Origin of the sequence: Jiangella aurantiaca, assembly GCF_004349105.1 — a bacterium.
Classification (GTDB): domain Bacteria; phylum Actinomycetota; class Actinomycetes; order Jiangellales; family Jiangellaceae; genus Jiangella; species Jiangella aurantiaca.
In genome coordinates this window covers 57,672-288,357 of the sequence record NZ_SMLB01000001.1, presented here as the reverse complement: position 1 = coordinate 288,357, position 230,686 = coordinate 57,672, and the positions used below count along the sequence as shown (strand labels likewise).

181 protein-coding genes, 1 other RNA gene and 1 pseudogene (2 of these 183 only partly in view) are annotated in these 230,686 nt (G+C 71.8%); 82 read left to right on the top strand and 101 right to left on the bottom strand.

The annotated features are described in order from the left end of the window. Positions 1-2,046, bottom strand: partial view of a M6 family metalloprotease domain-containing protein gene (locus E1262_RS01150; RefSeq protein ID WP_132101190.1) — the 5' portion only. 45 nt of this gene lie to the left of the window's left edge; the window shows 2,046 of its 2,091 coding nt (coding positions 1-2,046); its start codon is at positions 2,044-2,046; the stop codon falls past the left edge of the window. A 388-nt stretch (positions 2,047-2,434) separates the two neighbouring features. Here E1262_RS01150 and E1262_RS01145 point away from each other — a divergent pair, with 388 nt between their 5' ends. The 13 genes from E1262_RS01145 to E1262_RS01085 all read left to right on the top strand — a co-directional run bounded on the left by E1262_RS01145 (position 2,435) and on the right by E1262_RS01085 (position 18,773). Next, positions 2,435-4,111: an ABC transporter substrate-binding protein gene (locus E1262_RS01145; RefSeq protein WP_203453414.1), complete on the top strand. Its 1,677-nt coding sequence runs from the start codon at positions 2,435-2,437 to the stop codon at positions 4,109-4,111. 7 nt (positions 4,112-4,118) lie between these two features. Continuing rightward, positions 4,119-5,123 carry an ABC transporter permease gene (locus E1262_RS01140; protein ID WP_132101189.1) on the top strand — a complete coding sequence of 335 codons (1,005 nt, stop codon included), beginning with the start codon at positions 4,119-4,121 and terminating at the stop codon, positions 5,121-5,123. Further along, positions 5,120-6,055, top strand: coding sequence for an ABC transporter permease (locus E1262_RS01135; protein ID WP_132101188.1), 936 nt, complete (start codon positions 5,120-5,122; stop codon positions 6,053-6,055). The genes E1262_RS01140 and E1262_RS01135 overlap by 4 nt, the downstream gene beginning before the upstream one ends. A 4-nt stretch (positions 6,056-6,059) precedes the next feature. Next, a complete protein-coding gene (locus E1262_RS01130; RefSeq protein ID WP_132101187.1) occupies positions 6,060-7,076 on the top strand; it encodes an ABC transporter ATP-binding protein in 1,017 nt (338 codons plus the stop codon). Then, entirely contained in the window at positions 7,073-8,206 is a 1,134-nt protein-coding gene (locus E1262_RS01125; protein ID WP_132101186.1) for an ABC transporter ATP-binding protein, read from the top strand. The genes E1262_RS01130 and E1262_RS01125 overlap by 4 nt, the downstream gene beginning before the upstream one ends. Then, complete coding sequence (locus E1262_RS01120; protein WP_132101185.1) at positions 8,196-9,338, top strand: NAD(P)/FAD-dependent oxidoreductase; 1,143 nt, start codon at positions 8,196-8,198, stop codon at positions 9,336-9,338. Before E1262_RS01125 ends, E1262_RS01120 begins: the two co-directional genes overlap by 11 nt. Continuing rightward, complete coding sequence (locus tag E1262_RS01115; RefSeq protein ID WP_132101184.1) at positions 9,335-9,607, top strand: (2Fe-2S)-binding protein; 273 nt, start codon at positions 9,335-9,337, stop codon at positions 9,605-9,607. Before E1262_RS01120 ends, E1262_RS01115 begins: the two co-directional genes overlap by 4 nt. Then, positions 9,588-11,006, top strand: coding sequence for an NAD(P)/FAD-dependent oxidoreductase (locus tag E1262_RS31595; RefSeq protein ID WP_132101183.1), 1,419 nt, complete (start codon positions 9,588-9,590; stop codon positions 11,004-11,006). Before E1262_RS01115 ends, E1262_RS31595 begins: the two co-directional genes overlap by 20 nt. A 21-nt stretch (positions 11,007-11,027) precedes the next feature. Continuing rightward, positions 11,028-12,554: an aldehyde dehydrogenase (NADP(+)) gene (locus E1262_RS01105; protein WP_338033332.1), complete on the top strand. Its 1,527-nt coding sequence runs from the start codon at positions 11,028-11,030 to the stop codon at positions 12,552-12,554. A gap of 77 nt (positions 12,555-12,631) precedes the next feature. Next, positions 12,632-13,540: a dihydrodipicolinate synthase family protein gene (locus tag E1262_RS01100; RefSeq protein WP_132101181.1), complete on the top strand. Its 909-nt coding sequence runs from the start codon at positions 12,632-12,634 to the stop codon at positions 13,538-13,540. A gap of 27 nt (positions 13,541-13,567) precedes the next feature. Next, the gene (locus E1262_RS01095; RefSeq protein ID WP_132101180.1) at positions 13,568-14,569 is read left to right on the top strand and encodes a proline racemase family protein; all 1,002 of its coding nucleotides are present in this window, start codon (positions 13,568-13,570) and stop codon (positions 14,567-14,569) included. A gap of 80 nt (positions 14,570-14,649) precedes the next feature. After that, entirely contained in the window at positions 14,650-15,324 is a 675-nt protein-coding gene (locus tag E1262_RS01090; RefSeq protein ID WP_132101179.1) for a GntR family transcriptional regulator, read from the top strand. Between the two features lie 446 nt (positions 15,325-15,770). Further along, the gene (locus E1262_RS01085) at positions 15,771-18,773 is read left to right on the top strand and encodes a beta-L-arabinofuranosidase domain-containing protein (RefSeq protein ID WP_132101178.1); all 3,003 of its coding nucleotides are present in this window, start codon (positions 15,771-15,773) and stop codon (positions 18,771-18,773) included. Between the two features lie 66 nt (positions 18,774-18,839). Here E1262_RS01085 and E1262_RS01080 read toward each other — a convergent pair whose 3' ends face one another. Next, positions 18,840-19,475: a TetR/AcrR family transcriptional regulator gene (locus E1262_RS01080; RefSeq protein WP_132101177.1), complete on the bottom strand. Its 636-nt coding sequence runs from the start codon at positions 19,473-19,475 to the stop codon at positions 18,840-18,842. Positions 19,476-19,578: 103 nt separating this feature from the next. Here E1262_RS01080 and E1262_RS01075 point away from each other — a divergent pair, with 103 nt between their 5' ends. Genes E1262_RS01075 through E1262_RS01065 form a run of 3 tightly spaced genes read left to right on the top strand, consistent with a single transcriptional unit; the run spans position 19,579 to position 21,149 of the window. Continuing rightward, positions 19,579-20,388, top strand: coding sequence for an alpha/beta fold hydrolase (locus E1262_RS01075; protein WP_132101176.1), 810 nt, complete (start codon positions 19,579-19,581; stop codon positions 20,386-20,388). Positions 20,389-20,390: 2 nt separating this feature from the next. Continuing rightward, positions 20,391-20,957 carry a dihydrofolate reductase family protein gene (locus tag E1262_RS01070; RefSeq protein ID WP_132101175.1) on the top strand — a complete coding sequence of 189 codons (567 nt, stop codon included), beginning with the start codon at positions 20,391-20,393 and terminating at the stop codon, positions 20,955-20,957. 9 nt (positions 20,958-20,966) lie between these two features. Further along, positions 20,967-21,149: a hypothetical protein gene (locus E1262_RS01065; RefSeq protein ID WP_132101174.1), complete on the top strand. Its 183-nt coding sequence runs from the start codon at positions 20,967-20,969 to the stop codon at positions 21,147-21,149. Here the strand turns inward: E1262_RS01065 and E1262_RS01060 are convergent. The 3 genes from E1262_RS01060 to E1262_RS01050 all read right to left on the bottom strand — a co-directional run bounded on the left by E1262_RS01060 (position 21,120) and on the right by E1262_RS01050 (position 23,483). Next, on the bottom strand, positions 21,120-21,896 hold the full coding sequence (locus E1262_RS01060; RefSeq protein WP_132101173.1) for a nucleotidyltransferase domain-containing protein: 777 nt from the start codon (positions 21,894-21,896) through the stop codon (positions 21,120-21,122). The two genes, E1262_RS01065 and E1262_RS01060, sit on opposite strands and share 30 nt — an antisense overlap. Before the next feature lie 65 nt (positions 21,897-21,961). Then, entirely contained in the window at positions 21,962-22,735 is a 774-nt protein-coding gene (locus E1262_RS01055) for an SDR family NAD(P)-dependent oxidoreductase (protein WP_132101172.1), read from the bottom strand. Between the two features lie 244 nt (positions 22,736-22,979). Beyond that, the gene (locus E1262_RS01050) at positions 22,980-23,483 is read right to left on the bottom strand and encodes a MarR family winged helix-turn-helix transcriptional regulator (protein WP_132101171.1); all 504 of its coding nucleotides are present in this window, start codon (positions 23,481-23,483) and stop codon (positions 22,980-22,982) included. Between the two features lie 173 nt (positions 23,484-23,656). On the opposite strand from E1262_RS01050, the gene E1262_RS01045 reads away from it, so the two are divergent. The 7 genes and pseudogenes from E1262_RS01045 (at position 23,657) to E1262_RS01015 (ending at position 28,508) form a co-directional block, all read left to right on the top strand. Further along, entirely contained in the window at positions 23,657-24,529 is an 873-nt protein-coding gene (locus tag E1262_RS01045; RefSeq protein ID WP_132101170.1) for an NAD(P)H-binding protein, read from the top strand. An 87-nt stretch (positions 24,530-24,616) separates the two neighbouring features. Beyond that, on the top strand, positions 24,617-25,321 hold the full coding sequence (locus E1262_RS01040; protein WP_203453411.1) for an anthrone oxygenase family protein: 705 nt from the start codon (positions 24,617-24,619) through the stop codon (positions 25,319-25,321). Between the two features lie 10 nt (positions 25,322-25,331). After that, the gene (locus E1262_RS01035; protein ID WP_132101169.1) at positions 25,332-26,402 is read left to right on the top strand and encodes a haloalkane dehalogenase; all 1,071 of its coding nucleotides are present in this window, start codon (positions 25,332-25,334) and stop codon (positions 26,400-26,402) included. A 10-nt stretch (positions 26,403-26,412) separates the two neighbouring features. After that, entirely contained in the window at positions 26,413-27,444 is a 1,032-nt protein-coding gene (locus E1262_RS01030) for a hypothetical protein (RefSeq protein ID WP_203453410.1), read from the top strand. A 49-nt stretch (positions 27,445-27,493) separates the two neighbouring features. After that, a pseudogene (locus tag E1262_RS01025) lies at positions 27,494-27,751 on the top strand (aldo/keto reductase); the annotation flags it as partial. Positions 27,752-27,769: 18 nt separating this feature from the next. Further along, positions 27,770-28,099, top strand: coding sequence for an L-rhamnose mutarotase (locus E1262_RS01020; protein ID WP_132101168.1), 330 nt, complete (start codon positions 27,770-27,772; stop codon positions 28,097-28,099). A 40-nt stretch (positions 28,100-28,139) separates the two neighbouring features. Next, positions 28,140-28,508 (top strand): GntR family transcriptional regulator, encoded by a 369-nt coding sequence (locus E1262_RS01015; protein WP_203453408.1) that lies wholly within the window; start codon positions 28,140-28,142, stop codon positions 28,506-28,508. Between the two features lie 189 nt (positions 28,509-28,697). Here the strand turns inward: E1262_RS01015 and E1262_RS01010 are convergent, their stop codons facing one another. After that, complete coding sequence (locus E1262_RS01010; protein WP_132101167.1) at positions 28,698-28,910, bottom strand: hypothetical protein; 213 nt, start codon at positions 28,908-28,910, stop codon at positions 28,698-28,700. A gap of 423 nt (positions 28,911-29,333) precedes the next feature. Here E1262_RS01010 and E1262_RS01005 point away from each other — a divergent pair, with 423 nt between their 5' ends. From E1262_RS01005 to E1262_RS00975, 8 genes are all read left to right on the top strand, one after another. Further along, positions 29,334-35,231, top strand: a complete 5,898-nt coding sequence (locus tag E1262_RS01005; RefSeq protein WP_132101166.1) for a S8 family serine peptidase — start codon at positions 29,334-29,336, stop codon at positions 35,229-35,231. Positions 35,232-35,559: 328 nt separating this feature from the next. After that, positions 35,560-38,463, top strand: a complete 2,904-nt coding sequence (locus E1262_RS31590; protein ID WP_132101165.1) for a helix-turn-helix transcriptional regulator — start codon at positions 35,560-35,562, stop codon at positions 38,461-38,463. A gap of 49 nt (positions 38,464-38,512) precedes the next feature. Continuing rightward, the gene (locus tag E1262_RS30080) at positions 38,513-38,674 is read left to right on the top strand and encodes a hypothetical protein (protein WP_162605706.1); all 162 of its coding nucleotides are present in this window, start codon (positions 38,513-38,515) and stop codon (positions 38,672-38,674) included. Between the two features lie 210 nt (positions 38,675-38,884). Then, positions 38,885-39,907, top strand: a complete 1,023-nt coding sequence (locus E1262_RS00995; protein WP_132101164.1) for a LacI family DNA-binding transcriptional regulator — start codon at positions 38,885-38,887, stop codon at positions 39,905-39,907. A gap of 133 nt (positions 39,908-40,040) precedes the next feature. Then, positions 40,041-41,039, top strand: coding sequence for an ABC transporter substrate-binding protein (locus E1262_RS00990; RefSeq protein WP_132101163.1), 999 nt, complete (start codon positions 40,041-40,043; stop codon positions 41,037-41,039). 16 nt (positions 41,040-41,055) lie between these two features. Beyond that, positions 41,056-42,600 (top strand): sugar ABC transporter ATP-binding protein, encoded by a 1,545-nt coding sequence (locus E1262_RS00985; RefSeq protein WP_132101162.1) that lies wholly within the window; start codon positions 41,056-41,058, stop codon positions 42,598-42,600. Beyond that, entirely contained in the window at positions 42,597-43,661 is a 1,065-nt protein-coding gene (locus E1262_RS00980) for an ABC transporter permease (RefSeq protein ID WP_132101161.1), read from the top strand. Before E1262_RS00985 ends, E1262_RS00980 begins: the two co-directional genes overlap by 4 nt. Then, a complete protein-coding gene (locus tag E1262_RS00975; protein WP_132101160.1) occupies positions 43,658-44,716 on the top strand; it encodes an ABC transporter permease in 1,059 nt (352 codons plus the stop codon). The genes E1262_RS00980 and E1262_RS00975 overlap by 4 nt, the downstream gene beginning before the upstream one ends. Before the next feature lie 153 nt (positions 44,717-44,869). Here the strand turns inward: E1262_RS00975 and E1262_RS00970 are convergent, their stop codons facing one another. The 12 genes from E1262_RS00970 to E1262_RS00915 form a co-directional block, all read right to left on the bottom strand. Next, the gene (locus E1262_RS00970) at positions 44,870-46,168 is read right to left on the bottom strand and encodes a phosphopentomutase (RefSeq protein ID WP_132101159.1); all 1,299 of its coding nucleotides are present in this window, start codon (positions 46,166-46,168) and stop codon (positions 44,870-44,872) included. Next, positions 46,165-47,328: an alanine racemase gene (locus E1262_RS00965; protein ID WP_132101158.1), complete on the bottom strand. Its 1,164-nt coding sequence runs from the start codon at positions 47,326-47,328 to the stop codon at positions 46,165-46,167. The genes E1262_RS00970 and E1262_RS00965 overlap by 4 nt, the downstream gene beginning before the upstream one ends. Then, complete coding sequence (locus tag E1262_RS00960; RefSeq protein ID WP_132101157.1) at positions 47,328-48,452, bottom strand: aminotransferase; 1,125 nt, start codon at positions 48,450-48,452, stop codon at positions 47,328-47,330. Before E1262_RS00960 ends, E1262_RS00965 begins: the two co-directional genes overlap by 1 nt. Next, a complete protein-coding gene (locus E1262_RS00955) occupies positions 48,449-49,387 on the bottom strand; it encodes a phosphotriesterase family protein (RefSeq protein ID WP_132101156.1) in 939 nt (312 codons plus the stop codon). Before E1262_RS00955 ends, E1262_RS00960 begins: the two co-directional genes overlap by 4 nt. After that, a complete protein-coding gene (locus tag E1262_RS00950; protein ID WP_132101155.1) occupies positions 49,387-50,781 on the bottom strand; it encodes a YhfT family protein in 1,395 nt (464 codons plus the stop codon). Before E1262_RS00950 ends, E1262_RS00955 begins: the two co-directional genes overlap by 1 nt. Beyond that, entirely contained in the window at positions 50,778-51,146 is a 369-nt protein-coding gene (locus E1262_RS00945; protein WP_132101154.1) for a DUF2620 family protein, read from the bottom strand. Before E1262_RS00945 ends, E1262_RS00950 begins: the two co-directional genes overlap by 4 nt. Continuing rightward, the gene (locus tag E1262_RS00940; protein WP_132101153.1) at positions 51,143-51,523 is read right to left on the bottom strand and encodes a PRD domain-containing protein; all 381 of its coding nucleotides are present in this window, start codon (positions 51,521-51,523) and stop codon (positions 51,143-51,145) included. Before E1262_RS00940 ends, E1262_RS00945 begins: the two co-directional genes overlap by 4 nt. Positions 51,524-51,551: 28 nt before the next feature. Beyond that, a complete protein-coding gene (gene yhfZ, locus E1262_RS00935; protein WP_132101152.1) occupies positions 51,552-52,466 on the bottom strand; it encodes a GntR family transcriptional regulator YhfZ in 915 nt (304 codons plus the stop codon). A gap of 144 nt (positions 52,467-52,610) precedes the next feature. Continuing rightward, positions 52,611-53,264 (bottom strand): alpha/beta fold hydrolase, encoded by a 654-nt coding sequence (locus E1262_RS00930; protein WP_162605705.1) that lies wholly within the window; start codon positions 53,262-53,264, stop codon positions 52,611-52,613. A gap of 97 nt (positions 53,265-53,361) precedes the next feature. Next, positions 53,362-54,681 carry a PHB depolymerase family esterase gene (locus E1262_RS00925; protein ID WP_132101150.1) on the bottom strand — a complete coding sequence of 440 codons (1,320 nt, stop codon included), beginning with the start codon at positions 54,679-54,681 and terminating at the stop codon, positions 53,362-53,364. Beyond that, entirely contained in the window at positions 54,678-55,973 is a 1,296-nt protein-coding gene (locus tag E1262_RS00920; RefSeq protein ID WP_132101149.1) for a PHB depolymerase family esterase, read from the bottom strand. The genes E1262_RS00925 and E1262_RS00920 overlap by 4 nt, the downstream gene beginning before the upstream one ends. Positions 55,974-56,115: 142 nt before the next feature. Next, positions 56,116-57,174, bottom strand: a complete 1,059-nt coding sequence (locus E1262_RS00915) for a LacI family DNA-binding transcriptional regulator (protein WP_203453406.1) — start codon at positions 57,172-57,174, stop codon at positions 56,116-56,118. 150 nt (positions 57,175-57,324) lie between these two features. On the opposite strand from E1262_RS00915, the gene E1262_RS00910 reads away from it, so the two are divergent. From E1262_RS00910 to E1262_RS00895, 4 genes are read left to right on the top strand one after another with little or no spacing between them, the layout of a single operon-like run. Further along, positions 57,325-58,686, top strand: coding sequence for an ABC transporter substrate-binding protein (locus tag E1262_RS00910; RefSeq protein WP_132101148.1), 1,362 nt, complete (start codon positions 57,325-57,327; stop codon positions 58,684-58,686). A gap of 5 nt (positions 58,687-58,691) precedes the next feature. Beyond that, positions 58,692-59,648, top strand: a complete 957-nt coding sequence (locus tag E1262_RS00905; RefSeq protein WP_132101147.1) for a carbohydrate ABC transporter permease — start codon at positions 58,692-58,694, stop codon at positions 59,646-59,648. Beyond that, positions 59,645-60,469 carry a carbohydrate ABC transporter permease gene (locus E1262_RS00900; RefSeq protein ID WP_132101146.1) on the top strand — a complete coding sequence of 275 codons (825 nt, stop codon included), beginning with the start codon at positions 59,645-59,647 and terminating at the stop codon, positions 60,467-60,469. Before E1262_RS00905 ends, E1262_RS00900 begins: the two co-directional genes overlap by 4 nt. Before the next feature lie 4 nt (positions 60,470-60,473). Next, the gene (locus tag E1262_RS00895; protein WP_132101145.1) at positions 60,474-61,682 is read left to right on the top strand and encodes a glycoside hydrolase family 68 protein; all 1,209 of its coding nucleotides are present in this window, start codon (positions 60,474-60,476) and stop codon (positions 61,680-61,682) included. Here the strand turns inward: E1262_RS00895 and E1262_RS00890 are convergent. The 7 genes from E1262_RS00890 to E1262_RS00860 all read right to left on the bottom strand — a co-directional run bounded on the left by E1262_RS00890 (position 61,630) and on the right by E1262_RS00860 (position 69,613). Then, positions 61,630-62,487 carry a PfkB family carbohydrate kinase gene (locus E1262_RS00890; protein WP_238992782.1) on the bottom strand — a complete coding sequence of 286 codons (858 nt, stop codon included), beginning with the start codon at positions 62,485-62,487 and terminating at the stop codon, positions 61,630-61,632. The genes E1262_RS00895 and E1262_RS00890 overlap by 53 nt on opposite strands. Positions 62,488-62,557: 70 nt before the next feature. Then, on the bottom strand, positions 62,558-63,925 hold the full coding sequence (locus E1262_RS00885) for a glycoside hydrolase family 32 protein (RefSeq protein WP_132101143.1): 1,368 nt from the start codon (positions 63,923-63,925) through the stop codon (positions 62,558-62,560). Then, positions 63,922-65,298 carry a glycoside hydrolase family 172 protein gene (locus tag E1262_RS00880; protein ID WP_203453405.1) on the bottom strand — a complete coding sequence of 459 codons (1,377 nt, stop codon included), beginning with the start codon at positions 65,296-65,298 and terminating at the stop codon, positions 63,922-63,924. The genes E1262_RS00885 and E1262_RS00880 overlap by 4 nt, the downstream gene beginning before the upstream one ends. 21 nt (positions 65,299-65,319) lie before the next feature. Next, positions 65,320-66,192 (bottom strand): carbohydrate ABC transporter permease, encoded by an 873-nt coding sequence (locus tag E1262_RS00875; protein WP_203453404.1) that lies wholly within the window; start codon positions 66,190-66,192, stop codon positions 65,320-65,322. After that, positions 66,173-67,129: a carbohydrate ABC transporter permease gene (locus E1262_RS00870; RefSeq protein ID WP_132101142.1), complete on the bottom strand. Its 957-nt coding sequence runs from the start codon at positions 67,127-67,129 to the stop codon at positions 66,173-66,175. The genes E1262_RS00875 and E1262_RS00870 overlap by 20 nt, the downstream gene beginning before the upstream one ends. An 8-nt stretch (positions 67,130-67,137) precedes the next feature. Beyond that, positions 67,138-68,568 carry an ABC transporter substrate-binding protein gene (locus tag E1262_RS00865; RefSeq protein ID WP_132101141.1) on the bottom strand — a complete coding sequence of 477 codons (1,431 nt, stop codon included), beginning with the start codon at positions 68,566-68,568 and terminating at the stop codon, positions 67,138-67,140. A 16-nt stretch (positions 68,569-68,584) separates the two neighbouring features. Beyond that, positions 68,585-69,613 carry a LacI family DNA-binding transcriptional regulator gene (locus E1262_RS00860; RefSeq protein WP_132101140.1) on the bottom strand — a complete coding sequence of 343 codons (1,029 nt, stop codon included), beginning with the start codon at positions 69,611-69,613 and terminating at the stop codon, positions 68,585-68,587. 273 nt (positions 69,614-69,886) lie between these two features. On the opposite strand from E1262_RS00860, the gene E1262_RS00855 reads away from it, so the two are divergent. Further along, positions 69,887-70,804 carry a hypothetical protein gene (locus tag E1262_RS00855; RefSeq protein ID WP_132101259.1) on the top strand — a complete coding sequence of 306 codons (918 nt, stop codon included), beginning with the start codon at positions 69,887-69,889 and terminating at the stop codon, positions 70,802-70,804. A 751-nt stretch (positions 70,805-71,555) separates the two neighbouring features. On the opposite strand, the gene E1262_RS31955 is transcribed toward E1262_RS00855, so the two are convergent. The 4 genes from E1262_RS31955 to E1262_RS00835 all read right to left on the bottom strand — a co-directional run bounded on the left by E1262_RS31955 (position 71,556) and on the right by E1262_RS00835 (position 74,339). Beyond that, positions 71,556-71,735: a DUF2399 domain-containing protein gene (locus E1262_RS31955; protein WP_132101139.1), complete on the bottom strand. Its 180-nt coding sequence runs from the start codon at positions 71,733-71,735 to the stop codon at positions 71,556-71,558. Between the two features lie 459 nt (positions 71,736-72,194). Then, entirely contained in the window at positions 72,195-72,623 is a 429-nt protein-coding gene (locus E1262_RS00845) for a type II toxin-antitoxin system VapC family toxin (protein ID WP_132101138.1), read from the bottom strand. After that, the gene (locus tag E1262_RS00840) at positions 72,620-72,883 is read right to left on the bottom strand and encodes a FitA-like ribbon-helix-helix domain-containing protein (protein WP_132101137.1); all 264 of its coding nucleotides are present in this window, start codon (positions 72,881-72,883) and stop codon (positions 72,620-72,622) included. The genes E1262_RS00845 and E1262_RS00840 overlap by 4 nt, the downstream gene beginning before the upstream one ends. Positions 72,884-73,592: 709 nt before the next feature. After that, complete coding sequence (locus tag E1262_RS00835) at positions 73,593-74,339, bottom strand: hypothetical protein (RefSeq protein WP_132101136.1); 747 nt, start codon at positions 74,337-74,339, stop codon at positions 73,593-73,595. On the opposite strand from E1262_RS00835, the gene E1262_RS00830 reads away from it, so the two are divergent. Continuing rightward, positions 74,329-74,529, top strand: coding sequence for a hypothetical protein (locus E1262_RS00830; protein ID WP_132101135.1), 201 nt, complete (start codon positions 74,329-74,331; stop codon positions 74,527-74,529). The genes E1262_RS00835 and E1262_RS00830 overlap by 11 nt on opposite strands. Here the strand turns inward: E1262_RS00830 and E1262_RS00825 are convergent, their stop codons facing one another. The 4 genes from E1262_RS00825 to E1262_RS00810 form a co-directional block, all read right to left on the bottom strand. Next, on the bottom strand, positions 74,530-75,633 hold the full coding sequence (locus tag E1262_RS00825; RefSeq protein WP_132101134.1) for a hypothetical protein: 1,104 nt from the start codon (positions 75,631-75,633) through the stop codon (positions 74,530-74,532). A 160-nt stretch (positions 75,634-75,793) separates the two neighbouring features. Next, positions 75,794-76,279, bottom strand: coding sequence for a hypothetical protein (locus E1262_RS00820; protein WP_132101133.1), 486 nt, complete (start codon positions 76,277-76,279; stop codon positions 75,794-75,796). A gap of 52 nt (positions 76,280-76,331) precedes the next feature. Beyond that, positions 76,332-76,703, bottom strand: a transfer-messenger RNA (tmRNA) gene (ssrA, locus tag E1262_RS00815). A gap of 54 nt (positions 76,704-76,757) precedes the next feature. Then, positions 76,758-77,051 carry a hypothetical protein gene (locus tag E1262_RS00810; RefSeq protein WP_132101132.1) on the bottom strand — a complete coding sequence of 98 codons (294 nt, stop codon included), beginning with the start codon at positions 77,049-77,051 and terminating at the stop codon, positions 76,758-76,760. Positions 77,052-77,109: 58 nt separating this feature from the next. Between E1262_RS00810 and E1262_RS00805 the strand changes: the two genes are divergently transcribed. Further along, complete coding sequence (locus E1262_RS00805) at positions 77,110-79,023, top strand: acyl-CoA dehydrogenase family protein (protein WP_132101131.1); 1,914 nt, start codon at positions 77,110-77,112, stop codon at positions 79,021-79,023. A 13-nt stretch (positions 79,024-79,036) separates the two neighbouring features. Here E1262_RS00805 and E1262_RS00800 read toward each other — a convergent pair whose 3' ends face one another. The 10 genes from E1262_RS00800 to E1262_RS00755 all read right to left on the bottom strand — a co-directional run bounded on the left by E1262_RS00800 (position 79,037) and on the right by E1262_RS00755 (position 87,673). Then, entirely contained in the window at positions 79,037-79,456 is a 420-nt protein-coding gene (locus E1262_RS00800; RefSeq protein ID WP_132101130.1) for a MaoC/PaaZ C-terminal domain-containing protein, read from the bottom strand. Beyond that, the gene (locus E1262_RS00795) at positions 79,453-79,638 is read right to left on the bottom strand and encodes a hypothetical protein (protein ID WP_132101129.1); all 186 of its coding nucleotides are present in this window, start codon (positions 79,636-79,638) and stop codon (positions 79,453-79,455) included. The genes E1262_RS00800 and E1262_RS00795 overlap by 4 nt, the downstream gene beginning before the upstream one ends. Before the next feature lie 107 nt (positions 79,639-79,745). Then, entirely contained in the window at positions 79,746-80,243 is a 498-nt protein-coding gene (locus tag E1262_RS00790) for a tetratricopeptide repeat protein (protein WP_203453403.1), read from the bottom strand. Between the two features lie 19 nt (positions 80,244-80,262). After that, the gene (locus tag E1262_RS00785; RefSeq protein ID WP_162605703.1) at positions 80,263-81,120 is read right to left on the bottom strand and encodes a DUF3048 domain-containing protein; all 858 of its coding nucleotides are present in this window, start codon (positions 81,118-81,120) and stop codon (positions 80,263-80,265) included. Between the two features lie 170 nt (positions 81,121-81,290). Next, positions 81,291-81,764, bottom strand: coding sequence for an SsrA-binding protein SmpB (smpB, locus tag E1262_RS00780; protein ID WP_119660296.1), 474 nt, complete (start codon positions 81,762-81,764; stop codon positions 81,291-81,293). 42 nt (positions 81,765-81,806) lie between these two features. Next, positions 81,807-83,147: a M23 family metallopeptidase gene (locus tag E1262_RS00775; protein ID WP_132101127.1), complete on the bottom strand. Its 1,341-nt coding sequence runs from the start codon at positions 83,145-83,147 to the stop codon at positions 81,807-81,809. 725 nt (positions 83,148-83,872) lie between these two features. Beyond that, positions 83,873-84,778 (bottom strand): permease-like cell division protein FtsX, encoded by a 906-nt coding sequence (gene ftsX / locus E1262_RS00770; protein ID WP_132101126.1) that lies wholly within the window; start codon positions 84,776-84,778, stop codon positions 83,873-83,875. Positions 84,779-84,817: 39 nt separating this feature from the next. After that, positions 84,818-85,507, bottom strand: a complete 690-nt coding sequence (gene ftsE, locus E1262_RS00765) for a cell division ATP-binding protein FtsE (RefSeq protein WP_132101125.1) — start codon at positions 85,505-85,507, stop codon at positions 84,818-84,820. Between the two features lie 148 nt (positions 85,508-85,655). Continuing rightward, a complete protein-coding gene (prfB, locus tag E1262_RS00760) occupies positions 85,656-86,774 on the bottom strand; it encodes a peptide chain release factor 2 (RefSeq protein WP_132101124.1) in 1,119 nt (372 codons plus the stop codon). Positions 86,775-86,884: 110 nt separating this feature from the next. Beyond that, on the bottom strand, positions 86,885-87,673 hold the full coding sequence (locus tag E1262_RS00755; RefSeq protein WP_162605702.1) for a TetR/AcrR family transcriptional regulator: 789 nt from the start codon (positions 87,671-87,673) through the stop codon (positions 86,885-86,887). A 153-nt stretch (positions 87,674-87,826) separates the two neighbouring features. Between E1262_RS00755 and E1262_RS00750 the strand changes: the two genes are divergently transcribed. Then, positions 87,827-90,094, top strand: coding sequence for an MMPL family transporter (locus E1262_RS00750; RefSeq protein WP_162605701.1), 2,268 nt, complete (start codon positions 87,827-87,829; stop codon positions 90,092-90,094). Positions 90,095-90,154: 60 nt separating this feature from the next. Here E1262_RS00750 and E1262_RS00745 read toward each other — a convergent pair whose 3' ends face one another. Continuing rightward, positions 90,155-95,032: an NAD-glutamate dehydrogenase gene (locus E1262_RS00745; protein WP_132101121.1), complete on the bottom strand. Its 4,878-nt coding sequence runs from the start codon at positions 95,030-95,032 to the stop codon at positions 90,155-90,157. A 338-nt stretch (positions 95,033-95,370) separates the two neighbouring features. Further along, a complete protein-coding gene (locus E1262_RS00740; protein WP_203453402.1) occupies positions 95,371-96,195 on the bottom strand; it encodes a tryptophan 2,3-dioxygenase in 825 nt (274 codons plus the stop codon). Positions 96,196-96,226: 31 nt separating this feature from the next. Here E1262_RS00740 and E1262_RS00735 point away from each other — a divergent pair, with 31 nt between their 5' ends. Beyond that, the gene (locus E1262_RS00735; RefSeq protein WP_162605700.1) at positions 96,227-96,724 is read left to right on the top strand and encodes a DUF2505 domain-containing protein; all 498 of its coding nucleotides are present in this window, start codon (positions 96,227-96,229) and stop codon (positions 96,722-96,724) included. An 87-nt stretch (positions 96,725-96,811) separates the two neighbouring features. Here the strand turns inward: E1262_RS00735 and E1262_RS30075 are convergent, their stop codons facing one another. The 3 genes from E1262_RS30075 to E1262_RS00720 all read right to left on the bottom strand — a co-directional run bounded on the left by E1262_RS30075 (position 96,812) and on the right by E1262_RS00720 (position 100,127). Beyond that, positions 96,812-97,348, bottom strand: a complete 537-nt coding sequence (locus tag E1262_RS30075) for a hypothetical protein (protein ID WP_203453401.1) — start codon at positions 97,346-97,348, stop codon at positions 96,812-96,814. Between the two features lie 75 nt (positions 97,349-97,423). Continuing rightward, entirely contained in the window at positions 97,424-99,064 is a 1,641-nt protein-coding gene (pruA, locus tag E1262_RS00725; RefSeq protein ID WP_132101118.1) for an L-glutamate gamma-semialdehyde dehydrogenase, read from the bottom strand. A gap of 79 nt (positions 99,065-99,143) precedes the next feature. Next, on the bottom strand, positions 99,144-100,127 hold the full coding sequence (locus E1262_RS00720) for a patatin-like phospholipase family protein (protein ID WP_132101117.1): 984 nt from the start codon (positions 100,125-100,127) through the stop codon (positions 99,144-99,146). A 286-nt stretch (positions 100,128-100,413) separates the two neighbouring features. On the opposite strand from E1262_RS00720, the gene E1262_RS00715 reads away from it, so the two are divergent. After that, positions 100,414-101,232, top strand: a complete 819-nt coding sequence (locus E1262_RS00715; protein ID WP_132101116.1) for an Rv3235 family protein — start codon at positions 100,414-100,416, stop codon at positions 101,230-101,232. Here E1262_RS00715 and E1262_RS00710 read toward each other — a convergent pair. Both E1262_RS00710 and secA read right to left on the bottom strand, forming a co-directional pair. After that, complete coding sequence (locus tag E1262_RS00710) at positions 101,193-102,158, bottom strand: SGNH/GDSL hydrolase family protein (protein ID WP_162605698.1); 966 nt, start codon at positions 102,156-102,158, stop codon at positions 101,193-101,195. The two genes, E1262_RS00715 and E1262_RS00710, sit on opposite strands and share 40 nt — an antisense overlap. 132 nt (positions 102,159-102,290) lie before the next feature. Then, a complete protein-coding gene (gene secA / locus E1262_RS00705) occupies positions 102,291-105,185 on the bottom strand; it encodes a preprotein translocase subunit SecA (RefSeq protein ID WP_132101114.1) in 2,895 nt (964 codons plus the stop codon). 147 nt (positions 105,186-105,332) lie between these two features. On the opposite strand from secA, the gene E1262_RS00700 reads away from it, so the two are divergent. Next, complete coding sequence (locus E1262_RS00700) at positions 105,333-106,454, top strand: GNAT family N-acetyltransferase (protein WP_132101113.1); 1,122 nt, start codon at positions 105,333-105,335, stop codon at positions 106,452-106,454. A gap of 28 nt (positions 106,455-106,482) precedes the next feature. Here E1262_RS00700 and E1262_RS00695 read toward each other — a convergent pair whose 3' ends face one another. The 6 genes from E1262_RS00695 to mtrA form a co-directional block, all read right to left on the bottom strand. Further along, positions 106,483-107,700, bottom strand: a complete 1,218-nt coding sequence (locus E1262_RS00695; protein ID WP_132101112.1) for a winged helix-turn-helix domain-containing protein — start codon at positions 107,698-107,700, stop codon at positions 106,483-106,485. 226 nt (positions 107,701-107,926) lie between these two features. After that, positions 107,927-108,583, bottom strand: a complete 657-nt coding sequence (gene hpf, locus E1262_RS00690) for a ribosome hibernation-promoting factor, HPF/YfiA family (protein WP_132101111.1) — start codon at positions 108,581-108,583, stop codon at positions 107,927-107,929. A 184-nt stretch (positions 108,584-108,767) separates the two neighbouring features. Next, on the bottom strand, positions 108,768-109,544 hold the full coding sequence (locus tag E1262_RS00685; RefSeq protein WP_132101110.1) for a ComF family protein: 777 nt from the start codon (positions 109,542-109,544) through the stop codon (positions 108,768-108,770). Between the two features lie 70 nt (positions 109,545-109,614). Next, positions 109,615-111,369, bottom strand: a complete 1,755-nt coding sequence (locus tag E1262_RS00680; protein ID WP_132101109.1) for an LpqB family beta-propeller domain-containing protein — start codon at positions 111,367-111,369, stop codon at positions 109,615-109,617. Then, entirely contained in the window at positions 111,362-113,173 is a 1,812-nt protein-coding gene (gene mtrB / locus E1262_RS00675; protein ID WP_203453400.1) for an MtrAB system histidine kinase MtrB, read from the bottom strand. Before mtrB ends, E1262_RS00680 begins: the two co-directional genes overlap by 8 nt. Positions 113,174-113,177: 4 nt before the next feature. Beyond that, positions 113,178-113,855, bottom strand: coding sequence for an MtrAB system response regulator MtrA (mtrA, locus tag E1262_RS00670; protein WP_046769651.1), 678 nt, complete (start codon positions 113,853-113,855; stop codon positions 113,178-113,180). A 238-nt stretch (positions 113,856-114,093) separates the two neighbouring features. On the opposite strand from mtrA, the gene E1262_RS00665 reads away from it, so the two are divergent. Genes E1262_RS00665 through E1262_RS00645 form a run of 5 tightly spaced genes read left to right on the top strand, consistent with a single transcriptional unit; the run spans position 114,094 to position 119,696 of the window. After that, positions 114,094-115,515: a DUF7847 domain-containing protein gene (locus E1262_RS00665; protein WP_132101108.1), complete on the top strand. Its 1,422-nt coding sequence runs from the start codon at positions 114,094-114,096 to the stop codon at positions 115,513-115,515. Continuing rightward, a complete protein-coding gene (locus tag E1262_RS00660; RefSeq protein ID WP_132101107.1) occupies positions 115,512-116,177 on the top strand; it encodes a DUF4129 domain-containing protein in 666 nt (221 codons plus the stop codon). The genes E1262_RS00665 and E1262_RS00660 overlap by 4 nt, the downstream gene beginning before the upstream one ends. Continuing rightward, entirely contained in the window at positions 116,174-117,394 is a 1,221-nt protein-coding gene (locus E1262_RS00655) for a DUF4350 domain-containing protein (protein WP_132101106.1), read from the top strand. Before E1262_RS00660 ends, E1262_RS00655 begins: the two co-directional genes overlap by 4 nt. Positions 117,395-117,435: 41 nt before the next feature. Next, a complete protein-coding gene (locus E1262_RS00650) occupies positions 117,436-118,401 on the top strand; it encodes an AAA family ATPase (RefSeq protein ID WP_238992787.1) in 966 nt (321 codons plus the stop codon). After that, positions 118,401-119,696, top strand: coding sequence for a DUF58 domain-containing protein (locus E1262_RS00645; protein WP_132101104.1), 1,296 nt, complete (start codon positions 118,401-118,403; stop codon positions 119,694-119,696). The genes E1262_RS00650 and E1262_RS00645 overlap by 1 nt, the downstream gene beginning before the upstream one ends. 12 nt (positions 119,697-119,708) lie before the next feature. Here the strand turns inward: E1262_RS00645 and E1262_RS00640 are convergent, their stop codons facing one another. After that, positions 119,709-120,710 carry a stage II sporulation protein M gene (locus E1262_RS00640; protein ID WP_132101103.1) on the bottom strand — a complete coding sequence of 334 codons (1,002 nt, stop codon included), beginning with the start codon at positions 120,708-120,710 and terminating at the stop codon, positions 119,709-119,711. A gap of 47 nt (positions 120,711-120,757) precedes the next feature. On the opposite strand from E1262_RS00640, the gene E1262_RS00635 reads away from it, so the two are divergent. Beyond that, positions 120,758-121,702 carry an RDD family protein gene (locus tag E1262_RS00635; protein WP_132101102.1) on the top strand — a complete coding sequence of 315 codons (945 nt, stop codon included), beginning with the start codon at positions 120,758-120,760 and terminating at the stop codon, positions 121,700-121,702. Beyond that, positions 121,699-122,574, top strand: a complete 876-nt coding sequence (locus E1262_RS00630; protein WP_132101101.1) for a GNAT family N-acetyltransferase — start codon at positions 121,699-121,701, stop codon at positions 122,572-122,574. Before E1262_RS00635 ends, E1262_RS00630 begins: the two co-directional genes overlap by 4 nt. 4 nt (positions 122,575-122,578) lie before the next feature. On the opposite strand, the gene ahcY is transcribed toward E1262_RS00630, so the two are convergent. From ahcY to manA, 3 genes are all read right to left on the bottom strand, one after another. Further along, complete coding sequence (gene ahcY, locus E1262_RS00625) at positions 122,579-124,027, bottom strand: adenosylhomocysteinase (protein WP_132101100.1); 1,449 nt, start codon at positions 124,025-124,027, stop codon at positions 122,579-122,581. Positions 124,028-124,166: 139 nt separating this feature from the next. After that, entirely contained in the window at positions 124,167-125,117 is a 951-nt protein-coding gene (locus tag E1262_RS00620) for a cation diffusion facilitator family transporter (RefSeq protein ID WP_132101099.1), read from the bottom strand. A gap of 42 nt (positions 125,118-125,159) precedes the next feature. Continuing rightward, positions 125,160-126,326, bottom strand: a complete 1,167-nt coding sequence (gene manA / locus E1262_RS00615) for a mannose-6-phosphate isomerase, class I (RefSeq protein ID WP_203453399.1) — start codon at positions 126,324-126,326, stop codon at positions 125,160-125,162. Between the two features lie 70 nt (positions 126,327-126,396). Between manA and E1262_RS00610 the strand changes: the two genes are divergently transcribed. Both E1262_RS00610 and E1262_RS00605 read left to right on the top strand, forming a co-directional pair. Then, positions 126,397-126,681, top strand: coding sequence for an AbrB/MazE/SpoVT family DNA-binding domain-containing protein (locus E1262_RS00610; protein ID WP_203453398.1), 285 nt, complete (start codon positions 126,397-126,399; stop codon positions 126,679-126,681). After that, positions 126,678-127,055: a type II toxin-antitoxin system VapC family toxin gene (locus E1262_RS00605; RefSeq protein ID WP_132101097.1), complete on the top strand. Its 378-nt coding sequence runs from the start codon at positions 126,678-126,680 to the stop codon at positions 127,053-127,055. The genes E1262_RS00610 and E1262_RS00605 overlap by 4 nt, the downstream gene beginning before the upstream one ends. Before the next feature lie 3 nt (positions 127,056-127,058). Here the strand turns inward: E1262_RS00605 and E1262_RS00600 are convergent, their stop codons facing one another. The 4 genes from E1262_RS00600 to E1262_RS00585 form a co-directional block, all read right to left on the bottom strand. Continuing rightward, positions 127,059-128,075, bottom strand: a complete 1,017-nt coding sequence (locus E1262_RS00600) for an SIS domain-containing protein (RefSeq protein WP_132101096.1) — start codon at positions 128,073-128,075, stop codon at positions 127,059-127,061. 17 nt (positions 128,076-128,092) lie between these two features. Further along, entirely contained in the window at positions 128,093-128,263 is a 171-nt protein-coding gene (locus E1262_RS00595; RefSeq protein ID WP_119662103.1) for a Trm112 family protein, read from the bottom strand. Then, positions 128,260-129,645: a phosphomannomutase/phosphoglucomutase gene (locus tag E1262_RS00590; RefSeq protein WP_132101095.1), complete on the bottom strand. Its 1,386-nt coding sequence runs from the start codon at positions 129,643-129,645 to the stop codon at positions 128,260-128,262. Before E1262_RS00590 ends, E1262_RS00595 begins: the two co-directional genes overlap by 4 nt. A 192-nt stretch (positions 129,646-129,837) precedes the next feature. Next, entirely contained in the window at positions 129,838-130,197 is a 360-nt protein-coding gene (locus tag E1262_RS00585) for a DUF3499 domain-containing protein (protein ID WP_132101094.1), read from the bottom strand. 126 nt (positions 130,198-130,323) lie between these two features. Here E1262_RS00585 and E1262_RS00580 point away from each other — a divergent pair, with 126 nt between their 5' ends. Continuing rightward, positions 130,324-130,785, top strand: a complete 462-nt coding sequence (locus E1262_RS00580) for a metallopeptidase family protein (protein ID WP_132101093.1) — start codon at positions 130,324-130,326, stop codon at positions 130,783-130,785. Between the two features lie 314 nt (positions 130,786-131,099). Here the strand turns inward: E1262_RS00580 and E1262_RS00575 are convergent, their stop codons facing one another. From E1262_RS00575 to E1262_RS00565, 3 genes are all read right to left on the bottom strand, one after another. Continuing rightward, complete coding sequence (locus tag E1262_RS00575) at positions 131,100-132,632, bottom strand: DUF5719 family protein (protein ID WP_132101092.1); 1,533 nt, start codon at positions 132,630-132,632, stop codon at positions 131,100-131,102. Further along, entirely contained in the window at positions 132,629-136,612 is a 3,984-nt protein-coding gene (locus tag E1262_RS00570; protein WP_132101091.1) for a glycosyltransferase, read from the bottom strand. Before E1262_RS00570 ends, E1262_RS00575 begins: the two co-directional genes overlap by 4 nt. Before the next feature lie 161 nt (positions 136,613-136,773). Then, on the bottom strand, positions 136,774-137,037 hold the full coding sequence (locus tag E1262_RS00565) for a WhiB family transcriptional regulator (protein WP_111256351.1): 264 nt from the start codon (positions 137,035-137,037) through the stop codon (positions 136,774-136,776). Positions 137,038-137,497: 460 nt separating this feature from the next. On the opposite strand from E1262_RS00565, the gene cofD reads away from it, so the two are divergent. Together cofD and E1262_RS00555 are read left to right on the top strand one after the other, a co-directional pair. Then, on the top strand, positions 137,498-138,469 hold the full coding sequence (cofD, locus tag E1262_RS00560; RefSeq protein WP_132101255.1) for a 2-phospho-L-lactate transferase: 972 nt from the start codon (positions 137,498-137,500) through the stop codon (positions 138,467-138,469). After that, positions 138,466-139,704, top strand: coding sequence for a coenzyme F420-0:L-glutamate ligase (locus E1262_RS00555; RefSeq protein ID WP_132101090.1), 1,239 nt, complete (start codon positions 138,466-138,468; stop codon positions 139,702-139,704). The genes cofD and E1262_RS00555 overlap by 4 nt, the downstream gene beginning before the upstream one ends. A 39-nt stretch (positions 139,705-139,743) precedes the next feature. On the opposite strand, the gene E1262_RS00550 is transcribed toward E1262_RS00555, so the two are convergent. Next, the gene (locus E1262_RS00550; RefSeq protein WP_132101254.1) at positions 139,744-140,646 is read right to left on the bottom strand and encodes a DNA-3-methyladenine glycosylase family protein; all 903 of its coding nucleotides are present in this window, start codon (positions 140,644-140,646) and stop codon (positions 139,744-139,746) included. A 103-nt stretch (positions 140,647-140,749) separates the two neighbouring features. On the opposite strand from E1262_RS00550, the gene E1262_RS00545 reads away from it, so the two are divergent. The 3 genes from E1262_RS00545 to E1262_RS00535 all read left to right on the top strand — a co-directional run bounded on the left by E1262_RS00545 (position 140,750) and on the right by E1262_RS00535 (position 145,050). After that, on the top strand, positions 140,750-141,481 hold the full coding sequence (locus tag E1262_RS00545; protein WP_203453396.1) for a TIGR03089 family protein: 732 nt from the start codon (positions 140,750-140,752) through the stop codon (positions 141,479-141,481). 816 nt (positions 141,482-142,297) lie between these two features. After that, on the top strand, positions 142,298-144,496 hold the full coding sequence (locus tag E1262_RS30725; protein WP_203453395.1) for a glycosyltransferase: 2,199 nt from the start codon (positions 142,298-142,300) through the stop codon (positions 144,494-144,496). 2 nt (positions 144,497-144,498) lie between these two features. Beyond that, on the top strand, positions 144,499-145,050 hold the full coding sequence (locus tag E1262_RS00535; protein ID WP_132101088.1) for a hypothetical protein: 552 nt from the start codon (positions 144,499-144,501) through the stop codon (positions 145,048-145,050). 17 nt (positions 145,051-145,067) lie between these two features. On the opposite strand, the gene E1262_RS00530 is transcribed toward E1262_RS00535, so the two are convergent. Continuing rightward, positions 145,068-145,370, bottom strand: a complete 303-nt coding sequence (locus E1262_RS00530; protein ID WP_132101087.1) for a hypothetical protein — start codon at positions 145,368-145,370, stop codon at positions 145,068-145,070. 89 nt (positions 145,371-145,459) lie between these two features. Between E1262_RS00530 and E1262_RS30070 the strand changes: the two genes are divergently transcribed. Then, positions 145,460-146,665, top strand: a complete 1,206-nt coding sequence (locus E1262_RS30070; protein WP_162605697.1) for a hypothetical protein — start codon at positions 145,460-145,462, stop codon at positions 146,663-146,665. 60 nt (positions 146,666-146,725) lie between these two features. On the opposite strand, the gene E1262_RS00520 is transcribed toward E1262_RS30070, so the two are convergent. Further along, a complete protein-coding gene (locus tag E1262_RS00520; protein ID WP_132101086.1) occupies positions 146,726-148,645 on the bottom strand; it encodes a hypothetical protein in 1,920 nt (639 codons plus the stop codon). 576 nt (positions 148,646-149,221) lie between these two features. On the opposite strand from E1262_RS00520, the gene E1262_RS00515 reads away from it, so the two are divergent. After that, positions 149,222-152,452, top strand: coding sequence for an FkbM family methyltransferase (locus tag E1262_RS00515; RefSeq protein ID WP_132101085.1), 3,231 nt, complete (start codon positions 149,222-149,224; stop codon positions 152,450-152,452). A 216-nt stretch (positions 152,453-152,668) separates the two neighbouring features. Further along, positions 152,669-155,842 (top strand): FkbM family methyltransferase, encoded by a 3,174-nt coding sequence (locus tag E1262_RS00510; RefSeq protein ID WP_132101084.1) that lies wholly within the window; start codon positions 152,669-152,671, stop codon positions 155,840-155,842. 3 nt (positions 155,843-155,845) lie between these two features. On the opposite strand, the gene E1262_RS00505 is transcribed toward E1262_RS00510, so the two are convergent. Together E1262_RS00505 and E1262_RS00500 are read right to left on the bottom strand one after the other, a co-directional pair. Beyond that, positions 155,846-157,972 (bottom strand): acyltransferase family protein, encoded by a 2,127-nt coding sequence (locus E1262_RS00505; RefSeq protein WP_275261607.1) that lies wholly within the window; start codon positions 157,970-157,972, stop codon positions 155,846-155,848. Between the two features lie 129 nt (positions 157,973-158,101). Beyond that, positions 158,102-158,830, bottom strand: coding sequence for an MIP/aquaporin family protein (locus E1262_RS00500; RefSeq protein ID WP_132101082.1), 729 nt, complete (start codon positions 158,828-158,830; stop codon positions 158,102-158,104). 487 nt (positions 158,831-159,317) lie between these two features. Here E1262_RS00500 and E1262_RS00495 point away from each other — a divergent pair, with 487 nt between their 5' ends. After that, positions 159,318-160,403, top strand: a complete 1,086-nt coding sequence (locus E1262_RS00495) for a glycosyltransferase (protein ID WP_132101081.1) — start codon at positions 159,318-159,320, stop codon at positions 160,401-160,403. A gap of 53 nt (positions 160,404-160,456) precedes the next feature. Next, a complete protein-coding gene (locus E1262_RS00490) occupies positions 160,457-161,506 on the top strand; it encodes a class I SAM-dependent methyltransferase (RefSeq protein WP_132101080.1) in 1,050 nt (349 codons plus the stop codon). Positions 161,507-161,543: 37 nt separating this feature from the next. Here the strand turns inward: E1262_RS00490 and E1262_RS00485 are convergent, their stop codons facing one another. After that, a complete protein-coding gene (locus E1262_RS00485; RefSeq protein ID WP_132101079.1) occupies positions 161,544-162,962 on the bottom strand; it encodes a glycosyltransferase family 2 protein in 1,419 nt (472 codons plus the stop codon). 77 nt (positions 162,963-163,039) lie between these two features. Here E1262_RS00485 and E1262_RS00480 point away from each other — a divergent pair, with 77 nt between their 5' ends. Continuing rightward, positions 163,040-164,209 (top strand): hypothetical protein, encoded by a 1,170-nt coding sequence (locus E1262_RS00480; RefSeq protein ID WP_132101078.1) that lies wholly within the window; start codon positions 163,040-163,042, stop codon positions 164,207-164,209. Between the two features lie 98 nt (positions 164,210-164,307). Here E1262_RS00480 and E1262_RS00475 read toward each other — a convergent pair whose 3' ends face one another. Next, entirely contained in the window at positions 164,308-167,454 is a 3,147-nt protein-coding gene (locus tag E1262_RS00475) for a glycosyltransferase (RefSeq protein ID WP_132101077.1), read from the bottom strand. A gap of 181 nt (positions 167,455-167,635) precedes the next feature. On the opposite strand from E1262_RS00475, the gene rfbD reads away from it, so the two are divergent. Beyond that, entirely contained in the window at positions 167,636-168,484 is an 849-nt protein-coding gene (gene rfbD, locus E1262_RS00470; RefSeq protein WP_132101076.1) for a dTDP-4-dehydrorhamnose reductase, read from the top strand. On the opposite strand, the gene E1262_RS31585 is transcribed toward rfbD, so the two are convergent. The 3 genes from E1262_RS31585 to rfbA form a co-directional block, all read right to left on the bottom strand. Beyond that, entirely contained in the window at positions 168,481-171,690 is a 3,210-nt protein-coding gene (locus E1262_RS31585) for a glycosyltransferase (RefSeq protein ID WP_132101075.1), read from the bottom strand. The two genes, rfbD and E1262_RS31585, sit on opposite strands and share 4 nt — an antisense overlap. A gap of 183 nt (positions 171,691-171,873) precedes the next feature. Next, positions 171,874-172,530 carry a dTDP-4-dehydrorhamnose 3,5-epimerase gene (gene rfbC, locus E1262_RS00460; RefSeq protein ID WP_238992777.1) on the bottom strand — a complete coding sequence of 219 codons (657 nt, stop codon included), beginning with the start codon at positions 172,528-172,530 and terminating at the stop codon, positions 171,874-171,876. Then, positions 172,514-173,500 (bottom strand): glucose-1-phosphate thymidylyltransferase RfbA, encoded by a 987-nt coding sequence (gene rfbA / locus E1262_RS00455; protein ID WP_132101074.1) that lies wholly within the window; start codon positions 173,498-173,500, stop codon positions 172,514-172,516. Before rfbA ends, rfbC begins: the two co-directional genes overlap by 17 nt. Before the next feature lie 48 nt (positions 173,501-173,548). On the opposite strand from rfbA, the gene rfbB reads away from it, so the two are divergent. Then, positions 173,549-174,523 (top strand): dTDP-glucose 4,6-dehydratase, encoded by a 975-nt coding sequence (gene rfbB / locus E1262_RS00450; protein WP_132101073.1) that lies wholly within the window; start codon positions 173,549-173,551, stop codon positions 174,521-174,523. 85 nt (positions 174,524-174,608) lie between these two features. Continuing rightward, a complete protein-coding gene (locus E1262_RS00445; RefSeq protein WP_132101072.1) occupies positions 174,609-176,777 on the top strand; it encodes an FG-GAP-like repeat-containing protein in 2,169 nt (722 codons plus the stop codon). 479 nt (positions 176,778-177,256) lie between these two features. Here the strand turns inward: E1262_RS00445 and E1262_RS00440 are convergent, their stop codons facing one another. Continuing rightward, a complete protein-coding gene (locus tag E1262_RS00440) occupies positions 177,257-178,387 on the bottom strand; it encodes an aminoglycoside phosphotransferase family protein (RefSeq protein WP_132101071.1) in 1,131 nt (376 codons plus the stop codon). Between the two features lie 150 nt (positions 178,388-178,537). Between E1262_RS00440 and E1262_RS00435 the strand changes: the two genes are divergently transcribed. Next, a complete protein-coding gene (locus E1262_RS00435; RefSeq protein WP_275261606.1) occupies positions 178,538-179,821 on the top strand; it encodes a nucleotide sugar dehydrogenase in 1,284 nt (427 codons plus the stop codon). Here the strand turns inward: E1262_RS00435 and E1262_RS00430 are convergent, their stop codons facing one another. Further along, positions 179,822-180,421 carry a hypothetical protein gene (locus E1262_RS00430; protein ID WP_132101070.1) on the bottom strand — a complete coding sequence of 200 codons (600 nt, stop codon included), beginning with the start codon at positions 180,419-180,421 and terminating at the stop codon, positions 179,822-179,824. A gap of 71 nt (positions 180,422-180,492) precedes the next feature. Here E1262_RS00430 and E1262_RS00425 point away from each other — a divergent pair, with 71 nt between their 5' ends. After that, the gene (locus tag E1262_RS00425) at positions 180,493-182,454 is read left to right on the top strand and encodes an acetoacetate--CoA ligase (protein ID WP_132101069.1); all 1,962 of its coding nucleotides are present in this window, start codon (positions 180,493-180,495) and stop codon (positions 182,452-182,454) included. Between the two features lie 152 nt (positions 182,455-182,606). Here E1262_RS00425 and E1262_RS00420 read toward each other — a convergent pair whose 3' ends face one another. Beyond that, on the bottom strand, positions 182,607-183,812 hold the full coding sequence (locus tag E1262_RS00420) for a metallophosphoesterase family protein (RefSeq protein ID WP_132101068.1): 1,206 nt from the start codon (positions 183,810-183,812) through the stop codon (positions 182,607-182,609). A 132-nt stretch (positions 183,813-183,944) separates the two neighbouring features. On the opposite strand from E1262_RS00420, the gene E1262_RS00415 reads away from it, so the two are divergent. Continuing rightward, the gene (locus E1262_RS00415; RefSeq protein ID WP_132101067.1) at positions 183,945-185,099 is read left to right on the top strand and encodes an epoxide hydrolase family protein; all 1,155 of its coding nucleotides are present in this window, start codon (positions 183,945-183,947) and stop codon (positions 185,097-185,099) included. Here E1262_RS00415 and E1262_RS00410 read toward each other — a convergent pair. Beyond that, positions 185,071-187,617, bottom strand: coding sequence for a YfhO family protein (locus E1262_RS00410; protein ID WP_162605695.1), 2,547 nt, complete (start codon positions 187,615-187,617; stop codon positions 185,071-185,073). The two genes, E1262_RS00415 and E1262_RS00410, sit on opposite strands and share 29 nt — an antisense overlap. 134 nt (positions 187,618-187,751) lie before the next feature. Here E1262_RS00410 and E1262_RS00405 point away from each other — a divergent pair, with 134 nt between their 5' ends. Continuing rightward, positions 187,752-188,723, top strand: a complete 972-nt coding sequence (locus E1262_RS00405) for a glycosyltransferase (RefSeq protein ID WP_132101065.1) — start codon at positions 187,752-187,754, stop codon at positions 188,721-188,723. Positions 188,724-188,758: 35 nt separating this feature from the next. Here E1262_RS00405 and E1262_RS00400 read toward each other — a convergent pair whose 3' ends face one another. The 3 genes from E1262_RS00400 to E1262_RS00390 form a co-directional block, all read right to left on the bottom strand. Next, positions 188,759-190,696 (bottom strand): FG-GAP-like repeat-containing protein, encoded by a 1,938-nt coding sequence (locus tag E1262_RS00400; protein ID WP_132101064.1) that lies wholly within the window; start codon positions 190,694-190,696, stop codon positions 188,759-188,761. A gap of 115 nt (positions 190,697-190,811) precedes the next feature. Continuing rightward, on the bottom strand, positions 190,812-193,388 hold the full coding sequence (locus E1262_RS00395; RefSeq protein ID WP_132101063.1) for a glycosyltransferase family 4 protein: 2,577 nt from the start codon (positions 193,386-193,388) through the stop codon (positions 190,812-190,814). Continuing rightward, entirely contained in the window at positions 193,385-194,692 is a 1,308-nt protein-coding gene (locus tag E1262_RS00390; RefSeq protein WP_132101062.1) for a nucleotide sugar dehydrogenase, read from the bottom strand. The genes E1262_RS00395 and E1262_RS00390 overlap by 4 nt, the downstream gene beginning before the upstream one ends. Before the next feature lie 109 nt (positions 194,693-194,801). Between E1262_RS00390 and wecB the strand changes: the two genes are divergently transcribed. Together wecB and E1262_RS00380 are read left to right on the top strand one after the other, a co-directional pair. Next, complete coding sequence (gene wecB, locus E1262_RS00385; protein WP_132101061.1) at positions 194,802-195,872, top strand: non-hydrolyzing UDP-N-acetylglucosamine 2-epimerase; 1,071 nt, start codon at positions 194,802-194,804, stop codon at positions 195,870-195,872. Continuing rightward, positions 195,869-198,043, top strand: coding sequence for an acyltransferase family protein (locus E1262_RS00380; RefSeq protein ID WP_132101060.1), 2,175 nt, complete (start codon positions 195,869-195,871; stop codon positions 198,041-198,043). The genes wecB and E1262_RS00380 overlap by 4 nt, the downstream gene beginning before the upstream one ends. Before the next feature lie 144 nt (positions 198,044-198,187). On the opposite strand, the gene E1262_RS00375 is transcribed toward E1262_RS00380, so the two are convergent. From E1262_RS00375 to E1262_RS00355, 5 genes are all read right to left on the bottom strand, one after another. Next, entirely contained in the window at positions 198,188-199,180 is a 993-nt protein-coding gene (locus E1262_RS00375) for a Gfo/Idh/MocA family protein (RefSeq protein WP_132101059.1), read from the bottom strand. Further along, positions 199,180-200,271: a DegT/DnrJ/EryC1/StrS family aminotransferase gene (locus E1262_RS00370; protein WP_132101058.1), complete on the bottom strand. Its 1,092-nt coding sequence runs from the start codon at positions 200,269-200,271 to the stop codon at positions 199,180-199,182. The genes E1262_RS00375 and E1262_RS00370 overlap by 1 nt, the downstream gene beginning before the upstream one ends. Continuing rightward, positions 200,268-200,867, bottom strand: a complete 600-nt coding sequence (locus E1262_RS00365; RefSeq protein WP_132101250.1) for an acyltransferase — start codon at positions 200,865-200,867, stop codon at positions 200,268-200,270. Before E1262_RS00365 ends, E1262_RS00370 begins: the two co-directional genes overlap by 4 nt. Positions 200,868-200,878: 11 nt before the next feature. Continuing rightward, a complete protein-coding gene (locus E1262_RS00360; protein WP_132101057.1) occupies positions 200,879-203,731 on the bottom strand; it encodes a glycosyltransferase in 2,853 nt (950 codons plus the stop codon). A gap of 116 nt (positions 203,732-203,847) precedes the next feature. Continuing rightward, positions 203,848-205,038 (bottom strand): glycosyltransferase family protein, encoded by a 1,191-nt coding sequence (locus tag E1262_RS00355; RefSeq protein ID WP_132101056.1) that lies wholly within the window; start codon positions 205,036-205,038, stop codon positions 203,848-203,850. Positions 205,039-205,071: 33 nt separating this feature from the next. Between E1262_RS00355 and E1262_RS00350 the strand changes: the two genes are divergently transcribed. Both E1262_RS00350 and E1262_RS00345 read left to right on the top strand, forming a co-directional pair. Continuing rightward, positions 205,072-206,454: a glycosyltransferase gene (locus tag E1262_RS00350; protein WP_203453393.1), complete on the top strand. Its 1,383-nt coding sequence runs from the start codon at positions 205,072-205,074 to the stop codon at positions 206,452-206,454. Further along, on the top strand, positions 206,451-207,029 hold the full coding sequence (locus E1262_RS00345) for a hypothetical protein (RefSeq protein ID WP_132101055.1): 579 nt from the start codon (positions 206,451-206,453) through the stop codon (positions 207,027-207,029). Before E1262_RS00350 ends, E1262_RS00345 begins: the two co-directional genes overlap by 4 nt. 119 nt (positions 207,030-207,148) lie before the next feature. Here the strand turns inward: E1262_RS00345 and E1262_RS00340 are convergent, their stop codons facing one another. The 5 genes from E1262_RS00340 to E1262_RS00320 all read right to left on the bottom strand — a co-directional run bounded on the left by E1262_RS00340 (position 207,149) and on the right by E1262_RS00320 (position 212,297). Next, complete coding sequence (locus E1262_RS00340; RefSeq protein ID WP_132101054.1) at positions 207,149-208,249, bottom strand: glycosyltransferase; 1,101 nt, start codon at positions 208,247-208,249, stop codon at positions 207,149-207,151. 3 nt (positions 208,250-208,252) lie between these two features. After that, entirely contained in the window at positions 208,253-209,038 is a 786-nt protein-coding gene (locus tag E1262_RS00335; RefSeq protein ID WP_132101053.1) for an ABC transporter ATP-binding protein, read from the bottom strand. A gap of 10 nt (positions 209,039-209,048) precedes the next feature. Beyond that, a complete protein-coding gene (locus tag E1262_RS00330) occupies positions 209,049-209,909 on the bottom strand; it encodes an ABC transporter permease (protein WP_132101052.1) in 861 nt (286 codons plus the stop codon). A gap of 127 nt (positions 209,910-210,036) precedes the next feature. Next, the gene (locus tag E1262_RS00325) at positions 210,037-211,203 is read right to left on the bottom strand and encodes a glycosyltransferase (RefSeq protein WP_132101051.1); all 1,167 of its coding nucleotides are present in this window, start codon (positions 211,201-211,203) and stop codon (positions 210,037-210,039) included. Beyond that, on the bottom strand, positions 211,200-212,297 hold the full coding sequence (locus E1262_RS00320) for a glycosyltransferase family 2 protein (RefSeq protein WP_132101248.1): 1,098 nt from the start codon (positions 212,295-212,297) through the stop codon (positions 211,200-211,202). The genes E1262_RS00325 and E1262_RS00320 overlap by 4 nt, the downstream gene beginning before the upstream one ends. Before the next feature lie 278 nt (positions 212,298-212,575). Here E1262_RS00320 and E1262_RS00315 point away from each other — a divergent pair, with 278 nt between their 5' ends. Continuing rightward, positions 212,576-213,727 carry an LPXTG cell wall anchor domain-containing protein gene (locus E1262_RS00315; protein ID WP_132101050.1) on the top strand — a complete coding sequence of 384 codons (1,152 nt, stop codon included), beginning with the start codon at positions 212,576-212,578 and terminating at the stop codon, positions 213,725-213,727. A 7-nt stretch (positions 213,728-213,734) separates the two neighbouring features. On the opposite strand, the gene E1262_RS31950 is transcribed toward E1262_RS00315, so the two are convergent. Both E1262_RS31950 and E1262_RS00305 read right to left on the bottom strand, forming a co-directional pair. Then, positions 213,735-215,303, bottom strand: a complete 1,569-nt coding sequence (locus E1262_RS31950) for an LCP family glycopolymer transferase (protein WP_132101049.1) — start codon at positions 215,301-215,303, stop codon at positions 213,735-213,737. Positions 215,304-216,065: 762 nt separating this feature from the next. Further along, positions 216,066-216,578 carry an acyl-CoA thioesterase gene (locus tag E1262_RS00305; protein WP_132101048.1) on the bottom strand — a complete coding sequence of 171 codons (513 nt, stop codon included), beginning with the start codon at positions 216,576-216,578 and terminating at the stop codon, positions 216,066-216,068. A gap of 224 nt (positions 216,579-216,802) precedes the next feature. Here E1262_RS00305 and E1262_RS00300 point away from each other — a divergent pair, with 224 nt between their 5' ends. Genes E1262_RS00300 through E1262_RS00290 form a run of 3 tightly spaced genes read left to right on the top strand, consistent with a single transcriptional unit; the run spans position 216,803 to position 220,525 of the window. Then, positions 216,803-217,609 (top strand): SAM hydroxide adenosyltransferase, encoded by an 807-nt coding sequence (locus E1262_RS00300; protein WP_203453392.1) that lies wholly within the window; start codon positions 216,803-216,805, stop codon positions 217,607-217,609. Positions 217,610-217,662: 53 nt separating this feature from the next. Further along, on the top strand, positions 217,663-218,931 hold the full coding sequence (locus tag E1262_RS00295; RefSeq protein ID WP_203453391.1) for an LCP family protein: 1,269 nt from the start codon (positions 217,663-217,665) through the stop codon (positions 218,929-218,931). Between the two features lie 28 nt (positions 218,932-218,959). Next, positions 218,960-220,525: an FkbM family methyltransferase gene (locus E1262_RS00290; RefSeq protein WP_132101047.1), complete on the top strand. Its 1,566-nt coding sequence runs from the start codon at positions 218,960-218,962 to the stop codon at positions 220,523-220,525. 46 nt (positions 220,526-220,571) lie between these two features. Here the strand turns inward: E1262_RS00290 and E1262_RS00285 are convergent, their stop codons facing one another. Next, the gene (locus E1262_RS00285; RefSeq protein ID WP_132101046.1) at positions 220,572-221,888 is read right to left on the bottom strand and encodes a UDP-glucose dehydrogenase family protein; all 1,317 of its coding nucleotides are present in this window, start codon (positions 221,886-221,888) and stop codon (positions 220,572-220,574) included. A 114-nt stretch (positions 221,889-222,002) separates the two neighbouring features. On the opposite strand from E1262_RS00285, the gene E1262_RS00280 reads away from it, so the two are divergent. Continuing rightward, a complete protein-coding gene (locus tag E1262_RS00280; RefSeq protein WP_132101045.1) occupies positions 222,003-223,172 on the top strand; it encodes an acyl-CoA dehydrogenase family protein in 1,170 nt (389 codons plus the stop codon). A 98-nt stretch (positions 223,173-223,270) separates the two neighbouring features. Here E1262_RS00280 and E1262_RS00275 read toward each other — a convergent pair whose 3' ends face one another. The 4 genes from E1262_RS00275 to E1262_RS00260 are packed head-to-tail and all read right to left on the bottom strand — an operon-like array spanning position 223,271 to position 227,285. After that, positions 223,271-224,773 carry an extracellular solute-binding protein gene (locus E1262_RS00275; protein WP_162605694.1) on the bottom strand — a complete coding sequence of 501 codons (1,503 nt, stop codon included), beginning with the start codon at positions 224,771-224,773 and terminating at the stop codon, positions 223,271-223,273. A gap of 36 nt (positions 224,774-224,809) precedes the next feature. Next, positions 224,810-225,667 carry a carbohydrate ABC transporter permease gene (locus E1262_RS00270; RefSeq protein WP_132101043.1) on the bottom strand — a complete coding sequence of 286 codons (858 nt, stop codon included), beginning with the start codon at positions 225,665-225,667 and terminating at the stop codon, positions 224,810-224,812. Continuing rightward, the gene (locus E1262_RS00265) at positions 225,661-226,659 is read right to left on the bottom strand and encodes an ABC transporter permease (RefSeq protein ID WP_132101042.1); all 999 of its coding nucleotides are present in this window, start codon (positions 226,657-226,659) and stop codon (positions 225,661-225,663) included. The genes E1262_RS00270 and E1262_RS00265 overlap by 7 nt, the downstream gene beginning before the upstream one ends. After that, entirely contained in the window at positions 226,656-227,285 is a 630-nt protein-coding gene (locus tag E1262_RS00260) for a YesL family protein (RefSeq protein ID WP_132101041.1), read from the bottom strand. The genes E1262_RS00265 and E1262_RS00260 overlap by 4 nt, the downstream gene beginning before the upstream one ends. A gap of 121 nt (positions 227,286-227,406) precedes the next feature. Between E1262_RS00260 and E1262_RS00255 the strand changes: the two genes are divergently transcribed. The 3 genes in view from E1262_RS00255 to E1262_RS00245 are tightly spaced (at most 14 nt apart) and all read left to right on the top strand, a layout consistent with a single transcriptional unit that may run on beyond the window. Then, positions 227,407-228,150 (top strand): IclR family transcriptional regulator, encoded by a 744-nt coding sequence (locus tag E1262_RS00255; RefSeq protein WP_132101040.1) that lies wholly within the window; start codon positions 227,407-227,409, stop codon positions 228,148-228,150. Next, positions 228,147-229,520 (top strand): hypothetical protein, encoded by a 1,374-nt coding sequence (locus E1262_RS00250; RefSeq protein ID WP_132101039.1) that lies wholly within the window; start codon positions 228,147-228,149, stop codon positions 229,518-229,520. Before E1262_RS00255 ends, E1262_RS00250 begins: the two co-directional genes overlap by 4 nt. Before the next feature lie 14 nt (positions 229,521-229,534). Continuing rightward, a protein-coding gene (locus E1262_RS00245; protein WP_132101038.1) for a sulfatase-like hydrolase/transferase crosses the window boundary here: on the top strand, positions 229,535-230,686 show its 5' portion. The gene runs 279 nt beyond the window's last position; only the first 1,152 of its 1,431 coding nucleotides appear in the window; its start codon is at positions 229,535-229,537; its stop codon lies off the right edge, out of view.

Genomic DNA, 230,686 nt, shown 5'->3' with positions numbered 1-230,686 from the left:
CGTCGCCGTCGCGGACGGGTCGCTCTCCGAGGTCGCGGTCAGCGTGACCGTGGTCTCCCGGGCGGCACCCGGCGTGCGGGTGACGTACACCGGCACCTCGACGGTGTCGCCGAACCGGCTCGCGGCCAGCTCGTTGTACAGCTCGGCGTCCCAGCCGGCGCCCGAAGAACTCACCGACAGCCGGTAGACATCTGCCGCCACCTCGTCGGTGACGTCGCTCGGGTGCGCGGAGGCGTCGAGCGGCGCCGCGGCCCCCGTGTTCGAGAGCGGGAAGGCGCAGGTGGCCGCCTTGCCCGGGGTATGCCGACCGGGCTCCCCCGCAGCCAGGTCGACGCCGCGCTCCTGCGGCCCGGCGCCGTCGAGCGAGCGGACGGCGACGGTGTACGTGCGCACGCCGTCGTCGTCGTTCTCGACGTCGACGATGTAGAAGTGCAACCGGTTGTGCGCGTCGACCCACTCGAAGTCCGTGCCCGAGTTCGTGCCGGCGTTGAACGTGGCGTCGTTGACCTGCCGCGGATCGCCCGTGACGACCATCCGCGGGGTGCCGTCGGGCTGGTAGAAGTCGACCATCCCGATGTCCGCGGGGTTGGGGTCGATCAGCCATGAGAAGCAGGTGGCCGTGCCGCAGTTGCTGGCACGGTCCTTGTTCTTGTAGATCAGCACGCCGTTGCCCGGTGTGTAGGAGTCGACGCCGAGCTGCTGCACCACCTCGAGCGTGTAATGGGTGTAGTCGCTCTGACCCATGCACTCGGGGCCGTGCGTCGACGGGTGACACGGCGGTGTGCGGTCAACCGGGGCGGCGCCGTCGAGCCGGATCCGCACGCCGAGCAGCTCGTCCTCGAGCGGACCGGCCGCCCGCGCACGCACCTTGGCGACGACGACGCCGGACGACTCCAGCCCGGTGCGGCTGAGGTCGACGATGTCGTCGGTGTCGATGAGGCCGAGCTCGAGCTTGTTGCGGATGCTGTGGTGCGGCCCGACCATCGAGCCGCCGTCGGCCGGGACCTTCCAGCGGGTGTGCATGCCCGTCGGCCCGTTCCACGAGCCCTGGCTCATCATGTCCCACTGGCCCGTGAACGTGCGCTGCGCCGGCACGGCGAAGGCGCCGTTGTAGTTGTCGCCGATGCCGAGGATGTGACTGAACTCGTGCGCGAACCCGGCGGTGCCGGACGACTCCGCCATGTTGCCCGTGCCGTTGCCGGCGCTGGCCCAGGTGAACGAGCCGGCCGCCCACGACGTCCACGGGATGTAGCGCGTCGGCATCCAGTTCGTCATCACGCCGTCGGGATCGAACTCGGCCGGCGGGCCGAACTCATCGGGCACGTCCTCCGGCGAGTCGAACATCATCTCGCCGAACACCTGCCAGGCGGTCGACTCGTCGAGGCCGGCGCCCATGAAGAAGATCAGGTCGTACTGGGCGCGCACCTCCGCCGGCACGTTGGCCTCGTAGAGCGCCCTCGCGTCGCGGGTGTAGTTGCCGTTGCAGGTGTAGCCCGGCGGGCAGCTGGCGGCGTTGCCGAACGGCGAGTTGCCGTACTCGAAGTGGTTGCGCGGCATCCGGAACGGCCCGAAGGAGTCGACCTCGACGCCGTACTGGCCGTAGGAGTCCTCCATCCAGTACGAGTTCAGCGTCTGCCCGTGGTTGAGCTCACCCGGCGTGTTGAGCAGGTCGCGGTAGAACTCCGGGACGTCCTCGCGCGGGACGTCACCGACTCCGATCGGGGTGCCGAAGATGGTCGAGCCCTCCGGCTGACTGATCTGGAACGTCATGTTCGGGTAGTCGACCATGACGAGCGCCGCTCGCCAGGTGTCGACGCTCGGCTCGCGGTTGGGGTCGGTCCAATCCACGCCCGGCACCGGGATGAAGTCGTCCCAGGTGAGGTCGTACTGGTTGTCCCAGTCCTGCGGGTCGATCGGGACGAGCGGCGGGGCGCCGGACGGGCGAGCGTCCTCGGCGCCGGCGAGCTGCGGGAAGAGCAGCGCGGACGCGGCCACGGCGATCAGCAGCGCCCGCACCCTGATGCGTCGCGACGATGTCGGAGACACAGATCCTCCTCGACGGGGTGCGGGACGGCGACACCGGACGGCGACGCCGGGATGCGGTGAGTCTGTGCCGGTATGGGAGATGGGGTGACATTGTACTGTCACCGGTCACGTGTAACAACCCCGGAGCTCGCCCCTGAGGAGACGTTGATCGAGGGGCCCTGCGCCAGGACAAAAGGGGGCATTCACCCGCGTTACGATTAGGACACAGTAGTGCAATAGCACATCGCACTGTGCCCGCTCTGATGGTAGATCTGTGCTCTGTGGTGCCTGGAGACGCCTGCGCCGGTCGTGCCGTCCAGGGTGCCACAGGCGCAGTGAGCGTCCCGACGCCAGATCAGCGAGCCGGCCGCCCCCTCGGCTTTGTCGCATGTCGAACCAAGGAGGACCAATGCGTGTGCACCGCAAGGCAGGGCGACTCCTCGCCCTCACCGCCGCCGTAGGGCTGCTGGCCGCAGCCTGTGGTGGCGACGACTCCGGCTCGGGTGACACCGGCAGCGACGACGGCGGCGACCCGAAGACCTTCATCTTCGGCGCGTCCGAGGACCCGAAGACCCTCGACGCCGCCTACGTTTCCGACGGCGAGTCGTTCCGAGTGATCTTCCAGATCTACGAGACCCTGGTCGCGCTGGAGCCCGGCACCACCGAGGTCGTCCCCGGCCTGGCCGAGGAGTGGGAGATCAGCCCCGACGGCCTCACCTACACGTTCCACCTGCGCGAGGGCGTGACCTTCCACGACGGCGAGCCGTTCAACGCCGAGGCGGTCTGCTTCAACTTCGACCGCTGGTACAACTTCACCGGCCCCGCGCAGAGTGGCGACGTCACCTACTACTGGCAGACGATCTTCGGCGGCTTCGCCACCAAGGAGGTCGACTCCGCGCCCGACACGAGCCGGTACCAGTCCTGCGAGGCGACCGACGAGCTCACCGCCACGCTGACCCTCACCGAGCCGTCGTCGGCGCTGCTGGCGGGCCTCGTGCTGCCGGCGTTCTCCATCGCCAGTCCGAAGGCCATCGAGGAGGGCGGCACCGAGATCGAGGCCAGCGGCGACTCGTTCACCTACAGCGGCGGCTTCGGCTCCGAGGTGGTGGCCGGCACCGGCCCGTTCACGTTCGTCAGCTGGGACCGCGGCGAGAGTCTCGTCCTGGAGCGCAACGAGGACTACTGGGGCGAGGCGCCCGCGCTGGACGAGATCATCTTCCGCCCGATCGCCGACCCGACCGCCCGCCTCCAGGCGCTGCAGGCCGGTGAGATCGACGCCTACGAGGGCGTCAACGCCGCCGACATCGGCGCCATCGAGAGCGCCGGCGACCAGGTGGTCGAGCGCCCGGCGTTCAACGTCGGCTACGTCGGCTTCAACAACAAGCTGCCGATCTTCCAGAACCCGAAGATCCGCCAAGCCATCGCGCACGCGCTGAACCGGCAGGGACTGCTCGACGCCGCGTACCCGGAGGGCGCCGTCGTCGCCAACGAGTTCCTCCCGCCGGAGCAGTGGGGCTACAACGACGACATCGAGGGCTACGAGTACGACCCCGACCTCGCCCGCCAGCTGATCGAGGAGTCCGGCGAGACCAACCTGACGCTGGAGTTCTGGTACCCGTCCGACGTGTCCCGGCCGTACATGCCGGACCCGCAGGCCGTGTACGAGTCGTTCGCCGCCGACCTGCAGGCCGTCGGCTTCACCATCGTCCCGAAGACGGTGCCGTGGACGCCGGACTACTTGCAGAACATCCAGGGCGACGGCCTCGGCCAGCTGCACCTGCTGGGCTGGACCGGCGACTACGCCGACCCGGACAACTTCATCGGGACGTTCTTCCGCCAGGACCGGCCGGAGTTCGGCTTCACCGACCCGACCATCCAGAGCAAGCTGAACGAGGCGCTGACGATGACCGACCAGGCCCAGCGCGAGGAGGTGTACCAGGAGGTCAACCAGCTGATCTACGACTACATCCCCGGCGTTCCGTTCGTCCACAACCAGCCGCTGCTCGCGCTCGCCGGTGACATCACGGGCTACACGCCGTCGCCGGTCAGCCTGGAGTACTTCAAGCTGGTCGACATCGAGGGCTGATCGACACGTGCTGAGATTCATCGTCCGGCGCCTTCTCCTGCTCGTCCCGATCCTGCTGGGTCTGTCGGTCCTGTTGTTCGCGTGGGTTCGTGCCCTGCCCGGCGGCCCGGCACAAGCGCTGCTGGGGGAACGGGCCACGCCGGAGGCCGTCGCGGCGATCGAATCGCAGCTGGGCCTGGACCGCCCGCTCTGGGAGCAGTACCTCCAGTTCCTGGGGCGGGCCGTCCGGCTCGACTTCGGCGCTTCGCTGCAGACCGGGCAGCCGGTCATCGACGAGATGCTGCGCCGGTTCCCCGCCACCATCGAGCTGGCCGTCGCGGCGTTGCTGATCGCTGTCAGCGTCGGGATACCGCTCGGGTACGTGGCGGCCCGGCGCTACGGCACCTGGATCGACAGCGTCGCGGTCACGGGCTCGCTGCTCGGCGTGACGATCCCGATCTTCTTCCTCGCCTACCTGCTCAAGTACGTCTTCTCGGTCGAGCTCGGCTGGCTGCCCACGGCCGGCCGGGCCGACGCGAGAGCCCGGACGGAGCATCCCACCGGGTTCTACGTCCTCGACGGCATCGTCACCGGCAACCTGGACGCCAGCTGGGACGCCATCCAGCATCTGATCCTGCCGGCGCTGGCGCTGTCGTCGATCCCGCTCGCGGTGATCGTCCGCATCACCCGGGCGTCGGTCCTCAACGTCATCAACGAGGACTACGTGCGCACCGCCGAGGCCAAGGGCCTGCTGCCGGGCACCATCACCCGCAGGCACGTGCTGAAGAACGCGATGCTGCCGGTCACGACGGTCATCGGCCTGCAGCTCGGCGTCCTGCTGGCCGGCGCGGTGCTCACCGAGACCGTGTTCGCGTTCGCCGGCGTCGGCAAGTTCATGGCCGACGCGATCGTGCAGCGCGACTTTCCGACCATTCAGGGGTTCATCCTGGTCATCGCCGTCGTCTACGTCGTCATCAACATGATCGTCGATCTGGTCTACGGGCTGCTCGATCCGCGGGTGAGGGTCTCATGAGCGTCAACGAGGTGGTCGCCGGCGAGCCGGGCGGACCGGCCCCAGCCACGACGGAGGCGGCCGCGCGGCCGCCCTCCAGCCTGGGCCGCGAGGCGCTGCGCCGGCTGGTGCGCAACCCGATGGCGGTCGTCGGCATGGTGCTCATCGCCGTCTTCGTGCTGGTCGCGATCTTCGCGCCGCTGATCGCGCCGTACTCCCCCACGGACAACTCGTGGCTGGACCAGGTCCGCCCGGGTCAGTACCCCGGCCCGTCGGCCGAGCACTGGCTGGGCATCGACCCGCTCGGCCGCGACGTGTTCTCGCGGATCATCTACGGGGCCCGGCAGTCGCTGCTCATCGGCGTCGTCTCGCTGGCGCTGGGCGCCGTCGCCGGCATCGCGCTCGGCGTCCTGGCCGGGGCGTTCGGCGGCTGGGTCGACACCCTCGTCATGCGGTTCGTCGACATCATGCTGTCGGTGCCCGGCCTGCTGTTCGCCATCGCCGTCGCCGCCATGCTCGGCCAGAGCCTCACCTCGGTGATGATCGCGATCGCCGTGGTGAACGTGCCGATCTTCGCCCGGCTGCTGCGCGGCGAGATGCTCGGGCAGCGCGGCGCCGACTACGTGCTGGCGGCGCGGTCGCTGGGCATCTCGCGCTCGGCGATCGTGTTCCGGCACGTGCTGCCGAACTCGTTCACCCCCGTCATCGTCCAGGGCACGCTGACGCTGGCGCTGGCCATCGTCGAGGCGGCGGGGCTGGCGTTCCTCGGCCTGTCCGGCAGCGACCCGTCCGCGCCGGAGTGGGGCCGCATGCTCACCGACGCGCAGGAGACGCTGACGTCGGCGCCGATGCTGGCCATCTACCCCGGCCTGGCCATCGTCCTCGCCGCGCTCGGCTTCACCCTGGTGGGCGAGTCGCTGCGCGAGGCCCTCGACCCGAAGTTCCGGCGGTGATCCCATGAGCCTGCTCGAAGTGCGCGACCTCTCGGTCACGTTCACGCGCTCCGGCCAGCAGCCGGTGCGCGCCGTCGACGGCGTCAGCTTCGACGTCGCGGCGGGCCAGTCCGTCGGCATCGTCGGTGAGTCCGGGTCCGGCAAGTCGGTGACGTCGCTGGCCGTCATGGGCCTGCTGCCGTCGCGCGGCGTGAGCGTCGGCGGCACCGTCACGCTGGACGGCAACGAGCTGACCTCGATGGACCAGCGCGCCCTGCGCGACGTCCGCGGCCGCGACGTCGCGATGATCTTCCAGGACCCCATGACGTCGCTGAACCCGGTGGTCACCATCGGCCGGCAGCTCACCGAGGTGCTCATCCGGCATGCCGGGCTTGCCAAGGGCGAGGCGAAGGCCGAGGCCGAGCAGCTGCTGCGCCGGGTCGGCATCCCCGACCCGGTGCGCCGGCTCGGCGAGTACCCGCACCAGCTCTCCGGCGGCATGCGCCAGCGGGTCATGATCGCCATCGCGATCGCCTGCCGGCCGAAGCTGCTCATCGCCGACGAGCCGACGACGGCGCTCGACGTCACCATCCAGGCGCAGATCCTCGACCTGCTGCGCACGCTGGTCGCCGAGAGCGGCTGCGGCATGATCATGATCACCCACGACCTCGGCGTCGTCGCGGGCCTCTGCGACGACGTCCACGTCATGTACTCCGGCCGCATCGTCGAGTCGGCGGGGACGAAGGACCTGTTCGCCCGGCCGTCGCACCCGTACACCGACGGCCTGCTGCAGTCGATCCCGCGCATCGATGACGACGATCCGGACAACCTGCTGCACACCATCCCCGGCTCCGCGCGCGACACCGTCCCGTGGGACCGTGGATGTGCCTTCCAGCCACGCTGCGAGCGGGCGGTGGCCGAGTGCCTGTCCGGTCCGCCGCCGGTGGCCGAGCTCGGTACGCCGATCGTGCCGCACCCGGTCCGTTGCGTGCGGCCGGTCGGCGAGGACGTGATCCTGCACGAAGGGAACGTGGCCCGGTGAGTCTGCTCGAAGTCCGCGACCTCGAGGTCCACTTCCCCATCAAGTCCGGGACGCTGTTCCAGCGCACCGTCGGCGCCGTCAAGGCCGTCGACGGCGTCGACCTCGACATCGAGGCCGGCACGACGTTCGGGCTGGTCGGCGAGTCCGGCTGCGGCAAGTCGACGCTCGGCCGGGCGATCATGCGGCTGATCGAGCCGACCAAGGGCTCGGTCACGCTCGACGGCCAGGACATCCTGGCGCTGAGCGAGCGGAAGATGCGCTCCGTCCGCCGCCAGTTCCAGATGGTGTTCCAGGACCCGATGGCCAGCCTCGACCCCCGGCAGAGCGTGGAGTCGCTGCTCACCGAGCCGCTGCGGGCGCACAAGTTCCCCGGCGGCTCGGCCGGGCACGCCAAGCGCGTGCGCGAGCTGCTCGACGTCGTCGGGCTGCCGGAGTCGGTGGTGAACCGGTACCCGCACGAGTTCTCCGGCGGGCAGCGGCAGCGGCTGGGCATCGCCCGGGCGCTGGCGCTGAACCCGGCGCTGATCATCGCCGACGAGCCGGTGTCGGCCCTCGACGTGTCGATCCAGGCGCAGGTGATCAACCTGCTCAAGGAGCTGCAGGAGCGGTTCTCGCTCACCTACGTCGTCATCGCGCACGACCTCGCCGTCGTCCGGCACATCAGCAAGACGGTCGCCGTCATGTACCTCGGCGGCATCGTCGAGCAGGCGCCGGCCGCCGACCTCTACCGCCAGCCGCTGCACCCGTACACGAAGGCGCTGATGAGCGCCGTGCCGGTGCCGGACCCCAACGTCGAGGAGACCCGCAGCCGGATCCTGCTGCAGGGCGACCTGCCGTCGCCGGCGAACCCGCCGGCCGGCTGCCGGTTCCACACCCGGTGCCCCTGGAAGCAGGCGACGAAGTGCGACACCGAGCGGCCCGCGCTGCGCGAGCTGCCGCTGGTGGCGCCCGGGCACAAGGTGGCCTGCCACTACGCCGAGGACATCCTGGCCGGGAAGATCACACCGCATGAGGTGAGGCCGGAGGAGGTCGAACTCACTCCGGCCGGCAGCTCGCCCGGGAGCATCGAGGCGACGGAGGCGCACGTCGCCGGCGGGCTCACCCCGGGAGGACCGCCCGGTGCCCACTGACGCCGCCGACGTCGTGGTGGTCGGCGCCGGTGTCGTCGGTGCCGCCACCGCCTGGTACGCCGCGCGGTCGGGGCGGTCCGTCACCGTCGTCGACCGCGGCTCCGTGGCCGGCGGCACCACCGGCGCCGGCGAGGGGAACATCCTGGTCTCGGACAAGCCGCCGGGCGCCGAGCTGGACCTCGCCCGGCTGTCGTCCGGCCTGTGGCGCGAGCTGGCCGTCGAGGTGGGCGGGTTCGAGTACGACGCCAAGGGCGGCCTGGTGGTCGCGTCCACGCCGGCCGGGTTCGACACACTGGTGTCGCTGGCCGCGTCGCAGCGCGACACCGGGGTCGAGACGGTCGTCGTGCCTGCCGGCGAGCTGGCCGAGCACGAGCCGCACCTGACGCCGTCGCTGGCCGGCGGCGTCCTGTACCCCGGCGACGCGCAGGTCCAGCCGATGCTGGCGGCCGCCCGGCTGCTGCGGGCGGCCCGGGCCAAGGGTGCTCAGGTGCGCACCGGCGTCGAGGTCACCGGGTTCCTGCGCTCCGGCGGCCGCGTGACCGGCGTGCGGACCTCGGCCGGCGACCTGCCCGCCGGCGCCATCGTCAACGCCGCCGGCACCTGGGGCGGCGAGGTCGCGTCCCTGGCCGGCGTCGACGTGCCGGTGCTGCCCCGCCGCGGCTTCATCCTCGTCACCGAGCCGCTGCCGCGCATCGTCCGGCACAAGGTCTACGCGGCCGAGTACGTCGCCGACGTCGCCAGCGACGACGCCGACCTGCAGACCTCACCCGTCGTCGAGGGCACCGAGGCCGGCACCATCCTCATCGGCGCCAGCCGCGAACGGGTCGGCTACGACCGCACGCTGTCGGTGCGGGTGCTGCGGGCGCTGGCCGCGCAGGCGGTCGCGCTGTTCCCCGTCCTGGCCGGCGTGCAGGTCATCCGCGCCTACCGCGGCTTCCGCCCGTACTGCCCGGACCACCTGCCGGTCATCGGACCGGACCCACGGGCGCCCGGCCTGTACCACGCGTGCGGGCACGAGGGCGCCGGCATCGGCCTGGCCGCCGCCACCGGGCGGCTGATCGCCCAGCTGATCGACGGCGAGGACCCGGACCTGGACGTGACACCCTACCGGCCCGAACGGTTCGAGGCATGAGCGCGCGGTTCGAGTTCGACGGACGTGCGGTCCCGTTCAGCGAGGGGCAGACCGTCGGCGCGGCGCTGGTCGCGGCCGGGGTGCGGTCCTGGCGGACGACCCGGCGCGAGGGCCGACCGCGCGGCGTGTTCTGCGGCATCGGCATCTGCTTCGACTGCCTGGTGACCGTCGACGACGTGCCCAACCAGCGCGCCTGCCTGGTGCCTGCGTCCTCCGGCGCGATCGTCCGCAGCCAGGAAGGAGACGGCCGTGGCCACCTCGCCGTATGACGTCGCCGTCGTGGGCGCCGGTCCGGCCGGGCTGGCCGCGGCGGCCGCGGCGCTCGCCGGCGGGGCGCGCGTCGCCCTGATCGACGCCGGGCGGCAGCCCGGCGGCCAGTACTGGCGGCACCGGCCCGGCGATCTGGGAGCGGTCGCCGACCTCCACCACGACCTGCGCACCTTCCGCTCTCTAGTCGACGGCGCCGCCCATGCTGTCAAATATTTCGGACACCACGTGTGGACGGTGTCAGGCTCAGCCGCCGACGGGTTCGCCGTCCGGTCCGTGGCCGGCGACGCCGAGGAGGAGGTGGGTGCGCGGAGCCTGGTGCTCGCCCCCGGCGCGTACGACCGGCAGGTCCCGTTCCGCAGCTGGGACCTGCCGGGCGTGTACACCGCCGGGGGCGCCCAGGCCCTGCTCAAGGGCAACGAGGTGCTCGTGGGCCGGCGGGTCGTCGTCGGCGGCACCGGGCCGTTCCTGCTGCCGGTGGCGGCGGGTCTGGCGGCCCGCGGCGCGCGGGTCGTCGGCGTGTACGAGGCGAACCGGCCTGCGGGCTGGGCCCGGCACGCCGGCGCCGTCGCCAGGGTGGCGGCGAAGCTCACCGAGGGCGCCGGATACGCCGCCGCGCTGGCCCGACACCGGGTGCCGTTCCACACCCGCCGAGCCGTCGTCGCCGCGCACGGGGACGACGTGGTGGGGGCCGTCACCGTCGCGAGGCTCGACCGCGAGTGGCGCGTAGTGCCCGGCTCGGAGCGGGTCGTCGAGTGCGACGCCGTCGCGGTCGGCTGGGGGTTCACGCCGCAACTGGAGCTGCCATTGGCGCTGGGCGTCGCGACCCGGGTCGACGCCGACGGCTCGCTGGTCGTCGAGGTCGACGAGCACCAGCGGACGTCGGTGCCCGGCGTCTACGTGGCCGGCGAGGCCTGTGGCGTGGGTGGGGCGCCGCTGGCCGTGGCCGAGGGCGAGATCGCCGGGACGGCGGCCGCGGCCACCGCGACCGGGACCGCGCTCGCCCCGGTGCCGGCCAGGCTGCGGCGTCGCCGGCGGGCGCTGCGCCGGTTCGCCGCGGCCATGCACGCCGTCCATCCGGTGCGCGACGGCTGGCAGACCTGGCTGGGCGACGACACGCTGGTCTGCCGGTGCGAGGAGGTGACCGCGGGCGAGGTGCGGGCCGCGGTCGACGAGCTCGGCGCGACCGATGCACGGACCGCGAAGTTGCTGAGCCGGGCCGGCATGGGATGGTGTCAGGGACGGGTGTGTGGGTACGCCACTGCCTGCCTCACCGCGTCGGCCCCTGGGTCAGCCCCTGTGTCGGCGCTCGACTTACAGGGGGTGAGCGAACGGCCGATCGCCGCACCGATCTCGCTCGGCCGGCTGGCGGGCGACGCCGGTCACAACGGACAACAGTGACATTTCACATGTCACTAAGATATTCTGCAGGAAGCACACGACGACGACGTCCGACGCCCGGCGGGCAGATCGTCGACGACTCACCCCGCACCGACCCTGGAAGGCTCACGCATGTCTGACGTCGATCACGCCGTCGGCGCGGCGGCCGAGGCCGCCGTGCCGTTCGAGCAGGCCGGCCGCGTCCGCCGGGCCGACGCCCTGGACGCCGTCGCCGCCGCGCTCGAGGACGACCGCCACGCCATCGTCTCCACCGCCGACGACGAGACCGCACTGGGCGCCACCCGGCTGAACGGCGAGCTCACCCGCACCACGTACCAGCTGCGGCTGTTCGGCGAGGTGCTGCGCGAGGGCTCGTACGTCGAGGCCACCATCGATCACGCCGGCGACACCCCGATGGGCCCGAAGCCCGACCTGCGCCGCATGCTGGTGCCGGTCGGCGTCGTCGGCGTCTTCGGCGCCAGCAACTTCCCGCTGGCCTTCAGCGTGCCCGGCGGCGACACCGCGTCGGCGCTCGCGGCCGGCTGCCCCGTCGTCGTCAAGGCGCACCCGTCGCACCCGGAGACCAGCCGGCGCACGTTCGCCGCCATGCGGGCCGGGCTGACCGAGGCCAAGCTGCCCGAGGGGACGCTCGGCCTGGTCGAGGGGCTCGAGGCCGGCAAAGAGCTGGTCACCCACCCGGACGTGCGCGCCGTCGGCTTCACCGGCTCGACCCGCGGCGGCCGGGCGCTGGCCGACCTCGCCGCCGCGCGGCCCCAGCCGATCCCGTTCTACGGCGAGCTCGGCAGCCTGAACCCGCTCGTCGTGACGCCCGAGGTGGCGGCCGGCCAGGCGCAGGAGTTCGCCGCCGGCTATGTCGGCTCCATCACCATGGGCGTCGGCCAGTTCTGTACCAAGCCAGGGCTGCTGTTCGCGCCGGCCGGCGACGGCGGCGACGAGCTGCGGGCCGCGCTCGGCGCGAAGCTCGCCGAGGTCCCGGCCGGCCGGATGCTCAACGACTCCATCCGCGACGCCTACCAGCGCGAGACCGAGCGGCGGCGCGCCGACGGCCGGCTGCGCACGCTCGGCGACGGCCAGGGCGACGACCCGGCACTCGGCCGCCCGGTGGTGTTCTCCGTCGCCGCGGCCGACCTCGACGCTGAGCTGCTGGAGGAGTGCTTCGGCCCGACGGCGCTGGTCATCGAGTACCGCGACACCGGCGAGCTGCTGGCCGCGCTGGACCGCCTCGAGGGCCAGCTGACCGCCACCGTGCACGCGGGCGAGGGTGAGACCGAGCTCGTCGACCGGCTGCATGCGACGCTGCGGCGGCGGGCCGGCCGGCTCCTGTTCGGCGGCTTCCCGACCGGCGTCGCCGTCACCTGGGCCATGCAGCACGGCGGGCCGTACCCGTCGGCTTCCCTCAGCGCGCACACCTCCGTCGGTCCGACGTCGATCCGCCGATGGCTACGGCCCATCTCGTACCAGAACGCCCCCGAGCACGTACTACCCGAGGAGCTGCGCGAGGCGAATCCGGGCATTCCGCGGCGAGTGGACGGCATTCTGCAAACTTAATATTCAGCACTTAGTCCCGATGGTCCGGTTCTTCAGACATGAGTGAAATGTTATATAGTATAGAAATGGAGCCTTACATGGACGGTCGTGAAAAGCCTTGGCACGGCGTTCTGGTTGCCACCCCGACGTTCTTCCGTGACGACCTGTCGGTCGACTATGACCGGTACGCCGACCACGTGCGCTGGCTCGCCGAGGGCGGCTGCCACGGCGTCTGCGTCAACGGGTCGCTCGGCGAGTACCAGGTGCTCACGGCCGACGAGCGGGCCAGGATGGTCGAGGTCGCGGTCGAGGCGGCGCCCGAGGGCTTCACCGTCATGGCCGGCGTCGGCGCGTACGGTGCCCGCGAGTCGCGCCAGTGGGCCGAGCAGGCCGGCGAGGCCGGCGCCGAGGTCGTCCTCGCGCTGCCGCCGAACGCCTACCGCGCCGACGAGCGCTCGGTCATCGAGCACTACCGCGAGATCGCCAAGGCGGGCCTGCCGGTGTCGGCGTACAACAACCCCATCGACACCAAGGTCGACCTCACGCCGGCGCTGCTGGCCGAGCTGTACAACGAGGGCCTCATCGTCGGCGTCAAGGAGTTCACCGGCGAGTCGCGGCGCTCCTACGAGCTGGGCGAGCGGGCGCCGGGGCTGGACGTGCTCATCGGCACCGACGACTCCGTCGTCGAGGTCGGCCTGGCCGGCGCGAAGGGCTGGATCTCCGGCTTCACCAGCGTCTTCCCGCGCGAGAGCGTCCGGCTGTACGAGGCCACGCTGGCGCACGACCTCGACACCGCGCTGCCGCTGTACCGCACGCTGCACCCGTTGCTGCGCTGGGACTTCCACACCGAGTTCGTCCAGGCCATCAAGCTTTCGATGGACGTCCTGAACCTCGGCGGCGGCCCGGTCCGGCAGCCGCGGCAGCCGATGGTGCCGGAGAACGCCGCCCTCATCCGCGAGCTCACGCAAACCATCGCCGCGCAATTCTCGTCGGCGAACGTAGCCTGACAGCGGGACGACCGAGGAGTAGCGACGATGCGATCCAAGCGGATCTTCCACACCGTGGAATCGCACACCGAGGGCATGCCGACGCGCGTCGTCACGGGCGGCGTCGGCACCCTCCCGGGCGCCACCATGGAGGAGCGGCGTCAATGGTTCATCGCGCACTCTGACCACCTGCGGCGGCTGCTGATGTTCGAGCCGCGTGGGCACTCCGCCATGAGCGGCGCCATCCTCCAGCCCCCCACGAGGCCCGATGCCGACTGGGGGGTCGTCTACATCGAGGTCTCCGGGTGCCTGCCGATGTGCGGGCACGGGACCATCGGCGTCGCCACCGTGCTGGTCGAGACCGGCATGGTCGAGGTGACCGAGCCGGTCACCACGATCCGGCTCGACACCCCGGCCGGGCTGGTGGTCTGCGAGGTGGCCGTCCGCGACGGCGCCGCCGAGGCCGTCACCATCCGCAACGTCCCCGCCTACACCGATCGGCTCGACGCGAAGGTCGACGTCCCCGGGTGGGGCACCGTCACCTACGACCTCGCCTACGGCGGCAACTTCTACGCCATCCTCGACGCCGGCCAGCTGGACCTGCGCGTCGACGTCGCGCAGAAGGACCAGCTGCTCGCCGCCGGGCTGGCCATCATGGACGCCATCAACGAGCACGATGCCCCCGTCCACCCGGAGAACCCGGACATCAACGTGTGCCACCACGTCCAGCTGGTCGATCCCGGCTCGGACGCCCGCCGGTCGCGTCACGCGATGGCGATCCATCCCGGCTGGTTCGACCGCTCACCCTGCGGCACCGGCACGTCGGCCCGCATGGCCCAGCTCTTCACCCGCGGTGAACTGCCGCTCGATACCGACTTCGTCAACGAGTCGTTGATCGGCAGCCGATTCGTGGGCCGCCTCGTCGGCGAGTCGACGATCGGAAACCTTCCCGCGGTGATACCTACAGTCACCGGACGCGCTTGGTTGACAGGAACGGCACAGTACTTCCTCGACCCGACAGATCCCTTTCCCGAGGGCTTTCTCCTTTAGGGTTGAAGAGGTGGGATATCTCGCACGAACGCGACGTCGCCGTGACGTTCGGCCGCCGTGCAACACCGGAGGGACCACAGATGGCTGAACTGCGGCAGTTGGCTCTGCCGTCCTTCGCACGGCGGATGAGCGTCAGAGAAGAGGTCGCCGACGCACTGCGCGGCGCCATCGTGTCCGGCGAGATGAAGCCCGGGGAGCTGTACTCCGCCCCCGGACTGGCCGAGCGCTTCGGCATCTCCGCCACCCCTGTCCGCGAGGCGATGCTCGACCTCGTCAAGCAGGGCCTCGTCGAGGTCGTCCGCAACAAGGGCTTCAAGGTCACCGACATGTCGGAGACCGACCTCGACCAGATCACCCAGATTCGCGAGCTGCTCGAGCCGCCCATCGCGGCCCAGGCCGTCTCGGCGATCTCCGCCCAGGAGCTGTCCCACCTGCGCAACCTCGCCGCGGCCATCGTCGACGCCGCCGCCGAGAGTGACCTCATCAGTTACATCGGCGCCGACCGCGAGTTCCACGTCCGGTTGCTGTCGGCCAGCGGCAATCAGCGCCTCGTCCGCATCGTCGAGGAGCTGCGCGCCCAGACCCGCCTCTACGGCCTGTCGTCGCTCGCCTCGTCCGGGCGGCTGGTCGCCAGCGCCCGCGAGCACCAGCAGATGTGCGACCTCATCGAGGCCGGCGAGGCGGAGCAGCTGCAGGAGCTCATGCGGACCCACATCGGCCACATCCGACGCGAGTGGGCCGGCCGCGAGGGCTGAGGCTGCTCCGCTCGGCCGAGTGAGAGGGCTCTCACGCTCGGCTTACCGGAGACTTAGACGCCGGCGGCAGGCTTGTACCAGCGCCGGCGGTGCCGATGATTCCCACCGGCGCTGGGCCCCCGGAGACGAGGCCCGAACCACCGGCCGAGCCCCCCTCGGCCGCGGTGGTTCGGGCCTCGTGGTGCACCGCTGATCACACAAAGGCTCTCCGGCCCGGTTGATGATCAGGGAGAAGGTCCCCTCTCGAGGTGCCCGAAAGGGGCGCTTCTCCATGATCGACGTGACGGTGCCCGCGAGTCGTGATGCACCCGCGGCAATGGGACGGTGACACCCTTGACGCGCGTTTCGTCGCATCAGTACCATGTCACATCTTTCAACGCTGTTACCGCTAACAGAACGTGTCTCCCACACCCGTCGGAACGCTCTCCCCGGACAAGGAGAACCACATGAAGAAGGACCTGTCCCGGCGCACCGTCCTACGCCTGGGGGCCCTGGCGGCCGCGGCACCGGCCGTCGGCACCATGGCGGCCGGCACCGCCGGTGCCGCGCCCGGCAGCGCCTCCACCGCCGCGGCCACGCCCACCAGCCTGCCGAGCCTGCCGATCGCGGACAGCTGGCGGGTGCGCCCGTTCACGCTGAGCCAGGTGACGCTGGGCGACAGCGTCTTCAAGGAGAAGCGGAACCGGCTGCTCAACTACGCCCGCGAGTACGGTCCAAGCGTCGTCAATGGCGTGCGCGACGACCAGCGCGGGCCGGACCGCATGCTGCGCAGCTTCCGGGTGACGGCCGGGCTGGACCACAAGGGCGTGAACCCGATCGGCAGTTGGGAGTCGCCCGACGGCAACCTGCGCGGCCACTTCAGCGGGCACTTCCTGACGCTGCTGGCGCAGTCGTGGGCGTCGACCGGCGAGCAGATCTTCAAGGACAAGCTCGACTACATGGTGAACGGGCTGGGCGAGTGCCAGGACGCACTGGCCGCCCAGGCCGCGCGGCCCACGCCGCGGGTGCCCGGCCGGAACGGGACAGTGATCCGGCTCACCGGCACCCCGAACGGCCACATCACCGGCGACGCCGACTACATCAAGCTCCCGGCCGGCATCGTCAGCGGCCTCACCGACTTCACCGTGGCCGCGTGGGTGAACCTCGCCGTACGCGACGACAACGCCCGCCTGTTCGACTTCGGCCACCCAGGCAGCGCCGCGTCGGACTCGTTGTCGCGGATGTACCTGTCCGTGCACAACGACACCGGCCCGCGCTTCGCCATCACCACCGGCGGCGCGGCCGGCGAACAACGCGTCCAGGCGACGACGGCGCTCACGGCCGGCGAGTGGGCGCACGTCGCCGTGGTCAAGTCCGGCGGCATCGGCACCATCTACGTCAACGGCGTCGCGGCGGGTAGCGCCGAACTGAGCCTGTCGCCGTCGGACCTGGGCGTGACGCCGGCCAACTGGATCGGCCGCGCGCAGTTCCCACAGGTCAACATCAAGTTCCTGAACGGCCTGGTCGACGAGTTCCAGATTTTCAGCCGCGGCCTGAGCCCCGCCGAGGTCGCCGCCGTCGTGGCCGATCCCACGTCTTCCGGCACCGACGGCCTCGTCGCCTGGTACCGCTTCGACGAGGCGCCCGGCCCGACGATCGCCGACTCCTCCGGGCGCAACAACCACGGCGAGTTCTTCGGCGCGACGGACGGGCGCCGGCATCCGGGCTTCCTGTCCGCGTACACCGAGGCGCAGTTCATCCGGCTGGAGGAGTTCACCACCTACAGCGGCTCCGGCATCTGGGCGCCGTACTACACGCTGCACAAGATCATGCGCGGCCTCATCGACGCGCATCTCCTGGCCGGCAGCCAGCGCGCGCTCGAGATCGTCATGAAGATGGGCGACTGGGTGCACAGCCGGCTGTCGCGGGTGCCGCGCGAGAACCTCAACCGGATGTGGTCGCTGCACATCGCCGGCGAGTTCGGCGGGTCGAACGAGAACCTCGCCCACCTGGCCGCCATCGCGACCGACCCCGAGCAGGCCGCCAGGTACCTCGTCGCCGCGAAGGCGTTCGACAACCGGCGGACGGTGTTCCCGGCGGCCCTGGAGGACCGCGACGTGCTCACCGGCATCCACGTCAACCAGCACGTGTCGCAGTTCACCGGCTACCTGCGCATCTACGAGCAGGACACCGAGGCCAACGCCGAGTACCACACGGCGGCCGAGAACTTCTGGCACATGATCATCCCGTACCGGATGTTCAGCCACGGCTCGGCCGGCGGACAGTACGGCGAGGCGCCCGGGCGGCCGGCGAACACCAACCCCGAGCTGTTCCAGCCGCGCGGCGACATCTCCGAGTCGCTGCACTTCCAGAGCGCGACCTCGGGCACCAGCAGCGGCGGCGGCGAGACCTGCTCGACGTACAACCTGCTCAAGCTGACCCGGAACCTGTACTTCCACAACCCCGACCCGGCGTACATGGACTACTACGAGCGGGGCCTGACCAACCACATCCTCGGCTCGCGCCGCGACAACGACAGCGCCGGCGACCCGCAGGTGACGTACTTCCTGCCGGCCCACCCGGGCGCCACCCGCGGCTTCGGCAACAACGGCACCTGCTGCGGCGGCACCGGCATGGAGAACCACACGAAGTACCAGGAGACGATCTACGCGCAGTCCGCCGACGGGTCGACGCTGTACGTGAACCTATACATCGCCTCTACCCTGACGTGGGCCGAGAAGGGCTTCACCGTCACCCAGGTGACGGACTTCCCGCGGCAGGAGTCGACGTCGATCACCGTCGACGGCAGCGGGCCGCTCGCCGTCAAGCTGCGGGTGCCGTTCTGGGCGCGGCGCGGCTTCACCGTGACGGTGAACGGCGCCGCCGTGGACGTCGCGGCCGAGCCGGGCACATACCTGACGCTGGACCACAGCTGGGCGCCGGGCGACCGCATCGACATCGCGATGCCGTTCAGCCTGCGCACCGAGCGCGCGCTGGACGACCCGCAGGTCGAGAGCATCTTCCACGGCCCGGTGGTGCTGCCGGCGCTCAACCGGTCGCGCGAGTGGCGGCAGTTCTCCTTCTACCCGCACCTCAAGCTCGACGGCGACCTCGCGGCGGCCGTCGAGGCGCTGGAGGAACCGAACTTCTTCAGCACGCACGACCACACACTGCGGCCGCTCTACGTCGGCATCAACGACGCGCACCACGTGTACTACAAGCGGGTCGAGCCGAAGATCGTGTTCGGGTCGGTCGACTCCGGCGTCTCCAACGAGGCCCGCGGCGACGACGGCGACAGCTTCCTCGACAAGGTCTGGGCGGCGGCGCCGTTCCCCGACCACGGCCGGTTCATCCGCCGGGTCGAGGAGGTGTCGGCCGAGTGGGTCGCGGCCGGCCGGTTCAGCCGGCGCGACCGGCAGAACGTGATCACGGCGGCCTCGCGGGCGCAGGCCGACCTCCGGGTGACGTGACGGCGCCCGCGTGATCCGGCGGAGGTGTGCCGGCCCGGGACCGCAGCCCGGGCCGGCGCACCTGCGTCACCGTCCGTAGGCGGCTACGAACACGTCGGCCGCGCGGTCGGCGAGGTACTCCAGCTCGTCCGGCGGCGGCACCGCCGCGGTGCCGGCGAACATCATCCGGTTCATCGGCTTGTACATGACGAGACCGGCGAGGTGGTAGGCGGCCAGGGTCGGGTCGTCGAGTTCGCGCAGCAGGCCCCGACCGGCCATCCGCTGCAGCGCCTCACCCAGCACCACCAGCGACGGATGGAAGGCCCGCTCCCACCACGTGCCGGAGACCCCGGGGAAGCGGTCGGCCTCAGCGATGACCAGCCGGCGCAGCTGGAGCACGTCGGGCCGGCTGAGGCTGCCCAGCAGCTGGTGACAGACGTCGCGCAGTGCCTGCCGCGGGTCGGTGGCGTCGTCGAGGGTCGCGTACACCTCGGCGAGCCGGTCGCCCAGCACCGATGTCCGGCCGACGATGATCTCGGCGAACAGGTGCTCCTTGTCGGCGAACTGCTTGTAGACGGTCTGCTTGGAGACCGCCGCCTTCGCCGCCACCTGGTCCATGCTTGCGCCCACGTAGCCGTGCTGCAGGAACACCTCGGTGGCCGCCTCGAGGATGGCGCGGCGCTTGCGCGCCGTCCGTCCTTCGTCCACGTCCTCGAGAACCATGGCTCCTCCTCGCTCGCTGCGAACAGAGTACTAGACAGTTCCGTACTTATGTGAGTACTGTACCGTCTAGTTCCAAGCCACCGCCGAGATACGGGAGCACGAGATGAGCACGGTCATTTCCAAGGACGGCACCACCATCGCCTTCGACGCCTTCGGCAGCGGCCGGCCGCTGATCATGATCGACGGCGCCACCGCCTACCGTGCGACCAACCCGCTGAACGCCGAGACCGGCCGGCTGCTGGCCGACGAGTTCCGCACCTACGCCTACGACCGCCGCGGCCGCGGCGAGAGCACCGACACCGCGCCGTACGCCGTCCGGCGCGAGATCGAGGACGTCGCCACCCTGGTCGAGGATGCCGGCGGCGGGCCGGCCGTCATCTTCGGCTGGTCCTCCGGCGGCGTCCTGGCCCTGGACGTGGCCGCCTCCGGCCTGGTGCCGGTCAGCCACGTCGCGGTTTTCGAGCCGCCGTTCGTCGTCGACGACGTCCGCCCGCCGCTGCCGCCGGACTACGTCGAACGGCTCGACGCCGCCAACGCGGCCGGGCGGCCGGACGAGGCGGTCGCGATCTTCATGACCGATGCGATCGTCGCCTCCCCCGAGGACGTCGAAGGGCTGAAGCAGAGCGACTTCTGGCCGGTCATGCTGGGCATCGCGCCGACGATCGCCTACGACGGCCGCATCATGGGCACGACGATGTCCGGCAACCCGCTGCCGGCCGACCGCTGGGCGTCGATCGACGTCCCGGTCCTCGTCATGCACGGCATCGACACCTGGCCGACGCTGATCCCGGGTCCGCGGGCGCTGGCCGAGCTGCTGCCGACGGCGACGCTGAAGCCGGTGCCGGGCGAGAACCATGGCACGACGGCCGACGTGCTCGCTCCGGCGCTGCGCGCGTTCGTGCAGGGGGCCTGACCGTGGGCCGCATCGTCGTCACCGAGTTCATCAGCCTCGACGGCGTCGTGCAGGCGCCCGCCGGCGAGGACTTCAGGTACAGGGACTGGACCTTCGAGATCGACCGCGGCGACGAGGGCGAGCAGTTCAAGACCGACGAGGCGCTCGGCGCCGAGGCACTGCTGCTCGGCCGGGTGACGTACGAAGGCTTCGCGGCCGCCTGGCCGAGCTACGAAGGCGTCCTGGCCGACAAATACAACGGCATGCGCAAGTACGTCGTCTCGAGCACGCTGACCGAGCCCACGTGGAACAACACGCAGGTGATCAGTGGCGACGTCGCCACCGAGGTGGCCCGGCTCAAGGCCGAGACCGACGGCGAGCTGCAGGTCGTCGGCAGCATCAAGCTCGCGCAGGAGCTCCTCGAGCACGACCTGGTCGACGAGTTGCACCTCATGACGTTCCCATTCGTGCTGGGCACCGGGCGCAAGCTGTTCGGCGAGACCACGGACCGGACCCGGTGGCGGCCCACCGAGTCGCGGACCGTCGGCGAGGGCGTCCTGATCACCCTGTTCGAGCGGGACCGCGCCTAGGGTGTGGGTATGAGCGACGACCCGGTCGGCGTGGTGACCCGCTGGGAGGACGCGGGCGGCGAGTGGCGCGTCGTCGCCCGCACGGCCACGACCGTCACCGTCGCCCTGTGCCGCTGCGACGGCGGCGAGGAGGTCGACCGGTTCACGTCGGCCGACCCGGCACTACTGCGGTTCCTGGCCGGCCGCGCCTGATCGCCCGGCATCGGTCATCGCGCGCAGCGGCCCGGCCAGCCGCTCGGCCAGGGCGGGGTCGACGTGGGCGGCCTCGGCGAGCAGCGCCTCGGTCGCGACGGCGAACGCGCGGCGCAGCGTGGCGTCGTCGAGCGCACCGACCAGCGTGCCCAGCAGCGGCTGCGTCACCGCCGCAGGCAGGCCGTCGACGCCGCGGCCCTGCCAGGCGGGCAGGTCGTGCTGCAGGCAGGCCAGCGCGACGACCTGGTCGCGCAGGCCATTGATCATGTACAGCGCCTGCCAGCCGCGGCCGCGTTCGATGCTGGACCGCGCGTGCAGCGCGTACAGCCAGCCCATCCCGACCAGCCCCGCGGCCTCCGGTGGCGCGGCGACAGGCACGTCGCGAGCGGTGCCGAACAGTAGCCGGAACGTCGGGGCGATGGCGCCGAACTCCGCCGCCGGCGCGAACGCGATGTCGACCTGCAACGTGCTGGCCAGCAGGAACACCCGGTAGATGGTTGCGCCGCGCGGGACGTCGAGGTGTGCGACCGCGCCGTGCCGCTCGTACATCGCCGCCGTCCAGTCGGCGATCACCGCGGCCTGGTCGGCGCCCTCGGCCAGGCCGAACGCGAGGTCGACGTCGGACCAGCCGTCCTCGGCGCCGCTCGCCGCGGAACCGGTGACGGCGGCGCCGTCGATGCGGTGGTCGGCGCGGGCGGCCGCGACGAGAGCGTCACGCAGCGCCGAGCGCTCGTTGCGAGTGAACACGAGCGCCAAGGCTAGCCGTGCGTTCTATCGAGCGGGACTGACAAGGTCGGCCGGCAAGCGGCCGCTCAGCCGAACACCCAGCCGCCGTCGACGGTGAGGACCTGGCCGGTGACGAACGCGCTGTCGTCGCTGGCGAGGTAGACGAAGGCGCCGGCGAGGTCGTCGGCGGTGCCCCGGCGCTTGAGCGACTGCACGGCCGTGACCTGCTCGAACACCGCGTCTGCGTCGGGCTGGAGGGCCTCCTCGTGCTCGGTCCGGATGGCGCCGGGCATGACGGCGTTGACGCGGACGCCGTCGGGGCCGGTCTCGCGGGCCAGGGCGCGGGTCAGCCCGATGATGCCGGCCTTGCTGGCGGTGTAGTGCAGCGCACCAGCCTGCCCGGTGCGGGCCATCACGCTGCTGACGGTGATGATCGAGCCGCGGCCGCTCGCGACGAGGTCGGGATACGCGGCCCGGGCGAGCAGCCAGCTGCCGCGCAGGTTGACGGCGAGAACGCGGTCCCACTCGGCGACGCTGATCTCCCGCCACGGCGACTGCGCGGACAGCGCGGCGTTCGCGACGACGACGTCGAGCGGGCCGAGGTGCGCGCGAGCGCCGTCGACAAGCTCCTCGACGGCGCCGGGTTCGGCGAGGTCGGCCGCCAGCGCGACCGCCTTGGTGCCGGACGCCCGCAGCTCGGCGGCGAGGTCCTCGGCCAAGGCGGCCATGTCGGGACGCGGCTCGTACCCGAGCGCGAGAGATGCACCCTCGGCGGCGAACGCCCGCGCCACCGCCGCACCGATGCCCCGGGAGGCGCCCGTCACCAGCGCCACCCGTCCGGCCAGCCGGCCCTCGTCCACTCGTCACCCGTTTCAATGGATGCAACGGCCGGTTCGAATTCTCGGACCCGAGTCGGGACCGTGTCAACCGGAACGGCCGGACCGCGGTCAGCCGGCGGGGAACCGCACCTCGAACCGGCAGCCCGTCCGCGGTGTTCGGGCGTCGTGACGATGCTGGTGCCGAACCGCACGTGCGGCTCGCGGTACGGCGTCAGCCGGCCAGCACCGATCGTCGCCGCAGCCGCGCGTCCGCCATGGCCGGACGCTAGTCCGCACCCCGGACAAGCGCATCGGTGGCGCCGCGACCGGCGTCGGCCGTCCGCCGCAGGAAGTCGGCGAGCAGCTCCAGCTGGTCCGGGCTGTAGTCGGCGAGCAGGCCGTCCATCGCGCTGTTCATGCCAGCGAACTTGCGGAACAGCTCGGGATTGCGCTCGCGGCGGGCACGGACGATGACGGCCCGGCGGTCCGCGGGGTCGCGCTCGCGCGCGATCCACTCCCCTCGCTCGAGGCGGTCGAGGATGCCGGTCAGCGTGGCGGCGTGCAGCCCGGTGCGCCGCGCCAGCCCGCTGGGGGTCAGCGGACCGTGGCGCTTGATGACGTCCAGGCAGTCGAAGTCGGTGTCGCGGAGGTCGAAGGACGCGCTGATCTGATGGTTCAGCAGCGAGAGCTGGACGCTCAGCTCACGCATCGACTCCTTGATCGCGGCGCCCGACCGGCGCCGCCGACGGCGCGCGTCGGAGTCCTCGTCGCCGGCCGTGGTGGGGGTCATCTGCCGCGCCCTCGGTTCGATGGTTCCGCCTTCATATCGTCTGCGTCCCAAAGGTTATCGCAGCCTCCTCCGGCCCTCCGGCACACACTGTGACGTCTCTCATAAGATACGGAACTCAAAATAGATGCTACGGTTCTCGTATCGTACGAGTCATTGAGTAATCGAGGAGGCTCATCGTGATTCTGGTGACCGGAGCGACCGGAACGGTCGGACGGCCGCTGGTCGACCTGCTGCGCGTCGCGGGCGCCCACGTGCGCGCCGTCAGCCGCGACGCGGCGGCCGCCGGCCTGCCGGCGGGCGTCGAGGTCGTCGATGGCGACCCCGCCCGGCCGGACACCGTTGCCGAGGCGCTCGACGGCGTCACGTCGCTGTTCCTGCATCCCCGTGCCGTGGGCGACGCGGCCGCCGAGCTCGCGGACCTGGCCCGGCGACGCGGGGTGCGGCGGATCGTCGCCCTCTCGGCCACGAACGTCGACGACGACCCGTCGGAGCAGCCGTCGCGGTACGCCGGCGACCGCAACCGCGAGGCCGAGGATGCCGCCGCCGGCAGCGGCCTGGAGTGGACCGGCCTGCGGGCGAGCTTCTTCGCCGCCAACACGATCGCCATGTGGGGCGCTCAGATCCGGCGCGGCGACGTCGTCCGTTACGTCTACCCCCACCACAGCGAGGCACCGGTCCATCAGCAGGATCTCGCGAGTGTGGCCGCTCGCGCCCTGCTCACCGACGACGTGGTCGGCCGGCGGGTCGAGCTGACCGGACCGCAGTCGCTCACCCACGCGGAGATGGCCGGCGTCATCGGCGACGTGCTCGGCCGCCCGCTGCGCTACGAGGCCCGCCCGCCGCGGGAAGTCGCCGAGCACCTGGTCGCGCACGGCCTGCCCGAGCCGTTCGTCGGCGCGCTGATGGCCAGGTACGAACGGCTCGCAGGCGCACCGCAGCCGACCTCGGACGACGTCGAGAAGATCCTCGGCCGGCCCGCCCGCACGTTCGGCCAATGGGTCGCGGACCACGCGGCCGCCTTCACGGACGAGCGGGAGCACCGATGAAGCTCACCGTCGTCGTGCGCAACCCGGCCGGGCTCACGCGCGCTGTCGAACCGCGTCCTCGGCCGGCACTACACCGATGTCGCTCTGATGGAGGACATCCTTCGCGGCAGCGGTCTCGGCTGGACGCCTTCTCCCTGTCGGCCGCCAGCCTCGCGGCTGGCAGTGCGGAGCCCGAGCCCGCCGGCGGGATCGGTCGTCTCGCTGCCGCAGGTCGGCGGCATCGTCCTCGAGCTACGTGCTCACTGGCGGGAAGCTGACCAGGCGATGACCAGTACAGTCACCATTGTCGCGCGCGGCGTGAGTCTGCTGTTCGCGGGACTCTTCGCCGGCTTCCTACTGGCAGTCCTCGTGCTCGAGACCAGCCTGCGTGAGTTCGACGCGAGCGTCTACACGCAGGTTCGTCAGGTAGAGCTCGACCGGCTCGACGCTCTGGCCTCCGCGACCCTCCTTCCGGCGCTGGCCGCCACGGTGATTCTCGTCGTCGCGGAACGCAGGGGCGGTACCGGCCGCCGGCTCCTCGCCGCCGCGCTGGTCCTGCTGGTGGCGGTCTTGGTCATCACTCTCGCCGTCAACCTGCCGATCAACAGCGACCAGCTCGACTGGGACGTTCAGGTGCCGCCGGCCGACTGGGCGGACGTGCGTGACCGCTGGCATATCGCCCACTCCTCGCGGACGGCGGCCGCCGCGTTGGCGTTCGCGTGCCTTGGCCTGGCCGCACTGACCCGCCGGCCCGTCGCGGGCCGGCGCATCGATTCCGACTCCGTGACATCCAACGTCACGACCACGAACTGAGGAGAACATCATGACCGAGCTCGACCGCAGGAGGCTGCTCACGGGAACGGCCGCGCTGGCGGCCGGAACGCTGGCCGTCACCGCGATCCCCCAGGCCGCGGCCGGCGACCACGTGCCGGCCGGTGCGGCGGCCCGGAAGGTGCTCCGGACCCCCGAGCGCCGCTTCGCCGGCCTGCCGGACTACCCGTTCGAGCCGCACTACCTGCGGGTCCGGCTCGGCGACGGCTCACGGAGCACGGTGCGGGTGCACTACGTCGACGAACGGCCGGCCTGGCCGGTCCGGCCGTCCGGGGAGACGATCCTGCTGCTGCACGGCAATCCGTCGTGGAGCTACCTGTACCGCCACGTCATCCCGCCGCTGGTGGCGGCCGGGCACCGGTGCGTCGCGCTGGACCTCGTCGGCATGGGCAAGTCCGACAAGCCTGCCGATCGCTTCCGCTACACGTACCAGCAGCACATGGACTGGCTGACCGAGGCCGTGTTCGAGCGGCTGGACCTGCGCGACGTCACCATGGTCTGCCACGACTGGGGCGGCACGCTGGGCCTGCGGCTGCTGGCCGAGCACCCCCACCGGTTCCGCCGGGTCGTGGCGATGAACACCGGCCTGAAGACCGGCCGCGAGGACCTGCCCGCCGAGGGCTGGAAGCACCTCGCCACGTGGTTGCAGTTCACCCAGCGCACGAACCCGCTCACCGTGTCCGACGTCGTCGCAGGGTTCACGACGTCGACGCTCGATCCGGCGGTCCTGGCCGCCTACGACGCGCCGTTCCCCGACGACCGCTACCAGCACGGCGTCCGCCGGTTCGCCGTGCTCATCCCGCTCACCGCGGACGACGAGGCCACGCCGGCGTTCGACGCCGCTTGGGAGGTGCTGGCGACGCTGGACGTCCCCTTCCTCTGCGTGTTCGGCGCGGACGACCACGTCACCGGCGGCCGGCACGGCGCGTTGAGCGACCACATCCCGGGCGCCGCCGGCCAGCCGCATGCCGTCCTCGCCGGCGCGCACCACTTCCTCCAGGAGGACAAGCCCCACGAGGTGGCGGCCGCCATCGACGACTTCATCCGTCGCACCCGCGTCTAGAAGGAGCATCATGGAACTCGATCAACTCACCACCGAGAACACCGTGCCGGCCGGCCCGCCCGAGCCGTCCGCCGCGCCGACCGGCTGGCGGCGCGTCATCGGCCTCGGGCTCGGCTTCGCCGTGCTGGTCGGCGTCCTCGTGACGGCGTTCGCGTGGCCGCCGGCCGAGTCGGCGCCCCGCGACGTGCCAGTCGCCGTCGTCGGCTCCGCTGCCGCCGCCGACCGGCTCGAGCGGCAGCTCGCCGAGACCCAGCCGGACGCGCTGGAGCTGCGGCGGGCGGCGGACGCCGATGCCGCGCGCCGGCTCATCGAGGACCGCGAGGTCTACGGCGCGATCGTCCTCGGGCGTTCCGGCCCGTCGCAGGTGCTGACGGCCTCGGGCGGCAGCCCGGTCGTCGCGCAGCTGCTGGCCGGGATCGCCGGTGGGTTCGCGGAGCCGGCCGCGTCGGCGCCTGCGGTCGAGGACGTCGTCCCGCTCCCCGGCGACGACCCGCGCGGCTCCGCCTTCACCGCCGCCGCACTGCCGATGGTGCTCGGCGGCATGGTCGTCGGCATCCTCATGTCGTTCCTGGTGACGGGGGTGTGGCGACGGGTAGCGGGCGCGCTGGTCGCGGCCGTGGCCGCCGGTGGAGTCGTGACGCTCGTCGCGCAGGCGTGGCTCGGCGCCCTCCAGGGCAGTGCCTGGGCCAACGCCGGAGCGGTCGCCCTGATCGTCGCCGCGATCTCCCTGACCATCACCGGCCTGGTGACACTCGTCGGCCCCGCCGGCATCGGCCTCGGCGCCGTCGTGATGTTCCTGATCGGCAACTCGATCTCCGGCGTCTCGTCGGCGCCGGAGCTGCTGCCGACCGGCTGGGGAGCGCTGGGCCAGGCGCTTCCGGCCGGTGCGGGCGGCACGCTGCTACGGTCGACGTCGTACTTCGACGGGGCCGCGGCCGGCGGTCCCGCGCTGGTGCTCGCCGCCTGGGCGGGGGCCGGCCTGGCGCTCGTCGCGCTCGGGCGGCGCGTGCGGCCGGCGGCCCACCACGCCCTCGCCCGTTAGGACAGCAAGTCAGAGCACGGCGGGCAGGCGGGCGGCGAGCAGCTCGAAGTCGCGCGGGATCCGGTCCTACGGCGCCGGGATGAACCAGTCGGCGATGCTTGCGCAGTTCGTCCGGCACACCGATCTCGACGTCGTCATATTGGCCGGCCGCTACACGCTGCTGGACCAGAGCGCGCTGGACGACCTGCTGCCGCCGGCGGCCGAGCGTGGCGTGTCGGTGGCGGCCGCCGGCGTGTTCAACTCGGGCATACTGGCGACGCCGCGGCCGGCGCCGGCGGCGCGGTACGACTACGGCCCATCGACGCCGACGTGAAGGGATGACGCGATGCGCGTTGCGCTGCACTCCGTGCTCCGGTCGGGGAACGAGCTGGACTACGACCGGGAGCACGAACGGATCCCGGACGACCTGGCGGCGTCGTTCGCCCGGGTCGGGATCCACGAGTGGACCATCTGGCGGGTCGGCGACCGGCTGTTCCACCTGGTCGAGTGCGACGACTTCGACGCGGCCATGCGTGCGCTGGCGTCGGACCCGGCGAACGAGCGGTGGCAGGCGCACATCGGCCGGTTCGTCGACCGCTTCATCGGCGGGTCCGACGGTGCGCCCGCTCCGCTCCCGGAGGTGTGGGACCTCGGCCGGCAGCAACAGGCCGGTTGACCAGGACAGTTCTCGATCTTCGTCTCGTCAGGATGGTGCTGTGACCATCGGCCCTGATCACGAGGCACGTCTCGTGCCCGAGCGGCGGGCGCTGGCCGACGACGTCTACGACGTCATCCTCGGCCTGCTCATGGATCACCGGATCGAGCCGGGCGCCGAGGTCAGCATCGACGGCATCGCTCGCGACTTCGACGTGTCGCCCACCCCGGTCCGCGAGGCGCTGGCCCGGCTGGAGTCCGAGGGGCTCGTCGTCAAGCGGCCGCTGCGTGGGTACACCGCCGCTCCGCTGTTCGACGCCGAGGGGCTGCGGAAGCTGTTCGAGATGCGCCGCATCCTGGAGCCGGCCGCCGCCGGGCTCGCCGCCGGCCGGATGACCCCGGCGGCTGTGGCGGCGCTCGTCGACGACTGACGCCCACGCCCTCCGATGTGAATGAGGGTCTGCTGCTTCCGTGCGTGGGTGGGCGCCTCAGGTCCGATCGCGGAACGGGTGCCGTGGCTGGTGCCCGCGATTCCGGTGGATGCCCGCGAAACCGACGGACGCCGGGCCGATCCCCGCCGCATCCGCCGGTTTCGCGGGCATTCGCCGGTTTCCCGGGCATCAGCCGGTGTCCTCACCTGCGCGCGGACACCATCGGAGCGGGCAGCGCAGGCCGATGGTGATCGCACGCGTGCGGTGTCGATCCGCCGGACACTCCATGTTGATCTTGGAGTTGTTCGGCAATTCGGGGGTGAAATGTCCGATGGATGACCGAACAACTCCAAGATCAACACTGGCGGGGTGGCGTTCCTCGTTGGCTTCGGCCGCGGTCACACGGGCTCCTCGCCGGGCAACGCACCCACCGAAGCAGCAGAAGAGCCTCATTCCCCAGGCCCTCCGACCCGATCCGTGGGCCACGCCGGGTCGCAGCGGCGCCGGCGCCTCGGCACGCCAGGCCGTGCTGGGGAATCGGGACGAACCGGACCCTGCAGAGACGATGGGTCGCGCCAAGGACGAGGGTCACCAGCGCCGGGGACGTCCCACCACCTGGGCCGACCACGTCGACGACTGACGCCAGCGCGTGGCAGGCCCCGCCCGTTGGGGTGGGACCCCCACCCTACGGGCGGGCGCCGACAGCGCGCGGCGGCCGGCGGTTCGCCTCGTGTTCGGAGCAAAAATCACCACAATTCGCAATGGTGACAACTCGCGCCGGGACGGCAGGCTGCCTGGACCGGATCCGAAGGCGAGGAGTCCCCGTTGACCGCACGAAGAATCACGGCCGGCCTGGTCGGCGCGCTCACCGTGGTCGCGCTGCTGCCCGCCGTGGCCGCCGTTCCCTCCGCCGCCCAGCCCGCGCCCGCCGACGCCGCCGCAGCTCAGACCGATGACGAACCCGGCCTGCTCGTCGCCACCGAGGGTGAGGGCACCGGCCTTTGGGTGGTCGAGCTCGAGGAGCCGTCGCTGGCGACGTACACCGGCGGCACCGCGGGGCTGCGGCCGACCAGCCCGCAGGTCACCGGCGCGGACCAGCTTGACGTCGAGGCGCCGGCCAGCCGCGCGTACCTCGCCCACCTCGACGACCGCCAGAGCAGGCTCCGCGACGACATCGAGCACGCACTCGGCCGGGACGTCGAGGTGGCGTTCGAGTACCGCAACGTGGTCAACGGCCTGGCCGTGCGGGTCGACGACGAGGAGGCGGAGCGGCTGACCCGGGTGCCGGGCGTCGGCGCCGTCTACCGCGACGTCGAGCGCGAGCCGCTCACCGACGTCAGCCACGATCTCATCTCCACGCCCAGCATCTGGTCCGGCGAGACCGGCACCGACGCCGGCACCCGCGGCGAGGGCGTGCTGGTCGGCGTCATCGACAGCGGCATCAACCCGGAGCACCCGTCCTTCGCCGAGACCGGCGGCGACGGCAACGCGCCGGCCAACCCGTTCGGCGCCGGCACCTACGTGGGCGTCTGCGCCGCGGACCACCCCGAGCACGAGGACATCTGCAACGACAAGCTGGTCGGCGCGTGGAACTTCCACCCCTCCGCGCCCGATGCGCAGGACGACGACGGCCACGGCAGCCACACCGCGAGCACCGCCGCGGGCAACGTGCACGAGGCGACCGCGACCATCGGCAGCGGCACGTTCACCCGCACGGTCCAGGGCGTCGCGCCGCACGCCAACGTCATCTCCTACCTCGTCTGCTCGCCGTCGTGCCCCAGCACCAGCAGCGTCGCCGCCGTCGAGCAGGCCATCGAGGACGGCGTCGACGTGCTCAACTACTCCATCAGCGGCGCCGACGACCCCTGGAACGACGTCGTCGACCTCGCGTTCCTCGAGGCGTTCAACGCCGGCATCTTCGTCGCGACCTCGGCCGGCAACGACGGCCCCGGCGAGAGCACCGTCGCGCACACCGGCCCCTGGAATGCCGCCGTCGCCGCGACCACCCACTACCGGGCGTTCGCAAACACCGTCGACGTCACCGGTCCGGCGCCGGTCCCGGACGGGCTGACCGGCCTGCCCGCGGTCCCGGGCAGCGGCCCCGCGCCCTCGGCGGACATCGAGGCCGAGCTGCGCGACGCGGCGGTCGTCGCGCCCGGCAACGCGCGCGGCTGCCAGCCGTTCGAGGCCGGGACGTTCGACGGCGCGCTGGCGCTGGTCGACCGCGGCGACTGCGAGTTCTCCGTCAAGGTCACGAACGCCGCCGAGGCGGGCGCCGTCGCCGTCCTCGTCGCGAACAACGTGGGCGGGCCGCCGACGGCGATGGGCCTGCTCGAGGACACCACGATCCCGGCGGCGATGATCGAGCAGCGCTCCGCCGCGGCCCTGCGTTCCACGGCCGCCGGGGGCGCCGTCACGGCACGGCTGAACGCCACCACCGAGCTGATCACGAACCACGAGTGGGAGGACCTGGTCGCCGGGTTCAGTTCCCGCGGGCCCAGCCACCTGGACCTGCTGGCGCCGACGTTCGCCGCGCCGGGCGTCGACATCCTGGCCGCCGGCTCCGCGCGCGACGGAGACCCGAACCGGTACATCGTCAACAGCGGCACCTCGATGGCCTCGCCGCACGCCGCGGGCGCCGGCGCGCTGCTGACCGCACTGCACCCGGACTGGTCGCCGGCGGAGATCCGCTCCGCGCTGGCCACGACCGCCGACACCGGCATCCTCGAGGAGAACGGAACCACCCCGGCCGACCCGCTCGACATCGGCTCCGGCCGCATCGACCTCGACGCCGCCGGACGAGCCGGCCTCGTGATGGACGAGTCGTACACCGACTTCCTGGCCGCCGACCCCGCCGCCGGCGGCGACCCGGCCACGCTCAACCTGCCGGCATTCGTCGACGGCACCTGCGTCGGGACCTGCGCGTGGACGCGGACGGTGCGCAACGTCGCCGACGTCCCGGCCACCTACACCGCGGGCGCGACGGCGCCGGACGGCCTCACCGTTGCCGTCGAGCCGGCGACGTTCACCCTGGCGCCGGGCGCGACGCGGGACGTCACCGTCACCGTCACGGCTGACCTCGCCACCGTCCCGCCGGGGCAGGCATCGTTCGCCGAGGTCCGGTTCACCACCGACGCCACGCATGCGAACGGCCGGGCCATCGCGCCGGCGCACTATCCCGTCGTCGTGACGCCGCGCGAGGAGGTCCCGCCCTCGCTGGCCGTCACGCCGGGCAGCGTCACCGCGACGCAGCGGCCGGACGAGACGGTCGCCCACACGCTCACGCTGGACAACGGCGGCAATACCGACCTGCGGTGGGAGGTGTACGCCGACGACGAGCTGCGGCAGCCACGCGGCGCGGTCACCCCGGTGACGACGCAGCAACTCCCGGCGGAGCTGAGCGGCGGCGGGTTCACCGGATCGGGCGCCACGGGCGAGGCGGTCGTCCCCGCCCGCGAGCCCGACAGCATCACCCAGACGCTGACGCACTCGGCGTCGCAGGCGATCGTCGCCGGCAACGGCATCGCCTGCTCGTCCGACGACGGCGCCACCACCAGCGCGAACTCGTATCTCCGGACGTTCACGCTGGCCGACTTCGGCGTCGGAGACGAGTTCGACGTCACCGAGGTGGAGTTCGGCGTCGAGAGCCTCACCGTCGCCCAGGAGCTGACCGTCGGCCTCTCCACGCTGAAGGACCCGGCGGCGCCACTGACCCGGGCCAACCTCGAGCCCGTCGGCAGCGCCACGCAGACCCTGCAGCCGCAGCGGCAGACGCTCGCCACCGTGCCCGTCACCGGCGTGATCCCGGCCGGCGCGACGCTGGTGGTCGAGGTGTCGGCGCCGGACCTGAGCGGCGTCGGCGGGTTCTGGCCGGGCACCAACCGCGCCGGGCAGAGCGCCCCGACGTACCTCACCGCGCCGGGCTGCGGCGTCACCGAGCCGGCCGACCTCGGCGCCGTGGGCTACCCGTGGGTCCACCTGGTCATGAATGTCGTCGGCACGACGGAGGCACCGGCGTGCGCCGCGCCCGGCGAGCTGCCCTGGCTCGACGTCGCCCCGCTGGCGGGCACCGTCGCGCCGGACGCGACCGGGCGGCTGGACCTGACGGTCGACTCCACCGGGCTGCGGCCGGGCACGCGGACCGGGCTGCTCTGCCTGCGCACCAATGACCCCGACGACGAGCTGACCACGGTGCCACTGGCGGTCACCGTCATCGGCGACACCGGCCTGACCGGCGACGCCGCCCAGACCCGCCTGACCGCCGACGGCCTGGCCGACGACCAGCTCGGCAACGCGGTCGCGATCGACGGCGACACCGCGGTGGTGGGCGCGTCGCAGGCCGACGTCGACGAGTTCGGCGCCTCCGGCGCGGCCTACGTCTACACGCGGTCCGGTGACGGCTGGGAGCGGCAGGCGACGCTGCTGCCCGACGGCGAGCGCGACTGGGGCATGGTGTTCGGCCGGTCGGTGGCCATCGACGGCGACACGATCGTGGTCGGCGCGACGGGCGCCTCGTTCGACGGCTCGCGGCCTGGCGCGGCGTACGTGTTCGTCCGCGACGGCGGCACCTGGACCCAGCAGGCCAAGCTCAGCACGAACGACGTGCGCTGGGGCGCGGAACTGGGCTACTCGGTGGCCGTCGACGGCGACACCGTCGCGGCCGGCGCGCCGGGCGAGCACCTCGGCGACGACAACGCCGCGGGTGTCGTCCAGATCTTCACCCGTGACGGCGACGCCTGGACCGCCGGGCCGCGGCTGGCCGGCTCGGGGGTGTCGTCGTTCGGGAACTTCGGCTCGTCGGTGAGCCTCGACGGCACGACCCTGCTGGTCGGGGCGCCGAACACCACCGCGCGCGGCGTCTTCCGGCAGGGCGCGGCGTACGTGTTCACCGACGACGGCGACGGCTGGGCCGAGCGGGCGACGCTGCTGCCGTCCGACCCCGCCCCAGAGCTGGCGTTCGGCACCTCCGTCGGCCTCGACCGCGGCACCGCGGTGGTCGGCGCCGGCGGCCCAGGCCTGGACTGGGTCCAGAGCCACGGCGCCGTCTACGTCTACGAGGGCCGCGACGACGCGTGGTCCGAGCAGGCCAAGCTGACGTCCACCGGCACGCACGTCAACGACCGGTTCGGCTGGTCCGTCGGCATCGACCGCGGCACCGTCGTGGTCGGCGCGCCGTACCGCGGCCGCACCGCCGGCGTCGACCTCCGCAAGGGTGCCGCGGTCGTGTTCGTCCGCGACGGCGACGGCTGGACGCAGCAGCGGGTGCTGCTCGGATCGGACACCGCGCAGGGCGACCACCTGGGCACCGCGGTAGCCGTGTCGGGCGACGACGTGCTGGCCGGTGCCCCGAACGCGCATGTCGGCGACGTGGCCGACCAGGGCGCGGCCTACGTGTTCGTGCCGGGCGCGGACGCTCCGGCGCCGCCGTCGATCACCGTCGAGCCCGGCGAGCTGGCGGCGGACGTGGCGGCGGGCGGCAGCACCGCACAGGAACTGACCATCGGCAACGCCGGCGAGCGCGACCTGCACTGGGATATCGACGCCGCCAGCACGCTGTCGGGCCCGCTCCGCCCGGCCGGGACGACCACCGTCGTCGAGTCGGGACCGGCGGCGGTGCCGCCGGCCGCAGCCACCGACGGGTGGGCCACGTCGCTCGGTGATGAGGGGACGTCGGCGGTCACGGAGGACGGCCCTGCTGCGCCCGCCACCGGCACCGTCCGGCTCACCCACTCCGCCTCGATGGAAGTGGTCGAGAGCGGGGTGCCGGTGTGCGCGAGCAACCAGACCGGCACCACCCGCGCGAACCGGTTCCTGCGCACCTTCACGCTGGCCGACTTCGGCATCGAGGGCGCGTTCGACGTCTCCGAGGTCACCTTCGGCCTGCAGCTGGTGACGCCGTCGGCGGACCTGACGGTGAACCTCTACACGCTGGACGGGCCGTTCGAGTACGTCAACCTCACCCGGCTGGCGTCGGAGACGGTCACCCTCGAGGACGCCGCGGAGACGCTGGTCAGCGTGCCGGTGTCGACGCGGGTCCCGGCCGGCGCGACGCTGGTCCTGGAGGTGGCGACGCCGGATCTGCTGAACGTCGGCGCCGTCGTGCCGGGGGCGAACAGCGCCGGCCAGACCGGGCCGTCCTACATCTCCGCCGACGACTGCGGCGCGCCGAACCCCGTCACCATGGAGAGCCTCGGGTTCCCCGACGCGCACCTGGTGATGGCCGTCGACGGGACGCCGCGCGAGCCGATCCGGTGCGAGCTGCCCGACTGGCTGGGCGCGGACCCGGCGTCGGGCACCGTCGCGCCCGGCGAGAACGGGACGGCCACGGTCACGCTGGACGCGGCCGGGCTGGCGCCGGGCGAGTACGCCGCCCATCTGTGCGTCGCCAGCGACGACCCGGCGGCGCCGGTCACCCCCGTACCGGTGCGCCTCACCGTCGGCGAGCCGGGCGAGCCGGAACTGTCCGTGGAGACGTATCTCCAGCGCGGCATCTGGTACGGCCGGCTGACCTGGACCGGGATCGACGCCGAACGGGTCGACGTCGAACGCGACGGCCTGGTCGTGGCTACGGTCGCGAACACCGGGGCGCACGTCGACCAGATCGGCCGGCCGCGGATCGGCGAGGCGTTCACCTATCGCGTCTGTGCGGCCGGGACGGACGCCTGCTCCGCACCGGTGACGGTGTTCCCGCGCGGCGAGATCCGGGGGCCGGACCGGCGCTGACGGAGCTTCCGATCACCAGGGCGTCGCCACCCGCCGAGGTGGTGACGCCCTCATTTCGGGCTCTCCTGCGGCTTCCGTGGGTCGACGCGTCAGATCGCCTACATCACCAGGATGTCTGCACCCTCACCACGATTGCAGGCGTGGTGAGGCTCCAGAAGACGTGGTGACGTGCCCCAGATCGTGGCGAAATCTCACCACGTGGACGCCGTGGAGGACCGGCGACGCCTCGCCCGTCGCCAGACTCCCCCGTCCCCTGACAGCTGCCCCGTTCTTGGCCGCGGAGGCTGCGATATGCTCCCGGCATTTCCGACCCGAGGGCCTGGACGGCATGGCTGAGACGAGCGACGCTCCGCACCGGCTGGTCGCGCCGGCCATCGTCGGCCGTGACGGTGAGCTGCGCCGGGCCGTCGAGGCCGTCATTGCCTCCCCCGCACTCGTCGTCATCGCCGGTGAGGCCGGCATCGGGAAGACCCGGCTGGTCAGCGAGCTGGCCGCCGCGGCGACGCGGGCCGGGCGGCGTCCGCTCCCGGGCCGCTGCCATGCGCTGCGCGAGCCGTTCCCGCTCGGCCCGGTCATCGAGGCGGTGCGCGGGCTCGGCGACGATCTCGGCGACCTGGACCTGTCGCCCGTGGCCGGTGCGCTGCGGCCGTTCCTGCCGGAGCTGGGGCACGTCCTGCCACCGGCGCCGGAACCGCTCGGCGACCGCGCCGCCGAGCGCCACCGGGTGTTCCGCGGCTTCGTCGACGTGTTCGCGTCGGCCGGGCCCGCCGTCCTGATCCTCGAGGACCTGCACTGGGCCGAGGAGCAGACCGGCGACTTCGTCGGCTACCTGCTCGCGGAGTCGCTGCCGGAGCTCTCGGTGGTCGTGACCTACCGGCCGGAGTCGGTCGATCCGCGCGTCCGGGCGCTCGCCGCCGGCCTGCCCGCGGGGACCGGCCTGGCCAACGTGACGCTGGCGCCGCTCGGCCCGGCCGACGTCGGTGCGCTGGCGGCGTCCATCATCGGCGTGGACGCCGTGTCCGGCGAGTTCGCGTCGTACCTGTGCGAGCGCACGTCCGGCCTGCCGTTCGCCGTCGAGGAGCTGGTGGCGCTGCTCCAGGAACGCGGCACACTGGTCCAGCGGCGCGGCGGCGGGTGGGCGCGGCGAGCACTGGACGAGCTGGACGTCCCGACCCGGATCCGCGACTCGGTGCTCGAGCGCGTCGCCCGGCTCGGCGGCGCCGCCCGGCAGGTGGCCGAGGCGGCCGCCGTCCTGCAGGTGCCGGTTCCACTCTCCTTGCTGGTCGCGACGGCGCCGCTGGAGCGCGCCGAGGCGCTGCACGCCGTCGGCGAGGCGCTGGAGTCCGGGGTGCTGGCCGAGCACGGCGACGCGCTGGGGTTCCGGCACCCGCTGGCGGCGCAGGCCGTGTACGAGGAACTCGCCGGCCCACGCCGGCTGCTGCTGCACGACCGGGCGGCGACGGAGCTCGCGGCCGCCGCCCCTGCACCGGCCGGGCAGCTGGCCCACCACCTACGCCATGCCGGCCGGCTGGACGAGTGGGTGGCCGCCGCCGAACGGGCCGCCGAGCAGGCGTTCGAGCTGAGCAACGACGCCGAGGCGGTCCGGATCCTCGAGGACGTCCTGCGGCACGCGCCGGCCTCGCCGGAGCGGCGTGGCCGGCTGGCCGTCCTGCTCGGCGAGGCCGCCGTCGAGGCCGGCCGGGCGCAGGACGCCGCCCACCTGCTCAGCGCCGTTCTCGAAGAGGACGACCTGCCGGCGCCCGTCCGCGGCGAGCTGCGGTTCCGCCTCGGTGGGCTGCTGCACGACGCCGGCTCCGAACTGCTCCGGGCCCACCAGCTGTTCGCCGACGCCGTCGCCGACCTGGACCACCGGCCGGACCTCAAGGCGTGGGCCATGGTGGTCCTCGGTATCCCGATGGCCGGCGACGGCGACCCGGCCGAGCACCGCGCCTGGCTGCGGCGCGCATTGACGGTCGTGCCCGAGATCCCCGACCACGCGTTCCAGGTGTTCCTGCTCGGGAAGATCGCCATGGTGCAGGTGCCGACCGGCGACCCCGCGTGGCGCGACACCGCCGGCCGGGTCGAGCGGCAGACCGGCGGCGACCCGCACCATCGCCGCGAGATCAACGCGTACTGGTCCATCGGCACCCAGGCGACGTACGCCGGCCACCACGAGCTGGCCGACCGGCTCCTGACGGCCGGGTTGACGGCGGCGGCCGGCGGCGAGGGCGCGCGCATCGAGACGCGTATGGAACGCAGCCTGCGCTCCGGACTGGTGCTGCTGCGCTACTGCCAGGGCTCGTGGGACGGACTGGCCGACGACGCCGCCGTCCTCATGGACGAGCTGGCCGGCAACCCCCGCGCCCGCATCGACGGCGAGGCGGCCGCGGCGTGCCTGGCGCTCGCCCGCGGCGACCTCGACGGCGCGGCCGCCGCGTTGACCGCGGCGGTCGACCTGGCCGACGAGCTGAGCGGGTTCGACCTGCTGCCGATCCCGGCCGCGGCGCTGTTCCGGCTCGCCGTCGCCCGGGGTGAGGCGGACACCGTCCTCGACCGCGGTCGCCGCCTGTTGGCCGCCGCCGAGCCGAAGGGCGTGCTCGCCCCAGCCGTCCGGGTGCTGCCGGCCGTCGCCGAGGCAATGGTCGCGGCGGGACGTCCGGCCGAGGCGGAGCGGACGGTGCGGTCGTTCGCCGCCCGCATCGACGGGCTGGACGCGCCACTGGCGCCGGCGGCCCTGGCGCACGCGGAGGGCTTCGTCCGGCTCGGCCGCGACGACCCCGCCGGTGCGGCGGACCGGTTCGCTGCGGCGGCCGCACGCTACGCACCGCTGCGCGCGCCGTACGAGGCGGCCCAGGCCCGCGAGCTCGCGGCGACCGCGCTGCTCACGTCGTGGCCGTCCGCGCCGGACGCGGGTGCGGCGCTGCTGGCCGCGCTGGCCGCCTACCGCGACCTCGGCGCCGAGTGGGACGCCGGCCGCGCCACGTCGGCCGCCCGCCGGCACGGGCTCTCCGTCCCGGCCCGCCACCGCGGCGGCCGGCGCGGTTACGGCTCGCAGCTGTCGCCGCGGGAACGGGAGGTCGCCGAGCTGGCGGCCAAGGGCCGGTCGAACAAGGAGATCGCCGCCGAGCTCTACCTGTCGGTCAACACCGTCGCCCGGCACATCACCACGGCGATGCGCAAGCTCGGGGTCCGGTCCCGGGCCGCCATCGCACACCAGCTCGACCAAAATTGACCGAAACTGGGCATAGCTGCGGGCGGCCACGGCGACCAGGCTGGACGTCATGGAGGACAGCCCCGGCTCCCAGCTCACTCCGCAGCGCCGCCGCGGCTCCGACGGGTCTCCGAACGAGCCCGACGGCGCCGCCGCGACGGCCGGGCCGGACGCGGAGCCGACCGCCGCCGGCAGCGATCCTGACGACGACAACGGCTGGCTTCCAGTGTGAGGAGTGGCGCCGGCTGACATCGCTCGCCGGCCGTCACGGCACGCGAAGCGGCTGGTCAGAGTCCCCACTGACCAGCCGCTTCACCTTTTCCCGTAGGCGCGTCGCGGCAACGCGGGATTGTCGCGTGCGCTATGTTCCCGGTAACGTCACGTCGGCCGGAGTCCCGGCACTGTGCCGCCGCGGTGCGTCGTGCCGAGCGTGGGAGGGAAGATGAGCGCCGGGAACTCGGAGGACAAGCCGAACCTGCGGTCCATCGCGTCCCTCGCCGGCGTCTCGCACATGACCGTCTCCCGCGTCCTCAACGACCACCCCAACATCCGCCCGGAGACCCGCGAGAAGGTCCTGCGCGTCGTCGAGGAGCTCAACTACCAGCGCAACAGCGCCGCCCGGGCGTTGGCCACCCGCAAGTCGCGGCGCATCGGCGTCATCGTGGACCGGCCGGTCGAGATCGGACCCGACAGCACGCTGCGCGCCGTGGAGCACGCCGCGCGCGAGGCCGGCTACTCCGTAAGCTCCGTCGCCGCCTCCCCCGACGACGACGGCGTGCGGCCGCGCGAGGCCATGTCCTACCTGACCGCGCACGGCATCGACGCGCTCTGCGTCATCGCGCCGCGCGCCTCCTCCGTCGACGTGCTGCGCGAGCTGACCGACGGCCTGCCGACGCTGATCGTCAAGGCCGACGACGACGCCAACTTCCTCACCGCGTCAGTCGACCAGCGCCTGGGCGCCACGCTCGCCGTCCAGCACCTCATGGACCTCGGCCACCGCGAGATCGTGCACGTCGCCGGCCCGCTCGACTGGCTGGACGCGCGGGCGCGCGAGCGCGGCTGGCACGCCCACCTGAAGAAGGCCGGCCTGCACATCCCGCCGGCGTTCGTCGGCGACTGGTCGGCTGACTCCGGGTACGAGTTCGCGGTCGCCTTCGACGAACTGCCGCCGTTCACCGCGATCTTCGCCGCGAACGACCAGATGGCGCTGGGCATCCTGCACGGCTTCCGCGACCGCGGCATCCGGGTTCCCGAGGACGTCAGCGTCGTCGGGTTCGACGACCTCTCGGTGTCGCGGCATTTCCTGCCCACCCTCACGACGGTGCGGCAGGACTTCCACGCGCTGGGGACGCTCGTGGTCGAGCTCCTCGTCGCGGCGCTCGAGGGCGACCGCAGCGAGCGGAGCTCGCGGATTGCACCGGAGCTCATCGTGCGCGAATCGACGGCCCGGCCTCGAAGTATGTGACGGATAACAGTAAAATTTCACATCTTGCGCACCCTAGGTGTTCCCGGTAACATCTCGCCCGTTCTCCCGACATGTCTATGTCGGCATGCCCCACGAACCACGCCGGAAGGCACGGGTCTCAAGGAGGAGATCGATGCGCAGCATCCCACGAGTCGCACGGGCCTTCGCGGTCACCGGGGCACTCGCCCTGGGTCTCGCCGCATGCGGCGGAGGCGACGATGACACCAGCACCAGCGGCGACGGCGGCGGCGACCTCGTCACGGTCGGCTTCGTCGCGGTCGGCCCCGAAGGCGGCTGGCGGCAGGCGAACGAGGCGAACGTGCAGGACACGTTCACCGAAGAGGCCGGCTTCGAGCTGAAGTACGCGCCGGCGACCAACCTCGACCAGCGGTCCCAGATCGACGCGTTCACCTCGTTCGTCGACGAGGGCGTCGACGTCATCCTGCTCTCGGCCACGGAAGGCGCCGGCTGGGAAGACTCCCTGCGCCGCGCCCAGGAGGCCGAGATCCCGGTCATCCTCGTCGACCGCGGCATCGAGCCGGACGACAACAGCCTCTACGTCACCCGGATCGCGCCGGACAACTACGAGGTCAGCACGTCCGTCGCCCAGTGGGCGGTCTCGCAGTTCCCCGACGGCGGCAACTACTTCGTGCTCGAGGGCCCGGCCGGCGTCTCCGTCGTCAACGAGCGCAACAAGGGCTGGGACGACACCGTCTCCTCCGTCCCGGGCCTGGTGAAGGTCGGCGCGCAAACCGCCAACTGGTCGACGGAGGAGGCCAAGAGCGTCTTCGAGACGGTGCTCCGGGCCAACAACAACGACATCCAGCTGGTCTTCGCACAGAACGACGAGATGGGCCTCGGCGCCGCGATCGCGGTCGAGGAGGCCGGCCTGACCCCGGGCGTCGACGTCAAGATCGCCACGATCGACGGCACCCGGCCCGCGTTGGAGGCGCTGGGCGAGGGCCGGCTCAGCTTCGTCGCCGAGTACAACCCGCTGTTCGGCGAGACGTTGCTCGAGGTCGTCAACCAGGTCCTGGACGGCGAGGAGGTCGAGCCGTACATCGTCGTGCCGAGCGAGACCTTCGACTCGCCCGAGGCCGCGACGGCCGCGCTGCCAAGCCGCCAGTACTGAGGACCCGGGAGTCGTCATGACCGGAGCGCCACCGATCGTCGAGATGACCGGCATCTCGATCTCGTTCCCAGGGGTGAAGGCCCTCGACGCCGTCGACTTCCGCCTGTTCCCCGGCGAGGTGCACACCCTCATGGGCGAGAACGGGGCCGGGAAGTCGACGCTCATCAAGGCGCTCACCGGGGTCTACAAGATCGACGAGGGGCGAATCCTGGTCGCCGGCGAGGAGCGCCACTTCGGTGGCACCGCCGACGCCCAGGCGGCCGGGATCGCCACCGTCTACCAAGAGGTCAACCTCTGCGCCAACCTGTCCATCGGCGAGAACGTGATGCTGGGGCACGAGGTACGCGGCCCGTTCGGCATCAACTGGAAGGCGACGCACCGGGCGGCGGCCGAGGTGCTGGCCACGCTCGGCCTGGAGCAACTCGACCTGCGACGCCCGCTCGACACGCTCTCGCTGGCCATCCAGCAACTGGTCGCGATCAGCCGGGCCATGGTCACGAGGCCGAAGGTGCTCATCCTCGACGAGCCGACCTCCAGCCTGGACGCCAACGAGGTGGCCAACCTCTTCACCGTCATCCGGCGGCTGCGTGACCAGGGCGTCGCGATCCTGTTCGTCACGCACTTCCTCGACCAGGTCTACGCGATCAGCGACCGCATCACCGTGCTGCGCAACGGCGGCTTCGTCGGCGAGTACCCGACCCGGGAGCTGGACCGCACCACGCTGATCTCGAAGATGATCGGCAAGGACTTCGCGACGCTGCGCTCCCTGGGCAGCGAGCGGCAGTCGCACCACTACGAGCCACGGGGCGAGCCGCTGCTGCGCACCGAAGACCTCGGCCGCAAGGGCTCGTCCGAGCCGACCGACCTGGAGCTGCACAAGGGCGAGGTGCTCGGCCTCGCCGGGCTGCTCGGCTCCGGGCGGACGGAGCTGGCCCGGCTGCTGTACGGGGCGGACAAACCCGACAGCGGCACCGTCTGGCTGCGCGGGAAGAAGACCGACATCCACTCGCCGACTGCCGCGCTGGCCCACCGCATCGCGTTCTCCAGCGAGAACCGGCGCGACGAGGGGGTCATCCGCGACCTCACCGTCCGGGAGAACCTCGTCCTGGCCGTGCAGGCCAAGCGCGGCTGGTTCCGGCCGCTGTCGCGCAAGGAGCAGGACGCGCTGGTCCGCAAGTACCTGACCGAGCTGAACGTGCGGCCGGCCGACCCGGAGCGTCCGATCAAGCTCCTGTCCGGCGGCAACCAGCAGAAGGTGCTGCTCGGCCGGTGGCTGGCGACCGAGCCGGACCTGCTCATCCTCGACGAGCCCACCCGCGGCATCGACGTCGGCGCCAAGGCGGAGATCCAGGCCGCCGTCGCCGCGCTCGCCGCCAAGGGCGTGGCCGTCGTGTTCATCTCCTCCGAGCTCGAGGAGGTGGTCCGGCTCAGCGATCGCATCATCGTCATGAAGGACCACCGCAAGCTCGCCGAGCTCGAGAACGGCCCGCACGTGACGGCGGAGACCATCGTCGCCGTCATCGCCGACGAAGGCGACGACGAGGAAGGTGACTCCGAATGACCGACGTGGCCTCGCGGCTGGCCGCCAAGCGCGGCGCGATCGTGCGCAACCAGGCGTTCTGGGGTGTCGTCGCCATCGTGCTGCTGCTGGCGATCAACGTCATCTCCGACCCGGGGTATCTCTCGATCGGCTACAACAGCGAGACCGGGCACCTGTCCGGGAACCTCATCGACATCCTGCGCGCCTCCGCGCCGATCCTGATGATCGCCGTCGGCATGTGCCTGGTGGTCGCCACCGGCGGCATCGACCTCTCGGTCGGCTCGATCATGGTGGTGGCCGGCGCGGTGTCGATGGAGCTGCTGAGCAGCATGGACGGTACCACCGGCGACGCAGTGCTCACGCTGGCCGTCGCGCTCGGCATCGCCACGGCGCTGGGCGCGGTGAACGGCGTCCTGGTCTCCGTCGTCGGGTTGCAGCCGTTCATCAGCACGCTGGTGATGATGCTGGCCGGTCGCGGCATCGCGAAGGTCATCACCGGCGGGCAGAACACCACCGCCGACAACGACTCGTTCGCCTGGCTGGCCAACGGCTACATCGTCGGCGTCCCCGTAGTGTTCCTGCTCGCCATCGTCATCGTCGTGCTGGTGGCGCTGCTCGTGCGGCGCAGCGCGCTCGGGCTCATGCTCGAGGCGATCGGCATGGACTCGCGGGCCAGCCGGCTGGCCGGCGTGAAGCGGCGCAACCTGCAGCTGACGGTGTACTCGGCGAGCGGCCTGCTAGCCGGCATCGCCGGCGTGTTCGCCACCGCCAGCGTCATGACGGTGGACGTGTCGCGCACCGGCTACCAGCTGGAGCTGGACGCGATCCTCGCCGTCGTCATCGGCGGGACGTCGCTGGCCGGTGGCAAGTTCTCCATCGGCGGCGCCGTGATCGGCGGGCTGCTCATCGCGACGCTGGACAAGACGGTCGTGTTCCTGGGCATCCCGGCCTCGGCCACCCCTGCGTTCAAGGCCATCGTGATCGTCGTGCTCTGCCTGCTGCAGTCCGAGCGCGTCCGGTCGCTGTTCCGACACCGCCGTGCCCTCCGGGCGCAGTCGCAGAAGGAGGCCGTTGCGGCATGACCGTCACCACTCGACCGCCGACCGGGTCCGCGCCCGGCCCCGCTCCGTCGCGCCGCTCGCTGGCCGACCGGCTGGGCGCCCGGCTCAGCGCGCTGCCCACCGTGGCGGCGCTGCTCATCTTCGTCGGGATGATCATCTACGGCGAGGCCGCCTACGGGCGCATCGTGCAGTTCAGCACGCTGTCGAACCTGCTGGTCAACAACTCTCACCTGATCATTCTCGCGGTCGGGCTCACGTTCGTGATCCTCACGGGCGGCATCGACCTGTCCGTCGGCGCCGTCATCGCGTTCAGCAGCGTCGCCGGGGTCATGCTGGCCAACGCGGGCTGGCATCCGGCCGCCGCCGTGCTGGTCATGGTGCTGATCGGCTCGGCGCTGGGGTTGGTCTCGGGCGTGCTCATCCAGTACTTCGGGGTACAGCCGTTCATCGCGACACTGGCGACGATGTTCCTGGCCCGCGGGCTCGCATCGATGCTGAGCACCGTCCCGGAGCGGCTGGCAGACGACTCCTCGATCCGCGAGCTGGCGACCCAGCTGAAGATCATCGACGGCGACAAGGTGAACGACCTGGTGATCACGCCGGGCGTTGTCGCCGCCGTCGTGATCGTCGTCCTCGGGTTCCTCGTGCTGCACCGGACCCGGTTCGGCCGCACCGTCTACGCGATCGGCGGCTCTGAGCAGTCGGCCACGCTCATGGGCCTGCCGGTGCCGGCCACCAAACTGGGCATCTACGTGATCAGCGGCACGCTCGCCGGCATCGCCGCCGTCGTCTACACGTCGCGGCTGGGCAGCGCCCAGAACATCACCGGCATCGGCTGGGAGCTGGACGCGATCGCGGCGGTCGTCATCGGCGGCACGCTGCTCACCGGCGGCACCGGCTTCGTGCTCGGCTCGGTGGTGGGCGCGCTCGTGCTCGGCCTGATGAACGTCCTCATCACCCGCGACGGCGGCATCCGTCCGGAGATGACGACCATCATCACCGGCGGCATCCTGCTGGTCTTCGTCATCCTGCAGCGCGTCCTCGCCGCCCGGCGCCGAGCAGAACAACAGGGGTAGCGGCCGCGCCGCGGGGCCGGAATGATCACGTTCACTACGAAAACGCGTGTCGCACTACGCCTGCGATCGTGTTGACGCTCGCAGAATCCTGGTGATGGCCCGCGCCAACGCACCGGAAAGCGATTGCCGACCCCGCTGTTCGCGAGAAGGGTCCTAGCCGAGCCCGGAGTGAGCCGGCTCGGCCGAGGTTCCGGCGACGAGGTCGCCGGCGACACCAATGGCGGTCGACTGAGCGGGCAGTCCCAGCCAGTGGGCGACCGAGGCGCCGATGTCCGCCAGCGAGGCCAGGTCACGGCCTCGGCGCATCGACGCGCCCGTCCCGCCCTCGGTCCCCGTCCCGGCCAGGACCGGGACCCACTCGCGGGTGTGGAACGGGTGCCCGGCGGTCGGGTCGTTGCCGTGGTCGCCGGTGACGACCAGCAGGTCCCGAGGGCCAAGCCGCTCGACGATCCGGGGCAGCGCACGGTCGACCGCCTCCAGCTGGTCGGCGAACGCGGCGGGGTCCTGCGAGTGCCCGGCGAGGTCGGTCTGCTGGACGTTTGCGACCACGAGCCCGTGCCCCGCAGCGCGGGCGACGTCCGCGAGAACGGCGGCGGTGTCCACGCCCGGGCGCCGGTCGACCGGCGAGTCCGTCACCAGCAGGTCCGCGGCCTTTCCGATCAGGACCACCCGGTGGCCGGATCGGGCCGCCGCCTCGTGCAGCTGGCGGGCGTGGTCGACCTGGGCGCCGAGGTGCTGCACCCGAAGCCCGCCGTTGCGGTAGAAGCCGCTGGCCGGGGTGTCCAGCCCGACGGTGTCGCCAGGGCCGGGACGTACGGCGGCGGCCAGTGGCCGGTCGGAGTGGCCGCCGACGGCGATCACCCTGGCGACCGGTGCCACCTCGCGCACGATCTGCGCGATCTCGAGGATCGCGGCGAACTGGAGATCGCCCAGGCGGGCGGAGACGTTCCAGTTCAGCCCCGGGTCGGCCTCCAGGTTGTCGTGGACGAGCGCGACCCCGTCGACCACGAGCACGGGTCGGTGGTCCAGCGGCCGCACCCGGTGTCCGCGTGCCCGCAGCGCCGCCGTCACCACGTCGATCCGGTCGGCCAGCCGGCACAGGACGACGTGGGACATGTCGGCGCCCATGAGCGTCTGATGGCCGGCGAAGGAGTCCGCGCCGGGGTAGCCGAGTCCGGCCCGGGCACCGGCGGCGCGCAGCAGCGGGAGCGGAGCGGCGAGCACGTCGCTCAGGTCCGGCCGGAGCGCCGCCAGTCCTAGCCCGGCCAGGTGTGGCACCCGCAGCGGGCGGCCCCGCTCACGCACCGACCAGGTCGCGACGGCGGCGACGGTGTCTGCTGCCGTGTCCGACTCCCAGACGGTGGCCACGTCCGGCATCGCCCCGCTGCCGAAGCCGTCGAGGATGAGAACGGTGGCCGAGCGCCCCGCTGGTTCGAGGTGACTCGGCTTCATCCGACCCGGCTCCCGAGCGCGTCGAACACGCCCTCCAGCCGCAGCCGTCCCGAGGCGATCCCGGAGACGACGGCCACCCGGGAGCGCGTGACGAAGATCTGGGTACGGAACGCCATCACCGCCGTGTCGCCGACTCGCGCCGCGGTCCCGTCGCCGGCCCAGTCGAACCGCCGGTAGTAGTCGATGCTCCCGGCCGGGGTGTCGTGCAGGGTCGCCCGGCGCAGGCCGCTGTCGGTGGCGACGAGCAGGCCGCGGGCCCGTCCGCGGCTGTAGAAGCCGCCGCCGAACACGCTCGGTGCCGAGCCGAGCTGGGCGACCTCGGACACGTACACCAGTGCCGGCCTCTCGGTCAGGCCGGCGTCGACGGCGTGCTCGGGTGTCGTGCCGGTGAGCGCGTGGCCGGGCTCGCCGACGGTGCCGCCGAGGCGTTCGATCTGCGGGATCGTGCTGACGCTGGTGTGGCTGGGCAGCGACAGCACCGGGTCGAGGCCCGTCTCGCGCATGGTCGCGGAAGCGGCCAGCACCCGGCGCAGCGTGCCGGTCGGCCGGGGCCGGCCCGCGACGGGGTCGAAGCTCAGGCAGGGGAACCCGGTCGCGCCGGCGACGCGTACCCCGTCCAGCCGCGCGGCGTACTCGAGCACACCGGCGACCTCGTCGAGCTCGAAGCCGCCGTCCTGGCCCGGGAATGTCGACTCCGCCGCGCCCCGGATCTTCAGCAGCGCCGGCTGGACCCGACCGAGTCCGCGCGCGGCCGCGGCGATGGCCTCGAGGTTCTGCCGATCCGCCGCCGTCACGTAGGCCGGCCGCTCGGCGAGCAGGCCGGGCAGCCGGCGGCGCGGCACCTGGACGAGATGGCCCAGGTTACCCAGCCGGGCGCCTGCGTCGAGCAGCGCGGCGGCCTCGCGATGGTCGATCGCGGCCGCCATCGGTAGGTGCTGGGCAACGGTGGCGGTGATGAGGGGGTTGCGGCCGTACTGCTTGGCGACGAACCACAGCTGCACGCCGTGCCGCGCGGCGGTCGCCGCCAGCGCGGCCGCGTTGTGGTCCACCGCGTCGAGGTCGACCACGTACGTGTCCGGTTCGATGGCGCCGGAGCGGTGCAGGTCGATCGCGGCCTCGATGAGCGGTGGATTGCGCCGCTCGGTCATCGCCAGGAACATCAACGGTCCCCCTCGGCCAGGGCCGACCGCAGGATCTGTGCGGTCAGCTCCGCGCCGGCACGCATCGGGTTGACCCGGATCGCCCAGTCCGCCAGCTCCGGCTGGGCGGCGAGCGTGGACGACGACAGCCGGTAGACCAGCGGCGTGATCTCGTGCCGCGAGTTGGAGCCGACGGGGAACGGTGCCGCACCGTATCGCGCGGCCCACGCCGGCACATGAGCCGCCACAGGCCGGTCCAGCAGCGCGACGACGCACAAGTCCTGCGCGTTGGCCAGCCGGACGTCCACCACACCGGGCACCTCGCCGGCCGCCAACCGGCCGGCCAGCTCCGTCACGGCGCGGGCCTGCGCGGCCCAGTTCAGCGGCACCATCACCAGCGCCTGCAGCGCGGCCAGCGCCTGGCCGCCCTGGACCTGGCCGCCGCCGGAGTAGTTCGCCGCCCGGGCCCGGCCGACGAGTTCGCCGTCGCCGACGACCACACCGACGCCCTCCGGCCCGTGCAGCTTGAACAGGGAGAACGCCGAGACGGTGGCGCCGTGCTCGACGCCGATCCGCGGGGTGCGGAAGACCGCGTAGTTGTCGTCGACGACGACCCCGCGGCCGGCCGCGACCGCCCGCGCGATCACGCTGGAGGGCTGGTGCCGATCGGCGAGCCGTTGCCGGGAGTGCTGGACGTAGACCCAGCGCGCCGGGTCGCCGGCCAGGACGGCGTCGAGGGCGCTGTCGTCGTCGAAGTCGACCCGGACGAGCTCGGCCATGCCGTCGCGGAACGTCGTCGCCGTCGTCGAGTAGTCGGGTGCGTCGTGGGCGATGATCCGCCGCCGCTGCTGCGACCACGGGCCGGCGGAGAGCGCGGCGCGGATGGCACCGGTGCCCGCGCCCTGGACCAGGCAGGCGTCCTCGGCACCGAACGCGTCGGCCAGCGCCGCCTCCGCGCGCGCGGTCGTGTCCGGCCGGCCGAGACCGGGAACGACACCGATGTCGGCGCGGAACAGGGCGCCGTCGGTGAAGTGGGTCGCGACCGCCGCGACCAGGCGCTGCTGCGCCGCCAGGGCGTCGTCGGCGGTCGCGATGGGCAGCGTCGTGGTCTGGGGCAGCGATGGGCGCGCGGGCGTCGGGGTCATGGTTCCTCCATTCCGTCCAGCCAGCGCAGTGCGTTCGTCCGGTAGAGCAGGTCGAGGGTCGGCGGGTCGACGCCGCGGGCCGCGAGCGCAGCGCGGAACGGGCCGAGCACGTGGCCGAAGCCCTGCCCGCCGCGGCTGGTCAGGTAGGCGTCACGGGAGATGTCATTGCTGAGCAGCACTCGCCGGGCGTGGCCGGCGTCCAGCAGGGCGAGCAGCAGCTCGATCCGCTGCTCGTCGGGCTGGTAGGACGCCTTGCCGACGGTGTCGAAGGCGACGTAGGCACCGGCGGCGGCGATGGTGCCGTGCTGGCCGGGGTCGTCGATGAGGTCCTGATGGCCGATGCAGATGCGGTGCGGCGGCATGCCTGCCGAGGTGAGCAGATCCAGCTGTTCCAGTCCGCCGCGCCCGAGGTGGGCGTGGGTGGCGACGGACAGGCCGGTGTGCAGCGCGGCGCCGGCGGCCGCGACCAGGCCGACCCGCTCGGACGGGCTGGCCTGCTCGCCGTGGCTGCCGATCTCGCCGATCACCCCGGGGCGGATCCCGGTACGCACCGCGCCGCCGCCGAGGCCGTCATAGACGTCGTCGACCAGCAGCTGCGTCGCGCGCTCGACGGAGTCGCCGGGTTCGCCGTCCGGGTGGAACCGGTCGTAGTACCACCCGGTCGCGAGCACGACCTCGACGCCGGCCTGCTCCGCGATCGCGCGTGCCCGCGCCGGGTCGCCGCCCATCCCGCGGCAGGTCAGGTCGACGACGAGGCCCAGCCCGGCCGCGCTCCGGGCCGCGGCCAGCTCGGCCGCCACCGCGGCGTCGTCGCTCACTCGCGCTCCGGGGTCGCCCGGCTGGGTGAGGTCCAGGACCAGGTGCTCGTGGGCGAGGACAGTGCCGGGCACGTCCGCCGGCGCGAGCACGCGGCCGCTGGCCGTCGTGATCGGCATCAGCCGCTCACCGGGGCGACGAGGTCGACCAGATACAGCAGGTTGAGCACGATGCCGCCGACGATGACCGCCGCCGGGCCGGACGCCATCCGCACGACCGGACGTCCCATCGCTTCGTTGAGCAGGTACAGGCCACCGACCAGCGCGATGCCAAGACCGCCGCCCATGGCCAGGCCGGCCATCAGGGAGCCGACCAGGATCGCCAGCGAGAGCGACTCGGTGATGGCGTGCCGGATGTGGTCGGCCGACTCGCGCACGCTCGGCCAATGCTGCAGCCATCGTCCGACGGCGCTGAGCAGCAGCACCTCGGCGGACATGACCAGCGCGCCCAGCACGAACGCGACCGCGATCGCCAGCGGCCAGGCGTCCACGAAGACGTGGGCGAGGTAGCCGATCGGGTAGACGAAGGTGAACCCGGCCATCGCGTACGCGCCCGAGGCCAGCGCCGTCGTGGCGATCAGCGGCACGAAGCCGAAGGCCCGCAGGAAGTCGACTTGGGCGGCCTCCGAGTACGAGCCGTCGGCGACCAGGAAGCTGGTCGCCTCGCCGCCACCGAAGATGCCGCTGGCCGCCAGAGCCGCGACCAGGCCGCCGAGCAGGCCCAGCGGGAGCACGTTCTTGCGCAGCCGGTCCGCGTTGGGACCGAACAGCTGATCAGAGGCCGCGGCGGTCGCGGCCCGCTGCTCGTCGTGCGCGGCCCGCTCGGCCGCGGAGCTGCCCGCCAGCACCAGCTGCTCGGCGCGACGGGCGGACCGGTCCTGGGTGAGTGCGAATCCGAGCAGCATGACCACGCCCACTGCCATGGCCAGCGAGCCGGGGAACAGGTCCGGCCAGACGTTCATCGACAGCAGGACGACGGCGACCTCGGCACCGAACGTGGCCAGGCCCTTCACCCGGCCGAACTGGCGGGTGATCGCCAGCACGGGGAAGAGGGTGAACAGCCAGAGGATGGGGGTGGAGATCTGCTGCAAGGCCGTGACGAAGTCGATCGGCAGGGAGGTGGCGGCCGAGTTGGCGGCGTTGAGGCCGAAGACGCAGACCGCGCCCCAGGCGGCGCCGCCGGTGGCCGCGAGCCACCGCCACGGTGCCACCAGGCCGATGATCTCGACCGGCAGGAAGACCAGCCACGGATTGAGCACCCCGGTGGACAGCGCCATCGGCGCACCCAGGCCGAAGATGAACCCGGCCGAGAGACCGGTGACGATCGTCGCGGTGGCCAGCCGTGTGGACCGGCCCTGGATGTAGTCGAGCAGGAACGGCCGGGCGCCGTCGTTGAAGACCGCGAGCGCCGCGTTCGCGATGAGCGCCGCGAACGCGCACAGCACGATGACCAGCGCGCCCTGCCATGGCTCGAACGAGACGGACGAGGTCTCGGTGGCGGCAAGGAGGGTCATGAGTCTGCCCTCTGCCGTCTTTCGTCGAGCGCTGCCCACAGCGCCGGCACGACCTCCTGCGCCTGATCCAGGGAGAACCCGAAGGCGAGGTTGCCCTCGTCGACAGCGGCCTGGATCGTCTCCACGGACGGGAGCGACCGGCCGAACGTGTGCGTCTTGTCCGAACCGAGCAGGCCCACGAGCACGCCGAGGCTCGCGCCGGCGCCAGTGTGGCACGTCCCGAGGTAGTAGTCCGCCTCACCGGAGCGCAGTTGGACGGCCGCGTCCATGTCCGTGCCCACGACGACGGTGTCGCCGGGGCGGAGCAGTGGTCGCAGGACCTCCGCGACCTCGGTCTTCGCGACTCCACCAGCGATGATCTTCATCGGTTCTCCTTGGTTGCGGTCAGCGCCAGGACGCCGAGATGGAGGCTGAGGTACTGCCGTTCGACGGCGGAGAGCGGAACGCCGAGCGCGGATTCCGCACGGTCGGACACCCGCGCGGCGGCGTCCACGGCGGCCGGAACCTCATTCACGACCTGCTGGTAAACCAGGTCGGCCGGCGGGTCGATGTCCGGCTCGCCCCGCACCATCCGCCCCAGCGCGGCGACCAGATGCGAGGTCAGCGACCCCGCGGTGTCGTCGGTGACCTCGAAATCCGGCTCGAGCAGGGCGAGCTCGCTCGCCACGAACTCGACGACACCCGGCGGGGTCTGCGCCATCTCACCGAACATGCCGAGGCGCAGGCGGAGTCGGTCGTCCATGCATCGCTCCGTCGATAGATGGGTGGGTTCAGTACGTGGGGATCAGCCGGCCGGCCACGACGTCGTCCGCCGCCGTCCTGACGACGTCGTCCCCGAGCGCGGCCCCGACCGCGGTGGGCACCGCTTCGGCGTCCCGGCGCGCGACGATGACGGCCGAGGTGGTTGCATCGTCCTCGAGCCCCTCGACCGGATGGACCGTGACCGGACTGGAGATGTGAGCGTCGATCTCGTCGAGGTTCCACACCGTGGCGTCGACGAGCCCGTCGGCGAAGTACCTGTTCAGCTGGTTGTAGGACACTTCGACCCGCCGCTGCGGCGGAAGGTCGGGGAACACGGCCGCGGTCAGCTCTGCCTGGTCGACCGACGCCGGGTCGACGGCGACCCGCAGCTGCGGATCGTCCGGCGCCCGCCCCTCGGCGACCACCAGGCCATGTGCGCCGACGTAGGAGTGAGGGCCGAAGTCGCGGACGATGTCCAGCTCCGGATCGGACAGCGCCGCGAACCGCGACATCACGGCGAAGTCGGCCCGCTCCTCACGCAGTGCCCGCATGCGGTCGGCCGCTCCGCGCACGAACATCAACGTCAGCGGCACGCCAGCGTGTTGGAACGCCGCGTGGATCCCTGTCGCGAGGCCTTCATAGCGACGCGAGTACGGCAGCGGCATGGCGATCGAGATCGACCGACCGCCGGCGAACTCCCAGATCAACCCGTGATCGATGGCCGCGACGAAGGTGCCCAGCTTGCCGCGCGCCCGGATCTCGACCGCGCCGGCCTCCTCGAGCAGCGCCAACGCCGCCTGGACGGTGCCCTTGCCGACCTCGTACCGCTCGCTGAGTTCCTGAACCGTGGCCATACGGTCGCCTGCAGATGCCGCGGATAGCTCGACGGCCAGGAGGTGGGCGACGGCCCCGGCCTTCGACATGAGCATCTGGATGCGCGACATGCGGGCATACTATCCAGAATTCTGGATATTGGCCAGAACACGTGCCGACGCTCCGCGCCTAGCCTGGACGCAGGGCCGCAGCGACGGTGCCCACAACGCGGGCATGCCCAGAGGACGCCGGCTGGCCGGCACCTGACCCGGTCATCACTGGCGACCGATCACCTCGGTCAGCCGGGCCGGATCCTCCAGCATCGGAAGGTGCCCGGTCGCGAGCCGGACCACGTCGCCACCCAGCCGGGCGGCGTAGCGCTCCTGGAGCGCGGCCGGGTACTCGCTGTCCCTCTCAGTGAGGATGTAGGTCGAGCTCGCGGGAAAGCGTCGCTCCGGGACCCGATCACGGTACAGCGCCTTCGACTCCGGCGCGAAGTCGGCCACGATCCGCGAGGCGAGCTCCGGTTCGAGGCGGGCCGCGAGGCCCTTGCGAATCGCCGAGTCGGGCGGACGCGTGCCGAGCACCCGTGTCACCAGCCCCATCACGTAGCGCTGGGGCACTGGGAGCGCTCCGATGAACGAAGAGCCCACCTCAGGCACCGACGCGCACACCGCGACGACGCCGGAGACACGTTCGGGCGCGCGCGCCACCAGCGCCGAGGCGACCACGCCGCCGATCGAGTGCGCGACGACCCGGAAGGACGCCCACCCTTCAGCGGTCCGCAGAGCCGCGTCGGCGTACTCGTCAAGCCCGGCGTCGGCACCGGGGCGGCCTGCGACGCGGGTCTCGACCTCGAGCGCGGCGCGTACGTCGTCCCAGATCCACGTGCGGAGGCCGGCACCGGACAAGAACAGGATGGGGGTCACGGCACCTGACCCTAGTCGTCCGCGTCGGTGCGGCCCACCGCCCGCACCTCTGCGCGCCGCCGCGTGGTGCACGGCGGCGCGCCAAGGGCTGCGGACACTACTGTTGCAGGAGCCACCGGAGGATCGACGGATCTTCGTACGTGGGTCCGACCACGGCGTGGTAGTCCGGCAGGCTGTAGGCCTCGTCCGGGAACTCCGTGTAGCGGATCAGGTTCTCCGCTTCGGCGGGCTCGGCGCCGGCGGCGACATAGGCGCTGCGCAGCCGCTGCGTCGAGGTGCGGCCGTTCGCGACCGGCAGCACCGGGTCGCTGGTGCCATGGGTGATCCAGATCGGGGTGCGGGCCATGGCGATCCGCGCCGCCTGGTCGGGGCTGACACCGAAGCCGGCGGTGATCAGCGCGCCGGCGAACAGGCCCGGATGGTCGGCCATGGCGTCGTAGGCCAGGGCGGTGCCCATGGAGAAGCCCTGGACGTAGACGCGTTCGGTGTCGACGCTGTACTGCTCCATGAATGAGCGGACCAGCGCCACCACGGCGGCGGACTGGGCGTCGGTGCTCACGCGTGGGTTCTGCGGCGTGAGCACGATGACGTCCTCGTCCGTGCCGGTCCACTCCGGTTGAAGCCAGGCCGTCGCCGAGATGTCGACCGCGACCTGCACACCGCGATTCTCCCCGTTGTACCCGGAGCCCCAGCCGGGCAGTACCACTACCAGCGGATAGTCGCGGGCCGGGTCGTAGTCGGCCGGCAGGTGGAAGGCGTACGGCAGCACCGTGCCGGAGTGGAGGTGGCTCTCGTGATGGAAGTCGTCGGCGAGCAGGTTCACCGGATCGCCGGTGAGCCCGTACCGGGTGGGGCCGCCGGCGCCGAGCAGCGGTCCACGGCCGTGGCCGGCGCCCGGCCGCCCATAGGCGGCGTAGACGTCCTCGTTCTGCACCACCTCGGCCGGGAGGTCGGTGTTGATCTTCTCGTAGCAGAGGAAGCCGGAGCAGGTCGACCTGATGACGGTGTTGCCGCCGCGGTCGCCCGGGTCGAGCTCGACGATGACGTAGCGCCCGTGCTCCGAGACACCGCCGGGATCGAGCGCGGGCGCGTCGTTGGTGTAGATCCGGGTGACGGTCCGGTCTTCGCGCCTCTGCAGGTCCTCCAGCGGGTCGAAGCGGAAGTTGTACGGACTGTCCGAGACGGTGAAGGTGTCCAGGTCGAGCGTCCGCGGGTTGACGGGAGCGGCGTACTCGACGGCGACGGCGGCCACCTTCTGGCCGAAGGTGTAGACCTCCGTGATCGCGGTGGCGCCCTGGATGCCGCGGCCGGGGCGGTCATGCGTCGGGTCCGCCGCCGAGGCGACTGCGGACGGGGTCGCCGCGAGTACGGCGGCCGTCGCGATCGCGAGGGCGAGCCGGCGGATGCACACGGTCATCCCTCCTGGGCCAGCAGCCACCGGAGGATCGACGCATCCTCGTACGTCGGTCCGTAGGCGGCGTGGTAGTCCGGCTCGGTGAACGCGTTGTTGCCGTATTCGGTGTAGCGGATGATGTCGGCCGCTACGGAGGGGGCGACGCCGGCGGCCACGTACGCGTCGCGCAGCAGAACGGCCGAGTCGCGGGCGAACGCCACCGGGAGGAGGTGGTCGTTGGTGCCGTGCGTGATCCAGATGGGCGTCGGGTGGGCGGCGATCCGAGCCGCCTGGTCGGCGCTGACCCGGAATCCCCCGGTGAGCAGCACGGCGGTGAACTGGCCGGGCTCGGTGGCCAGCGTCTGCCAGGCGAGGGTGGAGCCGTAGGACACCGTCGAGGCGTAGACGCGCTCGGAATCGACGCTGAAGCGGCCCATGAAGTTCTCGACGAGTGCGACCATGAGCGCCGCCTCGGCCGCGGCGCCGACCCGCTGGTTCTGCGGTGCTAGGACGATGACGTCCTCGCCGGCGCCGGTCCACTCGGGCTGCAGCCAGGCGGTCGCCGGGATGTCGGCGGCGACCTGGACACCGGTGTTGGTGCCGTTCCACCCCATCCCGTGGCCGGGCAGGATCACGACAAGCGGGTAGTCACGCTGCGGGTGGTAGTCGTCGGGCAGGTGGTAGGCGTACGGGAGCACCGTGCCGCCCTGCACGAACGTCTCGTACGCGAAGTCGTCGACCAGGAGATCGACGGACTGGCCGGTCAGTGCATGCGCCGTCGACGACGCCTCGGACAGCACTCTCCCCCGGCCGATCCCGCCGCCGGGGCGCGCGTACACGTCCTCGTTCTGCATGACCTGTGTCGGCTGGTCGGGGTTGACCTTCACGTAGCGCCCCTCTGCGATGACGGTGTTGCCGCCGGCGTCCGTGGGCGCGAGCTCGACGATCACGTAGCGGCCCGGCGTCGACCGGCCGTACGGGTTCAGCGCGATCATGTCGTTCGTGTACACCCGGGTGATGGTCCGGTCGGCGCGGACGCCGAGATCGTCGATCGGGTTGTAGCGGAAGTTGTAGATGCTGTCGGACACGGTGAACGTGTCGAGGTCCAGCTCCCGCGGGTTCACCGGCGCCGAGTACTCGACGGCGACGGCGTCGACCTTCTGGCCGTAGGTGTGGACCTGCGTGATCGCCGTGACGCTCTGAATGCCCTGCTGCGGAAGACCGGCGGGCGGCTGGGCGGCCGAGACCGGCGTGGCCGAGGTGCCGGCCAGTGCGGCGACGACCAAGGCGGCGCCGGCGAGGCGGCGAGTGATCATGGGACCTCCGTCCAGTCGGGCGACGTTGCGCGTGGTGCGAGGTTCCGAGACGTAGTGAGATCCGCTGCTAAATCGGATTAGCTCGGTAGTGTGCTGCGACGCCCTCGCCGCTGTCAAGGTCGGCCGGCGCCGAGCGCCGACGTCAGGCCCCGGGCGTCGCGACGGATTCGCGGATCCGCACCGGCATGGACACGCGATGACTCTCGCGGCCCGCGGCCGCCCCGTCCCGATGCCGCTCGATGACACCGAAGAGCACGTCGACCGCCTTCCGGCCGAGCTCATAGTGCGGGAGCGCGACCGTGGTCAGCTTGGGGCGGATCCAGGTGGCGATCGGGTGATCGTCGAACGAGACCACGGACACGTCCGTGGGCACCTTCAGCGCGTAGTCGTCGAGCGCCTGGTAGGCGCCGAGGGCGATCCGGTCGTTGAGGCAGATGAGCGCGCGGGGCCGCTCGTGCTCGAGGAGGTGCCGGGTGGCCTCGTAGCCGTACTCGGGCAGCCAGTCGGGGCAGACGCGGCCCCCGGCGAGCTCGACCTTCGCCTGGGCGAGCACCTCGCGGATGCCGTCGAGGCGTTCGACGCCCGCCAGGGCCCCGGGTGGCACGTCGCGGACCCGCGGCCCGGCGCCGATGGTGTGGATGCCGTCGCGGTGCCCGGCGTCGAGCAGGATGCGCGCCGCGGCGCGGCCCGCCTCCGTCTCGTCCGGGACCACCGACGGGAGTTCGGCCGCCGGCTTGGGGACGGCGTTGAGCAGGACGGCGGGACCGGAGGTCAGCGCCGGGGGAACCTTGAGCGTCCGGGTGAACATCGAGGCGAAGATGATGCCGTCGACCTGACGGTCGTGCATCGCCTGGAGCAGGCCGCGTTCGAGATCGACCTCGCCCTCGGTCTCACCGATGAACAGCATCACGCCCCGCTCGCGTGCGGCCTCGAGCGCCCCCTTGATCATGTCGCCGGCCAGCCGCGACGTGGCGACGGTGTCGGACACGAAGCCGATGGTCCGGGTGGTGCCGGTGCGCAGACCCACGGACACGATGTTCCGGCGGTACTCGAGCTCGTCGGCGGCCGCGAGGACCCGCTGCTCCACGGCCTGGGATATCCGCAGCTCACGCCCTCGCCCGGACAGGACCAGCGAGGCCGTGGTGGGCGAAACGCCGGCCCGCCTGGCGACGTCGGCCATCGTGACCCGTCGTGGGCTCACCCCAGGAACCTCCAACGTAACGAAGCGAGATCGAAGCTTGACACGCCGCCGCGGCCGTGGAAACACTAACGATGCTAATCCGATTTAGCAACCGGCGTTCGCCTCTACGGACCTGCCGGTCGGTCACCCAAATCTACCGAGGGAGACGCAATGTCGCGTCGCATCAGCCGCCGTCGCGCAGCGCTGGGTTTCGTCGCGCTGACCGGCACCCTGGCCGCCGGCTGCGGTGGCCCCGGGAGCGACAGTTCCGAGCCGTCGGAGACCGGGACGGGCGCCGCTCTTGCCGGCGCGCCCACCTGCGGCGACGAGCCCATCACGATGAACGCCTACTTCGAGACCGGGTTCCCGATGCCGACGGCGCTCACCGACGAGTTCACCGCGCAGTTCCCCAACGTCACCTGGGAGATCCGCGAGGACCAGTTCGCGGTCATCACCCAGAACGCGCCCCGCGTCCTGGCCGACGACCCGCCGGACCTGATGCGGCTGCCACAGGTCTCGGAGCTGGTCAAGGACGGCCTGCTGAAGAACCTCGACGGCTACGCCGAGGCGTTCGGCTGGGACCAGTGGCCGGCATCGCAGCTGGAGCAGCTGCGGCTCGGCGATGGCGGCCGCCCGCGCGGCGAGGGATCGTTGTACGCGATGGGGCTGAACTTCAGCATGACCGGTGTGTTCTACAACAAGACCCTCGCCGAGCAGATCGGCATGACCGCGCCGCCGGCGTCGCTGGCCGAGTTCGACGATCTCCTGGCACGTGCCCAGCAGGCCGGCGTCACGCCGATCGTCCAGTTCAACGGCGGCGCCACCGGCGGCTTCGCGTTCCCGCTGCAGAACCTGATGGCCGCCTACGGCGAGCCGGGCCCGATCAACGACTGGATCTTCCAGAAGGACGGCGCCACCATCGACACCCCGTCGAACCTCGAAGCCGTGCAGCACCTCGACGAGTGGATCAAGGCCGGCTACTTCGACCCTGACGCCAACGCCATGGACTACGCCACGATGATGAGCAAGTTCATCGCCGGCGGCGGACTGTTCATGTTCAACGGCGACTGGGAGTCCGGCAACCTCGACCAGCAGCTGCCTGGCGAGGTCGGCTTCTTCCTGTTCCCGTCGGCGGAGGAGGGCGGGGCGCTGGCGACGATGTCCGCGCCGCTGACCTTCGGCATCGGCACGAACTCGGCGAACGCCGACTGCGCGGCGTTCTTCCTCGACTGGGTGGCGACCAATCCCGAGGCGCGGACGGTCGCCGTCGAGGTCGGCGGATCCCACCCGATGGGCCTGCCCGACGCCCCCATGCCGGAGGTGCAGGAGGGCACCGTCACCGCCGAGACGCTCGCCGCGGGAGCACAGATCGCCGAGGACAACGGCGCGATGGACTTCATCGCCAACGCCACCGGCGCCATCTACGCGCAGAGCTGGACCCCGCAGCTGCAGCGGCTGTTCGCGGGCGAGCAGACCCCTGAGGAGCTGCTACGGACCGTCCAGAGCGACTACGAGAGTCAGGTCGGGAGCTGACATCGATGGCACGGCCGATCCTGGATCCCGCGGTCGAGGCCGCGGGGTCCCCGCCGGCGACGGTGCCGAACGGCTGGACCGTTCGTCGCACGCGACGCCGCGCCCGGCAGACGGCGGGCTGGCTGTTCGCCGCACCGGCGCTGGCGGCATACACGATCTTCGTCCTGTGGCCCATGGGCCTGACCGTCCAGTACTCCCTGTACCAGTGGAACGGCATCGGCGCGTCGACCTGGGTCGGGCTCGACAACTACCGGCGGGTCTTCACCGACCCCGAGCTGTTCGACACCATCCTCCACGCGTTCGAGCTCATCCTGTACTTCTGCGTGGTCCCGGTGGTGCTGGGGCTGGCCATCGCGAACACCATCCGGCGCATCGCCACGACCCGGCTCGCACTGGTGGCCCGGACGGTCATCTTCATTCCCCAGGTCATCCCACTGGTCGCGGCCGGGATCACCTGGAGCTGGCTGCTCGCCTCCGACGGCCTGGTCAATCAGGTCCTGTCCGCCGTCGGGCTCGGGGGCGTCACCCGTGCCTGGCTGGGTGACTTCGGCACCGCGCTGCCCGCGGTGGGCGTCATCGGCGCCTGGGTGCTGCTGGGCCTGTGCACGCTGCTCCTCCTCGCGGGGATGAGCAAGATCGACCCGGCGCTGTACGAGGCCGCGCGGATCGACAGCGCCGGGCCGCTGCGGGAGTTCTTCTCGATCACGGTGCCGAGCGTGCGGCAGGAGATCGGTGTCTGCGTCACCGTCACCGTCATCGCGGCGCTGGCCAGCTTCGACATCATCTACATCTCGACCCAGGGCGGTCCGGGCAACTCGACGATGGTTCCAGGCCTGGAGATCTACCGGCAGGCGTTCTTCAACCGTGAGGTCGGTGTCGCCTCCGCCCTGGCGGTCGTGCTGATGGTCCTCGTGCTGGCCTGCGTGCTGCCCATCCAGCGACTCACCCGGGAGACATCGTGATCGTCGGGCGCCGTGAGGCCTGGACGGGCCGGCTGTTCCTCGTCGCGCTGATGGCGGTGACCATCATCCCGTTCGTCAGCCTCTTCGTCACCGCGCTGCACCCGTCGGGGAGCTACCCGCTGGGGCTGCAGTGGCCGGACGACCCGCAGTGGGGCAACTTCGCCGAGGCGTTCCGGGTGTCGAACATGAGCGCGCTCCTGGAGTCGAGTGCGCTGATCGTGGCCGGGGTGGTCCCCGTCGCACTGCTGCTGGGGACGATGGCGGGCTTCGCCATCGGTCATCTGCGGATCGCTGGCCGCCGGGCGCTGTTCCTGCTGTTCGTCTTCGGACTGACCCTTCCGTATGAGGGCATCGTCACCCCGCTCTACTATCAGATCCGGGACCTGGGGCTGCTGAACACGCGCTGGGCGATCATCCTGCCGCTCATCGGCCTGTTCATGCCGTTCGCGGTGTTCTGGATGCGCGCGCACTTCATCAACGTGCCCGACGAGATCTCCGAGGCGGCCGAGATGGACGGCGCCAGCGTGTGGCAGCAGTTCTGGCGGATCCACGTGCCGCTGGCCATGCCGGCCATCTCGTCGCTGGCGATCCTCATGTTCCTGTGGAGCTGGAACCAGTTCCTGCTCGCCATCGTCCTCGTCGACGATCCCGCGAAACGCACCATGGCCGGGGCGCTGGGCGCGTTCCAGGGCCAGTGGGGCACGAACATTCCGCTTCTGTGCGCGGGGTCGCTGCTCATCCTGGCGCCCACCCTCCTCGTCTTCCTCGTCTTCCAACGCCGATTCGTCGCCGCCCTCCTGCAGGGCTCTGTGAAGGGATGACCGGATGCACCGACGCCGCGGGGACCGGCCGGCACGGTGGACCGCCGACCACCTCGACCGGATCGCGCAGACCTCCGACACCACCGCCCCACTGATCGTCTCCCCGCCTCCCCGGGTGCTGCCCGGCCACGACGTCTGGGACATGTGGCCGGTCCAGGAGCACGATGGGTCGACCGCGGTCGTCGACGGCGCGGAGCTCTGGATGGCGCTTGCCGCACCGGCCTACGGCCATCCCGAGGAGCGGCACGACCGCGCCCGCCTGCGCCTGCTGACCCACGCGGACGGGCGATGGACCGACCGCGGCGACGTCTTCGAGCCGGGCACCTCGCTGGGCAGCCGGGAGTGGTCCGGCTCAGCGGTTCGCCGACCCGACGACACGGTCTCGACGTTCTACACCGCCGCCGGCCTGCCCGGTACCGCCCGCCCGACGTTCCATCAGCGCGTCGTCGAGGCCCGGAGCCGGCTGGCCGACACCGCGGACGGCATCCGCGTCGGCGCGAACGCCGAGCACCGCGAGATCGTCCGCGCGGAGGGCCCGCACTACCTGCCGGCGGACGAGGTCGACGGCGGGCCGGGACGGATCCGGGCGTTCCGCGACCCCTACCGCTTCCGCGACCCCGCCGACGGCCGCGAGCACCTCCTCGTCGCCGCGTGCGTCCCGTGGGGCGACCGGTTCACGGGAGCGATCGCGCTCGCCTCCGCCACCGCCGGCGGCTGGGCGCTCGGTCCTCCCGTGATGGTGGCCGACGGCATCAACCACGAGATCGAGCGGCCGCACATCGTCGTCCACCGGTCGCGCTACTACCTGTTCGTCTGCACCAGCCGGCGGGCGTTCCACCCGGCCGGCGGCGCGCCCACCGGCCTGTACGGCTTCGTCGCTCCCGCCGTGGACGGCCCGTACGAACCCCTCAACGGCACCGGCCTGGTCATCCAGAACCCGCCGGAGCAGCCCGACCAGGCCTACGCCTGGCTCGTCCTCCCCACCCTCGACGTCCACAGCTTCGTCGACTACCTCGCCCCGGACGGCGACGACCCGAGGTCCGCCGCCGCAGGCGAGGCGCGATCCCGGTTCGGCGGCACCTTCGCTCCGGTGCTCGGCCTCGTCGTCGACGGGGCCAGCACCGCCCTGCGCCACGCCCCGTCACCGAACGCGACAAGACCTACGGAAGGTCGGCCAGTCGTGGCGGGTCGGCACCGGCCCGGCCCACTGTGACCGCGGCGACGCCGACACCGTGCTCGAGCAGCGAAGTGAGCATCGGTCCGTCGACGGCGCGCAGCCGGTCGCGGCGACCGGCACCCAGCAGGCCGGCCCGGCACAGCCCATGGATCAACGCGCCCATGAACGAGTCGCCGGCGCCGACGGTGTCGACCACTGCCACCCGCGGCGCGGCTGTCTCGACGGTCCCGCACGCCGCGACCGCCGCGGCCCCGTTCCCACCGAACGTGACGACCACGATCGACGGCCCAGCCGCCAGCCACCGACGTCCCACGGCCATCGCGTCGGAGCCTGGGAACAGCCAAGCCAGATCCTCGTCGCTGACCTTGACGACGTCGGCCAGTCCGACACACTCCTCGACGCGCCGGAGCACCGCCTGCCGCGGACCCAGGAGCGCCGGGCGCAGGTTGGGGTCGTACGTGATCGTCGCGTGCGCCCGGGCCCGGCGGATCAGGTCGACAACGGCGCGCCCGCCAGGCTGGAGCACCGCGGCGATCGAGCCGGTGTGGACGGCGGCCAGGCCGTTCACGGCGACACCACGCGGGAGATCCCAGGTCAGGTCGAAGTCGTAGCTGGCCACGCCGGTCCCGTCGAGGGTGGCCACGGCGACCGGAGTCCGCGGTGCGGCGCCGCTGCCCGGGACGAGCCGAACCCCGGACTCCCGCAGCCATGCCCGGACGGCGCCACCCCCCTGGTCGGCGCCGATCCAGGTCGCGAGCCGCACGTCGCACCCCAGCCGGCCCAGGGTGAGCGCGACGTTGGCAGGACTGCCGCCGGGGTACGCCGCCGTGGTTCCGTCCACGCGGCGCACTTCGTCGATGAGCGCCTCACCGGCCACGAGGACGGCCGCGTCGCAACGCGGCGCCGGGCCGTTACCGGACGACCGCGCCATCGAGCTGCCAGACCCGCAGATCACTCCGACGCGGCGCACTCACCCGCACCCGCGGCCGTGCCCAGTACGTGCGCGTGGTCAGAGCGGCGCCGTCGCTGAAGACCTCGACAAGCGAACCGTCGACGAACACGCGGACCTGGTTGCCGGCGGCCCGCCGTAGGGTGAAGGCGCGTTCGCCGCCGACCGGGTCCGCCACCTCGACGACCAGGGATCCGCCGGAATCCGCCGCCCTGATCCGTAGCCTCGCCACGTCGTCTGTCACGGTCCAGCCGTCGTCGACCGGCGCTCCGGCGAGCTCCAGCGCCGGCTCGACGGGCGCGTCCGCGGCCCCGACCGGCGCAAGCCTCAGCGCGGCGAGCTCGGGAACGGGCTCCTGTTCGAGCCGGCCGTCGCCGACGGTCAGCCGTCGCGGCACCGTCAGCGCGCCGACATGACCCATCGTCGCCTGTGTCGACGGCGGCACCACCTCCTGAGCCCAACCCCACAGCAGCGTCCGCCCGGCTGCATCTGTGGTCAGCGCCGGGGCGTAGAAGACGTCGCCGTGATCGAGCAGCCCGGCCGGCGCGCCCTGGAACCGGCCGTCGACGATCGAGCCGACGAAGCCGACGGCGTGCATCAGCGGGCGCGGCGCGTCCGGCACCTGACAGCTGACCACGAGCGCCGTGGACGACCCGGAGGCGACGAGCTGCGGGCACTCCCACAGCTCACCGAGATCCAGCCCGTCGATCCGCCGCGGCGCGGCGAAGAACACCCCGCGGTACCGCCATTGGGAACCGTCCGGCGACTCGTAACGGAGTACCTGGCCGTGCCGCTCCCCGGCGGTGGTGCCGCTGCCGAGCAGCAGCTGCCAGCGCGAGCCGTCCTGCCAGAGGAACGGGTCTCGGTGGAAGCCGCTGCCGAGCTCCGTCGGCGGCCCGGGCAGCAGCGGGCCCGCAGGGTCCTTCTCCCAGGTCAGCAGGTCCGCCGAGCCCCTGGCCCGGCACACCGACTCCACGCGGTCGTCGTCCTCGCCCACGACGCCGGTGTAGTAGATGACCGGCCGGCCGTCGATGATGCGCAGGCAGCCCGACCAGCAGCCGTCGGCGTCGGGCCTGCCGTTCTCCGGTGCCAGCGCGGTGCGGTGGCGGGTCCAGTGCACCAGGTCGGGCGAGCTGACGTGGCCCCAGTGCGGCGGTCCCCAGGCCGGTGCGTGCGGGTTGGCCTGGAAGAACAGGTGGTAGCGACCGTCGAGGTGAATCGGTCCGTTCGGGTCGTTGATCCAGTTCCGGACGCCTGTGATGTGGTAGCGCGGCCGCCAGTGACCGGGGGCGGCGGCGACGTCGGCGGGCGCCGGCGCTCGATGTGTCATCGCAGGCTGTCGAGGTAGGCGGCGCGGATCCGCCGGGCCTGCTCGGCGTTGGCGACCTGACGGGCCCGGGTGTCACGAGCACGGCGTTCCAACCACTCGGCGCGCTTGCGCTCGAACTCCCCCATCCGCTCGTCGCGCTGCCGCAGCATCGCCTGGCGGATCTCGTCCAGCCCGGCGCGGTCCGGCGGCACGATGCCGTCGGACGGCGGTGTCTGCGGGCGGCGCGGCAGCCGCTGCTCCACCGGCAGGATGTCCAGCCGCGGGCCGGGCAACGTCTGGTACCAGTACGCCGTCGACGCCCAGTCGTCGGCGAGGTGGTTGGCATGCCCGTGCTCCATCGTCACGCGGATGCGCTTGTCGAACCGGACCGGGTCGGCCAGGTGGAACCGGTAGCTGACCTGGTAGCCGGGCACGTCGCCCTCGTGCACGATGGTGCCGCAGAACGGGTAGGCGTTGCGCTGCATTCCCCAGGCCTGGTTGAAGTAGTCCTCGCCGCCGGTCCCGTGCATGCTGGGCGGCCAGACGTCGTCGTCGATGAAGATCATGTCGTCGCCCTCGCCCCACCAGGTGCCCGGGAAGTGGGCGACGGAGTGGTTGCAGCCGATGTAGTTGCCGGCGCCCTCCGTCTCGAGGATGACGTAGTTGCCCGCGCCGTCGAGGTTGGGCACCTGTGTCTCCAGGCTGTTCACCTGCAGGTCCGGGCCCCAGCCGTCGCAGGGGTTCTCGCGCCGCCAGTGCGCGTGGAAGTACAGCAGGTCGTCGGGCAGCGGGTCGGCGTAGAGCTCGTAGTCGACGTAGTAATACTGCACGTAGGGCACGTCGTTCTGGTTCTCGACCTCGATGCGGGCGCGGCTGTTGAACGGCATCGGCAGGTAGCAGTTCAGTGCGGCGGGCCCGCCGAACTTCAGCCGCTCGTCGTCCTTGACCGAGACGGTGAACGGCAGCGACGCGAAGTTGCCGGCGATGGAGTTGCCGACGCAGAAGAAGTCACCCAGCGGTGCGACGACGCTGGGGTGCTCCTGGTCGTCCCAGTACATCCGGATGACCACCTTGCGGTAGTAGTCCGGGTCGGTGATCTCCCAGTTCACGCCCAGTGCGTTGTGGATCTCCAGCATCGCGACACCAGCGAGGGTTGGGTCGATGAGCCCGGGCCCGATGATCCGCCGGCAGGTCTGGGTGAACCACAGGTGCGTGATGCAGCCCGGCCCTTCGATGTCGGCGAGCACCGCGGTCTCGCCCGGCATGACGACGAACGCGTCCTCGTTGCCGCCGGTCTGGTCCCAGCTGGACACCCGGGCGGAGCGGGCGCGACGCCGCTTGGCGGCGCGGCCGAGCAGGTCGTCACCGAGGGCGAAGGGGAGGTTGTCGGGCACGGGAATCCTTTCGTCGGTCGGTCAGCCCTTGAGGCCGGAGGCCTTGACGGACTCGATGATCTGGCGTTGCAGCACCAGGAAGACGAGCAGCGTGGGGACGGCGGCGAGCAGCGACGCGGCCATCACCAGGTTCCATTCGCCGCCGTACTGGCTCTGGAACGACGCGATGCCGACCTGCACGACCCACAGGTCACTGTCACGGGCCACGGTGAGCGGCCACAGGAAGCTGTTCCAGGTGGCCAGGAACGTGATGACGCTCAGCGAGGCGAGCATCGGAGCGCTCAGCGGCAGTACCACCTGGGCGAACCGGCGCAGGTAGCCGGCACCGTCGAGGTCCGCCGCCTCCTCCAGTTCGGTCGGGAACGACAGGTAGAACTGCCGCATCAGGAAGACGGGGAACGCGGTGAACGCCACCGGCAGGATCAGCCCGGCGTAGCTGTTCGTCAGGCCCATCCGGCTCACCACGTAGAACAGCGGGACCAGGATCACCGGCAGCGCCACCAGCAGCGTCGCGAAGAACATGCCGAACACCAGGCCCCGGCCGGGGAAGCGCAACCTGGCCAGCGCGTATCCGGCCAGCGCCCCGAAGCCGACCAGCAGCACCGTCACGGCAACGGAGGTGAGGACACTGTTGAGCAGGTAGCGCGCGAACGGGATGCGGGTGAAGACGGTGACCAGGTTGTCCAAGGTCGGGTTCGACGGGACGAGGCTCGCCCCGGCCGTCTCCCCCGACGGCTTCAGTGCGCCGGACACCATCCAGATCAGGGGAAACAGCTGCACGAACGCCAGGACGGAGGCCAGGACCACCGCCAGCGCGGTGGAGATCCGCAGCCCGCGCCGCCGCCTGCTCCGGTCCCTCGAGTTGAGGGCCGGCTCAACGATCAGCGGAGTCAAAGCGGCCTCCCTTCGTCAGCCAGAAGGCGATGCCGGTCAGCGCGATGAGCGCCAGCGCGTACCAGACCGCCATCGCCGAGGCGTAGCCGAACTGGTTGCCGCGGAAGGCCTGCTGGTAGATGTAGTAGATGCCGAGGCTGGTCGAGTTGGCCGGACCACCCTCGGTCATCACGAAGATCAGGTCGAACGCCTGCAGGCCCGCCAGCCCGGCGATGGTCGCCAGCACCAGCGCGAAGAACGTGGTGGGGCGGAGCAGCGGCAACACCACACTGAACACGGTCCGCACGTAGCCGGCGCCGTCGAGCTTCGCGGCCTCGAACAACTCCGACGGGATGTCCTGCAGGCCGCCGAGCAGGATGATCATGTAGAAGCCGACGAAGAACCAGATGCTGATGAACACGACCGTCCACAGCGCGAGGTCGGGATCGCCGAGGAACGACGGTGGTTGCTCCACGCCGAGCCGGCGCAGCACGGTGTCCACCACGCCGACCCGGTCGGCCAGCATGTAGCGCCAGATCAGCCCGACGACCACGAGGCTCACCGTGTACGGGGCGAAGAACGCCGCCCGGAAGAAGGCTCGCCCGGGCAGATCGCCGTGCACGAGCAGCGCCATGATCAGCGCCAGGACGTAGAGGCCCGGCACGAAGGCGCCGACGTACAGGAGCGTGACCTTCAGGCTGTTCGTGAACAGCGGGTCGGCGAACATCCGCCGGTAGTTCTCCAAGCCGACGAACTCCGTCCTGCCGAAGCCGTCGGCGGAGGTGAAGCTCAGCCCGAAGGCCAGCAGCATCGGCACCAGCACGAAGACGCCTACCCCGATGGCCGACGGCGCGACGAAGGCGTAGCCGGCCAGCGCCTCCCGGCGACGCCGGGGGCGGCGGAGCGTCACCGGCGGGCTCGCGCCAGCGGTGGGCGGGCGTTGCAGGGTGGTGGCCATGACGCCCCCTACGAGCCCAGCGGGGCGCCGTCGTACCCGGCCAGCGCGGCGTCGATCTGCTCGTGCGCCTGTCCGGCCGCCTCGGCCGGGTCGACGCCGTCGAGCTGCGCCGCCTGGACGGCGTCGGTGACCGCCTTGACCACCTCTGGCGTGAACCGCGGTTCACCGCGGCCGAACGGGGTGTCGTCGCTGTCGAGGGCGGCCGCGTCGAGTCCGACGACGTCGAAAGCGGCGTACGCCATCAGGGAGTCCTGCTCGAACAGCCCTTCGTCGGCGGCCTTCTGCATCACCGACTTGCGCACCGGAAGGCTCTTCTTGGCGTCGAACGCCCAGGCCACCATCCGATCGACACTCTCCTCGCCGGCCAGTGCCCAGGCGCAGAACTCCGCGGCGGCCTCGGCGTTCGCGCTGTTCTTGTTCACGCAGAACGCCCAGCCGCCCATGTCCGTGATCGGGTCGGCACCGGCCTCCGGTACCGGGAGCGGGAACATGCCGTACTCGAAGTCCGGCGCGCCCGCCTCGAGGAACGAGCCGCCCGCCGTCACCATCTGCGCCATCGCGGTGTAACCGCTGGCGAGGTTGGCGACGAGGTCACCGCCACCGCCACCCTGCATGGTCCGCGGCGCGACGCCCGCGGCGATGCTGTCCTGCCAGAACTTCAGCGCCGCCGCGGCGGCCGGCGAGTCGAACGCGGACGCCAGCCCGCTGTCGTCGACGACATCGCCGCCGCCCTGCCAGAGGAACGGGTACCAGGTGAAGTTCTGGTAGACGTTCGGGCTGGTCTCGAACAGGACGCCGAACCGGCTGCCGGTGGTGAGCCGGTCGGCGACGGTGAGCAGCTGGTCCCAGGTGGCGGGGATGTCGCCCTCTGACAGCCCTGCCTCCTCGAACGCGGCGATGCTGTAGAACATCGTCAGCGGCTCGCTCTCCATCGGGATGCCGTAGACGCGGCCGTCGACCGTCCGGCTGCTCATGGCCGACGCGTAGAAGTCGCCGGCCGCGCTACCGAGTGCGTCGGTCAGGTCGTAGAGCACGTCGCCGTTGTAGTAGCGCAGGAAGTCGCCCGGACTGATGACGAACATGTCCGGCCCTTCGCCCGCCGAGAACGCGGACTGCAGCTGCGTGCCCTCGATGTACTCCGCGATCGGGATGTACGTGAGCCGCACCTGCGCACCGCCCCGGGCGTTCCACTCGTCGGCCAGGTCGGCGAACCAGGTGCTCTGCGCCGCGACGGAGTAGCTGCCACCCTCCTGCGGCGAATACCACTGCCAGAAGTCGATGGTGGCGCTGTCGCCGCTGGTGCCGCCGTCGCCGCTGCCACAAGCGGAGAGCAGACTGCTCCCGGCCACCGCGCCGACCCCGAGGGCCAGCGAACCGGTCAGGAACCGGCGCCGGGTGGGCGTCCATAACTGACCACGAGAGGAGCTGAGAGCGTTCATGAGCTTGTCCTTTCGGTCACGTGTCTGAGCAGCCGCATGAGCGGCGCAGCCGCACCGAGGGCGGCAGGATGACCGTGCTGACGTCCCGGTCGGGGTGGGCGATCCGATCGAAGAGCAACTCGACGGCGGTCCGTCCCAGCTGGTCCAGTGGCTGGGCCGCGACGCTGAGCGGCGGGTCCAGCAGATCGAAGAACGGCTGGTCGTCGAAGCCGACGACCGCGATGTCATCCGGCACACGTAGCCCGAGCCGACGCACCGCACGCAGGACGCCGAGCGAGAGCAGGCCGTTGGCGCAGAAGACGGCGCTGGGGCGGTCGTCACCTAAAAGCATCTCCATCGCCAGCCGCTCGCCGAGCTCGAAGGTCCCCTGCACGCCGACGGCGTCGCGCATCTCACCCTCGACGACGCTGAGCTCGGCTCCGTCGACCGCGTCGATCGCCTCGCGGCAGCCGGCCAGTCGCTCGCGGCTGGGCGTGGCCGCCGTCGTGCCCATGACGGCCGCGATGCTCCGGTGGCCGTGCTCGAGCAGGTGCGCTACGAGCTCCCGCGCGCCCGCACGGTGGTCAACGAGGACGGCGTCGAAGGGATCGTCCTCGACGCGACGGTCCAAGGTCACCGTCGGGATGCCCTGCTCGCGTAGCTGCGCGAGCGGCCCGATCTGCTCCGCCGAGGGCGCCACGATCACGCCGGCCACGTTCTCCTCGATCAGCAGGTCCAGGTAGAGCCGCTCCTGGTCCAGATCCTCATCGGTGTTGCACAGCAGCACCGCGTGCCGCCGTTCGGCCGCAGCCCCTTCGACGGTCCGCGCCACGGACGCGAAGAACGGGTTCTCGACGTCGGAGATCACCAGCCCGACCGCCTCGGCCCGCTTCTTCCGCAACGCCCGGGCCGCTCGGTTGGAGCGGTAGCCCAGCGCCTCGGCCGTCCGCCGCACCCGCTCGGCCAGTTCCTCGCTCACGCCGAGCTCGCCGGAGAGCGCCCGGGACACCGTCGCAGTCGAGACGCCCAGCTCTCTGGCCACGTCCCGATACGTAGGTCCACTCATGAAGCACTCCCTTGGGCAGCGGACGTAATCGATTGCGTAATCGATTGCGTTGAGAGTAGAGCCGAGCCGAGGCGCCGTCAATACCTCGTGACGGCCGGCCTGGTCATCGGGCAGGACACTTCGGAGTGGCGCGGAGGGTGGTCGTCGTCATGGTGCTCGAGCGCTGTGAGCCAACCCCTGGCGCGAATGGACTGCAGGGAGCAGAATGCGGGAACGTCCGCGCGATGCCCAGAGGGGCGGCGTGCGGAGTACTACTCAAGGGGGGGCCCAACCATGCGCAAGTCGATCCTGCTCGCGTCGGCGTCATGCGCCGCGCTGATGGGTGCAGCCGTTCTGGCCGCGCCCGTCGCCACGGCCCACGCACCATCCGGAGCGATCTTCACCACGCTCCCGGACGGGTCGGAGGTCAACTTCAACATCTACGACTCCAAGGACGACGTGTACCTCGACGGTGGACCCGGCATCGGCGCGCCGCAAGACGCGGCGGGGCTCGATGACGGGACGTACGTCTTCCAGGTCACCGACCCGTCCGGCAAGGTGCTGCTGTCGCAAGACCCGGCCCGCTGCCGTCAGTTCACGGTGGCCGGTGGGGTGATCACCGGCGTGGTCGACACGGATTGCGAGCACGCCACCGGTGTCGACGTGGACCACAACGCGGTCACCGTTCAGCTGATGCCGTACGCCGACACCCCGAACAATGGCGGGGAGTACAAGGTGTGGGTGACAACCGTCGAAGACTTCTTGGCCGGCTGTGCCGAGTTCGGTGTGCCGAACGGGCTCAACGTGATCGACTGCGGCTCCCAAGGCGGCAACAAGCACGGCTTCGTCGGCGGACACAGCAAGACCGACAACTTCAAGGTCGGCCCGCAGCGGCCCATGGAGATCGACACCCGGTTCTGGAAGGACGGGCAGGCCCAGGACGGCTTCGGCGTGACCTGGACGGACACTCACGGTGCCAAGAACAAGAAGTACTCCTACTGGGCGCCTGAACTCATGGTCTTCCACGAGGCGCACGTCGAGGCCGTCGAGGTCGGCCGGCATCACATCACGATCGCGGACCAGCCTGGCTGCGTAGTGCACGACGTCAGCGTCGACGGCCGCCATGTCGGGCAGGGCGCCCGGACGGTCTCGGTGGACATCCGTCGCAACATGAGACAGGACACGGTCTTCGTCGACGTCGACTGCGAGTAGAGGTCGCCCAGCGGTTGCGCGTGGCCGCGCCGTGGGGGTAGCGGGAAATCGCCGGGTCATTCCCGCACCCGGTGAGTTCACCTTCGTCGCCCCGCGGCGCGGCCAGTCTCGTCAAGAGGGCGCGCGACCTCCTACGCGATCGTCAAGTGGTCGCGACGCGGCGAAGCGGCTGGTCAGAACCTTCCTGACCAGCCGCTTCGGCTGTGTGGTGGTGGCGCCTCCTAATACGAACCGCACGTTGACCATCCAAGCGCCGCCCATTCACCTACGTGACCTGCGGATACGCGCCGGATCATGCCACGAGGCAATTCTGAACGCTCTCGTTTCGGACCCCGGATCTAGTCGGCCGAGCGGTTTCGGCCGACCAACTCGACCGCGTCCTCGCTGAAGGTGACGCACGCGATGCCCGCGGCACCGTCTACAAGACGGTTCGCCGAATGGCGCGCAGAGGACTTCTCCAATGGGGTCGCGGAAGCTTTCGGCTCACCGATGTCGGCAGAAGCGCCGCGCGCCGATGCGGGCCTCACAGATGATCACTTGCTAGCGCAAGCTGGCCGCCGCCCGACTCTCAGTGATCGATGCGGCGACGTGGTCACACGTTCCTCAGTGCAGAGGTCAAAAGGCATGATCATGTCAGAGTTCGAGCGGAGCGAGCTGAGCCCGACAATTCTTGACCGATACGTCTCCGGCTCCTGTGGGTCGGGTTCGATGCGCGGCAATGGCGAAGGCGTCGGGGTGGACCGCTGGGTGCTCACCGTTCAGGGACGCCATCTGCCAGGCCGAGATCCCCTAGCAGCACTCCGAGTAGCGACTCCTCATGCACGGCGATGCCCCGGCGTGACATGTCCGCCGCGAGTTGTGGGTCCCACGGCGTCTCGACCGGCGTCGATGCCGAGAGCGGTGTCGGGGTCGATGCGGACAAGGACGTCATGCGCTTCAGCGGCGGACAGGTCGGTCAGCAGTGTGCCGGTGAACAGGCGCATCAGCTGGATGTACTCACCGGCGTTCTCTGTGGTGACGTATCGGCAGAGGTTGAGCCTCTCGTTGGCGCTGCCGGGCTCCGCGCGCTGCTGCCACACTTCGTCTTCCTGGGCCACGATCTCCCCTCGGTCCGACGCTGCCGGTCACCGCGGCAACAGCCAAACGCAGTGATCCTCGCCGTCACGCCGAGGCGCCGGACTCGCTGTCCATGAACAGATCGGCCGTTTCGAACCGAGCCAGTCGTCAGCGGTCCCCTCTGGCGTACAAGAGTGATCGATCGTCGTCAACCGCTGCGTGCACCTGATGGGGCAGGCGAGGCCAGCAGGTCGGGCCGCTCGGCGACGGCCAGCCGACGCGCCGACGACGCAACCCACACCGAACAGCGCGGCACCGCCCCGCGACGCATCGACTACTGAGATCGCTGCTCACCGCTCGCCGGGGTGGGAATCACAACGTCGATTCCGGCCGCCGCAGCAGCGCGACCAAGCCGTTCATCCAGTGTCACCAAGGGCACGCCGTAGCGCTGGGCGAGCGCGACGTACGGTGCATCGTACGGGCTGACGTTGTGCCGTCGGTCCCAGATCATTGCGAGAAGCCACGTTTCCGGTCCTGTGTACTGGACCTCGACCTCGCGGACCGCGCTAGCGAACGCGTCAGCTTGGGCAGTGGTGATCAACTCGGCGGACTCGTACCTGCGAATGGTCCTCAGAACCTCGATGGGGGCATGCGCTGGCGCCGCCCACTCCAGATCGTCGCTCAGCGCCTGCCGACAGGCATCACCCGAGAGACCGCCGTCAACCAATGCCCTCACCCACACACCCGCATCGACGACAATCATCCGGCAACTGTGCCGCGATCGATCTGGAAGCCGCCGTCACGACCCTCACGAACGATCCGCTCGGGGCTCAACTCCTCAGGAAGGGCCTGACGGTGAGCAGCGGTGGACTCGAACACGACGGCGTTGCGCGCAAAACGCGCCTCACGTCGAAGCACATCGAGCAGGTATGCCTGCATCGACTGTCCGCGCGAAGCTGCCCTCTGCGCGATGATGTCACGCACCTCGTCGGGAACATCTCTGATCTGCAGCGCCACCGTCATACATGCATATTACATGCATCTGTGCGGCCTATGTCATCTCGCTGGGAGCTCACCAGTTCCCCCGGAGATCCGGACTCGACGATTCCAATACGTCACACAACAGCTGGCCCGAACCAGAGCTGGATACAGGCCGCTGCGTAGATGCGCGCAGCTTCCGAGCTGCGACACCTCCCGTGGAGGTACAGATGTCCAATCCCGATCGCCCCGAACCCATCCGGCGCAGAGGCCCACGACGCGAGGTCAAGATCCTGCCTCCGACCGTCGTCCCCATGACCGACGCGCAGCGCGATGAGGCCGCGCGCACCCTGGCAGCACTCCTCCTACCGGTCGTCCGTTGGCGCGAAGCCGCGACACGGGCGAAGCGAGAAGAAGACGAGTGATCAACGACTCCGGGCGACCCAAGCAGATCTGACGACTGCCATCGAGCGCGTTCGGATCCGCACCGTTCAGCATCAGCTGCGAGCGTGGTTCGTACGGGTCGCGCCCGTTCAACGCGATCGGCACCCCCTCGGACCCGAAAACCAACTGGTCAACGGGCCCACGGGGTCGACGAGAGTCTGCATGTCGAGCAGTTCGCCAAGGTCTGCCTGGCCGAAGCCCTGCTGCTGCAAGGCCTGGCCGAACTGCCGCACTGAGTGGGCGACAGACGAGACGAGTGGGTCACGACGAACTTCGTCGTGGCCCACTCGCCATACCGCTCGTTGCTGCCTTATGCGCCCTGAGGCGGGTTCTCGGCCTCGTGCAGGCTGGTGAAGACCAGCCACGGCCAGGAGCCGGCGACCTGCCCATGGCCCAGGATCGAGCTGGTGGTGTTCTTCAGGAACGCCATCGAGTAGGCATAGGCCGATGACGTGTCGTGGTCGATTCCGACCAGGACGTTCGTCGAGCCCTCGTTGCAGTCCGCCACTGCGAGGTGCTCGAAACCTTGCCAGGTGCGGGTCCTGATCACGGTCCGGGTGGCAGTCATCGTCGACGACGTCGGGATCTTGATCACGACGAGCTGACCCGAGGTGGTGTTGGCCAGGAGTGCGTGGTAACTCGAGGTGACACCGATCAACGCGATGGTCTTCAGGTCGGAGAATCCGGCGACGGATCCGGCGCCGGTGACCACTCGCTGTCCGCCTTCGCGGGCGGCGACCCGATAGCGGTAGATCGATCCGTTGTCGTGCAGACCGTAGAGGCTCACGGGGCTGGCGGATTCCACGGCCTCCCCAGAGGACACCAGGCGTCGGAAGCCGCCCCAGCCGCGACCCATGGACGTGACGGTGATCTCCTTGCTGTCTTGGTCGTCGCGAGCGGAGAGGCTGAACAGCGAGGTCGAGGTGTTGCCCAGGTGGTAGCGGATCTTGAAGCCGAAGTCGGCGTGGAAGTGGCCGGTGGCCAACGAGCGGACCGAGCTTCCGCCGGGCACCTCGCCGAAGTCGGTGACGGTGCGCGGGCTTGTCGTGTCGCTCACGCGGATTTCTCGGTACCTTCCGGCGCCGATGATCGACATTTCGATGCTGCAGGGCAAGGTCGACGACGCGGCGGCGCGAACCGCAGGGATGTCGGGGGTGACCGGCGTCGAGTTGGCGACCGGCGCCGCGGCGACGGTCGCGCCGACGAAGAGGCTGGCGGCGATGATGGCGAATCGTGGTCTCACTTGATCACGCTCCACGTGGGATGGTGTCGAAGGGAAAGCTGTTGGTGACGAGCCGGTAGGCCCACTGGCCCTGGAGCTGTCCCCAGCTGGTGATCGGGGTGCTCGTGCCGTTGAGAACGCCGAGGTGGTAGGCGTAGGCCAGGTCGGTCGCACTGTTGATGGCGACGAGCATCGTGCCGGAGTCGCACACCCCGATGGCGAGCTGGTCGAGTGCTCCCCAGGTGCGCGCTCGGATCACCGAGCGGGCGGCAGTCATGGTGGCCGTCGTGGGAATTCTGATCGAGGTCAGCTGCCCAGTGGTCGTGGTGGCCAGCAGCGTATCGTAGCCGGATCTGCGGCTGATCAACGTCATTGTTCGGAGGTCGCCGAATCCGTCCACGCTGCCGTAGGAGCTGACACTGGGTGTCCCTCCTCCCCAGTTGAGTTGATACCGGTACAAGGTGCCGTTGTCGTGCAGGCCGTAGATCAGGTTGGGCACTGATTCGCCCGGCTGACCGGCTTGCACCAGGTGACGGAAACCACCCCATCGCGGCGCCACCAGTTCGGCAGTGACGCTGTCGTGCTCACCGGTCCAGGAATTGCTCTGGGCGCGGATCAGGTACAGCGCGGCCGAGGACGTCGCGAGGTGCCAGTTGTCGTGGAACGGCTGTGGTTCGGCGTCGTCTCCGTAGTCGATGCTGCCCGTGCCCAGGGTTCGGAGGTCGGCCGCGCCAGGAAGGTCGCCGCCCTCGCCGATGACGATCGTGAGGTCGCTGGACACGTTCACCTTGCGGTAGTTGCCGCTGTGGTCGAACGTGCCGAGGTGTGTCTGGCACACGGCCGCTGGTGCTGCGGCGGGCGCCGCAGAGGTGCTCGAGGGTGCGGTGGCGCTAGAGGTGACACCGCTGCTCACGACGGCCGCGACGATGACGCCGACAGCTGTTGCGGTCACTCTCATGCCGCTCTCCGAGGTCGAGACTGCAATGCGGGGGCGAATGTGGTGCCCCTCACATAGCCATGACTCTCCCGTTGTGCGCACGGTTGCATCGGAGCTAGTGGTGTCCACGATCACTACCTCAAGGGCATGCTGTTCTGTCGCTCCTGCGGGGCACGCCTGCTGCTCATGCATGCCCGCAACCGGCACGGCGTGGTCTACCCCTACTTCATCTGCGTGGGGCCGGCACCAGAAGCGAACCGGCTGTACCCGCAAGGCGATGCACGTGGATCACGTCGAGCAGCTCATCGTCGACTACTACGCGACCATCCAGCTCGACGAGACCACACAGCGATCACTCGAGGCCGTCATCGCCGAAGAGTTCGCCGTCCTCAACGCCGAAGCGAAGATGGAGGTCGACGACCTGACCAAGCAACGGCGCGATCTCCTGACGCAACGGGACAAACTCCTCCAGGCCCACTACGCCGGAGCGGTCCCGCTGGACCAGCTCAAGGACGAGCAGGCCCGCGTCGGGAGCATGCTGACACGCATCGACGCCCGCCTCTACGACGCCTGCGCCAACCATGCCGAGGCAGAAGCCGAGCCCAACGACTGCATCCAGTTGATCGGCAACTGTCAAGCCGTCTATCGAGACACCCCAGACAGCGTCCGCCGGCTCTTCAACCAGGCGTTCTTCGAGAAAATCTTTATCGACGACGACACCGTGCAGACACAGAACGCCGGGCCCTTCGCTGCGCTCCTCGACGAGGAACTCCAGCGAGAGGCCCGGCGCCAGCGCGACGAGTCCAGTGACCCCGCTCTCGTGAACGGGGAGCCTCACGCCCAAACCCCGGCCCATCCTTCAACGGACCAGGGTTTGAACATGAAGCATTGGGTGGAGCTGCCGGGAATCGAACCCGGGTCCTTCGACGCTTCTCCAGGGCTTCTCCGGGCGCAGCCTGCTATGCCTCTACTCGGCTCCGGTGATCACACAGGCGAGTTCACCGTGACGAGCCCAGTCGCGTGAGTGTCCCTTCCGGTCCCGCGACCGTACCGGAAGGTGAGCCTCCTGAATGATGCCGAACACCGGGTCGGAAGCAACCCCGGGTCGACAGACTTCAGTTCCCTGCCTCAGGCGGCGAGGGCGAAGTCAGTGCGCTTAGCGTTGGCACTTGTAACGTTTGCCGCGAGCGTTAACGAGATAACGCGGCCTCCTCGGCCCGCTTCCCCTGGTTCGACGAACGAAGTCGAAACCGCTCAGCCCCTCTGGAGTTGTCAATCCCCCGGGCACGCCCGAAGGTCTGCCCAGATTACAACCTTCAACGCCGAACGGGCGAGCGAGATTCCCCGTCACCCAGGAGGCCGGCCGGGCTGAAGCCCCAGACACCGGCCGCGGTGAGATCGGGATGCACCCCCGAGCGTGCCCAGAAGGCGAGCTTCGGGTCGACAGGCTCACGCGGCAGCAGGGCCGCCTTCCGGTGCAGCTCGCGCAGGTCTCGCGCGTCGACCGGTCCGGCCTGCCACTTCGCCTGGCCGAGCAGAACCGCGCGGTCGTCGACGAGGCCGAGGAGTGTTGTGCGAACAGATAGCACTACAAACAGTTTGTGTATCACCGCCGGCGGCTACCAGCGGGTAACATTGGGTACGACGCCACCGACGAAGGAGGCGCGCATGAGCAGCACCCAGCCCGGCACGCAGCACGTCGACGAGCGGGAGGCCAGGCGAGTCGCGGAGGCCGCCCGCGAGACGCGGTGGGAGAAGCCGTCGTTCGCGAAGGAGCTCTACCTCGGCCGGTTCCGGCTCGACCTCATCCACCCGCATCCGTCGCAGTCGCCCGAGGACGAGGCGGCGACGACGGCGTTCCTGGCCAGGCTGCGCGACGTCTGCGAGGAGCTCGACGGCGCCGTCATCGAGCGCGAGGCGCGCGTTCCCGACGAGTACGTCAAGGCGCTGGCGCGCGCCGGCGCCTTCGGCATGAAGATCCCGCGTGAGTACGGCGGCGTCGGCCTGACGCAGGTCGGCTACAACCGCGCGCTCATGCTGCTGGGCGGCGTGCATCCGTCGATCGGTGCGCTGATGTCGGCGCACCAGTCCATCGGTGTGCCCGAGCCGGTGAAGCTGTTCGGCACCGACGAGCAGAAGCGCGCCTACCTCCCGCGGTGCGCGGCGGGCGCCATCAGCGCGTTCCTGCTCACCGAGCCCGACGTCGGCTCCGACCCCGCCCGCCTCGCCACGCAGGCCGTACCCGTCGACGGCGGGCGGTTCTACGAGCTCAGCGGCACCAAGCTGTGGACCACCAACGGCGTCATCGCGGAGCTGCTGGTCGTCATGGCGAGGGTCCCCGAGCACGACGGCGGGCGCGGCGGCGTGACGGCGTTCGTCGTCGAGGCCGACTCCCCCGGCGTCACCGTCGAGCATCGCAACGCGTTCATGGGGCTCAAGGGCATCGAGAACGGCGTCACCCGGCTCGACCGCGTCCGCGTCCCGGCGGCGAACCGCATCGGCCGCGAGGGCGGCGGCCTGCGCATCGCGCTGACCACGCTGAACACCGGCCGGCTGTCGATACCGGCGCTGTGCACGGGGGCGTCGAAGTGGTGCCTGAAGATCGCCCGCGAGTGGTCGGCCGAGCGCGTCCAGTGGGGCCGCCCTATCGGCCGGCACGCCGCCGTCGCGCACAAGCTCTCCTACATCGCGGCGACGGCGTACGCGCAGGAGGCGGTCCTCGACCTCTCCGCGCACCTGGCCGACGAGGGCCGTCGCGACATCCGCATCGAGGCTGCACTGGCGAAGCTGTGGTGCAGCGAGACGGCGTGGCGGGTGGCCGACGAGCTGGTCCAGATCCGCGGCGGCCGCGGCTACGAGACCGCCGACTCGCTGCGAGCTCGCGGCGAACGCGCCGTCCCGGCCGAGCAGATCCTGCGCGACCTGCGCATCAACCGCATCTTCGAGGGGTCGACGGAGATCATGCACCTGCTGATCGCCCGCGAGGCCGTCGACGCCCACCTGCAGGCCGCCGGCGACATCGTCGACCCCGACGTCGCGCTGCCCGCCAAGGCGAAGGCGGCGGTCAAAGCCACCGGGTTCTATGCGAAGTGGCTGCCGCAGCTGGTCACCGGGGCCGGCCAGCTGCCCACGTCGTACCAGGACTTCGGCGTGCTGGCGCCGCACCTGCGCTACGTCGAGCGCGCGTCCCGGCGGCTGGCACGGTCGACGTTCTACGGGATGGCCCGCTGGCAGGGCGGCCTGGAGAAGAAGCAGGGCTTCCTCAGCCGCGTCGTCGACATCGGCGCCGAGCTGTTCGCCATCGCGGCGTCGTGTGTGCGGGCCCGGATGCTGCCCGAGTCCGGCGCGGTCCAGCTCGCCGACGTGTTCGCGCGCCAGGCGCGGCTACGGGTCGAGCGGCTGTTCGACGCACTCTGGCACAACACCGACGGCCCCGACGAGGCGCTGGCGAGGGCCGTGCTGGCCGGCGAGCACACCTGGTTCGAGGCCGACGTGCTCGACCAGAGCGAGGGCACCGGCCCCTGGATCGCGCCGCCGCCGAGCGGCCCGCCGGCCGAGAACGTCGCCCGCCGCGCCCTCTAGGTGGGCGGCGAGGTCACGGCCGCACGATCGCCCGGCCGCGCCCCACGCAACCGGTGCCGGCGACCGACGCGACGACCGTCAGGGCGAGCCGGCCGTCCGGGCGATGCTCCGCGACGCGCGCCTGCAGGGTAACCGTGACACCGTCGTCGGGCACGACGACGGGGCGGACGAAGCGGAACGTGACCTCGGTGATGCGCGCCGGGTCGCCGAGCCAGCCGGCCAGCAGCCGGGTCACCAGACCCAGGACGAGCGTGCCGTGCGCGATCACGCCGGGCAGCCCTGCTGCGGCGGCGATCCGGGGACTCCAGTGGAGCGGGTTGAAGTCGCCGGACGCACCGGCGTAGCGCACCAGGTCCGCGCGGCTGAGCCGATACTCCTCGCCGGCCACGACGGCACCACTGGCGAGACCCGAGTCCGGCACGGACGACGTCACCGGCGGGTCCCCGCCGCGCCGCGCCGGGTGACGACGGCGACGTCGAGCACCCGCACGGACTCGAGGCTCGCCGCCATCGCGGCGACCCTGCCGTAGCAGTCGCGCCGGACCCACCACCAGCGCCCCGCGACCCGTTCCATCGTCACCGTCGGTTGCCCTGCTTGCGCGCGTCGTGGTGTCACGGGGTGCCTCCGTGGATCTGCCGATCGATCTAAAACGAATATCCCTTCTATTTAGGTCGTGGGCAAGACCTACTGGGTGAGTCGTTGATCACTACCGCGCTGGGCGGTCAGGCGCCCGGATCGGCCAGCGCCCGGGCGTAGGCGGCCATCGAGCGCTGGTAGCGCGGCAGGTGCCGGGCCAGCGCGCCGACGGCGACGGAGACCGCCTCGCGCTCGCGGCCGGCGTCGGTGAGTGCCAGCGCGAGCACGCAGCTGACGGCGTCGTTGAGGTGATCGGACGCGCGGTCAGGCTCGGCGGTGAGCAGGTCGATGCTCTCCTGCGGCCGCCCGAGGTTTCGGACGGTACTGGCCAGCTGGATCACTGCCCGGCGACGGCGTTCGCCCGGCAGCTCGCCGGCCAGCGCCTCGCGGTAGAGCGGCTCGGCGAGGTCGGGCCGGCCGGTCGAGTCGAACGCGCAGGCCCGCTCGAACGCCGCGACCGGGTGCCCGTCGGGCAGCTCCCCCGCCAGCCCGTCGATCAGCGCCCGGAACGACTCCTCGTCGTACTCGTCGATGGCCGCCCACGCCGCGGCGACCCGTCGTTCCCAGTCCTCGTCCGTGCTCATCGCGCCAGCCTCGCACACGTCAGCGCAGCTGCACGCCACCGCCCGGCGGGACCAGCTCGATCCACACCCGGCCCGGCGCGACGCGCAGAGGCGCGCCGTCGGCGTCCAGAAGTACCAACGGCGCGTCGAGCGACGCCTTGGACCAGTGCCCGTCGACGGCGGTGCCGGCGGTCAGCAGCGTCGCGGCGCCGGCGTCGACCAGGATGGTCTCGGGTACCGGATTGCCGGCCGGGTCCTCGTACCCGGCATCGCGAGCGTTGACGTACAGGATGAGGACCGAGGTCGGCGCGAACTCCGCGCCCTCGGCGGCAGGGTCGTCCTCGAGCCGCCAGGTCCCGTCCGCCCACGTCCACCGCGAGGTGTGAGCGCCGGAGAACGTGACGTCGGCACCGGCAACCGGCCGGCCCGCGGGCGGGGTGCCCCACGGCAGATACGGGCCGGTGGGAACGCCCGCGCCGGCGGGCAGCCCCGCCAGCGCCTCGGCCGGGTCGAGCATGACGTTATACGGCGCCGGCCGGCCGTGGTCGCGGGACAGGCCGTTGCCGCCGCCGCTGAGCACCGTCAGGCCGGCCTCGCCGAGCGCCTTCAGCACCCGCTCGGCCCCGCCGGAGGCGACCAGCAGGCCGCCGGCCGGCAGCGCGATGCCGGCATCGGTGGTGCGCACCGAGCGCACCGGGCCGGCGACCGGCGGCATCGTCGACTGGAACAGCGCGGCCAGCCGGGTCAGCCCGCCCTCGACCAGCTCTTCGACCACGAGGTCGGCGGACGACAGACCGAGCTGCGGCGCCGCCGGCCGGGTGTTGTCGATCTTCACGACGAGCGCCGGGCTCGCGGCGTCAGCGGCCGACGGCGCGGGCAGGCCGGTCAGCGGCCACACCGGAGCCGGCGTAGGGGTCGGCGACGGGGTAGCGGCGGCCGAGACGGGCGATGCGGACGGCGTCGGTGTCGGCGCAGCGTCGCCCCCGCCGCAGGCGGCGAGCAGCAGCACACCTGCGAGGAGGAGGGCTGACACCGTCGGGACCCGGCGTCGCGGACCCACCGGCGGGCTCAGCCGCGCCGGCGGGCGCGCGCCATGGCCCGCTCGGCCTCGCGCTTGGCCTCCCGCTCGGCGATGGTGTGCCGCTTGTCGTAGGACTTCTTGCCTCGGGCCAGCGCCAGCTCGATCTTCGCGTAGCCGTCCTTGAAGTACAGGGACAACGGCACCAGCGTGAACCCGGTCTCGCGGGTCTTGCCGATCAGCCGGTTGATCTCGTCCTTGCGCAGCAGCAGCTTGCGGGAACGGCGCGGCGCGTGGTTGTTCCAGGTGCCGAGGTCGTACTCGGGGATGTGCACGTTGCGCAGCCAGACCTCGCCGTCGCGGACCTCGGCGAACCCGTCGACCAGCGACGCCTTGCCCGCCCGCAGCGCCTTCACCTCGGTGCCGGTCAGGACGATGCCGGCCTCGTAGGTGTCGTCGATGTGGTAGTCGTGGCGGGCCTTGCGGTTCTGGGCCACCACGGTGCGTCCGCGCTCTCGTGCCATGCCCCAAGGATCGCATCTCCGGAGCCGCCGAGACGACTGCGTTTAGCGGCCGAGATGGTTCATGGGGTTCACGCGCTCGCCGCCGACATAGAGCATGAAGTGCAGATGGCAGGCGGTCGAGCTGCCGGTCGTGCCGGAGTACCCGATGACCTCGCCCTGCGAGACGCTCTCGCCGTCGCTGACGGCGAACCGGGACAGGTGGCTGTACGTCGTGACCATCCGCCGGTGGCTGATCGCGACCTGGTTGCCGTACGCGCCCCGGTAGTAGGCCCACTCGACGGTGCCCGCGGCGGCCGCGCGGATCGGCGTGCCGCAGTAGGCCCGGAAGTCGGTGCCGTCGTGCAGCTTGTAGATGCCGGTGACCGGGTGGACGCGCATGCCGTAGGGCGAGGTGACGTACGGGTTCGCGGTCGGGTAGGCCAGCGTGACGGACCCGCCGTCACCACCGCCGTCGTCCTGGTTCTCCTCGGCCTCCTGCTCGGCCTGCTCCTGCTGCTGTTGCTGGATCGCGGCGATCTCGGCCTCGATCTGGTCCCGCTCAGCGGCCCATGCCGCCGTCTGTTGCTGGTCCGCGGCCTGCGCCGCCTGGGCCGCCGTCACCGCGCCGTCACGAGCCGCGACCAGCTGGTCGACCTGCGCCTTCGCCGCCGCGGCGGCGTCGCTGGCGGCCTGCGCCGCGGCCCGGGCCGCCTCGGCCTCCTGCTCACGCTGCTCCGTCGCCTGCAGCGTCGCCGCTGCCAGCTGACGGGCCTCCTCGGCCGCCGCCTCCAGGTCTTCGAGGACGACCCGTTCGTTCGCGAGCTCGGCGCGGTCCACCTTGAGGTCGGACATGATGCTGTTCTCGGCGGTCAGCACCGACGTCGATGCCGCCGCGCGCGCGGCCAGCTCGTCCATACTGTCGGCCTGCATGAGAATGGTGAGGCTGGCGAGATCGGCACCGACGCCGCGCGTGTACGCCTGCACGGCGACCTGGCTGATCGACGCCCGCTTGCCGTCGATCCGCTCGGTGACGTCGTCGATCTTCGCGATCTGGTCCTCGACCTTCTGCTCGGCCTCGGCCAGCTTCTCCGCCGCCGCCTCATCGGCCGCTCGCGCCGCGGCGACCTCGCCGCGCGCGACCTCGACCTCGTGCTCCGCCGCGGCCAGGCCCTGTTCGGCGGTCGCCAGGCTCGCCTCCGCGGCCGGCAGCTGCGCCGTCGCCGCCTGATACGCCGCCGTGGCGTCGGCGAGCGCTTGGGTGGAGTGGGCGAGCTCGTCCTGGGCGTGCGCCAGGCTGTTCTGGGCGTCCTTCAGACGTTGTTCGGCGTCGGACGTGGCCCCCGCCTGGTTCAGACCGGTGCAGAGAACGCCGATGGTGACAGCCAGTACGGTCAGCCGTCGCACCCAAGCCGTCTCTCTTGTCACAGTCTTCACAGCGGCCCCCTTCGCACCACTCGTGCACGACCGTAACACCAATCACTCTGGCCGCGAAGGAGGCCGGGATAACTACATCACTGTCATTTCTGCGGCGACCGCACAAGAGGGGCAAGTGGCGCGAAACGCCGCCGGCGCAAATGAGGCTCTTCTGCCCGATCCGTGGGTCGGTCGCGTTCGGCTAGCCGGGGATGCCGCGTCGGCCGGGGGTTGCCACGTCCACCGTCCCCCTGCCGCCCATTGTCTTAGCCGCAGCTATCAGGGGACGGGGCGAGTCTGGGCACACCTCGACCCCGCGCAGCCGTGGTTCGGTGTGGCGCTGCTGTCTGTGGACAGCGATGATCATCCACGATCGCGTACACCACCAGGATTACCCGAGCCGCACCACGATTGCAGGCGTGTTGAGGCTCGAGACAACCTCATGATGCCCTCCGGATCACTGGGAAATCTCACCACGTGGACACCAGCGAACCGCACCCAGCACAGGCCGCGGACTTGGGGCGCGCGTGCGCGGGCCAAGAGAATGGGCGGCAGGGGGACGGCCAACGCCGCACCCCCCGGCCGATGACCCACGGATGCGTCAGAAGAGCCGTAAATGATCACGTTGAGTAGGGGTGTACTCGCTCTACCAGGCATGCATCACACCTAGTGAAGCGTGAAGACTCCTAGTCCGACGCCCAACGCACCGTGCGCTGCTAGACGCGGAGGTAGCGGCGGAGCGTGATGAAGGACGCCAGCATCGAGAACAGCACGCCGGCCACCAGCAGCCACGGGGTCGCCGCCCAGACGTCGGCGCTGTCGACCCACGAGGTGAACTGGAGGTTGGGCGCGATGAACCGGCCGACGATGAGCTCCACACCCACGAACAGGGCGATGACGCCGAGCACTGAGCCGAGCAGCCCGGCGATCGCCGCCTCCAGGATGAACGGGAGCTGGATGTAGAAGTTCGACGCACCGACCAGGCGCATGATGCCGGTCTCGCGGCGCCGGTTGAACGCGGCCAGCCGGATCGTGTTGCCGATCAGCAGGACCGCCGCAATGATCTGGATGACGGTGATGGCGAACGCGACGAGCTGGAAGCCGTCGAGGGTCCGGAAGAGCGGTTCGAGCAGCTGCCGCTGGTCGGTGACCTCCTGCACACCGGGCAGGCCGGACACCGCCGAGACGACGCCGTCGTACTCCTCGGGGTCTCGCAGCGCGACACGGAAGGACTCAGGGAGCTGGTCGGGCGTGATGATGCCGCCGATGTCGGAGTCGTCGAACTGCTCGCTGAACCGCTCGAACGCCTGCTCCTGGTTCTCGTAGAAGACCTCGTCGACCTCGGGGTGCGACTCCAGCGTCTGCCGGATGGTGTCGCGCTGCGCGTCGGTGACGGCACCGTCGGCGCAACCGGCTCCGGTGGAGAACTCGTTGCACATGAACACCGAGATCTCGATGCGGTCGTACCAGTAGCCCTTGGTGGTGTCGGCCTGGGACCGGATCAACAGCCCGGCGCCGAGCATCGCGATGGAGATGGCCACCACGATGACGAGCGCGATGGTCATCGTGAGGTTGCGGCGCAGGCCGGTCGTGATCTCGGACAGGACGTACTGGAAGCGCATGGTTTCTTCCGGGTCGGCGGGTCGGGACGAAGGGCGGCGTCAGCGGGTGTAGCCGTAGACGCCGCGCGACTGGTCGCGGACCAGCTTGCCGTGCTCGAGCTCGATGACGCGCTTGCGCATCTGGTCGACGATGGACTGGTCGTGGGTGGCCATGACGACGGTGGTGCCGGTGCGGTTGATGCGGTCGAGCAGCTTCATGATGCCGACGCTGGTGGCTGGGTCGAGGTTGCCGGTGGGCTCGTCGGCCAGCAGGATCAGCGGCCGGTTGACGAACGCCCGCGCGACGGCGACCCGCTGCTGCTCACCACCGGAGAGCTGGTCGGGCAGCCGGTCCTCCTTGCCGTCCAGCCCGACGAGCTCGAGGACGGCGGGGACGTCGCGGTTGATCTGGCGGCGCGGCTTGCCGATGACCTGCAGCGCGAACGCGATGTTCTCGAACACCGTCTTGTTCGGCAGCAGCCGGAAGTCCTGGAACACGGTGCCGATGCGGCGGCGCAGGTGCGGGACCTTCCAGTTCGACAGCCGGTGGAGGTCCTTGCCGGCGACGCGGATGCGGCCCGCCGTCGGCTTCTCCTCGCGCAGCGTCAGCCGCAGGAAGGTGGACTTGCCGGAGCCGGACGGACCGACGAGGAAGACGAACTCGCCCTTCTCGATTTCCAGGGACAGGCTGTCCAGCGCTGCCTGGTTCTGCGTCGGGTACAGCTTGCTGACGTTGTCGAAAAGGATCACGATGCCTCGCCGATGTGGATGTCAGACGCTCCTGCGATGGCCCTGACCGCCTGAAGCTCGTCTGTGAGTGTACGTCCGGATGTGACCGCACGCTGGGAGAACCAACGCGGCGTGGCGCCCCGAAGGTTCCCGTACGGCAGCAGAGAGCTCACTGCGCCTCGGCCTGCTCCTGCTGCTTGCGCCAGCGGATGCCGGCCTCCAGGAAGTCGTCGATCTGGCCGTCGAACACCGACTGCGGGTTGCCGACCTCGTGCTCGGTGCGCAGGTCCTTCACCATCTGGTACGGGTGCAGGACGTACGAGCGCATCTGGTCGCCCCACGACGCCTTGACGTCGCCGGCCAGCTCCTTCTTCTGCGCCTGCTCCTCCTCGCGGCGCAGCAGCAGCAGCCGGGACTGCAGGACGCGCATGGCGGCGGCGCGGTTCTGGATCTGCGACTTCTCGTTCTGCATCGACACGACGATGCCGGTAGGGAGGTGGGTGATGCGGACGGCGGAGTCGGTGGTGTTGACGCTCTGCCCGCCCGGCCCGGACGACCGGAACACGTCGATGCGGATGTCCGTCTCGGGGATGTCGACGTGGTCGGTGGTCTCGATCAGCGGGATCACCTCGACCGCGGCGAACGACGTCTGCCGGCGGCCCTGGTTGTCGAACGGCGAGATGCGCACCAGCCGGTGCGTGCCCGCCTCGACGGACAGCGTCCCGTAGGCGAACGGCGCCTTGACCTCGAACGTCGCCGACTTCAGGCCGGCCTCCTCGGCGTAGGAGGTGTCGAGGACCTCGGTCTTGTAGCCGTGCCGCTCGGCCCAGCGCAGGTACATGCGCAGCAGCATCTCGGCGAAGTCCGCGGCGTCGACGCCGCCGGCGCCGGAGCGGATCGTGACGACCGCCTCGCGCTCGTCGTACTCGCCGGACAGCAGCGTGCGGATCTCGAGGTCGGAGATGACCTTGCGGAGGTCGTCGATCTCGCGCTCGACCTCGGCCATCGCACTGGCGTCGCTCTCCTCGCGGCCCAGCTCGACCATGACGGGGAGGTCCTCGATGCGCTGCCGCAGCTCGGTGACCTTGCGCAGCTCGGCCTGCAGATACGACAGCTGGCTCGTGACCTGCTGCGCCTGCTCGACGTCGTCCCACAGGTCCGGCGCGGCCGCGTGCGCCTCGAGGTCGGTGATGCGCTCCCGCATCTTCTCCGGCTCGAGGACGTTCTCGATGCTGGCCAGGGTCTGCGAGAGTTCCGCGATCTCGGCGTCTATGTCACGTGCTGCCACGTCGCACAAGGGTACGCGCTCCGGCGCCGGTCGCCCGCATACCTGTGCCCGACGAGGCCGAGGTCACGCCCAATGGGGTGCTCCCGGGGCCGGAGGCCCGCCGCCTGACGTCAGTCCTCGCGGGACGGACCCGCGGCCAGCGGCTCGGGCAGGCCGGCGACCTCGGCGACCTGGCGGATGCTGGACTCGAAGATCGCGTCGCGCAGCTCCTGCGGCATCCACTCGAGGTGACCGTAGGCCTCCAGACCGGCGAAGCCGTGCACGTTGGACCAGCAGAACAGCATGGCCTGGAACGTCTCCGGCGGGATCGGCGGGCCGTCGATCGCGGGTGATTCCGTCGGCTCATGGTGCTCGGCCAGCAGTCCGGCGATGACGCCGTCGTCGTCGTGCAGCTGCGGCGGCCGAAGCACGCCCGCTTGAGCCGCCTCGTAGAACAGCGCCTTGAGCTGCGCCATCGCGCGCCGGGCGGCCTCTGTCGTCGGCCCCTCCTCGGGCGCCTGGTAGCCCGGGACGGGCAGCCCGAAGATCAGCGCGAACCTCACCGGCTCCTCCCGGGCCCAGCGCCGGTACGACTCTGCGACGGCGACGAAGCGGGCGCCGGGGTCGTCGAGCGGGACCTTGTCGCGGGCCTCCGCGACGGCCTCGCCGAGGTCGTCGTAGGCGTCGACGATGAGGCCGGTGAGCAGCTCGTCGCGGTCGGCGAAGTAGCGATACAGGGCCGGCGCCGTCATGCCCATGAGCCGGGCGATGTCGGAGAACCGGAAGTCGGTGGTGCCCTGCTCGCGCATCAGCCCCATCGCGGTCTGCTTGATCTCGTCGACGGTCGCGGCGCGAGCGCGTTCTCGCCGGGAAGGCGGCCGTTCCGGCTCGGCGCCGGGTTCCGGGTTCTGGCCTACCACCTGCGCCCACCTCCTTGTGTTCGTCCTGATGGCGGCAATGCGTGAAGCATCGTCACAGACGTGAAGTCTCTTGACAAGTTTAGCTCCATCGTGTTTGTTATGACGCATAACAGTGCTGACGTAACGTCACGTAACGCATCGAGGGGCAGGACGATGAACGAGTCCACGACCACCGACGGAGAGCGGACCGCCGCCGCTCTCCCACGACCTGGCGTGCTCGGCCGGCTGGCCGGCGCCTCCTATCGCCGCCGCGGCCGCGTGGTCGCCGCCTGGGTACTGGCCATCGCGGCCGCGTTCGGGCTGTCGGCGGCCTTCTCCGGTGACTTCACCGCCGACTACTCCGCGCCGGGCTCCGACTCGCGTCAGGCGCAGGACCTGCTGGAAGAGCGCTTCCCGGCGCAGTCCGGCGACACCATCGACGTCGTCGTGCGCGCTGAGGGCGGGGTCGCCGACCCCGCGGTCCAGGCCGACGTGACCGCGCTGCTCGACCAGCTGCGCACCCAGCCGCACGTCGTCACCGTCGACGACCCGTACACGACGCCGGGCGGCATCAGCGAGGACGGCGACATCCTCGTCGCGACCGTCAACCTCGACGTCGTCCTGCCCGACGACATGCCGGTCGAGGAGACCGAGGAACTGATGGCGCTGGCCGACGCCGCGGAGCGGCCCGGCCTGGAGATCGCTCTCGGCGGGCAGACCGTCGCGCTTGCCGAGCAGGGCGAGATCGGCTCCGAGGCGATCGGCATGGCGGCCGCCGCGGTGATCCTGCTGATCACGTTCGGCACGGTGGTGGCCGCCGGATTGCCGCTCGTCGTCGCGGTCGCCGGGCTGGCGCTCAGCGGCCTGCTCACCGGGCTCGTCGCCGCGGTGGTCGACGTCCCGGACTGGTCGACCGCCCTGGCGACGATGATGGGCATCGCGCTGGGCATCGACTACGTGCTGCTCATGGTCACGCGGTTCCGCGAGTGGCGCGCCGCCGGGCTCGACCCCGAGCGGGCCACCGTCGCGACGCTGGACACCGCCGGCCGAGCGGTCATGGTCGCCGGAAGCACCGTCATGGTGAGCATGCTCGGCCTGTTCGCCATGGGCCTGTCGTTCATGCAGGGCGCCTCGCTGGTGACGATCGTCGCCGTCCTCGTCGTCATGGCGGCGGCCGCGACGCTGTTCCCCGCGCTGCTCGGCTTCTTCGGGACGTGGGTCGACCGGCTGCGGCTGCCGCTGGGCCGCCGGAGGACGGCGCAGCTGGCCGCGGGCGGGCACGTCGAGCCGTCGCGGACCTGGCTGCGCTGGGGCCGGCTGGTCGACCGGCACAGCATCGTCGCGACGGTGGTCGGCGTCGGGTTGCTGCTGGCGCTGGCGGCGCCGTTCCTCGGCGTCCGGTTCGGCTTCCCCGACGCGGGCAACAACGAGGAGGACCGCTCGTCGCGGCAGGCCTACGACCTGCTGTCCGAGGGCTTCGGCGCCGGCGCCAACGGCCCGCTGCTGCTGGTCGCGGACCTGGAGTCGCCGCGTGACGCCGACGCGCTGCCGGCGCTGGGCGAGGCGGTCGCGGCCACACCGGGGGTCGCCGCCGTGATGCCTCCGGTCGTCAACGAGGCCGGCGACGCCGCACTGCTCACCGTCCTGCCGACGACCGGCCCGCAGGACGCCGCCACCGAGGACCTCGTCCACGCCCTGCGCGACGACGTCCTCCCTGGCGCCGGCGTCGAGGTGCACGTCGGCGGCGTCACGGCCACGTCCATCGACTCGACGGAGAACACGGCCGAGCGGCTGCCCCTCCTGATCGGCGGCGTGGTGGCGCTGTCGATGCTGTTGCTGCTGGTGTCGTTCCGCAGCATCGTCATCCCGATCACCGCCGCGCTGATGAACCTGCTCTCCGTCGCCGCCGCCTACGGCGTGGTCGCGCTGGTGCTGGAGGGCGGCTGGGCCGGCCAGCTGATCGGCATCGACACCGAGACGCCGATGCCGGCGTTCATCCCCGTGCTGGTCTTCGCGGTGCTGTTCGGGCTCTCGATGGACTATGAGGTGTTCCTCATCAGCCGCATGCGCGAGGCGTGGACGCGGACCGGCGACAACGCCCGCGCCATAGTCGAGGGGCTGGCCGGCACCGGCCGGGTCATCACTGCCGCGGCGGCGATCATGGTGGCGGTGTTCGCGGCGTTCATCCCGAGCCCGGAGGTGTTCCTCAAGGTCATCGGCGTCGGCATGGCCGCCGCGATCCTCGTCGACGCCACCGTCGTGCGGATGCTGCTCGTCCCGGCGGTCATGCACCTGCTCGGCCGGGCCAACTGGTGGCTGCCGGCCTGGCTGGAGCGCCGGCTGCCGCAACTGCACGTCGAGGGCCGGCCGGAAGTGTACCTGGCCGACGTGGACGGTGCCGGCCGGCGGGCCGACGAGCCGGAGCTCGCCCCCGCGCGCTGACGCTGAGCTGCACAACGGGCCGAACGGAGGACGGCGGTCGCCCAGGTGGGTGGCCGCCGCCTACGTCGCGTCGGGGCGGAGCAGGCCGCGGACGGCGCGGAGGCCGACCGACAACCGGGCGAGGTCGAAGCTGTCGCCCTCGACGATCTCGCGGAGCATGCCCTGGGTCCGGGCGACGACGACCTCGTCCTGCGCCGCCCAGGCCTCGACCCGGTCCTGCGGAGCGGCCTCCTCGTGCGTGTGCTGGATGACCTGCGCGGTCAGCGCCGCCTGCACGGCGTGGAGGTCGTCGCGAAGGGCGGCGCGGGCCATCGTCTGCCAGCGGTCGCGCCGCGGCAGCGAGATGATCCGCTCCAGCAGCCGGCCCAGCTCGAGGAACGCGCCCAGAGTGAAGTGCACCCGGGCGACCTCGAGCAGGTCGGTGCCGGTGGCCAGCGAGTTCTCGACCATGCCGAGCCCGGCGTAGGCCGGCGGCAGCACGGCCACCCGGTTGGCCAGCGGCTCCGGCACGCCGTCGGACGTCAGCGACTGCAGCCGCTCGTGGTAGAGGTCGAGCTCGCGGCCGGACAGGACGTCGGGCAGCGCCACCAGCAGCCGGGCGATCGGCTCCTCGAAGAATCCGATCTGCCAGGCGATGTCGATGGGTGGCCGGCGGTTGACGGTGAGCCATCGGGTGGCCCGCTCGGTGATCGTCCGCCCCTCCAGCCGCATGCGGGTCTGGACGTCGAACGGCACGACGTTGTCCAGCTCCTTGATGGCGGTCATGAGCTCCGGGATCTGGAAGACCACGCCGCCGACGATGTGCGCGCGGGCGAGGTCCTCGACCGTCCCGCCGGTCTCCATGCCCAGCCGGTATGCGAACGTCGTGCCGGCGGTGTTCACCAGCTCGTTGACCACGACGTTCGTGATGATCTCGCGGCGCAGCGGGTGGTCGTCGATGGCCTCGCCGTAGCGGTCGCGCAGCGCACTCGGGAAGTACGCGTGCAGCGCGGCGCCGAGGTACGGGTCGTCGGGCATGGCGCTGGCCAGCAGCTCTTCGTACATGAGGTTCTTCGTGTAGGCGAGCACGACGGACAGCTCCGGGCTGGTCAGCCCCTTACCGGCGGCCATCCGCTCGGCCAGCTGCCGGTCCGTCGGCAGCGCCTCCAGCGCGCGGTCGAGCTTGCCTTGGCCCTCCAGCTTGGCGAGGTAGGACCGGTGGACGTGGGCCAGGTTCGCCGCCTGGTGGACGCCGTTGGCCAGCGCGATGTTCTGCCCGTAGTTGTGCGCCAGCACCAGCTCGGCGATCTCGTCAGTCATCTCGGCCAGCAGCTCGTTGCGCTGCTTCTCGGTGAGGTCGCCGGCCCGCACGATGCCGTCGAGCAGGATCTTGATGTTGACCTCGTGGTCGGAGGTGTCGACGCCGGCGGAGTTGTCGATGGCGTCGGTGTTCACCCGGCCGCCGGCCTGGGCGAACTCGATGCGGCCGCGCTGGGTGAGGCCGAGGTTGCCACCTTCACCGACCACCCGGCAGCGCAGGTCGCCGGCATCGATGCGGATGGCGTCGTTGGCCTTGTCGCCCACCTCGCCGTGCGACTCCGTCGACGCCTTGACGTAGGTGCCGATGCCGCCGTTCCACAGCAGGTCGACGGGGGCGCCGAGGATCGCGTGCATCAGCTCCGGCGGCGTCATGGTCTCGACCGACGGGTCGATGCCCAGCGCCAGCTTCGCTTCGGCCGACAGCTTGATCGTCTTGGCGGTGCGCGGATACACGCCGCCGCCCTCGCTGATCAGCTTGGGCTCGTAGTCGTTCCAGCTCGACCGCGGCAGCTCGAAGAGGCGACGGCGCTCGGCGTAGGACTCCGCGGGGTCGGGGTCGGGGTCGAGGAAGATGTGCCGGTGGTCGAACGCGGCCACCAGCTTGATGTGCTCGGACAGCAGCATGCCGTTGCCGAACACGTCGCCGGACATGTCGCCGATGCCGACGACGGTGAAGTCCTCTGCCTGGATGTCGCGGCCGAGCTGGCGGAAATGCCGCCGCACCGACTCCCAGGCGCCGCGGGCGGTGATGCCCATGGCCTTGTGGTCGTAGCCGGCCGACCCGCCGGACGCGAACGCGTCGCCGAGCCAGAAGCCGTACTCCTTCGACACGTCGTTGGCGATGTCGGAGAACGCCGCGGTGCCCTTGTCGGCCGCGACCACGAGGTAGGGGTCGTCGCCGTCGTGCCGGACCACCTTCGGCGGCGGGACGATGCTGCGGTCGGCGGCGCGGTTGTCGGTGATGTCGAGTATGGCCCGGATGAACGTCTTGTAGCACTCGACGCCCTCGGCCAGCCACGCCTCGCGGTCGACGGCGGGATCGGGCAGCAGCTTGCCGACGAAGCCGCCCTTAGCGCCGACTGGCACGATGACGGAGTTCTTCACCGCTTGCGCCTTGACCAGGCCGAGGATCTCGGTGCGGAAATCCTCGCGCCGGTCGGACCAGCGCAGGCCGCCGCGGGCGACGGCGCCGAAGCGCAGGTGGACGCCCTCGACCCGGGGCGAGTAGACCCAGATCTCGTACATCGGCTTCGGGTCGGGCAGGTCCGGCAGCGACCGGGAGTCCAGCTTGAAGCTGGTCACCGTCTGCGGACCGCCGACGCTGGCGCGGTAGTAGCTGGTCCGCAGCGTGGCGTTGACCAGCCGCAGGAACGAGCGCAGGATGCGGTCCTGGTCGAGGCTGGCGACCTGGTCGAGGGCCTCGCCGATGCGCTCGGTGAGCTGCTCGGCCGCCGACTGCCGGGCCGCGCGACCGGTGTCGTCGTCGCCGTAGCGGTCGGGGTCGAACCGGATCTCGAACAGGTCGACGAGCATGCGCGCCACCTCGACGTGGCCGGACAGCGCCTCCTCGAGGTAGTTCTGGCTGAACGTCGTGCCGGTCTGGCGCAGGTACTTGGCGTACGCGCGCAGGATCGACGCCTGCCGCCACGACAGTCCGGCCTGCGGCACCAGCGCGTTGAACCCGTCGCTCTCGGCGTCGCCCCGCCACACCGCGGCGAACGCCTCTTGGAACAGCACCTTGAGGCGGTCGGCGTCGGTGGCGCGCAGCCCGCGGTAGCGCAGCCCGAAGTCGTAGATGTACGCCGTCGACTCACCGTCGGGGCCGCGCCGGACGATCTCGTACGGCCGCTCGTCGACGACCTCGACGCCCATGCGCGACAGGATCGGCAGCACCTGGGTCAGCGAGATGGGCCTGCCCGTGCGGTAGATCTTGAACCGGCGGTCGGTGGCGAGCCCGCCGACCGGCTGATAGAGGTTCATGCCCAGGCCGTTCGCGGCGGGCAGCTCCTCCAGGCGGCGGACGTCGGCCACCGCCGTCCGCGCCGGGAAGTCGGCCTTGTAGCCCTCGGGGAAGCCCTGGCGGTAGCGCCGCAGCAGCTTCGCCGCGCCCTCCTCGCCGACCTGCTCGGCCAGCGCGTCGGACAGCTCGTCGCCCCACGACCGGGTGGCGCCCACCAGCTGCTTCTCCAGCGCCGCGACGTCGATCTCCGGCAGACCCTGGTCGCGCTTCATGCGGACCACGAAGTGCAGCCGGGCCAGGGCAGACTCGCCGACCCGGGCCGTGAAGTCGATGGAGACGCCGTCGGTGGCGGCCAGCAGGAGGCGCTGGATGCGCTCGCGCACGTCGGTGTTGTACCGGTCGCGCGGCAGGTAGACCAGGAACGAGAGGTACCGGCCGTAGTCGTCGCGCCGGATGAACATGCGCAGGTGACGGCGTTCCTGCAGGTGTACGACGGCGAGCGCGGTGGGCAGCAGCTCCTCGACCGGGATCTGGAACAGCTCGTCGCGCGGGTACGTCTCGAGCACCCGCAGCAGGTCCTTGCCGGAGTGCCCGGACGGCGCGAACCCGGCCTGTTCGATGACCTCGGAGACCTTGCGCCGCAGCACCGGGATGCGCAGGACGCTCTCGGTGTACGCCGCCGACGTGAACAGGCCCAGGAAGCGCCGCTCGCCGACCACCTCGCCGGCCTCGTCGAACGACTTCACCCCGACGTAGTCGAGGTAGGCCGGGCGGTGCACCGTCGCCTTCGAGTTGGCCTTGGTCAGGATCAGCAGCTGCTTCTCGCGCGCCTTGGCCCGCACCTCACGCGGCAGCTTGCCGAACGAGCCGGAGAGGTCCTGGTCGGAGCGCAGGATGCCCAGGCCCGTGCCGGTGACCGCACGCAACACGTCCTCGCCCTCGACCACGTCGAGCTGGTACTCGCGGTAGCCGAGGAACGTGAAGTGATCGTCGGCCAGCCAGCGCAGCAGCTCGCGGGCCTCCTCGGCCTCAGGCGACTTGATCGACGACGGCGGCTGCTCCAGCTCCTCGGCGATGTCGATGGCTCGCTGGCGCATGCGCGGCCAGTCCTCGACCGCCTCGCGGACGTCGCGGAGCACGTCGCGCAGCATCCGCTCGATGGCGGCCTGGTCGTCAGGGTCGTCGGTGCGGTCGATCTCGACGTGCATCCACGACTCGACGATGGTGTCGGGGTCGCGGCGAGGGTCGTTCTCGTTGAGGTCGAGCACCTCGACCAGCTGGCCGGTGATGTCGCGGCGGACCACCAGCTGCGGGTGCACGACGAGGCGGAGCGTGTGGTCGTGCTCGGACAGCGCCATGGTGACGGAGTCGACCAGGAACGGCATGTCGTCGATGACGACCTCGACGATGGTGTGCCCGGACGCCCAGCCGTGCTCGTCGATGGTGGGCGTGTAAACGTTGACGACGGCGGTGCCCTGCGGGCGGAGCTGGGCCGAGCGGCGGTGGGAGGCGGCGACCCCGTACACGTCGACGACGTCGCGGTCGACCAGGTCCTCGGCGGCGACGTGCCGGTAGTACCGGCGAAGGAAGGCCTCGTCCTGGTCGCGGCTCCCGCGGTCGCCGACCAGCGCGGCCTTCGCGAGGAGCTCGGACTTGGCTTCGTCGAGCCGATTACGCATGATCCACCAACCCCCGAGTGCCAGACCCCGCACGTCGTTGTACGGAACCTCTCAGAACCTTAGTAGCTCGCTGGCGCGGCCGCTCGCCGGACCCCGATCTCATGATCATCCGCCGCCGGAACGGCCCTCCACCAGGCATGTTCCCGCTTCCCCAGGCATGCATGCCTGCCGAAGCGTGAACAGCCCTGCTTAGCGTGATCATCAAGGATCGCCTGCATCACCAGGATTTCTGGAGCCTCACCACGATTGCAGGCGTGGTGATGCTCCAGAAAACGTGGTGACGTGCCCCGCGACCCACGGAAGCAGCAGGCGAGCGTCATTTCGGGCTCGGCGGTGGGTCAGAGCCAGGAACGCAGCTCCCAGAGCAGCGGGTAGTAGCGGACGTCGAGGCGGCTGCGCAGGTAGGAGGCGCCGGACGAGCCGCCGGTGCCGGTCTTCGTGCCGATCATCCGCTCGACCATCGTGACGTGCCGGGCCCGCCAGCCGGCGGCCATCTCGTCGTGCGTCATCAGCGCCTCGGCCAGCTCCCAGACGTCGCCGTACCCGCCGCGGTCGTGCGCCGCGATCCGCAGCGACGCGCTGACCTCGCCGTCGCTGCCGGCCGCGAGGTCGTGGGCACGCAGCACGGCGACGAACGCGTCCCAGAGCGTCGGTTCCTCCAGACGGCGGCGCAGCCGGGCCGACTCCTCCTCCGTCAGGCCGCGGAACCGGCGCAGGAACGCCTCGTCCTTCGCGCCGGAGATGAACTCCAGCTCCCGGAACTGCACCGACTGGAAGCCGCTCGCCGGCGCCAGCCGTGCGCGGAACTGGAGGAAGTCCTGCGGCGTCATCGTCTCCAGGACGCCGACCTGCTCGATCAGGATCCGCTCGATCTCGTGCACCCGGTTCAGCAGGTGCCGCGCCCACCATAGGCGGTCGTCGAACATCGCTTGCCGGGTCGCCTCCAGCTCGTGCAGCAGCTGCTTGAACCACAGCTCGTAGACCTGGTGGATGGTGATGAACAGCAGCTCGTCGTGAGCATCGGTCTCGAGGCGCTGCTGGTCGAGCAGCTGCCCGAGACGCAGGTACGTGCCGTAGCTGAGCCGGGCACCGTCCTCGCCGAAGTGCGCGGAGGGCGGGCTGATGGCCGCCTCCGTCGCCCGGATGTGGTGGTCGTGTGTCACGTCGCCAGCGTATGGGTCAGGATGTGGAGCCATGGACCTGTACAGCGAGCTGCGTTTCGACGCCGATCCGGCAGCGGTCTTCGCGATGCTGACCGACGAGGCCTACATCGGCAAGAAGACCATGGCCGCCAACGCGATCCGGCACGAGGTGACCGTCCGGCGCGACGGCGACCGCGTCACCATCGACCTGCTGCGGGTGATGCCGCCGGACGTCCCGGACTTCGTCCGCCGGTTCGTCGGCGAGACCATCAACATCAAGCAGAAGGACACCTGGGGTCCGGCGGCCGCCGACGGGTCGCGCGAGGGCAGCATCGCGCTGGAGATGTCCGGGGCGCCGGTGAAGGCCACCGGCACCATGACGCTGTCCCGCAACGGCGGCACGTCGACCGTACTGACCATCAAGGGCCTGCTGAAGGCGTCGGTGCCGCTGGTCGGCGGCAAGATCGAGCAGGCCCTCCACCAGGGGCTCACCGAGGCGGCGAAGATCGAGGAGCGGGTCGGGCGCGACTGGCTCGCCGGCCGCCGCTGACTCACGGCCGGTCACGGCGCACGTCCGCCGTCGTCCCGGCCCACATGCGCCGGCACCCGGCCGTCACCTACGCGACGGAACTCCCCTTCAACGGCCTGGGACGCCGCCGTCGAGAGCGCGCAGCGACACGTTCCGCTCGGCGGCGCCGGCGCGGCGCCCGGGCTGCCGCGGCGCGGGCGCCTCTGTGGCCGGCGTGGACCCGGCATCGGACGACTCGCGCTCGAGCAGCGCCTCGGCCAGCTCGGCCGGGCCCGTGACGGCCATGGCCAGCGCGCGGCCGAGGTCGTCGCGGTCGATGGGCTCCTCGGCGGTGCGGCGCAGCCGGTCGGACAGGTCGATGACCTTGTCGGCGGTGCCGAGCGTGGCCCGCGCGGCCATCAGGTGGCCGCGCTGCAGCGGCCGGCCGGCGATCATCAGGGCCAGCGCCTCGGCGGTGTCGCTCCAGTCTGACGCCGGCGCCTGCTCGCCGATGAGGCCGGCGACACCGGCCATCACCCGGTCGGACGCGGCGACGAGACGCTCGGCGGTCTCGCTGTCGCTGTCGAGGGAGGCCAGCCGCAGTGCTACTGCGGTGACCAGTGCGCCGTCGGCCGGACTCCGACGGGGCTGGGACAGCAACCGCACCGCTCGTGCAACGTACGGCCTGGTCGACAGCCGGTCATCCATCACGCTTGACACCTCGTGTTCTCGTCTCTCGGCTCAACCCATGTGCGGGTACTCGTGCGTGTGCGGCGGGGCGAACGTCTCTTTCACGGCTCGAGTGCTCGTCCACCGTAGAAGATTCTGCACCGAACCCGCCTTGTCATTCGTCCCACTGGCCCGACTTCCGCCGAATGGCTGCTGCCCGACGACCGCTCCGGTGGGTTTGTCATTGACATAGAAGTTACCGGCTGCGAAGCGTAGCGCTTCCGTGGTATGAGCGACAGCCGTCCGGTCCTGGGCGATGACGGAGCCGGTCAGCGCGTACTTCGCCACGCCCTCCAGCTGCCGGACGACCGTGTCGTAGTCGCCGTCGTCGAACACGTGGACACCGAGCAGCGGGCCGAAGTACTCCGTGACGAAGACGTCGTTCTCGGGATCTGTGCTCTCCATCACGGTCGGCCGGACGAACCAGCCCTCAGAGTCGTCGAGGACGCCACCGGCGACGATGTCGACGGACGCGTCGGCCTTGGCCCGCTCGACGGCGGCGGCGTGCTTGGCGAACGCGCGCTCGTCGATGACGGCGCCGAGGAAGTTCGCGAGGTCGGTGACCGGCCCCATCGGCAGCGACTCCGTCAGCGACAGGAAGTCGTCGCGCATGCGGGCCCAGACGCTGCGCGGGACGTACGCGCGGGAGGCGGCGGAGCACTTCTGCCCCTGGTACTCGAACGCGCCCCTGATGAGCGCGGTCCGCAGCACGTCGACGTCGGCGCTGGGGTGGGCGACGACGAAGTCCTTGCCGCCGGTCTCGCCGACCAGCCGCGGGTAGGTCTTGTAGGTCGCGATGTTCTCGCCGACCGTCCGCCACAGCGTCTGGAAGGTCGCAGTCGAGCCGGTGAAGTGGATGCCCGCGAGGTCCGGGTGGGTCAGAGCGACCTCGGACACCGCCAGGCCGTCGCCGGGCAGCATGTTGATCACGCCGGGCGGCAGGCCGGCCGCCTCGAGCAGCCGCATCGTGTAGTGGGCGGCCAGCTGCTGGGCCGGGCTCGGCTTCCAGACGACGGTGTTGCCCATGAGGGCGGGCGCGGTCGGCAGGTTGCCGGCGATCGCGGTGAAGTTGAACGGTGTGATCGCGTAGACGAAGCCCTCGAGCGGCCGGTGGTCGACGCGGTTCCAGACGCCCGGCGCGTGCGCGACCGGCTGGTCGGCCAGCAGCTGCCGTCCGAACGCGACGTTGAACCGCCAGAAGTCGATCAGCTCGCACGCGGCGTCGATCTCGGCCTGGTAGGCGGTCTTCGACTGGCCCAGCATCGTCGCCACGTTCAGCGTCTGCCGCCACGGGCCCGCCAGCAGCTCCGCGGCCTTGAGGAACACCGCCGCGCGGTCGTCGTACGACAGCGCCCGCCACCCGGGCGCGGCCTCCCGCGCGGCGTCGATCGCGGCCTGGGCGTCGTCCTTGCCGGCATGCCGGAAGGTGCCCAGTACGTGCGCGCGGGCGTGTGGCTGGACGACGTCGGCCTCCGGGCCGCTGCCCATCCGCTGCTCGCCGCCTATGGTCGTGGTCAGCTCGTACTGCCGCGAGGCGATGTCGGTGAGCGCGTTCTCCAGCTCGGTGCGCTCCGGCGTGCCGGGAGCGTAGGTCAGGACCGGCTCGTTGACCGCCGGCGGAACGTTCGTGACGGCGTCAAACCCACCAGGCATGGTTCTCACTGCTCCGATCGTTCGGCTCCTGCCACTACGTCCAACGGTCTCACCGCGCCGCAGGTGCCGCAGCCGGAGGTCAACCGGCGTCAGCCCACGACCGTCCCTGCGCGAGCGCCGCCGCCGACGTCCGCAGCGACGTCTCCAGCACGGCGATCCGCCGGCCTGTGTCCATGACGTTCGCGCCGATCGCTGCGAGGTCCTCCGGGCCGGGGCCGAGGATGGTGACGTCGGTGCCCGCGGCGCGCAGCTTCTCCGCCTCGTGCAGGCAGCGCCGGGTGCAGCGCCGTCGCCAGCGCCGCTCCAGCCGCGACAGCAGCGCCCGCGGGTGGTCCAGCTCGAACGACACCATCGGCGCGACGACGTAGACCTCGTCGAGGCCGAGCCCGCCGAGCAGATCGACCGACGTGGCGGAGCAGGTGCCGCCGTCGACGTAGCGGTGGCCGCCGATGACGACCGGCGCGAACCAGCCCGGGATGGCGCACGAGGCCATGACGGCCTGCGGCAGGGACGCGCGCGGCTCGCCCGGCCGGCCGAACGGGACCCGGCGCCCGGTCTCGTAGTCCATCGCGACGATCCAGACGCCGGAGTGCGGCGACCACCCGGCGTGGGGCCCGGTGACCGCGTCGACCAGGTCGCCGATGCCGTCGAGCGAGCCGCGGCCGACCGGCAGCAGCGCCGACAGGACGGCCGTCGGCGGCATGCGGCGCAGGCGGCGGACATTGCGGCGGACCATGGCCGGGGAGCCGACGCCGAACCGAGGCAGCTGCGGGCGCGAGCCGCCGGTGGCGGTGTCGTAGTCCCAGGTGTGGTCGGCGAGCGGCCCGGCGATGGGCTGGCCGAGCTGATGGTCGCGCAACTGCTGGGCGTCGACACCGGCGCCGAGCAGGGCGGCCAGCACCGAGCCCGCGGACGTGCCGAGGATGTAGTCGAACGACCGGAGATCGGCACCGGTCGACTCTTCGATGGCACTCAGCGCGCCGACCATCCACGCCGCGCCCAGGACACCACCACCGCCGAGCACCAGCCCCCGTCGGGGTCCCGTCTGACGAATGGCCTCCATCTGTTGATTCTGCTGTAACAGACTGGTTCGTGCCACCGATCACCATCCGAGACTGGCGTCAGACCTCGCGGTCGGCCATAGGCGAATGGGTCCGAATGTGACCGAGCCGTGATTGCCCGGTCACCCCACCGGTTGCCCGGCTACCCGTCCGGCGGTCTCCAGAAGTTGCCCTGGTTGCCCGGACCGCCGGGCAACTGCCCGTCTCCGCGACGCCGTTGACCCCTGCGGCCCCCGGTGGATTCGATGCTCGTGACGCCGCACGACCCCGCCCACCCAGGAGGCCTCGATGACCGCCACGTCCGCGCCGCCCGAACAGTACGTGAGCCGCGTGCGCCGGTTGCCGGTGCCGGTCACGGAGCCGCCCTTCGACGACGAGCTCGGCATCGTCCTGCCCCGCGGCGAACCGTGGCCGCTAGGTGGGGCGCCCGCCCCGGGGACGCCGATCCAGGGGACGCTGCCGCTCGGCCTGGAGCCCGACGCCGCGTTCGACGACCAGCTGCGGCCGATCATCGCCGGTGAACCGGCAGTGACGGACAGTCTGTGGCTGCGCTACCCCGGGCCCGAGCCTCATGCCGCCACTCCCGGCCCGCCGCTCGCGCGCGCCTCAGTGCCAGCACCTACTTCGGCGCGGAGGCGACGAGCCAGTTCCGACGCGGACGAGCTTCCCGATCCGCGCCGGTGGACCGCCCGGCTGGCGCGGTCGGCGCTGGAGTGCCTGCATGGCCGCCGCCCGGTGCAGCAGCTGGTGCGCTGGACCGCCGAACCGGTCTATCGCGAGCTGACCCGCCGGGCCGGCGCCCCGGAGGCGGCGCCCGCCGAACGGCCACGGATCCGGGCGCTACGGGTCTGCCGCGTCACCGCCTCCGTGGCCGAGGCGAGCGTCGTCGTGCAGCTGGGGCGGGCGACGCGGGCCGTGGCCGTCCGCCTCGAGGCCGACGACGGCCGGTGGTTGTGCACCGCCTTCGACCTCGTGGAGCCCAACCCGGCCCGCCGCACCAACCGCCGAAGCAACCGCGCCGCCGCCCGCGGCCTCGGCCGTCCCGGCGTCCCGGGTGCCGCCCGGGGTCAGCGCGAGGCCCAGGCCTCCTCGAACGCGACCGCGTAACCCGCCTGGCCGTTCCCTGTCGGATGGAAGGAGTCGCGCACGAAGGACGACACGATGTCCCACTGCGGCTGATACGGCGACGCGCTCGCGGTGGTCGGCTCGGTCGAGTCGGTCCACGAGATCTTCAGCCCGTAGAGCCAGTCGCCGGGTGTGTTGGCGCACGCCTCGTGACCATCGAACACGGCGGCGACCTCGTCTGACGCCGACTCGACGCCGGCTTCGGCGGCAGCGTCGTCGATGACGTCGTTGAGCAGCGCACCCAGCCGGCGGATCATCTGCCGCTCGGACGTCGACAGCAGGCCGGTCAGCGCCGGGCAGTCGCTGCGCACCGCCGGGTCGGGGACGAGCATCGGATACCCGCCGACGATCACCTCGTCGCCCGGCGCGGCCGCCTGGACCGCGTCGTAGAGCTGGACGAGTGGCTGGCGCAGGCTGGTGATGAGTGCGGTCAGGTCGGCCTCACGGCGGGTGCAGGACACGAACGACACCAAGCAGTTGACCAGCTCGTCGGCGAAACCGGCGTCGTTGCCGCCCACCGTGACGGTGATCAGCCGGTCGCCGGCGCCGGGGATCCCGGCCAGCTGCCGCACCTGCTGCATCACTTCGGGAATCGCCGCGCCGGAGCAGGCCAGCAGCGTCCGGTCGGTCACGGCATTGCCGAAGACCAGGTTGTTCCACGCCTGTGGCGTGCGGTCGCAGTCGTCGAGGTAACCGCCGGCACCCAGGCCGGACGAGTACGAGTCGCCCAAGGAGATGACGGCCGGCGGCGCGTCGTCCGCAGCCTCCGCCGGCTCTGTCGCCGACGCGTCCGCCGCCGCGCCGAGGGCCGCCCCCACCAGCACGACGGCCGCCACGCTGAGCGTGACGGCCGTTCGGGCGATGGAGCGGGGGGATCGCTGGGGGTGGGTGGTCGAGGTCTGGTTCATGAGCGCTGCACGGCCGGTAGCAGCCGCTCCTCCCATCCGCCGTCCGGGGATTGTGACACTCGGCATCACCGAACGTCACAATGGACGATAGCGGACGGAAGCCGTATGCGGGCGACATTCCGGCAACAACGGCTAGTTCGCCGACTGCTCCGAACTCTGCGCGGCGTGCCGCGGATCGCCGTGGCAGCGCTTGAACTTCTTCCCGGAGCCGCACGGGCACAGGGCGTTGCGCGAGACGTTGCTGAAGTCGAGCTCGCCGTCGTCGGTTCCCGCGGCGTGCGCGCCACGCTCGCCGTCGGCACCCGAGGCCACGAATGCGCCCGCACCGGCCGCGCCGGCCTGGCCGCCGCGGGCCGCCTGCGCCTGACGGGCCGCCGGACGCACCTGCTCGACCTGCCGCTGCACGCGGGCGTCGCCGTCGACCGTCGGCGCGGTGTACTGCAGCTGCTGCGGCCGCTGGGCTGCGCCGAGACCCTTGGCCTGCACCACCGGCGCGCCGGGCGCCGTGGGCGCCGCGCCGTCGCTCGGGGCCTGCACCTGGACCTCCAGGTTGAACACCAGGCCGACGGACTCCTCCTTGATGGCATCCATCATGGCGGCGAACAGGTCGAACCCCTCGCGCTGGTACTCGACCAGCGGCTGCTTCTGGGCGAACGCCCGCAGGCCGATGCCCTCGCGCAGGTAGTCCATCTCGTAGAGGTGCTCGCGCCACTTGCGGTCGAGCACGGTGAGCAGGACCCGGCGCTCGAGCTCGCGCATGACCTCGGTGCCGAGCTCGGCCTCGCGGCGCTCGAGCGCGGCGTGCGCGTCGTCGACCAGCCGCTCGGTCAGCCCGACGGGGGTGAGCGCGTTGCGGCCGCCGGCCTCCTGCTCGACCTCCTCGACCGTGACGCCGACCGGGTACAGCGTCTTGAGCGCCGTCCACAGCTGGTCGAGGTCCCAGTGCTCGGGGTAGTTGCCGGCCGTGGCGCCCTGGACGTACGCGGTGACGGCGTCGTCGAGCATGCCGGTGACCTGCTCGTGCAGGTCCTCGCCGTGCAGGACGCGGGCGCGCTCGTCGTAGATGACCATGCGCTGACGGTTGAGGACGTCGTCGTACTTGAGGACGTCCTTGCGCATCTCGAAGTTCTGCGCCTCGCGCTGCGTCTGCGCGCTCTTGACGGCGTTGCTGACGCGCTTGTGCGAGATGGGGACGTCGTCGGGCTGGTTGAACGTCCGCATGATCATCTCGACCCACTCGCTCTTGAACAACCGCATGAGGTCGTCCTGCAGCGAGAGGTAGAAGCGCGACTCACCCGGGTCCCCCTGACGGCCGGACCGGCCGCGCAACTGGTTGTCGATGCGGCGGGACTCGTGCCGCTCGGTGCCGAGGACGTAGAGACCGCCGAGCGAGCGGACCTCCTCGCGCTCGGCCGCGACCTGCGCCTCGAGCTTCTCCAGCGTGGCGACCTCGGCGGCCTTGTACTCGTCGGGGTTCTCGATGGGGTCCAGCCCGCGCTGCTTCAGCTCGGCCTGCGCCATGAACTCGTGGTTGCCGCCGAGCATGATGTCAGTACCGCGACCGGCCATGTTGGTGGCCACGGTGACCGCGCCCTTCCGGCCGGCCTGCGCGACGATGGCCGCCTCGCGCTCGTGCTGCTTGGCGTTGAGAACCTCGTGCGGGACGCCGCGCTTGCGCAGCAGCTGCGACAGCCGCTCGGACTTCTCGACGCTGGTGGTGCCGACGAGGACCGGCTGGCCCTTCTGGTGCCGCTCGACGAGGTCCTCGACGACCGCGGCGAACTTCGCCTCTTCGGTGCGGTAGATCTCGTCGTCCTGGTCGATGCGGGCCAGCGGGCGGTTCGGCGGGATCGGCACGACGCCGAGGTTGTAGATCTTGTCGAACTCGCTGGCCTCGGTCATGGCCGTACCGGTCATGCCGGAGAGCTTGTGGTAGAGGCGGAAGAAGTTCTGCAGGGTGATGGTCGCCAGGGTCTGGTTCTCCTGCTTGATCTCCACCCCTTCCTTCGCCTCGATGGCCTGGTGCATGCCCTCGTTGTAACGGCGTCCGCCGAGGATGCGGCCGGTGTGCTCGTCGACGATGAGCACCTCGCCGTCCTTGACGACGTACTCCTTGTCGCGCCGGTACAGCTCCTTGGCCTTGATGGAGTTGTTGAGGAACTGGATCAGCGGCGTGTTGGCGCTCTCGTAGAGGTTGTCGATGCCCAGCCAGTCCTCGACCCGCTCGATGCCGGGCTCGAGGACGCCGACGGTGCGCTTCTTCTCGTCGACCTCGTAGTCGGTGTCGCGGCGCAGCCGCTGGGCGATCTTGGAGAACTCGGTGTACCAACGGGTCGGCTGGTCGGCCGGGCCGGAGATGATGAGCGGCGTACGGGCCTCGTCGATGAGGATGGAGTCGACCTCGTCGACGATGGCGAAGTGGTGGCCGCGCTGCACCTGGTCCTCGACCCGCTGCGCCATGTTGTCGCGCAGGTAGTCGAAGCCGAACTCGTTGTTCGTGCCGTACGTGATGTCGGCGCCGTAGGCCTCGCGGCGCTGGGCCGGCGTCAGGCCGTTGAGGATGACCCCCACATCGAGGCCGAGGAAGCGGTGGATGCGGCCCATCCACTCGGCGTGGTAGCTGGCCAGGTAGTCGTTGACGGTGACGACGTGCACGCCCTTGCCCGTGAGCGCGTTGAGATACGACGGGAGCGTGGCGACGAGCGTCTTGCCCTCACCGGTCTTCATCTCGGCGATGTTGCCGAGGTGCAGCGCCGCGCCACCCATGATCTGGACGTCGAAGTGCCGCTGGCCGATGACGCGCTTGGCCGCCTCGCGCACCGTCGCGAACGCCTCCGGCAGCAGGTCGTCGACCTCCTCACCGTCGGCGAGGCGCCGGCGGAACTCGTCGGTCATGCCGCGCAGGTCGTCGTCAGACATCGAGATGAAGTCGTCCTCGATGCTGTTGACCTGTCTGACGATCGCCTCGAGACGCTTGATGATCTTGCCTTCGCCGGCACGGAGGATCTTGTCGAGCAGAACAGGCACGCGGGTCAACTCCTATGCAGCGGGCTTGGGCGTTCGTTGCGCCCGGTGGCTCCTGAGATACAGAGGCTCCGTCGGTCCATGGTACGTCGGGTCACGGAAAAGATAACGACTCGACCTCGAAGCGCGGCAGCGGGCAGGATGCAGGACGTGCAACCGTTCGAGCTCCGCGGCGAGCGCCTGCTGCTCGCGGTGCCGGTGGCGGCCGACATCGACCGCATCACCGAGCTGTGCCAGGACCCCGAGATCCAACGCTGGACCACGCTGCCGTCGCCGTACACCCACGACCACGCGAAAGGCTTCGTCGAGGACGTCGTCCGCACCGGCTGGGAGACGGAGAAGAACCTCACCTGGGCGATCCGCTCGCCGGAGGACCGCCTCGTGCTGGGGATGATCGGCCTGCACGTCGAGGGCGACGGCGCCGCCGAGGTCGGCTTCTGGCTGGCCCCGGAGGCACGCGGGAGCCGGCTGGCCTCGCGGGCGGTCCGGCTGGTCGCCGAGTACGCCTTCGCCGACATCGGCCTCGGCCTCACGCATCTGCACTGGCGGGCGTCGGTGGGCAACTGGCCCTCGCGGCGGGTCGCGTGGTCGTGCGGGTTCCGTGTCGAGGGCAAGATCCGCGGTGGCGTCGCGCGGCGCGGCATCCGCGAGGACATCTGGGTGGCGACGCTGGCGGCCGGCGAGCCGATGCGCCCGGCGTCGCCGTGGCTGGACATCCCGACGTTACCCGGCTCGGGGGTGGTGCTGCGCCGGTTCGCCGCCTCCGACGCCGACGCCGTCGCCGAGGCCTGCAACGACCCCGTCACGCAGCACTGGCTGGGCGGGCTGCCGTCGCCGTACACCAAGGAGATCGCGCGCGCCTACATCCGCGACCGCGAGGAGGAGGCGGCCGCCGGGCGGGGCGTCCACTGGGCGGCGGCGCTGCCGGAGGGCGGACCGGCGATCGGGGCGTTTTCGCTGATGGGCCTGCTGTCGCATGACGGCGGCGCCGAGATCGGTTACTGGGTGCACCCGGCGGCGCGGGGGCGCGGCGTGGCGACCGAGGCGGTCGGGCTGATGGTGCGGCACGCCTTCGGGCCGGTGTCGTCCGGCGGACTGGGGCTGCGGCGCTTGGTGATCGCGCACGTGACCGGCAACGACGCGTCGCGCAAGGTGATCGAGCGGGCCGGCTTCCGGCCGTACGGCGTGGAGCGGGCGGGCGAGCGGATCCGCGGCGGCGTCGTCCTCGACCTGCTTTGGTACGACCTGCTGTCCGACGACCCGCTGCCCTGACGGGGTGAGCCGCCGGCCGGCGAACGGGTCAGGCGGCGGCGCGGTGCAGGGCCTCCTGAAGCGGTGCGGCGAGGTCGCCGCGGCCGGTGGTCGTCACGCCGGAGAGGCCGAGCCAGCCGGCCAGCGACACCAACTCGTCGGCGAGTTCGTCCGGGGTGTCGGCCGGTGAGCCGGGCTCGCCCCACGCGGACTGCACCAGCAGGACGTCGCCCTGCCGGTCGGCCTTGAGGTCGACCCGGGCCACGAGCTGGTCGCCGAGCAGGAACGGCAGGACGTAGTAGCCGTGCACGCGCTTGGCCGGCGGGACGTAGATCTCCAGCCGGTACCGGAAGCCGAACAGCGCCTCGGTGCGGGCGCGTTCCCAGATCAGCGAGTCGAACGGGCTCAGCAGCGCCCGGGCGTCGAGCCGGCGGGGCACCCGGGCGTCGCGGTGAAGGTAAGCGGGCCGTTTCCAGTCCTCGACGGTGATCGGCAGCAGCTCACCGGCGTCGACCAGGTCGGCGATGGCCGTCTTGGCGGCGTCGACGGAGAGGCGGAAGTAGTCGCGCAGGCACTGCTCGGACCCGACGCCGTGGGCGCGGGCGGCGATGCGGATGAGCTCGCGGTGCGACTCCTCGGGCGTCGGTGTGGGAACGGCGAGGACCTCGCGGGGCAGCACCCGCTCCGGGATGTCGTAGCGCCGGGCGAACGAACCGTTGCGACCGGCCGACGTGACCTCGCCGGACCAGAACAGGAACTCGAGCGCCGTCTTGACGTCGGACCAGTTCCAGCCCCAGTTGCTCTTGTCGCGTGGGGCGTCGTGCTCGATCTCCCCGGCGGTGATGGGGCCGAGCCGCTTCACCTCGTCGAGGACCCAGGCCACGAACTCCGGCTTCTCGCGGGCCAGGCGCCGGATGCCGCCCCAGGCGAGCTTGTCGGCCCTGGCCATGCGCCCCCGCAGGTACGGCTGAGTGCGGACGGGCAGCAGCGACGCCTCGTGCGCCCAGTACTCGAACAGCATGCGCGGCGACTTGTTGGCGGCGCGGTCGAGCTCGGCGCGCGGATAGGGGCCGAGGCGGCTGAAGAACGGCAGGTAGTGCGAGCGCGAGAGCACGTTGACGGAGTCGATCTGCACCACGCCGAGGCGGTCGACGACACGGCGGATGGCGCGCCGGTCGGGGCTCGGCGGCCGCGGGTCGGCGAACCCCTGGGCAGCGAGCGCCACGCGCCGTGCCGCGGCGTTCGTCAGCTTCTCTCGTCGGGCCATGCCGCGAAGTTATCAGCGGGCACCGACAAGGAGGGTTATGCAAAACCGACGGGCTCTAGGTGGCCGAAGGTCCCCTGGGTCCTCGGGCCTCGGTCCCGTGCGTATGTCGACTGGAGAGAGTTCGTGATCTTTGCATCACCCGACTTACGACGAGGCCGATGGTCGGGCGGCCGGAGACGATCATCGGCACGCCCTCCGTGAGGACGTGCCGATGAGGTGGGACGGGTCAGACGTCGAGCCTGATGACGCCGTAGTCGTAGCCGCGGCGCCGGTAGACGACGCTCGGCATCTTGGACTCGGCGTCGACGTACAGGTAGAAGTCGTGGCCGACCAGCTCCATCTCGTAGAGCGCCTGGTCGAGCGTCATCGGCTCGGCGCGGTGCGTCTTCTCGCGGACCACCATGGGGCCGGAGTCGGGGACGGCGTAGGCGTCGAGCGGCTCCTCGACCGCGGTGACGGCAGTGGCGGCGGGCGTGACGGCGGGCGGCGCGGGCGCCGGCGTCGGCTGGGCCGGGATGGTGGAGGCGCCGTCGAGCCCGGCGGTGGCGGCGGCGACGGAGATGGGCGTGCGGCTGCCCCGGTGGACGCGGCGGCGGTCGGCGGCCTTGCGCAGCCGCGCGACGAGCTTGTCGGTGGCGAGGTCGAGCGCGGCGTACCGGTCGGCGGCGGCCGCCTCGGCCCGGATGACCGGGCCCTTGGAGTGCAGGGTCAGCTCGACCCGTTCGGAACGGTCGGTCTGTCGTGGATTGGCTTCGGCCGTGACCTCGACGTCCACCCGGATGACCTTGTGAGCGATCTTGTCGAGTTTGGAGAGCTTCTCCGCGACGTGGCTACGGAACCGCTCCGGCACGGTCGTGTGACGGCCCTTGATGACAATGTCCACTCGAAACCTCCCGGTCGTCGTGGTCAGACTGTCGAGCAGCACCCGCGCGCTCAGATGACCGGGAGTCGCACCCGGCCCTCCTCGTGAGTTCGAGGATCGACAATGGGTGCCATGCACAAACGTTAGCCGTTCGTCGCCTTCCGTACACGTGGATCCCCCCGATTTCTGCTACGCGAGGCCGACGTCACACCACAGCGATCACCGCCGCTCCGCATGGACGCAGGCCCGCCGCCTCGAGCGCCCGGGCGCTCTCGCGCAACGTTGCGCCAGTGGTCACGATGTCGTCGACGACGACCACGCAGCAGCCGGCCGCCCGGCGGCCCACGGCCCTGGTGGCGACGAGAGAGCCGTGCAGATTGTTCTCGCGTTCGCGGCGGTCCAGACCGGCCTGGTCGGCGATCCGGCGCCCGTGCCGCAACCCGGCGACGACGGTCGTCCGCTGGCCGGACCTGTGGAGGGTCGCGGCGGCCCGGCGGGCCGATCGGAGGACGGGGTCGTGCCCTCGACGGCGCACCGCAGAGGGCGCCGACGGCACGGGGACCAGCACCACCGGCCGGTCGCCGTGAGCCGCGACACGGCAGGGGGCGCCGGCCGCGAGCAGCGCGGTGACGGCGACCGCGAGGGCGTCGCCGAGCGGACCCGCCAGCGGCAGGCGGCCGTGCTCCTTGTGCTCGATGATGGCCGCTCGGACGGTGTCGGCGTAGGTCGCGGCTCCGGCCAGCGGGAGGTCGGGCCGGCCGGGGATCGACAGCACGCGCGACGCCGGGCCGAGCAGCGCGGCTCGGCAGGACGGGCAGAGTAGGCCGGCATGCTCGCCGCAGCCGGCGCAGACGCTGCCGAGCGCGAGGTCGGCGGCCGCGTGCCCAAGGCGGGCGACCGCCTGGCGCAGGCGGGTGAGCCCGCGCCGCCCGGCCGGCGCGGCGGGACCGGCCCGCTCGGCGGAGTCGGCGGAAACGATCATGGAGCCAGCATGCACCATCGGTCCGACAAGGTCCCCCGCCACCCACCGGCCAGCGCCGATGCGGCAGACGTCAGCCGGGGTAGGCCGGGCTGCGGGCCGGGCCGATCTCCGTCCACGCGTTGCTCGACCGCTGCACGTACAGCACGCCGTCGGACTCGAGGACGACGGGCAGGCCGGATGCCGCCCCCACCCGGACCGCGTCCCCAGCCGGCAGGCCGCCGCGCGGAAGCGTCTCCTGGCCGGACAGCGCCGCGTAGTACGGCTCCACCGTCGTCTCCTCGGTGGTCGACTCTGTCGTCGACTCGGTCTCGAGCAGGATGACGACGGTGTCGGCGGCGCTCCAGGACGGGCTGGACGAGCTCCACGCGACGTCGCGGGCAGCGCCGCCGGGGCCGATGGGCCGCGGCTGGTCGATGAGGATCGTCGCGTCGCTGTCGGCGTCGCGGATGACGTTGGCGACCATCGCCTCGCCGTCGACGATCAGCGCGACCCGGGTGCCGTCAGGTGAAACCGCGAGGCGCTCGACGTCCATGCCGGCGAGGTCGGGAGCGCTGACGGCGACGGGCTGGCCGTCGGGGCGGATGACGACGATGCCGTGGCCTTCGACGCCGTGGTCGACGACCCAGACGAGGCCGGTGCGGTCCCAGGCCGGCGAGGTGAGGTGGACGCCCTGGTAGAGGGTGTCGAGCGGCTCGTCCTCGCCGAACGACGCCACCCGTATGGTCGTCCTGTCGCCACTGATCACGACGCCGCGGTTGGCGGCCAGGTTCACCGCCACCTCGAGCGCGTCGGCCTGCTCGCCCAGCGGCCCGGGGACGGGGGCCGGCTCACCGTCGGACACTGACACGACGCCGGTCTCGCCGATCGCGTACAGCGGCGTGCCGGACGGGAGCACGGCCGGGTCGTACGCGCTCAGCGGCGGGTCGTGCGGCGACAGCGGGTCGCCCTGGATCAGCGGCAGGTTGTTCGCCAGCACCTCGACCCGCTCGACCTCAGGCAGCACGCCGAGCGTCCAGGCCAGCTGGGCGACCATGCGCTCCCGCTCCTCCGGCCCGGCCAGCGCGGCGTCATCGCTCAGCTCGATGGTCGCGACGCCGTTGCGGACGGGGACGGCGTCGACGCCGAGCTCGGTCTCGGGGCGGAACGCCGTCGCGACGGCCGGCGCGAGCCATTCCGTCGGTCCGCCCAGCACCTTGCGGGCCAGCAGCGTCGCCGTCGCGTCATTGGCGGTCCGCGGCAGGTACACGACGTCGGGCACCAGCACCTCGAAGCCCGGATCGAAGAAGTACACGTTGCGCGCCTGGTACTCGCGCTCGAAACTGAAGTCCGAGATCAGGATGCCCGGCGCCGGGTTGGCGATGCGCCACTCGCCGTCGACCTGCTCCAGCTGCAGGTCGAACGCCGGCGCCACCGTCGGCCGGACGCCCTCGCGGAACGCGCCGTCGGCGCCCACCTCGCCGCGCGGCGTCGTCCGCACGTGGACGGTGTTCTCGCTGAGCTGCTCGAGGGCCGGCTTGGCCTCGTAGTACACCCCGACCCGGGCAGACGGGTCCCACTCCGCGGCGGCCTCCTCGGTGAGGTACTCGCGGGCGGTCTCGTAGCCGGGCTGGTACGAGGCCATCGCCTCGATGAAGCCGTCGACGATCTGCAACGGCGTCATCCCCGGCCGCGGCGGCGCCTCGATGACCTCGATGTAGCGGCTCTGGTCGTCCGGCTGCGGCGAGCCGGCGTCGACCACCGGGCCGGACGTCGGGATCTCGCTGCACCCGGCGACGACGGCGGCTGTGGCCAGCACGGCGACGGTGAGGACGACGCGGCTACGCACGCCGCCCCACCTCCTCCGCCGACGCGGCCGGCGCGGCCGGCGCCTCTTCGGGAGGCGCGGCGGACGAGACCGGCGACGACGCGTCGTCCGGCTCGGCGCGGGACGGCAGGATGCGGCGGTACGGCTCCCCGATCGAGCCGGCGTCCACCAGCCCGCCGTCGCCGACGTCGTCGGGGACCAGCGCCAGCGGCGACGAGCGCAGGTCGTCGCCGGCCAGCCGCGGCAGCGTCAGCCGGAACTGCGACCCCTCGCCGGGCTCCCCCCACGCTTGCAGCCAGCCGCCGTGCAGCCGCGCGTCCTCCAGCGCGATGGACAGCCCGAGGCCGGTGCCGCCGGTGGTGCGCGCCCGGGCCGGGTCGGCGCGCCAGAACCGGTGGAAGACCAGCGACGACTCCCCCGGCTTCAGGCCGACGCCGTGGTCGCGGACGGCGACGGCGACGGCGTGGTCGTCGGCGGCCACGGTGACGCGGACGTCGTGGCCCTCGCCGTGCTCGACGGCGTTGACGACGAGGTTGCGGACGATGCGCTCGATGCGCCGGTCGTCGACCTCGGCCATGGCCGGCTCGACCGGCACGTCGACGACCAGCTCGCTGCCCTTCTCGACGGCCAGCGGCGTGGCGGCGTCGACCACCTTGTGCACGATGTCGCGGACGTCGTACCGGCCGGCGTTCAGCGCGGCGGCGCCGGCGTCGAACCGGCTGATCTCCAGCAGGTCGGTGAGCAGCGCCTCGAACCGGTCCAGCTGGGCCTGCAGCAGCTCGACCGAGCGCTCGACGGTGGGGTCGAACTGGCCGCGCGACTCGTACAGCACGTCGGCGGCCATCCGCACCGTCGTCAGCGGCGTGCGCAGCTCGTGCGAGACATCGGAGACGAACTGCTGCTGCATCCTGGACAGGTCCTCGAGCTGGCCGATCTGATGCTGCAGGCTGGCCGCCATCTGGTTGAAGCTCATGGCCAGCCGGGCGAGGTCGTCGCGGCCGCGGACGGCCATGCGCTCGGCGAGGTTGCCGGCGGAGAACCGCTCCGCGATCCGCGCCGCCAGCCGCACCGGCGTCACCACCTGCCGCGCGACCAGCCAGGCCAGCGCGCACAGCAGCATGATCAGCAGCACGCCGGCCGTCGCCAGCGCCGTCAGCACCAGGTCGACGGTCTGCTGCTGCTCGGTGAGCGGGAACAGGTAGTACAGCTCGTAGTCGCCGCCGTACGGGTCGGTGATCTGCCCGCCGACCGCCAGGCCCGGCACCTCGCGGCCGTCGAGGTAGTGGATCGACGTGTACGTGCGGAAGATCCGCTCCTCGTCGGCGACCCGCTCGCGCAGGGAGTCGGGGACGCTCCGCGGGCTGACGCCGGAGCGGTAGGTCCGGGCGCCCTCGTCGCCGAGCACGACGATCTCGTAGAGCGGGTCGCTCGCGGCGGACGTGTTGCCGCTGGCGGCGAGCGTCTCGACGATGCGGGTGATGGTCTGCCGCAGCTCGTCGGGCGGCGCGTCGGACACCGCGAGGGTGCGCTGGGCGCTGTCGACGCCCGCGGCGGCGTCGGCCACGGCCGCCTCGGCGTGCGCCTGCAGCAGCCCGTCGGTGATCTGCCGCGACAACGTCACGCCCAGCAGCGACACGACGACCAGCGACAGCGCGAGCGTCGCCGTGATGACCCGCAGCTGGATGGAGCGCCGCCATGCGCCCCGGACCAGCCGCCACGGCCGCATCGCCCACTGGGCCAGGCGCGGCAGGAACCGCGACAGCGCTTCGGCGCCCGCGCCCGCCGCTGCCGCCCGCGCGCCGTCGCCGCCGACGGGACCGATCACCCGATCACCCAGGACCGGCCTTGTACCCCACACCACGGACGGTCACGACGATCTCGGGACGTTCGGGGTCGTGCTCGATCTTGGAACGCAGCCGCTGGACGTGCACGTTGACCAGCCGGGTGTCAGTGGCGTGGCGGTAGCCCCACACCTTCTCGAGCAGCTCCTCGCGGGTGAACACCTGCCAGGGGCGGCGGGCCAGGCAGGCGAGCAGGTCGAACTCCAACGGCGTCAACGAGATCGGCTGGCCGTCGCGTTTGACCGAGTGCCCGGCCACGTCGATGACGACGTCGCCGACCTGCAGCGTCTCGGGCTTGGGGTCGTCGGTGCGGCGGAGCCGGGCGCGCACGCGCGCGACCAGCTCCTTCGGCTTGAACGGCTTGACGACGTAGTCGTCGGCGCCGGACTCGAGGCCCACGACGATGTCGACGGTGTCGCTCTTGGCGGTGAGCATGACGATGGGCACGCCGGACTCGGCGCGGATCTCCTTGCACACGTCGATGCCGTCGCGGCCGGGCAGCATCAGGTCGAGCAGCACGAGGTCCGGCTTGAACTCACGGAAGGCCGGCAGCACGTCATCGCCACGGGTGATGATGGCGTGCTCGTAGCCCTCACCACGCAGCACGATCCCCAGCATCTCCGCCAACGCGGTGTCGTCATCGACGATGAGCACACGTCCCTTCATGTCCATATCGTGACACCGAAAAGGCCTCAGAGTGAAAAAGTCGCTCGCCAGCGTGCCGCCGGGACGCGCCGATAGCTCGTCTGAGCGATGTCCGCGGGACGTGACAGGATTGAGGTGAGACCGGCGTGTCCGCGGGTTGCGGGGCACGCGACGGCGATCGGCCACAGCGCCTTCGGGGCGTGCAGAGCATGCGCCGGATCGGCTGCAACGGCCGGCCGGCGCCGGAGAAGGGAGCCCGATGTCCGGGATCGCGGGGTCGCCTCCGCCGGACGACGACGCGGCGCGCGACGACGACGCGTCGCGGCGTGACGACGCGGCCCCGGCAGGTGGGGGCGCACCGGCGCCGCCGCCGTATCCGGGCTGGTCGCCGCAGCAGCCCGGCTGGACGCAGCGGCCGGGCAGCGGAGCGGGCGCGAGCGCTCCGGGCGGCGATGCACCGAGCGGTCAGGACGGCGGGTGGAGCGCCGGCGGCTGGGGTCCGGACGGCGGTCGGGACCAGTCCAGCGGCCAGCAGGGCTGGCAGCAGCCGTCCGCCGGCCAGCAGGGTGGCTGGGACCGGCCCGGCGGACCCACGTACAGCGGTCCCGGCGGCCCGGGCGGCCAGACCGGCGGCCCCGGGTACGGCCAGGGCTACGGCGCATGGTCCTCCGTCCCCGGCTCCTCCTGGCAGGCGCCCGACGTGAAGCCGGGGGTCATCCCGCTGCGCCCGCTCGGGGTCACCGAGATCCTCGACGGCGCCATCACGACCATCCGCCGCAACCTCGCCGCCATGCTCGGCCTGTCCGCCGTCGTGGCGGCGGCGACGCAGATCATGTCGGCGGCGGTGCTGGCCTCGGTGTTCGGCGAGGCGATCACCGAGCCCGACCTCGGCATGTCCGACGCCGAGGCGCTGGACTCGCTGGCCCGGGGCATCCCGGCGGCGCTGCTCGGCTGGCTGGTGACCGTCATCGCGACGGTGTTCCTGACCGGCGTGCTGACGGTGGTCGTCGGGCAGGCGGTGCTGGGCCGCGACCTCAGCATCGGCGAGGCGTGGCGCGAGTCCAAGGGCCGGCTGCCGCGGCTGCTCGGACTGACGTTCCTCTACACCCTCATCTACTTCAGCCCGATCATCGCGGTACTGGTGCTCGCCGTCGGCCTGGCGGCGGCCGGCGGGGTGACCGGTGCGGCTCTGGCGTTGCTGCTGGGAGGGCTGGCCGCGGTCCCCGTGACGATCTGGCTGTACTCGCGCTATGCGCTCTCCACGCCGGCCCTCATGCTCGAGACGACGACGGTCGACGGCGTAGTGCGGCCGATCCGCATCCGCGAGTCGCTGCGGCGGTCCGCGGCGCTCGTCCACCGGTCGTGGTGGCGGGTGTTCGGCATCCTGACGCTGATCGTGGTCATCACGACGCTCATCGCGCAGGTCGTGGCGGTGCCGTTCGGGGTCCCGTCGATGCTCGGCACCAACGCGGCCGACGACCCCGTCACGTGGTACGTGCTGAACACGCTGGCCGGCATGATCTCGGCCACCATCACGGCGCCGTTCGCCGCGGCCGCCACGGCCCTGCTGTACATCGACCGGCGCATCCGCCGCGAGGGCCTCGACATCGAGCTGGCCCGGGCGGCCGGCGTCGACCTGCACGGCCGCGGCGGCACCGGAGCGCCACCGGGCTCGCCGTGATCGCGGCGTCGGTTCCGGTCGACCTCGGCCGCGACGAGGCCCGCGACCTCGCGCGGGAGGAGCTCTCGAACCCGTCCTACGAGCGCGACACCCCGATCCTCACGAGGGTGCTGCGCTGGCTCGCCGAGCAGGTCGACCGGATCCTCGACGCCGCCACCGGCACGCTGTCCAGCCAGCTCGGACTGGCCATCGTCGTGGCCATCGCGGTCGCGTTCGCCGCCTTCGTCATCCTGCGGGCCGGGCCGCTCGCCCGCCGCGCCGCCGACCGCGTTGGCGCCGTCCTGCCCGACCGTCCGCGCAGCGCCGCCGAGTACCGTGCCGCGGCCGACGACGCCGCCGCCCGCGGCGACTGGACCACGGCCGTCGTCGAGCGGTTCCGCGCCGTCGTCGCCGGGCTGGAGGAACGCGGCGTCCTCGACCCGCGGGCCGGCCGCACCGCCGACGAGGCGGCCCGCGAGGCCACCGCCGTCCTCGGCGAGCTCCCGCGCCCGACCGGCGGCATGCAGGCCGGCGCCCGGCTGTTCGACGGCGTCCGCTACGGCGGCGCGGCGGGGACGAAGGCCGACGACCGGCTGCTGCGCGACCTCGACCACTCCGTGGCCGCGGCGAAGCCCCGGCCCGAGCACGCCGGCGACGGCCCCGTCCTGGCGGTCCCCCGGTGAGTACCACGACCACGGCGCCAGAGTCCCGGCCGCTCGACCCCACCGGCGCCGACGTCTGGCGGCGCTGGCGCCGGCCGCTCGCGGTCGTCGTGTTGCTGCTGCTCACGGCCGTGATCCTGGGCATCGTGCAGAGCCGGGCCGGCCGCGGCTACCTCGATCCCGAGGGCGTCGACAACCCGGGCGCGCGGGCGCTGGCGCGGCTGCTGGCCGACCAGGGCGTCGACATCACCCCGGTGCGGGCCGGCGCCGACGCCGTCGCGGCCGCGGGCCCGCACGACACCGTCCTGGTGACGGTGCCGGACCTGCTGACCAGCGGGCAGATCGATCGACTCATCGACACCGGCGCGCGTCTGGTGCTGGTGGCGCCGGAGCTCCGGGTTCCGGACTACGCGCCCGGGCTGTCCGCCGTCCTGGTCGACGAGCCCGGCTCGGTGGAGCCCGGCTGCGAGCTGCCGGTCGCGGAGCGGGCCGGGTCGGTGCGGCTGGGCGGACTCGGGTACAGCGGCGACGTGAGCCGGTCCGAGGGCGCCACCTGCTACCCCGTCGACGGCGAGCCGTCGCTGGCGGTGACCGCCACCGAGGCCGGCAGCCAGGTCGTCCTGCTCGGCACCGCCGACCCGCTGACCAACGAGCACCTCGACGACGACGGCAACGCCGCGCTCGCGCTGGGGCTGCTCGGCCAGACGGAGCGGCTGGTCTGGTACCGGCCGATCCCGGAGCAGGGCGCCGACGCACCGGCCGCGTTCACCGACCAGCTACCTGGCTGGGTCCGGGCCGGCGCCTGGCAGCTGGCGATCGCCGCGCTGCTGGCGGCGGCGTGGCGGGCCCGGCGGCTGGGCCGGCTGGTGACGGAGCCGCTCCCGGTCGTCGTCCGCGCCAGCGAGACCACCGAGGGCCGGGCCCGGCTGTACCGCCGCGGCCGGTCCCGCGAGCACGCCGCGATGCTGCTGCGCACAGCGGCGATCCGCCGGCTGGCCGCGACGGCGCATCTACATGCCGGTGAGCTGGGGCCGGACGCCGTCGACACTCTGGTCACCACGCTCGCCACCCGCACCGGCCGCCCGGCCGTGAAGATCGCCGCGCTGCTGACCGGCCCGCCGCCGGCCGACGACGCCGCCCTGGTGCGGCTGGCCGACGACCTCGACGCCCTGGAGAATGCCGGTGTCCCCCGGGCCACCGGCACGTCGCCCACCGGAAAGGATCCCCGTCCATCGTGACCGACGCGTCCACCGAGCAGAGCCCACCGCCGCCCAGCCCCGTGCCCGCCGACGGCGGCGAGCACGCGCGGGCCGCGCTCACCGCCGTCCGCCAGGAGGTCGCGAAGGCCGTCGTCGGGCAGGACGCCGTGGTCACCGGCCTCGTCATCGGGTTGCTCTGCCGCGGCCACGTGCTCCTCGAGGGCGTGCCCGGCGTCGCGAAGACGCTGCTGGTCCGGGCGCTCGCGGCGACGCTGCGGGTCGAGACCAAGCGGGTCCAGTTCACCCCCGACCTCATGCCCGGCGACATCACCGGCTCGCTGGTGTACGACGCCCGGACGGCGGAGTTCTCCTTCGTCGAGGGCCCGGTCTTCACCAACCTGCTGCTCGCCGACGAGATCAACCGCACGCCGCCGAAGACCCAGGCCGCCCTACTGGAGGCGATGGAGGAGCGGCAGGTCTCCGTCGACGGCCAGCCGCGCGCCCTGCCCGACCCGTTCCTCGTCGCCGCCACCCAGAACCCGGTCGAGTACGAGGGCACCTACCCGCTGCCCGAGGCGCAGCTGGACCGCTTCCTGCTCAAGCTCACCGTGACGGTGTCCGAGCGCGACGACGAGATCGCGGTGCTGCGCCGGCACGCCGACGGCTTCGACCCGCGCGACCTCGCCGCGGCCGGCGTCCAGGCGGTCGCCGGCCCGGCCGAGCTCGCGGCCGCACGCGCCGCCGTCACCGGCGTCCGGGTCGAGCCCGACGTGCTCGGCTACATCGTCGACGTCTGCCGGGCCACCCGCACGTCGCCGTCGGTGCAGCTGGGCGTCTCGCCGCGCGGTGCGACAGCGCTGCTGAAGACGGCGCGTGCGTGGGCTTGGCTGTCCGGGCGCGGGTTCGTCACACCCGACGACGTCAAGGCGCTGGCCCGGCCGACGCTGCGGCACCGGCTGACGCTGCGGCCCGAGGCGGAGATGGAAGGCGTCACCGCCGACTCCGTGCTCGAGACGGTGCTGGCCACGGTCCCCGTCCCGCGCTGATGGTCCTGACGGGGCGGGCCGCGGCACTGGCGGCCATCGGCGCGGTCGTCGTGGCGGCAGCCGCGCCGTCGTGGGCCGGTGTGCTGACGGTGACGGGCTTCGTGCTGGCGCTGGCGCTGGCCGACGTCGTGCTGGCCGGCTCGCCGCGGGCGCTGCGGCTGTCGCGCGACGGCGACCGCACCGCCCGGCTCGGCACGTCGGCGACGGTGCGGCTGAGCGTCCGCAACGCCGGCCGGCGCCGGGTCCGCGGCGTGCTGCGCGACGCCTGGCCGCCGTCCGCCGGTGCCGTCGCCGACCGCGTCCACGTCGGCCTCCCCGCCGGCGAGCGGCGTCTGGTCGAGACGGTGCTGCAGCCCACCCGGCGCGGCGACCGGACCGCGGACCGGGTGACGGTGCGCAGCCTCGGGCCGCTCGGGCTGGCCGGGCGGCAAGGGTCGCACGCCGTCCCCTGGACCGTCCGGGTGCTGCCGCCGTTCCACGCCCGCCGGCACCTGCCGTCGCGGCTGGCCCGGCTGCGCGAGATCGACGGCCGCTCGGCGGTGCGGATCCGCGGCCAGGGCACGGAGTTCGACTCGCTGCGCGAGTACGTCCGCGGCGACGACGTCCGGTCCATCGACTGGCGGGCGACCGCCCGGCACGGCGGCGTCGTAGTGCGGACGTGGCGGCCCGAGCGCGACCGGCACGTGCTGATCGTCCTCGACACCGGCCGCACGTCCGCGGGCCGGGTCGGCGACGAGCCGCGGCTGGACGCCGCCATCGACACCGCCCTGCTGCTCGGCACGCTGGCCGCGCGCGCGGGCGACCGCGTCGATCTGCTCGCGTTCGACCGTCAGGTCCGCGCCGATGTCGGCCGGCTGGAGGCCACCGACGTGCTGCGCCGGATGGTCGGCGCGCTGGCGGTGCTGGAGCCGGAGCTGCTGGAGACCGACTACCGGCAGCTCACCGCCGAGATCCTGACCCGGGCCCGGCAGCACGCGCTGGTCGTCATCGTCACCGGGCTGGACTCCAGCGCCGTCGAGCTGGGGCTGCTGCCGGTCATCGGCCGGCTGACCCGGCGGCACACCGTCATGGTCGCGTCCGTGGCCGACCCGCGGCTGGCGGAGCTGGCGGCCGGCCGGGGCGACTCCGACGCCGTCTACGCCGCGGCCGCCGCCGAGCACGACCGCCTCGCCCGCGCCCAGCTGGCCGAGCTGCTCGCCCGCCGCGGCGCCCACGTCGTCGACCAGCCGCCCGCCGACCTCCCGCCCGCCGTCGCCGACGCCTACCTGGAGCTCAAGGCCGCCGGCCGCCTCTGACCCGACCCCGGGTCAGCCGGCGACGGGGAGGGTGTCGGCGCGGGCGGAGCGGTCGATGTCGCCGACCTCGCCGGCCAGCACCGCCCGCCGTCCGTACACCCAGACGTAGGCGAGGAACAGCACCTCCGCGAGCACGCCGATGGCGATGCGGCCCCACGTCGGCAGGCCGGACGGCGTCACGAAAGCCTCGATGACGCCGGAGACCAGCAGCACGCCGGCCAGCCCGAGCGCCATGCCGAGCGTCGCCCGGCCGGTCTCGGCCAGCGCCTCGCCGCGGCTGCGCGGACCAGGGTCGACGACCGTCCAGCCCAGCCGCAGGCCGGCGCCGGCCGCAACGAACACCGCGGTCAGCTCGAGCAGGCCGTGCGGGGTGATCAGGCCGAAGAACACGTCCAGCCGGCCGGCCGCGGCCATCAGCCCGGCCGACGCCGCGACGTTGACGGCGTTCGTCCAGAGCACGTAGACGACCGGGATGCCGAGGAAGACGCCGAGCGCAAGGCAGGCCGCCGCCACCCAGGCGTTGTTCACCCACACCCGCGCGGCGAACGAGCCGGCGGGGTTCTCCGAGTAGTAGTCCTCGAAGTCGTGCTCGACCAGCTGGCGGATCTCCTCGGGCGCGCCGATGGACGCCTGCACGCTCGGGTTGGCGGCCACCCACCAGGCGACGGCGACGGAGACGACGGCGAAAGCGAGGGCCGCGCCGATCCACCAACGCCGGTTGAGGTAGACCGCCGCCGGGAAGCCGACGGTGAGGAAGCGGACGACGTCGCGCCAGCCGGGGTCGTGGGCGCCGGCGATCGCCGTGCGCGCCCGGGCCACCAGCGCCGACAGCCGCCCGAGCAGGACGGGGTCGGGCGCGGCCGAGCGCAGCGTGGACAGGTGCGTGGACGCCGCCCGATACAGCGCGACCAGCTCGTCCGTCTCCGGACCGGTCAGCCTGCCGCGGCGGCGGACCAGCTGCTCGAGGCGGTCCCACTCGGCGCGGTGCGCGGCGACGAACGCGTCGAGGTCCACGTGGGCTCCCTTCCCGTCGTCGGCGCCCCGTGAGGCAGACTAACCACATGGCCGACCGCAGGGTCCCAGGCGGCGGCGAGTCCCACAAGGGAAAGGAAACCAGCCGGGTGAGCGACCTGGTGACCGGCGAGGCCGTCCCACTGGAGCTGCGGCTGGCCAAGCTGCCGTCGCGCGCGCTCGCCCTGCTGCTCGACGCGCTGATCCTCGCGGTCCTGGGTTTCGCGTTGCTGCTGCTGTTCAGCCAGGTGGCGCCGGGCGTCGACGAGGCGCTGGCGGCCGCGCTGGTCATCGGCGGGACGGTGTTCCTGCTGGTCGTCATCCCGACGACGGTCGAGACGCTGACGCGCGGCAAGTCGGTCGGCAAGGCGGCGGCCGGGTTGCGGGTGGTCCGCGACGACGGCGGCCCGATCCGGTTCCGGCACGCCCTCGTCCGCGCACTGGCCGGGGTGTTCGCCGACTTCGTGCTCACGCTCGGCGTCGGCGCGATGGTCTGCTCGCTGCTGAACTCGCGCGACAAGCGCATCGGCGACGTGCTGGCCGGCACCGTCGTCATCCGGGAGCGGATCCCGTCGACGGCCGCGCCGCCGCCCGTCCTCGACCCACGACTGGCCGGCTGGGCCGCGTCTCTGGAGCTGTCTCGGCTGCCGGACCGGCTCGCCATGGCCGCCCGGTCGCTGCTGGCCCGGGCACCGCAGCTGGCGCCGGAGGTGCGCACCCGGCTGGCCGTCGATCTCGCGAACGAGGTGGCCGCCGTGGTCAGCCCGCCGCCCCCGCCCGGCCTGCAGCCGTGGGACTACCTCGCGGCCGTGCTCGCCGAACGCCGCCGGCGCGACGCCCTCCGCTACGGCGGGCCGCCGCCGGTCCAGCCGCCGCCGGTCCAGCCGCCGTCGCCACAGCCGCCGCCCACCCAGCCGTCCGCGCAGCCGTCGCCGGCACCGTCCGAGCCCTCGGCCCCGTACCGCAACGACGGCGGCTTCGCCCCGCCGTCGTGACCGCCGGATACCGCCGGGTCGACGACGCGGGCCCGGCGCAGCCGGCCGCGATGCAGGAGCTGGCGGGGCGGTTGTGGAGCTGGTCACGTCGCTGGCACCCGGGCGAGCTGGCGTGGTTCTGGTGCGAGCACGGCCGCCCGGGCCCGGCCCACCGGCTCGCCCACTGGCGGCACGGCGACCGGGTGGTCGCGTGGGCGTGGGCGCGCGGGGGCCGGCTGGACCTGCAGCTCGACCCGGAGCATCTCGCGCTGACGGCGCGGATCGTGGCGTGGTCCGGCGACCGCTCGGTGACGGTGCTCGACGCCGAGACCGGGCTGATCGAAGAGCTGGGCCGGCATGGCTACCAGCGCCAGGACGATGGCGCGTTCTTCGTCCACCTGCGCCGCCCGCTGGCCGGCCTGCCGGACGCCGCACCGCTGCCGGACGGGTACACGCTGCGGCCGGTGTCCGGACCGGCCGACGCCGGGCTCCGGGCGGCCGTGCACCGGGCCGCGTTCTCGCTGCCGGGCCGTCCCGTCACGATGTCCGGCGCCGACTACCGCGGCGTCATGCGCACGCCGTCGTACCGGCCGGAGCTGGACTGGCTGGTCCTTGCCCCGGACGGCACGCCGGCGGCGTCCGCCCTGGCCTGGCTCGACGTCGCCAGCGGCGTCGCCGTGCTGGAGCCCGTCGGCACCGACCCTCGGCACCGTCGCCGGGGCCTGGCGGCGGCGGCGTCGCAGGCCGCGCTGCGGGCCGCCGCACGGCTGGGCGCGAAGCATGCCCGGGTGTGCGCCCGCGGCGACGACGACCGGCCGGCGGCGCGGGCGGCGTACGAGGCGATCGGCTTCCGGGCCTACGCCCGCAACGTCCGCCTCGTCCGCCGCGCGTGACGCGTCAGTACCGGTAGTGCTCGCTCTTGTACGGGCCCTCGACCGGGATGCCCAGGTAGGACGCCTGCCCCGGGGTCAGCTCGGTGAGCTTCACGCCGAGCGCGTCGAGGTGCAGCCGGGCCACCTTCTCGTCGAGGTGCTTGGGCAGCGTGTAGACGCCCAGCGGGTAGTCGGCGGCCTTCGTGAACAGCTCGATCTGCGCCAGCACCTGGTTGGTGAACGAGTTGGACATGACGAACGACGGGTGGCCGGTGGCGTTGCCCAGGTTCAGCAGCCGGCCCTCGGACAGCACGATGACGGTGTGACCGTCGGGGAACCGCCACTCGTGCACCTGCGGCTTGATCTCCGTGCGCACGATGCCCTCGACGGCGGCCAGCCCGGCCATGTCGATCTCGTTGTCGAAGTGGCCGATATTGCCGACGATGGCCTGGTGCTTGGCCCGGGCCAGGTGGTCGACGGTGATGACGTCGCGGTTGCCGGTGGCGGTGATGACGATGTCGGCCCGCTCGATGACGTCGTCGAGCGTCGTGACCTCGTAGCCGTCCATGGCGGCCTGCAGCGCGCAGATCGGGTCGATCTCGGTGACGACGACCCGGGCGCCCTGGCCGCGCAGCGACTCCGCGCAGCCCTTGCCGACGTCGCCGTAGCCGCAGACCACGGCCACCTTGCCGCCGATCAGGACGTCGGTGGCCCGGTTGATGCCGTCGATCAGCGAGTGCCGGCAGCCGTACTTGTTGTCGAACTTGCTCTTGGTGACGGAGTCGTTGACGTTGATGCCCGGGAACAGCAGGGCGCCGTCGCGCATCATCTCGTAGAGCCGGTGGACGCCGGTGGTGGTCTCTTCGGTGACGCCCTTGATCTCCTGAGCCAGTGCCGTCCAGCGGCTTTGGCTCTCGGCCAGTGAGCGCTTCAGCAGGCCCAGAACGACCCGCCACTCCTCCGGGTCGTCGTTGGCCGGCTCTGGGACGACGCCCGCCTTCTCGTACTCGACGCCCTTGTGCACCAGCAGCGTGGCGTCGCCGCCGTCGTCGAGGATCATGTTCGGGCCGCCGGAGCCAGAACCAGTGCCGGGCCACCGCAGAGCTTGCTCGGTGCACCACCAGTACTCCTCGAGCGTCTCGCCCTTCCAGGCGAACACCGGCACCCCGGCCGGCGCGTCGACAGTGCCGTTGGGCCCGACGGCGATCGCGGCGGCCGCGTGGTCCTGCGTCGAGAAGATGTTGCATGAGGCCCAGCGGACCTCCGCGCCAAGCGCGACCAGCGTCTCGATGAGCACGGCGGTCTGGACGGTCATGTGCAGCGAGCCGGTGATGCGGGCGCCGGTGAGCGGCTTGCTCTCGCCGTACTCGGCGCGCATGGCCATGAGGCCGGGCATCTCATGCTCGGCGAGGCGGATCTCGCGGCGGCCGAAGTCGGCCAGCGACAGGTCGGCGACCTTGAAGTCGAGGGACATGGAACGGTTCCTCTCACGGATGGCGGTCAGGGGTCGGACGTGGGCACGACGAGGCGGCACCGATCAGTCGTCCGACCCGGCGCGACCCGTCTGGGTCCGCGGCATCACCTGCGCCGGCATGGTCTCCTGCGAGTTTACGCTACGGTGCGGGCGTCGCGGCGCGGTCGATGTCGGGCTCGAGGAAGATGTGCGTCGCCTCCGGCAGCGCCGTCCGGATGCGTGCCTCGGCGGCGTTGATGGCGGCGGCGATCTGCTCGCCGGTCTGGTCGGTGCGGACGGCCAGCTTGGCCGCGACCAGCAGCTCCTCCGGACCGGTGTAGAGGGTGCGCAGGTGGATGACGCGGCCGATGTCGTCGCCGGCGGCGGCGGCGGAGAGGATCTTCTCGACGTTGTCCTCGGCCGCGCCCTCGCCGATGAGCAGGCTGGACATCTCGACGGCCAGGATCGCAGCGATCACGACCAGGAGCATGCCGATGGCCGCGGTGCCGGCGACGTCCCAGTAGGCGTTGTCGGTGAGCAGCGCCAGGCCGACGCCGATGAGCGCGAACACCAGGCCGAGCAGCGCGCCGATGTCCTCGAGCAGGATGACCGGCAGCTCCGGCGACTTGGCCCGGCGGACGAACTGCACCCACGACCGGCCCTGGCGCACGTGGTTGGACTCGATGATCGCGGTGCGCAGCGAGAACGACTCCATGATGATCGCGGCGACCAGCACGGCGATCGGCACCCACCACCACTGGCTCTCCAGCAGCTCGTTCGGGTGGCCGGCGTGCACCTCCTCGTACTTGTGGTACGCCTCGTACAGCGCGAACACGCCACCGAGGCTGAACAGCACGATCGACACGATGAACGCGAACACGTAGCGCACCCGGCCATAGCCGAACGGGTGCTCCGGCGTCGCCTTACGCCGCGCCCGCCGGCCGCCGACCAGCAGCAGCACCTGGTTGCCGGCGTCGGCGACGGAGTGCACCGCCTCGGCCAGCATCGACGAGGCCCCGGTCAGCGCGAACGCGATGAACTTGGTGATCGCGATGCCGGTGTTCGCCAGCAGGGCCGCAACGACCGCCTTGGTCCCACCTTCAGTGGCCATGGGTCAGGGTTTCCTTCGCTTCGGTACGTGCATGATCGAGGACTATCGTGCCTGGTCGAGCGCGGTGGTGAGGGTGAACGCCACGCCGTCGCCGGCGAGCGTCGCGTCCGGTTCGGCGGCGGGGACGAACGCGGCCCTGCCGCGCGCGAGCCTGACGCCGTCGACGGCCGCCGTCCCGTCGACGACGAGGACCAGCCGCGGCCCGGGCACCGGCACGGCGGCGTCGCCGGTGAGCCGCACCCGGCTGAGGCTGAGCTCGTCGATTCCGGGGACGGGGTACAGCTCCACGCCCGGGCCGGCCGGGACTGGGGTCACCGGCACGGCGCCGCCCGGCTGGTGGCGCAGGATTCGCAGCACCTCGGCGACGTCGACGTGCTTGGGCGTCAGCCCGGCGCGTAGCGTGTTGTCGGAGCTGGCCTGCGGCTCGACGGCGACGCCGGACAGGTAGGCGTGGGGGACGCCGGCCGGGACGAACACCGCCTCGCCGGGCGCCAGCACGTGGTGGCGCAGCAGCAGGGCCAGCAGCAGCCCGCGGTCGTGCGGATACACCTCGGCGAGCCGGTGCACCAGCCCGAACCGCGGGTCCGCACGCCGAGCCGACGCCTCCGCCGTCAGCGCCGTGACGATCTGCGCGGCCGTGCCGGCGTCGAGGGTGAGCCAGCGGCGGACCAGCCGCTCCAGTCCTTCACCGTCGCGCAGGACGGCGGCGGCGCCCACGAGGTCGGGGTGCTCGCTCTCTTCCAGCGACGCCGCGACCGCGGCCGGGTCGTCGAAGCCGACCAGCGCCTCGAACCGGGTGACGGCGACCGCCATCTCGGGCTTGTGGTTGCGGTCGTGGTACGAGCGGCGCGGGTCGTCGAGCGCGAGGCCGGCGGCGTCCTCGCCGGCGTACCCCTCGACGGCCTGCTCGATCGTCGGATGCACCTGGATCGACAGCGGCCGCTCGACGGCGAGCACCTTCAGCAGGAACGGCAGCCGCGGCCCGAACCGGCGCACGACGGCGTCGCCGAGCGTCCCGGCCGGGTCGGCCTCGATGACCTCGGCGAGGCTGCGCCCGTCGCCCGCCACCGTCGACGGCGATCCCGGATGCGCGCCGACCCACAGCTCCGCCTCCGGCTGCCCCGACGGTGCACGGCCGAGCAGTTCGGGGATGACGGTGGGCGAACCCCATGCATAGGAACGCACCGGGTTCTCGAGAAGCACGGCCACGAGCCGACAGCCTAATTGACCCCGCCTGACGCACAGCGACCGGTCACGCCGTGTCAGATATCCTGACGACATGACACATGCGACGATATCTGTCAACGAGCAGGGGCGTGTGCTCATCCCGGCACAGCTCCGGCAAGAGCTCGAGTTCCGTCCCGGCACTCCACTCGTGGCCTACGTCGAGGACGGCAGGCTCATCCTCGAAGAACGAGCTCATCTGGCGGCGCGGCTCCAACGCGAGGCGCTGGAGTCGCGTACGACGTCGGGCAGCGTGGTCGACGAGCTGATCGCCGACCGCCGCGCACAGGCAGCGGCGGAGCAGACGGACGAGGACCTCCCACCGGCAGCCGACCGGTGATCGTCCTCGACACGTCGGCACTTCTGGCGTACCTCTATGCCGAGACCGGCCACGAGTCCGTGCCACCGCTGCTCCACGAGGCCCATATGAGTGCGGTCAACTGGTCGGAGACCATGCAGAAGATCGCCTTCCACGGCGGAGATCCGGATCGGCAGGGTCCGTTGCTCATCGTTCTCGGCGTGACCGTCCAACCGTTGACCGAGGACGACGCCATACGAGCCGCCAAGCTGTACCCAGCGACCCGCTCAGCCGGACTCTCCCTCGGGGATCGCTGCTGCCTCGCCCTAGCAGGACGCCTCGGCGTGCCCGCGCTGACCGCCGATCGTGCGTGGTCCGGCCTGGACGCCGGCGCCGAGATCCGCCTGCTGCGCTGACCGTCAGGCCGGGCGGCCGAGGCCGAGCGCGAGGTAGGCGGCGGCGAACCGGCCGGTGGCCAGCAGCGCCGCGAACCGGCCGATGTCCGGGCCCTCGGTGGCCCGCACCTCCTGCACCCGCACCGATCCGCTCTCGGCGGCGGCGTCGAGGCGGGCGCGACCGGCGAGGGCGGCTGGGCTGTCGGCGCCGTCGTCGAGGATGACGAGGGCCGGGCGCAGCGCCGCCGAACCGCCGTCCTCGAAGGGGTCGGCGAACAGGTCGGGCTCCGGTGCGCCCTCGAGGATCGGCACGAGCTGGTCGGCCTCGCCGGACAGCACGGGCCGGCCGCTGGCCGAGCGCAGCGCCTCCGCGACCCGGCGGGCGGCGCGGGCGGCCAGCACCGACCCGCCCCAGACGACGGGGATGTCGTCGGCGATGGCGAGGGCCAGCTCCTTGGCCGGGTTGGCGTCGGCGGGGATGCTCGGGCCGCACCGCTTGGCGACGTCGTCGAGGGCGGCCGCGACCGGCTCGGCCTCGACCTGCGGGCCCAGACCCATGATGTGCAGCGCGTGCAGGACGGGGACGGCGAGCGCGGTCGGGTCGGCGCTGCCGGCCGGCAGGAACGTCGTCCCGCGGCCGGACGCCGCCTGCTGCAGCGGTGTGCCCTCGGGCGCCGCGACGAGCAGCGCGCAGCCGCGGCGGCGGGCCTCGGCGACGGCGGAGATCTCGTCGTCGCCGTGGCCGTCGCGGCAGACCACGACGACGAGGTCGAGCGGCCCGGCCCAGCCGGGCAGCCCGCTGTGCGGCCAGGCGACGAACGGGACCGGGCAGACCGATTCGAGCACGGCCCGGAACAGCCGGCCGTCGGGGCCGCCGGCGACGACCGCGCGCGGCCGGTCTCCCGGCGTGAGCGCGGCAAGGGCCTCGGCCGCCGCGCCGTCGGCACGGCGCACCTGGGCGCCCCAGCCGGCGATGTCGCGCAGGACCGGATCGATGACGCTCAACGCATTCGGGTCGTCGAGCGAGCCGTCGAAGAACACTGCTGGTGACTCTCTGGTTAGGAGCGGGTGCGGGCCTGGTCGGCCAGCAGCACGGGGATATCGTCGCGCACAGGGTAGGCCCGCGGGCAGCCGGTGCACAGCAGCTCGCCGGCGGCGTCGTCGGGCTCCAGTGCGCTGTGACACACCGGGCAGGCGATGACCTGCAGCAGCGTCGGATCGAGCCTCATGCGGCCCCCTCCCCCGTCCCGCGGACCACCCGCAGGACGTCGTCGCGCACCCGTTCCATGACGGCGCGGTCGGCGCCCTCGACGTTGAGCCGCAGCAGCGGCTCCGTGTTGGATGGGCGCAGGTTGAACCACCACATCGGCGTGCCGGTGAACTCGACGGTGAGGCCGTCGAGGCGGTCGGTGACGACGTCGGGCGCCTTGCCGAACGCCTCCTCGACCCGTGCGGTGACCGCTTCGGCGTCGTCGACGGTGCTGTTGATCTCGCCGGACGCGACGTACCGCTCGTACGGCGCCAGCAGGTGCGACAGCGGCCGGCCGGCGTCGTCGGCGCGGAGCGCGGCCAGCGTGTGCAGCGCGGCGAGCATGCCGGAGTCGGCCCGCCAGAAGTCGCGGAAGTAGAAGTGCCCGGAGTGCTCGCCGCCGAAGACGGCGCCGGTCTCGGCCATGGTCTGCTTGATCAGCGAGTGTCCGACGCGGGTGCGCACGGGGGTGCCGCCGTGCTCGGCGATGATCTCGGGCACCGCCTTCGAGGTGATGAGGTTGTGCACGACGCGCGCGCCCGGCGAGCGCTCCAGCTCGCGGACGGCGATCAGCGCGGTCAGTGCCGACGGCGACACCGGCTCGCCCCGCTCGTCGACGACGAAGCAGCGGTCGGCGTCGCCGTCGAAGGCGAGCCCGAGGTCGGCGCCGTGCTTGCGGACGGCCGCCTGCAGGTCGACGAGGTTGGCGGGGTCGATGGGGTTCGCCTCGTGGTTCGGAAACGTGCCGTCGAGCTCGAAGTACAACGGGACGACGGTCAGCCCGGGCAGGTCGAGGACCGTCGGCACCGTGTGCCCGGCCATGCCGTTGCCGGCGTCGACGACGACGGTGAGCGGCCGGCCGCCGTCGAGCGGGACGAGGCCGTGCAGGTGCGCCGCGTAGTCGTGCAAGGTGTCGCGGTGCTCGACCCGGCCGCGGGCCGCGACGGGCGAGTCGACGCCGTCGCCGATGAGCGCCTCGATCTCGGCGAGCCCGGTGGCGTAACCGACCGGCGCCGCCTCGGCGCGGCACAGCTTGATGCCGTTGTAGCGGGCCGGGTTGTGGCTGGCGGTGAACATCGCGCCGGGCAGGCCGAGCGCACCGCTGGCGTAGTACAGCTGGTCGGTGCTCGTCAGCCCGGCCATGACGACGTCGACGCCGGCCGCGGTGACGCCGTCGGCGAACGCCGCCGCCAGCCGCGGCGACGTCGGGCGCATGTCGTGCCCGACCACCAGCGCGCCGGTGCCGCCCGCCAGCACGTGCGCCGCGGCCCAGCCGATGGCCCGGGCGGTCTCGTCGTCGAGCTCGTCGGGCACCACGCCGCGGATGTCGTAGGCCTTGAGGATCGGGGCGAGGTCACGCACGGGGCGACCCTACCTTGCGGCGGCCGGCCAAGGGGCCACGCATAGGCGAGCTCCCGCTTCACCAGGCATGCATGCCTCGCAGAGCGGGAGTACGCCGGGTCGGTGGGGGCGGTTGTGCCGTCGTCGGTGCCCAGGCTCGGGCTTCATTGTCATCGCCCCGAAAGCGCCCTGAGGAACAGCCGGTGACGGCGCTCAGGCGTCGGGATCGGGCAGCGCGCGCAGGTGCCCGCGGCGGCGGCCGCCCTCGCCGGCGATCGGCGGCGCGGGGGCGGGCTCGGGCCGGCGACCGGCCTCGCGGACGGCGTCGGCGAGCGCGAGCAGGTCGTCGTTGCTGGGGCCGAGCGCGGCAGGGTCCGGCGCCAGCCGGATGACCTCCCAGCCGCGCGGCGCGACCAGCCGCTCGGAGTGCTCGGCGCAGAGGTCGTAACTGTGCGGCTCAGCATAGGTCGCGAGCGGGCCGAGCACGGCGGTGGAATCGGCGTAGACGTAGGTCAGCGTCGCCACAGCAGTCCGCGGACAGGCTGATCGAGAACAGCGACGCATCGGACTCACAGGGGAAGGCTAACGTCTGGGCGGTGTCGTCCGGGCACGGCACGCCAAACACGCGATTCCCCATTCCCTTGTGGGACTCGCCGCCGTCTGGGACCATGCGGTCGGCTTACGGGTACTGTGCTCAGAATGAGCCGCCGTGCGCCCGGTCCCGACACGCCGTCCGGGGTGACCCTGCCGCGGGTACGCCGTGACCGGCACGGGCGTGGCATGCGCGGGCCGCTGGCCCCGGCCGGCTCACCCCTGGCGGTGTCGCGGGCGCAGCGGTTCGACGACCTCGTCATCGCCGCCGTCGAGCGGCTCGACCGGCGCTGGCAGGACCAGCTGGCCAAGGTCGAGTTCGCCGTCGAGGACGTCCCCGCCCTGGACGACTGGGACCGCAGCTGGGTGCCGCTGGCCCGCGCCTATGCCGGCACCGGCGCTCTGCCGGCCCGGGTCGTCGTGTTCCGCCGCCCGGTCGAGACCCGCGCCACTGACCCCGCCAAGCTGCGCGCCCTGGTCGGCGACGTCGTCACCGAGCAGGTGGCCGAGCTGTTCGGCGTCGAGCCGGAAGAGATCGACCCCGCCTACGGCGGTCACGACCTCCCCTGACCCTCCGTTCCGTGATCACGGCCCCTCGCCGTGCTCACCCGCCGCCAGCGAAGATGAGGTCGGTCGCATCTGGTTCGCGCGAGTTCGCCGCGTTGGCCAGGGGTGGCGGTCGGCCAGGCGCCGGTTCGGGTGGACGTTGAGCGGTGCGGTGTCCACGTCGTGAGATTTGCCGGCGTTCTCGGGGCCATCATGAGGCTTCCCGACGCATCACCACGCCTGTAATCGTGTTGAGGCTCGGGTAATCCTGGTGATGTGTACCGAGCGCACGGTTCACCCAGCGCAGGGGCCGGCCGAGCCGAACATGATCACGGCCGTCAGGGGGACTCGGCCGGCTCGGGGACGTCTGGCAGCTCCCCGACCACCTCGGGCACGTTCACCTCGATCGTCGGCGAGATCAGCGGCATCAGGTCCAGCAGTGCGCCGTCGTCGTCGGTGGCGCTGATCTGCCGTGCCGCCACCACCGAGCCGGGCGCCTCCGGCACGACCACGACGGTCGCGTTCGGGACGTCGCCCGCGGGGGTCAGCGGCACCGGGACGGTCGCGCCGGCCGGCAGCTCCAGCGGCTGCTCCTCGGCGACGGTGCCGTCGGCGGCCAGCGTCTGCACGGTGACCCGTGCCGTCGTCGAGACGGCGGAGCTGATCAGCAGCGTGCTGGCGATGCCGGACGCCGAGCGGCTGAGCAGCGCCGGAGTCGGGCCAGTGAGCGGTTCCGAGGCGGATGTGTAGGCGACGTCGGGCTGGCCACCGTCCGTCGCCTGCACGACCCGGACGGACCCGGTGATCGGCTCGTCGCTCTGCAGCCGGATGCCGGCCGGGTCGGTGCCGGTGTCCAGCGGGATGTCGGCGACGGTGCCCGCGGTGACGGTGATGACGTCCTGGTCGACCGGGCTGTAGGCGCCGTCGGCGCCGAGGATCTGCAGCGACACGATCGCGTCTGTGTCGCCTGGCGCGACGATGCGCAGGCTGCGCTGGCCCGACCCCGGCACGCCCGGGATCCACAGGTCGCGACGCGGCGCGACCGCGGCCGGGACGTACGTCATGCCCTGGGGCGTGATCTCCTCGGTCTCGCGCACCTCGAGCGCGGCCGTCACCCGGCCCTGGCTGGACTGCACGTGCACGGCCGTGGTCACCGAGCCGGCCGCCAGTGCGTCCAGCAGCAGGATCCGCTGGCTGCGGGCCGGCACGCCGACGTCCTGTGTGCCGGGCGCGTCGATGACGCCGGCCTCGTCCCACAGCTCCACGTCGACGACGGCGGGCACGTCGGTCGGGTTGGACAGGACCAGCCGGCCACGCCGCCCCACCTCGGCCGAGGCGCCGACGAACCAGTGCTCGCGGCGGGGGGCGGTACAGGTCGCCGTGCTGATGCCGCGCAGGTCGACCTCCTGCAGGATCAGCGACTGCTCGGCCGCCAGCCCGGGCGCCAGCGCACCCTGACCGGTGACGGCGTACGACGTGCCGGCCGCGGTCTCGACCGGCGTGACCGTCGGGACGCCGCGGTCGGCGATGCTGACCAGCGGCTCGGTCGCGGCCTCCTCGGCGGGGTCGCCGGTGGCCTCGGGGTCCTCCGGGTCCGGCGGCAGTGCCAGCGCCTGGACGGTGATCGGCGGCTGCTCGCCGCCGGTCTCCTCGGCGACCTCGACGCCGGGCAGCGCCAGCACGCCGAGCTCGGCGCTGCCGGCCTCCTCGCCGTCGACGTACGGGCACACCAGCGATGACCGGACCACCGGCTCGCTGACCTCCGGATGGTCGTCGACGATCGAGTCGGGCGGGCCGATGAGCGTCGCACCGCCGACGACGACGGCCACCCCGGCGCCGGCCGCGAGACCGGCCCATCGTGCGCTGATCACTGCTCGTCCTCCTGCCGCCGGCCCTTCGCCCGCTTGCCCGCGGCCCGCTTACCGGGCGCGCGGCGGGTGCGGCCACCGGCGTCGGTGCCACTCGTCTCGGACGTCTCGTCGGCCGCCCGGCCGGCCCGGCGGCCCTGGTAGGCATCGGTGATCGATGCCCGGGGCGCGTCCTGGTCGACGCCGGCGCGGGCGAACGGGTCCCACTCGCCGACGGCGTGCGGCGGCTGCTCCGCCGGCTGTCGCGCCGGCTCGGCGAAGGCGGGATCGGTCAGCGGATCGACGGTCTCCGGGGCGACGGGCTCGGGTGCGCGCGCGGCTCGCTTCCGCGTGCCGCGTCCGCGCGGCGGCGGTTCGGGCGCGGGGTCGAAGAACCCGGTCGTGTCGGCGGCCGGCTCCGGCTCCCGGGCCGCCCGGCGGCGTGTCGCCGGCTCTGCCCGCGAACCGCCGCGCAGCCGCTCGCCGAGGCTGCGCTCGCCGGGCACCCAGGCCGGGCCGCCGGCGTCGGCGACCGTCGCGGGCTCGGGCTCCGACGTCGGCGCCGGCTGCGGCTCGGGGGTCGGTGCGGGCCGCGGCGACGGCGACGGCTCGGCGCCGCGCCCGGAGCCGCGGCGACGGCCGCCCCGGGCGGCCACCGGCGCGGCCTCGCCGGCACCCGCGCCCACCGGGACCGGGGCCAGCGGCAGCTGCGGCGAGGAGTCCTCCGGATCGAGATCGGCGGCGTCGTCGACGGCGCCGCGCTCGCGCCGGATGCCGGGCAGCGCCAGGACGACGGCGACCACGACCGCGCCGAGCTGGAACCAGAGCCAGAACGCGCGCCGGTTGCCCTCGTACTCGACGGTCAGCTCGCCGGCCTGCGTGGGCAGCGTGAACGCCTGCGCCCAGCCGCCGTACGTCGTCGGCTCCAGCTCAGTGCCGTTGAGGCGGGCCGTCCAGCCGGAGTCGGCCAGCTCGGACAACACGACCATGCGGCCCTCGGGGCCCTCGGGCAGGCTGCCGGCGGCGTCGACCTCCTCGCTGGGGATGGTGACGACCTCGGAGTTCTCGTCGGCCATCGGTGCGAGCTCACCGTCGTCGGCCGGCGGGGCGGCGATCCACACCCGCGCGACCGGCTGGTCGATCTGCCACATCGCCGCGCCCTCCGGCGCGCTGCTGCGGACGAGGCCGGGCACGGTGTCGAGGGTGTCGGCGAGGTCGGGGTCGTACGGCCGCGGCAGGTAGAGGTAGCGCACCGCGAACTCGGCCAGCCGGGCGCCGTCGGCACCGCCGCGGCCCGAGACGACATCGGCGACGACCTCGTCGAGCGGGCCGTACTCCTCCGGCGGCGGGCTGGTCTCGGCGTCGCCCAGCCGGGGGCCGGACTGGCGCAGCAGCGCGTAGGTGATGCGGCCGTCGTCGGCGCGGTTGAGCACCAGCGTGCGGACCCGCTCGGGACGGGCCGCCTCGTCGGCGACGTAGGCGGGCAGGATCGAGGGATCGCGGCGCTCGATCGGGTCGCCGGCGCCGCGCGCGACCCACCATCCCGCCGCCACGAGCGGCGCCAGGCCGGCCACTCCGGCGAGGATGACGGCGAGCGGCTGACGCCAGCCGAAGCTGGCCCGCGACAGCCGTTCCCGGGCGCCCTCGGCGCCGATCGCGGTGGCGGCCAGCAGGCCGCCGGCCACCAGGACCGTCGCGTACCCGGGCCAGCCGGCGACCGGGGTCTCCAGGGTCGGGCCGCTGACGGCCAGCCGCGACAGCACGATGCCCGCGACCAGCGCCACGCCCACGACCACCCAGGCGGTCGCGATGGCCAGCCGGCGGACGGGGCGGAACAGCGAGATCCAGGCGGCGGTCAGGAGGCCGGCGCCGAGCCAGATCGGGCCGCTGCCGGGGCCGCCGGGGTTCTGCAGGAGCACCGACCACGGCGCCAGCTCCGGGTCGGACAGCCCCGGCCCCGGCACGCCGGCCTCGGTGACCAGCAGCATCGGCCGGCTGATCAGGCTGCCGGTCCACGGGATCAGCACCACCGGCGTCACCGCCAGCAGGACGCCGAGCCGCAGCAGCGAGCGGCGGTCGCGGAACACCGTCGCGGCCGCCACGATCGCCAGCGCCAGCGCGATGATCCAGGCCAGCGGCACGAACGCGGAGATCACGGCGAGCAGCAGGCCGGCGCTCCACGCGGCCCGGCCCGGTCCCGGGCGGCCCGGCGTGCCGAGCGTGCGCATGACCGCGAGCACCAGCAGCGGCGTCAGCACGGTGGCGACGGCGGTGCCCAGCCGGCCGGCCGCGATGGCGCCGGTGACGGCGGGCAGCAGCGCGTAGCTGGCCGACACCCAGACGCGCAGCAGCTTCGTCTGCACCAGGCGACGGACCAGTAGGTACATCGTCAGGCCGGCCAGCGGCACCGAGCCGATCAGCAGCAGGTCGACGGCGAGCGAGGCGTTGCGGACCAGCGTGCCGGCCAGCGCGACGACGCCGAGGTACGGCGGTGTCGCCGACGGGCTGCCCAGCCCAGCGCCGTGCCACGACTCGGTGTAGACGGCCCAGAGGTCGCCGGCGGCCGCGGGCGCGGGCAGCAGCGCACCGCCGAACAGCCGGCCGGAGCCGATGAGGTCGCGCGCCGTCACCAGCGTGACCACGACCAGCACGGCCGTCATCAGCACGGCGGGGTGCAGCAGGAAGCGCAGGATCCACGCGTCGTCGCCGGCCGGCGCGTCGTCGTCGCCGCCGTCGGAGCTGACCGCGCGCCGTCCGCCGGAGACGTCGTGGCCCGCGCCGCCGCCCGACCCGGTGAGCATGCCCAGGACGTTCTCGCCGGCGTGCCGCAGCTGCTGCCCACGCGGCGGGAACAGCGAGCGCAGCTGCGACGGCGCCTTGCGGCGGGTCCGCCGGCGTCGCGCCCGGGCCCGGATCAGCACGTCGGGGCGTCCGATGACCGACAGCAGCGCCACCAGTTCCTCGCCGGCCAGCGCCGGCTGCTTGCCGACGAGGAAGGTCAAGGACCGGCCGAGGCCCATCACCAACACGCGGAGCAGCACGAACAGCAGCGACCGGGCCGGTGTGTTGGCCAGCAGGACGTAGAGGGCGTTGCGGCGGTCGGCCAGGTGCGGCCGGTCGCGGGTGGCGCCCAGCCGGCGCCGTCCGTGCGCGGCCGCCTCGGCGTGGTAGACGACCGCCTCGGGGCAGACGACGACCGGGTAGCCGGCCTCGTTGGCGCGCCAGCCGAGGTCGAGGTCGTCGCGGAAGATGGTGAGCCGCGGGTCGAATCCGCCCAGCTCGTCCCAGACGTCGCGGCGGATCAGCATGCCCGCGCTGCCGACGGCGAGGACGTTCTTCGTGGTGTCGTGCTGGCCCTGGTCGTACTCGCGGCGGTCCAGGCCGGTGTGCCGGCGGCCGCCGCCGGTGACCGTCAGGCCGATCTCCAGCAGCTGCCGGCCCTCACGCCAGTCCAGCACCTTCGGCCCGATGATGCCGGCGTCGGGGCGGCGGATCGCGGTCTCGAGCAGCCGGGCCAGCGCGTCCGGCGCCGGGGCGCTGTCGTCGTGCAGCACCCAGATCCAGCGGGTCTGGTCGGACCGGCGCAGGCCGCCGCTCCCCTGCATGGCATGCGCCATCTCGTCGCCGGCGGCGACACCGGCCGCGACGGCCGCGCCGAACCCCGTCGAGCGGGGCATCGACACCACCGAGGGCGCGCCGAGGGTGGACGTCAGGACCTGCTCGGTCTCGTCGCGGCTGCCGGTGTCGACGGCGACGATGCGCTCGGGCATGCGGCGCAGCGCCGCCACCGCCTCGAGCGTGCGGTGGACGAACCGGCTGCCGTCGTGCGCGACGATGACGGCCGTCACGTCGTGCGTGAGCAGCGCCGTGGGGTCGACCGGCTCAGGTTCGCCGACGTCACCGGCGAACGCGTCAAGGGCGGCATCCGCGCCGATGCCCGGGTCGGAATAGACGCTGGGCGTCGTGCTGCCGTTGTCGATTGCGGTCAAGGGGTCCGGTGCCATGCCTCGTCGTCGTTCCAGCGGTCGGTCTGCGAGCACACGAGAGCTGGCGGCCCCGGCCGAAGCGTGCCTCGGCCGGGCAACCCCGTGCGCCAGCCGCCAACCTTACGCGCTGAACCTGAGAACGGCAGAGTTCAGCTCGACGGCGACCGGCCGGGCGACCGTCAAACCGCCCGTTTCTTGAGCTTCCGCCGTTCCCGCTCGGACAGCCCGCCCCAGATGCCGAACCGCTCGTCGTGCGCCAGTGCGTACTCCAGGCATTCCGCCTGGACCTCGCAGCCGAGGCACACTCGCTTGGCCTCTCGGGTGGACCCGCCCTTCTCAGGGAAGAACGCCTCCGGATCAGTCTGGGCGCACAGCGCCCGCTCTTGCCAACTCATCTCTTCGGCTTCGCCCCAGAGCAGGTCAATCTCGTCCCACTCGGTCATGGCTCGCCTCCTTCGACCTGGTTCTCCGGCTCAGAGCCGGCCCCCGAAGCGGTCTCGCGGTGGTCGAAGCCGCGAGTCCACTGAACGACACGTTCGAAATTACATGAATGCAATACGTGCGCGTCAAGCGGAACCGTGCTAAAGATCTCCGTTTCGTTCGCCGGCGCTCCGCCGTGGCGCACGACCCGACCCGCCCGCTGACGCTTCGTCGCGACAGCCATGGGGCGGGTCGAGGCGGGAGCATAAGCGGTTGGCCGCGCAGCACGCCAGACGGCCGATCATCCGATGCGGCCCGGCGGCTGGCCGACCCATCACCACGATTGCCCGAGCGTCGACACGATTGCAGGCGTAGTGATGCTCCAGAAAACGTTGTGACGTGCCCCGGATCGCGGCGGAACGCGTCTCGCGGACCGGGCGCGGACCGGCCGGGCGGATGGCACGGGGTACGGTCGTGGCTGTGCTGAGGATCACCGCTCTGGCCGGCGGAATCGGGGGCTCCAGGTTCCTGCGGGGGCTGCTGCGGGCCGTGCCGGACGCCGAGGTCACCGTCATCGGGAACACCGCCGACGACATCACACTGCACGGGCTGCACGTGAGCCCCGACCTCGACACCGTCATGTACACGCTCGGCGACGGCATCGAGGAGTCACAGGGCTGGGGCCGATCCGGCGAGACGTTCGCCGTCGCGGAGGAGCTGGCCGCGTACGGCGCCGAGGCGCAATGGTTCACACTCGGCGACCGCGACCTCGCCACCCACCTTCTCCGCACCCAGATGCTGGGCGCCGGCTATCCGCTGTCCGCCGTCACCGAGGCCCTGTGCGACCGCTGGCGGCCGGGCGTCCGGCTGCTGCCGATGACCGACGACCGGGTCGAGACGCACGTGGTCGTGCCGGCCGACGGCGATGGCGACGGCCCGGCGGAGAAGGCGATCCATTTCCAAGAGTGGTGGGTCCGGCTGCACGCCGAGGTCCCCGCCCGGCGGATCGTGCTCGTCGGCGCCGACCAGGCCGTGCCGGCGCCGGGCGTCCTCGACGCGATCTCCGCGGCCGACGTGATCTTGCTGCCGCCTTCGAACCCGGTCGTGAGCATCGGCCCGATCCTCGCCGTGCCGGATGTGCGCGACGCGGTCAAGGCAGCCGCTGCGCCCGTGGTCGGGCTCTCACCGATCATCGGGGGTTCACCTGTTCGAGGTATGGCCGACGCCGCGCTGAAGGCGATCGGGGTCCCGACGACGGCGGCCGGAGTGGCCGAGCTGTTCGCCGACCTGCTGGACGGCTGGCTGGTCGACACCGTCGACGCGGACGCCGTCCAGCAGATCGAGGCGGCCGGCGTGCGCTGCATCGCCGTCCCGCTGTGGATGACCGACCCGGACGCGGCCGCCGCCATGTCGCGCGCGGCGCTGGATCTCGCCGAGGAGGTGCGGGCCCGGTGAGCGCTCGCTACGAGGCGTTCGGGGTGCCCGGGATCCCGGAGATCCGGCCGGGCGACGACCTGGTCGAGATCCTGGCGACGGCGCTCGAGGCGGCCCCACCCGGCGACGATGCCGCGCCCGGCGGCGTGCTGCGTGACGGAGACATCGTCATCGTCACGAGCAAGATCGTCAGCAAGGCCGAGGGCCGCGTCCGGACCGGCATCGACCGCGACGAGGCCATCGACGCCGAGGCGGTCCGGACCATCTCGGAGTGGACGACGCCGCGCGGGCGGACCCGCATCGTCGAGACCCGGCACGGCTTCGTCATGGCCGCCGCCGGTGTCGACGCGTCGAACGTCGAGCTCGGGTCGGTCGTGCTGCTGCCCATGGACCCCGACGGGTCCGCGCGGGCGCTGCGCGACGGGCTGGCCAAGCGGTTCGGCGCGCGGATCGGCGTCGTGATCACCGACACCGCGGGCCGGGTCTGGCGCAACGGCGTCACCGACTTCGCCGTCGGCTCGGCCGGCATCCGCGCCATCGACGACCTGCGCGGCAGCACCGACGCCTACGGCAACGACCTCGGCGTCACCGTCGTCGCGCTGGCCGACGAGCTGGCGGCGGCCTCGGAGCTGGTCCGCGCCAAGCTGTCCGGCGTACCTGGAGCCGTCGTGCGCGGGCTGCCGCACCTGCTGCTGGGGCCGGACGAGGACGACCCCGGCGTCGCGGCGCTGATCCGGCCGAGCGCCGAGGACCGCTTCCGGCTCGGCACCCCCGAGGCGATGCGCGCCGCCGTCCAGGCCCGGCGGACGGCGCTGTCGTTCACGCCGGCGCCGGTCGACCCCGGCGTGGTCCGGCAGGCCGTGGCGGCCGCGTTCTCCGCGCCGTGGCCGATCGACACGCCGCCCTGGCGGTTCGTGCTGCTGGAGTCAGACGGGGCCCGGCGGCGGCTGGCCTCGGCGCTGGACGGGGCCGGGCTGCTGGGCACGGCGCCGTACGTCGTCGTGCCCTGCCTCGTCAACGGCTCCGACGCGCTGCTCGGCCTGGGCGCGGCGGTCGAGAACCTGCTGATCGCGCTCGGCACCGAGCGTCTCGCGTCGGCCTGGCTCTTCCCCGACCCCGCCCTCTCGGCGGCGACAGCCGCGCTGGACCTCCCGGTCGGCTGGACACCGATCGGCGCGGTCGCCATCGGTCACGCCGCCGAACCGGCCGCCGACCACCCGCCCGTCGACGTCGCCACCGTCACCGTCACGCTGTGAGGCACCGGCCGCCTGGTACGCGGCCTGCGCTGACGACCGTCACATGTGGCGGAAGTCGCGCACAGGGGCGCGCGGGCCGCGCCGGGGCGGGGTGGCGCCGGCTCGCAGCAGCAGGACGCAGGCGCGATGACGGTGGCCGCGGTACGGCTCGAGCAGCTCCAGCATCAGCTCGTCGGACCCCCGCCGCGACCCCGTCAGCGCGTAGGCGACGGCGTGCGGGAGGCCGTAGTCGCCGACGGAGACGGCGTCGGCGTCGCCGAGGACGCGCTGGCGGACCTCGGCCGACGTCCAGACGCCGATGCCGGGGATGGCTCGCAGCCGCTTGTCTGCCTCGTCGGACGCCAGGCCGGCGATCTCCTCGAGCCGCGCCACGTGCCGGCCGGCGGTGACGAGCGTGCGCGAACGCTGCGGCCCGACGCCGGCGCGGTGGTACTCCCACGACGGGATGCGGGCCCAGGCATCGGCCGGCGGGACGACGCGCATGCGGTCGGGCGCGGGGCCGGGCGCCGGATCGCCGAACCTGCGCAGCAGCCGCATCCAGCCGCGGTACGCCTCGGTGCCGGTGACCTTCTGCTCCAGGATGGCCGGCACCAGCGCCTCCATGACCAGCCCGGTGCGCCCGATCAGCGTGCCCGGGAATCGGCTGAACGCGTCGGCCAGCACCGGGTGCTGCGGCCGGAAGTCGTCGGGGTCGTCGGCGTCGCCGAGCCAGAGCGGGACGGCGTCGAGCGCGGCCTCGGCGCCGCGACCCCACGCCCTCGCCGTGACCTCGCCGCGCGCGGCCGCCACGCACACCGTCGCCGGCTCGCCACCGGGCCGGCAGGTGCGCCACACGCGCCCGCGGGCGTCGACCTGGAACGCGGGGTCGTACGGGCCGCGCTGGTGCGCCGCGAGCGTCGCCCGGACGTCGACCGGGCGCCGCGGCCGCCACGTCCGCTCCATCACGCCACCCAGTCAAGCATGCTGCGCTGACAACCCCAACGACGCAGGTCGGCGCCGGTCTGCTGCTCAGACGGGCGGCGGGCGGTCGCCGTAGGCTGTGCGCATGAGTGAGACCCCGGCAGAGCTGCTGCGCACCGCCGTCCGGCACGACGGTGCGCGGCCGTTCCTCACGTTCTACGACGACGCCACCGCCGAGCGCGTCGAGCTGTCCACCACAACGTTCGACAACTGGGTCGCCAAGACCGCCGGGTTCCTCACCGGCGGGCTGGGCGCCGAGCCCGGCGAACGGGTCGCGCTGCGGTTGCCGGCGCACTGGCAGGCCCTGGCGTGGGCGGCCGCCTGCTGGTCCGCCGGCGTCTGCGTGGTGCTGGGCGACGATGACGACGTCCAGGTCGCGGTCGCCGGCCCGGCCGCCGTCGCCTCGGCGGCGGGCGGCGCGCCGGAGGTGGTCGGGCTGGCGCTGCGGCCGCTGGGCGGCCGGTTCACCGAGCCGCTGCCGCCCGGCGTCACCGACTACGCCGTCGAGGTACCCGGCTATCCCGACCACTTCGTGCCGCTCTCCCCGCCCGACGACGCCGAGCCGGCGCTCGAGCGGGGCGGCGTCGTGCACACGCTCGGCGGCCTGGCCGACCACGCCCGGCAGCGTGCCGAGCAGCTGGGCGCCGGCCCGGGCGGCCGGCTGCTGGTCGCCACCGACGACCTCGGCACGGCACTGGTCGACGCCCTGCTGGTGCCGCTGGTGGTGGGCGGGTCGGCGGTGCTGGTCCGGCACGAGGACCCGGCCGGCCGGGCCGCCCGGGTCGACGCCGAACGGGTGACGGCGGCCGTCGCCTGAGCCGCGGCCGGCCGCCGCCACCCCCGCCGTCTCAGTCGGCCGACGGCCGCGCCTGGGCGGCCCGCGCGCGCACTTCGGCCCACTGCCGATCACTGAGCGCAGGAGCGGCCGTCGACCGTGGTCGGGTTCTCGGGTTCCATCACGGGAATCTCCAGAAGAGCCCGGGCTGAAGTGGAGCGATGAGGCGCTTCTGCTGCTTCCATGGGTCCTTCTCACCGGTGGTTCGCCCGTGGTGGATGACGACGATCGGGGCGTCGCGGGTGGGTTGTTCGGCGTCGTCGGTGGACCGGCGCGTTCGCGATGGTTCGCGGCGTTGGCCAGGCGGTTCGTGGCGCTCGCCGTCCCCCTGCTGCCCGATTGTCTTGGCCGCGTGAGATTTCGCCGCGTTTGGCGGGCCATCATGAGGTTTTCTGGAGCATCACTACGCCTGCAATCGTGGTGAGGCTGCAGAAATCCTGGTGATGTAGGCGATCCTTGATGATCATGGCTGTCCACAGGCGGCAGGTGTGCACGCCACGGCACCTCCAGGTGTGCCCAGACTCGCCCCGTCCCCCTGATAGCTGCCCGTTCTTAGCCGCGTGCCCGCGGGTCAAGTCCGCATCCGTCGTCGCGAAGCGACCCGGTAGCGGACTTGAGGCGGGCGGTCGCGGCAAGAGAATGGAACGGCGAACGGTCCGAACCGGCCCACGGAAGCAGCAGAAGAGCCAGCGATGAACACGGCCGTGTACCCACGAAGATGCCCGAAGCGGGCGTGAGGTCGCCCGCCGCCACCGCCGGAATCGGCACCAGCCCGCGGGTGTGGCACGATCTGGAACCATGCCCGCTCCAGGCACCCGCACTGTCGACGTCCTCGACGTCTCGGACCTCCGCTTCCCCGGCGGCACCTCGCACAGCATCGCCGAGGAGATCACGGCGCAGGCCCGGGCCGGCTACACGACCGGGCTGATCAGCCTCAACGGGCCGTTGGTCGCCAAGGTGTCGCCGGTGAACCGGCTGATCCGCCGGGCCGTCGAGGCCGGCCGGGCACACCTGCTGGTCGGCCGGGCGCCGGTGCGGGCGAAGGTGGTCGTGGTCCGCCACCCGGCGGTCCTGCAGCACGCCGCGGAGCAACTGCCGCCGGTCGAGGCGGACCACGTCGTCATCGTCGCCAACGCCGCGCCGTACGACATCGACGGGCACGAGCACTACCGGCCCGAGGCGGTGCACGAGATCGCGAAGCACCGGTTCGGCCGCGAGCCGCTGTGGGCGCCGATCGGCCCGCTGGTGCGACAGGCCATCGCCGGCCGGGTACCGGCGCACACGCTGGCCGAGACCGACTGGGTCAACATCATCGATGTCGACGCCTGGGCGGTCGACCGGCCGGCCGGCACGGGCCCGCGCAGCACCCGCCCCGTCATCGGGCGGCACAGCCGCTCGTCGCCGCAGAAGTGGCCCGCCGACGCCGCCACCCTGCGCGCCGTCTACCCCGTCGACGGGTCGTGGACGGTGCGCGTGCTGGGCGGCGCCGGGCCGGTGGAGCACCTGCTCGGCGACCTGCCGGAGAGCTGGGAGGTGTTCGAGTTCGGCGCGATGCCGCCGCGCGACTTCCTCGCCTCCCTCGACTTCTTCGTCTACTTCCACAACCCGCGCTGGGTCGAGGCGTTCGGCCGGACCATCCTCGAGGCGCTGGCCACCGGCGTCCCGGCGATCCTGCCGCCGCACTTCGAACCGGTCTTCGGCGACGCCGCCGTCTACGCCGAGCCGCACGACCTCCGCCGCGTCGTCGAGGCCCTGTACGCCGACCGCGCCGCCTATGACGCCCAGGTCGAACGGGCCCGGCGTACCGCGCGGGAGCGGTACGGCCACGAGGCGCACGTCGCCCGGCTGGAGCGGCTCATCGGCGCGCCCAGCGCGACGCCGTCGCCGTCCGCTCCGCCCTCCGCCGGCCCGGCGCGGGCGAGCACCGAGCGGCCGCCGCGGGCGCTGTTCGTCAGCAGCAACGGCGCCGGCATGGGCCACCTCACCCGGCTGCTGGCGTACGCGCAGCGGTGCGCGCCAACGGTCGAGCCGCACTTCTTCTCGCTGTCGCAGGCTGCGCCGGTGGTCGGGCGGTTCGGGCACCCGTACGAGTACGTGCCGTCGGCGTCCGCGACCGGCCTGGAGCCGGCCCGCTGGCACGCGTACTTCGCCGCCCGGCTGTCGGCCACCATCGAGCGGATACACCCGGCGGTCGTCGTCTTCGACGGCACCTGGCCGTACGAGGGGCTCGGGCTGGTCCGCAAGGCGTACCCGGGCATCGGCTGGGTCTGGTCGCGACGGGGCATGTGGCGGGCAGGCATGAACCGCGAGCAGCTGGCGAAGTCGACCTGGTTCGACCTCGTCATCGAGCCGGGCGAGTTCGCCGCGCCGGCCGACCAGGGCGTCACGGCCCAGGCCCAGGCGACCCGCGTCGGCCCGGTCACGCTGCTGGACCGCGACGACCTCGACACCCGCGCCGAGGCCCGCGCGTTCCTCGGCCTCGACCCGTCGGTGCCCTTGGCGCTGGTCTCGCTCGGCGCGGGCAACATCAACGACACCAGCGGCGACCTCGGCGCCGTCGTGGCCGCGCTGCGCGACCTCGGCGTCGAGGTGTGCGTGACGCAGCCCGAGATCGCGGCCGGCCAGGGCCGTCTCGACGACGTGCACGTGGTGCGCGACTTCCCACTGTCGCGCCGCTACCGCGCGTTCGACCTCGCCGTCAGCGCCACCGGCTACAACAGCTTCCACGAGCTGCTCCGCTTCGGCGTCCCCACGCTGTTCGTGCCGAACCGCTCCACCGCGCTGGACGACCAGGAGGCGCGGTCCCGCTACGCGGCCGCGCAGGGCTGGGCGCACACGCTCGAGGTCGTCACCGTCGACCAGGCGACGCCGCTGCTGGCCGACCTGCTGGAGCGGGGCGAGCCGATGGTGAAGCACGTCTCCGACGCCGACCCCGGCAACGGCGCCGTGGAGGCCGCCCGCATCCTCACCGGTCTCGCCGTCGAAGGACAGGACTGACCATGGCCGACCGCCGCAAGCCGCGCCGCGTCATGCGCCACGTACGACGCATCCCCGGCTACCGCTACGCCCGGCGCACCGTCGTGCCGCGCATCCGCGACAGCGCCACCGCCCGCGCCGTCGTGCACCGGCTGTTCGCCGTCGACTCCAAACAGCACACACCGCTCGACGTCACCGCCGGCCGGCTGCTGGCCGGCGTCGGCACGGAGCGGCTACCGGTCGTCGTCGTGCTGCTCCTCGGCCTGCCGGCGGAGCGGGTGCGGTCGGTCGTCGACGAGGTGGCCGAGCTGCAGGTGCTCACCGCCGGCTTCCGGCCGGTGATCGTCATGGACGTGCCCGAGCTCGCCGCGGCGCGCACCTACGGCTACCCGGCGGAGCTGCTGCTGCCGGCCGACGACTGGCGGCACGAGACGCAGTCCTGGGACGACTACGTGCGCACGACGCTGGGAACCGTCTTCGCGACGTACCGCAGCACCGCCTCGGTGGTCGTGGGCCTGGACGGCCTCGGCCGGACCGAGCGGCTGCTGCTGGCCTCGCTCGCCCCGCGGGCCTGAGCGGTGGCGTCCGATGGTCAGCGCATCTGCAGGTCGTACCGCATCGCCCTCGCGGTGCCTTCGGGGACCGTGGGGTCGAGCGTGGCGATCTTCTCCTCGACGTCGCCGACCAGCCCGTTCAGCGCGGTCTTGACCGGCTGGGCGTTGGGCGCCAGGTAGTCGTCATGGAGCTGCCGGGCCTTGCTGCCGGTCCATGCCGGTCCGTCGCCGATGGCCTGCGTCGGCGCGTCCATGTTCGGGGTGTCCTCGACGGCGTTGGAGGTACGGGTCTTCAGACCCTCCATCGCGGAGATGAACGGGTTGGGCACTTCGTCGCTCATCACTACCTACTTATGGTTCGGTCACGGTTTCAGTGAGGCTAGCATGGCGGCTGCGAACGCCCGACCGACGCCGACGATGGGATGAATACGTGCGGACCAGCAGAGCGGTCATCGGAGTCATCATCGCCCTGGCCACCCTGACCGCGTGTTCGTCGGACGACGACGGCGTCGAGGTCCGGCTGCTGGCGGGCGGTGGCGACCAGCCCGACGGGACCGGCGCCGACGCCGCGCTCCCGTTCTCGATCGTCCGCCTCACCTCCGACGGCGACGGCACCCTGTGGGGCGTCACCGGCTCCGACGTCCTCGTCGAGGTGGACTCCGAGGGGACGGTGCGCTCCACCCAGCTGCAGCTGGACAGCGGCGCGGTGCAGGAGATCGCCGCGGCGCCCGACGGCACGGTGTACGTGCTGCTCGACCAGGCCGGGCAGGATGACGGCGAGGCCGTCGTGCTCGAGCTCGTCGACGGGGAGCTGCAGCCCGCGGTCGGCGTGCCGGCCGGCGACAGCGGCGGCGAATCCGGTCCGGAGACGCCCGACGGCGAGCCGGCCAGCGAGGCCGAGCTCGGCTACGTCGGCGACATCGCGATCGACTCCGAGGGCCGGCTGCTGTTCACCGAGCGGGTCGATCCGGCCGGGCCGGACGCCGGCTACCTGCTGCGCCGCGTCGACGGCGACGGCTCGCTGACCACGGTCGCCGGGCAGCCGAACCCCGACGCCGACGACGACACCACCGACGACGAGACCGCCGCGGCGTACTTCCCCGACGGCACCGACACCGCCGAGCTGCTGCTGTTCACCCAGACGGCGATCGCCGCCGGCCCCGGCGAGCAGGTGGTGGTCCAGACGCCGCAGAGCGTCTACACGATCGACGACGGCAGCGCCACGGTGGTGCTGGGCTCGCCCGACGGCTCGGTGCCCCCGGCGACCGAGGACGGGCCGTTCAGCGAGTCCGTCGGCGCGCTGAGTGTCTCGTATCGGCCGGGAGTCCCGCTGCTCACGCTCGCCGTCAACGCCGACGGCGGCATCCTCGCCGGCACCGGCCCGATCGACGGCTGGGACGAGAACGCCTACGCTTGGCGGGTCGCGGACGGCAGCGACGCCGCGCAGGCGATCGCCGACGCCGCGGCCGGCAACGAGCAGACTGCGATCCCCACCCTGTATGTGAGCCCGGGCGGCGAGGCGTCGGTCGCGGCGGTGTTCGGCGGCCCGGCGACCTGGCTGGACGACGACACCATCGCCGTCGGCGCCTCCGGCGAGGACGCCGACATCATCGTCCTCGTCGACGTGCCGGACTGAGCCGGCGTGCGGCCGCGCGGTCGTGCGGCGCCGGTTCGCCCGGCGCCGCACTGCGGGTGATCAGCGTGGCGTGGTGAAGATGCCCGGCTTGTTCTCACCCAGGTAGACCTGCATGGCCGGGTCCTGCAGCCACTGGTTGAACGCGTGCAGCGCGTTCGGGTCGTCCCAAGGGAAGTCCGGGTTCTGGTTCCCCTTGTCGTCGTACGGCGGGATGATCGTGTCGCCGTCGGTGAAGTCGCCGCCGTACAGCTCCTCGTAGAAGTGCGGGTCGGCCTCCCACGTGACGTCGCCGTCGTTGTACGTGGGGAACGGCCGGCCGTCGCCGTTGATCGCGTTGAACTCGGCCACGGCGGTGGCGACCCACGTGTGGTGGGTGCCGTGGAAGCTGTAGTCGAGCTCAGGCGGGCCCTCGCCCTGCGTCGCGCCGACGATGGCCGACGTGATGGTGTTCTTGAGCGCGCCGATGAACTGTTCCTTGCCCATGTCGATGATGGCCTGCGGGTCCGGCGGGATCAGGTTGAACCCGGCGTCGACCAGCGACCCGATGAACGCCTCGCGGGCCGCCTCGTCGGCCTCGATCTCGCCCAGCACGGTCTCCCACGACTCGGAGAACATGCCGGCCATGTTCAGCGCCATCATGTCGTCCCAGTAGTGCTCGTTGCCGTTTCGGGAGCCGGCGGCGGAGTCGATGTAGTCGTGGTACCAGGTGCTCATCATCTCGTGCAGGCGGGCCGCGCACTCGGGGTTGCGCATGCCCTCGGTGACGAACTTCTGCCAGGCATCGGCGTTGACCTCGATGCCGTCGCGGTCCGGGTTGTCACTGACGCCGGCCGGCTGGGACATGCTGTAGGCGAGGTCGTCCCAGTACTCCTCGGTGATGTCGGTGAACACCACCCGGTAGGCGTCGAAGAACGGGAACGGCTCCTCCAGCGTGCCGACCTTCTCGATCACGAAGGCGGCGTTCTGCTCGGCGAGGTTGGCCTGGTTCTCGTCGTTCAGCCCCAGCCGCGCGTAGATGGCGCGGGAGTCGATGGTCGCTGAGTGCAGGAACGCGGCGAACGCGGCCTGGAAGTCCTCCTCGCTGGTCACCGGGCCGATGACCTGCATCTGCTCCCAGACGTCGTCGCGGTGCTCGGCCATGTACTCCGCGCTGGCCCGAGGGTTGCGCGCCAGGCCGTTGTAGACCGCCGCCCAGTCCCGCACCGTGCCGATGGTGTCCTGATCGCCGTGCAACGCGGCCTCGGAGAACGCCACGAGCGAGCCGTGGTCCCAGCTGCCGTGCTGGGTGAGCGCGCTGATGCGGTCGACGATGCGGATGCCGTCGGGGTGCAGGCCCTTGTCGAGCAGCGCCTGGTTGATGCCGCCGATGAACTCCGCGTTGTAATCGATGCGGAAGCTGGCCGTCGCGAACACGGTGGCCACCGCCAGCTGCGGCTCGGGGTTGGCTTCGTCGCCGTACGCGGTGGCCTGGTTGTCCGCGTCGATGAGCAGGAAGCCGCGCGACTCCGGGCTGAGGTTGTTGATGAACGCCTCGGCGAAGTCGGGGTCATGGCCGTACCGCTCGAGCTGCTCGTAGACCTCCGGCGGGACCTCGCCGTCGCCGTTGTTGACCTGTTCGGCGAGCTCGCGGCCGGCGTTCTGGGCGTCCTCGACGGAGTCGAAGTCGTCGTTGAGGATGTCAGTGCCCTGCACCGTCAGGACGCCGTCGCCGGCCCAGCCGTTGGTCTGCTGCTGGGCCAGCAACTGCACGGCCAGGCTGTGCCGGCGGCGCATGTCGGGCATGATGCTCTCGAGGTCGCTCTTCGCCTCGAGCAGCTTGTTGAGGTTGGACTTGTCGACGCCGAAGTAGCCGAAGTCGGACTCCAGGCCGCTGATGTGGTCGGTCAGCCCGGTCAGCGTCGCCCCGAGGTCGTCGACCGCCTGACCCAGCGCGTCGACGTCGATGGACGTGTACTCGCCGCCGCCCTCGTCTGGTCTCATCGCTTGCTCCTTGTCGTCGGCAGTAGGCAGGGTCTCCGGCACATGCGTGGACGTGCCGTGGTCATCCGTGCCCGTTGCTGACCGACGAGCCCCCAGCAAGCAGGACTCTAGCGGAGTCATCGGACGCCGGGGCACCCTCGTCCACAAGGCACAACGGAAGCGCAAAACCGATGGTCACACCACGGGAATTCGCATGGGTCGATCCGCATCGGCCGTTACGGGATCCGGCTAGGCAAGAGCAGCGCGGCGTATTCGGGCACCCACCCGCAGCGGTCTGCCGCCACCGGCAGATCGCTGGCCGAGCACGTGCAGAGGCCTGGCGGAGGCCCTGGACGCCACCGTCAGGGCCGGGCGGTGCCTGCCTCAGATGGCGCTCCACGACGCGTCACGCGCCACCCGCACAATGCGTGTACCTATCGCCAGAGGTTGGACCTACCGGCTCCGCGCCCTGAATTGCGGCAGAGCGCGACAAGTTCGGCAGTAGCGCCGGTTCGGCGATTTCCGCACAGCCAGTGTACGTTCTAGCCCGAACGCGCTCCATGACACAACGGGTCGCAGGCCGCCAAGGGGAACCAAGTGCACGACGCACAACAAGCAACCAAAGCCGACACACGCGTCCGCGGGCGGGAACGAGAGCTCACGATCATCGGCAACGCCGGTGAGTACGTGTTCGAGCGGATCCGAGCAACCGGCGCCTTCTACGAGTCCGACGTCCTCGAGACGCTCGCACACCTCCCCATCAGGGCGGACCGTGTCGTGGTCGACGTCGGCGCGAACATTGGCAACCACTCCGTCTACTTCGCAGAGTTCCTTGATCGCCCGGTCGTGGCGGTCGAGCCCCAGGGTGATAACGCCGACCTGCTCGAGGCCAACCTCGGAATCAACAACCTGCGCGGACGAGCACGTGTTGTGCGTCAGCCGCTCTGGAGCGGCCGGGAGCGGCTCACCTTGTTGCAGCACATCGACGGCAACTCGGGCACGTTCGCCGCCGCTGAGAGCGCCAGCGGCGAGCTAGAAGGCCTCACGCTCGACGAGCTGCTGATCGACGGCGAACGCGTCGGCCTGATCAAAATCGACACGGAGGGATCCGAGGGCCTGATCCTCAAGGCAGGGCGCCAGGTCCTCGAGCGGGATCACCCATTCGTGTGCGTGGAGGCCCACAACGGCACCGCGTTCCGCGACATTGCCGAGATTCTCGGCCCGCTCAGATACGAGCTGCTCGATATCGAGGGCCGGAGCAGCAACTACATCTGGGCGCATCCCGACTCGTCAGAGGCCGGCGGAGTCGCGTCGCTTCGCCAGCTCAGCGTCATGGCCGGCAATAGGCGGCTCCGCCAGCAGGTCGACCGACGTATCGACGGACTCAGCCGCAGGTTGGAGCGGTCCGACGAAGGGCTCGATGCCGCCCAGGCGGCGCTCCTCCAGACGTCGGAGAGGCTCACGGCCGACCTGGCGCAGACGTCGGACCGCCTGATCGGCGACGTCAACGGCGTCCTGCACGAGGTCAAAAGCGACGTCCTTACCGACTTCAGCAGCATGGTCGCCGAGCGGTTGTCGCGTGAGGTGAGCGGCTTGGTCACAAACGGCCTCGCCACGCAGCATGAGATTCGGAAGCTGCTGACGAAGCTGGCCGCACAGGGCGATGCGATGACGTCGCTCGGCAAGGAGCGGGCTCAGCTACAGGCGGCACTGAACCAGGCGATGGACCGGATCAGGTGGCTGGAGACCGAGAAGCGACTATGGCAGGACTCCTACGCCGTCGTAGCGCGATCGCGGGGCGTCCGTTTCGGTGCCGCATTGCGTCGTCTGATGGGCCGAAGGCGCGACCTGGTGGCACCCGAGGCCCGCGCGGAATGGGTCCGGCGGCAGACCAAACGACAAGCGGGTCCGGCCGGCAAGGCGCCGAAGATCAATCCGCCACAGATCAAGGCCAGCACCCCACCGGCCGCTCCACCGGCGCCGTCCACGCCACCTCGCCTCATGGTGCGCCCAGCAGTCCAGCTGGAGCGCAGCGGTCTGCATGAGCTGCGGCCGGCCGTCCCCGCGAATCGGGACCTCATCCGCGTCGGCATCGCGTCGATACCCGAACGCGTCGAGGGACTCAAGCACGTCGTCGGCAAGCTGTACTCGCAAGTGGATGAGCTGTTCGTCTACCTCAACCGCTTCGAGGAGGCGCCCGAGTTCCTGCGGGGAGATTCACGCATCCGTATCTTCACCGGCGACGATCTCGGCGACCGCGGCAAGTTCCGCTTCATCGACGACTTCGAGGGCTACTTCATCGCGGCCGACGACGACATCGACTACCCCACCTTCTACGTCGACCACCTGATCGACGGCATCGAGCGGTACGGCCGCCGCGCGGCAGTCGGCTGGCACGGATCGATCATCAAGGACGGCTTCCAGGACTACTACTCGGACGAGTCGCGCCGCGTGTTCTCGTATCGGTTCGGACGGCCCAAGGATGTGCCGGTACACATCCTCGGCACAGGATGCGCTGCGTTCCACACCGATACGCTCGCGCTGTCATACCGCGACTTCCCGCAGCCCAACATGGCAGACGTCTACTTCGCGTTGAAGGCGCAAGAGCAGTCCGTGCCACTCGTCGTGCTGGCCCACCAGAAGGGGTGGGCCCCGCCGTTGGACCTGACCGACAACCGATCCATCTCCACGGAGTCGATGGCCAAGACCGGCCACGGCGCCTTCGATGTGCGCGCAGAGACCAACCGCCTGGTAACGAAGTCCATCCCGTGGAAGCTGAACACGGTGCAACCCGCGACCGTGCGAGAACCACTCTCGGTGGCAGTGGTCGGCCGCACTGATCGAGCCCGCTGGAAGAAGGGTGGCATCCTCAAGTCCACCAACCTGACCGCCGACATGCTCCGGCCGTTGGGCGTAGATGTCCGCCTGTTCGACCTGGAGACCGGCGACCCGTGGGACCTCGGCGGATTCCGGCCGCAGGTGGTCATGATCTACCCGGGCGATCCTGCGCGACCCGACTTTCACCAGTGCGAGAAGATTGCCGAGCACCACGCCGATCTCGGATCCGCGGTGCTGATCAATCTGTCCGTGATCGGCTTGGATTGGCGCGAGAAGTTCATCGTCGAGCGCATGACCGAGTGGCGGCAGAAGTACGGGCAGCGGATCAAGGCGCTCGTCTTCGCCGAGCAGGTACAGGACTTCCCTGCATTCGCGGAGATCAGGGACCTGATGCTGGCTGTCCCCAAGACGATCGACGTCCCTCATCCACCCTATGCCGCCTTCCACGAGACCGAGGGCATCTTCCTCGGCGACATCGCCAAGCTGGTCAACGATGAGTTGCTGGGAAGCGCGCCCGTGGAGCGCTGGATCGAGGCGATCCGCAGTGCGGTGCCTGAAGCGCCGTTGTACGCCGTGCGCCAGTACCGTCCAAACGACAACCGCGACCTCGGCGTCAATGTGCTGCCGTTCCTCACCGGCGACTTCTCCGAGAAGCTGTCGAGGATGCGCCTGATGGTCAACCCGATCCGGCACCTGACCTTCGAGATGGTACCCGTGGAGGTCGCCGCCATGGGCGTCCCAGTGATCTATCAGCGGATGGAGCACTCGCTCTCAGCCTATCTCGGCATGAGCGCCGTCCAGGTGGACTCGCCTGACGACCTGGCGGACGTCTTGCCCGCGCTCTACCGCGACCCCACGCTGTGGCGCCCGCAGAGCCGCGCTGGCCAGCTCCGCGCCCAGAGCCTCGATTATCGGCTCATGGCATCCCAGATGTACCTCCGCCTCGCCGCTCTCGCGCGGCATGCCACCATCCCCGCGCGGCCCTCCTGACCTGCGACCAAGAACCCGATCACCACATACGCCCGGCCGACGTCACCGTCGGCCGGGCGTGCGTGTTCCCGGACACCCGGCCAGCGACCAGCTGATCGACTCTTGGTCATTGGTTTGCGCACACACGGATGAGGTCCGCTATTGTCCGTGCGGCGATGCATCCGCTCTCACGCGGATCCATTGCCGTATTTTGGTGGGTGAAGAAGTGGGGATTTCATGCCGGAGACGGCGCAATCACGCAAAGCGGACACCCAGATCGCTGGGCGAGGCCGCACGTTGACAATCATGGGGACGGAAGGTGACTACGTCTTCGAGCGCATCCGAGCCACTGGCGGTTTCTACGAGGCGGATGTCCTCGACCTGCTCTCCTACCTTCCCATTCCCGCCGATCACCTGATCGTCGATGTCGGCGCCAACATCGGCAACCACACGATCTTCTTCGCGGAGTTCTTCGATCGCGCAGTCGTCGCTGTGGAGCCGCACAGCGGTAACGCAGACCTCCTCGAGGCGAACCTCGGCTTCAACAACCTACGCGAGCGCACGCGCGTCGTTCGTCGCCCACTGTGGAGCGAGCACCAGCGCCTGCGGCTGACGCAACGGATCGCCGGCAACTCCGGCACCTTCGCCGTTGACACAGACCCTGACGGCGAACTCTCGGCGCTCACTCTCGATGAGATCCCGGAGCGTGGCGAGCGGGTGGGGCTCCTCAAGATCGACACTGAGGGATCCGAGGCGGATGTCCTCGGTGGCGGCCGGTCCATCCTCGAGCGCGATCACCCCCACATCTGCGTCGAGGCGCACGACGGGACGGCATTCCAACGCGTCGTGAAGGTTCTGGCGCCCTTGGGCTACGAGCTTCTCGACATCGAGGGCCGCAGCGACAACTACATCTGGGTGCATGCGACCAGCCTCGGCGCCGAGACCATCGACTCACTGCGTCAGATGGTGGTGGTGACCGGCAGCCGGCAGCTCGGCAAGCATTTGAACCTGAGGCTGGACCATCTGAGTCGCCGCATCGACCGGTCCGACGCAACGTTCGAGAACGTCCCAGTGGCGATGCACCAGGCAACCGAAGACATGCGGACCGGGCTGGAGGCCGCCGTCTTTCGCCTCGTCAACGGTGTCGACGAGTCCTTGCATGGGACCGCCGACGACCTGATCGGGAGACTGAGCTCCGCGCTCGAACGCCATGTGGCGAAGACGGACTCCGCCACCCGGGCCACCAGGAACGAGATCCGGTTGCTGATGGACCGGCTGGCCTGGCAGACGGAGGCGATGACGGCGGCGGTCGACGCCCGGACGGCGCTGGAGGAGCAGGTAGCGCCCCTGCGCGATCGTGTCCGTTGGCTGGAGTCCGAATCCCGGTTGTGGCAGCAGTCGTACAAGAGTCTGGCCGGATCGCGAGCGGTCCGGACCGGACGTCTGCTGCGCATGCTGGTCGGGAGGCGGCGCGACCTCATCGACATCGAGTCGAGAAGAGCCTGGGTGCGGCGGCATGCCAAGCGCGAGGCGGGAGTCGAGGGCATGCGTCCCCTGACGCCGGCCAAGGCTCGAGCGACGGCGCCGGCAGTGCTGGCGCCCCCATCCGCCATCGGCTACGGCAATCTGCGGGAATTGCATCCAGCGCTGCCGACGGGCCGCGACATCGTGCGCGCCGGTCTGGCCTCGATCCCGGAGCGGGTCGAGGGCCTCAAGCACGTCGTCGAGAAGCTGTACGACCAAGTGGACGAGCTGTATGTGTACCTCAACCGGTTCGACGAGGCGCCTGCGTTCTTGCGTGGCGACTCGCGGATCCGGGTCTTCACCGGTGACGACCTCGGCGACCGCGGCAAGTTCAGGTTCGTCGACGGGTTCCACGGCTACTTCATCTCCGTCGACGACGATATCGACTATCCGGGCTTCTATGTCGACCACCTCATCGACGGCATCGAGCGCTACGGTCGCCGCGCCGCCGTGGGCTGGCACGGATCGATCGTCAAGGACGGCTTCGAGGACTACTACAACGAGGCATCCCGGCGGGTCTTCTCCTTCCGGTTCAACCGCCCGGAAGACGTCCCCGTGCACATCCTGGGCACCGGCTGCGCCGCTTTTCACACGGACGCGCTGTCGCTGTCCTTCTTCGACTTCCCGAAGCCGAACATGGCCGACGTCTTCTTCGCACTGAAGGGTCAAGAACAGTCGGTTCCGTTTGTCGTTCTGGCACATCAGAAGGGATGGGCCAGGCCCCTGGAGTTGGAGGACGACCGCTCGATCTCGACCGAGTCGATGGCCAAGAGCGGCCACGGCGCCTTCGACGTCCGCGCCCAGACCAACCGGCTCGTCCGCGAGCGCGCGCCGTGGAAGCTGGCCCGGCAGGAGGAGATCGTCGTGCGCGAGCCGCTCTCGCTGGCCATCGTGGGCCGAACTGATCCCACTCGGTGGAAGAAGGGCGGCATTCTGAAGTCCACCAACCTCACCGCCGACATGCTCCGGCCGCTCGGCGTCGACGTCCGCCTGTTCGACCTGGAAACGGGCGACGCGTGGAATCTGGACGGGTTCCAGCCACAGGTCGTCATGATCTATCCCGGCGACCCCGGACGACCCGATTTCCACCAGTGCGAACAGATCGCCGAGAGGCATGCCTCCCGCGGAGCCGCGGTCCTGATCAACCTCTCGATGACGATGTCCGACAGCCGCGCCAAGTTTGTGGTCGAGCGGATGACTGCATGGCGCCAGCAGTACGGCGACCGCATCAAGATGCTCGTCTTCGCCGACCAGATCAAGGAAATCCCTGCTCTTTCCGAGATCGCCGACTCGATCGTCGCGATCCCGAAGACGATCGACGTCCCGCATCCGCCGCATGCCACCTTCCATGGAACCGAGGGGATCTTCCTCGGCGACATCGCCAAGCTCGTCAACGACGACCTGTTCTCGGATGGCACCGCGGAGCGGTGGATCGAGATCATCCGCGAGACGGTTCCAGAGGCGCCGCTGTTCGCGGTGAAGCAGTATCGACCCGCGCAAGAACGCGATCTCGGCATCACCGTCCTGCCCTACCTCAGGGACGACTTCTCCGAGAGGCTCTCGAAGATGCGGCTGATGATCAACCCGCTGCGCTACGTCACGTTCGAGATGGTTCCGATAGAGGTCGCCGCGCTCGGTGTGCCGGTCATCTATCAGCGAATGGAGCAATCGCTCTCTTCCTACCTGGGCCTCAGCGCCATTCAGATCGAGCGCGCCGAGGACCTCCGTTCCGTCCTCCCCGCCCTCTACCGCGACCCGACGCTCTGGCGGGCCCAGAGCAGGGCCGGCCAACTCGGTGCGCAGAGCCATGGCCACCGCCTCATGGCGACTCAGATGTACGTGCGGCTCCTGGCTCTCGCGAAGCACTCGTCGCTGCGCCAGCGGTGACGATCACAGAGCGTCGGCCACGCCCTCGTCGATCGCGGTGGTCAGCGAGTCGGCATACGTCGCGCTGATGTGCGAGCCGCGCCGGTACACGAGCACGTTGCCGATGACCGGCGGACACTGGTCACCCGGACAGACGTAGTTGGCGAGGTCGACCGAGCCGACTCCGTCGATCCGGTCCAGTGCCGCGGTCTGTGCCGGCCGGCCGCCCTGGCCCATTGCGGCTTCCTTGTCGAAGGCGCACTCGCCGAGCTGGTCACGGTTCTCTGCGACGCATTCGACCACGTCGAAGGGCGGACTGGGATTGTCGATCATCACGATGACGTCATGGCCGGCGTCCTCGAGCTCGCTCCAGGTCCTGCGGAGATCGTCGGCCATCGCGGTCAGTTCCTGATCCGTCGTGTCGTCGCGATCCAGGAGTGCGTGCGACTGTGCCTGCGAGGTGATCACGTAGTCGATGGACTCGTCGTCCACGATCGCCTCATAGCGGTCTCTGTTGTACTCGGCGCAGTCGCGGTTCGGCTCGCCGTCGTACTCGATCGGGACCCGCACGAGCGGGCAGGCGTTCTTGAGATAGGTGATGATCCTCCAGCCGCGTTCATCGGCGATACGGCGCAAGGCTGGCAGCCATTGGTGCATCTTTGAGTCGCCGACGATGGCGACCGTCACGTCGCCCTCGTCAGGCCCGTAGGTGCAGGACTCGAGCTCGGTCCCCTCGACACCGCTGATGCAGCGACGCTCGCCGTCCAGGGTCGCGACGTCGGCGGGTGCGTCGAGCACGTCGGGCACGATCACGTCCACCGCGTCGGGAAGGTCGTACTCGGCCGGGTCTCTGTCGAGCGCGACCGCACCCAGGATGTCTTGGCCGCCGGCTCGCGCGTTCGACACCGGCGCGGCGATAGAGACCATCATCGCCGCGCTGAGGCCGATGGCCGTACACACCGCACCGACCGCTGCGGCACGGCGGGGGAAGCGCACCAGCTGGACCGACCGGTGCAGTGGCGCCTCGACGGTCCGATAGGTGAGCCAAGCAGGGACCGCGGAGAAGCCCACGACCAGCAGGCCCATCGCAACCGACAGCTCCCCGTCGGCTCCTCCCCACTGCGCCGTGGCGCCGACCAGTAACGGCCAATGCCAGAGGTAGAGCGAGTACGACATCGCTCCGATGTCGCGCAGGACCGGGGTGTCCAGGACCGCCCCTGCGATCGTACGGCGCCGGCTGACACCAGCTGCCAGGACGGCGGCGGCGCCGGCCGTCGGAAGAAGTGCGGCGATGCCTGGGAAGCGGGTGGTCTCGTCGAACGTGCACGCCGCGACCACGATCGCGGCCATACCAGCGACGCCGATCGAGTGAGCCACCGCGGCAGGCAGCCGAACCAGTCGATGGGCGACGACCGCGAGCGCAGCCCCGACAGCCAGCTCCCACAGACGTGTGGTCGACACGAAGTATGCCGCGGCCGGGCCCGTCCAGGTGGCGTACACCGACCAGACCAGCGACGGCACACCGATGGCAGCCACGCCGAAAAGCATCGCCTTCGTGAGCGGGAGCCGATAGCGCCGCTGTAGCCACAGCACTGCGAGCATCATCAACGGCCAGATCAGGTAGAACTGCTCCTCGACCGCCAGAGACCAGTAGTGCTGGAGCGGGCTGGCGGCGTCCTCGTACGCCATGTAGTTCGTCGACTGATCGGCGAACCGCCAGTTCACGACGTAGAGCGAACTGGTCACGAGATCCCAGGCGATCGACGGCCAGCGCGTCACGGGGAGCACGAGCAACGTCATCACCGCGACCGCGGCGAGGACGACCGCTGCCGCGGGGAGGATGCGCCGGACTCGTCGGGCCCAGAAGCGCGCCAGGTTGATCGTGCCCGTGCGGCCGATCTCCCGGTCGATGACGCCGGTGATGAGGAAGCCGGAGATGACGAAGAAGACGTCGACCCCGACGAAGCCGCCAGGGAGGAACGGCACCCCCGCGTGATAGGCGACCACCAGCAGAACCGCGACAGCTCGCAGTCCCTGGATGTCCCCGCGGAAGGCGGGCTCGCGGCCACCGGCTGCCTGGCTCTCGAGACGGCCGTTCGTCGAAGCGCGCGCCGGCGGCGGTGGAGGCGGCGGCACCGGTCCCGGGTACATTCCGGTTGACCTGTGCATCGACCTCACCTGGTAGAGAGCGGCAGCCCGCCCGTACTGGACTACCGGCAGGTCAGGTCATTCTAGACAGGCGCTCGTGCCCACGCCCGTTCACCGACGCCGGCCTCGACGTCAGGGAAGCAGCGATGGCCCGGGAGGCGGCGGCATCGGCTCGGAGAACACCATGCCCCTCCTCTTCGCCGGCGGGTTCCGGTCAGAGATCACGAACTCGTACAGCGCCCACGCTGCCAACCCGCCGGCCATCGGCCCGATCAGCCAGGCCGGCCAGCCGCTCCACTCACCACCGGCGACCGCCGCGCCGAAGCCCCGGACCGGATTCAACGCGCCGCCGGCCAGCGGGCCCGACACCATCACGCCCGCCGTGATGGCCAGGCCGATGGCGAACGGGTATACCGACACGGGCGCTCGGCGATCGACGATGCTTCCGAACACGATGAGGACGACGACCATCGTGGCGATGGCCTCGATCGCGATGGCCCCACCGACCGACACGTTCACCGGCTCGTCAGCGATGACCGGAGTTCCGTTGTCCACGACGGCCTCGTTCGTCGTCCAGAGCACCGTGAAGCCGCCCAAGACTCCGCCGGCCACCTGGGCCACGCAGTAGATGGCTGCACCTAGGCCGCTGATGTGCCCGCCGAGGAACATCGCCACGGTGACGGCGGGGTTGAAGTGCGCCCCGGACACATGTCCCAGCGCCGCAACGAGCCCAGCGACGCCAAAGCCGTAGATCAGCGCCCTCGGCGTCCACCCCAGGTTCGTGACGACCACCGTGCTGAACACGATGACGAACGCCCCGAACGCCTCCGCGACGGCGTTCCGGACCCACCCGCTCACCATTGACGACACCACTCTCCTGCTCGGGACACAACGCCGGTGCTCGACACCGACTGATCCATCCGGGACTCTATCGCGACTGCGCTAGACCAGGATCCATGCCGATGCAAGAGGCATCCGTGGCGGACCGGGTTGCGTGGCCAGGCATCCAGCCAGAGCCCCGTGCACGGTCAAGGCCGTCAGGATCATGCTGACCAGGACCGCACGCACGTGCACGGCGTGCTCTCCCCCCAGCCGCCCAGAGATGAATCATCACAACACAATCAACCCCAGGGGCGTGGACCTACGCTGCTGTAGGATCCATCGAGGATGCGCCGCCTTCCGTGCGGCCGGCTGACGGGCATGTGGGGGCGCAGGAAACTGGGGACGCTCATCGTGCAACCGGGCAGGTGGGCCTGGGCGTCATCCGAGTGTGGCACTGTCGATGGGGAAGCCGGGGATTCAGACGTGCGAGTACGGCTCACGGTCAGCGGGCGGACTGGCTAGCGCCATGCGCGTCCTCGTCCTCACCGTGGTGCACGACCCGGAAGACGCACGCATCAGGCACCGGCAGATCGTCGCCCTGCGGGAGGCCGGGCACGACGTCACGCTGGCGGCGCCGTTCACCGACACCGGCCGCTCCATCCCGGCCGATCTGGCCGTCATCGACATCCCGCGCTCGCACGGACGGCACCGGCTGAACGCCGTCCGCACGGCCCGCCGGCTGCTGAAACGGCACGGCCGCGACTACGACATCGTCCTCATGCACGACCCCGAGCTGGTGCTGGCCAGCATCGGCCTGCGCATCCCAGGCCTGGTCTGGGACGTGCACGAGGACACCGCCGCGGCGCTGCGGATGAAGGCCTGGCTGCCGAAGATGGGCCGCCCGGCGGGCGCGGCGCTGATCCGCGCGATCGAGCGCCACGCGGAGCGCCGGATGCCGCTGCTGCTGGCCGAGGAGTCCTACGCCGACCGCTTCCGCAAGCAGCACACCGTCGTCCGCAACAGCGTCGCCATCCCCGAGGAAGTCAGCGCACCGGTCGACGACCGCGTCATCTACCTCGGCCGGCTGACGGCGCCCCGCGGCGGCCACGACCTCGTCGAGCTGGCCCGCCGGCTGGCGCCGGAGATCCAGGTGCACCTGGTCGGCCCGGCCGACGCCGACTGCGCGGCCGCCATCGAGGCCGCCCAGGCCGAGGGCGTCGTCACCTGGCACGGCTTCGTCCCCAACGACGAGGCGCTGACGATGCTGCCGGGCGCGCTCGCGGGACTCAGCCTGCTGCACGAGCAGCCGAACTACGCGCACTCGCGGCCCACCAAGATCGTCGAGTACATGGCGCACGGCCTGCCGGTCATCAGCACGCCGAACCCGGCGTCGGCCGAGCTGATAATGCGGCACCGCTGCGGCACCATCGTCCCGTTCGGCGACATCGACGCGGCGGAGGTGGCGGTGCGCGCGCTGAAGGCCGATCCCGCGGAGCGGCGGCGCATGGCCGACGCCGGGCGGGCGGCCGTCATCGCCCACTACAGCTGGGACGCCGACGCCGACCTGTTCGTCCACTCGCTGGAGAAGCTGGCACACGCGACCGCGCACTGACCCGGCGTCGGTACAGTTGCCCCTTTCCGGACCACACCTACGACGGAGATTCGATGCAACGGGCGGTACGCGCGCTACTCGGCTCCCGCTGGCCCCTGCTGGGCATGCTCGGCGCCTTCGCCGCCGTCGTGGTGGCGGTCGTCATCGTCGCCACCGGCGGTGGCCTCGCCCAGGCGGCGCTCGCCCTGCTGCTGGGGCTGACGCTCGTCGGGCTGGTCGTCGTCGGGGCGAGTGCGCGCGAGGCGGAGCAGCGCGCCCGCAAGACCGAGAAGCAGCTCAAGTCGCTCACCGAGTCGGTCCAGGCCATCGCGACGGCCGTACAGGCGGTCGAGGAGCGGCAGAACGACCCCAGCGGCGGACCGCTCGCCGCGATCATCGGGGCGCAACGGCTCGACGCCGCCGTGCGGCACGACGAGCTCATCGCGCGGCACGACGAGCTCCGCGCCGACGTGCACGCCACCCTGACCGAGCAGCAGCTGGCCGAGCTGTCGGCGCTGGCCAACCTGTACGCGATGCTCGGCGCCGACGACGAGGTCCCGGCGTTCGGCGGCTACGCGGCGTCGCCGCGGACGGTGCTCCGGCTGGCCTCGCTGGTGCGGCGGCTGCCGTCCGACGCGCTGATCGTCGAGTGCGGGAGCGGCAGCTCGACGGTCTGGCTGGCGCTGGCCTGCCGGCGCGCCGGGAAGGGCCGCGTCGTCGCGCTGGAGCATCTCGAGCTCTATGCCAGGCGCACCCGCGAGGCGCTGGCCCGGCACGGCCTCGGCGACGTTGCCGAGGTGCGGCTCGCGCCGCTCGAGCCGGTCACCGTCGGCGGCGAGAAGCACGACTGGTACGCGGCGCCGCAGTGGACCGACCTGCGCGGCATCGACCTGCTGTTCGTCGACGGGCCGCCCGGCGCCGTCGGGCCGCGGTCGCGGTATCCGGCGTTCCCGCTGCTCGCGGCCGCCCTCGACGACGGCGCCATCGTCGCGCTCGACGACGCGCAGCGGCAGGACGAGGCCGACATCGCCGCCGACTGGCTGGCCGAGAGCGTCGACGGCGTCCGCCTCGCCGACGACGAGGTGGTCGGCCGCACCCGGTTCTTCACCGCGACCCGCGCCTGACGGGCCCCGCGCAACCGGAGCCGCCGTCGAGCCCGGATCAGTCCGCGGCCGACGCCTCGATCAGCATGCCCTGCTTGGTGACGCCGACGACCGCCGGCCGGACGCCGATCTCCGTGCCGCTGACCCAGTGCACCCCGAACAGCCGCCGCGCGGTCTCGTCAAGCCCGTCGGCGCCGGCGTGACGGCGCGCGCGGTGCAGCGCCCGGGTGGCCCACAGCTCGACCGGCGGGCCGGGCTGGTCGGATACCGTCGCCCGGACCAGCCCCACCTGCTCCGACGCCGACAGCGCCAGCAGCGTCCCGACCGCCGACCGGCCGATGGCCACGCCGGCCGGCACGACCAGCGAGAACGGCGCCGGGAAACCGGTGCGGACGGGTTCGGGCGCGAACCGCACCCGGGCGTCGGCGGCGAAGTAGTCCTCGATCCAGCGCGGCAGCTCCTTGCTCGGCGACACCGTGACGACGAGGTCGGTGTAGGCCGAGGCCAGGATGCTGTCGACGGTGACCTGGACCTCCTCGGGCGTCCCGCTGGTGGCGTCGACGACGGCGTGCACCATCGGCACCTGCCACATGCGGCCGACGTCGGAGGGGCGGAACAGCGGGATCGGCAGGTGGTTGGCGGCCAGCCCGGACCGCTCGCGCTTGATCTCGTCGCCGCGGACGGCGAAGTTGCGGGCGCCCTGGTGGTAGCTGCGGGCGGCCGGCTCCGGGACGATGACGGCGCCGGCGGTGAAGATGCGGTAGCCGAACTCGGTGTCGACGATGCCGCGCAGCCCGAACGTCGAGAACCCGCCGCTCTCGGCGTACAGCGCCCGCGGTACGGACACGCTCGCGCCGACCACGGCGATGAAGGTGTCGTCGGCATACGTGGTGAGCCGGCCGGCCTCGCGGATGAAGTCCTCGTGCCAGGTGTGCTTCTTCAGCTTCCGGCCGTCGAGCAGCTGGTCGAAGGTGTCGTCGCGGGTTGCCGCGAGGACGTCGGCGGCGGTGATGTCGTCGAAGTCGACGAACAGCTTGTGCCCGAGCACGACGGCGTCGGCAAGGGTGTGGTGCCAGCGGGCGTGCGCCTCGACGTGCGTGCGGGTGGCGACCATGTCGGCGTCGAGGAACAGCACGATGTCGCCGGTGGCCGCCTCGGCGCCGGCGTGCCGCGCCCGTCCGGAGCCATGACCGTCGCCGGGCGGCTGCCGCAGCACACGGGTCCGCTCCGGGTGGACGGCCTGCAGCCGCAGCGGCTCCGCGGACGCGTCGTCGACGACGATGACGTCGAGCAGCTCGGCCGGGTAGGTCTGCGCCGCCAGGGCGGCCAGCGTGAGGTCCAGCTCGTCCTGGCAGTCCTTCGCCGGGAGCACCACCGTCACCGTCAGGGTCGGCGCCCAGGCCCCGAGCTCGGGCACCTGGACGGTGTTCCACTCCTGACGGGGTACGGCGACCGGTGTCCGGGCCGTGGGCGACATCGTTCCTCCGCTAGCCGGGTAGTGTGGGGTCGCCGCTCTCCGGGCGGCGCCACGCTGAGAACCTACCGGGCCCTGTGATGCCGACCAAAACCGACCTCCCACCAGCACCGATCGCTGAGCCGTTTGTCCCGAAGTGGACCGGCCTGGCCGCACTCGACCCGGCCGCGCTGCGGGCCGCCGCCGGCGCCGTCATCGCGGCGCCGCTGCCTGCGGTGAACACCACGCTGGTCTCCCCCGCCGGGTTCGACGCGTTCGACGACGACGGCCCCGGCACGCCGCCCCGGCCGCTCGCGCAACTGCGCACCACGGCGTCAGGCGTGATGCGGCTCTACGCCGGGCGCACGCGGCTCGCCGACCTCGGCCGGCCCGCGATCCTCGACCCCACGGCGCTGACGCGGCTGCGCCCGTACGCCGGCGTGCAGGTGCCGTTCGGCGCGGCGCCCGGCCCGGTGGAACTGGCCGGGTTCCTGCGCCAGCTGCTGGTCGGCGGCGTCCCGGTGTACGCGCCGGACCTCCCCCTGGTGGTCCGGCGGCTGCTCGGGCCGGTGCTCGGCGAGCTGGTGGCGACGCTGACGCCGTCGACGCTGGCCGACCCCTACCGGCGCGAGCGCTGGTCGGTCGCGGCCCGCCGCGCCGCCCTGCGCGCGGCCACCGCGGCCGCCGGCGTCGCGTCGTCACCGCCGTCGGTCACCGCCGTCGTCGCGCCCGGCGACGCCGCGCTGCTGCGCGACCTGCGCCGGCAGACGTGGCCGGCGGTGACCGTTCGGGTCGCCGACGGTGCGGCGGAGCGGCGGCAGGCGCTGGAGACCTGCGAGACCGACCTCGTCACGCTGCCGGTGGCCGGGCTGAGCTACGCGCCGGAGCACGTCGAGGACCTCGTGCTCGGGCGCGGATACGGCCAGCGCCCGGTGAGCGGCGTCCTGATGCGGCGCACCTTCCTGCCGGCGCTCGACACGACGGTGCGTGCGGCCGGCGAGGGCGGCGAACGGCCGGCCCGCACACTGACCGCGGCGACGGTGCTCGGCTCGCCGGCCGACCTGCTGGCGCTCGGGCTGGACCGGTCGGACGCCCCGGCGGCAACCGTGGATGTCGGCGACGACGGGTACGCCATCCACGACCTCGGTGTCCGCCGCATCGCCCGCGACGCGGCGACGGTGGACGCGGCGCTGCGGGCGGGCGGGCGGCAGGTCGACGGGACGGGCCGGATCGACCCCGGCTACGCCTCCTACTTCGCCCGCACGGCGTAGTGAGACGTGAGCCCGGGGCTCTACATCACGAGGATTGCCCGAGCCTCAACACGGTGCAGGCGTGTTGAGGCTCGGGTAATCCTCGTGACGGCCGGTTCTTAGCCGACGGCCCGCTCGGCCTGGAGCTTGCGCACCGTCTCGACCAGCTCCTCGGCGCGTGCGTCGAACGAGTGCTCGCGCCGGACCAGCTCTGACAGCTTCTCGCGGGCGGCCGCACGCTCCGGCGTCTCGGCCAGCTGGGTGTTGACGGCGGCGGCCAGCTCCTGCGGCGTCGAGAAGGTCAGCACGACATCGCCGAAGACGTCCTCGATGCCGGGGACGACGTCGGTGACGATGCGGGCGCCGCAGGCCGCGAGGTCGAACAGCCGGTTGGACATCAGGCCCTCGGCCTTCATGTCCTCCCAGTGGTCGTTGAGGACGACGCCGGCGCCGGCGTAGACGGCCGGCAGGTCCTCGTTGGGGATGTACTCGCCCAGCCAGGCACCCTCGGGCAGCAGGCCGCGCCAGCGCACGCCGTAGACGGACGGGACGATGCCGGCCTCCAGTGCCGCGCCGACCGAGGCCCGCATGCCGCGCGCGTTGCCGACGAACAGCACGTCGTGGCGGCGGCGCGGGTCGGCGGGGACGGGGTGGAAGCGGTACTTGTCGGTGGCCTGCAAGAGCGGCCGCACCGGCGCGCCGAGGTCGGTGGACATTCGCCGGGCCAGGCTCGTCGACGCCGCGAAGACGGCGTCGAACGAGGCCAGCTCGCGCCGGGTGACCCGCTCCGGGTGGCTGATCACCCAGGACAGGTTGATCTGCTGCGGGTTCACCGTGTACACGCTGACGCCGCGCAGCACGAGGGCGACGTCGTCGAGCCGGGACGTCGGCCGGTACCACGCCTGCTTGGCGTCGATGACGGCCTCGTGGCCGAGCCGTTCAAGCGCCTCCTTGAGGCCGATGGCGTAGTGCCAGTCACCCCAGTTGGTGCGCCGCTCGACGTCGGGCGCGCCGATCTTGATCGCCCAGCGCAGCGGCCGCTCCGGCCGGTCGTGCACGACGATCGGGTCGAAGCCCCAGTGCGTCGGCGCCGCGCCGTCGTAGCCGACGATGGCGTAGCCGCGCTCGCCCCACACGGTGACGTCGTCCTGGGCGACGGTGTCCTGCCAGCGGCCGGTGAACAGCTCCTGGTTGTCAGTCGCGGTGGTCGTCGCCGACGCCGTCGTGCGCCGCACCGGGGTCTCGGTGAGCGCGACCAGGCTCGACGGCACGTACCGCAGCGGGCGGCCGGTCTCGCGGGCCAGCCGGAGGCTGAGGTCGGGGTTGTCGATGTCGTTGACGAACAGCGGGTCGAAGCCGCGGACGGCGGCGAAGTCGGCGGCCCGGACGGCGAGCGCGACCGGCGACAGCCCGGCCGGCGACGACCGCGCGACCACCTCGTGCGCGTCGCCGGGGAACCGCCGGAAGAGGCTGTGCGGGTGCGCGCCGCGGGCGAACGCCACGCCGGCCGACCACACCGTGCCGTCGTGCAGCAGCACCAGCGGCTGGGCGGCCGCGGCGCCGTCGGCCAGCGCGGCGGTCAGCGGCTCCAGCCAGCCGGTCTCGACCCAGCTGGCCGGGGTGAGGAAGACGATGGTCTCGCCAGTGGAATACGCGGCGCCGATGGTCCGCGAGAGCTCCGTCGACAGCCGCTGGGTCTGCCGCAGCACCCGCACGTTCGGGAAGCGGATCGGCAGGAACTGGAGCCGCATCGCCTCGGCCTCGTCGGCCTTCGCGTCGACGATCACCACCTCGAGGTCATCGGCGTCCGCGCCCTCCATCAGCCGCTGGACGGTGGCCGTGACGGCCTGGGCCTCCTCGCCGGCGTGGATGACGACGGAGACCGTGCCGGGCCGGCGCGCGGCCAGCCCGGCGTCGACGGCGGCCCAGTCGACCAGGTGTTTGGCCCGGATGACGAAGCGGTAGCCGAACAGCTCGTTGATGGTGATGCGGTCGCTGCGCTGTTCCCACGCGTCGTAGCGGGTGGCGACGAACGGTGCCAGCTCGAAGTCGGTGACCGCGGACATCCGGATGAACAGGTCCCAGTCGACGTTGCGGCGCAGGTTCTCGTCGAACATGCCGACCTCGTCGAGCAGCGACCGCTCGTGCAGGACGACGATGCAGTCGATGAAGTTGCGCTCGACCAGCGCCGCCCGGTTGAACGGCAGCGACCGGTAGCCGCGGCGGCCGTTCTTCTTCTCCTCCAGCAGCTCCGAGACGGCGTAGCCGAACCGCAGCGACCGGGTGCGGACGAACGCCACCATGACCTCGAGGAAGTCCGGCGTCCAGATGTTGTCGCTGTCGAGGTAGGCGACGTATTCGCCGCGGGCCAGCGCCAGGCCCGCGTTGCGGGCCGCGGACACGCCGCCGGCCCGCTCGCGGCGGACCAGCTCGATGCGCTCGTCGGCCAGCAGCGGCTCGATGGCCTCCGCGGTGCCGTCGGTGGAGCCGTCGTCGACGACGACGAGCTGCCAGTTCCGGTACGTCTGCGCGACGACGGACGCGATGGCGGTGAGCACGCCGTCGCGCCGGTCCTTCGTCGGGATGACGACGGTGACCAGCGGCGGCTCCTCGCCGCGCTCGGCGTACTCGGCCAGGACGCGGCGCTTGAACGCCTCGGCGGCCTCGTGGTCGAAGGTGTCCGCGGTGCGCGGCAGGTGCTCCCAGCCGCGGGTCTCCCGCATGAGCCGGCGGGCGCGGCGGGCGAAGTCGGCCAGCGACGGGCCTTGCACGTCGCCGACGTTCGCGGCGTAGACGTCGACGTCGAAGGCGGCGCTGGGCTGCGCGCCGGTCTTCCAGCCGGTCTCGAGGTAGTGGCCGAGCGGACCGCCGCGGTGCTTCGCGGCGTCGGGGTGCCGCTCGGTGTAGAACTCGGGGTCGAACAGCGGATGCGGCGACAGGCCGCGGGCGATGCCGCGGTTGACGTAGTGGATGAACGGCGCGACGTCGAGCTTCTTCGGGCTCTTGGGGTGGTCGCGGTACCACTCGCTGACGAAGCACGGGTTGGGCGAGACGTCGGTGGCCGACCCGACCATGACGTAATGGTCGATGGGATCGACGCCGGCCGGGATCGGCTCGTTCAGCTGTTCGCGATACCAGGCGGCGTCGAACAACCCGCTGGCGCGGATGGCCGACGCGATGCGACGCCGCCGCGCGACGTCGTCGAGGTACGCCTGCGGCAGCACCTTCTTGACCAACCGACGGACCCTGCCGACCGGCAGCTTCATACGATGAATCTCCTCGGGAACGATCTTGACCCAGAGTGCCCCAGGCCATCGGACCCAAGTGCATCGGCCGCATTCGGACCCTCGGTATCCTATCTGGGCGCCGGCCGCGCAGGCCCCCGGCGGCGGCAAGTCGCGCAAGGGAAAAGGAAACCAGACGTTCGACGACGACAGGAGGTGCCGAGTGCGGTGGTTGGTCACGGGCGCGGCGGGCATGCTCGGCCGCGACGTGGTGGCCGTGCTCGACGGCGCCGACGTGACGGCTCTGGGCCGCGCGCAGCTCGACGTCACCGACGCTGACGCCGTCGACGCCGCGGTCCGCGGTCACGACGTCGTCGTCAACACCGCGGCCTGGACGGACGTCGACGGCGCCGAAACGGCCGAGGCGGAGGCGACGGCCGTCAACGGCACCGGCCCGGCGAACCTGGCCGCGGCGTGCGCCCGGCACGACGCCCGGCTGGTGCATGTCTCCACCGACTACGTCTTCGACGGCGCCGCTTCGGCGCCTTACGCCGAGGACGCGCCCACGGCGCCGCGGTCGGCGTACGGACGGAGCAAGCTGGCCGGCGAGCGGGCGGTGCTGTCGGCACTGCCGGACGCCGGCTACGTCGTCCGCACCGCGTGGCTGTACGGCGAACACGGCGGCAACTTCGTCGCGACGATGGCCCGGCTCTCGGCGGCCCGCGAGTTCCTCGACGTCGTCGACGACCAGCGCGGCCAGCCGACGTGGTCGATGGACGTCGCGACGCGGCTGGTCGAGATCGTCCGAGCCGACGCGCCGGCCGGCATCTACCACGCGACGAACAGCGGCGAGACGACGTGGTTCGGCCTGGCCCGCGCGGTATTCGCGCATCTCGGCCTCGACCCCGCGCGGGTCCGGCCCACCACCACGGACAAGTTCCCGCGCCCGGCGCCGCGGCCCGCGTACTCCGTCCTCGGCCACGCCGGCTGGACCCGCGCCGGCCTGCCGCCACTGCGCCCCTGGGAGGGGGCGCTGGCCGCCGCCGCCCCCGTCGTCCTCCCCCACGGCTAGACCGCGGTCCGGGCGCGGGCGGCCAGCGCGGCGTCCAGGAGCACCCGGGCGCGGGCGTCGAACGAGTGCACCGTCCGGACCTCCTCGGACACCAGCTTCAGCGCCTCCGGCGGGCAGAACTCCTCGGGCTCCAGCGCGCACAGCGCCGCCAGCTCCTCCGGCGACGAGTACGTCCGCACGGCCGGCCCGAACAGCTCGGTCAGGCCCTCGACCGGATCGCTGATCACTCGCCCGCCCGCCGCCACCGCGTCGAAGACCCGGTTCGACACGAAGCCGTGCGCCCGCATGTCCGCCCAGTGGTCGTTGAGCACCACGCGGGCCTGTTCGTACGCCGCACCAGCCGCGTCGTTGGCCAGGTACTCACCGCGCAGGTACCGCGCCGGGATCTCGTCACGCCAGTTCAACCCGTAGACGTGCAGGTCGACGCCGGCCTGGATGGCGTCGCGGACGATCGGCCGGACCTCGCCGCGCCGGCCGGAGCCGAGGAACAGCACCGGACCGGCCGACGCAGCGGACGTCCCCGGCTGGAACCGGGACGGCTCCGTTGCCTGCAGCAGCGGCCGCACGTCCAGGGCCCACTGCTCGGACACCGAGGCCGCCCACGGCACGGACGCCGCGAACACCGCGTCGTAGCGGCGTGCCTCCTCAGCGGTCACCGCGTCCGGATGGCTGATCACCCAGAGCAGGTTGGTCCGGCCGGGGCCGGGCGCGTAGGGCTCGAGGCCACGCAGCGTGAGCGTGACATCGTCGAGGTAACCGGTGGGGCGTTCGAAGGCCAGCCGCCGGTCCACGACGACCTGCTGGCCGAGCCGGCGCAGCGCGGCCGCGAGGTCGCGGGCGAAGTGCACGTCGCCCCACGTGTCGCCGCGCGGCCCGGCATGCGCGCCGATCTTGAGCGCCCACCGCAGCTCGGGGGGCCGCTCGTCGACGGCGGCGACCGAGGCGCGCGACGGGCGGACCAGCACCGGCAGCGCCGTCCGCAGTCCGGCCGGGTCGACCACACCGGGCTGCAGGTGCGCCACCGCGAACCCGGCCGCCTCGTACCGGTCCAGCTCCGGGGCCGGCAACCGACCGGCCCACCGCGCCGCGAACTGCTGCCGGTTCGCCCCGCCGAAGGCGGACCGGCCCGGTGTCTTGCTCTCGAGGTGCTCGACGACGGACGCGGTGACGACCGCGAACCGCCGGCCCAGCTCGGCGCCGGCGCGCAGGCACAGGTCGACGTCCTCGCAGCCGTTGATGAACATCGGGTCGAAGCCGCGCAGCGCGACGACATCGGTAGCCCGCATGGCCAGGGCAGCGGCCGTGACTGCGGTGAAGCCAGTCATCGTGCCGAGCGCCTGCGCGTCCTCCATCGGGTGGTGTGCCAGGAACGCGTGCGGGAAGCTGTCGCCGCCGGCGAACACCGTGCCGGCCGACTGGATCGTCCCGTCGGGGTACACCAGGAGCGGCTGGGCCCCGGCGACGGCGTCGTCGGCGAGCGCGTCCACGAGCGGCCGCAGCCAGCCAGGCCGCACGACGGTGTCGTTGTTGAGGAAGACCACGGTCGAGCCCGTCGAGTGCGCGAACGCCAGGTTCGAGCCGAGCGCGAAGTTGAGGTTCCGGGCCGCACGCACCACCGTCACCTCCGGCGTCGCCGCGAACCGCGCCGCCAGGATCGCCGACACCGCCCGCCGCGACCCGTTGTCGACCACGACGACCTCGACGTCGTCGCCCTCCACCGCGGCGGCGGCCAGCACCGACGTCACCGCGTCCGTCGTCATCCGCCAGTCCTGGAACGTCGGGATCAGCACCGACACGCGTCCCGGCACCCGCCCGGCCAGCCCGTCGGCGACGGCGGACCAGTCCACGTGGTGCTTGGCCAGCACGACGTACTCCCAGCCGGGCGCCTCCGTCAGGGTGATCCGGTCCTTGCTCGTGGCCGTCCCGCCCGCTGCCCCGCCGACGAACGGCAGCAGCCGCAACGGCGTCTCGCGGGCGATCCGGATGACCAGATCGTGGTCGACCCAGCGGCGCAGCGACTCGTCGAACCCGCCGATCGCCGTGAGCAAGGAGCGCTCCACGACCAGCGAGATCATGTTCACGTGGTTCTTGACCAGCAGGTGGTCGTGGGTGCCGTCGAAGGCGAGATACCGCGGTGACGCACCCGGGCCGTGATCGAGGACGGCGTGCACGGCGCGCAGTCCGTCGCCGGCCATCGCCTTCACCGCCAGTTCCAGGAACCGCGGGCGGTACACGTCGTCCGAGTCCAGGAAGGCGACGTAGCGACCGCGCGCCGCCGCGATCCCGGTGTTCCTGGCGGCGCACACCCCGCGCCACGGCCCGGCGAGCACCCGGACCCGGTAGTCACGGCCGGCCAGCTCGTGCAGCACTTCGGGCGTCTCGTCGGACGACCCGTCGTCGACGACGATCAGCTCGAGGTCGCGCAGGCTCTGCCCGAGCACCGACGCGACCGCCGCCCGGATCTGCGCCGGCCGGTTCCGCACCGCGATGACGACGCTGACCAGCGGCTCGTCCCCGGCGACGGGCAGCGGCAGCCGGGACACCCGGGTGATCCAGTCCCGCTCGGCGGCCGCGTCGAAGTCGTCGGTCAGCCGGGTGCCGTGGCCGGTGGTGTGCTGCTCGCGCCATCGTCGGGCGGCCGCGATCGCCCGGTCGCGGACGGCGGCCAGCGTCGGCACGGCGCCGACGTGGTCCGGCCGCACCGGTAGCGGTGTCTCCGGCGTCGCCCAGGAGAGGAAGTGGCCAAGCGCACCGCCGGGGTGCTCGACCGCCTCCGGATGCTGGTCGAGATACGTCGCGACGTCGAACAGCGGTCCCAGTGCGCCGGTCGTGGCCCGGCGGGCTCGGAGGAACGGGTCGACGCCCTTGCGTGCCCGGTACTTCGGGTCGTGGAACTCCGGCTCGTACAGCGGGTGCGGCGAGAGCCCTCGCTGCAGCCCCCAGCGTAGGTAGTGCCGGGCCGCGACGGTGTCGTCGGCGAACTCCTTGCCTGACTGGGCGGCGTAGAAGTCCCGGTCCAGCACGTTCCAGGTGAGGAGCTCCTCGACCGGCTCGGCGAGGACCGGCCGCCGCGGCGGCCAGGGTCCGAGCGGCCGGCTGACCCGGCTGCGGTAAGCCCGGACCCCGGCGCCCAGCGCGACCCGCCGCCGGATGAGGCCCGACCGCACCCGCCGGGGCAACCGCCCGATCCTGCTGACTGTGCCCAAGGCCGGCCACCTTCCCGTGCTGTCCGCCGCGTTCTGGCGGCGGACACTACGGGCGGTTCCGGCGCGTCCCGTTTCGACTCGATTTCTCGGACGTCACGGGCGCCCCGGCCCCCCGGTGAACCCTGTCGCCAGCGGTTCCCCTCGTCAGGAAAGACGCGCCGCGGGGCCGCCGGGTTGCCTGGCTCAGGGGCGCGACCGCGCCGCGAGCGAGGCGTAGAACTCCAGGGTGGCGGCGTAGTCGGGCAGCAGGCCCGCTTCGCGCGCCTCGGCCAGCGACGGCGCCGCGCGGTCCTTGTCGGACAGGACCGGAGTGATCGGCCGGCCGTCGCGGGCGGTCGCCGGCCAGTCGATGCCCAGCTCGGGGTCGAGCGGGTCGATCCCGTGCTCGCGGCCGGGCGCGTACGGGGCCGTGCACAGGTACAAGACAGCGGAGTCGTCGGCCAGCGACAGGAACGCGTGCCCGAGCCCCTCCGCCACGTACACGGCCCGCCGGTCGGCGTCGTCGAGCAGCACCGATTCCCAGCGGCCGAACGTCGGCGAGCCGACCCGGATGTCGACCACGACGTCGAGGACGGCACCGCTCACGCAGGTGACGTACTTGGCCTGGCTGGGCGGGACGTCGGCGAAGTGCAGGCCGCGCAGCACGCCGGCGGCCGACACGGACAGGTTGGTCTGGACGATGTCCGGCCGGTGACCGACGTGCGGGGCGAGCAGGTCGCCGCGGAACGACTCGAGGAAGACGCCGCGGGCGTCGCCGAACTGCTGCGGCGTCACCATCCACGAGCCGGGCACGGACAGCGGCTCGATCTTCGGGCTCATGACATCAGTCGGTCGGCTCATGCGGCGACACCTCATTCACACCATTCGGCAAGTGGTCTCGACCGACGACTCGGCGGGACCTCCGGCCCCGCGTCGCCGTCGGTGCCGCATGAGCCTCCCTGGGCCGCTCCCCGTCGAGCAGCCCGATGAGGTAGTCGCCGTAGCCGGACTTCGCCAGCGCCTCGCCACGGGCCCGCAGCTGGTCGTCGTCGATGAAGCCCATGCGCCAGGCCACCTCCTCGGGGCAGCCGATCTTCTGGCCCTGCCGCGCCTCGATGACGCGGACGTACTCGCCGGCGGCCATGAGGTTGTCGAACGTGCCGGTGTCGAGCCAGGCGGTGCCGCGCGGCAGCACCTCGACGTGCAGCGAGCCGCGATCGAGGTAGGTGCGGTTCACGTCGGTGATCTCCAGCTCGCCGCGAGCCGACGGCTTCAGCCCGCGGGCGATCTCGACGACGTCGCTGTCGTAGAAGTAGAGGCCGGGTACGGCGAAGCTACTGCGCGGCTTCGCCGGCTTCTCCTCCAGGCTGACCGCCCGGCCGTCGGCGTCGAACTCGACGACGCCGTACGCGGTGGGGTCGGCGACGTGGTAGGCGAAAACCAACCCCCCGTCGACCTCGGCGTATTTGCGCAGCTGGGTGCCGAGCCCGCCACCGTAGAAGATGTTGTCGCCGAGGACGAGCGCGACGTGCTCGGAGCCGACGAACTCGGCGCCGATGACGAACGCCTGCGCCAGGCCCTCGGGACTGGGCTGCTGGGCGTAGGAGATGGACAGCCCCAGATCGGAGCCGTCGCCGAGCAACGTGGCGAACTGATCGGCGTCCCGCGGCGTGGTGATGACGAGGATGTCGCGGATGCCGGCCATCATCAGCGTCGTCAGCGGGTAGTAGATCATCGGTTTGTCGTAGACCGGCAGCATCTGCTTGCTCACCGCCACCGTGAGCGGATGCAGCCGTGTTCCCGAGCCGCCCGCCAGGATGATTCCTCGCATGAGCGCCTACGATAGCCCGCGAAAGCGACCGCTCCAGGAGGGGACGAGATGCGGCTGTTGATCACTGGCGGTGCCGGCTTCATCGGCTCGCACTATGTCCGTCAGGCGCTGTCCGGCGCGTACCCCTGTCTCGACGGCGCCGACGTCGTCGTGATGGACAAGCTGACCTACGCCGGCAACCCCGCCAACCTCGAACCGGTCACCGACCATCCGCGGTTCACCTTCGTCAAGGGCGACATCCTCGACGCCGGCCTCGTCGACGAACTGCTGGCCGAGTGCGACCAGGTCGTCCACTTCGCCGCCGAGAGCCACGTCGACCGCTCCATCCAGGGCGCGGCCGCGTTCGTCCAGACCAACGTGGTCGGCACGCAGACACTGCTCGACGCGGCCCGGCGGCACGGCGTCGAGCGGTTCGTCCACGTCTCCACCGACGAGGTCTACGGCTCCATCGAGTCAGGCTCCTGGACCGAGGACCACGTCCTGGCGCCCAACTCGCCGTACAGCGCCAGCAAGGCCGGCAGCGACCTCGTCGCGCTGGCCTACCACCGCACCCACGGCGTGCCGGTCTCGGTGACCCGCTGCTCCAACAACTACGGGCCGTACCAGTACCCCGAGAAGGTCATCCCGCTGTTCGTGACGAACCTGCTCGACGGGCTGAACGTGCCGCTGTACGGCGACGGCCTCAACGTGCGCGACTGGCTGCACGTCGACGACCACTGCCAGGGCATCGAGCTGGTCCGGTCGGCCGGGCGGTCCGGCGAGATCTACAACATCGGCGGCGGCCGCGAGCTGACGAACAAGGAGCTCACCGGCCTGCTGCTGGAGGCGTGCGGCGCCGACTGGAGCCGCGTCGACCACGTCGAGGACCGCCTCGCGCACGACCGTCGCTACTCCGTCGACGACGGCAAGATCCGCGCCGAGCTGGGGTACGCGCCGCGGCAGGACTTCGCGTCGGGTCTGGCGCAGACCGTGGCCTGGTACCGCGACCAGCGGTCGTGGTGGGAGCCGCTGAAGAACCGCTGACCCACGGGCCGTCCGCACGGTTGAAGCGGTCCGGTCCGGGGGATACTCGAAGTCGACCTGTGGTGGATCGGGAGGATTCGAGGACTTGCGGCGTGGGATCGGCGTCATCGTGGCGACGGTGCTGGCGGCGGCCCTTCTCACGGGCTGGTCGCCCGGCTGGCCCGGCGGTGGACCTGGCGATGCGTCCGATGCGCCGCGCGACGTCCGCCGGCCCGCCTCCAAGACCGTCGACGTCGGCGTCTTCCTCGCCTCCGGCCGGGACGACGCCGCCGCCATCCAGGCCGCGATCGACGCGTCCGACCCCGGCCAGACGGTCGTCTTCCCGGCGGGCGTGTACGAGCTGGACCGTTCGGTCCGGTTCGCGTCGGAGCGCAACTACGTGGCCGCCGACGGCGCGCGGGTGGTGCTGCGCGGTTCCGGCGAGGACGGCGTCACCCTCGCCCACGACCGGCTCCGCGACGTCACGATCGGCGGGCTGGAGTTCGACAACGTCCGTCTGGAGCTGAACGGCTCGGACGACTTCGAGTCCGTCGCCGACGTGACGCTGCGCGACTGCACGTTCCGCAACGGGCCGCTCGGCAGCGAGTGGGGCGTCGCGCACGTGCTGCTCCGGCACACCAGCGGGGTGACGGTCGACGGCTGCGAGTTCCTCCGCGACAGCGCGCACCCCGGCCGCGGCGTGGTCGCCGACAGCACCCGGTACACCGTCGTCAAGGACTCCTGGTTCGGCACCACCGCTGACCTCGACCCGGCCGTGCCCGACGGCTGGTTCCGCACCGCGATCAACTTCTGGGGTCATGACCTCGCGACCGGCACGGGCAACGACGAGGTCGTCGTCGACGGGAACGTGTGGCGGCGCACGCCCGGTATCGGCGCGCCGGCCGGGTGCAAGTTCTGCCAGGACCACGGCCTGTACGCGTGGGGCAGCCGGCGGCTGTCGATCGTCGGCAACCGCGCCGACGGCTGGGACGCCTCGCCGGCCGGCGGCTCGATGAAGCTGCGCAACCAGACCGACACGTTCGTCGTCGGCAACCGGCTGCGCTCGTCGGGCATCCTCAGCTACGTCTACGCCAGCACGCACATGCCCGAGGTGTTCCGCCGGGTGTCGCTGCGCGACAACACCATCGACATGCGCGGCGCGACCGGCTGCCGGCACTACTGCGGCGTGACGTACTGGCGCGACGCGGAGATCCTCGGCGCGCAGGGCACGCCGGAGAGCGACGTGTTCATCGGCGGCAACGCGTTCGTCGACGGCGGGCTGATCTCCGTCTCCACCGACCGGGCGGCCGCGTTCTGCGTGCAGGGCAACAACCAGGCCGCGCTGATCTCCCACCTCGGCTCGGTCCGGACCACCGACTGCGGCGCCGCACCGGAGTGGGAGGAGCCGTTCGCCGGGGTGCAGCGCGGCGACTTCGACGGCGACGGCCGCGAGGACTTCGTGCAGCTGGTCCGCGACGACGGCGACGACCCGTACTGGCGGGCCCACCTGAGCGCGGGCAACGGCGTCCAGATCGAGCGGTGGCCGGCGCACGTCGGCGGCGCCCAGCTGGCCGCGCGGCTCGGCGTCGAGGTCGGCGACTTCGACGGCGACGGCCGCGACGACCTCGCCTGGGCCGGCACCTGCCGCGACCAGGGGAACTGCTGGCGGGTCGCGCTGGCCGGCGACGACGGGTTCGCGCCGCCGCGGCCGTGGGCGCGGCTCGGGCCGACCACGGACGAGACCACCCGGTTCGGCGTCCAGGTCGGCGACTTCGACGGCGACGCCCGCGACGACCTCCTCTACCGGGGCGCCTGCGGCCAGCCCGGCGAACCGTGCTGGCGCATGCTGGGCAGCGACGGCGAGGCCTTCCAGGCTGCCTCCTGGGGCGACGACGCCGCCTGGACGACCGAGACGGACGTGTACGGGCTGCTCGTGGCCGACTTCAGCGGCGACGGCCGCGACGACGTCGCCTACCGCGGCGCGTGCGGGCCGCGCGGAGGCGAGCCGTGCTTCCGGATGCACGTCAGCGGCGAGAACGGCTTCACGGTGCGCAGCTGGGGCGCCGCGTTCTGGCCCGAGGCCGACGGGTCGACCGCCCATTTCGGCCTCTCGGTCGGCGACGTCGACGGCGACGGCGACGCGGACCTCGGCTACCGCGGCCGCTGCGGCAGAGGCAGCGGCGAATCGCAGTGGCGGTACCACCTGAGCACCGGCTCCGGCTTCACCGTCGCCTGCTCGCCGCGCGCCAAGCTCGACCCGGCGTCTGGGCTGTGAGTATGCCTGGTGTACGGCGTTGGCCGGGCGTACGTTCGTCGAGGTCGTACCGTCGCCGTCCCCCTGCTGCCCATTCTCTTGGCCGCGAAACCGCGCCTCAAGCGGACTATTGGCGCTTCGCGCGGCGATGACCGCTTGACCGGCGGCCCCGCGGCCTAAGAACGGGCAGCTATCAGGGGACGGGGCGCGTCTGGGCACAGCTCGAGGTCGCTTGGCGTGGTCCGGTGTGCCGTTGGCGCCTGTGGACAGCGATGATCATCAAGGATTGCGTACATCACCAGGATCACCCGAGCCTCAACACGATTACAGGCGTGGTGAGGCTCCAGAAAACCTCATGATGGCCCGCGAAACGCCAGCAAATCTCACCATGTGGACGCTCCAGCCGAACCCGGACCGGCCCGTCGCCACACTCCCCCAACGCGGCAAACTTCGGCGAACGGTCGAAACCCGACGCGACTCCTTCCCATACGGGGCGCTGCTCACGGCAGCAGGTCGTCGAGCATGGCGAGCATCGTGTGTATGCGCCGGCTGGCGACCCTGCCACTGCCCCGCTTGACGGCGCGGAAGTAACGGTTGCGCCAGCCGCTCAGGAACAGCAGCAGCGCGACCGCGACCTGGAGCCGCCACGGGACGGCGCCGGCGGAGGTCAGGGCGGGCCGCAGCGACGCCGGCGCCTCCAGCGCCGCCACGAGGGCCAACGGGTCGGGCGCGGACATCAGCACCTTGAGCACGTCGTGGGCGAGCGGCCGGTAGCCGGCGTCCTCCCAGTCGACCAGGGCCAGCCGGCCGCCGGTCGTCCGCAGTACGTTGCCCAGGCCGGGGTCGCCGTGGCTGAGCCCGACGGTGAGCGGCCGTGCGTCGTCGAGCAGGGCGCGGGCGCGCAGCAAGACGCCGTGCGGGTCGAGGTCGCCGGGCCAGCTGTCGCGCGGCGGGGCGTCGGCCAGGCTGGAGAACGCGGCCAGCGCGCGGGACCGCTGCTCGCCGCCGAGCGGCTCATGCGTCACGCCCAGCCGCTGCCAGGTCTCGCCCAGCAGGGCGAGCAGTTCGTGGACGGTGTCCTCGGCGTCCTCGGGTCGGACGGCCGCGCCGTCGACGGCCTCCTCGACCAGCCAGTCGACGACGGCATCGCCGGAGAGCCCCTGCCCGGCCAGCCCGCTCTCCAGCACCCGGGGGACGGCGAACGGCGTGCGGCCGGCCAGCGCCCGCTGGTGCGCACTGCCCGCGACCAGCGGCGTCGGCGTCCCGGGGGCGAATCGCTGCTGCACGACGAGGGTCCGGTGCATCTCGGTGACATAGAAGGCGCGGAACCGCAGTTGCTCGGCGGTGCGCATCGCCCCGGCGAGGACGACGTCCGCGACGGCCGCCGACCGCACCGGCGGCCGGTCGCCCGCGACCAGAACGGACGCCCCGGTGCGCTGGTCGACAAAGACGCCGCTGGACGGGAACGGGGTCGCCGGATCCAGCCGGACGGAGAAGGCGATGCGGTTGTCGTGGAAGAAGTGCCGGCGGCGCAGCCGGGCGACGCCCCGAGCGGACGGCAGACTCTCCGTCGTCCGCTCGATCACAGCGGCCCATTCGAGGGACCGGACGGCGTCGGAGGCGGCATGCATCACATATATCTACCAGCGCGACGTCGCGGTTCAGCCCGGTTTGGAGGGGAATTTCATGAGAGTGCTCTCATCATCCGGACGGGTGCCGCGGGGCGTGGGAAGCGCTCTCCGCCCAGACCTGCTGTAAAGTCGTCCGGTCACGAGCGCCACATGGACGGGAACGAAGCAGTGTCGACAGATGTCGCAGTGGTTGGACTGGGTTACGTGGGCTTGCCGCTGGCACAGGAGGCCAGCCGGTCCGGCTTGCAGGTCATGGGTTTCGACGTCAGCGCCAAGGTCGTCGAAGGTCTGAACGAGGGCCGGTCGCACGTCGACGACCTCTCCGACGCCGACATCGCGGAGATGCGGGCGGCGGGTTTCCGGGCGACGGCGGACGAGGCCGACCTCGACGGTGCCGACGCCATCGTCATCTGCGTGCCGACGCCGCTGTCCGACGACGGCGGGCCCGACCTCGGCGCCGTCAAAGCCGCGGTCGCCACGGTCGGCCGGCACCTGTCCGCCGGCATGCTGGTGGTGCTGGAGTCCACCACCTACCCTGGCACTACCGACGAGGTGGTCCGGCCGATGCTGGAGGAGGCCTCCGGGCTGGCCGCCGGCCGCGACTTCCACCTCGCGTTCTCGCCCGAGCGCATCGACCCGGGCAACCCGAAGTTCGGCATGCGCAACACCCCCAAGGTCGTCGGCGGCCAGACGCCGGCCTGCACCGAGCGGGCGGCCACGTTCTACCGCCGCTTCGTCGACACCGTCGTCGAGGCCAAGGGCACCCGCGAGGCCGAGACCGCGAAGCTGCTCGAGAACACCTACCGGCACGTCAACATCGCGCTGGTCAACGAGATGGCGCGGTTCTGCCACGAGCTCGGCATCGACCTCTGGGACGTCATCCGGCTGGCCAAGACCAAGCCGTTCGGCTTCCAGGCGTTCTACCCCGGCCCGGGCGTCGGCGGGCACTGCATCCCGATCGACCCGAACTACCTGAGCCACAACGTGCGCGTGCGCCTCGGCTACCCGTTCCGGTTCGTCGAGCTGGCGCAGGAGATCAACGCCACCATGCCGGCGTACGTCGTCCAGCGGATCCAGAACCTGCTCAACGTCGACGGCAAGGCGCTGAACGGCTCGACCGTCCTGCTGCTCGGCGTCACGTACAAGCCCGACATCGCCGACCAGCGCGAGTCGCCCGCCGTCCCGCTGGCCAAGCGGCTCGCCTCGCTCGGCGCCAACGTCGTCTTCCACGACCCCAAGGTCCCCACCTGGAAGGTCGACGACACCGTCCTCGAGTCCGTGCCCGACCTCGAGGCCGCGCTGGCCACGGCCGACCTCACCGTCGTCCTGCAGCCGCACAGCGACTACGACGGCAACCTCATCGCCAAGAGCGCCAAGCGGGTCTTCGACACCCGTGGCATCACCCCACTGGGCGACAACGTCGAGCACATGTGATCACCAAGCCGGCGCTAATGTCGCTTGCACTCCCTGGCGCACGTAGACGTCCGGGCCGAACAGCTCGGTGACCGCGGCGACGGACTCCTCGTCGACTCGTGTCAACCCGACGACGAGTGCGTTCCGCTCCGCGTCCACTGACGCCGTCGTCATCGAGGCGCCGGCGAAGGAGCGCGGCTCCTCGCCGAAGAGGTCGAAGACGGGCTGCATGAGGTCGTCGTGGCTGTGCTCGACCTCTCGCACCTCGACCGGCGCCGGCGCCGTGGCGATCACCCGTCGGATCTCCGGCCCGACAACCGTGTTCTCCCAGCCGGCCACGAGGTTCACCACGACACCATCGCCGCCGTCGGTGTAGTGGTACTTGGCCCAGATCGCGTCCCGGCTCGGGTCGGCGAACACTTGGAGGACGAGTTCGGTCGCGGCCGCCACCTCGGGCGACGGGCGGATCGTCGTCCGTTCGTCGGGGAGGACCCGCTCCTGCCAGCTCGGCGGCTCGGGCGACGGTGCCGCCGTCACATCGTCCTGCTGTCCGGCGCACCCGACGGACAGGGCGACCAGCAGTGCGGCGGGCAGCACCCGCCACCATCGTCTCGACCGCATGGTTCCGTCCTCTCCGGGCTCACTCGTTGGACGTGCGCAGGCCCGATCCGCGTTGCGTTAGGTTGAGCCGCATGAGCGACGACGCCGAGGTCGTGTGGCGGCCCGATCCGGAGCGGGTGGCCGCGAGCCGGATGGCCGCGTTCCGCAGCTGGCTGCGCGACGAGGGCCTGGTCGACGCCGCCGACTACGACGAGCTGTGGCGCTGGTCGGTCGGCGAGCCGGGCGCGTTCTGGGGCGCGGTCGCCCGCTTCTTCGACGTCACGTTCCACTCCCCGCCCGACGACGTGCTGCCCGACGTCGCGATGCCGGAAACCCGCTGGTTCCCCGGCGCGACGCTCAACTACGCCGAGCAAGCGCTGCGCCCCGGCGACGGCAAGGGCGACGACGACGTCGCGGTGATCTTCCGCCGCGAGGACGGGCTGCGGACGGAGCTGACGTACGGCGAGCTGCGCCGGCGGGTCGCCGCGATGTGCGCCGCCCTGGCCGAGCTCGGCGTCGGCCGCGGCGACCGCGTGGCCGCGCTGGTGCCCAACGCGCCGCAGACGCTGGTCGCGTTCTTGGCCACGGCCAGTCTGGGCGCCGTCTGGTCGTCCTGCTCCCCCGACTTCGGCGTGCGCGCGGCGGCGGACCGGTTCGCGCAGATCGAGCCGGTGGTGCTGGTGGCCTGCGACGGCTACGTCTACAACGGCAAGGCGGTCGACGTCCGGCCGACGGTGGCAGCGCTGCGGGCCCAGCTGCCCACCGTCCGCGCCGTCGTCGGCATCCCGTTCGGCGGCGCGGCGCTCCCGGACGCCGTGGGCTTCGACGACCTGCTGGCCCGGCACGACGGCGCGCCGCTTGAGTTCGAGGCGGTGCCGTTCGACCACCCGCTCTGGGTGCTGTACTCGTCCGGCACGACCGGCCTGCCGAAGGGCATCGTCCAGGGCCACGGCGGCATCGTGCTGGAGCACGTCAAGGCGGTCGGCCTGCAGCTGGACCTGAAGCCCGGCGAGCGGTTCTTCTGGTTCACCACCACCGGCTGGATGATGTGGAACTTCCTCATCGGCGGCCTGCTCGTCGGCTCGACGGTGGTGCTGTACGACGGCAGCCCGGGTCATCCGTCGCTGCGGTCGCTGTGGGACCTGGCGGCCGAGGAGCGCGTCGCCGTCTCCGGCACGTCGGCGCCGTTCGTGCAGGCCTGCCTCAAGGACGGCCTGACGCTGGACCCGTCGGCGCTGCCGGAGCTGCGCGCGGTGGGCAGCACCGGCGCACCGTTGTCGACCGACGGCTTCCGCTGGCTGAGCCGCAACCTCGGCCCGTCGGTGCAGATCGCCAGCCTCTCCGGGGGTACCGACGCGTGCACCGCGTTCGTCGGCCCGGCGCCGGACGTGCCGGTGTGGCTGGGCGAGCTGTCCCGGCCGGCGCTGGGCGCAGCACTTGCCGCGTTCGACGAGGCCGGGCACCCCGTCATCGGCGAGGTCGGCGAGCTGGTGCTCACCGCGCCGCTGCCGTCGATGCCGGTCTCCTTCTGGGGCGACACCGACGGCTCACGGCTGCGGGCGGCCTACTTCGAGGACTTCCCGGGTGTCTGGCGGCACGGCGACTGGATCACCATCACGCCGCGCGGGTCCGCCGTCATCCACGGCCGCAGCGACTCCACCCTCAACCGCGGGGGCGTCCGCATGGGCACCGCCGAGTTCTACCGCGTCGTCGAGGCCCACCCGGCCGTGCTGGACTCGCTGGTCATCGACACGTCCAGCGCGGGTTCGTCCGACGGCGAGCTGCTCTGCTTCCTGGTGCTGGCGCCGGGTGTGGCGCTCGACGAGGTCGAGCCGGAGCTGCGCAAGGCGCTGCGCGCGGAGCTGTCGCCGCGGCACGTCCCCGACCGCTTCGTGGCGGTCGGCGACGTGCCGCGGACCCTGACGGGCAAGAAGTGCGAGGTCCCGGTGAAGCGGATCCTCGCCGGGGTAGCGCCCGAGAAGGCGGTCAGCCGCGAGGCGCTGCGCAACCCCGCGGCCCTCGACCCCTTCGTCGCCCTGGCCGGCGCCCGCTGACGGGCCCGGCCGCGAGGCTGCCCAGGCCGCCCAGCGCCCGCGACGCCACCAGCCCAAGTCGATCTTGGAGTAACCGGGGAGTTGCCGGGCGATTCGTCCGGTTGATCCCCCAGTTACTCCAAGATCAACGCGGCGGGGCGACGAGAGACGCCCTACTTGCGGCGCGAGCCCGGCAGCGGCAGCGGGTCGACGCTCTGGTCGTTCGCCGTGAGGTCGATGCCGAGGTCGCCCGCGAACACCATGTGCGTCTCGATGTCGACGTCGTCGCCCTGCTGGGTGAGGTTGAAGACACGGGCGCCGCGCAGCCGGTTCCGCTCGGCGCCGCTGAGGCCGTACGTGCCGAAGCCGGTGTTGCCCGAGTACCCGAGCATGACGCCGTAGTAGTTGCCCATGTAGGTGTTGACGTGGTCGTGGCCGCAGAACACGCCACGGACGTCGCCGCGGTCGAGGATGGCGGAGAACATGCCGCTGTTGAACGGCCCGGGGCACTCGTCCTCGTTGCGCTCGCCCACGATGCCGTGCTTGGCGACGGCGCGCTCGTGGTCGGCAGCGGTGCGACTGTCGACGCTGGCGAACCACATGAAGCGGTACTCCCAGAGCGGGATGTGGATGAACATCAGCGCCGGGACCTTGTACCCGGCCCGCTTCTCCACCAGCTCGGAGGTCTCGGTGTACCAGTGCACCTGGTTCATCCGCAGCCAGTCCCACGTCGGGTAGCCGGCGAAGTCCTGCCCGGCGATGGTCTCCGGGGCGTACCGGCCACTGTCCAGCAGGAACAGGTTGAACGCGGGACGCTGGCCGCGGGAGCCGCGGATCAGCAGGTTCATGTTGCCCGAGCCGGTGACGCCGCGCGGGCTCGGCTGGTTCAGGTTGTAGCCGTAGGACCGGTAGAAGGCCAGCATGGCTTCCTCGTCCATCCCGGTGTCCGGCGTGGAGTCCTCGTCGTGGTTGCCGTAGGTGATCACCCACGGGATCCGCCGCTCCTCCATCGGCTGGACGATGTTGTTCATCGCCTGCTTCATCTCGGTGGCGTTCGCGCAGCCGCCGGTGATGTTGTCGCCGTTGTGGACGACGAGGTCGGGCCGCTCGCTGTCGAGGACCTTCTCCATCAGCTCGATCGTGCGCCGGTCGATGCGCTCGTCGTCCTGGGTGTCGTTGAACTGGACGATCGTGAATGTGCCGTCGGCCTTGAACCGCAGCGGCCGGTCGTCGTCCGTCGCGCCGGCCGGCGCCGCGCCCGCGAGCGCGCCGGTGGCGCCGAGCGCGAGGGCGGCAGTGCCCAGGCCGCCCATCCGGACGAAGTCGCGCCGGTCCCAGCCGGGCTCCTGCTCGGCCGGCTGCTGGTCGTGCTCGCTCATGGCGTCCCCATCTCCTCGTGCGGCGGTGAGTGGTCAGCGGGGACGCTAGTGAGCGATGGGCACCAGCAGCCGTCGCCGCGGTGATGAGTGGATGAAGCGCACCCGAACCTGTCGGTGACCGCCCGTAGGGTCGTGCGTGTGGAACCGTTCCGCATCGACGTCCCCGACGACCAGCTCGACGACCTCCGCCGGCGATTGCGCGCCACCCGCTGGCCCGAGCCGGCCACCGTCGACGACTGGTCGCAGGGCGTGCCACTGGACTACCTACGCGACCTCTGCGAGTACTGGGCGGCGGGGTACGACTGGCGGCGCGCGGAGGGCTGGCTGAACGGGCTGCCGCAGTTCCGGACGGTCGTCGACGGGCTGGGCATCCACCTGCTGCACGTCCGCTCACCGCACGACGACGCGTTCCCGCTGGTGCTGACGCACGGCTGGCCGGGCTCGATCCTGGAGTTCCGCAAGGTCATCGGGCCGCTCACCGATCCTGTGGCCTACGGCGGCAGCGCGGCCGACGCCTTCCACGTCGTCGTCCCGTCGCTGCCCGGGTACGGGTTCAGCGACAAGCCCGCCCGCACCGGCTGGGGCGTCGAGCGGATCGCCGTGGCATGGGCGACGCTCATGGAGCGGCTCGGCTACGACCGCTACGGCGCGCAGGGCAGCGACTGGGGCACGACGGTGTCCACGTTGCTCGGCGTCGCGCATCCCGACCGCGTCGCCGGGATCCACCTGATGCCGCCGCTCGCGCCGCCCGACCCCGCCACCTTCGACGACCTCACCGACGCCGAACGGTCGGCACTGGACAGCCTGCGCGAGGCCGACGAGTGGGGCTCGGGCTACTCGCGGCAGCAGGCCACCCGGCCGCAGACCGTCGGCTACGGGCTGGTCGACTCGCCGGCGGCGCTGTGCGCGTGGATCGCGGAGAAGTACTGGTTCTGGGCCGACCATGACGGCTCGCTCGACTCCGTCGTCAGCCGGGACGAGCTGCTCGACACCGTCATGCTCTACTGGCTGCCCGCCGCCGGCGCGTCGGCCGCGCGGCTGTACTGGGAGAGCATCCGCCAGGTCGACGAGTGGATCTCCGGCAGCGCCGGCGTCGCCGTCGACGTCCCGGCCGGGTGCACGGTGTTCCCGAAGGAACTGCAGCGGCCGTCGCGGCGATGGGCGGAGCGCCGGTTCACGAACATCCGGCACTGGAACGAGCCGGCCCGCGGCGGCCACTTCGCCGCCCTCGAACAGCCGGACGTCGTCGTCGACGAGATCAGGACGTTCTTCCGCCTGCTCCGCTGAGCACCGCGTCGTCACGACGGCGGCGGACGACGGCGACGACGCCCAGCGCGGCGACAACAGCAAGGGCGCCCGCGCCGACGGCGAGGCCCATGCGCAGGCCACGCGGCCGGTAGGTGCACGAGACCTCGCTGACCCCGGCCTCGACCGGCACCGCGATCAGCCCGCCCACCGTCGCCGGCGTATCAGCAGCGCCGTCGCCGGCCGAGCACCGCCAGCCGGGCGTGCGCACCACGCCGAACACCACTGTCGCGGTGGCCGACGACGGCGGCAGCGAGACAGCGACCCCGTGGCCGCTGACGTCGATCGACGTGGGCGCGCCGGCCCGCAACTCCGCCACCGCGGCCGACAGCAGCCCACGGTCGAGGCAGCCGAGCGGGCTGGCCGGCAGCCGCGCCGGACCGTAGACGCGCAGCGCCACCTCGACGGCGCCGTCGGGGCCGGCGGTGCCGACCCGCAGGACGGGAGCGCCGGTGTAGACGCCCGGAGCTCGCGTCGTCTGCCGCAGGACGGTCCGCCAGCCGGCGGCGTCGTCGAGCACCTCGCCGACGAAGGCGGGCGCCGCGAGGTACACCTCGGAGCCGGCCGGGCAGGACGCCCTCACCCGCAGTTCGACCGGCACCACCGCGTCCGGCACCAGTTCCAGCAGGAAGTCGCTCCGCCGCCCGGTGACCGACAACGCGGGGTCGGGCGCCAGCTGCACCCGCGGGACGGTGTAGACGTCGGCGCCGAGCGCGGTCTCCTGGTTCCCGAACGGCGCCGGGTCCGGTGACGTCCACGGGTCGGCGGGGCGGACGGTGACCAGCGGCGCCACGTCAGGGTTCTCCGCCAGCCGCGGCCGCGATCCGTCGTCGTCGGCGACGACCCGGGCGCCGATGGCGAACACCGCGTCGAGCACCGGATTGGCAGGGTCGATGTTGGCCCGCACGTAGGCGCTGTACCCGAAACCCAGGCCCGCCAGCACCTCGGAGAGGTCGTCGGGGATGGTGCTCGAGTAGTACTGCGACCCCTGCCCGCCCAGCAGCATGGGGTCGTTCTGCGTGACGTGTGCCCCGGGCGACACCCGCGCCGCCGGCCACTCGTCCGCCGCCTGCACCAGCGCGCGGACGTGGTCGTTCTCGTCGCTCCAGACGGGATAGGCGTACAGGAACTGCGCCCGGGCCTGGTCGATGGCCACCGCGCCGGCCGTCGCCTCGGCCACGACGGCGGCACCGACGACACCCGCCGCCACTGCCGCGACCCACGACGGCGGACGCGACCGGCCGCGCTCCGCAACCCGCCGGACCAGCCACGCGACCAGGGCGATCGCCGCGACCACCGGCACGACCACGCGAGTGGTCGGTGTGACGAACGGGCCGGAACGCACCGCGACGTACAGCCCCGCGACCACCACCAGCGGCGCCACCACCGGCACGACGCCGCGCAGCCCGGCCGAGCCCGAGATCCAGCCGGCGATCACCAGCAGCCCGGCGACGACGAACGCCTGACGGAACGGGCTGCCGTTCGGGGTGTCGAATCCGTGCCACACGGCGTGCGTCAGCGCGACCTGCATGCTCAGCACCGTCAGCCCGATGGCGACCGTCCACACCAGCCGCTCGCGCCACCGCACCGCCGCGTTGAACGGCAGGCTGACCGCCAGCAGCAGCATCAGCGTCCCGACGGCCAGCCCGGGGCTGGAACCGACGCCCTCGCTGCCGGCCAGCAGCCGCGACAGGAAGTCGAGCCAGTCCATGACATGAAACTCGACCTCGGGGCTCGGCCGCGAGTACCGCACCGCCCAGAATGTCGGCACCAGCAGGGGCGCGGCCACTCCGATGCCGGCCGCGACGGCGACCGCGCAGCGCAGCACGCCGGCCACCCGCACTCGCCACGAGACCGACGCGTCGTAGGAGATCACCCGCACCAGCACGACGATCGCCGCGCCGATGGTCGCCATGTAGACGGTGTAGAAGTGCGACGTCCACAGCAGCGCCACCACGAACGGGGCCACACAGACGGGCAGCCACGACCGCCGCCGCCGCAGGATCCACTCGCACAGCAGGCACAGCACCGGGAACGCCACCAGCCCGTGCAGCCAGATGGTCATGTAGGCGCCGTCGTCGAGGGCCCAGCCGCACAGGGCGTACGAAACCCCGGCGACGACGGCGAGCCAGGCCGGCCCGGCGGGACGCAGCAGGCGCAGGTAGGCCGTCATGGCGGCCGCCGCCGACGCCAGCGCCACGACGGCGATGGCGAACAGCGCGAGGTCCATGCCGTCCCGCGGGAACAGCAGCACCAGCCAGGACAGCGTGCTGCCGATGTAGGACATGTAGTCGCCGAGGAACGGAACGCCGAACCCGCTGCCCCAGGTGAACGTCAGGTCGCCCGCGGCGCTCCCGGTGAGCACGTCGCGCAGGTGCGCGTGCATGGGGATCAACTGCTGGCCGAGGTCGTTGGTGTTACGCGACACGTCGCCGAAGGGGAACGTCCCGCGGATCATCCCGCTCACGACGAAGCCGCCCGCGGCGAGGACCGCGGCCACGAGAGCCGGCAATCCATGCAACCTCACCAGCGGTCTGCGCGTATACACAGTGATGCCCCAATCCATCAGGTCACGAGGGAGTAACAAATTCGGCACTCCGATCAGGTAGACCGTATCATGTCATTCATTAGATAATGACAATGGAGGATGGCGTGCAAGAATCGGGTGGGCCGGCCATCGCTGTGATCATTCCGTGCCATAACGAGGCGGTCGCAATAGCGGCCGTGGTGACCGACATCCGGGCCGCACTGCCCGACGCGACCATCTACGTCTACGACAACAACTCCACCGACGCGACTGTCGCGGAGGCGCTCGCCGCGGGCGCCGTCGTCCGCACCGAGTCACGGCAGGGCAAGGGCAACGTCGTGCGCCGCGCCTTCGCCGACGTCGACGCCGACGTCTACGTGCTGGTCGACGGCGACGACACGTACGACGCCTCATCCGCGTCCATGCTGGTCAAGGTGTTGCTCGACGGCCCGTACGATCACGTCGTCGGGGTCCGGACACACGTCAGCGAGACCGCCTACCGGGTTGGCCACGTCCTGGGCAACCGGCTGTTCAACGGCGTTGTCGGCACCCTGTTCGGCCGCCAGATCACCGACCTGCTCAGCGGCTACCGTGCGTTCTCCCGGCGGTACGTGAAATCGTTCCCGGCCCTGTCCCGGGAATTCGAGATCGAAACCGAACTGACCATCCATTCGCTGCGGCTACGCGTTCCGGTGGCCGAGATGCCGGTCGGATACAAAGAGCGCCCGGACGGCAGCGAGAGCAAACTCCGCACCTACCGCGACGGGTTGCGGATTCTCCGATGGCTCGTCACGGTCACCCGTCACGAACGGCCCACGCTGTTCCACGGCGTACTCGCCGGCCTGTTCGGCGCGGTGGCGCTGATCCTCGGCATTCCCGTGATCGCCGAGTTCCTCGAGACCGGACTGGTACCGCGGTTCCCCACGGCGTTCCTGGCGGCGGCCGTCTCCATCATCGCGGTGGGCACGCTAGGCATCGGCTACCTGCTCGAGACGATCCGGCGCGGCCGCGAGGAGGCCGCTCGGCTGGCGTACCTGCGCTACCCGGCGCCGGGCGGTCGCAGCTCGACACTGCTCTGAGTGATACCGCTCACCCACCCACCGCGAACCGCCGCTCAGCTGCGCAGGTCGAAGGCGTTCCAGCCGGTACCGATGGCCCGGCTCGGCAGGAAGGCGCCCGTCCCGCTGCCGGGATAGAGGATCATCGTGCCGTCCGCCTTCCACGCGACGAGGTCCAGGACGTAGTCGTCGTCCACGTCGCCCGCCGCGGCGATGCCCGTGAACCCGGCCCAGCCGGTGCCGATGCTCCGCGCCTTGCCGAAGCCGCCCGAGCCGTTGCCCGGGTAGAGCAGCAGTCCGCCGTTGGGCAGCCGCGCGATGAGGTCGGCGACGCCGTCGCTGCTCCAGTCGCCCGGGCCGACGATGGCGGTGAACCCGGCCCAGCCGGTGCCGATGACGCGAGCGGTGCGGAACCCGCCGCGGCCGTCGCCCGGGTACAGCACGAGCACGCCGTCGCGGCGGCGGGCGATGAGGTCGACCCGGCCGTCGCGGTCCCAGTCGCCCGGCGCGACCACGGCGGTGAACCCGGCCCAGCCGGTGCCGATGCGCCGCTGCGCCGCGAAACCCCGGTCGGACCGGCCGGAGTACAGCCAGAGGCCGCCGGTCGAGCTACGGGCGATGACGTCGTCGTGACCGTCGCCGTCCCAGTCGCCAGGCAGCGCGGCGGAGACCATGGACGACCAGCCGGTGCCGAACGGGATGCGGCTGCCGTACCCGGCCGAGCTACCGCCCGGCCAGAGCCAGAACGAGCCGTCCGACCGTTGCCGGGCCATGAGGTCGGACCGGCCGCCGCCGTTGACGTCGCGGCCGCCGGTGGCGTCGCCGCCGATGCCCATCTGCCGCAGCGTGCCGGAGCGGATGGTGCCCAGCCGCGCGTACAGGGCGTCGCCGGGGCAGGCCGTCGCGGCGGCGTCGCGGTGCCCGGCGATGGCCGGCCACGCCTCGCCGTCGTAGTTGACCTGGCGCAGCGGGCGGACGCCGTGGAGGCGGAACTTCCACGCGAACAGCCGGGAGTACGCGCCGAGCATGACGCTGGGCGGCGCGGTGTTCTCATAGGTGCCCAGTGCGGACGCGGCGAAGGCGTCGTCGTTGTAGCCCTGGGTGTGCGCGCCGACGACCGCGCGGTCGACGCCGCCGTAGCGGCCCTCCCAGATGCGGCCGAAGCGGTCGATGACGAAGTTGTAGCCGATGTCGTTCCAGCCGCGTGACCGCACGTGGTAGACGTAGATCGACCTGATCAGCGCGGGGACGTCGCCGGAGCTGTACGCGTTCGCGCTGACGGTGTGGTGCACGAACGCGCCGCGCACCTCGCCGTAGCTGGGCGGGTCGGCCCGCAGCGACTCGTCGGCGCCCCACTGCGCCCGGCTGTAGATCGTCGGGCCGCCGCTGACGGCGAGCTCCGGCGCGTCGGACTTCATGGCCGGCGCCGTGCCCGGCTCGACGAGGTCCAGCCTGAGGTCGGCCGGCCGGCGGGCTCCGGCCTGCGCGCCGTCGACGCGGACCTGGATGCCGTCGGACTCCGGCACCAGCAGCGGGTCGGTCCCGTTGCGGGTGGCCGCCGCCTCGGCGGTGCCGGGGTCGGGCTGGTGGTCGTCGCCGCCCGGCAGCTCGTACCACGGCGACCACGTGCCGTCGGAGCGCACGCGCACCCACGCCTGCACCGGGGCGGCGCCGGTCCAGGTGACGGCCGCCAGCCGGAACGGCCGGACGGTGTACTCCTCGGTGTAGACGATGGGGATCTGCGCGGTGACGTCGGCGAACTCGCGCGGCGCACCGCCGGGCGCCGGCGGCAGGCTGGGCAGCCGCCCGAACCCGCCGGCCGCGACCGGGAGGCTGATCATCTGCAGGTCGTCGGCGGTCGGCGCGGTCTCCGCCGGCACGGCCGGCGTGCCCGTCCCCGTCGGTGGCACCTCCGGAGCGGCCCACGAGGGCACGACCGGCGCCATCGCGAACGCGACGAGCGCGCCCGCCAGACCCGCCTTGGTGACCGTCACGACTCGTCCCCCGCCGACCAGGTGTGATGCTTCAGATGACTACTGATGCATCAACAGTCTCACCAGTCACACAAGCCACGCAACCCGTTGTCGGGAATCGTTCGGACGATTCGGTTCAGTCCCCCACACCCAGGAACGGCGCCAGGACCCGCGCCGACGCCCGTCCGTCGTGGAACCGGCGGACGAAGTCGGGGCCGGCCGCCGCCGTCTTGATCGCGGGCTCGCGCTCGGCCACCAGGCGCTCGACGACGGCGCCGAGATCGTCCGGCGTCGCCTCGACGATCGGCAGCTCGGCCGGAATCGCGGCCCGGACGTGATCCGCGACGTGCCCGACGGTGACCCGGCCGGCCGCCATCGCCTCGCAGGCCAGCACGCCGTACGACCCGAGCAGCAACTGGTCGACCACGATGTCGGCCTCCCGCACGCGGGCCATCAGCTCGGTGTGCGGCACGCCCTCGACCCGCCGGTACTCGATCAGCCCGCGGTCGTGCAGGTCGCGCAGCACGGGATCGGCGGCGGCGGAGCCCTTGAGCGCGCCCCGCGACGGCGCGTGCAGCACGACCGGCACCGGCCGCTCCAGCACCGGCCGGTCGGTGGCGAGGTCGTCGGCGTCGACCACCACGGGCAGCCACTGGGCGCCGTCGACGAAGTCGAGCAGGTCGGGCGTGGTGACGAAGCGCGGGCCGTCGAAGTCGCGGAGGTGTCCCAGCACCACCTGCGTGGCCTGCTGCAGCCGCTGCGTCAGGGGGTCGTCGCGGTCGGCGAACGGCGAGTACCGGAACAGCTCGCGGTGCCGGCGCGGGTCGCGGACCTCGGATCCGTGCAGGATCACCCCTGCCGCGATGCCGGCCGCCCGCAGCGTCGGCAGGTCCTCGACGAACAGCTGCCCGCGGGCCTGGCCGAGCACCGGCCGGGCCGCCTCGAACAGCACATGGGTGGCGGTGCGCAGCACGTGGTCGGCGAACCCGACCACCCAGGCGGCGTCGTTCAGGAACCGCTCGGCCGGTACGACGTGGTCGGCCCGGAAGGCGAACGTGCCCGCTTCGGCCATGAGGTTCTCGGCCGTCGCCGGCGGCGCGTACCGCTCGACGGCGCGCGCCCACCGCCAGCCCTGCCCAGCGCTGTTCGACGGGCCGATCAGCAGGTGCGGCGTCGACTTCTCGGTCGCAGCCGGCGCCACGGCCGGCGCATCTGCACCCACCGTCCCGAGCAGGTCGGCGTACAGCTGGCGCAGCCGCAGCGCCTGGCCCTCCCAGGAGACCTCCTGGCGGAACTCCGGCCGCTCCAGCCGGGCCCGGTACGGTGCGGGGTCCGCCAGGACGGTGCGGACCTTGGCGGCGAGGTCGGCGGCGTCGCCGACGCGGTACACCTCGCCGATGCCGGACTGCTCCATGAACTCCGTCAGGCTCGGCATGTCGCTGGTGACGACCGGCAGGCCGGCGAAGGCGTACTCGAAGACCTTGTTCGGCAGCGCCATCTCGTGGCTGGGGTAGCGCAGAATCGGGATCAGCCCGACGTCGGCCGAGGAGAGGAACGCCACCACCTCGTGTGGCCGCACCGGGTCGAGGAAGTGCACGCGGTCCTCGACGCCGAGCCGCCCGGCCAGCGCGCGCAGCTGCTCGACCGGTGCGATGTCGATGTGCGGGACGGACACGACCGCCAGGTGCACGCCGGGCAGCGACGGCAGCGCCTCGACGGCGGTCTCGACGCCGCGGGCCTTGGTGACGCCGCCGCTGTAGACCAGCAGCGGCACGTCCGGCGCGAGGCCGATGCGCGACCGCAGCCCGGGCACGTCGCCGTCGGCCAGCTCCGTCATGCTCGGCGAGTTGATGACGACGGCCGGCTCGCGGTCGAGGCGGTACCGGCGGTGCAGCGTGCGGGCGATGGCCGGACTGACGGTGACGACGCGGTCGGCGCGGCCGATGTACTCGCGTTCGTGGTGCGCCCAGGCGGCGATGAACCGAGGCGTCCGGGCGCCGTAGCGCGACAGCCCGGGGACGTACTCGTGCGCGTCGTAGACGACGGCGAGCCGGCGGCCCTGCCGACGGGCCCGCTCGGCCGCGCGCATCGCGACGCCGATGACGTGCATGTCGTGTGCGTGGACGGCGTCGGGCGCCAGCTGGTCCAGCAGCGGCCCGAACGCCAGCTCGTAGTCGTAGGCCTGCGGGTGCACCAGCCGCCAGCGGGCCGGCCACGGGGTCCGGGCGGCGACGCCGTCCCAGGCCCGCCAGCCGAACCGGAACGCCTTGTCGGCCCGGTTGCCGACGCCGGCACGCAGCCAGGCAGCCCGCTCGGCGGCGCTCAGCCGCAATCCCGCAAGCCTGTCCCCGAGGCCACCGCTGGACCGGCCGGCCAGCTCGCCGCGCCGCGCCTTCAGCGCCTGCTTGCGCGCCACCTGCGCGGACTTGACCGGATACCCGACGAACGGCGGGCGCCAGTCACGGTGCGAGCGGCGCTTCCGGTCCCGCTCGTCGCGCAGCTGGAACGCCACCGGCACCCGGACGACCAGCACGTCGCCGAGCAGCTCCAGCGACCGGCGGCCGTCCGCGGCGACGCCGAGCACAGTGACCCGGTGCCCGGCATCGGCGACGGCCTGCGCCTCCTTCTTGACCCGGCTATCAGTGATGACGTCGTTGGCCACCAGCATGACGACGTGCGGGCGGCCGGCCGCCGTGGCCGGGTCGGAGGTCATGCCGGGGAGGATGCCTGGCCGACGACGATGCGCGTGACGCCGTCCCAGCGCGCGGCGTCGGTGACGTCGCGGCCGTCGACCAGGACCTTCGCGCCAGGGACGTCGGCGGAGCCGACCTCGGCGTACTCGGGGTGGTCGGCCTGCACGACGACGGCGTCGGCCGGCTCACCCAAGTGGTACGGCTCGAAGCCGAGCCCGCGCAGCTCGTCGTCGGTGTACATGGGGTCGTGCACGAACACCTCGGCGCCGCGGTCGCGCAGCGCGCGCACCGTCGGGAAGACGCCGGAGAATGCCGTCTCCTTCACCTTGCCACGGTACGCCGCTCCCAGCACGACGACCCGCGCGCCGGTCAGCGAGCCGCCGAACGCCGCCTCGACCAGGCCGATCGTGTACTCCGGCATGCCGACATTGGCCTCGCGGGCGGCCCGGACGACGGAGGCGTCGGGGTCGGTCCACAGGTACAGCCGCGGGTACACCGGGATGCAGTGCCCGCCGACCGCGATGCCGGGCCGGTGGATGTGGCTGTAGGGCTGCGAGTTCGACGCCTCGATGACCTGGAAGACGTCGATGCCGTTGGCGGCGGCGAACCGGCCGAACTGGTTGGCCAGGCCGATGTTGACGTCGCGGTAAGTGGTCTCGGCGAGCTTGGCCATCTCGGCCGCCTCGGCGCTGCCGAGGTCCCAGACGCCGTTGCCGCGGGCGAGGTCGGGCCGCTCGTCGAAGTCGAGGACGGCCTCGTAGAACGCGCGCGCCCGCTCGGCGCCGGACGGCGTCAGGCCGCCGATGAGCTTCGGGTACTTCCGCAGGTCGGCGAAGATTCGGCCGGTGAGCACCCGCTCGGGCGAGAACACCAGATGGAAGTCGGTGCCCTCGGTGAGGCCGGACACCTTCTCGATGAGCGGCCGCCACCGGTTCCGGGTGGTACCGACCGGCAGTGTGGTCTCGTAGGAGACCAGCGTGCCCGGCGTCAGGTTCTCGGCCAGCGACTGGGTGGCGGAGTCCATCCAGCCGAAGTCAGGCTCTCCGGTGGTGTCGTCGACGAACAACGGCACCACCAGGACGACGGCGTCGCTGCCGGGGACGGCGTCGGCGTAGTCGGTGGTGGCCCGCAGCCGGCCGGCGGTCACCACCTCGGACAGCTTCTCGGCCAGCTGGTCCTCACCGGGGAAGGGCTCGTCCCCCTTGTTCACGAGGTCGACGACGGTCTCGTTGACATCGACGCCGATGACCTCGTGACCCTTGGCGGCGAACTGGACGGCGAGTGGCAGCCCTATCTTGCCCAGGGCGACGACGGTGATTCTCACGTATGACCTCGGTCGTGATGGCGGATTCGGTCCGGCGTATAGGCTACCGGGGTTGGCTTGCGGCCTTGCCCTACGTCTGGTCGTGCAGAGGTTTCGAGGACGGTCTTCCATGCAGGTGCTCAGCATCGTCGGAGCCCGCCCGCAATTCGTCAAGCTCGCTCCGGTGGCCGAGGCCTTGACGGCGGGCGGACACGAGCACGTCATCGTGCACACGGGGCAGCACTACGACGCCGACATGTCCGACGTGTTCTTCGCCGACCTGCGCATCCCCGCACCCGACGTGCACCTGGGCATCGGCTCGGGCAGCCACGGCACGCAGACCGGCACCATGCTGGCGGCGCTGGACAGCGTGCTGGCCGACCGCCGCCCCGACTGGGTGCTCGTCTACGGCGACACCAACTCCACCCTGGCCGGAACGCTTGCCGCGGTCAAGCTGCACCTGCCCGTCGCCCACCTCGAGGCCGGCCTGCGCTCGTTCAACCGGGCGATGCCCGAGGAGCACAATCGGGTACTCACCGACCATGCCGCCGACCTCCTGCTGGCGCCCACCGACGTCGCCGTGACGAACCTCGCCCGCGAGGGCCTGGCCGAGCGCACCGTCCGGGTCGGCGACGTCATGACCGACGTCTGCTTCCGGGTCCGCGACGCCGTCCGCGACACCGCGCCGGAGCTGCCGGCCGGGTTCGAGCCGGGCGGCTACGTCGCGGCCACCATCCACCGGGCCGAGAACACCGACGACCCCAAGCGGCTCACCGCGGTGGTCGACGCGCTGGCCGGGCTGCCGGTGCCGGTGCTGCTGCTGGCGCACCCGCGCCTGGTGGTCCGCTGCCGCGAGTTCGGCATCGCCCTCGAGCGGCCGGGCAGCGCGCTGCACACCGCGTCGCCGCTGCCCTACCCGGGCATGGTCGCGGCCGTCCTGCACTCCGCGGGCGTGGTCACCGACTCCGGCGGCCTGCAGAAGGAGGCCTACCTGCTGGGCCGGCCCTGCAGCACGCTGCGCACCGAGACGGAGTGGCTGGAGACCCTGCACGACGACTGGAACGTGCTGGTGCCCGAGCCTGCCGACCTCGCCGACGCCGTCACCCGGCCGGTGCCGTCGGCGCCGCAGGGCACCCCGTACGGCGACGGCCATGCCGCGGGTCAGGTGGTCGACGCCCTGGTCCGCGGGGGTCCGGCATGAGCACCGATGCCCAGGTCCGTCCGGACCACCCGGCCGAGCCCGCGGCGCCGGCGGCGCGGCGGCGGACCACCACGGCCACGGCCGCGGGGGTGACCCGGCACCGGCCGGAGCTCCAGGGGCTGCGCGCGGTCGCCGTGCTGCTCGTGGTGTTCTTCCACCTCTGGCCCACCGAGCTGAGCGGCGGGTTCGTCGGCGTCGACGTGTTCTTCGTCATCTCCGGCTACCTCATCACCGACCACATCCACCGCGAGACCATCCGCACCGGCACGCTGTCGCTGCGCCGGTTCTGGGCACGCCGTATCCGCCGGCTGTTGCCGGCGTCGCTGCTGGTGCTGGCGCTGGGCGCGGTCGCGGCGGTCACGCTGCTGCCGGCGACGGAGTGGGCCGCCACCGCGCGCCAGCTGGCCGCCAGCGCCCTCTACGTGCAGAACTGGGCGCTGGCCTCCGACGCCGTCGACTACATGGCCCAGGACACCGCGCCCACGCTGGCGCAGCACTACTGGTCACTGTCGGTCGAGGAGCAGTTCTACGTCGTGTGGCCGGTGCTGGTGCTGGGCATCGTCGTGCTGAGCCGCCGCGCGTGGGTCCGGTGGTCCACCCGGCGACTGCTGGCCGCCGGCATCGCGGTCCTCGGCGCGGCGTCGCTGACCTGGTCCGTCGTCGCCACGTACGCCGATCCTGCCGCCGCCTACTTCGTCACGCCCACCCGCATCTGGGAGTTCGCCGCGGGCGCGCTGCTGGCGCTGCTGCCCGTCCGTACGGCCCGCCGCGGCATCGTCCGCGCGCTGCTCGGCGGCGCCGGGCTGGCCGCCATCGTCGTCGCCGGCGTCACCTACGACGGCGCCACGCTGTTCCCCGGCTGGGTGGCACTGCTGCCGGTGCTGGGCACGGTGGCCGTCATGGCTGCCGGCCCGACGTCCCGCCGGTTCACGCCGCACTGGTGGCTGACCCGCCGCCCGGCCACGTTCGTCGGCGACATCTCCTACTCGGTGTACCTGTGGCACTGGCCGCTGATCGTGGTGCTGCCGCACGTCACCGGCACGGAGTTGCGCGTCGGCGACAAGCTCGGCATCTTCGCGGCCACCCTGGTGCTGGCCTGGCTCAGCAAGGTCTACGTCGAGGATCCGCTGCGCACCCGCACGTTCCTCGCCGCCGCCCCGTGGCGGTCGTTCGCGTTCGCCGTCACCGGCATGGCGCTGGTCGTGGCCGGCACCGTCGCCGTGACCGACGACCTCGACCGCCGTGAGGCCGAGGCAGAGGCCCGCGCCGAGGCCGTCCTGTCCGCCGAGGCCGTCACCGAGCCGTGCGTGGGGCCGGCCGCGCTCGCCGCTGACAGCGGCTGCGACCCCGTCGGCTCCGGACCGCTCATCCCGCCGCCCGAGGTCGCGGTCGAGCAGAACCGGCGCTCCGACTACCAGGAGTGCCAGCAGGCCATCACCCAGCCCGACGTCATCCGGTGCGAAAAGGGCTACACCGGGCCCGACCCCAAGCGGGTCATCGCGCTGGTCGGCGACTCCCACGCCACCCACTGGCTGCCCGCGCTCGAGCTCATCGCCGAGTCGAGCCACTGGACGATCGTCACCTACCTCAAGGGCTCCTGCCCGGTGACGGCCGCGCGCCGCGAGCTCGACTCCGAGCAGACCGGCGAGGCCGCCGACAGCTGCGACCAGTGGGTGCGCGACGTCCGCGACGAGGTCGCTGCCGACGACGCCATCTCCATGGTCCTGACCTCGTCGTTCACCAACGCCTACGGGTTCACCGACGGCGCTGACACCGAGTTCGACGACCCCGCCCACGACGGTTTCGCACCGATCTGGGACGAGTGGACGGAGTCGGGCAAGGACGTCGTCGTGCTCCGCGACGTGCCGCCGACGAACGGCGAGTACGTGCCCACCTGCCTGTCGGCGCATCCGGGCGACCCGATCGACTGTGCCACGTCGCCCGACGACCTGCCCGACGACGCCGCGGCTGTGGCGGCCGAGCGCCTCGACGACCCCAAGGTGCACGTGGCCGACCTCACCGACCGCTTCTGCGACGACGAGTACTGCTACCCGGTGGTGGGCGACGTCATCGTCTACCGCGACTACAGCCACCTCACACGGGAGTACGCTGCGGCGCTGGCTCCGGTTCTGGGCGAACGGCTGAACCGGGCGATGACGCCGCAGGAGTGACCGCCCTCCATCCCGCCCCAACGAGTTGCCGGTGGATCCGGCGGATGCCCGCGAATCCGACGCTTGCAGCCGTGATCCGACCCTGACCGGCCGGATCGGCGGGCATCCGCCGGATTGCCGGGCATCCGTCGCTGCCGCGGGACGCTAGTGTGGCAACCGCACGGTGCTGCCGTCGCGGGCGGAGGCGAGGACGGCCTCGGCGACCTCGACCGTCGCCAGGCCCTGCTGCATGGTGACGATGTCGGTCTCCTTGCCGAGGAGGGCGTCGCGGAACGCCTCGTGCTCGGTGCGCAGCGGCTCCGGCTTGGCGATGGCGTACCGGACGACGTCGCCCTCGGACACGCCGCGGAACTGGGCGAGGTCGTCCCAGGCCGTAGGGATGGACCCGTTGGCGTGGAACGTGAGGTCGGCGTGCAGGGTGTCGGCGATGTAGGCGCCGCGGTCACCGGTGACGATGGTGACCCGCTCCTTCATCGGTGACAGCCAGTTGACCAGGTGGCTGGTGACGGTGCCGTCGGCCAGCTGGCCGGTCACGGCGACGAGGTCCTCGTGGTCGCGGCCGCTCTTGTGCACCGTCCGGGCCGCCACGGACACGAACGGCGAGCCCACGACCCAGGCGGTGAGGTCGATGTCGTGCGTGGCAAGATCCTTGACGACGCCGACGTCGGCGATGCGGGCCGGGAACGGGCCCTGCCGCCGGGTGATGATCTGGTAGATGTCGCCGAGCTCGCCGTCGAGCAGCCGCGAGCGCAGACTCTGCAGCGCCGGGTTGTAGCGCTCGATGTGGCCGACGGCGCCGACCAGGCCGGCCGCCTGGAACGCCGCGGCCAGCTTGGCCGAGCCCTCGCTGTCCTTGGCCAGCGGCTTCTCGACGAGCGCGTGCACGCCCGCAGCGGCCAGCGCCAGGCCGACCTCTTCGTGGTAGGCCGTCGGCGTGGCGACGACGCAGTAATCGAGGCCGACGCCGATGAGCGACTCGATGTCGGGCAGCACGGGCAGGCCGCCGGCCACCTTGTGCGGGTCGCCGGCGGGGTCGGCCACGCCCACGAGGTCGACGCCGTCGATGGAGCGCAGCACCCGCGCGTGGTGCCGGCCCATCATGCCCAGGCCGATCAGCCCGGCTCGCAGGTTGGTCATCACGCACCCGCCTTCGCCAGCGTGTTCACAGCCGTCGCGATGCGGTCGAGGTCGTCGGAGCTCAGCGACGGATGGACCGGCAGCGAGAGGACCTCGGCGGCGGCCCGCTCCGTCTCGGGGAGGTCGGCCTCGCGGCCGAACGACGGCAGCCGGTGGTTGGGGATCGGGTAGTAGACCCCGCAGCCGACACCGTGCTCGTCGCGCAGCGCCGCGGCGAAGCGGTCGCGGTCGCCGGCCACCCGGATCGTGTACTGGTGGTAGACGTGCGTCGCGTGCTCGGACACCGGCGGGACCACGACACCCTCGAGGTTGGCGTCGAGGAACGCCGCGTTCTCCTGCCGCTGCTTGGTCCAGCCGGCCAGCTTCCTCAGCTGCACACGGCCGATGGCGGCGTGGATGTCGGTCATCCGGTTGTTCAGGCCGACCAGCTCGTTCTCGTACTGGCGCAGCATGCCCTGGTTGCGCAGCAGCCGCAGCCGGCGCTCGAGGTCGGTGTCGCCGGTGCTGACCATGCCGCCCTCGCCCGACGTCATGTTCTTCGTCGGGTACAGGCTGAACATGGCGAACGTGCCGAACGAGCCAACCGGCGCGCCCTTCCAGGTGGCGGCGTGCGCCTGGGCGGCGTCCTCGAACAGCTTGAGGCCCTGCCGCTCGGCGATGTCGCCGAGCGCCGTCATGTCGGCAGGGTGGCCGTAAAGGTGGACCGGCATGATGCCGACGGTCCGCTCCGAGACCGCGGCCTCGACGGAGGCCGGATCGAGACAGAAGTACTGCGGCTCGATGTCGGCGAACACCGGGGTGGCGCCGGTGAGCGCGACGGAGTTGGCGGTGGCGGCGAAGGTGAAGGACGGGACGATGACCTCGTCACCGGGGCCCACGCCGGCGGCCAACAGGCCCAGGTGCAGGCCCGAGGTGCCGGAATTGACGGCGACGCAGGCGCGCCCGGCCACCAGCTCGGCCGAGAACTCCTGCTCGAAAGCCGCGACCTCCGGTCCCTGCGCCATCATGCCGGTGCGCAGCACGCGGTCGACCGCCTCCCGCTCCTCGTCGCCGATGATCGGCTTCGCGGCGGGGATCGGGCTGGTGCTCATGCGTTGTCCTCCGTGCTCTGACCGGCTTCCCGCAGGTGCCCGTGCTCTTCGATGTACAGCTCGCCGGTGCGCGGGCACCGCCACGTGCCCCCGCCGGCGTCCTCGAGCGGGACACCGGCGCGTCCCACCCACGCGACCCGCCGCGCCGGCACGCCCACCACCAGCGCGAAATCGGGGACGTCGCGGGTGACGACGGCTCCGGCGGCTACGGTAGCCCATCGTCCCACGGTGACCGGAGCCACGCACACCGCCCGCGCGCCCACGGAGCACCCCTCGCGCAGCGTGACGCCGACGGCGTCCCAGTCAGCGGCGCTCTTGGCGCTGCCGTCCGGGTTCACCGCACGCGGGAAGGTGTCGTTGGTGAGCACCGCCGCGGGGCCCACGAACACGCCGTCCTCGAGCACCGCCGGCTCGTAGACCAGCGCGTAGTTCTGGACCTTGCAGTTGTCGCCGGCCCGGACGCCGGTGCCGATGTAGGCGCCGCGGCCGATGACGCAGTTACGGCCGAGCACGGCCTTCTCGCGGACCTGGGCCAGGTGCCAGACCGACGAGCCCGCACCGATCTCGGCGTTGTCGTCGACGTCGGCCGAGGCCATGATGCGCACGTTCACCGCTGCTTCTTCTCCTGGGTCTGTTCCTGGTCCCGCTCGGCGGCGCTTGCGGCGTCCTTGAAAGCGCGCCACTTCGTCTCCGGCGGCTCCGGCGGGTCGGGCACGAGCCGCTTGACGATGGTGGCGCCGGGCGCCCAGGCGGCGTCGGGCAGCTTCTCCATGACCTCGGCGTACACCGACCGGATGACCTCGGCCTGTGCGGCCCACGAGAACCGGTGCCGCAGCTGGGGGTCGTCGGCGATGCGCTTGGCGATGCGGTCGCGGTCGGCGAGCACCGTCCGGACCGCCCGCACGAAGCCGTCGACGTCGCCGGCGCTGTAGACCGCGCCGAGGTCGAGCTCGCGTACCAGGTCGGCCTGGGCCGGGGTGTCGCTGGTGACGATGGGCAGCCCGGCGGCGATGTATTCGCAGAACTTGTTCGTCACCGCGATGTCGTGGTTGGGCGCGTGCAGCAGCGGGCTGAGGCCGATGGTGGCCGAGCGCAGGTACAGCGGCACGACCTCGGCGTCGACGAACGGCGCCAGGTGCACGCGGTCGCCCACGCCCAGCTCGACGGCGCGCGCCTGCAGCTCCGCGGTGACGGGGTTGGCCCGAGCCACGATGGCGAGGTGGACGTCGGGCAGCTGCCGCAGCGCCTCGACTGCCGTCCCGACGCCGCGGGCGCGGTTGACCCCGCCGCCGTACACCAGCAGCGGGACGTCCTCGGGCAGCCGCAGCTGCTCGCGCAGGCCCTTGACCTGGGCATCCTCCGGCGGCTCCACAGGCGCGTTGAGGACGACGTCGGGCAGGGTGGCCAGCTTGTGGTCGCGCTGCAGCCACCCGGCCAGCGGCTCGGACACCGTGATGACGCGATCGGCGTCGTGGATGAACTCGCGCTCGAGGTCGCTGTAGGCCGCGACCCGGCGCGGCGCCACGACCGGCACGCCCGGGATGTACTCGTGCGCGTCGTAGATGATCTTGATGGTGCGGTCGTCGAGGGCCGCACGGTGCGCCGCGCGCGCCGCGATGCCGAGCATGAACACGTCGTGCACGTGGATGACCTCGGGCTGGATGCGGTCGAGCAGCGGGCCCAGCGTCAGCTCCTGGTCGACCACCTCGGGCATCACCCGGCGCCACCGGCCGGAGGGCAGGTAGCGGTAGAGGGCCAGCTGCCGCTCACGCCGCTTGCCGATGCCCATGTCGGTCGTGGCGACCTTGCGCTTGGCCCGCCGGATCGGGTACGCGCGGGCATCGAGGATGGCGCGGTGCAGCCGCAGCGAGCGCCAGCGCGCCGCCCGCAGCAGCCGCTCCCGGGTGGGTCGCCGGGCCGGCGCGGGCGCCGCTGCGACGCCGCCGGCGCGCTCGCGGTCGCGGCGGTCGCGCCCACGGTCGCCGCGCAGCTCGCGGCTGGCGTACTGCCAGCGGCCGTAGGCCAGCGTGTACTCGGCCTCGGAGCTGAACCACGGCTTGAGGTTGGCCAGCCGCTTGCGCCACCCGGTGACCAGCACCTTCGACTGGATGGGCGGGCAGAGGACGTGCACCTTGCCGAGTTCGCGGGCGCCCTTGAGCTTGCGGCCGGGAATGCCGATGCAGGTGACGTCGAGGTCCCAGTTGGCCACCGTCTGCGCGTACTTGAGCACGCGGGCGTCGACGACGATGTCGTTGCCGGCCATCATGACGACCTTGGGCCGGATCCAGGACGGCTTCCAGTCGGCCGGCACAGCGCTCGGCCGTTCGACGAACGAGGCCAGCGCCTCGGCCGAGCGGCGGCCGTCGTGCACCTGCTCGACGAAGGCCGGGCCGCGCGCGGCGACCTCGCGGCCGCGTTCGGGGTGCGAGACGAGGTCGAGGACGACCTGCTCGATGGTGTCGGGCGTCGCCTCGACGATGGGCAGCTCGAGGCCGGTGTCGGCCAGGACGCGGTCGCGGACGTGCTGGGCGATGTGGCCGACCACGACCCGGCCCGCGGCCATCGCCTCGCACGCGGCGACGCCGTAACTGCCGACGCGGAACTGGTCGAGGACGATGTCGGCGTCGCGGTAGACCCCCGGCATGTCGGCGGGGTCGACGCCCTCGACCCGGCGGTAGGTGATGAGGCCGCGCTCGGCGAGGCCCTCCATGATGGGGTCGATGAGCTCGGAGCCCTTCATGGCCGACTTGCTCGGTGCGTGCGCCACCACCGGCTTCTCGTGCTCGAGCACCGGCGCGTCGCTGCGCCAGGTGTCGACGTCGACGACCACCGGGCACCAGACCGCGTTGGGGACGTAGTCGAGGAGGTCGGGGGTGGAGACGTAGACCGCGCCCGGGAACGACGTGAACAGCTCGACCGCGCGGGTGGAGTTGCGCTCGAGTAGCTCGACGGTCTCGTCCTCGAGGTCGGGGAACGGCGACCACGGCTCGGTCTCGACGTGCCGGCTCGGAATGCGGACGTCGGAGCCGTGCGCGATGAGCCCCACCTGCAGGCCCTTGGCGAGCAGCGGCGGGATGTCGTACGACGCGTCCTGGCCGTACCAGGTGCCGAAGATGGGCCGCGACGCCTCGATGAGCACGTGCGTGTAGTTGCGGATGACGTGGTTGACGAAGTTCAGCTGCCAGCGGCGGCTGCGCCGGTAGGTGCCGGCCGGGATGCCGTAGTCGACCGGATAGTCGAGGACGCCCTTGAGGAACGCGTAGGAGGTCGCCTTCGTGGTGGGGACCCGCTCCTCGAGTGCGCGCGCCCAGCGAGTGCCCTGACCCGCGAAGTTGGCCGGCCCGACCAGCAGGCGAACCGGCGCGTCGAGCCGCGGCGGCAGGCCGTCGCGGGTGGCGGGTGCGTCGTCGGCCTCCGGCCCTGGCCGGCCGTCTCGGCGCCTGTCTGTTCCCCTCGCCACCGTGTTGCCCTCCACGCCCTTCACGAGATATCGGCCCCGGGACGTCCCGGAGCCGTTGCCGGCCGATCGGCGAATATACCCAGTCTCGCAGAGGGGCTCCGCCGGTTCCTATCAGATCATCGGGTCGTCCGCCGAAGCCAATCGGCGAGCACGGACCCGGAGACCCGGCCGTCGTGGACCGCGCGCACGAACCCGGGGCCGCGGGCCGCCCGCTCCCCCGCCACGTCGGGGTCGGCGGCCAGGGCGGCGACCACATCGGCGAGGTCGTCGGGCGTCGCCTCGACGATGGGGACGTCGTGGCCGGTGCGCTCGCGGACCCGCTCGCGGACGGCGTCGCCCACGTACGAGACCACCGTGCGGCCGGCCGCCATGGCCTCGCACGCGGCGACCCCGTACAGGCCCATGGTCAGCTGGTCGACGACGATGTCGGCGTCGGCCAGCGCGGCCGGCATGCGGTCGTTGGGGACGCCCTCGAGCCGGCGGTACTCGACCACGCGTTTGGCGCTCAGCTCGGCCATGGCCGCCTCGACGATCTCCGTCCCCTTGAGCCGCGAGTTCGACGGCGCGTGCACCACCACCGGACGGCGGCGCCGCGGCGACGGCGGCGCCTGCCAGCGATCGGGGTCGACGACGACCGGCAGCCAGATGGCGCCGGGCAGGTCGTCGAACAGGTCCGGCGTCGACACCAGGACCGGCCCGCCGTCGCGCTCGAACGCCGTGGCGAAGGCGGCGAGGCGCCGGGCCTGCTCCTCCAGCCGCTCGGTGAGGTCGTCGCGGATCCGGAACGGTGACCACGGCTCGCGCTCGGCGTGCCGGCTGGGCAGCCGGACGTCGGACCCGTGGAACGCCAGCGCGACCCGCAGGCCGGCCTCCGTCAGCACGGCGACGTCGCCGCGGGCGTCGCGGGCGTGCCGCGAGCCGAAGAGCGGCCGCATCGACTCGATCACGACGTGCGTGAACGTGCTGACCACGTACCGCTCGTGCGCCCGCTGCCACTGCGGGTGCGCGTAGACCGGCACCGGCACGCCGTAGTCGTCGGCGAACCCGTAGCTGTTGCGCCGGACGGCGAAGCAGGCGGCGGCGACGTCGTCCCCGGCCACCCGCTCGGCGGCGCGCGCCCAGGCCCAGCCCTGGCCGGCGGAGTTCGTCGGGCCGACCAGCAGCCGCGCCGCAGCCGCGCGGACCTGCGGGAACGGCTCCTGGGGCGGCAGCGGCCGGCGCAGCCAGGTGGCCCGCCGAGCGGCCCGAGCGAGGGCGTCGACGAGGGCGCCGGGCAGCCAGCGCCTCGCCGCCGTGCGCAGTGCCATGGAGCCCTCCGGGTGTCGTAACCTGTGCGTGACATGATGACGCACGCCAGCTCGGGGCGGGCCGGTCCGCCCCCCGACCACCGGCCGCACCTGCTCTACGTGGCCTGGGGCTTTCCGCCGTGCCGGGGTGGCGGCGTCTACCGCGGGCTCGCCACCGCCAACCGCTTCGCCCGGCTGGGCTGGCGCGTCACGGTGCTGACGGTCGAGCGTGACACATTCGTCCGCTTCACCGGCACCGATCCCACGCTCGAGGACCGCGTCGACCCCGCCGTCGAGGTGGTGAGGGTGCCGTTCGCGTGGCCCATCCACGAGCCCGACCTGCGCCGGTGGTCGCGGTTCCGGGCCCGCTTCCCGCGGGCCTGGGCCAAGCTACGAGCCCGCCGCGACACCGTGCCGTTCCCCGAGGTCGGGTACGGCCCGTGGCGCCGCGTCATCGAGGCCGCCGCCGAGCGCATCCACGCCGCCGACCCCGTTGACCTCGTGCTCGCCACCGCCAACCCCCACGTCGCGTTCACCGCCGCCTGGCGGCTGCACCGCAAGCACGGTGTCCCGTACGTCATGGACTACCGCGACGCCTGGTTGCTCGACGTCTTCAGCGGCGAGCGGCTGTACTCCGAGCGCAGCCGCGCGGCCCGCTGGGAGCGCCGGCTGGTCGCCGGCGCCCGCGAGGTGTGGTTCGTCAACGACCCCATCCGCGACTGGCACCAGCGGCTCTACCCCGCGCACGCCGCCAAGATGCACACCGTCGCCAACGGCTACGACCCCGAGCTGGCGCCGGCGCCCACGGGAGAGCGGCCGCCGGTCGGCGACCGGCCCGTCGTGTTCGGCTACGTCGGCACCGTCACCCCGAAGGTCCCGCTGGCCGAGTTCGCCCGCGGCTGGCAGCACGGCCGCGCCACCGAGCCCGCGCTGGCCGGCGCGGAGGCCCGCATCCACGGCTACCTCGGCTTCTACGGGCAGCCGCGGCCGGACATGCTCGCCACCATCGAGTCCGCGGCCGCCGACGGCGTCAGCTACCGCGGTCCGGTCGGCAAGGCCGACATCGCCGCCACGTACGCGCACTTCGACGTCCTGCTGCTCATCCTCGGCGCCGGCCGCTACGTCACCAGCGGCAAGGTCTTCGAGTACCTCGCCACCGGGCTGCCGGTCGTCTCCGTCCACGAGCCCGGCAACGCCGCCACCGAGGTGCTGCGCGGCCACCCGCTCTGGTTCCCCGTCGCCGACCTGCGGCCCGAGATCGTCGCCGCCGCCCTGGCCGCGGCCGCCGACGCCGCCCGCACGGCCACGCCCGAGCAGCGCGCCCGGGCCCGCGCGTTCGGCGCGGGCTACCGGCGCGACCTCCAGCTCGACCCGCGCATCGAGGCGCTGCGCACGTCCGCCGGCGGTGCGGCGCTCACCGTGGAGGCGACACCGTGAAGGTCACCCTGCTGGGCACCGGGAAGCTGGGCCACGCCCAGCTGGCCACCGTCGCCAAAGACCTCCAGCGTGACGACCTCGAACTCACGCTGATCTCTTGGCAGGCGCCGCTCGACCCGGTCGACGACGTCGTGCCCCATGTCATCGTGCTGAACGGCCGGGCGCCGGCGGCCGGCGCGCCGGTCGCGCCCGCGCCCGCCGCCCCAGCGGCCGAGGTCCCGGCGGCCGAGGTCCCGGCGGCCGCTCCCACGCCGCCCGCTCCCACGCCGCCCGCTCCCGCGCCGCCTACTCCCGCGCGGCCGGTCTCGCGGCTGCGCAAGGTGGTGCGGCAGGTGAAGGCCGGGCGGCTGGCGGCGCAGTACTGGTCGCAGCTGCGCTCCCGCCCCGACGCGCTGGCCGCCGCCACCGGCGCCGACCTCGTCGTCGTCCTCGACAGCCGGGCCATCCGGGCCGGCTGGCAGCTCGCCCGCCGGCCGTCGGCTCCGCGGGTCCTCAACGGCGCCGCCGCGGCCGGCCGCGACCTCGCCGCCCGGGGGGCCATCATCAGGATTTCTGGAGCTTCACCACGCCTGTAATCGTGATGAGGCTCGGGTAATCCTGGTGATGTACGCGATCGTTGAGGCGCGGTTTCGTGGCTAAGAACGGGCAGCAGGAGGACGGCGCACGGTACGCCGGGCCGTCGCGCCCGAAACGATCAGGCGACGTCGCGGCGGTGGCCGAGCAGCTCGGCGACGGTCTCGGCCAGCAGGTCGTAGGGCGTGCGCTCGCTGAGCTTGCGCTCGGTCCACTCGTGCGCGGCCTTGCGGTAGCTCTCGAGCTCCTCGGGGTGGTCGCTCCAGCGGCAGAGCACGTCGGCGGCCTCGGCCGGGTTGCCGATCAGCACGCCGCCGCCGGACTCCTTGATGACAGACGTCTGCCGAGGCAGCGGCGTCGAGAGCACCGGCAGGCCGCTGGCGAGGTACTCGTAGAGCTTGGTCGGCATCGCCTGGCGGAACGCCGGCGTCTCACGCAGGAACACCAGACCGGCCCAGGCGCCCTTCGCGATCTGCCAGGCCAGCTCCGGTGGCTGCCGGCCGTGCAGGACGACCCGCCCGGCGACGTCGGGGCGGGCGAGGCGCGCGGTCAGCTGGTCGCGGTCGGCGGCCGCCACCGGGCCGATGAGGTCGAGAGTCCATGCGGGCGCGCCCGCGATGGCGTCGACCATGTCGAACAGGCCGCGGCTGGCGCGCAGGTCGCCGATGTAGACGGCGCGCGGAGTGGCGTCGGGCGGCCCGGGCGAGAGCAGCTGCAGGTCGGGCAGGTTCTCGACGACGAGGCGCCGGCGGGCCCGCTGCGGCGGGATGTGGTCGTCGGCGACGACGGTGATGTCGGCGCCGGCGGCCAGCCGGGTGCTGGCGTGGACGATCATGCGGGCGCCGAGGCCGATGACGCCGCGGGCCCAGGACCGGTCGGACAGCAGCCGCGCGTAGTCCTCGTGGACGTCGACGACGACCTTGCAGCGGCGCACCGACGCGGCGGCGCGGGCCGCCGGCACGACGTCGGGGTCGACCGTCATGAGGACCCGCGCGCGGGAGCGCCACGGCAGGACAGCCGCGCGCACGGCGCGCCGGGCCATGCCGCCGCGCTCCGCGGTGCGCACCCGGATGCCGGCCGGCCCATCGTCGGCGTCACCGAGCCCGGCCAGTTCGACGCTCAGGCCCACCCGCCGCAGCGCCGCGGTGATCTTGTGCACCCGCGCGTCGGCGACGTCGTGGCCGGCGGACACGATGGCGACGTCGACACGGGGAGTGCCCACGGCTCAGAGGTCCTCGAGGCTGAAGGCGTCCTCGCCGACCTTGAGGAAGGTGTTGTAGGCCTCGATGACCTCGTTGGGGGTGCCGCGCATCATCAGCTTGCCCTTGTGCAGCCAGAGGGCGTCGTTGCAGAGGTCGCGCACGCTGCTGAGCGCGTGGCTGACGAGGAACATGGTGCGCGCGTTGGTCACCAGGTCCTTCATCTTGGCCGCGGCCTTCTGCTTGAACTTGGCGTCGCCGGCCGACAGCGCCTCGTCGATGAGCAGGATGTCGGGATCCATATGGACCGCGACGGAGAACGCGAGCCGCTGGAACATGCCGGAGGAGTAGGTGCGCATCGGCATGTCGATGAACTCGCCCAGCTCGGCGAAGTCGGCGATCTCTTCGTAGCGCGCCTGGATCTCCTTGCGGCTCAGGCCCGCGGCCAGCCCGCCCAGGACGACGTTCTCGCGCCCCGACAGCGCCGCATTGAAGCCGACGCCGAGTGCCAGCAGCGTGCTGACCCGGCCGTTGACCTGGATGCGGCCCTTGGTGGGTGGCAGGATGCCGGCGATCATGCGCATGAGCGTGGACTTGCCGGCGCCGTTGGCGCCGATGATGCCGATGGCGTTGCCGTGCGGCACCTCGAACGAGACGTCCTGGACCGCCTGGACCTCCTTGACCGCGCGCTCGCCGCGGCCGAAGCGCACGAGCGCGGTCTTGAACGTCGGCACGCGCTCGAACGTGGTCCGGTACGTCAGCGAGACGTTCTCGACGACGACGGCGTTCGTGGCTGCCGGGGTGGTGGTCACGGCGCCAACCTCAGAGACGGACGACAAACTCGCGCTCCCTCGACATGAAGAACAGGCTCCCCACCACGGCGGCGGCGACCGCCCAGGCGACGCCGAAGATCCACAGCGTGAGGTCGGGGATCTGCCCGCGGACGATGAGATCGGTCCACCCACCCAGCAACGAGTACAGCGGGTTGAAGATCATGAACGGCTCGAACCGCTCCGGCGCGTCCTCGGGGAACCACAGCACCGGCGACAGGTAGAGCCACATGCGCACGAAGTACGGCAGGAAGCTGGCGGTGTCGCGGAAGTACACCTGCAGCGTCGCGAAGATCATCGCCATGCCCGCGCCGAACACCGTCAGCAGCAGCAGGAAGACCGGCGCCAGCAGCATGTGCCAGCTCAGCGGCTGCCCGAACCCGATGTGGATCGGGAAGTAGACGATGAGCGTGGGCAGGAACCGGAAGAACGCCGTGCGCACCGCCGACAGCGGCAGCAGCAGCCGCGGGAACGACATGTTGAGCAGCAGCTTGCCGCCGCCCACCACGCTGGACGCGCCGGTCTGCAGGCAGCCGGAGAAGTAGTAGAACGCGAACAGCCCGGCGCACAGGTGCACGAACCGCTCCGCCGCGTCGGTGTTGTCGCTCCGCAGGATCGTGATCAGCACGTAGTAGACGCAGGCCAGCAGCAGCGGGTTGAGCACCAGCCAGATCTGGCCGAAGAACGTGTTCGTGTTCGCGGCGCGGATGTTCGACCGCGACATCTCCGCGGCGAACTGCCTGCGGTGCCACAGGGTGCGGATGTACGGCCCGAGCCGGGGCAGCCCGGCCCGGTGCGGCTCGTACACGTGCACCGACGAGGTGAAGTCCTCGTCGGTACGAGTGGCGTTCATCGAAGGCTTGCCTTTCTACCGCGGCCGGGTGCCGGATCGACTGGATCCGCACCGGATCGGGTCAAGGGTAGACGACACACTGACGAAATATCGCACCCGTCGGCCACGCGCGACGATGTCGACCATCTCACGCCGCCTCCAGGTCCGCGTACGCGCCGGCGAGCACGCGGGAGTCGCGCTCCCAGGCCAGTTCCAGTCGCGCCTTGCGCACTGCCTCGACGTACCCAGTGTAGTCGGCCGCCACCGCTTCCACGGCCGTGGCCAGCGACGACGCATCGCCGGGCACGTATAGGCGACCCAAGCCGTAACGGAGGACGAAGGCGTGGAGTTCCGGCAGGTTCGCCGCCACCACGGGGACGCCGGCGCGCACGGCGTGGAAGAGCTTGTTCGGCAGCGCGAGCCGGTGGTTCTCACAGGTATCGGTGAGGGTGACGACGGCCACACCGACCTCCTGATACAACCGGTCCACGTCGGGCAGCGCCATCGGCGGCAGCACCTCGACGCCGGTGGTGTCGAGGCGGTAGCCGGGGTCGGCCGGACCGGCGACGACGGTGCGCAGCGAGGACAGCCGGGCAGCGGCGCCGACGACGGCCTCGAGGTCGCGGCCGGGGCCGATACGCCCGGCGTAGGCGAAGCCCGCGGGCGCGTCCGGCAGGTCCGGCGGCTCGTGCTCGGCCAGCGGGAAGGTGTTGCGGACGACGCGGACGTCGCGCAGGCCGCGAGCGCGCAGCCGGGCGGCGATCCCCTCGCTGACGGTGAGCACCACCTGCGCCTGCCCGGCCAGCCGGGTCTCGGTGCGCCGGCCGTGCCACCGGGCCAGCGGGGTGGGCCGGCCGGGCAGCCCGCGGTCGAACCAGAGCTCGTGGCTGTCGTAGACCAGCCGCGCGGACCACTGCCGGGCCAGCTTCTCGCCGAGCGCCAGCGTGTTGTAGTCGTGCGCGTGGACGACGTCGTGGGCGGGCCGGCCGGTGAGCAGCCGGGCGGCGTCGTCGCGCCAGCGCCGCTCGGTGCGCTGGCGGTGCTCGGGCAGCAGCAGCCAGCGCCCGGCCCGGCGCACCACCGCCTTGGGGCCGGACGACGACGCGAGCGCGGCGCCGCGCGGGGTGCCGGGTGGGCGCATGCCGCGGGACCGGGTGACCGACTCGACGGTGACGCCGTCGTCGGGGTCGAAGCCGTCCGGGACGTCGCGGCCGACGATGTGCACGGAGTGCCCCTCGGCCGTCAGCGTGGCGGCCTCGCGGAGCACGCGCGAGTCGCCGGCCACCGGTGACTGCACGAGCATCAGGACCTTCACGTCGCCGGTCCTCCCGCGGGCGCGGCGTCCTGCCCGGCCGCCCGGCGGGAGCGGGCGGCGTCGCGCGACCCGACGATGAAGCCGGCGCCCCAGGTCAGGTGCATCGTCGCGAGGACGGGCGGCAGCCAGGCGCGCGCCTTGGCGGGCAGCCCGCGGCCGGACACCGCCGCGGCGGCGGTCACCCCGAGGGCGTACCCGGCCGGCGCCAGCCAGCCGATCAGCAGCCACGATGGCCCGACGAGGCCGGCCAGCCCGGCCAGCCCGGCCACCGTCCCCACGGCGACGGCGACCGTCACGGCGGGCGCGGCGAGGTAGCGGACGTTCGCGGTGTCGGGGTAGCGGCGGACCACCTCGCGGCGCCACTGGCCGGTCTTGAGGAACTGCCGGGCCAGCGCGCGCAGGTTCGGCCGCGGCCGGTAGCTGACGACGAGGTCGGGCGTGAACCAGACGGTCTCGCCGGCCGCCCGGATGCGGTAGTTGAGCTCCCAGTCCTGGGCCCGGACGAAGTGCTCGTCGAAGCCGCCGAGGCGGTCGAGCACCTCGCGCCGGAACACCCCCAGGTAGACGGTGTCCGCGGGCCCGGCCTGCCCGCCGAGGTGGAACTTCGCCCCGCCCAGCCCGAACGGCGACGTGTACGCCCAGGCGACGGCCCGCTCGAAGTCGGTCTGCCCCTCGGCGTTCATGATGCCCCCGACGTTGGCCGCGCCGGTGCGCTCCAGCTCGGCGACGGCGGTGCGGATGTAGTGGTCCGAGAGCACGCCGTGGCCGTCGACCCGCACGACGATGCCGTGCCGGGCCGCGCCCAGCGCGGCGTTGAGCCCGGCCGGCGTGCGACCGGCCGGGTTCGCGACCAGCCGGATCCGGGGGTCGGCGGCGGCCAGCTCGCGGGCGATCTCGTCGGTGCGGTCGCGCGACGGGCCGAGCGCCAGCACCAGCTCGAGCTCGCCCGGGTACTCCTGCGCGAGCACGCCGGACACGGCCTCGGCCAGGTGCCGCTCCTCGTCGAGCACGGGCATGATGACCGACACCGCCGGCCACGCCCGCTGGTCGGGCGTGTCCGGGCGGCCGGTGAGGGGAAGATCGGCGGCGTTCATGTCGGCGAGCACCTTACCCGGTGCGGCTGCACGCAGCCCGTCCATCCGCCGACGGCGGCCGTGCAACCGCCCGCGGGGCTCGGGCGTCGTCCTTTCATGGCGGCCCTGCGCCCGCGCGACGACAGGCCGTCTTGGCAACTGCCGAACGCTCGTTGGGGGCATCTATGAACTCGGGAACACGCAACCCACTCCGAATCGCGGCACTCGCACTGCCGGGAGCTCTCGCCATCGCCCTGAGTCCGCTCGCCGCTCCGGCGGTGGCCCAGGACGGGAGCGCCGTGATCGACGTCACGCCGACGGAGTCGCCGACGGCACCGCCGTCGGACACGCCGACCGAGACGCCGACGGCATCACCCACGGAAGAACCGACGGCGCCGCCCGCCCACGAGCCCGCGGCCGAAGCGCCGGCGGAGACCTCCGACGTCCAGGAGCCCGGCGAGGTCGTCCTGGACGCGACCATGGAGCCGCAGAACGTCTTCGCCCCGCCCGGCTCCGTCGCCGAGCTGGAGGCGTCGGTGACGAACACCGGTTCGGCCGACATGGAGGGCGGCATCGTGGACTTCGAGGTGACCGAGGTGGTCGGCGACGTGACGATCGTCGGCATCGAGGGCCTGGAGCTCGTCGACGGCACCGAACGCCCCGATGAGGGCTGCGCGCTGGTGACACCGCAGCGCGTCGAGTGCCACACGAACGAGACGCTCGCCGTCGGCGACACGGTCACCGCGACCTTCCTGGTGCAGTTGCCGGGCAACGTCACCGAGACGGTCGTCGGCGACGCCACGCTGCACGTCGCCGGCGACAACGGCGGCGAGGACACCGTCACCTCGGTGCTCGAGGTCGGCCCGCACGACGGCTACCGGTTCCTCGTCGTCACCGACCCCACCTCGGCCGAGGCGGCGCCCGGCGAGGTGGTGGACCTGACGACCACGGTGGCCAACGTCGGCGGCGAGGACGTCCACGGCGCCGGCCTCGACGTCGATGTGCCCGAGGGAGCGACGATCGTCGGTGTCGACGGCCAGGAGCTCGTCGACGGCACCGAACGCCCCGATGAGGGCTGCGCGTTGGTGACGCCTCGCCGGCTCGAGTGCCACACCGAGGCGACGCTGGTCGCGTACGACGGCTACTACGTCACCACCTTCCAGGTGCGCATCGACGAGGACGCGGAGGCCGGCGAACTGGGCGTCGTCACGGCCCGCGGCGTCGGCGACCAGGGGGGTAAGCTGACGGTCGACACCGCCGAGACGGTGCTGACGGTCACCGCCGGCACCGGCTCCGACGACGGCGACGACTCCGGCACGGACACTGGCGGCGCGGCCGACGGCGACGACGAGCTGCCCGACACCGGGACGGGCCGGCTGCCGGTCCTGCTGGCCGGTGCCGCGCTGCTGGCGGCCGGCGGCGCGCTGCTCCTGCACACCCGCCGGCCCTGACCTCGGGTCACTCGTAGGAGCAGACCGACGACATCTCGACCGGCGCCGTCTCGTCCGTCTCCTCGTCCTGGGTTGGCTCGTCGGCGGGCTCGTCGGCGGGCTCGTCGGCCGGTTCGTCACGGGACTCCTCGGACGGCTCCGCGGCCGGCTCGTCGCTCGGGTCGTCGGACGGCTCGTCGCTGGGCTCGTCCGACGGCTCGTCGCTGGGCTCGTCAGACGCGGACTCCGACGGCGCCGGCTCCGCGTCACCGGACAGCAGCGCGTCGACCTCGTCGTGCATGAGCCCGATGTCCGGGTCGGCCGGCACGATGAGCGGCGGCACGAACTGCAGCGAGGTGATCTCCTCGTCCTTCGCCTTCAACGCGAGGTCGACGAGGTTGGCGAGGTCCTGCTGCGGGATGTCGGTGGTGATGACGGACTTCGACGCGTCGGCCAGCTCGATGAAGTTCGACAGCACGGTCTGCGGGTCGGCCTGGTTGACCAGCGCGCCGATGACGCAGCGTTGCCGGGCCATGCGGGCGTAGTCCGACGATCCCTCGCGCGACCGGGCGTACCAGAGCGCGTGGTAGCCGTCGAGCTCCTGCAGGCCGGGCTCGAGGACGCGGCCCTTCTCGCCGATCGGCAGCTCCTCGTTGACGCGGAGCGTGATGCCGCCGATGGCGTCGATGATGTCGCGGAACCCCTGCAGGTCGACGGCGACGTAGTAGTGCACCGGCACGCCGAGGGTGCCCTCGACGGCCTGCTTGACCGCCGTCGGCCCGGGACCGGACGGGCCCTCGAACAGCTCCGGGTTCTCCTCGCCGAACGTCCACGTCGCGTTCAGCATGTAGTCGGACTCGTCGCCGTCGCCGGAGAAGCCGCGCGGGAACTCCTCGTCGGCCGGGGTGCCGTCGGGAAAGCGGGCGTTCTCCAGGTTGCGCGGCAGGCTGATCATCGCCGGCTCGCCGGTGCGGACGTCGACGGAGACCAGGTTGACGCTGTCGGGACGCACACCGACGCGGCCGTCACCGGCGTCGACGCCGAGCAGCAGGATGTTGAGCCGGCCGTCGCTGGCCGCCGCGACCTCGCCGGACGGGAACATCTCGACGACGGCGTCGTGCGCGGCCGTCGCGTACCGGGCGGCGACGACGAACGGCGTCGACACCATCGCGGCCAGCGCGAGCGTCGCGCCGATCATGATCAGCCGGTGCTTCTGGTTCAGGCCGGGCGGGTGGCCGAGCCGCCACGCGTCCAGCAGCAGCACGACCCACGCGGCCGCGATCCCGAACGCGAGCAGCTTGAACGTCGTCAGCAGCCAGGGCCGGACGGCGAGTCCGGCGAGATCCTGCAGTGGCACCAGCCAGAGCACCATCAGCAGGACGGCGACCAGGCCGCCGTAGACGCCGAGCGCGATCCTGCCGGTCTTCTGGTGGCCGGCGATCAGCTGCGCGCTGCCGGGAGCGACGACGGACAGCGCGACGAGCGTCACCGAACGACGGAACCGCGCCGCCTCGGCCCGCTGGGCGCGGAGCGCGGCGATGGCTTCGCGACGGGCCCGCGCCCGCCGTGGATCCGGCGGCCGTGCCGCTGTCGTCATGCACTTCCCCCAATATCCCCGTTCAAAGCCGGCGAGTACCTGGAGCTCGCCGCTTCGTCAGTATCACCACAGCCCCGGCCGATGTCACCGGCGGCACGCCGAGCCCAAGGGCCTCGTCTGTCACATCAGTCACACAACGAGGACGAACCGGGCCATAACCCCCCTCCACCGACATTCCCCCCGAACCCACCCCGGGAAATGAGGCTCTTCGCTGCTTCCGTGGGTGGGTGCGTGCCTCAGGTTCGATCGCGGAACCGTGCCGTCGGTGGTACCCGCGAAACCGGCGGATGCCCGCGAGACCGCCGGACAACCACCGGGATCGGACCGGCGTCCGTCGGTGGGGTGGGCATCCGCCGGTTTCCCGGGCATCGGCCGGTGTCGTCACCTGCCGCGCGAACACCTCACCCGCCTGAAACGCCACGCGGCGTGCCCACGGGTCCCCGTCACGGCCCTCACGCGGGTGAGGTGTCATCCGGGCGCGTGATCAGGATGGAGTTCACTCCGCCAATAGCAGGGAGAACTCCCTCGTGATCACGGTCGTGTCTGCCACACGGTGGGCCGTCACCATCGGAGCGGCCGGCACGGGCCGATGGTGATCGCACGCGTGCGGTGTCGATCCTCCGGACACTGCCGCTCACCGGGCAACGCACCCACGGAAGCTGCAGGAGAGCCGGAAATGATCAGGTCAAGTAGGGCCCATCGCGCTCGACCAGGCATGCATGCCTGGTGAAGCGGGAGAAGTCCTGGTGATGGCTGACGCCGTCAGACCTCGGCGTGGCCGCGCTCTCGGGAGCGCAGGATGGCCGTGCGGCGGGCGAGCCGGTGGGTGCGGCGGATCTCCGCCTCGGCGAACCGGCGGCGGTCCTCGTCGGTCTCCGGGATCACCGGCGGCACCTCGCGCGGCGTCCCGTCCGGCCCGAGCGCGACGAACACCAGGTAGGCCGTGGCCACCGGAGTGGGCGGCTTGACCTCGTTCCACGGCTCCGCGACCACCCGCACGCCGACCTCCATCGACGTCCGGCCGGTCCAGTTCACCCTCGCGTGCGCGTGCACGAGGTTGCCGACGTGCACCGGCTCGAGGAACGTCATCTCGTCCATCGACGCCGTGACGGCCGGGCCGCCGGCGTGCCGCTGCGCCACCGCGCCGGCGACGTCGTCGACAAGCTTCATGATGACGCCACCGTGCACCGTGCCGAGCAGGTTGGTGTCGAGCGCGGTCATGATGCGCGACAGGCTGGTCTGCGCGGCCGACGTCGGCCGACCCTCGGGACTCATGCCGCCAGGGTAAGGCGAGCGGCTTGACCGCCAGGAACTCAGCGCCGTACCGTCGTCGCCGTGACGCACGGCCAGGCCATGATGCGAATGCTGCACTCCATGTGCGGCCGTTCGATGCTGGCCTGACGCGTCCACCGTCAGCTCACCGGGCTCCCGCACTGCGCGGGGGCCCATTTTTGTTTTCAGTGACGTGCTCGTGCCCGCATCCGGCCCCGAGGGGAACCATGTATCCGTCGATCACCTATCTCACCGACTGTTCGGACACCAACGCGCAGGCCCGGCTGACGACCCGCATGGCGGCGCTGTTCGGACGGCCGCCGGTGGTGCTGCCGCTCGGCGGCCCGGCGCCGCTGGAGGCCGCCGGGCTGACGCTGCTGGACGTGCTGCTGTCGACGCGGCTGCTCGGTGAGGACGGGTTCCCGACGGTGACGCTGGTCAACGTGGCGCCCCGGGACGGCCGCTGGCCCAACGGCGCGCCGTTCGGCTGGTTCGGGCACGGCCGGCACACGGTGTTCACAACGTACGACCCGGTGCTGCTGGACCCGGTGCGACGTCATCTGGGCGTGTCGTCGGTCTCGGTGACGGACGCGCGGACGGTGCTGGCGGCGGCCGAGTGGGCCGCCATCGGTGAGCCGGACGCGGCCGACCTCGCCGGCACGCAGTTCCGCAGCCTCTGGTACCTGCCACTGCTGGCGAAGTGGGTGCTCGACGAGCGCCCGGTGCCGTTCACGCCGGTGGAGCTGCCCGCGCCCGACCGGCCGGACGGCGTCCGCGTCGCCCTGGTCGACAACTTCGGCAATTGCAAGCTGACCTGCACCGCCGCTGACCTGGGCATTCTCGCGGGCGACCGGGTCGCCGTCGGTTCGTCGAAAGTGCCCTGCCACGAGCGGCTCTCCGACGTGCCCGTCGGCACGGCCGCGCTGGTCACCGGCAGCTCCGGCCCGGGATTCCTGGAGCTGGTCGTCAACGGCGGCTCGGCGGCGGCCGAGTTCGGTCTGCGCGCCGGTGACGCCATCGCTCTCCAGGGCTGACACGCCAGATCGGCAGGTTACAGAGCCGTCCGGCGACGGTATGGTCGAGCGTGATGCGAGCAGACGGCGAGGCAGGCATGGCGGCGCACGGGGCGGACGGCGGAGAACGGGGGACTGACGTCAAGGTCACCACGTACCAGGCCGGCCACGTCCCGGGTGTGTCCTATCGCGGCGGCGTGGCCCACAGCCCGCGCGACGACGAGGCCGTACCCGGGCCGGCGCAGGCGATGGCCGCGCCGGGCGGCACCAGCGTGATGCCGGCCGACCCTTACGGCCCGGCCGACACCGACGGCGCCGGCGCACCGCCCGCGACGCCGCCCACCCGCCGTCGCCGCGAGGGCGCGGAGCCGCCGGGCCGGCCGAAGAAGCGGCGCTCCGGCTTCGGCCGCTTCCTCCGCTGGTTCCTGGCGTTCTGGCTGATCGTCATCGTCGCCCTCGGCGTGCTCGGCTGGTACGTGTGGGGCCGTATCGAGAAGGTCGACGCCATCCCGTCCGACCACGGCTCGGCGGTCTCTGACGGCCGGGTGTTCCTGCTGGTCGGCTCGGACAGCCGCGAGGACCTCTCCGCCGAGGAGCAGAGCGAGCTGGGCACCGGCAGCGTCGAGGGCCAGCGCACCGACACCATCATGCTGCTGCACGTGCCCGGCGGCGGCGCCCGTAACGCGCTCATCAGCATCCCACGCGACTCCGTCGTCGACATCCCGGGCCACGGCGAGAACCGCATCAACGCCGCGTTCGCGTTCGGCGGCGCGCCGCTGCTGGTCGAGACGATCGAGGCGGCCACCGGCGTCGCCGTCGACGACTACGTGCAGATCGGCTTCGGCGGCTTCGCCGGCATCGTCGATGCCCTCGGTGGCGTCGAGATCTGCCTCGACGAGCCGGTCCAGGACGAGCAGGCGCACATCGACCTGCCGGCCGGCTGCCAGACGCTCCAGGGTCCCGACGCGCTCGGCTACGCCCGGGCCCGGCACTTCGACCCGACCTCAGACATCGGCCGGGTGCAGCGGCAGCGCGAGCTGATCTCCGCCATCGCCGACAAGGCGTTCTCCCCCGGTACCCTGGTCAACCCGATCGAGCTGACCCGCACGGCGCTGGCCGGCGGCGACGCCCTGGTGCTCGACGAGGACACCGGCCCGTTGGACATGTTCTCGTTCGTCCGCGCCATCGGCTCGGTCTCCGGCGGCTCCGGCGACACCATCACCGTCCCGCTGGGCGACGTCGGCAACACCGTCACCTGGGACCCGGAGCTCTCCGGTGAGTTGTGGTCGGCGCTGCAGAACGGCAGTGATATACCCTCCTCGGTCATCGATGCCCAACCGTAGGAGGCGCCGCCTCCCAAAAGGACTTCCGATGCTCATCAGCGACTTCCTCGCGTCGCAAGCGCCGCACCCGGAGGGCCTCGCATGGGCCGGTTCGCCGTTGCCCGACCACGCCGCGTTCACCGGCATGCGGGTGGCCGATGCGGGCGAGCGCGTCGTGGTCCAGGTGTCCGCGATCCGCACCGCCGAACTGCCGGCCGCGCTGACCATCCTCGACGATCTGGCCGAGAAGGACCGTGCGGTGCTCCTCACCGACGCGCTGCTGGCCGAGCCGGTGAGCCGCGAGCTGGCCGTCGAGTTGGCGGAGCGCGGCCTCGAACTCCTGCACGCGGTATACATCGACGACGCCGCCACCATCCAGGTGCTGGCGGGTCTGTCGCTCCAGCGCACCGGTGCCCGCGGCGACCTAGCCGCCGCGAACCTGGCGGCGGTCACCGTCGGCGATGGCGAGCCCGACTGGGAGCAGGCCCGGCGGGCCTTCGCCCGGGTGACGGAACGGCACGAGACCTACGCCGACACGATCGGCGCGGCCGAGGCGGAGCTCGCCGCGGCCGAGGCGAGGCTCGACGCCGTGACCGTCCAATGGGACCGCGCCGCGGCACGCCTGGAGACGCTCCGTAGCTCCACGACGCCGCAGGTCGGACAGGCGGCCGTGACGCTGGCCCGGCACCCGTTCACGTCCGCCCGCCGATCCGTCGGGAAGCTGCGGAGGGCCTGGCGGCTGGACAGCCGTTCCCGAGCGACGCACGGTGGCCCGCGCAGGTTGCGTCTCGAGGTGCCGATCCCGTTCCCGCCGGGCGAAGGCCGGCACCGGCCGGACGCGTTGCGGGTCGACGTGCCGGCGACGTCCATGGTCGCGCGTAGCCTGTTCCGCAATGGCGTGAGCGGCTATGAGCCGACGATGATGGCCTGGTACCTGGCACTCTGCGACACCGTGCAGCCCGGGGCCGTCTGGGACGTCGGCGCCAACCTGGGTCTCTACGCCCTGCTCGCACGGGCGTACACCGATCGTGAGGTCGTGGCGTTCGAGCCGACGCCGGAGCTTGCGGGCTGGGCCCGGCAGCTGTCCGCGGACAACGATCTCGACTACCGGCTGGAGCAGGTCGCCGCCGGCGAGTCCCCGGGTGTCGCCACGTTCTACCTCTCGGAGACGAGCGATGCCTCCAACTCGCTGGCCGAGGGGTTCCGGACCTCCAAGCGGCAGCTCGACGTGCTCGTGGAACCGCTGGACCGCTACTCCCGTCGCACCGGCTCGGTCCCGGCTGTGCTCAAGATCGACACCGAGACCACCGAGCATCACGTACTACGGGGCGCGCGCGAAGTCGTCGCCCGGAACCGGCCGTGGATCTTCTGCGAGGTGCTGGCCAACCGGGCACCGGAGAAGGAGCTGACGGCGCTGATGAGCGGCTTCGGCTACCACTTCTTCCACCTGAACGGCGCCGACCCGCTGGTGGAGACCGGGGTGATCGTGGGCGACCCGACGTTCCAGCACATGAACTACCTGTTCACGCCCACGCAGATCGAGCCGCGGATGATCGACGCGGCGCGGGCCTGGCACGCCGCGCTCGAGGTGACACCGAAGGCGACCCACCGCTGACCCGTCGAGCCCTCCGCGGAGGGCCCTCAGGCGGGCAGGATCTCGCTCAGGGACGGCCCAGGCCCCGGTAGGTCCAGCCGGCCGCCCGCCATGCGTCGGCGTCGAGGCAGTTGCGGCCGTCGACCACGACCGGGGTCTCGACGATGCCGGCCAGCTCGGCGGGGTCGAGCTCGCGGAACTCCTGCCACTCGGTGAGATGCAGGACGACGCTGGCGTCGCGGCACGCCTCGACGGCGGACTCGGCGTACCGCAGCGTCGGGAAGACCTTGCGGGCGTTGTCCATGGCCTTCGGGTCGTACACCGACACGCGGACGCCCTGCAGGTGCAGCTGCCCGGCGATGTTCAGCGCGGGCGAGTCGCGGACGTCGTCGGACTGCGGCTTGAACGCCGCGCCGAGCACCGCGATGCGCTTGTCGGCGACGCTGCCGCCGACGAGGTGGCGGGCGAGGTCGACGACGTACTGGCGGCGGCGCAGGTTGATGGCGTCGATCTCGGCGAGGAACGCCAGTGACTGCGACGCGCCCAGCTCGCCGGCGCGGGCCATGAACGCGCGGATGTCCTTGGGCAGGCAGCCGCCGCCGAAGCCGATGCCGGCGTTGAGGAACTTGCGGCCGATGCGGGCGTCGTGCCCGAGGGCGTCGGCCAGCTTGGTGACGTCGGCGCCGGCCACCTCAGCGATCTCGGCCATCGCGTTGATGAAGGAGATCTTGGTGGCGAGGAACGCGTTCGCGGAGACCTTCACCAGCTCCGCGGTCGGGAGGTCGGTGACGATCACCGGGGTGTCGGCGGCGATGGCCTGCGCGTAGACCTTGCGAAGCTTCTGCTCCGCCTCGCCTGACGTCACGCCGAAGACCAGGCGGTCGGGGCGCAGGGTGTCCTCGACGGCGAACCCCTCGCGCAGGAACTCCGGGTTCCACGCCAGCTCGGCACCGGCGCCGACGGGTGCGGTCTTGGCCAGCCGGTCGGCCAGCGCCGTGGCGGTGCCCACCGGCACCGTCGACTTCCCCACCACCAGGCACTCGCTGTCGAGGTGCGGCGCGAGGGAGTCGATGGCCGCCTCGACGTAGCGCATGTCGGCGGCCAGGCCGTCGCGGCGCTGCGGGGTGCCGACGCAGACGAAGTGGACGTCGGCGCCGGCGGCCGCGGCGAAGTCGGTGGTGAACGTCAGGCGGCCAGTGCCGGCGTGCTTGGCCAGCAGCTCGTCCAGCCCGGGCTCGTAGAACGGCGCCTCGCCGCGGGCGAGCGCCGCCACCTTCTCCGCGTCGACGTCGATGCCGACGACGGTGTAGCCCAGCTCCGCCATGCCGACAGCGTGGACGGCACCCAGGTATCCGTTGCCGATGACGGAGATGCGCATGGTCACGATCATTCCCCCACCCGTTGTGGCCGGTTCGTCGGGGTCGACAGTACAAGTCGGCGGACAGGGCCGCTATGCCGCTCTTGCGACAACGACCCTACTGATGAGTAGCATCGGAGAATGGATGCCGACTTCGACCTGTACCGGCTCAGCGACGAGCACGAGGCGATCCGGTCCGCGGTGCGCGAGCTGTGCACCGACAAGGTGGCGCCGCACGCCGCCGAGGCCGACGAGACCAGCTCGTTCCCGCAGGCCTCGTACGACGCCCTCCGCTCGGCCGACTTCCACGCGCCGCACATCCCGGCCGAGTACGGCGGAGCCGGCGCCGACGCGCTGGCCACCTGCATCGTCATCGAGGAGGTCGCCCGCGCCTGCGCGTCGTCCTCGCTGATCCCGGCGGTCAACAAGCTCGGCACCATGCCGCTGCTGCTGGCCGCGTCCGACTCCGTCAAGGAGCGGTACCTGCCGCCGGTGGCCACCGGCGAGGCGATGTTCTCCTACGGCCTGTCCGAGCGCGAGGCCGGTTCCGACACCGCGTCCATGAAGACCCGCGCCGTCCCCGACGGCGACGGCTGGCGGCTGTCGGGCCAGAAGTCGTGGATCACCAACGCCGGCGTCTCGAAGTTCTACACCGTCATGGCCGTCACCGACCCCGACGCGGGGTCGCGCGGCATCACCGCCTTCGTCGTCGAGGACTCCGACGAAGGGCTCTCGTACGGCGCACCGGAGCGCAAGCTGGGCATCAAGGGTTCGCCCACCCGCGAGCTGCTGTTCGACAGCTGCTGGATTCCTTCTGATCGGGTGGTCGGCGACCTCGGGCAGGGGCTGAAGATCGCGCTGCGCACGCTCGACCACACCCGGGTGACCATCGGTGCGCAGGCGGTCGGCATCGCCGCCGGCGCGGTCGCCGCGGCGACGGCGTACGTGCAGGAGCGCCAGCAGTTCGGGCGCCCCATCGCCGACTTTCAGGGCGTCCAGTTCATGCTCGCCGACATGGCCATGAAGACCGAGGCGGCCCGCCAGACGGTCTACCGCGCGGCCGCCGCGTCCGAGCGGGACGAGGCGGAGCTGGGGTTCTTGGGCGCCGCGGCGAAATGCTTCGCTTCCGACGTCGCCATGCAGGTGACGACCGACGCAGTGCAGCTGTTCGGCGGGTACGGCTACACGCGCGACTACCCGGTCGAGCGAATGATGCGGGACGCGAAGATCACCCAGATCTACGAGGGCACCAACCAGATCCAGCGCATGGTCATGGCAAGACAGCTGCTCAAAGGGGTCGTGAGCTTCTAGCGCGAGCGCCGAGCAAATGTGCACCGAGACAGAATCGCGCTCACGATCCCACCGGCGTGAAGCCGTGAGACCGTGAGCGCGACATCGTTCTGTGGCGTCTACTCGGCGACGCCGAGGGCTTCGAGCTGCTCGATTCCGGAGTCGATGTATGCCTGGTAGCCGAAGTCGTTTTTCAGCGTCGCGAGGAAGTCGGAGTACTCGCTCATCGGCAGCTCGCCGCTGATGAACCGGGCGATCTGCTCGCTCGCGAACGTCGACGCGTCGGCCGAGTTGTACCCCTCCGGCGGTGTCACCAGGCTGCCGAGCATCGTCAGCGGCGCCTGGTTCGCGGCGAACTCGATCTCGGCAGCCTGATCGGCGAACTTCACCGGAAGGTACTCGCCGTCATCGCGTCCAGGGATCAGGTAGAGCCAGAAGTACTCGCCTTCGGTCTTGCCCCTCTCGGTCAGGGTCACCTCGTCCCCGGACATGGTGTAATGCTCGCCCTCGATGCCGTAGGACGCGAGGCGATTGCCCTCGTCGCCGGACAGGTAGTTGACCAGCTCGACGATCTTCGACAGCTTCGCGTCGTCGTCGCTCAGCGTGGACGGTACCGCGTACATCGTCCTGGCATAGCCCTCGACCGGGAACGCCCCGGGGCCAGCCGGGCCCGACAGCGGGCCGAGCTGCACCCATTCGGCGTCCGGCTGCACGTCCTTGTACTGGTCCACGAACTCCGGCTTCGTCATGTGCGGCCAGTCCGTGGTGAGAATTCCGGCCACGCCCTGCATCGCCCGCTCGTGGTCCTGCAGGTTCTGGTTGGTGGCGTAGTCCGGATCGACGTATCCGGCCGCCACCAGGCTGTTGAAGTACGTCAGCGCGTCGGCCAGGTCCGGGTCGTCGTAACTGTTCACGACCTGCCCGTCCTCGACGTAGAAAGTGCCGCCACCCGTCGCGCCGACCGGGGCGGCTCCGAACGCGGCCCACAGGGGATTCCAGAGCGCATTGTTCGTGGCGCCGGTCAGCCCGTACGTGTCGTCCTGGCCGTTGCCGTCGGGATCCTGCTCGGTGAAGGCCTGGGCGACCGCGAAGAAGTCGTCGACCGTCTCGGGCATCTCGAGGCCCAGGTTGTCCAGCCAGTCCTTCCGGATCCAGTACGAGTTGTACTCGTAGTTCAGCCGCTTCGGGAGCGCGTAGAGCTTGTCGTCGATGGTTCCGGCCCTGAGCTTGTCGTCGTCGCCCAAGAGGTTCTTGTAGTCCGCCAGGTCGTCGAGTCGGTCGCTGAGGTCGAGGACCAGGCCCTGGCTGACGTACTGCGACAGATGAGCCCGGTTGACGACGAACAGATCGGGAGCATCGCCCCCGGCCAGCGACGTGGCGAGCTGGTTGTAGTACTCCTCCTCGTCGGCGGCCACAGTCAGCTCGATGTCGATGTCCAGAGCCTTGTCGAGCTCGGTCTTGATGATGTCGTCGTCCGGCGGCGCGGTCCCATACCCGATCATGTGGACGGAGATCCCGATGGGTCCGTCGCCGCCCGCGTCGTCGGACGACCCGCCGCATGCGGTGAGCACCAGAGCGCCGGCGCCGAGCGCGGCCGCCGTGGCCTTCGTGATGGTGGACATGTCAACCTCCATTGGGACTCGTCCGCGGCGTGCTCCTCAGCCCTTGACCGAGCCGAGGAGGACACCCTTCTGGAAGTGCCTTTGAATGAACGGATAGATGGCGATCATGGGAATGGCCGCCACCACGACGGCGGCCATCTGAACCGTGACCGTGGGCACGGCCGCCTCGACGTTCTCCATCGACTGTGACTGCGCGAGCAGGTTGCGCACGACGACCTGCAACGGCATCAGGTCCTGGTCGCGGATGTAGATGATCGCGTTGAAGAACTCGTTCCAATGCCCCACCGCGTAGAACAGGCCGAGCGTGAGCATGACCGGAACCGAGAGCGGCAACACGATGCGGAGCAGGATCCGGAACTCCCCCGCACCGTCGATGCGGGCCGACTCGATCAGCTCGATCGGCAGGTTCTCGAAGAACGTCTTCATGATCAGGACGTTGAACACCCAGATCGCGTTGGGGATGATCATCGCCCAGATCGTGTCGAGCAGCCCGGTCGACTTCACGATCAGATACGTCGGGATCAGGCCGGCCCCGAACATCATGGTGAACAGCAGCGCGAACAGCACCACCGACCGGCCAGGCAGGTCCTTGCGGGACAGCGGATAGGCCAACAGCGTGGTGAGGACCATGTTGACCGCCGTTCCGACGACCGTGATGAACACCGTGACACCGAACGCGCGTGGGATCTCCGGGCGGTCGAGCAGCTGCCGGTAGGCGTCGAGGGTGAACTCGCTCGGAATGACGACATAACCGCCGTTGCGCAGCACCTCGCTGTAGGGAGTGAGCGACGCCGACACGACGAACAGCAGGGGGAACACCGCCATCACGGCCACCAGCACCAGCAGCGTGTTCACGATCGTGTTGACGATGCGGTCCTCGCGTCCGGTCACCACAGCTGGCCGTCCCATCGCTTGGCCAGCCGGTTGGCGACGACGATCAGCACCAATCCGATCATGGCTTTGAACAGTCCGACCGCCGCGGCGAGGGAGAAGTTCAGGCTCTCCAGGCCGGTGCGGAACACCCAGGTGTCGATGATGTCGGCCACCGGGTACACCTGGACGTTGTAGAAGATGTAGACCTGTTCGAACCCGGCCTCGAGGATGTGGCCGAGTCGGAGAACGAACAGCAGGATGACGACGGTGCGGATCCCCGGCAGCGTGACGTGCCAGATCTGCTGGAGCCTGCTCGCGCCGTCGACCCGCGCCGCCTCGTACCGCTGCGGGTCGATGCCGATCATCGCGGCGAGGTAGATGATCGCGCCCCAGCCGAGGTCCTTCCAGGCGTCAGCGCCGACGAGAACGCTCCGGAACCAGTCGTTCGACGTCAGGAACCCGATGGGGTCCCCGCCGAGTGACTCCAGCGTCCGATTCACCAGGCCGGTGCTCTGCGACAGGAACGCCACGGTGATGCCGAACACGATCACCCACGACAGGAAGTGCGGCATGTAGCTGAGCGTCTGCACCCACCGCCGCAACCACGTGCGCCGGCACTCGTTCAGCAGGAGGGCGAGCAGCAACGGCGGGATCGTGCCCCAGATGATCTTGTAGATCGAGATCAGGAACGTGTTCCGCAGCAGCGGGACGAAGTACGGCGAGCTGAAGAACTGCTCGAAGTACTTGTACCAGGGGTCTGCCCATGGACTTCCGACGATGCCGAGGCCCAGGTTGTAGTCCTTGAACGCGATCACGACGCCGTACATCGGCGCGTACTTGTAGATCGCGAACCACACGAGGCCCGGCAGGAGCATCAGATAGGCAGCGCGGTGCCGCCACCAGCGCGAGCGCCGCAGCCGCACCCACCGCGAGGGCGGCCCGGCAGCGTCATGGGTCGCCGGCGCCGACGCGGTCACGGCCCTCGGCGGCGACGGGGCGGGCGCGGCACTCATGCCGCAGCCGCCACGCTTTGGTTCGCGACCTGCTCGAACACTCGGGCGCACCAGCGATACAGGACGGCGGCCAGGAGCCCGGCGGCCAGGATCGGCGCGAGCGGGAACACGGAGCCGACCGCCGCGACGGCACCGAGCAGCAGCAGGCACCTCGCCGTCGTCGCGGGCCGGCCGATCACGAAGATCATCGACGTGCGGGCCAGCCGGCGAAGCGGCATGTCGTACGTGACCATGAGCGACAGCGCATACACGGTCGCCGCAGCCGCCACCACCATCGTCAACGCGACAGCCACCCGCAGGACGACCGACGCCGACGGAGGGAGCGCAGCGGCCAGCCGCAGGTCGGCCACGAACCCGGCGGCCGCCACGACCCATACCGCCTCGAGCGCGACGGCGGCGCGCCCATTCTCGCGGAAGTAGCGCCAGAACGCCGACCAGATCGACGGCGCTCGCCCGAGCGACCACTGCCGGGCCACACCGAACACCGCGGCGCTCGCCGGGAGGAGCGTGACCAGGGGAAGCGACACCACCGTCCACAGCGCGCCTAGTGCGATCACGTCGCAGAACCGCTTGACCTGGGCATACACGCGACCGTCCAGCCAGTGCGAGTGGGTCCGTGCCGCCATGGCGGAACTCCCTTCGTTGGGCCTGGTGCATGACCTTCGTCACGGCTACGATGCGGTGCTCATAGAGCAACATTCCGATGCTGATAAAGCAACATAGGCGAAAGAATGCTATAAAAGCAACATGCTTCCCGCACAGCCCAACAGGTCCCTGATGGACGGGCTCGCCTGTCTCCAGGCCCTGGCCACCAGCGAACGCCCGGTGGGCACACGTGAGCTGGCACGGCGTCTCGGGCTCGAACCGACCCGGGTGAACCGGCTGCTTCGCACGCTGGCCTCGATGGGACTCGCCGAGCAGGACGAGCACCGCAAGTACCGTCCGGGCCCGGGCATCCACGTCCTCGCGGCCCAGAGCCTGCACGGTTCCGGGCTGATCGACCTTTCCCTGCGACACCTGCGCGGACTCCACGACTTCGGCCACAGCGTGGCCCTCGGCGTGCTGTGGCGCGATCAGGTCAGCTACCTGTACCACGTCGGTCCGGACGAACCGGCCGCCCACATGCTCCAGGGCCTCCCGTTCCCGGCGACGGCGTCGGGTATCGGCATCGCGCTGCTCGCCCACGAGACCGAGGAGCACGTCCGGGAGCTCTACGCGCCCACGGAGCCGTCGCATTTCCTGCTGAGCTCCGAGCCACCCGAACTCGACGGCGACCACGGCCTGCTCGCGCTCTTGAAGCGCACCCGTGAGCAGGGCTACGCACTCGTGGACACCGAACCCGGCCGGCGGACCATCGCCGTGGCCGTCGGCGACCAGCCCTACGCCGCGGTCGGTGTCTCCGGTGCGTTCGGCGACGACGTGGTCCCGGCCCTCCGAACCGCCCTCTTCGAAGTTGCCCAGAAGATCGACAACAGCAAGGAGCAGGCGTGAACATCTCCGGCGTCATCCCGCAGCTGGCCCAGGTCGCCGATCTCGGTCCGCCGCGCAGCGAGATCGGCATCGGAGCGCTGATGCCGTGGGCCGGGAAGCTGTACGTCGAGAACTACGTGTCCCACAAGGGAACCAGCGGCAGTGGCACCAGCCTGCGGCGGATCGACGACGACTTCACCATGGAGGTGGTCCCCGAGACCGCCGGCGTCGACGGGACGTACACCAACCGGTTCGTCCACTTCCCGTCGAACCAGCTGATCATCGGCCCGCACGTCATCGACGCCGACCACAAGATCCGCACCGTTCCCGAGCTGGAGCCGCTGCGGGTCTGCGGGACGACGCGGCACCTGACCGATCCGGAGAACCTCGTCTACGTGCTGTGCATGGAGGGCGAGCTGTTCGAGCTGAACGTCCACACGCTCGAATGCCGGCAGGTCGCGGATCTCAACGACGAGCTCGACTCCGCCGGCGAGTTCTACGTCCACTACAAGGACTGCTACACCGCGCACGACCGTCTCGTGGTGTGCTCGAACGAGTACCACGAGCCGGACTGGGCCGGCGAGCAGGCCGAGGGCCGGCTCGCCGAGTTCGACGGGCAGGAGTGGCGGATCATCGAACGCAAGCCGTACACCGCGATCGGCGGGCGGCACGAGTTCGCCGACACGATCTTCGCCTCCGGCTGGGATCAGGCCTCGGCGATCCTTTCCGTCTACACCGCCCGCGACCGGCAATGGACCCGGTACCGGCTGCCGAAGGCGTCGCACACGTTCGACCACAAGTGGCAGACGGAATGGCCGCGCATCCGTGAGGTCGAGCACGAGCGTCTCCTGCTCGATCACCACGGCATGTTCTACGAGCTGTCCCCGTGGGCGTACGGCGGGCGGATCTGGGGTGTCCGCCCGGTCTCGACGCACCTGTGGGTGCTCGGCGACTTCTGCTCGTGGCGGGGCCTGCTGGTCGCCGGGATGGACAACGCCTCCCCCAGCCGTGGGATGAGCTCGACCACCGCCGAGCCGCAGTCGGGTCTGTGGTTCGGCAAGACCGACGACCTGTGGTCGTTCGGGAAGCCGGCCGGCTGGGGCGGCCCGTGGTGGCTGTCCGACGTGCGGGCCGGCGAGCCGTCGGATCCCTATCTGATGACGGGGTTCGAGCACAAGTGCCTGCACGTCGAGAATGCCGGCGACGCCACGGCTCGGTTCACGATCGAGATCGACTTCCACGGCCACGGCCGGTTCGGCGCTGCCGAGACCCTCATGGTCGAGCCCGGGCAGACCGTCACCCACGTCTTCCCGACCGGGTTCAGCGCGCACTGGGCGCGCCTGGTCAGCGACACCGACACCGTCGCCAGCGCCCAGTTCGTCTACACGTGAGCCGGGGGAATGTCATGCCTGCGCCACCGAACATCCTGTTCATCACCACCGACATGCAGCGCTACGACACCCTCGGCTGCAACGGCAACACCCACATCGCGACACCGCACCTCGATGCGCTGGCCGCGTCCGGTGTGCGCTTCACGAACGCGTTCGTCAACAACCCCGTCTGCATGCCGTCCCGGGCGTCGCTGTTCACGGGCAAGGTGCCGAGCGCACACGGGGTTCGCTGGAACGCGGGCGGCCTGGCCGCGCACGAAACGACCATCACCCGTCGCCTACGGGATGCCGGCTACCAGACGGCCGCCATCGGCAAGATGCACTGGGGCGACACGACCGCCGACTTCGGGCTGGACTTCGTCAACGTGCTCGACGACGGGGGCGTCTCCGCGGGCGGCGCCGGACCGACGTATCGCGAGTATCTCCAGTCCATCGGCTCGGCGGACGTGCCGCCGGTGACGTCGCACTCGGCCTACGGCCCGACCTACGGCGCGGTGGCGTCCCCGCTCCCCGCGAAGGCCCATGTCGACGGTTTCGTCGCGGACACGGCGATGCGGTTCCTGCGCGACCGCGATCGGGACAAGCCGTTCTTCTGCTGGACGTCCTTCCACGGCCCGCATCTGCCGCTCGACCCGGCCACGCCGTGGGACACCTTGTACGACCCGGCCGACATTCCGATGCCCGATCCGAGTGCGGACGAACTCGACACGAAGCCGCCCGAACAGCGCGCGTTCCAGCGCAACACGAGCCGCGGCAACGGCTTCGGCGACTACCGGCACATCACCCGCGATCCGACGAGGTTGAGACGACTACTTGCCCACTACTGGGGCAAGATCAGCATGATCGACGAGTTCATCGGCCAGATCCTCGGGCAGCTGGCCGAACTCGGCGACGCGGGCAACACGGTCGTCATCGTGACGACCGATCACGGCGACTTCGCCGGTCATCACGACCTGCTGTTCAAGAACGCCTTCTGCTACGACGATCTGCTGCGCGTACCGCTCATCGTCTCCGCTCCCGCCCTCTGGGGCCCACGCGTGGTGGACGACTTCGTCGAGGAGATCGACCTGCCGGTCACGATGCTCCGACTTGCCGGCCTCGAACCACACGACGGAATGCAGGGCGACGATCTGCTCCCGCTGCTGTCCGGTGACTCGTCCCGCGCC

Coding starts and splice junctions, on each gene's coding strand:
- E1262_RS01145 (WP_203453414.1), top strand. CDS start 2,435: ATGCGTGTGCACCGCAAGGCAGGGCGACTCCTCGCCCTCACCGCCGCC.
- E1262_RS01135 (WP_132101188.1), top strand. CDS start 5,120: ATGAGCGTCAACGAGGTGGTCGCCGGCGAGCCGGGCGGACCGGCCCCA.
- E1262_RS01130 (WP_132101187.1), top strand. CDS start 6,060: ATGAGCCTGCTCGAAGTGCGCGACCTCTCGGTCACGTTCACGCGCTCC.
- E1262_RS01115 (WP_132101184.1), top strand. CDS start 9,335: ATGAGCGCGCGGTTCGAGTTCGACGGACGTGCGGTCCCGTTCAGCGAG.
- E1262_RS01100 (WP_132101181.1), top strand. CDS start 12,632: ATGGACGGTCGTGAAAAGCCTTGGCACGGCGTTCTGGTTGCCACCCCG.
- E1262_RS01095 (WP_132101180.1), top strand. CDS start 13,568: ATGCGATCCAAGCGGATCTTCCACACCGTGGAATCGCACACCGAGGGC.
- E1262_RS01090 (WP_132101179.1), top strand. CDS start 14,650: ATGGCTGAACTGCGGCAGTTGGCTCTGCCGTCCTTCGCACGGCGGATG.
- E1262_RS01085 (WP_132101178.1), top strand. CDS start 15,771: ATGAAGAAGGACCTGTCCCGGCGCACCGTCCTACGCCTGGGGGCCCTG.
- E1262_RS01080 (WP_132101177.1), bottom strand. CDS start 19,475: ATGGTTCTCGAGGACGTGGACGAAGGACGGACGGCGCGCAAGCGCCGC.
- E1262_RS01075 (WP_132101176.1), top strand. CDS start 19,579: ATGAGCACGGTCATTTCCAAGGACGGCACCACCATCGCCTTCGACGCC.
- E1262_RS01065 (WP_132101174.1), top strand. CDS start 20,967: ATGAGCGACGACCCGGTCGGCGTGGTGACCCGCTGGGAGGACGCGGGC.
- E1262_RS01050 (WP_132101171.1), bottom strand. CDS start 23,483: ATGACCCCCACCACGGCCGGCGACGAGGACTCCGACGCGCGCCGTCGG.
- E1262_RS01040 (WP_203453411.1), top strand. CDS start 24,617: ATGGAGGACATCCTTCGCGGCAGCGGTCTCGGCTGGACGCCTTCTCCC.
- E1262_RS01035 (WP_132101169.1), top strand. CDS start 25,332: ATGACCGAGCTCGACCGCAGGAGGCTGCTCACGGGAACGGCCGCGCTG.
- E1262_RS01030 (WP_203453410.1), top strand. CDS start 26,413: ATGGAACTCGATCAACTCACCACCGAGAACACCGTGCCGGCCGGCCCG.
- E1262_RS01020 (WP_132101168.1), top strand. CDS start 27,770: ATGCGCGTTGCGCTGCACTCCGTGCTCCGGTCGGGGAACGAGCTGGAC.
- E1262_RS31590 (WP_132101165.1), top strand. CDS start 35,560: ATGGCTGAGACGAGCGACGCTCCGCACCGGCTGGTCGCGCCGGCCATC.
- E1262_RS30080 (WP_162605706.1), top strand. CDS start 38,513: ATGGAGGACAGCCCCGGCTCCCAGCTCACTCCGCAGCGCCGCCGCGGC.
- E1262_RS00995 (WP_132101164.1), top strand. CDS start 38,885: ATGAGCGCCGGGAACTCGGAGGACAAGCCGAACCTGCGGTCCATCGCG.
- E1262_RS00990 (WP_132101163.1), top strand. CDS start 40,041: ATGCGCAGCATCCCACGAGTCGCACGGGCCTTCGCGGTCACCGGGGCA.
- E1262_RS00985 (WP_132101162.1), top strand. CDS start 41,056: ATGACCGGAGCGCCACCGATCGTCGAGATGACCGGCATCTCGATCTCG.
- E1262_RS00980 (WP_132101161.1), top strand. CDS start 42,597: ATGACCGACGTGGCCTCGCGGCTGGCCGCCAAGCGCGGCGCGATCGTG.
- E1262_RS00975 (WP_132101160.1), top strand. CDS start 43,658: ATGACCGTCACCACTCGACCGCCGACCGGGTCCGCGCCCGGCCCCGCT.
- E1262_RS00970 (WP_132101159.1), bottom strand. CDS start 46,168: ATGAAGCCGAGTCACCTCGAACCAGCGGGGCGCTCGGCCACCGTTCTC.
- E1262_RS00965 (WP_132101158.1), bottom strand. CDS start 47,328: ATGTTCCTGGCGATGACCGAGCGGCGCAATCCACCGCTCATCGAGGCC.
- E1262_RS00960 (WP_132101157.1), bottom strand. CDS start 48,452: ATGACCCCGACGCCCGCGCGCCCATCGCTGCCCCAGACCACGACGCTG.
- E1262_RS00955 (WP_132101156.1), bottom strand. CDS start 49,387: ATGCCGATCACGACGGCCAGCGGCCGCGTGCTCGCGCCGGCGGACGTG.
- E1262_RS00950 (WP_132101155.1), bottom strand. CDS start 50,781: ATGACCCTCCTTGCCGCCACCGAGACCTCGTCCGTCTCGTTCGAGCCA.
- E1262_RS00945 (WP_132101154.1), bottom strand. CDS start 51,146: ATGAAGATCATCGCTGGTGGAGTCGCGAAGACCGAGGTCGCGGAGGTC.
- E1262_RS00940 (WP_132101153.1), bottom strand. CDS start 51,523: ATGGACGACCGACTCCGCCTGCGCCTCGGCATGTTCGGTGAGATGGCG.
- yhfZ (WP_132101152.1), bottom strand. CDS start 52,466: ATGTCGCGCATCCAGATGCTCATGTCGAAGGCCGGGGCCGTCGCCCAC.
- E1262_RS00925 (WP_132101150.1), bottom strand. CDS start 54,681: ATGACCGTGTGCATCCGCCGGCTCGCCCTCGCGATCGCGACGGCCGCC.
- E1262_RS00920 (WP_132101149.1), bottom strand. CDS start 55,973: ATGATCACTCGCCGCCTCGCCGGCGCCGCCTTGGTCGTCGCCGCACTG.
- E1262_RS00910 (WP_132101148.1), top strand. CDS start 57,325: ATGTCGCGTCGCATCAGCCGCCGTCGCGCAGCGCTGGGTTTCGTCGCG.
- E1262_RS00905 (WP_132101147.1), top strand. CDS start 58,692: ATGGCACGGCCGATCCTGGATCCCGCGGTCGAGGCCGCGGGGTCCCCG.
- E1262_RS00895 (WP_132101145.1), top strand. CDS start 60,474: ATGCACCGACGCCGCGGGGACCGGCCGGCACGGTGGACCGCCGACCAC.
- E1262_RS00885 (WP_132101143.1), bottom strand. CDS start 63,925: ATGACACATCGAGCGCCGGCGCCCGCCGACGTCGCCGCCGCCCCCGGT.
- E1262_RS00870 (WP_132101142.1), bottom strand. CDS start 67,129: ATGGCCACCACCCTGCAACGCCCGCCCACCGCTGGCGCGAGCCCGCCG.
- E1262_RS00865 (WP_132101141.1), bottom strand. CDS start 68,568: ATGAACGCTCTCAGCTCCTCTCGTGGTCAGTTATGGACGCCCACCCGG.
- E1262_RS00860 (WP_132101140.1), bottom strand. CDS start 69,613: ATGAGTGGACCTACGTATCGGGACGTGGCCAGAGAGCTGGGCGTCTCG.
- E1262_RS00855 (WP_132101259.1), top strand. CDS start 69,887: ATGCGCAAGTCGATCCTGCTCGCGTCGGCGTCATGCGCCGCGCTGATG.
- E1262_RS31955 (WP_132101139.1), bottom strand. CDS start 71,735: ATGACGTCCTTGTCCGCATCGACCCCGACACCGCTCTCGGCATCGACG.
- E1262_RS00845 (WP_132101138.1), bottom strand. CDS start 72,623: ATGATTGTCGTCGATGCGGGTGTGTGGGTGAGGGCATTGGTTGACGGC.
- E1262_RS00840 (WP_132101137.1), bottom strand. CDS start 72,883: ATGACGGTGGCGCTGCAGATCAGAGATGTTCCCGACGAGGTGCGTGAC.
- E1262_RS00825 (WP_132101134.1), bottom strand. CDS start 75,633: ATGCATGAGCAGCAGGCGTGCCCCGCAGGAGCGACAGAACAGCATGCC.
- E1262_RS00805 (WP_132101131.1), top strand. CDS start 77,110: ATGAGCAGCACCCAGCCCGGCACGCAGCACGTCGACGAGCGGGAGGCC.
- E1262_RS00790 (WP_203453403.1), bottom strand. CDS start 80,243: ATGAGCACGGACGAGGACTGGGAACGACGGGTCGCCGCGGCGTGGGCG.
- smpB (WP_119660296.1), bottom strand. CDS start 81,764: ATGGCACGAGAGCGCGGACGCACCGTGGTGGCCCAGAACCGCAAGGCC.
- ftsX (WP_132101126.1), bottom strand. CDS start 84,778: ATGCGCTTCCAGTACGTCCTGTCCGAGATCACGACCGGCCTGCGCCGC.
- E1262_RS00750 (WP_162605701.1), top strand. CDS start 87,827: ATGAACGAGTCCACGACCACCGACGGAGAGCGGACCGCCGCCGCTCTC.
- E1262_RS00745 (WP_132101121.1), bottom strand. CDS start 95,032: ATGCGTAATCGGCTCGACGAAGCCAAGTCCGAGCTCCTCGCGAAGGCC.
- E1262_RS00735 (WP_162605700.1), top strand. CDS start 96,227: ATGGACCTGTACAGCGAGCTGCGTTTCGACGCCGATCCGGCAGCGGTC.
- pruA (WP_132101118.1), bottom strand. CDS start 99,064: ATGCCTGGTGGGTTTGACGCCGTCACGAACGTTCCGCCGGCGGTCAAC.
- E1262_RS00720 (WP_132101117.1), bottom strand. CDS start 100,127: ATGGAGGCCATTCGTCAGACGGGACCCCGACGGGGGCTGGTGCTCGGC.
- E1262_RS00715 (WP_132101116.1), top strand. CDS start 100,414: ATGACCGCCACGTCCGCGCCGCCCGAACAGTACGTGAGCCGCGTGCGC.
- E1262_RS00710 (WP_162605698.1), bottom strand. CDS start 102,158: ATGAACCAGACCTCGACCACCCACCCCCAGCGATCCCCCCGCTCCATC.
- E1262_RS00695 (WP_132101112.1), bottom strand. CDS start 107,700: ATGGCCCGACGAGAGAAGCTGACGAACGCCGCGGCACGGCGCGTGGCG.
- E1262_RS00685 (WP_132101110.1), bottom strand. CDS start 109,544: ATGATCGTTTCCGCCGACTCCGCCGAGCGGGCCGGTCCCGCCGCGCCG.
- mtrA (WP_046769651.1), bottom strand. CDS start 113,855: ATGAAGGGACGTGTGCTCATCGTCGATGACGACACCGCGTTGGCGGAG.
- E1262_RS00665 (WP_132101108.1), top strand. CDS start 114,094: ATGTCCGGGATCGCGGGGTCGCCTCCGCCGGACGACGACGCGGCGCGC.
- E1262_RS00645 (WP_132101104.1), top strand. CDS start 118,401: ATGGTCCTGACGGGGCGGGCCGCGGCACTGGCGGCCATCGGCGCGGTC.
- E1262_RS00635 (WP_132101102.1), top strand. CDS start 120,758: ATGGCCGACCGCAGGGTCCCAGGCGGCGGCGAGTCCCACAAGGGAAAG.
- ahcY (WP_132101100.1), bottom strand. CDS start 124,027: ATGTCCCTCGACTTCAAGGTCGCCGACCTGTCGCTGGCCGACTTCGGC.
- E1262_RS00620 (WP_132101099.1), bottom strand. CDS start 125,117: ATGGCCACTGAAGGTGGGACCAAGGCGGTCGTTGCGGCCCTGCTGGCG.
- E1262_RS00610 (WP_203453398.1), top strand. CDS start 126,397: ATGACACATGCGACGATATCTGTCAACGAGCAGGGGCGTGTGCTCATC.
- E1262_RS00595 (WP_119662103.1), bottom strand. CDS start 128,263: ATGAGGCTCGATCCGACGCTGCTGCAGGTCATCGCCTGCCCGGTGTGT.
- E1262_RS00580 (WP_132101093.1), top strand. CDS start 130,324: ATGAGCCGCCGTGCGCCCGGTCCCGACACGCCGTCCGGGGTGACCCTG.
- E1262_RS00570 (WP_132101091.1), bottom strand. CDS start 136,612: ATGGCACCGGACCCCTTGACCGCAATCGACAACGGCAGCACGACGCCC.
- E1262_RS00565 (WP_111256351.1), bottom strand. CDS start 137,037: ATGACCGAGTGGGACGAGATTGACCTGCTCTGGGGCGAAGCCGAAGAG.
- E1262_RS00550 (WP_132101254.1), bottom strand. CDS start 140,646: ATGGAGCGGACGTGGCGGCCGCGGCGCCCGGTCGACGTCCGGGCGACG.
- E1262_RS00545 (WP_203453396.1), top strand. CDS start 140,750: ATGAGTGAGACCCCGGCAGAGCTGCTGCGCACCGCCGTCCGGCACGAC.
- E1262_RS30725 (WP_203453395.1), top strand. CDS start 142,298: ATGCCCGCTCCAGGCACCCGCACTGTCGACGTCCTCGACGTCTCGGAC.
- E1262_RS00535 (WP_132101088.1), top strand. CDS start 144,499: ATGGCCGACCGCCGCAAGCCGCGCCGCGTCATGCGCCACGTACGACGC.
- E1262_RS00530 (WP_132101087.1), bottom strand. CDS start 145,370: ATGAGCGACGAAGTGCCCAACCCGTTCATCTCCGCGATGGAGGGTCTG.
- E1262_RS00520 (WP_132101086.1), bottom strand. CDS start 148,645: ATGAGACCAGACGAGGGCGGCGGCGAGTACACGTCCATCGACGTCGAC.
- E1262_RS00510 (WP_132101084.1), top strand. CDS start 152,669: ATGCCGGAGACGGCGCAATCACGCAAAGCGGACACCCAGATCGCTGGG.
- E1262_RS00505 (WP_275261607.1), bottom strand. CDS start 157,972: ATGTACCCGGGACCGGTGCCGCCGCCTCCACCGCCGCCGGCGCGCGCT.
- E1262_RS00500 (WP_132101082.1), bottom strand. CDS start 158,830: ATGGTGAGCGGGTGGGTCCGGAACGCCGTCGCGGAGGCGTTCGGGGCG.
- E1262_RS00495 (WP_132101081.1), top strand. CDS start 159,318: ATGCGCGTCCTCGTCCTCACCGTGGTGCACGACCCGGAAGACGCACGC.
- E1262_RS00490 (WP_132101080.1), top strand. CDS start 160,457: ATGCAACGGGCGGTACGCGCGCTACTCGGCTCCCGCTGGCCCCTGCTG.
- E1262_RS00485 (WP_132101079.1), bottom strand. CDS start 162,962: ATGTCGCCCACGGCCCGGACACCGGTCGCCGTACCCCGTCAGGAGTGG.
- E1262_RS00480 (WP_132101078.1), top strand. CDS start 163,040: ATGCCGACCAAAACCGACCTCCCACCAGCACCGATCGCTGAGCCGTTT.
- E1262_RS00475 (WP_132101077.1), bottom strand. CDS start 167,454: ATGAAGCTGCCGGTCGGCAGGGTCCGTCGGTTGGTCAAGAAGGTGCTG.
- rfbC (WP_238992777.1), bottom strand. CDS start 172,530: ATGAGCCGACCGACTGATGTCATGAGCCCGAAGATCGAGCCGCTGTCC.
- rfbA (WP_132101074.1), bottom strand. CDS start 173,500: ATGCGAGGAATCATCCTGGCGGGCGGCTCGGGAACACGGCTGCATCCG.
- rfbB (WP_132101073.1), top strand. CDS start 173,549: ATGCGGCTGTTGATCACTGGCGGTGCCGGCTTCATCGGCTCGCACTAT.
- E1262_RS00440 (WP_132101071.1), bottom strand. CDS start 178,387: ATGCATGCCGCCTCCGACGCCGTCCGGTCCCTCGAATGGGCCGCTGTG.
- E1262_RS00435 (WP_275261606.1), top strand. CDS start 178,538: ATGGACGGGAACGAAGCAGTGTCGACAGATGTCGCAGTGGTTGGACTG.
- E1262_RS00430 (WP_132101070.1), bottom strand. CDS start 180,421: ATGCGGTCGAGACGATGGTGGCGGGTGCTGCCCGCCGCACTGCTGGTC.
- E1262_RS00425 (WP_132101069.1), top strand. CDS start 180,493: ATGAGCGACGACGCCGAGGTCGTGTGGCGGCCCGATCCGGAGCGGGTG.
- E1262_RS00420 (WP_132101068.1), bottom strand. CDS start 183,812: ATGAGCGAGCACGACCAGCAGCCGGCCGAGCAGGAGCCCGGCTGGGAC.
- E1262_RS00405 (WP_132101065.1), top strand. CDS start 187,752: ATGACAATGGAGGATGGCGTGCAAGAATCGGGTGGGCCGGCCATCGCT.
- E1262_RS00395 (WP_132101063.1), bottom strand. CDS start 193,388: ATGACCTCCGACCCGGCCACGGCGGCCGGCCGCCCGCACGTCGTCATG.
- wecB (WP_132101061.1), top strand. CDS start 194,802: ATGCAGGTGCTCAGCATCGTCGGAGCCCGCCCGCAATTCGTCAAGCTC.
- E1262_RS00380 (WP_132101060.1), top strand. CDS start 195,869: ATGAGCACCGATGCCCAGGTCCGTCCGGACCACCCGGCCGAGCCCGCG.
- E1262_RS00375 (WP_132101059.1), bottom strand. CDS start 199,180: ATGACCAACCTGCGAGCCGGGCTGATCGGCCTGGGCATGATGGGCCGG.
- E1262_RS00370 (WP_132101058.1), bottom strand. CDS start 200,271: ATGAGCACCAGCCCGATCCCCGCCGCGAAGCCGATCATCGGCGACGAG.
- E1262_RS00365 (WP_132101250.1), bottom strand. CDS start 200,867: ATGGCCTCGGCCGACGTCGACGACAACGCCGAGATCGGTGCGGGCTCG.
- E1262_RS00355 (WP_132101056.1), bottom strand. CDS start 205,038: ATGGCACTGCGCACGGCGGCGAGGCGCTGGCTGCCCGGCGCCCTCGTC.
- E1262_RS00350 (WP_203453393.1), top strand. CDS start 205,072: ATGATGACGCACGCCAGCTCGGGGCGGGCCGGTCCGCCCCCCGACCAC.
- E1262_RS00330 (WP_132101052.1), bottom strand. CDS start 209,909: ATGAACGCCACTCGTACCGACGAGGACTTCACCTCGTCGGTGCACGTG.
- E1262_RS00320 (WP_132101248.1), bottom strand. CDS start 212,297: ATGAACGCCGCCGATCTTCCCCTCACCGGCCGCCCGGACACGCCCGAC.
- E1262_RS31950 (WP_132101049.1), bottom strand. CDS start 215,303: ATGACGACAGCGGCACGGCCGCCGGATCCACGGCGGGCGCGGGCCCGT.
- E1262_RS00305 (WP_132101048.1), bottom strand. CDS start 216,578: ATGAGTCCCGAGGGTCGGCCGACGTCGGCCGCGCAGACCAGCCTGTCG.
- E1262_RS00300 (WP_203453392.1), top strand. CDS start 216,803: ATGTATCCGTCGATCACCTATCTCACCGACTGTTCGGACACCAACGCG.
- E1262_RS00295 (WP_203453391.1), top strand. CDS start 217,663: ATGCGAGCAGACGGCGAGGCAGGCATGGCGGCGCACGGGGCGGACGGC.
- E1262_RS00290 (WP_132101047.1), top strand. CDS start 218,960: ATGCTCATCAGCGACTTCCTCGCGTCGCAAGCGCCGCACCCGGAGGGC.
- E1262_RS00280 (WP_132101045.1), top strand. CDS start 222,003: ATGGATGCCGACTTCGACCTGTACCGGCTCAGCGACGAGCACGAGGCG.
- E1262_RS00275 (WP_162605694.1), bottom strand. CDS start 224,773: ATGTCCACCATCACGAAGGCCACGGCGGCCGCGCTCGGCGCCGGCGCT.
- E1262_RS00265 (WP_132101042.1), bottom strand. CDS start 226,659: ATGAGTGCCGCGCCCGCCCCGTCGCCGCCGAGGGCCGTGACCGCGTCG.
- E1262_RS00260 (WP_132101041.1), bottom strand. CDS start 227,285: ATGGCGGCACGGACCCACTCGCACTGGCTGGACGGTCGCGTGTATGCC.
- E1262_RS00255 (WP_132101040.1), top strand. CDS start 227,407: ATGCTTCCCGCACAGCCCAACAGGTCCCTGATGGACGGGCTCGCCTGT.